This window comes from Duganella sp. AC917 (assembly GCF_979258245.1).
The window spans coordinates 5,198,738-5,426,911 of sequence record NZ_OZ409848.1 but is presented as its reverse complement, the minus strand read 5'-3'; the positions used below and the strand labels follow the sequence as shown (position 1 = coordinate 5,426,911).

Sequence of the window (228,174 nt, the reverse complement as noted above, 5' to 3'; positions counted from 1 at the left end):
CCGGCGTCGTCGTATAGCGTTTGCCGCCGGTGGCCATCGCCAGCGCGTTCAGGATGGAAGGACCGATCGGGCACATCACCGCCTCGGCGATGCCGCGCGCGGTGGTCTCGCCCGGCGCCGGCGGCAGCACGATCAATTCCTGTTGCGGAATATCGGTCGAACGCGCGATGGCGTAGCGGTGCAGGTTCCAGGTGCCGTTGCCCGGCCCGGTGCGATCGTTCGGACAATGCTCGAGTAACACGTTCCCCAGCGCCATCGCGATCGCCCCCTGCGACTGGCCGGACACCAGCTGCGGGCAATGCTGGACGCCGGCGCTGAGCACCGAGACCACCGATTCGACCGCGATCGCGCCGGTGCGCGGATCGACCGTGGCCGCCACCAGCGCACCACATGGCGCGTAAGTGGTGCGGCCGAAGCGGAAGTTGATCAGCGGCGGATTCACCACCTCGCCGCGCGCAATCGGCTGCAAGGTATCGACCGTGAGGCCCATCGCGATATAGTCGAGCGGCAAGGTCGCCGCGCCGCTGCGGAAGGTGAACGGGGCCGTGGCGAAGCCGCCCACATAGCTGGCGTGCACCACCGCCACCATCGGCAGGCGCATGCGCGTGGCCTGCTTGACCAGCGCCGACCACGGCAACGACGCCACGCCGTCCGCATGCAGCCGGTTGTCCTTCCAGCTCAGCGCGGCGGCCGGCACTTCGCGGCCCCAGATGGCGTTGGCCGCCGGCAGCAAGGTCTGCAGAATCAGCGCCAGTCCCCCCTGTTCGACCACGTGGTATTGGTAGAAGGCGCCCAGGCAGGCGCTGGCCGAGCCGGATGCCTTGAGTACGTAATTCTGCGGCACCGGCGCGGGCGGCTTGGGCTTGGTGGAGGTCAGATTGAGCGAATCGAACAGCTGGGTCTCGCCCATGTTGATGCTGTTGGCGTTGCGGCCAAGATAGGACGCCGTCGCCAGGCCGAGCGCGGTGGCGGCGCCGTTGCCCATGTCGATGTACGGGGTGTAGATCGTGACGGTGCCGGTCGGCTCGATCTGCACGGCGGCGAACATGCCGTCGCCGGAGGTGCCGTAGGCCTCGTTCGAGAGCGCGAAACCGACGCCGTACAGCAGCCCCTGGCGCTGCCTGGCCTGCTGCGTCAGCTTGCGGTTTTGCCACAGCGAATGCCGTTCCAGGCGTTGCAGCATCTCTTCCAGTTGCAGGTCCTGCAGTATCGGCGCGCCGGTCACGGTGGCGCCTCGGCCCTTGCCCAGCAGGTTGCGCCGGCGCAGCTCGAACGGATCGATGTTGAGCGCTTGCGACGCTTCGTCGAGCAAGGTCTCGATCGCCATGAAGGCTTGCGGGCCGCCGAAGCCGCGTTGCGAGCCGCCCATCAATTGCGGCGTCTGCATCGACCGGGCGTAGGCGACCGCGCGCGGAATGTCGTAGCAGCTCATCGAGCTGAGCGCGGCGAGCTGCGCCACGAACGGCGTCAGGTTCATCTGGTCGCCGCCGTTGAGCGTGAAATCGCAACGCAGCGCCTGGATCTTGCCGTTGGCGTCCACCGCCAGGGTCTCGCTGAAATCCGTCTCGCAACGCTTCAGGCCGACCTGGAACTGCTCGAAGCGGCTTTGCGCCCAGCGCAGCGGCCCGCTCGAAAACGGCGCCGCCAGTGCCAGGTACATCGAAAACAGCGACGAATCGCGTCCGCCGAAGCCGCCGCCGGGATAGCACGACAACAGATCGATGTCCTTGACCGGGTAAGCGCTGCCGTCGAAGATGTCGACCGCGTTTCTCAGGTCGCCGCTCGGCGACTGCGTGCCCAGCACCAGGTTGAGTTGCTGGGTGGCCGGGTCGTACCACGCCAGGCCCGACTCCGGCTCCATGAACATCGGATCGATGGTCTGCGTGTAAAACCGGCGCGTGAAGGTCGGCCAGACCTTGCTGTCGATTGCCGCCGAGATGCCGGCGGCCACCGCGTCCTTGGTCGCCGCGTAATTGGGCGTGTAGACGTAGTTGAAATTCTTGGCGTCGTCGCGGATGTAGCTGGTGACCGGCGTGTACGTGCCGGTCGCGGTGGCGGCTGCGGCGCCGTATTGGATCACGTCCGGATTGAATTGCAGAATCTTCACGGCGCGGCGGTAGGCATCGAAGTTGGCGAAGATCAGCATCGCCACCGGCTGCCCGAAAAAGTCGGCCGGCTTGCCGATGGTGGCCAGGAACGGGCTGTTCATGCCGTCGGCCAGCTTCAGCTTTTTGTCGATCAGGGCCTGGGCGTCGATCACCGCCACCGGACGCAAGCCGGCGGGCAGCATGTCCAGGTTGAATCCGGTTACCACCTGGTCGTAGCGGTCGCAGCGCACCGCGTACAGGAACTGCTCGTTCTGCGGCCAATCCTTGAAGTCGCGCGCCTTGAAATCGCGCGCGTAGATTTTTTGCCCCAAGACCTTGGGCAGGCCATCGATGCGCCAGCGGGCCCGGCCCGGCTCCGGCGCCCATGCGGGCACTTCCGTCAATCGCGGCCGGGACGCGTTCATCGCCATGCCGGGCAGGCTGGTCACCGATAAGCCGACGGTAGCGCCGCTGGCCAGTACTTTTAAAAAGGTACGGCGGCTAACTTCTGGCGTCATGCTCATGATTCCTTTTTCTAGTAACGTACTTGCGCACGCGGAAAAGCCGGATTGCAACGATATCGAAATTGCCGGCAGGAATTATCGTAACATGCGGTATTGGCGTCAAAAATCTTAAATTGTCACAACACAACTGCAACACCGAGCGGACTATGAAAAGACTGGCAGCAATGTGCACCCTCGCCTTGTTGAGCTTGAGCGCCCCTGTGCGGTCGGCCGAGCTTGTGGCGGTCTACCAGGGCAACCGCCCGCCCTTTTCGTTTCGCGACGCGCAAGGCAACGCAACGGGTATCGAGGCGGATGTGGTAACCGAGGCGCTGCGGCGCGCCGGACGCGGCGTCACCTTTCGCGAAACGCCCAACGTGCGCCTGCTGCCGTTCAGGGAGGGGGATGGGGTCGATCTGGCGGTGAGCGTGCGCGGCAACGACGGCCGCGGCGTGTATTTCTCAGACGAGTTCGTCACGTTTCACAACGTTGCCATTTCGCGACGCGACCGGCATATCGCGCTGAAGACGATCGCCGATCTGGACGGCTACAACTTCGCCATTTGGCAGAACGGCTGGCGCGACCTCGGTCCCGCCTTTGAAGCGCGCTACCGGCCGGGCGCCGACGGCCGCTTTCCCGCCAACTATTTCCAGCCGTCCAACCAGCAAGCCCAGAACAAGATGTTCTGGTTCGGCCGGGTTGACGTGATCGTCGTCGACAAGCAAGTCTTCGAGTGGTATCGCAAGCAGTTCAGCACCGAGTTCAACACGGAGGTGGCGCTGGACTACCATGCCATTTTCAACACCACCACCGGCTTCAAGGTCGGCTTTCGTAGCCGCGACCTGCGCGACGCCTTCAACCGCGCACTGATCGCCATGCGCAAGGACCAGACCTATTCGCGCATACTGGCGAGGTATGCGCTACCGGCGCGGCAATGACCTTGGCCTGAGGACGCGCAGCGTCGATTACAGGCTGGCTTCGCCGACGAGTTGCGGGTTGGCCTGGCGGTAAGCGGCCAGTTCGGCGCGAACTTGCGCGCGGGTCGCACCGGGCGCAGCCGACCCGGTCGCGATTTGTGGATACTGTTCGCCACTGGCCAGCTCGCCGCGTTGCTGGGCCAGGCGCAGCTCGGCGCGGACTTCGTCACGCGTTTTGGTCGACGCTGCCTCTGGCAGGGAAGCTGCGTAGAGTTCGCCGGAATTGACCGCCTGGCCGGCCGCGACGGCGGCTTTGTACTCGGCGATCACTTGTGCGCGGGTCAGTTGAGGAGCTTCCTGGGCGTAGACAACTGTGGAGGACAGCAGGGCGATGGCGAGGACGATGGCGACGTTTTTCATGGTGTGGCTCCTTAATAAGTTGAGATGATGGCCAACTGCGGCGAAACCCGTAACTAACGATTGTATCGTTCGCTATATTTATGGTGCTTTTTTCGTTCGCAGTGAACCGATGCATCTACTTTACATAGCACGCTATTTAATAGCAAACAATTTAAAACTATCGACTCGATAGGAAAAACTGATCGCCGTGTCGGTGCCAGCTTCTGAGCCGCAATAGCAGGGCTAGCGCTTTATTCTCACCGCGTCGAAGAACCAACCGTGCCAGGCGATGACGACATTATTGTGATTTTTTATAAACACGGATGTACAGCTGAGATCGACGACCGTGACCGGATTTGGCAGTCCAAGCTTGTCGGCGGTGGCCTGATATTGCTTACGCAGGAAAAGCCCTGGCTCCACGCGCTGGGCCGAGAATTCGGGCGGTCCACAAGCACGCGTTCCAAAAACCACTTTCTCTTTGCTGATGGTGAACACCCGGCCGACGAATTGGCGCGCTTCGCCCTCGTCGAGCGAGGTGGTTTCGGCTTCATCCAGTGCGGCAGTGATCTTCCACTGCCCGGTGATCGAAGCATTGTCCTCGCCGGCGTAAAACGCCAGGACGAATAAGGAGGCCAACACAACTGTCGCGACCAAGGCGCGCGCCATTGTCCTCTGCAACCATGGCGGATACGACCGAAATGACATATGGGTTCCTTGGCTGGCGTTTGACTCTCACGCTAGCATTGGAAACCATGCGGTTCACTGATGTCGCACAAGTGCGCACAACCGAGACGCTTGAACAACAGCGGCGGAGACAGCATCCATGCTTTTCACTGCTTGGAGGATGTTTCAGGCGCAATCAGTCAAGGGCATCAACGGCAATGGCCGGGCCTAACTATTTGAACTGATTGAGGAAAATTTGGTGCGGCTGGCGGCGATCGAACCCACGACCTTTGGCTTCGGAGGCCAAAAATCGAGCCTTTATCTATAGCCTCTGTAGCATTTTCTTCCTTTATTGGCACAATTTTGGCACACTGATACGCCAAATCAACTACGCCAAATAGCATGCCAACTATCCGCAAAAAAGGCGAAGGCCAGTACCACGTTCAAATCCGCAAACGCGGCTATCCAACTCAGACCAAGACCTTTACCAAAGAAGTCGACGCCAAGCGCTGGGCAACGATCATTGAAGCCGAAATGGAGCGCGGCGTGTTCGTTTCACGCACCGAAGCGGAAGGCACGCTAGTTAGGGAAGTATTAAAGCGGTACGAGGAAGAGGTACTTCCAACCAAACGCGGCCAAATGCCAGAAAAATCAAGAATCAAATTACTAGATGAAGAATTCGGCGACTATCGGCTAGCAAGCCTGAGCTCAACACAGATCGCAAAGTATCGAGACAGACGATTAAAGGCCGTAAGCCCTCAAACGGTAATACATGAGATCAACTTGCTCAACAGAGTTCTGAAAGCTGCCACTCTAGATTGGGGTATCGCATTGCCAGGGGGATTGCCAACCGCACAAGTACGTAAGCCAGCAAAACCACGCGGGCGTGATCGTAGGGTGACAGCAGAAGAAATAGAACGCATTTTTGCGGCCACGGAATCATTAGAGCTGCGTACTATCGTCGCATTAGCGCTTGAGACCGGGATGCGCCGCAACGAACTAGCCTCACTTCTCTGGGAGGATATAAATCTAAAAAAACAAACGGCGCATCTTCCAAAAACAAAAACCGATGTCCCTCGCACGGTTCCCTTGTCCAAAGCTGCAATTGCAGCACTCAAGGCCTTTGGTTTAAAGAAAGAGGGCGCTGTTTTCACCCTCCAAGGAGAATCAATGAGTCAAGCATTTGAGAGAGCTTGCAAACCACATCGCGGGAACGTTACGGGCTTACGCTTTCATGACTTACGCCATGAAGCAACAAGTAGACTTTTCGAAAAAGGGTTGAACGTTATGGAAGTTGCCACAATTACCGGCCATAAAACCCTAGACATGTTAAAACGCTACACACACTTGAAAGCGGAGGACTTGGCAAAGAAATTAAAGTGAATCAAGCAACTGCAAGTTGACGATATTTCCACTCATCAGGTATTTCCATATTAGTAATCAAGAGCTCATCTTCACTTTTTGAAACTCGTGTACTGTATTGAAATGCCTTCTCAACTTGCTTGAATTCCTCATACAGGCTACGAATCACATCATGGTTGTCATAGCTCAGCATCCAGTTAAATTTTACTGAACCCAGCGACTTGGACAAAGCAATGTGGTCTGGAAGCCTATAATGGTGCCTGTACAACTTACGCCCCTGTACAAAATATGGCGGATCAATATAGAAAAACGGCGTCACGCGTCGTTTATTCTCTCTGATCAGATCAACAGCGTCGCCAAATACAACATTAATCTTATTACCTAATTTCGCAATATCCTCGATTCTCGTGATTAGGTCTTCACGATTAAATCGACAGTCGATCTTATATGCCGAACTCTGATCTTGTCCGCCAATCGGTCCACTGTGCAACACACCCGAAAAGTTAGTCCGATTAAAAAACAATGCGGCAAACGCCATTTCTACTAAGCGGTCTTCATCAGGGGCCTCACATTCTAACAATGGACGCAGTTCGTGCCATCTTGCGAGCGAAACATCAGCTTCGCGGATCTTATTAATAAGCAAATCAGGCTGTTGAAGGGCGACCTTCCAAAAGGAAAACATAAGTGGATCACGCTCACCCAACACAGCAGAGGAACAGATCTCTTCAGACACGAGTGCCAGCGTCACCGCTGCGCTTCCCGCATATGGTTCAACAATTTTGCAGCCCCTTAAACCGTTATGCAAAACATACGACTTAACAATGTTCGCAAAGGATGATTTACTCCCAGGATAGCGAAAGGGAGTTTTTACAATTTCAGGCATAATGTGCAATCGCAGCGGTTCTCAGCTTTGTAATTAATTCGCCAACCCATTCCTGAATTTCAGGCATCTCATTGACGCGTTCAATGGTCAACGCAGCGTTAGCTGCAGCGAGATCCAATCCACTTTGGGCTAAACGAGGGATTGTGTAGCGATAATGCACCTGGCCATAACGCTTAGTCAAAATGCCCAGTTGTTGTTTTAGAGTTGCCTCGCCCACGAGAGAAATGCAGAACGGTATGAAAAGAGCAGGTACCGGGTCGGATGCCGGGATTTCTGCAAACCAGTTTTCATGATACGGACGGAAGTACTCTCGAACGCTCTTATTTGGCCAATTGCCACCCGACGCGACTTGCCCCAACATGTAAGTCTTTCCTGGAGCTTGATCTGGGCGCGGTGTCCACGCAATCACGTCAATGCCTTCATCTTTTGGATTAGTAGATACGCCTGGAAGAGGATTATCCCTAACCGCACCCTCTCCAAAAACTCCGTAACATTGCCGAAGTTTCACTAAAAATGGTGATCCATCTGGGCGGGGAAATCCAAAAGCTACCGCAGCGCCGTTCACAGAACCGGCTGCTGCCCAGGTAGAACACGCCCCGAATAGGTCTCTAACTCGATTCGGAAGCTCGTAAGAGAATTTATCTAATTCAAAAATCTCAGAATTGTTAAAATGCGAAAGAAAAAGACAAAATAGATACAAAACAGCGCCGTTTGTGAGCTCGCTCTTAATCTGTAGCTCTTCGCCACTTTCGTTGAACTCGAAAGGATAATCCTGCGCTAAATAATCAATTCTCTCTCGAAACTGTTGAATAATTGTTTCAAGAAAAATTTCATCAGCAGAATTATCCCTCTCCGCTTTACCTTCTGGATTAGCACCTTCAGAGTTCTTTCGCTTGTCCCATGCTCGCTGAAGAGTGCGCAAGGGACCGAATGAGAACTCCGAACATAATACATAAAACTCAAACCAATCCGCTATAACGTGCGTGTCACGATCGAGTGGCAACTGGGCTAACGGCATTTTCGCTATGTCCTGTAAATTATCGCTTCAGAGGTGGCTTGATACCACTTTTCTTGACCGTTGAACTCGTCGGCGGCCCTGATGTACTAACCTTTAACGAAAGCCGCTTTCGCTTAGCTCGCATAGCGTCTAACAACGTTTCGGCCTGCTCAACTATCTCTTCCGCAATAACCAGAAGATTTTCCTCCCCATTGTATTTTGGCAATGCATCCATTACGGAGGTCAGCTTCAACGTTGCCTGAGCAATAGTCTCACTAAAAACATCATATGGCGAACGAACATCATTATAGGCAACCGCTAAAGTCGCACCGCCACGGATTTTTTCAAGAGCTACGGGATTAGTAATTACCTCACCTATATGCTTCAGGTCCGGATTCTGAGATTTAATTAAGGAAGGCCTCTCGTCACTTTTATTTCCGTACAAATAAAGCAACACTTCTTTCAGCTTACCTTCATGTATTCGTGCAACAGGTACTTCGCCTGGATCTTTATTCCAGCCTTTTTCTAACCCAAGAAATTCTTGATATTCTGTACGACCTAATGCAGTGTATAAGTGCGAGAACGCAAACTTACCTTTATTGTAACGGTTCTTGATTTCAAAAAGATTTCTTGCTTCAGCTTGCTCAAGAACCCGAATACTGCTTATATAAGCACGAATAGTGTCATTATCATCCCCAAGTTGCCGAGCAATTTGATCGATTGTTAGACTGTTCTTTTGTTCGCGCTTATACCAGTCGCTAACGAAGCGTGCTTTGGCGTACGCATCCCAACGACTCGGACCATTAATATGTTTAAAGCCGATGAACGCCTGCGCATCGCTTTCACTCTTGACCCGCCACACAGTTACTTCTTTTATCGATTCTAAAACCTCCTTCGATATTTTAGGCATCGAAATACGGCAACGCTTTGCAAGGTGTGGGTCGCTGATAAGCTTGATCGATGCAAGCCGACGATTACCCTCAAGTACACGATATGGTCCATTATTTTTACCTATGACAATAAGCGGTTCAAAGTCCAAGTAGGTATTCGTGCAGATAGAGGTAATTACCTCTTCAAGAGGAGCAATTTCGTTCAGCGCTGAGATTATGTCTTCATCTATCAAAGTTCCATAATCATCCCCCGTTAGCAAACGAGGATTATTTTTATCAAACTCTAACAACGAGGTCGGGCATCCACGCGCAGGTTCACCGAAGGCAGGAGAGAATTTTAGCATTTCAGCAATGTCCGATAATTAGCTTAACCAGATATTATACATCAAGGCTAACTCGCAGCGAGCAATAAATTCTCTACTATAGTTCTTGTATGCAACAACTCCCGCCACAGTGAAGGTCCCACGGCCTAGCTCGCCCAAGCAATTGGTAGCGTACCGTACTCTGGCGGACAAAAAACTGTAGCAAAGCACGACTTCACACGCCAAATTTCTACGTGGACTAGACTGATGTCACAGTCGAAATGGAGGAACGTGATTGACAGCGCAGAGTTTTGACGTGCAGTATTGAGACAACCTGCTCGGCGAGAGGAAGTTTCTTGGCGCCGGGTCATCCATCTAACCTGTCCATTGGAACTCCTTTGCAACATCTACATACCTTCGAAACAAAAGAAGACGCCGAAGAAACTTTGCTAAAGTTAGTGGGGCCGAAACGATTAGCTAGTGACCGAGACGGTACTGAAGTCATCTTTAAATTGTTTGGCGATTTGACGTGGAGAAATCTTCACGCTGTCGGTCTACACAATCTTCCTGAGTTGAAAACAATTCTATCTCAGCGAGAATCTGGAAATTCCTATGATAAGAACCGACACCGCGAAATTATCATTGCACTCGAAAACGTTTCGCGAGTGCTCGGACTGACGATTCCTGCGCATTGGCGATGACAGCTAACGAGCATAAGTCAGCAGCCGTACAGAATCGAGATAACTATCCTCACCACTGATGTCTGATCGAACTAATACTTCTATCTGTTATGCGGATTGTTCCTTCCGGTGCGCATGCAACAAAAATCTTGAACCAATAACGATATAAACGATTTATACTATTTTACGATCCCCAGGTATTATGCAAGCCCGTATGGTTATAAGGCCCTGATCGTCAATGTCCACGATTTCTCGGCTGCCGTTTGGCCATTCCCGCACAATGTCTTCTTCGTCAAAATCGTCATCGCAGTAATAAATTGGCCTCCCCGCACGTAGATGTGTCTGCGCCGGCGATCCATCATCGTAGCGAAGCGCTCGGATTATCAGTGCATCCTGTTCACGGTCGTCAAGATCGCAAAGCATATTGAAATCGCAGCCCATACCGTCCGGCCTTTTCAAGAAATTTAGCGGCTAAAATTTGAGCGGTCATCATGATCTGCTCGCGGACCAAGCTGGATCTTAAGCGCTACGGCAAGCGCGCGCGTCTCATTCAGTGACGATTGCAAATATGCTTCAGCAGAGTCACCCTCCGAAAGCAAGCGCTCCAGCTCATGAACGCGATCAACCACCGCGTAGCGAAGCTGATCGAGCTGATCCTCGTTCGCAAGAAAACTAATCTCGTGCATAACTTCCTCTCTGAAAATTTAGCGGCTAAAATTCCTTAGCTACCTTGTTTATCAACAGCAATAGAACCTCTTCTTAGTTTCACATTCGTTGCGAAGCGTGCTTTTCCCTACAACTGCACAACATGTAGAACGAGTAGCAGCTCGGTATAATCGTGGCTTAAACTTTTGGTATGCAAGAATGATGGAAGAAAAGATAACCCACTGTTGCTGGCCACATCCTTATCCTCAGTCAATCCCCCCAAGAGAACGACTTCACCTCCATGGATTTGCACATTGGTGCGCAACTCACGTTTTATTAGTGTTGGCGACGCGTTTACACCCGTAGTGGTCCGTACAAAGTTGGAAAGCTGCTGTTCAACCATCAGATCAATTGCGCCATCGCGAATCTCAGGCAAAACATTAAAAATCACACCGCTACTACGGTACTCAACCGATTGTACCGGCTGACCATTTAGCGGGTAGCTAACAGCTCCAAGAATGGGTACATCCTGTCCGACCGAAAAGCGAGCCTGCTGGCCACTACGAACACGAAGTGATGGCTGCGTCATCACCTTGAACCGGCTATCCGACGACAGCGCTGAGAATATCGCATTCGCATCGCCTACGCTAAACTTTAGTGAATTGTCGAGTGCAGCTCCAGCTAAATTGATCGAAAGCTTCCCCGACAGGAGCGACGCCGCCAGGCTAAAGGCGGAACCTTGGCTCTTGCCTGTCTGAACCTCATACACGACACCGCGTACCATCACTTCGCCCGCTGAAATATCAACTTGTGGCAGGAGCTTCGTCAACATTTGCACTTCCCGCGCCGCCCCATTAAACACGACGACATCACTATCGCGATCAATGGAAGCCGCTGCGGAACCAGGAGGCGTCACAGCCTGCGCGGACTTGTCGCCGGGCGCAGCGTGCACCGAGCGGCGTGCCGTGAAATTACCCTTTAAAAGCGGAGATAGCAGGTCCATCAAATAGGAGCCGCCTCTATACTTCGGTCGATAAACAAAGGTCTCTGTTTCCTCAGACTGCGGTTCCTTGACCTGTTTAAGACCAACGAAATCGACGCCATTCCGCCGCACAACCTGCAATCCAAGCGAGTCAAAAAAAGTATGGATGAAGCTGCGCAATTCGCTGTTTGTCCCGTCATATCGAAAGGAGACTAAGCGCTGATCATTGAGCACCTCAGGAGCAATCACATATGCATCGCGAAGGGCTTCGGCATATATGAGCTGCACCACCTGGGCAACGTTGATACTGCGGAAATCGAATCGAGTTGGCTCAATACCTACAGCGATATGCCCAGCTGCGTGCACAGAAAAAGCGCTACACAGGATGATTGCGACGAACCATTTTTTCATTTTCTTGCCTCAACAGTTTGCGTTAAACCGTTCACAGCGGGCAATGACCTGGAAGGTACACTCGCAATCATCGATTTAGAAGGGGAACCTGACCAGCTCGTAACCTTGGCGCCATCCACCTCTCCCACTTGGACGAGGCCAGTATTGCTAAAATTTGACGGAGACTCAAGGCGTATATCTCCAGCCGGATTAGTCAATACAATCCATTCACGCCCAAAAGAAAAATAGCTACCCGTAACGCGCCATGTATCACTGAAATTTCCCCCTGCTGTCTTCGCTTGCGAGGAGGTGTCAGCAACACGGTCGGTATCCATTTGCGTCAATTTCGGCCCGTTCAAATCCTTGCTAAGCTTCACGGTATCTACGGGATGGAAAAATCTCCAAGCATTATAAAAACAGATCGCACCGCCGGCCACCAAAAGAGCCAGAAAGCCCCAAAGCTTGTTATTCGTGAAAATATTTTGCCGCTTGTCGGCGTTCACCATCACACCTTGTGCGCCGCCTTTAAAGCTTGAATACAGCGGGAAGATTTCCTTACGATACGTGCGAATCCAGTTTCCGATCTGGTTCGCTTTCGTCATCCTGTTGCCTTCCCACATATTCAGGCTATACGTATTGCTCATACCTAACGCAACCTTTTTATGGGTGCGGAAGCTGAACGCCACAACATTTTTCAAAAAACGATTAAGGGTGCCCATATCCTGAATCATCAAAACCAAGTCACAGGCGACCAGGGTTTTCGGATGAGTGAAGTGACCATGTTCCAAGAAAAACGACTGATGATTCTTCTTGATCTTCATCTTGTCTCCCCAAAAACGCCATGCCTCATCGATCGCAACCAAATCGCCAGGCTGCACAAAGGTATCGGTGTGCGCGTCCTTGGCGTCATCGTAGTAAGGAAAAAAATCGTCAAGAAACACTTGCGCGTTGGTCGCATGTACTACTGCTCCGTACTCAGCGCGATCATCACCCGGATACTTAGTGCTCAAGTGCTCGTGTATCTTTTCCTGTGAAATGCCATCCACGTTGGTGACAACACGCCTTCCGGCACGTATTGCAGGCACGATCACCTCAGACACCACCTCGTAGCTTTTCCCTGACCTCATCAGGCCTGTGTACACATTAATCGGCATTACGTTTCTCCAACCTCTCTACTGCAAAACTAGGGCGCAGCTCCTTGAACCATTTTTTGAACGAAGCGCGGATAGATCAGCCAATCACAGGAATACGTCGAATGATGAACCGCCCGACCCATGCCGATAGCAATATTGGTAGCCCGGCCGATACGTTGAACAAATCCATGAAATACCACACGCTACTGGGAATTCCGCCCATCGCTCCAGCGATACCGGAAGCGTTAGGCAGCAAAGGCGACATTAGAGATATGAACTCAGAGGTGATAAAGAACAGCGCGAAGAAAACGACAAACTTGACGATTACAGAGCGGAACACAAATCCAAGAATCGTATTCGCAGCAGCCAACAGAAGTACCCACATAAGTCCCCCTTAAGCGCGCAATATGATCAACGCGCCGAGCATCAACCATACGAAACCCATTACCGCGTACAGAGTTGGTCTAACCCCGTCCAGCACGGTGCAATGCGTGTCCATCAAAATTGCTTTGTTAAACAAATTGAACGTAGGCTTGGGACATTCGGAGGTATGAGCCGGCACCACAAAATTGCGTAAGGTCGGCATCACATTAAAGACAGGTCGCAGAATCGACTGCGCAGTAGGCGTTGCCTCTAACGATAGCGAAGGCACGCCTGGATCAGAGCCCCAATCAATCCTGACCTGGTTGACCACATTTACATTTGGCGTATTCACGACGTTAACATTCTGAGTACCACCCGGAGACGTATTCGGGTCTGTCCCAGTGCCGGGGATTGGATTGCTTACAGGATCATAAGCAGGATTGATCACAACCACCTGACCAGCTCCAGGCGAAACCGGCGATACTAAATCAGCGTTGGTTGGCCATGTGACAGGATCAGATTGCTGCACAGCCACCGCATCAGCCGTAGTGACAGGATCGGTCGGAGAGAAAGGTAGTCCTTGGTAGCCCGGTTGCGACGCTGCCTGCTGCCACAGGTCGTTCGCAAGGGTAGCTATCGTAGAAGCATCGGCGGGTCTTTCCAGTTCAGCAGTTGAGAGTCGAGACACGATACTCCCGATCTTTCCTTTGTAAGTCGCAGCCGGCTTATATGGATTCTTTACCATAGTAAATGTAGAGTCACCATTGATCCATTGAGAATCAGGCTGAGAATTCCCTCCAGTACCAATTCGGACCGAGTGGCAAGTTACAGTGCCGGCACCGAAGCCATCAATAGGCGTCTCTGGATCGCAGCCCAAGAATCTAGCCCCTGTCCCACCACCAATATTGATCCATCCTTGCACGCCAAGCTGCATACACTGAATTGGATCGTCGCAATATACGTAAATACCGAAATAACCGAACACGCCTTGGGTAATGCGCTCTTTAGTGGAATTTGTAGCCATACCATCTGTGCCAAAAGTCAGGCCTGGCTGCAAATAAGTGTATGGGTTTGCACCTGGGTCCCAAGGAGTGCCGGGAGTGCGTCCCCCGGTGTCTTTCACAACAAATTTGGCCTCAGAAGAAGAGTCATCAAAGAAGACTTTATAGATCCCATACGCCAAGCCCCCCACAGCGGCTGCGGCGCCAAGCCCCGCTGCAACTGAGAGCCAAACGGGCGCAGACGCGGCTGTAGCCGCCGCGACGGCCACATCCGCAGCAATCCCTGCTGCGACCGTAGAAGCGCCCGAAAATGTCGCAAACATCCGTGGATCGTTTGCAGCAAAACCGCGTCGAATTGCCGTCTTCTCGATGACCTTACCTAGTGTCTTGTTCATCAAGCCGGTAAAAGCAGGTAGCGCCTGCGCATCGGCACGAAATGCCAACGAGAACATCAAGAAAAATATAATAATGCGCGCTCTCATTAAGACACCTTTACGAAAACCGCCAACACGCCGATTAGAAGAAAAATAAGCATCAGACCGGCACCAATCCGAACATGGTTCTGGTACACCCACCAGCAAGGCGCGAACACAGGTAATAAAAAAGGAAGCCACCATTCATCGCCATCGAACATCGATCCGACAACAAAATACATAACGCTTATGAGGTACGTGAATGCCAACAAGTACCATGGCCAGTGAGTGACAAAGCCGTTCATTTGCTTACCCTTTCAAACCTTCTATGACTGCCCAGGCCGACACGAGCCCCCACACAAACATCCCGAAATACCACAACTGATTTATCGTCATGCTAGATCCCATGAGTACTAAAAAAATGGAGTGCACGAAGCACCCCATAGTCAAGGTAGGACCGGATTACTTCCGGATCATGGACAGGCCGATGGAGGCGCCTTTAACAGCCACATAAACCACAGCCAGCAAACCAGCGATTGCCAGCACAGCGGTAGTCACCGTGCCGAAATCGACAGCACTGGTAAGGCCGGACATGTCAGGACCGCCAGCAGCTTGTGCCGAAGCAGCCGCAGACGCAGCAATCGCGCCAACCACAACCAGGCCACGTTGAATACTCTTGTTCATTTGAAGCACTCCTAGATAGAAAATCGCGGAAACTGCCGCGCCAGTACTACGACTTAATTCGGTTCAAAATCACGCCGGCCGACTTGCTTACTAAGTACAGCCCTACTACAAACGTAAAGGCAGTACCCCACACCGCAGCAGCGACCGTATAGTCAAAAGGCTCAATTGCGGCCGAGACTACTGCCATCTGTTCAGTTGTTAATACATGACCTTTCACTACAGCTGGCGCGCTACCACTGGAGCAGGGAAGCTGAGTCGTTTGCGACGGCGCGCATACGATCAATGTTTGCTCTTCCACTTGTCCTCACACTGAAAAACCTGCGTTACAAAATACCCTTCATGACAGTGCAGAGCAGCGGTGTCCACGGCCTCAGAAAAACCGTCAAATCTGCCGGCTTCATGCAACCAGGGTGTGAACGCTACGTCGCCTTCGTGTGGCATAAGAAACAGTGACGATTCTTGGTCCTGCACAACAAACTTCGGTTCCGGCTTATGCGGCGCCATTTTTGCCGCCCGTGGCAGGTGCCCGCGCAGCTTCCACGGGACGAAGAGAATGGATTACAGTCTTTTGCGTCTTGCCATTTGTTACGATCTCCATTTCCGCCAGTGCCATAAAAGGGCCAGAACCTGCCAGGTGTTTGTACTTCTGATACTCTTCGGCTTTGCCGAGCCCGTACTCAGCGGTCGCAGTACCAAAAGCAGTATCCTTACTAGCGTCAAGATCCGTTTCAACAAACACCTTAGTGCTGTCAAATGCTTGACCGTTGTCCATCGTTCCCTTGGAGAACTTCATACCAGTAACTTTGATCGTCGACGTAAATTTCATTTTGCATTTCCTGTTTTTGTGGCCTACGTAAAACCGTTCTCCCCATTGAGGCCGAAACATGGGACGGTGGTAATAAACTGCATGAAAGAGGGGATAGGCGCAGGAGTTTGTTTGTGCACAGGCGTCGGACCAGAGGTGGCATCGCTCGTGAGCGGCTTCATACGCTTTGGCCAGTAGTCGTCTGCCTCATTACAGATCAGATCAAGGGTTTTCTTGTCACCCCACAGCTCGCGGAACACGCGGATGTACTTGCCAAACTGATGCTTGGTCACTTCGATGCAAGCGTCGATGGTGATCTGCGCGGTCTTGATTTTCACTTCCATGCGTTGTGGTGTCTTGACCTGAACGAAATCTGAAAAGCATGGGTAGGCAGCGGCGAAAAAATCCGTTGGGTTCAGAAGCACCTCGAACTGAATGATCGTGTTTGTATTCTTGAATTCGACTTCGCAGCGGCACCAGGCGCTAGACTTGTCTCCTTCCTTACGGCCCTTCTCGTAGAAGCGGCAGAACTTGCTAGAGGAGCGCAGACCAATAGTTAAAGTTCGCCCCTTGCCAGTAGGCCTAGTCCAATTGCCGATGCGTTCAATATTTGGCGGACGACCGCCAGCCTTCTGCGTATAGCCGCCAAGCGCATATTGATCGTAGGCCCAGTCCACGGACAGGTACGCTCCTTCGATGTCGTCATGGGCCAAATCAACCCGAGAGATCGAAGGGCGCATCGCCACTCTGGTCAAGAAGTGGAACAACCGTTTTTCCCAGCCCGCAACTGCGTTCTGACATCCTTGGCCGGACAAGGTGACGAGCATGGTTGCGCGTTGTCCTCCGAAGCACACGAATCCCATACCATCGCCAAGTACCCACGATTCGCGGTAAAAGTTCATGCCCCGATCACGCTTTTCGGTAATGCCGAAGCCGAAGATTTTTTCGAACTGGCGACTTGCTTCTTCGATGATCTGATCATCGGCGACCAGTGTCTGACGAGCGGTTTTGAAGAACGTGTCTTCCAATACAGTGAAATTGATCCAGTCAATGATGCATGCCTGAGTATCAGACGGTCTCCGGACCATCACCGTCTTGATCTTGCCGGAGTCGGTCATCATCAAAGACACTTCACCCAGGTCTTCTTCGGAAATACTCGCCCAAGTATCAGATTCGTCAGCAACGTCTGCGCCTGCTAGGTTTTCCCACATGTTATTAATGTGGGCTTCAGGAGCGGCGCCTACCTGCGCAAAATACGGCACTAACTTGGCCTCATCGGCCTCGCCGCCGGTGCGTTCCGGCAGCGCTGGCGCGCTGGCGGTACGCCCGGCGCCGACGGCCGATTCATGGCAACCGTAGATCTGCGATTTGACTGCGCGAGCTGCGACAGAACGTCCGGATGCTTCTGCATAAGCGTCAACGGGCTTTTTGCAGGCGCGGCTAATAAGGGATTGACGCTGTGGCCTCACGGGCGCACCTCGGTCTTGCGAGGGCGACCACGGCGCTTAGGTTCATTCGACGCCAAGGAAGGCATATCGAAGCGCGCTATCACTGCGGGCTTTACGTAAGATGCAAAGAACAATGCGATGTCTTCAATACGCCATAGCAATCGTTTGTTGCCAGGGAGCCTGCAGATGGGTGGCAAAGCTGACGGGTTGCGCGACGCGTCGCTGCGAATACTCGCTGGAGACTTGTGCATCAACCGCGAGAGCTGCTCAACGGACACCAACCCTAAATCCACAGAGGACTTGACCTCAACGCTCATTAAGGGCACCCTTTCATAAATTTCCAAATCAACAACCTCAAATGAATCGTTTCAATTGAAACGCTTTAGTTGAGCGAACTTTAGATGAACAGGGCAGATGATGTCAAGCAATACTTCGTCCACCATTCGTTCGCGCCTAATTGAGATCATTAAACAAGGCACGGACGAAGCAAGGCGCTTTAAGTCTCTTGAGCAGACGACGAAAATTTCGGGCGCGACTTGGCGAACCTTCTGGAACCGCAGCGGGGCACCTTCAGGTGAGATGATTGAGGCCATAGCAACAAAATGGCCTCAGTACGCGTTTTGGCTAACGACAGGCGCGACCGACCCGGCTGCTGGGCATGTCGCCCCACCAGGCGTAGAAGGTTTGCTAGACGACCAAAACAAAGAAATACGCGAAGCTACAGAATATTTTGAATACCAGGTCAAGCTACTGGAAGAGAGGAAGCCAACGCTGTTGGACCTATCCGGCCTTAAGAACTCCCTGGAGTTAGTGGATGACTCGTGGCAAGAGAAAATCGCTGTGCGCATGCCACCAGGCGCACGCATGTATGCAGCGCTGCCGCAACAGCCAGATACACCTACACTGTCGGATCTTTACAGCTCCGATGGCCGGACACTCACCAACGAATACCTCAATGCGAGAGCCGAACTTCTTGAGGATATCCGGCAACAAAAACGTTACAAGCTGGAAGCCCTGAAGAAACGGAAGCAGGAAGTGAAAGAAAAAATTGACCACGCAGGTGAAGCTGACAACGTGTAGCCAAGCCGGCACAATTTTGGCACAGTGAATGTGCCAAAATATGCAATATAACGCATCACATTGCTAGGCAATGCAGCGGTTAACTGTTTGATTTAGATAGGGAATTGTGGTGCGGCTGGCGGGGATCGAACCCACGACCCTTGGCTTCGGAGGCCAATACTCTATCCACTGAGCTACAGCCGCGTAGGGGGATTTTTTGAAGTGTGCCGTAGGATACCGTTTTTATCGCTTCCCGTCCATGCAAAGTGTCGTTTTGAGCACCTTTGCGTTTCCATACCGGGATTTTTGAGTCTATAATCGCCCGTTTGGTGAAGGTTTTGCAAGGCAGCTGCTTGATCAGTTTTCGCACGCCACCCCGGCTCGACATTAGTCTGTTAAGGAAATCATGAGCGACGTACATAACGAACACGAATCCGCAATCAGAACACCCAAACAGCTTGCTGCTGCTGTGGTCGGCTTTTTACTAGTCACCGTCTTAGGCATCGTCCTGCTGGTCAAGTACGTCACGGAAGATAAATTGACCGGCGCCGGCTCCAACAGCCAGGCACCGGAAGAAATCGCCGCTCGCCTCTCCCCCGTCGCCGATGCCGGCTTCACCTTCAAGGACGTGAACGCGCCCAAGGTGCTGCAGTCGGGCGAAGCCGTCTACACCTCCACCTGCGCGGCCTGCCACGGCGCCGGTGTGGCCGGTGCGCCTAAAGTCGGCGATGCCGGCAGCTGGGCGGCCCGCATTGCGCAAGGCTACGACACCATCGTCAAACACGCGATCGAAGGCTTGCGCGCGATGCCCGCCAAGGGCGGCAATCCCGACCTGGACGATGTGGAAGTGGCACGCGCCGTGGTCTTCATGGCCAACCAGGGCGGCGCCAAGTTCAAGGAACCTGAAGTGCCGGCAGCGCCAGCGGCAGCTCCGGGACCGGAAAAAACCGTCGATCCGGCCAATCCTAAATAAGCGGCACGCCGCAATCCACAAAAACCGGTCTGCATGGCCGGTTTTTTTACGTCCAAAACTATTTGCGGCCGGTGCCGATCTGATATTTTTTGAGCTTGTCGTACAGCGTCTTGCGCGGCACCAGCAGGTTATCGGCCGCCAGGCCGACATTGCCATCAACGGCGGCCAGCGCCTGGACGATCAACTCGCGCTCGTGATGGTCGACCTGTTGCGGCAGCGACATGGCGCCGCCCGCCTCAGCGACCGGTGCATTCCCGGGCACGGCGACGATGCCCAGCACCAGCCGTTCGGCGAAATTGCGCAGTTCGCGGACATTGCCCGGCCAGTCCTCGGCTTGCCACTGCGCCATCTGCTGCGGGCTCCAGGCCGGCACAGGACGGCGGTAGCGGGCGGCGGCATCGGCGGTGAAGTGGGCCAGCAGCAGCGGAATGTCCTCGCGCCGGTCGCGCAGTCGCGGCAAGTCGATGCCGACAACGCCGATGCGGTAGTACAAATCCTCCCGGAACAGGCCCTGCGCGCTTAACTGCAACAGGTCGACCTTGGTGGCGGCGACAATCGTGCAGTCCAGCGCGACCGAGTCGTTGCCGCCGAGGCGTTCGAGCTTGCGCTCCTGCAGCACGCGCAGCAGCTTGACCTGCAGCGCCATCGGCATGCTTTCGATTTCGTCGAGGAACACGGTGCCGCCCTGCGCGAACTCGAGCTTGCCGACGCGGCGCTTCTGCGCGCCGGTAAAGGCGCCGGCCTCGTGGCCGAAGATCTCGCTCTCAAACACCGATTCCGGCAGCGCGCCGCAGTTGATGGCGACGAAGTTGCCCTTGCGTCCGCTGGCCGCGTGCAGCAGGCGGGCCACGACTTCCTTGCCGGTGCCGGTCTGGCCGTTGATCAGCACGTCCACGCCAGCTGGCGCGACGTTGCGCACCAGGACCTTCAGTTGTTCGATGGCGTCGGAACGCCCGATCAGATCGGGCAGGTCCGGATGCAGCGCGCGCTCGGTGCGCAGGTTGCGGTTTTCCAGCACCAGCCGGCGCCGCTCCTGCGCGCGCCGCACCGCTTCCAGCAGGCGGCCGCTGGCAAAGGGTTTTTCGATGAAGTCATAGGCGCCGCCGCGCATGGCGGCCACCGCCATCTCGACATCGCCATGGCCGGTGACGACGATGACCGGCAGTTCGGCGTCGAGCGCGGCGATTTGCGCCAGCACCTCCAGGCCGGATCGGCCCGGGAGGCGCACGTCGGTGACGATGACGCCGGCGTAGTCCGCGCGCAACAGCGCCTGCGCCTGCTCCGCGCTGGCGCAGGCTTGCACGCTGAAGCCGCCCAGTTCCAGCGTCTGGCTGGTGGCCAGGCGCAGCGCGGCTTCGTCTTCGATCAGGATGGCCTGCACGTCATGCTCCTTGTTATTGTAAAGGCAGCCGCAGCTCGAAGCGCGCGCCGCCGTCGGTCTGGTTATGCGCCGTCAGCTGGCCGTTCATCGCCTGGACGATAGACGATGAGATCGCCAGCCCCAAGCCCAGGCCCTTGCCGGATGGCTTCGTAGTGAAAAACGGTTCGAACAGATGCGCGACGACCTGTTCCGGTATGCCTTCGCCGCTGTCGCTGATGCTGACCAGCGCGCTGCCGCCGTCGCGCGCCAGACGGATCGCGACCGCGCGACGCTCGGCGTTCTCGACCGCGTCGAGCGCGTTGCGCAACAGGTTGATCAACACTTGTTCGATGCGCACGCTGTCGCCGGTCACTTTCAGGTTTTCCACGCCAACGTCGATATCGAGGGCGACGTTGTGGCGCCGGAATTCGCTCTCGAGCAGGAAGGCCGAGGCCCGCACCGATGTCGCCAGCTCGACCGTGCCGAGGGTCTCATCCTTGCGCGCGAAGCCCTTGAGCTGGCCGATGATGGCGCCCATGCGCGCGCTCGCCTCGCTGATGTGGCCGAGATTGCCGGCGACGTGTTCGCCCTGCCCGCGCTCGAGGAACACGCGGGCGTTGTCGGCAAAGGCGCGAATTGCGGCAAGCGGCTGGTTCAGTTCATGGGTGATGCCTGTCGCCATCTGCCCCAGCATCGCCAGCTTGCCCGCTTGCACCAGCTCGTTTTGCGTCGAGCGCAGCAGGTGTTCCGTTTCCTTGAGCTTGGCGTACTTGTTTTCCAGATGCTGGTTGGTGGTGCGTAGCTGTTGCGTGCGTTCGACGATCTTGTCGTTCAGCTCCAGTTCGGCCTTTTGCAGCGCGGCGCGCGAGGCCAGCCGCTCCTCCAGCCGGCGCCGGCGCTGATGCGACGCCCAGCCGGACAGCGCGGCGCACGCCAGCAGCAAGCCGGCCGCCAGCGCCCATTGCAGCCCGGCGCGCAACACCCGCGACTGTCCCGGGAACAGCATCAGCTGCCAGCCCAGCTGGCCCACCGCTTGCGTGACGAACAGGTCCGGCTGGCCGCTCAGCGGCGTGACGGTCTTGCCCATGTATTGCTGGGTATGCGCCAGCTGGCGCTCGGTGGCCGCGTCGAGCGGGGTCAGGCTGCGGTAGATCCAGTCGGGACGGTTGCTGAGGAAAATGACGCCGCTGCGGTCGGCCAGCACGATGGCGTCGTCGCTGCTGCGCCAGGTGCGTTCGAAGTCGGCCAGGCTGATCTTGACGGCCACCACGCCGGTGACCGGCCCGCCGGCGCTGCCGTTGCCATAGACCGGCTGGGCGATGAAGTAGCCGGCCTCGGTGGTGCTGGTGCCGATGCCGTAAAAGCGCCCCGCCCTGCCCTTGAGCGCGGCGTCGAAATACGGACGGTAGGAAAAGTTTTTGCCGACAAAGCCCAGCGGCTGGTCCCAGTTGCTGGCGCCGAGGGTCAGGCCGTCGCGGTCCATCACATAAATGGCGCCGACGTTGGCCTGTTGCTGGATGGTTTTCAAGGTGCTGTTGAGGCGGCTGATCGCGCGCACGTCGGACGGGTTCGCCAGCGCTTCGATCAGATCGGGCTGGAAGCCGAGCACGAACGGCAGCGTCTCGTACTTTTGCAGCAGCGATTGCAGGTCCGGCGCCATCAGCTGCAATTGCCGCTGGCCCTGCAGCCGCAGGTCGTCGCGGGCGCGCGACGTGCCGGCCTGATACGAAGCGGCGACGACAGCCATCGCGCAGATCGACGCGAACAGCAAGAGCAGGGATTTTTTGGCGCGCATCGGCAGATTCTACTGTAAGCCAGCGAACCGGGGCCGGCCCGCGAAAGTGTCCGGCCCCGTCGCACTCAATCGACCGCTGCCATCCGCATCTCGTCGTTGTGGTGGCGCTGCTGTTCTTCCATGACCAGCTGGCCCAGTTCGCGCTTGAGGGCGTTGAACTCGGCGGCGGCCGGATCGCGCAGGCGCGGCAGATCGACCAGCATGTCACGCTTGACGGTGCCGGGACGATACGTCATCACCACGATGCGGTCGGCCAGGTAAATCGCCTCTTCGATGCTGTGGGTGACGAAGATGATGGTTTTCTTCAACTCGGCCCAGATGCGCAGCAGCTCGTCTTGCAGATTGCGGCGCGTCAGCGCGTCAAGCGCGCCGAACGGCTCGTCCATCAGCATGATCGGCGAGTCCAGCGCCAGCACGCGCGCGATCGCGACGCGCTGGCGCATGCCGCCCGACAAGTCTTTCGGGAAGCGGTGACGGAAATCGCTCAGCGACAGCATCGCCAGCAATTCATCGACCTTGGCGGTGATCGCGGACGGGTCCATGCCTTTGATCTCCAGGCCGAAGGCGATGTTCTTTTCCACCGTCATCCACGGGAACAGCGCGTATTCCTGGAACACCATGCCGCGCTCCGGTCCCGGACCGGTGACCAGCTTGCCGTCGGCGGTGATGGTGCCGGACGAGGGCAGCGAGAAGCCGGCGACCGCGTTCAGCAAGGTCGACTTGCCGCAGCCGGACGGCCCCAGCAGACAGACGAACTGGCCCTGCGGAATATCGAGATTGATTTCCTTGAGCGCGACGACTTCGCGGCTGTCGGTCTTGAACACCTTGTGGACACCGCTGACTTGAATATGCGTAGCGTTCATCTTAGTTCTCCAGACCACGGTGCCACCGCAGCAAATGGTTGTTGAGTTTGTTCATGCCCACGTCGATGATCAGGCCCAGCAGCCCGATGCTGATCATGCCGGCGATAATTTTGTCGGACCAGAAGTACTCGCGCGCCTCGAGGATGCGGAAGCCGAGGCCGTTGTTCACGGCGATCATCTCCGAGACGATCACGACGATGAAAGCGGTACCGATGCCGATGCGCACGCCCGACAGGATGTACGGCACGGCCGCCGGCAGCATTACGCGGATGAACATCGTGCGCTGGTTGACGCCCAGGTTGCGGGCGGCGCGGATGTAGATGCCGTCGACCTGACGCACGCCGGCGATGGTGTTGACCAGCACCGGGAAGAAAGCGCCGAGCGCGATCAGGAACACCGCCGGCGCGTTGCCCAGGCCGAACCACAGGATCGCCAGCGGGATATATGCGATCGGCGGAATCGGACGCAGCACCTGCATCAGCGGATTGAGCCAGGCATACATGCGCTGGCTCGCCCCCATCATCAGACCCAGCGGCAGGGCCAGGCCGGCGCCGACGGCAAAGCCCACCACCACGCGGTACAGGCTGCTCAGGGTGTCGCCCAGCAGTTCGCCGGACAGCGCCCAGCTCAGCCAGGAGCTCGCGGCCGGATCGTACGCAGTCAATGGCAACAGATACTCGATCCATTTGCTGACCACCGCCACCGGCGACGGTAGCACTTGCGGATTGACCCAGCCGAGCATGGCGCTGGCCTGCCACAGCACGACGATCAGAATCGGGACCACCGCCCCGGTGGCGCTCTGGCGCCAGTCTTGTTTGTTCATGGTGTCTCCTGCTTTGTCGTGTTATTTGATGCCGAGGTTTTTCTTCGATGCATCCAGCAGATCGGTCTTGACCCAATCCTTGGCCACCGGCGGCTTGCTCATGCGGCCGACGCCGGTCTTGAGCATGATGTCGGTGGTGATCTGGATGTGCTCGGCGGTGACGTCGTAGCTGTACGGCGAATTACTGATCGCGTCCTTGAAATCGTCCGCCGTGATCTGGTTCTTGAACATCGACTCGCGCACGTATTTCTCGGCCACGGCCTGGTTGTCGATGAACGTCTTGGTCGCCTGGACGAAGCAGTTCATGAACTTCTGCGCCAGCGGACGCTTCTCGTTGTAGAACTTCTCGCTCATCACCAGGGTGCGCACCGGCTCGCCGATGGCGGTGTCGTACGGCTTCATCACTTCGACGCCGTAGCCCTTGTTGATCGCCTGCGACGATTGCGGCTCGCTCTGCATGATGGCGTCGAGGTTCTTGCCCATCAACGCCTGGTTCAGGTCGGCGAAGGCGAGGAAAACCAGCTGCACGTCCTTGCCCGGGCGGTCGGACGAGGTCAGGCCGGCCTGCGCCAGTTCGGCGATCAGCAGCACTTCGTGGATGCCGCCGCGCGTGACGCCGACTTTCTTGCCTTTCAAATCCTTGATCGATTTGATGCCTTCGTTGGGACGGGCGACCAGGCGGGCGCCGCCTTTGGCGAAGCCGGCCACGACGTAGATCGGCGCGCCGTTGGCACGGCCGGAAATGGCCGCTTCGGACGCGGTGGCGCCGACGTCGAGCTCGCCGGCCAGGATGGCTTGCATGACGTCCGGGCCTTTGGCGAAGACGTGTTCCTCGACCTTGAGGCCACACTTGGGCGCGATTTCCTTGATGTAAGAGACCGCGCCGTAGTGGGCGAACTTGAGGTTGCCGAGGCGGACCACTTCCTGCGCTTGCGCCGTGGAGGCGAAGGCGAAGGCGGCGGTCAGGGCGAGCAGACGGAATTTGGGCAGGGATTTTGGCATTGCGTGTCTCCATTGTGGTTGTTGTTAGAGGAGACATTGCAGCTTCCGTGCCAGACTGCGTGCCGACGATAACCCATTGATTTCTAAAGATTTTGCAACACAGCCACGGCCATCCGGCGCGGAAACCCGCACTTCTTAACCCAACACCGTGCGGATTGCCGCACTCAGTCACTTCCCACCCAATCCCGTTTGGTACTTATATGGTCTATTTTTATGACCATCGGCTTATAATAAGTCCCTAAAAGGTTGCCGGGAAGCCGATATGGAGTGTCATTTCCAAATTTTTCAAAACGATGGCTGGATTGATTGCGCCCAGGTGACATTGATCGCCCCCGCAGGCGGCAATCCGCGCAAGCCAGCGATCTTCGAATACGATCTCGACTACGCGTTCAAGTCCGGCGCCGAACCAATATCGCTGTGTTTTCCCGTCAGCGCTGAAATGCACACGCTCAAGCAATGGCCTGCCTTCCTCTTCGATTTAATTCCGCAGGGCGGTGGCAGACAATACTTGCTCGGCGAACTGCAACTTGCCGACAACGCGGCCGCCGACTTTCCGTTGATGTGTGCGGGGGCGTTCAATCCAATCGGTCGGGTGCGCGTAGCCGAAGCGGCCTCGTACTACCAAAGCCACGTCGTCAGGCATGACATCGGAGGCCCGCTCAAAGGATTTTCAACGGAGGACATCGTCGGGCGCGGCGCGGCGTTTAGCGAGGACATGCTGATCCACGCCATGCTCACGACCGGCAGCCTCGGTGTGCAAGGCGCCGCGCCCAAATATCTGCTCACCACCGACCAGCAGGGCTCGTGGCATGCCGATGCGGCTCTGCCGGACTGCCAGGCGTCCGAGCACTTCATTGTCAAACGCGCACGTGGTAAAACCGATGTCGACCATAAAGTGCTCAGGAACGAAGCAGCTTACATGAAGGTCGCCGCCAGTATGGGCCTGCGTACCCTCGGTACGCCACGCTATCTCGATGACACCCTTTTCATCCCGAGATTCGACCGTCTTGTCCGTCATGGCAAAGTGCAACGTCTGCATCAAGAAAGCGCAGCGTCGCTAGCCGGCATCGTCGGCTTCGACAACACGCCAAGCCAGTTCGAGCTGTTAAACGCGATCAGGACCGTAGTAACCGACCCAACCGGCGAAACCATCGAGTTTCTAAAACGCGACATCTTGAACCTAGCAATGCGCAACACCGACAATCACGCGCGCAACACCGCTGTGCAAGTGCTCGACGGCGCGATCCGCCTGACGCCGCTCTTCGATTTCGCGCCGATGTACCTGGACCCGGCCGGTATCGCCCGCGCGGCTCGCTGGTACCAGCCCGGCAGCAGACAGGAATTGCACCAATGGCGCCAGGTTCTGGACGCGCTGCAGATCCGCGATGAGGAGCGCGCCCTCATTAGATTGGCGCTGCATCGCTTCGGAAAACAAATGAGCGCGCTGGACCAGCACATGAAAGACGCCGGCGTTGACGACGATATCACAGCGTTCCTCCAGCCGCACATTGCAGGGCAAATTCAGCAACTACAAACGTTGGAACCATCATGACGCAATCCAGAAAAAAGGCCGGCAAGGACCAACTCCGACACCGCCGCGTGCAACTTTATGAGGCCGTTGCACGCGGTGGTATCAGCCTGCAGGATGCCGTGAAGGAAATGCGCGCCATCTCCGGTCTGACCCAGGCCGGATTCGCGGCGCATCGCGGGGTCAGCACCAAAGTGATCAAGGAGATCGAAGGGGCAACGGGAAATCCAACGGTTGGCACGTTGAATCGCATTGGCGCCTTTTTCGGTCTGGAGGTAGCCTTCGTCCGTTCCGCAACCCTGCATGGGCGAAGCCCGGACAGCGAGCCCGAGCCAATTCCGTCGCACGCGTCCGATGCCCGCCACGTGATGGAAGAAATCAGAAAATTGTTGGCGTCGTATGAAGCAAACGGTGTGTAAGCCTGGCTAGCTGCACAGTCCTAACGCTTTACGCTCCGGGAAATAGCGGTAGGTGAAGGTGCGCATCGGATATTCCTTCAGCCCGATTTCGAACGCGGGCGAAACGATGTCGAAGCGCTCCGGCAGCTTTTCCTTGACCCGCACGCGCACCCGCCACAGCGTTTCCTCGCCGGCCGCGCTGGCGACGAACATGTCCGGCACCCTGGGAATCGAATCGACGATCTCCGGCCGCGAATTGGTGGTGCGCTGGTACAACGTGACCAGCTCTGCCTTGTGCAACACGGGCCCCTTCGGCGCGGTGACGTTGTAGTCGCGCGAGAGGAAACGCGCACGCTCGCCGCGCGGAATGATGTACACGAAAGTGAACTCGGCGCCGCCGTCCGGCAACATCACCGGCGGCGTGGTCGCCACACTCATGCCGCGCGGCAGTTCAAAGCGCGACCCGTCCTGCCACGTCTTGCACTCCGGCGTGGTCGCCATGTAAAGGTTGCCAGGGGTATAGGACTCACCGCAGCCGCTGAGCAACAGTGGAAAAAATATCGGTGCAAGGTAACGCAGACGCATGAAGACGGCTTTCCTAAGGAGTAGAACCGCCAGTTTATCAGTACCTGAAGCTCCCGCGACTCCCACCCGGCAAGCCACGCGTTGCAAAACCGGCCTTGTCATGCGGCAAGCAAAGGGATAAGGTTGGATGACAGTTTTTGTTGGGCAATTATTTGATTTCGGACAGCCGGCGCACCGGCATACTATGAAAGCAATAATATGAAAAACAAATTGTTTGCCGCCGCGCTGGGCTTGCTGTTGTCATCGCTGGTATCGACCGCCTCGGCCGAATCCGGCGTCACCGCCACTGAAATCAAGATCGGCATGGCCAATGCCCAATCGGGCCCGACCGCCGGCCTGGGCCTGGGCATCAAGGCCGGCAGCGAGGCCTACTTCAAAAAGGTCAACGCCGCCGGCGGCGTCAACGGCCGCAAGATCACGCTGCTCAGCGAGGACGATGGCTACGATCCGCCGCGCACCGCCGCCGCCACCGACAAGCTGATCAAGAAAGACGGCGTGTTTGCGCTGTTCGGCTATGTCGGCACGCCGACCAGCAAGGCCGCGATGTCGCTGGTCAACGAAGCCAATATCCCGTTCTTCGCACCGTTCACCGGCGCCGAATTCCTGCGCACGCCGCTGAACAAAAACGTCTTCAACATCCGCGCCTCGTACTTCAACGAAATCGAATTGCAGGTCGAGCGGCTGGTCACCGATGCCGGCGTCACCAAAATCGGCCTGTTCTACCAGGAAGACACCTACGGCAAGGTCGGCAAGGAAGGCCTGCAGATCTCGCTGCAAAAACGCAAGATGACAATGGCCGGCGAGGGCTTTTACCAGCGCAACACCGAAGACGTCGACGCCGGCCTGGCCGCGCTGATCGCCGCCAAACCGGAAGCGGTGCTGATGGTGGGCACCTACAAAGCCTGCGCCGCGTTCGTGCAGAAGGCAGCCGCCGCCGGCTTCAAGCCGAAGTTCTTCAACCTGTCGTTCGTCGGCACCGCCAACTTCATCAAGGCGGCCGGTGACGCCGCCGAGGGCGTCTACATCACGCAGGTGGTGCCGTCGCCGTTCGATGAATCGATTCCCATCGTTAAGCAATACCGCGCCGACATGAAAGCGGCCGGTGTCAACGACGGCGACTACACCTCGCTGGAGGGCTACATCAACGCCGTGGCGCTGGTCGAGGCGCTGAAGAAAACCGGACCCGATCTGACGCGCGCCAGCTTCCTGGCTGCGATGGAAAAACTGAACGTCCACCTCGGCGGACTGGACATCGCCTTCAGCCCCACCGACCATCAGGGCCTGAGCACGGTGTATCTGACCAAGGTTCAAAAGGGCAAGCCGGTATCGACCAACAAGCTGTGACCGGAACGCACCGGCGAAAAAAAATCCCCCGCCACGGCGAGGGATTTTTTTTGCCTGCGTCTTACCACATGATGACGCGGTCTTTAGGCGGCAGGTACATCTTGTCGCCCGGTTTGACGCCGAACGCATCGTAGAAGCCCGGCTGGTTGCGCATCGTACCGTTGGCGCGGTACTGGCCCGGCGAGTGCGGATCGGTCTTGATCTGCTGGATCTGCGCCGCTTCGCGCATCTTCATGCGCCATACTTGCGCAAAGCCCATGTAGAAGCGCTGGTCGCCGCTCAGGCCGTCGATCACCGGCGCCGGCTTGCCGTTCAACGACAGCTTGTAGGCCTTGTAGGCGATCGCAATGCCGCTGTTGTCGGCGATGTTTTCGCCCAGCGTCAGCTCGCCGTTGACGTTGTAGCCCGGCAGCGGGCTGAACTCGCTGTACTGCTTGACCAGCATCTTGGTCTTGGCCGCGAAGTTCTTGTGGTCGGCCTTGGTCCACCAGTCGCGCAGGTTGCCGTCGCCGTCGTACTGGGCGCCCTGGTCGTCGAAGCCGTGGCTGATCTCGTGGCCGATCACGCCGCCGATGGCGCCGTAGTTGACCGCGTCGTCGGCGTCGGCGTTAAAGAACGGCGCCTGCAGGATGGCGGCCGGGAACACGATCTCGTTCATCTCCGGGTTGTAATAGGCGTTGACGGTTTGCGGCGTCATGCCCCACTCGTCGCGGTCGATCGGCTTGCCCAGCTTGTTCAATTCCTTGTTGTATTCGAACTGCGTCGAACGGATGACGTTGCCCACCAGGTCGTCCTTCGACACTTCCAGCTTCGAATAATCTCGCCACTTGTTCGGATAGCCGATCTTGGTGGTGAACTTGGCCAGCTTGGTTTGCGCCTGCTTCTTGGTGACCGGGCTCATCCAGTCAAGCTTGTCGATGCTGGTCTTGTACGACGCCAGCAGGTTCTTGACCAGCGCTTCCATGCGGGCCTTGCGGTCGGCCGGGAAATGCTGCTCGACGTACAACTTGCCGACCGCCTCGCCCAGCGCGCCCTCGGCCACCGACACGCCACGCTTCCAGCGCGGACGCTGCTCGGTCACGCCGCTCAGCACGGTGCCGTAGAAGGAGAAGTTCTCGTCCACATAGGCTTTGCTCAGGTAAGGCGCGAAGGCGCGCACGGTCTGCCAGTGGAAGTAGGCTTTCAGCGTGTCGAGCGGGGTCTTCTCCAGCAGCGCCGTCATGCCTTTCAGATAGCTCGGCTGGCTGACGATGACATAGCTGGCCTTGCCGGTGATGCCGGCGGCGGTCAGGTAGGCGTTCCAGTCGTAGCCCGGCGCGGTCGCGCCCAGCTTGGCCACCTCGACCTTGTTGTAGGCCTTGATCGGATCGCGCAGCTCGACCTTGGTCCATTGCAGCCTGGCCAGTTCTTTTTCGAACTCGACGATGCCGTGCGCGGTGACGGCGCCGTGGGCGTCGCCGGCCAGGGTCAGCATTTTGCCGACGTGTAGCTCGTACTTGGCCAGCGCGTCGGCCAGCTTGGCGTCGTCCGCTTTCAGGTAGTAATCGCGGTCGGGCAGGCCCAGGCCGGTCTGGAACAGGTCGGCCACGTACTTGGTCGAATCCTTGTTGTCCTGGTGGATGCCGAAGGCGTAGGGCGCGCTCACACCGATCTGGTTGAGGTGCGCGATCAGCTCGGGCAACTGCTTCTTGTCGCCGACGGCTGCGATACGGTCGAGCTCGGCCTTGAGCGGTTTCGCGCCCAACTGCTCCAGCCTGGCCTCGTCCATGAAGCTGGCGTAGAAGTCGCCGATGCGCTGGGCGTCGGAACCGGCGGCCTTGTTCTGCTGGTTGGCGGCGCCTTCGATGATGGCGCGCAGTTGCGGCTGGATATCGTCGCGCAGTTTCGCGAAGCTGCCCCAGCTGGCCTTGTCGGCCGGAATTTCGGTGGTGGCCAGCCATTTACCGTTCATGTGGGTGAACAGGTCGTCCTGCGCGCGCACGGCCGGGTCGATGTATTCGGTGGCGATGCCGGAGGCCATGGTGTGGGTGGCTGCGGCGGCATTGGCGGTGGACTTGGCGGGAGTCGCACTTTTGGTGGTGTCCGCGGCGCCGGCCAAGCCTGCGATCAGGCTCAGCATCAATGCACTTACGAGATGACGTTTCACAGAAATTCCTTCAAATGTAAAAAGGCAAACAGGCCGCTGCACGATGCAGGGCCTGCAGGAGTTTATATCACAGCGTTGTCATTGTTACCAGATGATGACACGCTGTTCCGGCGCGACATACATCTTGTCGCCCGGCTTGACACCAAAGGCGTCGTAGAAGCCCGGCTGGTTGACCATGGTGCCGTTGGCGCGGAACTGGCCCGGCGAGTGCGGATCGGTTTTCACCTGCAAAATCTGCTGCTCGTCGCGCATGCGCACGCGCCACACCTGGCCAAAGCCCATGAAGAAGCGCTGGTCGCCGCTGAGGCCGTCGATCACCGGCGCCGGCTTGTCGCCCAACGACAATTTGTAAGCCTTGTAGGCGATCGCCACGCCGCTGTTGTCGGCGATGTTCTCGCCCAGGGTCAGCTCGCCGTTGACGTTGTAACCCTTGATCGGGCTGTAGGAGCCGTACTGCTTGACCAGCGCGTCGGTCTTGGCCTTGAAGTTGGCGCGGTCTTCCTTGGTCCACCAGTCGCGCAGGTTGCCGTCGCCGTCGGCCTGGCTGCCGCCGTCGTCGAAACCATGGCTGATCTCGTGGCCGATGACCGCGCCGATGGCGCCGTAGTTGACGGCGTCGTCGGCTTTGACGTCAAAGAACGGCGGTTGCAGGATGGCGGCCGGGAACACGATCTCGTTCATCGTCGAGCTGTAATAGGCATTGACGGTTTGTGGCGTCATGCCCCACTCCTCGCGGTCGATCGGCTTGCCCAGCTTGTTGATCATGCGCTGGTTGGCGAAGTTGGCCGCGCGCAGCACGTTGCCGATCAGGTCGGACTTGACGATCGCCAGCGACGAGTAGTCGCGCCACTTGCTCGGGTAGCCGATCTTCGGCGTGAACTTGGCCAGCTTGGCTTGCGCCTCCTTCTTGGTCTCCGGGCCCATCCAGTCGAGCGCGTCGATGCTGGTCTTGTACGAGGCCAGCAGGTTCTTCACCAGCTGGTCCATGCGCGCCTTGCGCTCCGGCGGGAAATACTCGGCCACGTACAGCCGGCCCAGGCCTTCGCCGATCGAGCGCTCGACCAGCGCCACGCCGCGTTTCCAGCGCGGCTCTTGCACGGCCACGCCGGTCAGCACGGTGCTGTAGAAGTCGAAGCTGGCGTCGGCGAAGTCCTTCGACAGGTAAGGCGAGGCGCTGCGCAGCAGCTGCCATTCGAAGTAGGCCTTCCACGTCGCCAGGTCGGTCTTCTCCAGCGCCGCGTTGAAGCCGGCCAGATAGCTCGGCTGGCTGACGATCACGTAGTCGACCTTGTTGGCCACGCCGGCCGACGCCAGCGCGTGGCCCCAGTCGTAGGCGGGCGCCAGTTCAGGCAGCTTGCCGATCGGGGTTTTGTTGTAGCGTTTGACGGGATCGCGGTTTTGCACCTTGGTCCACTGCGCCTCGGCCAGCGCGGTTTCCAGCGCGACGATGGCCTTGGCGTTGGCTTCCGGATTCTTGTCGCCGCCCAGCTTCAGGGTCTTGGCGATATGCGCCTCATACTTGACCAGGATGGCCGCCAGTTTGGCGTCGTCCTTTTTCAGATAGTAATCGCGGTCCGGCAGGCCCAGGCCGCTTTGCGAAATGCTCACAGCGTACTTGGTCGACTCGCGCGCGTCCTGGCGCACGCCCAGGCCGTACGGCGTGGAGACACCCAGCTTGTCCAGATGCGCGATCAGCATCGGGAAGGCTTTCTTGTCCTTGATCGCGCGGATGCGGTTGAGCTCACCGGTGAGCGGACGGATGCCCAGCGCGTCCAGCTTTTTCTCGTCCATGAAACTGGCGTACAGGTCGCCGATTTTCTGCGCGTCGCTGCCGGCCTTGTTGCTTTTTTGCGCCGCGGTCTTCTCGACGATGCCGCGCAGCTCGGTCGTGGTGTCGTCGCGCAGCTTGGCAAAGGTACCCCAGCTCGACTTGTCGGCCGGAATTTCCGTGTTCTTCAGCCATTGGCCGTTGAGGTGGGTATAGAAATCGTCCTGCACCCGCACGCTGGTATCGATGTTTTTCACTTCGATGCCGGAAGTCAGCGGTGCGGTATCGTCGGCGGCAGTGGCAAAAGCGGTGATCAGGCTCAGGGTCAGGGTACTCAGCAGAAAGCGGTTCACGGTGGTCCTTTAATGAGAACTTCAAGTCATATTGTCGGCCGCTTGTGACGGCAGCGCAAATATTCTACCGCTTGAGGCCCTGACGACGTGCCACCGCTCCACTTTTTTACTTTACGATACATGCCCGGCACGACGCCGGTTAGCTTAACCGCCGCCCGGCAGGTTGATACTCGCGCCACCCGCGCCGACGCCGACGCCCACGCCGCCCGCGCCGCCACCGCCCCGGCGTCCGCCGCCGCCGCGACGCTCGCCGCCCTCCTCCTTGCGCTCGCCGCCGCTGTGCGGATTGCCGCCGTTGTCCTGCACCCGCAGCAAATGTTCGCTGATCTGCTGGGCGACGATGCGGCGCTGGCTTTCATTTAACGCATCATTCACGGTCAGCCACCATTCGCGCAGCAGCTTTTCCTCGGCGGCGGCGGCGTTGCTCTCGTCGTCGATCGCCTTGGTCAGATCGCGCAGCTCGACATTGGCGCCTTGCGTGCCGGCCTGGGTCGCCGACTGCAAGCGCTCGCGGCGGGCTTTGCGCTCACGCAGCAGGTTGCGCGTCTTGCTTTCGGTTTGTTGCCAAAGCGTCTGCTGGTTGGGATTCAGGTTCAGCGCCTTCCGCAAATCGTCCGCCATCGGCAGGAAATCCTCGGCGTGCATGTCGAGGACGGGAACCGCGAGCGCCGGCGCAGGCAGCGCGCCGGCAAGCAGCAGCGCGCCGACCAAAGCCATGGCGCGCGGGGCCGAAAAAGTCAGGGAGGGAAACAGGGAGAGGCGCATTGGAACTCCGTAGGTAAAAAAAAGCCTGCGCTTGGGGCGCAGGCGAAAACCACTTCAGGGTAGAGAGAAATACGAGTTCAGTGTAGGCCGCGCCCCCGGCCGTGACGGCACTTCTTACAAATGCTTACCGACGTGAACGTGGAGGAAACACTGCGTAAAATTATGCAAACTTGATGCAACGCCAAGCGTGCGTAGGTATAGATTCAAAGTCAACGCCAACCGTTGTAAAATTCCGTAAAGGTATAAATCATTTCGTGACGGCTACTACGCTTGCCCGAAATCAGGTTTATACTCAGCTCATGCACATCGCGCGCGCACTCGCTCGCCGGGATGGCTCTCTGTACATTGTTCCAACGGGTGAAACATGGGCAAGAAACTCAAGAATTCCGGTTTGGTCGGCCTTGGTGTCGTCGCCGGCATCGCCGTCTCCCTTCAATTTTCCGCCATGGCGCAAAAGCCCGTCGAGCCGACGCTGCCGCTCGAAGAGCTGCGCCAGCTGGCCGACGTGTTCGGGCTGATCAAGTCCGACTACGTCGAACCGGTCGAGGACAAGAAGCTATTGACCGAAGCCATCTCCGGCATGGTCGCCTCGCTCGATCCCCATTCCGCTTACCTGGACAAAAAAGCCTACGCCGAACTGCGCGAAGGCTCGCAGGGCAAGTTCGTCGGCCTCGGCATCGAGATCGGCCAGAGCGAGGACGGCTACATCAAGATCGTCGCCCCGATCGAGGATTCGCCGGCCTGGCGCGCCGGCATCAAGGCGGGCGACCTGATCAGCCGTCTCGACAGCACCGCCGTCAAGGGCCTCAGCCTGGACGAGTCGGTCAAGAAGATGCGCGGCGAGCCGCACTCCAAGGTCAGCCTGACCATTTTGCGCAAGGGCGAGACCGATCCGCTGGTGTTCAACATCACGCGCGAAGAAATCCACCAAAAGAGCGTCAAGGGGAAGATCGTCGAACCGGGCTACGCATGGCTGCGCATTTCGCAGTTCCAGGAGCCCACCATCGACGACATGGCCGCCAAGATTGTCGAACTGTACAAACAAGACCCCAACATCAAGGGACTGGTGCTGGACCTGCGCAACGACCCGGGTGGCGTGTTGCAGGGCGCCATCGGCGTGGCCGCCGCCTTCCTGCCCAAGGACGCGGCAATCGTCTCGACCAACGGCCAGCTGCCCGACCAGAAACAAATCTTCTACGGCCGTCCCGAGTACTACACGCTGCGCAGCGAAAGCGACGCGCTGGCCAAGCTGCCGGCTGCCATCAAGCAAGTGCCGATGGTCGTGCTGGTCAACACCGGCTCGGCCTCGGCGTCGGAAATCGTCGCCGGCGCGCTGCAGGATTACAAGCGGGCCGAGATCATCGGCTCGCAAACGTTCGGCAAGGGCTCGGTACAAACCATCCGCCAGCTCACGGCCGACACCGCTGTTAAACTGACCACCGCGCGCTACTACACGCCGCACGGCCGTTCGATCCAGGCCAAGGGCATCACGCCGGACCTGGCGGTGGACGAAAACGCCGACGGCGACGGCCTGAACGCGCTGCGCACGCGCGAGGCCGATCTGGACAAGCACCTGAGCAACGACCTCGAGAAGGAAGTCGCCAAGACCAAGCGCGACGAGCTCGAAGAGCAATTACGCATCGTCGCGCTGGAAAAGACCCGCAAGCCGCTCGAATACGGCAGCGGCGACGACTTCCAGCTGGCGCAGGCGCTCAACCGGCTCAAGGGTCTGCCGGTGCAACTGGCCAAGCAGGAAACCAAGGTCGTGCAAACCGACATCAAAAAATAACCCAACCCGGGGTCAAGTCTGTCATTCGGACACGAACCCATCCCTACGACGGCGCCCTCTCGGCGCCGTTTCTCTTTTTGCCCCTCAATTTCGTCGCTTTATTACGCGGATCATGCTGTCATTGTGTAGAATTTGGCTCATTATTGGCGCAAGCCATTGCCTAATTCGAAAGTTTAATCATGAAACAAGCCGTCATCAGCGGTACCGGCCTTTTTACGCCGTCGCAATCGATCTCCAATGAAGAGCTGGTCGAGTGCTTCAACGCCTACGCCGAGCAGTTCAACGCCGACAACGCCGCCGCCATCTCGGAAGGTACCGTCACCGCGCTGGAAATGTCGAGCATGGCGTTCATTGAAAAAGCTTCCGGCATCAAGTCGCGCTATGTGATGGAGAAATCCGGCATCCTGGACCCGAAACGCATGGTCTCGCGCATCCCCGAGCGCGCCGACGAGGAATTGTCGTTGCAAGCGGAAATCTGCGTGGCCGCCGCCCATCAGGCGCTCGACCGCGCGCACCGCGTGCCGGCCGATATCGACATGGTGCTGGTGGCCTGCTCGAACATGCAGCGCGGCTATCCGGCGATGGCGGTCGAGGTGCAGGGCGCGCTCGGCATCGACGGCTACGGCTTCGACATGAACGTGGCCTGCTCGTCGGCCACCTTCGGCATCCAGCAGGCGGTGGCGGCGGTGCAAAGCGGCCAGGCGCGCGCGGTGCTGGTGCTCAATCCGGAAATCACCAGCGGCCACCTGAACTGGCGCGACCGCGACAGCCACTTCATCTTCGGCGACGCCTGCACGGCGATGGTGATCGAAGCGGCCGACACGGCCAAGGGCGCGCAGCGCTGGGAAATCCTCGACACCAAGCTCAAGACCAGCTTCTCGAACAATATCCGCAACAACTTCGGCTTCCTGAACCGTTTCGACGAGTCGGGTGTCGGCCAGGCGGACAAGCTGTTCCGCCAGCAGGGCCGGAAAGTATTCAAGGACGTGTGCCCGATGGCGGCCGAGATGATCAAGAGCACCATCGCCGGCGCCGGCCTGGAAGTGCCGCAAGTGAGCCGCTACTGGCTGCACCAGGCCAACCTCAACATGAATTTGCTGATCAGCCGCCTGGTGCTGGGCCGCGACGCCGAACCGGGCGAGGCGCCGGTGATCCTGGACGAATACGCCAACACCTCGTCGGCCGGCTCCATCATCGCCTTCCACAAGTACTCGGACGACATGGCCCCCGGCCAGCTGGGCGTAATCTGCTCGTTCGGCGCCGGTTACTCGATCGGCTGCGTGGTGGTGCGCAAGGTCTGAGGAAGCGACGATCGCGTTGACGATGTCGGATGAACCTGCGATGTCGCCAGACCATCAAAAAAGGCCCATCGGACTTCCTTCAACTAGACCACGGTGCGGCCGAACCGCTGTACCGCCAGATCTACACCCGCTTCCGCTCCGCCATCGCTGACGGCATGCTGCAGCCGGGGGCGCGTGTGCCGTCGGCGCGCGCGCTGGCGCTGGACCTGGGGCTGGCGCGCGGCACGGTGGAATCGGCCTACTCGCTGCTCGCGGCCGAGGGCTATCTGGAGACGCGCGGCCAGGCCGGCACCGTCGTCTCGCCGGCGCTGACGCGCCACGCCCCGGTGGCGCCATCGGCCCGGCCGCAAGACCCGGCGGCCGACCTGGCCGGCTCGCCGGCGCCGTTCGGCAGGCCGTTTCAAATGGGCCTGCCCGCGCTGGACGCATTTCCGCGCAAGGTATGGGCCGCGCTGGCCGCACGCGCGATCCGCGCCACGCAGGCCGCCGACATGGTCTACCCGCCTTATTGCGGCACGCCTGCGCTGCGCACCGCCATCGCCACTTACCTGCAGCTCTCGCGCGGCATCGACTGCGCACCGGCGCAGGTGTTCGTCACCTCGGGCTACCGCAACTCGCTGGAGCTGGCCGCGCGCGCCCTGCTCCATTCCGGCGATCGGGTGTGGGTCGAAGACCCGGGCTATCCCCCCACCGGCGAACTGCTCACGCAAGCGGGCATGCGCCCGGTGCCGGTACGGGTCGACGACGAAGGCCTGCAAGTGGCGCACGGCGTCGCCAGCGCACCCGATGCGCGGGCGGCCGTCGTCACACCCGCCCATCAAAGCCCGCTGTGCTTATCGCTGTCGCTGCCGCGCCGCCTCGCGCTGCTGGACTGGGCGGCGCACAGCGACGCCTGGATCATCGAGGACGACTACGACGGCGAATACCGCTACGTGAGCCGCCCCCTGCCGGCGCTCAAAAGCCTGGACCGCGCGGGCCGCGTGCTGTACGCAGGCACCTTCAGCAAGGTGCTGTTTCCGGCGATCCGGCTGGCCTATCTGGTGGTGCCGCCGGCGCAGGTGCAGCGCTTCGAGGCGGTGTGCGAGACCTTTGCCGCCGGCGGACCGGCGCTGACCCAGGACATCGTCGCCAGCTTCATGAACGAAGGCCACTTCGCCCGCCACATCCAGCGCATGCGCCGGCTCTACGGCGAACGTCGCGAGATGGTGGCGGCCGAGTTGACCAAAGTGCTGGGCAAGCACCTGCGCATCGATCCGCAACCCGGCGGCATGCACCTGGTACTGCGCATGCCCGCGCGGCACACCGACCGCGCGCTGGCCGCTCGCCTGCGGCAGGAAGGCATGTTCGCGCTGCCGCTGTCCGAATGCAGCGCGCTGCCGCAGGCGTCGTCGGCCTTGCTGCTGAGCTTTACCAATATCGATACGCCACGGCGGGCGCGCGAGCTGGCCCTTCGCATCATGGCCCAGTTAAGTTGACTAATCTTGGCACTTCCCGGCTAAGCCATGAAATCGCACAATACGGCTATCCGCAATCAACCAAGGAAACGCCATGACCGCTCGACTCGACATCTTCAAACTGTCCCCACAAGCCTACAAGGGCTTCGGCGCCGTGAAAAACGCCTTAAAGGAATCGAGCCTGCCGCGCGAGTTGCTGGAGCTGGTCGATCTGCGCGTCTCGCAGATCAACGGCTGCGCCTATTGCATCGATATGCACACGCGCGACCTGCTGGCCCACGGCGTCGGCATCGACAAGGTGGTGCTGGTGGCGGTGTGGCGGGAAGCCGAAGCGCTGTTCTCCGAGAAGGAACGCGCCGCGCTGGCCTGGGCCGAGACGCTCACCCGCGTGGCCGAGACCAACGCGCCGGACGCCGACTTCCAGCAAGCCGCCGCCGTGCTGGGTGAAAAGGAACTGGCCGATCTGACGATGTCCATCGCGCTGATGAGCGCATTCAACCGCATCGGCGTCGGTATGCGCCTGGTGCCGGCCGCGCTGGGCAAATAGGCGCGCCGCGATCGCGTGCAGGGGTGTCGTCGGCCTGCCGGCGTGTGCTAACCTTTGGGCTGTCCCCCAACTCCAGAGGAGCCCCCCGCGCATGCCCCACAATATCAGTCTGATCACCACAATCGCAGCGGCGCTGGGCTTCGGCCTGGTGTTCGGCTACCTTGCAACGCGCCTCAAGCTACCGGCGCTGGTTGGTTATCTGGCTGCGGGTATCATGTTGGGACCCGCGACGCCGGGCTTTGTCGCCGACGCCGCGCTGGCGTCGCAGCTGGCCGAAATCGGCGTGATGCTGATGATGTTCGGCGTCGGCCTGCACTTCTCGCTCGACGATTTATGGGCCGTGCGCAAGGTGGCGCTGCCCGGCGCGGTGCTGCAAATCGCCGTCGCTACGGCGCTCGGCATGGCGCTGGCCCACTTCTGGGGCTGGAGCATCGGCGGCGGCCTGGTATTCGGGCTGGCGCTGTCGGTGGCCAGCACCGTGGTGCTGCTGCGCGCCCTGGAGGAACGCGGCATCCTCGATACGTTCAACGGCCGCATCGCGGTCGGCTGGCTGGTGGTCGAAGACCTGGTCACCGTCATGGTGCTGGTGCTGCTGCCGGCGCTGGCCGGCTCGCTGGGCGGGGTGTCGCTCGACGCCCACGGCGTCGCCATCCCCGCCGGCGAAGTCGATCTGTGGGGTACCCTCGCGCTCACGCTGGGCAAGGTAGGCGCCTTCATCGCGCTGATGCTGGTGGTCGGCCGCAAGCTGTTCCCGTGGATCCTGTGGCAGGTGGCGCGCACCGGTTCGCGCGAGCTGTTCACCTTGTGCGTGATCGCCGCCGCCGTCGGTATCGCCTACGGCTCGACGCACTACTTCGGCGTATCGTTCGCGCTGGGCGCGTTCTTCGCCGGCATGGTGCTGCGCGAGTCCGAGCTGGCGCACCGCGCGGCACAGGAATCGCTGCCGCTGCGCGACGCGTTCGCGGTGCTGTTCTTCGTCTCGGTGGGCATGCTGTTCGAACCGACCATCGTGACGCAGCAGCCGCTCAAACTGCTGGCCGTGGTGGCCATCATCGTGTTCGGCAAATCGCTGGCGGCTTTCGTGCTGGTGGTGCTGCTGCGCTATCCGGCCAAGACGGCGCTGATGGTGTCGGCCAGCCTGGCGCAGATCGGCGAATTTTCCTTCATCCTGGCGGCGCTCGGGTTGTCGCTCAAGCTGATGCCGATCGAGGGCCAAAGCCTGATACTGGCCGGCGCGATTATTTCGATCGCCTTGAATCCGGTGGTGTTCCGCTTCTCCAAGCCGCTGGAGCGGTGGATGGGCAAGGACGGATCGATCGTGTCGCGCTTCGAGCGCACCGCCGATCCGCTGGCCGAGCTGCCGATGTCGGTGCCGCACGAGCATCTGGACGGGCAGGTGGTGCTGGTCGGTTATGGACGCGTGGGCCGCCGCATCGCCGAGGTGCTGGCCAAGCACAGCATCCCGTTCGTGGTGGCGGAGCAGAACCGCGAGATCGTCGACCAGCTGCGCAAGGAAGGCATCCACGCGGTGGCCGGCAACGCGGGCGAGCCGGCGGTGCTGATCCAGGCGCACATCGCGCGCGCCGGCATGCTGGTGATCGCGACGCCGGATACCTTCCACGTGCGCGCGATGGTGGAGACGGCGCGTTTGCTCAACCCGAACATCAAGACCGTGGTGCGCACGCATAACGAAGAGGAAGCGGAGCTGCTGCGCGGCGAATTGGCCGGAAAAATCTTCATCGGCGAAGAGGAACTGGCCAATGGCATGACGGAGTTCGTCGTCACCAATTTCGAGCGCAAGAGCGGCGGACACTAAGTTGGGCCGATAAGCCGGCGTGACTTCACAAACCGGCCGCCAGCTCCGCGCCTTCCTTGATCGCGCGCTTGGCGTCCAATTCCGCCGCCAGCGCAGCGCCGCCGATCTTGCGGAAGCGCGGCCACGACGGATTCGCTTTCACTTCCTCCTCGGACGGCATCAACTCGGTCAGACTGTCCTGCCCCGCGCACACCACCACGTTATCCACCGACAGCAAGCGCTGCTCGCCGCCGACGGTGATATGCAAGCCCTGATCGTCGATGCGGTCGTACTGCACACCGGCGATCATCACCACGCCATTGCGCGCGAGGACCGCGCGGTGCACCCACCCGGATGTTTTGCCCAGCCCCGCGCCCAGCTTGGAGGTCTTGCGCTGCAGCAGATACAACTGCCGCACCGGCTGCGGCGTCTCCGGCGCGACCAGGCCGCCCGGCGTATCGCCCTTCAAGCCCACGCCCCACTCCCTGGCCCAGACATCCAGCGCCAGCGGCAACGGATGCCTGGCATCGTGCAGCAGATATTCGCCGACATCGAAACCGATACCGCCGGCGCCGATGATGGCCACGCGCTTGCCCACCGGCGCCTTGTTCTGCAACAGGTCGATGTACGACAGCACCTTGGGATGATCGATGCCCTCGATCGGCGGGCGGCGCACCTTGATGCCGGTGGCGACCACCACCTCGTCGTAGCCCTCGGCGATCAGCTGCTCGCGCGTCACACGCACGCCCAGCTTGAGCTTCACGCCGGTCAAATCGATCCGGCGGCGGAAGTAGCGTATGGTCTCGGCGAATTCCTCCTTGCCGGGAATTTGCATGGCGATCTTGAACTGGCCGCCGACACTGTCGGCGGAGTCAAACAGCGTGACATCGTGGCCGCATTCGGCCGCCACCGTCGCCGCCGACAATCCGGCCGGCCCGGCGCCGACCACCGCCACGCGGCGCGGCCTGGCCGTCTTCGCGTACACCAGTTCCGTCTCGTGGCAGGCGCGCGGGTTGACCAGGCAACTCGCCCGCTTGTTGGAGAAGGTGTGATCGAGGCAGGCCTGGTTGCAGCCGATGCAGGTGTTGATTTCATCGGCCTTGCCCTGCGCCGCCTTGGCGACAAAATGCGAGTCCGCCAGGAAGGGACGCGCCATCGATATCATGTCGGCGTCGCCGCGCTGCAAAATTCCTTCCGCCTCGGCCGGCATGTTGATGCGGTTCGACGCCACCACCGGTATCGTCACCTCCAGCCGCAGGCGGCCTGCGATGCCGGCGAATGCCGCGCGCGGCACCGACGTGACGATGGTCGGCACCCGCGCCTCGTGCCAGCCGTAGCCGCTGTTAAGGATCGAGACGCCGGCATGCTGCAGCGCCTTGGCCACCGCCACCACGTCCGCCCAGGTATTGCCGCCGTCGACCAGGTCGAGCAGCGAGTGGCGGTACATGATGATGAAGTCATGACCGACTTCGGCGCGGATGCGCTTGACGATTTCCACCGGCAGCCGCATGCGGTTCTCGATGCTGCCGCCCCAGCGGTCGGTGCGCAGATTGGTGCGCGCGCACAGGAACTGGTTGAGCAGATAGCCTTCGCTGCCCATCACCTCGATGCCGTCGTAGCCGGCGTCGCGCGCCAGTCTGGCGCAACGCGCATAGTCGCGTATCGTCTGTTCGATGCCGGCTTCGGTCAGCGCGCGCGGCTTGAACGGCGAGATCGGCGATTTTTTGTCCGACGCCGACACCACGAACGGCTGATATCCGTAGCGGCCCGCGTGCAGGATCTGCATCAGGATCTTGCCGCCCTCCTCGTGCACCGCGCTGGTGACGCGCCGGTGATTGCGCACGTCGCCCTTGAAGTTGAGCGTCCCGCCAAAGGGCAGCAACCATCCGGAGCGGTTGGGAGAAATACCGCCGGTGACGATCAGGCCCACACCTCCGCGCGCGCGCTCCCGGTAGAACGCGGCGAGCTTGCCGTAGTTGTAGAAGCGGTCCTCAAGCCCGGTGTGCATCGATCCCATGACGACGCGGTTGCGCAGCGTCGTGAAGCCCAGGTCGAGGGGCGCGAGCAGGTGGGGGTATGGTGTATTTGTCATTATGGTTATATGGTCCAGATGTGATGCGTCAGACATCATGCCCGCATTAAAACCGAATTCCCTAGACCCGGGCTTCTAAAGGCCCGGCACCGCGTGTATTTTGTAACGTGATGGCGCTTCGCTTGTATTCTGACACCCTTTCCCTTACGCTGGAACGATGATGCGATTCCTTCTGTTTTTGTTGTTAGGTGTGACTGCCCCGGTGGTGATGGCACAAGCACCGAAGCTTGAACTGCCAAAGCTTGAGGTCTCGGTCAATCGCGTGGACGCCGACGCGCAGCACATGTACGAAGTGGACGCCACAGCGACAGTGGCGGCGCCACTGCCGAAGGTATGGCGCGTGCTGACAGGTTATGAACGGATGTCCGAATTCGTGCCGGACCTGGAGTCGTGCAAGGTCCTGTCGCGCAACGGGAATGAAGTGATCATCGAACAATTCGGCGTGGCGCGCTTTTTGTTCATGTCCAAGGCGATCCATCTGATCGTGCGGGCGACCGAGCAGCCGATGTCGTCGATCGATATCTCGCTGATATCGGGCGACATGAAGCACTACGAATCGAAGTGGGAATTGGTACCGGTGCCCGAAACCGGCGGCACCAAAATCATCTACAGCGGCCGGCTGGTGCCGAACTTCTATGTGCCGGGCATCCTGGGCGCGAACATGATACGCCACGATATCGAACACATGATGAGCGCCGTCGTGGCGCGCATCGAGCGCCGCGACGACACGGCCAAACGCGGTGGCCAGCCGTCGGTCCAGGCCACGCCGGCCGTTCCCGTCACGCCGCCGGCGCCGACGGCGCCCAATCAGGCCAGGTAGGTATCGCGCGAGCGCAGCTCGGCGAAGTTTTCCAGGCTGCCGATCTTCACCAGCACCGGATTCAAACTCAATTTGCTCTGCATCGAGCGCCAGGCGAACTGCCACTCCTGCTCCTGCGCTTCGGCGGCCGTCTTGGTGAAGGCGGCGCCCAGCGCGGCGCGGGTGCCGTATTCGACGGCGCCGTCGATGCCCGCCCAGCTGGGGAGCGTGCGCTGCACCGCGCGGTGCAGGCGCTCGCCGAATTCCTCGGAGTTGTGGATGATCAGGCAGGCGTCGGCCGAGAACAGCTCGAACAGCTTGCGGTCCCACGCCTTCGAGAAGCTCAGGGTCAGGCAGTTGGAAGCCGGGACGAGGATGAACTGGCCCTGGGTCAGCGCCAGTTCCAGGTCTTCGCGCACGCCGTAGCGGTGCAGGGTTGGAGGGCGTTGGTAGTCGTGCATGTTGGTACTCTATTCTTTACAGGTTATTTGACCGGGGCGCGGCGCACGTGGCGGTGCGAGCGCATCGCCGCCGACGCGATGAAGATCTCGCGCAGCAGGTAGCAGAAGCTGCCGATCAGCGCCAGCATCGCCACCACGAACATGCCGGCGATGTATTTGTCCAGCGGGGTGTTGGTGATATCGCCCAAAAACAGCATCGCGATGACCAGGCAAATCAGCAGGCCGCAGGCGGTGGACAAGGTGATCGAAGCATTGATCAGGTGCGATCGCCGGTATAGCACATCGAGTTCGTTCAGATAAACGTCGCTGTAACCGATGTCGAGCCGGTCCTCCAGCACCCGCGAGCGGTCGATGATGCGTGCCAGCCGGTTGGTCAGCACCATCAGGTTGGTGCACACGCCCGTCAGCAGGAACACCGGCGCGATGGCCAGCTGGATAATGTGGCCGATATCGCCGATCTGTATATTCATGAGTGCATGTAAGCTGGTGTTAATGCGCGCCTCTCTGGGCTGTCGATATTGCTACTGAAGCCGTAGTGTAGCAGCCCGGGGCGTGCCCGGGCCGTTTCCTGCCCCGAATCTGCATCCTCTCTAGGTAATTGCGGCAAATGCGCGGCTGCGCTTGAACTGCTCGGTCGCGCCGACCAGCGCGCGGGCGATACCCTTTTCCATCGCGCCGTGGCCGGCGTCGGGAATCATGTGCAGCACCGCGCCCGGCCACGCTTCGCGCAGGCGCCAGGCCGACACCGGCGGACAAATCACGTCGTAACGGCCCTGCACGATCACCGCCGGCAGATGGGCGATGCGGCCGATGTCGCGCATCAGCTGCCCCTCGTCGAAGAAGCCCAGATTGGCCATATAGTGCGATTCCAGCCGTCCCACGCCCAGGTCGAGCGCGTCCGACGGCGGGTCTTCCGGCTGCGGCAGCAGGAATACGCGGCGGCCTTCGAAGCGGCTCCACGCGCGCACCGCCGGCCAGTGCACCTCCGGATCGTCGCTCATGATGCGGTCGACATAGGCCTTCAGCAGGTTGCCGCGCTCCGCCTCCGGAATCGGCGCGATGAACTCCTCGTACACCTCCGGGTGGAACCACTGCGCGCCGTACAGGAACCAGTCAATTTCCGCCTGCGTGCACAGGAAGATCCCGCGCAGCACAAAGCCCAGGCAGCGCTCGGGATGCGCCTGGCCGTACGCCAGCGCCAGCGTCGATCCCCAGGAGCCGCCGAACACCAGCCACTGCCCGATGCCGAACAGCGCGCGCAGGCGTTCGATGTCTTCGATCAGCAGTTGCGTGGTGTTGTTGCGGCACTCGCCCAGCGGCAGCGATTTGCCGGCGCCGCGCTGGTCGAACAGGATCACGCGGTACTGTTCCGGGTCGAAAAAGCGGCGGTGCTGCGGCGACAGGCCGGCGCCCGGGCCGCCATGCAGGAAGATGACCGGAATACCGTTCGGATTGCCGACCTCCTCCCAGTAGATCGTGTGCAGGTCGTCGACCGCCAGCATGCCGTGCCGGGTTGGCAGGATGGGCGGGAACAGGGGCGAGATCGGGTCGAACATGGCTATCCTTTGGGCGTCGATAGCAGATTGTACGAAAAAAAAGCCAGGATCGCGAACGAACCCGGCTTCGATTGCGGCGGCGGCATGCTTGCCGCGCCACGTGGCGCCTTACGACATGTGCTGGCCGCCGTTGATGGCGATGTTGGCGCCGGTGACGAATGCCGCCTCGTCCGATGACAGGTAGGCCACCAGCCCGGCCACTTCTTCCGGCTTGCCCAGGCGCGCCATCGGAATTTGCGGGATGATTTTGGTGTCGAGCACGTCCTGCGGAATCTCCATGACCATCTTGGTGCCGATGTAGCCCGGCGAAATGGTGTTGACGGTCACGCCCTTGCGCGCCACTTCCAGCGCCAGCGCCTTGGTGAAGCCGTGCATGCCGGCCTTGGCCGCCGAGTAGTTGGTCTGGCCGAAGGCGCCCTTCTGGCCGTTGACCGACGAGATGTTGATGATGCGGCCCCAGCCGCGCTCAACCATGCCGTCGCACACCGGCTTGGTCATGTTGAACACGGAGTCCAGGTTGGTGGCCATGACGGCGTCCCAGTTCGGCTTGTCCATCTTCTTGAAGGTCATGTCGCGGGTGATGCCGGCGTTGTTGACCAGCACGTCGATCGGACCGATGTCCTTTTCGATGGCCGCCACGCAGGCTTGCGCCGAGTCGTAGTCCGCCACGTCGCACGGATAGGCGCGGAAGTTGAAACCCTGGTCGCGCGTCGTGGCGAGCCACTGCTCGACCTTCGGATTGCCAGGGGAATACGTCGTGACCACGTTATAGCCGAGCGCCGACAGTTTGAAACACACCGCTTCGCCCAGACCGCCCATACCGCCAGTTACCAATGCAACTCTTGCCATTTTATTGTCCCCTCTTCGTAGTTGATACCAAACTTCGCTGACACCAAAGTTCGCGCGCCGCCCCGCGACCGCGGAGGCGGCATGTTTATTGTTAAGGACGCTCGATCGCCAGCGCCACGCCCATGCCGCCGCCGATGCACAGCGAGGCCAGGCCTTTCTTGGCGTCGCGGCGTATCATTTCGTGGATCAGGGTGACCAGGATGCGGGCGCCGGACGCGCCGATCGGGTGGCCGATGGCGATAGCGCCGCCGTTGACGTTGATCTTGCTGGTGTCCCAGCCCATTTCCTTGTTGACGGCGACGGCCTGCGCGGCAAACGCTTCGTTAATTTCCATCAGGTCCAGGTCGTCCGGGGTCCAGCCGGCTTTTTTCAGGCACAGGCGGCTGGCCGATACCGGGCCCATGCCCATCAGCGCAGGGTCCAGGCCGGACGAGGCGTAGGCCTTGACCTTGGCCAGCACCGGCAGGCCCAGTTCCTTGGCCTTGGTGGCGGACATCATGATGACGGCGGCGGCGCCGTCGTTCAGGCCGGACGCGTTGCCGGCGGTCACGCTGCCTTCCTTGTTGAACGCAGGACGCAGGCCGGCCAGGCCTTCGATGGTCGAGCCTGGCTTGATGTATTCGTCGCTGTCGAAGACCACGGTGCCTTTTTTATTGGCAATTTCCAGCGGCAGGATCTCGTCCTTGAACTTGCCTTCTTTTTGAGCGGCTTCTGCCTTCAGCTGCGATTGCAGCGCGAATTCGTCCTGCTCGGTGCGCGAGATATCGTGTTTTTTCGCAACGTTCTCGGCCGTGATGCCCATGTGGTAGTTGTTGAACGCGTCCCACAGGCCGTCGACGATCATGGTGTCGACCATCTTGATCTCGCCCATGCGGAAGCCGTCGCGCGAACCCGGCATCGCGTGCGGCGAGGCGCTCATGTTTTCCTGACCGCCGGCAATGACGATTTGTGCGTCGCCGCATTTAATCGCCTGGGCCGCCAGGTGGGTGGCTTTCAAACCGCTGCCGCACACGTGGTTGATGGTGAATCCGGGAATGGAATCTGGCAGGCCGGACTTGATGACCGCCTGGCGGGCCGGATTCTGGCCGACGCCAGCCGTCAGCACCTGGCCCAGGATCGCTTCGCTGATCTGGCTTGGATCGATGCCGGTCTTGGCCAGCAGGCCCTTGATCACGTGCGCGCCCAGGTCCGAGGCCGCGATCTTGGCGAGGCTGCCGCCGAATTTGCCGACACCGGTGCGGCCAGCGGCCACGATAACTACATCATCCATATGACTCTCCAATACGCCGGCACGGCCGGCTTAGTTTAGCAACAACATTGATCAACTACGTGAACGTCGATAATACGCCTACGGCGGCGAGGCCGTGGGGGGTTTCGATTGTGCGTCGCCGCGAGGAACGGTCGCTATGTGTCTAGCAGCATCCATGCCAGCGGCTGGCGGCGTTGCGGCCTTATCGTAAGCGCCCGGATTTGGCGGCACTTTGATTTACGTCAACCTTTGCCTTCGACCAACCTCAATACACATTCTGAAGAAACAATGTTAATTTGTCACGACAATAATCTGATACCGTCGAGCGAGGCGGCGCACTGTTCACGTATCACTTTGACAAAGTCGAGCACATAGGCTTTGTGCTTTTGCGACTCCGGCACCGAGACGAACAAGTCGCTCCACAGGCCGTGGTCGCCAACAGGTTTGGCGATGACGTAGTCGTAGTCGACGTAGTTTTTGATGGCCCAGTTGGGCAGGGCGGCAATGCCGCGGCGGCTGGCGACCAGTTGCAACACGGCTACGGTCAGCTCGGCGGTGCGGCGCTGGACCTGGACGCCGGCCGGTTGCAGCACTTCACGGATCAGGTCGATGCGGTTTTCCGGCACCGGATAGGTGATCAGGGTCTCGCCCTCGAAGTCGGCCGCGTGCAAGCGGCGCTGCATGGCCAGCCGGTGCTTTTGCGCCATGACGACCAGGATTTCATAGCGGAACAGCGGGAAGGTTACGAAATCCGGGCCATACGGCGAGCCGATGACGAGGTCGGCGGCGCCGCTGCGCAGCAGTTCGGCCGGCTCGCTGTGGAAACCGGAGACCAGATCGATTTCCACGTCCGGCCAGCGTTTGCGGAACTCGTCCATGACCGGCATCAGCCAGTCGAAGCAGGTGTGGCATTCGAGCGCGACGCGCAACTGGCCGGTGTCGCCCTGGGTCAGGCGGGCCACTTCGCGCTCGGCCGCCTCGATCTCCGGCAACAGCATATCGGCCAGTTTGAGCAGCCGCGCACCTGTTGCGGTAAAGCCGATCGGTACGGATTTTCGCTCAAAAAGCGGCCCACCGTAGCGATCTTCCAGTAACTTGATTTGATGCGACAACGCCGACTGGGTCAGGTTGAGCAGTTGGGCGGCGCGCACCAGGCTGCCTGCCGAACGAAGCGCGCTCAGGGTGCGAAGGTGGCGTATCTCTAGCATGGTCTATTAATAATTTTCATGTGAAACTACAAAATCTTTCGTTTTGATTATAGACCGGAATGCCGCAAACTTTATCGCATCAATATTAAATGCGGATGACACCGATCATGACACCATCAAATAAAGCAGGCGAGAGCCACATCCACACGCACATTCCGGGATTTCCCCGCATCGGCGCCTCCCGTGAACTGAAGTTCGCGCTCGAGTCGCACTGGCGCGGCGAGCTCGCGGAGGCCGAACTGGAGAAAATCGGCAGGGAACTGCGCGCCCGCCACTGGGCGCTGCAGGAGCGAGCCGGGCTGGATTTCGTCACCGTCGGCGATTTCGCCTTCTACGACCAGGTAGCCAATCATGTTCAGCTATTGGGCTGCGAACCGGCGCGCTACCGCTTCGATCCGCGTCAATCGCAGCTGAGCCGCTATTTCGCGATGGCGCGCGGCGATGGCGGCGGTGCGCACAAGGAATGCGCCACCGGCTGCGGCCACGAGCATGCTCACGATACCGGCACGCACGCGTCAGCCGCGCTGGAAATGACCAAATGGTTCGACACCAATTACCATTATCTGGTACCGGAATTCACGGCGGAAACCGCATTCTCGCTGGCCTGCGAGCGGCTCTTTGACGAGGTCGCCGAAGCGCAGGCACTCGGCCACGCGGTCAAGGCCGTGCTGCTTGGTCCGCTCAGTTTCCTGTGGCTGGGCAAAGAAAAGGGCGCGGGCGAGCCGGGTTTCAACCGCCTGGACCTGCTAGACAAACTGTTGCCGGTGTACGGCGCGGTGCTGGACCGGCTGAAAGCACAAGGCGTGCAATGGGTGCAGGTGGACGAGCCGATCCTCGGGCTGGACCTGCCGGCGCCGTGGCGCAGCGCGTTTGAAAACACCTACTGGCAACTCAATCAGGTCGGCGTGCCGCTGCTGCTGGCGACTTACTTTTCTCCACTGGAAGAAAACCTCAGCCTGGCCTGCCGCCTGCCCGTGGCGGGATTGCATGTGGACGGCGTGCGCGCCGCGCACGAGCTGACCAGCATCGCCGACTGGCTGCCTGTGCACAAGGTGCTGTCGGTCGGCATCGTCGACGGCCGCAATATCTGGCGCACGGATCTGGACGCGGCGCTGGCCACCTTGGCGCCCATCGTCGACAAGCGTGGCGGCAAGCTTTGGCTGTCGTCGTCGTGCTCGTTGCTGCACGTGCCGTTCACGCTTGCGGCCGAGCACGCGCTCAACGCCGACACCAAATCGTGGCTGGCCTTCGCCACCGAAAAACTCGACGAGCTGTTTGTGCTGAAGCAAGCGTTGCAAGGCATCCACGAGTCCTCGGTCAGCGACGCGCTGGCGCTCTCGCGCGCGGCGCTGGCGCGGCGCGGCGCCAGCGAACGCGTACACCGGGCCGCCGTGCGCGAGCGCCTGGCCACGCTGGGCGACGATGCCGACCGCCGGCGATCGGTCTTCGCGCAGCGGCAGGCCGTGCAGCGCGCGCGGCTGCGCCTGCCGGACTTTCCGACCACCACCATCGGCTCGTTCCCGCAAACGCCGGCCATCCGCGCCGCCCGCGCCGGTTTCAAGCGCGGCGAACTGAGCGCCGCCGAGTACGAAGGCAAGATGCGCGACGAGATCGCCTACGCGGTGCGCCGTCAGGAGGATCTGGGACTGGACGTGCTGGTGCACGGCGAGGCCGAGCGCAACGACATGGTCGAATACTTCGGCGAGCAGCTCGACGGCTTCGTCTTCACGCGGCTGGGCTGGGTGCAGTCGTACGGCTCGCGCTGCGTCAAGCCGCCCATTATTTATGGCGACGTCAGCCGTCCGAAGCCGATGACGGTGGACTGGACCGTGCACGCGCAAAGCCTGACCGGCAAACCGATGAAGGGCATGCTGACGGGACCGATCACTATCCTGCAATGGTCGTTCGTGCGCGACGACCAGCCGCGTTCGCGCACCGCGCTGCAACTGGCGCTGGCGATCCGGGACGAGGTGGACGATCTGCAGCGCGCCGGCATCGGCATCATCCAGATCGACGAGCCCGCCGTGCGCGAAGGGTTGCCGCTGCGCCGGGGCCGCTGGGATGACTATCTGGCGTGGGCCACGCGCGCGTTCCGCGTCTCGGCCGGCGTGGCGGCGGACGGCACGCAGATCCACACGCACATGTGCTACGCGGAGTTCAACGACATTTTGCCGCAGATCGCCGCCATGGACGCGGACGTGATCACGATCGAGACCAGCCGCTCGGACATGGAGCTGCTCAATGGCTTCGGCCAATTCCGCTACCCGAACGAGATCGGACCGGGCGTGTACGACATCCACTCGCCGCGCGTGCCGGGGCAAGCCGAGATGGTGCGGCTGCTGCGCAAGGCCAGCGCGGTGATTCCTGTTGGCAATCTCTGGGTGAATCCTGATTGCGGCCTGAAGACGCGCGGGTGGGCGGAGACGGAGACTGCGCTGCGCAATATGGTGGCGGCCGCCCACCAGCTGCGGGCCGAGCACGCGGTGTACTGATATCTCCCAAGGCCCGATCCCGCCTATTTGCTTGCGCGCAAGCGTATCGGGCCTCCCCTTCAGCCGTTTTCCACAGTAGAATGCTCGTGCCTGCGCATGCGCGCGAGGTTGTTCACCTCATATACCTCTCATACTGTCGCCCATGTCCAAGAGCCTGTTTCAAAAGCCCATCGAAATCAAGATTTCCACCGTGGTCGCCGTTTCCGCCATCCTCGCGACCGCCGACAGCATCGCTCTCGACGCCGCGCTGGCCGAAATGACCGGCGGCACCACCGACTTTTTTGAAGACGACCTGGCGGTGATCGACGTCGCCGCGCTGCCGGCCGGCAGCGATCCGGTCGACTGGGCCGGCATCATCGCCCTGTTGAAAAAATACCGCCTGAATCCGGTCGCCGTGCGCAACGCGCCGCCGTCGATGGCCGCCGCCATCGCCGCCCACGGCCTGAGCCTGGAAACGGCAACCAAGCCGCGCGCCGACGAGGCCGACGCGGCAGCGGCCAAAACAGCCGCCAAGGAGGCTGCCAAGGCCGCAGCCCCGGCGCCAGCACCGGCCCCAGGCAAGCCGCCGGTCGCGGCAGCGACCGCCGCCGCAGCCACCGACGGCCTGCCCGGCAACGCCGGCGTCATGATCATCGACACGCCGGTGCGCGCCGGCCAGCGCATCTATGCGCGCGGCTGCGACCTGATCATCACGGCGGTCGTCAACAACGGCGCCGAAGTCATCGCCGACGGCAGCATCCACGTCTACAACACGCTGCACGGCCGCGCGCTGGCGGGCGCTTCCGGCAATCCCGAGGCCCGCATCTTTGCCATGACCATGTCGCCGGAATTGGTGTCAATTGCCGGCGTTTACCGCACTTTTGAAGACGGCTTCCCCGCCGAGTTCGCACGATCCCCTGCGCAAATCCGCTTGGTCGGCGACCGAATCGATATACTATCTATCAATTCCGCGAACCGCGCCTGATTGGCCCGCTGTTCGTCTCTCTGAAAAGGATTATTTGTGGCGAGAATCATTGTAGTGACGTCCGGCAAGGGCGGTGTCGGTAAGACGACTTCCAGCGCGAGCTTCTCCACCGGTCTGGCGATGCGCGGCCATAAGACCGCCGTCATCGATTTCGACGTCGGCCTGCGCAACCTGGACCTGATCATGGGTTGCGAACGCCGCGTCGTCTACGACCTGATCAACGTGATCAACAAGGAAGCGTCGCTGACCCAGGCGCTGATCAAGGACAAGCACTGCGACAACCTGTTCATCCTGCCGGCCTCGCAGACGCGCGACAAGGATGCGCTGTCGGAAGACGGCGTGGAAGTCGTGCTGCATGAACTGATCAACATGGGCTTCGAATTCATCATCTGCGATTCGCCGGCCGGTATCGAGCACGGCGCGCTGATGGCGCTGACCTTCGCCGACGAAGCGATCATCGTCACCAATCCGGAAGTGTCGTCGGTGCGCGATTCGGACCGCATCCTCGGCATCATCCAGGCCAAGTCGCGCCGCGCCCAGACCGGCGGCGAGCCGGTCAAGGAACATCTGCTGATCACCCGCTACTCGCCGAAACGCGTGGAAGCGGACGAAATGCTGTCGTACCAAGACGTGCAGGAAATTCTGCGCATTCCTTTGATCGGCATCATCCCGGAATCGGAATCGGTGCTGCACGCTTCAAACCAGGGTAACCCGGCCATTCACTTCAAGGGCACCGATGTTGCGGAAGCCTACGAAGACGTGGTGTCGCGCTTCCTCGGCCAGGAATTGCCGTTGCGCTTCGTCAATTATGAAAAGCCAGGCCTTCTGCAGCGTATTTTTGGGAGCAAGTGACCATGGCCCTGCTTTCTTTCCTGTTCCCGCAAAAACAGAAAACCGCGACAGCGGCCAAGGAGCGGTTGCAGATCATCATCGCGCGCGAGCGCAATGGCCGCAGCGGTCCGGATTTTCTGCCGGCGCTGCACAAGGAATTGATCGAGGTGATTTCGAAGTACACCAAGGTCAACGCCGACGACATCAAGATCTCGCTCGATCGCCAGGGCAACCTGGAGGTGCTGGACGTCAACGTGGTGCTGCCGGACGCTTGATGCACTAAACGCCAGTCACGAAGCGGCGGGTTCGGCGGCCCGCCAACGTGTCGTCCGCGACACAATTACGCCGGATGCGCGACGACGCCATCCTGCGCGACACCCGCAGTCACCAGCAAGGCCGCCACCTTGGCGCAGGCCTCCACGTGCTGGTAGCCGATCTGCCGGAACGCGAAAAATCCCAGCCCGGCCGCAGCGATCTGGCCGGCAAACGGCACCATCTTGCCAGCCTGGCGCGCCACCGTTTTCATGCCGGTGCGGCGCAGCACGTGCGACACCAGCTCGCGCGTGATCACCTTGCCGATCAACATGCCACCTACGCCAACCGCCGCCTCATAGGCGATCAGTTTGAATTTCGGCTGCAGCTGCTCGATCTGCTCGTCCGATAACCCGAACTCGTGGTTGATGTCGTCGATCAGCTGCGCAAACAGGCGCATGTCCGACAACAGGTCCAGGCCCGGAACCGGCACCGCCGCCACGCCGGCCGACACCATCGCGCGGCGCCGCACCAGTTTGCGGCAGCGTTCCCGCACCGCAGCGATGTCGCTGGCGGTGCCTGGAACCAAGGTCCAGTTGGTGTTGTTTTTGAGCCCCATCGCGCCTCCCGGAAGAACTGAAATTTATTTCCTGATTTCAACTTCTTCATTGAATTCGGGTTTTTTCCAGTGTACCTTGTACTCACCAACACGACGCGCACGATGAAAAAGTGACATTGTCAAAGCGAAAAGCTTTATGTCCCAAAAAAAATATTTAATCATTCTGCCAATTAATTTGTGAATCTCTGTTATATTTGACGTGACATCTCTTTAACATATATTTCCTACAGGCAGCAGTATGAGAATCGCCGTACTCGACAACGACCGCAGCCAGGCAGACTTGATCTGCCAGGTATTGACTTCCGCCGGCCACATTTGCCACAGTTTTCAGACAGCAAAGGACGTGCTGGCACAGCTGCGTAAAGACAGTTACGACATGCTCATACTCGACTGGCAGGTGGTCGACCTGACCGGTGCCGAAGTGATGCGCCGCGCTCGTGAAAAGCTGCCCGACAGCGCCCCCGTGCTGTTCCTCACGACCAGTTCCGGCGAGGACGATATCGTCGCCGGCCTGGCCGCCGGCGCCGACGATTACATGATCAAGCCGCTACGCCGCAGCGAGATGGTCGCGCGCGTGCAAGCGCTGCTGCGCCGCGCGTATCCGGCCCAGAACGGCGCTGAACAATTGCAATTCGGTCAATACGTTTTCGAGACCCGGCCCGGCCGTTTGTTGATGGATGGCGTAGTTTTGGACGTTACCCACAAAGAGTTCTACCTCGCACTGTTATTTTTCCGCAACATCGGCCGGCCACTGTCGCGCGCCTATATTCACGAGGCCGTGTGGATCCGCGAGACCGCCGTGCCGTCGCGCACCATGGATACCCACGTTTCGCGCGTGCGCAACAAATTGCAGTTGAAGCCGGAGAACGGCTTCCGCCTGGTGCCGGTCTACAGCTACGGTTACCGTCTGGAAAAACTCGGCGCGGCCTAAATCTTCGCGCCGGCCTGGTCCGACGGAAGGGCCGCTGCTATGGCTTTAGGCAGCGTCGGGGCAACATAGAGGTACATCACGGTATAATGTCCGCTAATTCATCGTCCGGACCCGAAATGCAGCTGCTCGCCGTCGGCCTCAACCACAACACCGCACCGGTCGCGCTTCGCGAGCAACTGGCGTTCGCCCCTGACCAGCTCGGTCAGGCGGTGGTGGCGGCGCGTTCGTGGTTCGAGCGCATCGACCATCGCGGCAGCGACGAGGCGGCCATCCTGTCGACCTGCAACCGCACCGAGCTCTACGCGGCCAGCCAGGTGCCCGATCCGCTCGACGCCGGCGCCCATTTCCTGGCCGATTTCCACAAGTTGAACTACGCCGAACTGCGTCCGCACCTGTATTTGTTGCCGCAGCACGACGCCGTGCGCCACACCTTCCGCGTCGCCTCCGGGCTCGATTCGATGGTGCTGGGCGAAACGCAGATCCTCGGCCAGATCAAGGACGCTATCCGCACCGCCGACGAAGCGGGCGGCCTGGGCACCTATCTGCACCAGCTGTTCCAGCGCAGCTTCTCGGTCGCCAAGGAAGTGCGCAGCACCACCGAGATCGGCGCGCACAGCGTCTCGATGGCCGCCGCCGCCGTGCGCCTGTCGCAGCGCATCTTCGACAAGATCTCCGAGCAGAACGTGCTGTTCATCGGCGCCGGCGAGATGATCGAATTGTGCGCCACCCACTTCGCCGCGCAAAATCCGAAAACCATCACCATCGCCAACCGCACGCTGGAACGCGGCGAGCTGCTGGCGCACCGCTACGGCGGCCGCGCGATCCGCCTGGCCGACCTGCAGGACAAGCTGCACCAGTACGACATCGTCATCTCCTGCACCGCGTCGTCGCTGCCGCTGATCGGCCTTGGCATGGTGGAGCGCGCGATCAAGGCGCGCCGCCACAAGCCGATGTTCATGGTCGATCTGGCCGTGCCGCGCGATATCGAGCCGGAAGTGGCGCGCCTGAACGACGCCTTCCTGTACACCGTCGACGATCTCGGTAAAGTCGTGCAGACCGGTATGGAGAACCGCCAGGCCGCCGTCGCGCAGGCCGAGGCGATCATCGAGACGCGGGTGCAGTCGTTCATGCACTGGATCGACGACCGCGCCGTGGTGCCGGTGATTCAGAGTTTGCAGGAAAACAGCGAAGCGCTGCGCCAGATGGAGCTCGAACGCGCCCGCAAGATGCTGGCCAGGGGCGAGGATATCGACGCCGTGCTCGAAGCGCTGTCCAAGGGTTTGACCGCGAAATTCATGCACGGCCCGCAGCAGGCGCTGCACCGTGCCCAGGGCGACGAGCGCGCCCACCTGGCCGAGCTGCTGCCGCAACTGTTCCGCGGCCGCCGTTAGCGCCCCCGCCACACATCACAAGGCCGATCGCGCTTGCAGCCGATTGGAGCCGAATCGCACTCTCCGCCGCCTTCGCGCGGCATCCGCCTCACCCCTTACTGAATACCGCATACGCTATGAAACCATCCATGCTGTCCAAGCTCGATCAACTGGCCAACCGCCTGGTCGAACTCGATGAATTGCTCATGTCCGAAGGCGCGACCAGCAATATGGACGCCTACCGGAAAATGACCCGCGAGCACGCCGAACTCGGTCCGCTGGTGGCGCTGTACAACGCCTACCAGGAAGCGATCGGCGACGGCGCCGCCGCGCAGGAGATGCTGTCCGATCCCGAGATGAAGGAATTCGCGCAGGACGAAATCGAAGCGTCCAAGGCACGCATGGCCGAACTGGAAATCGAACTGCAAAAAATGCTGCTGCCGAAGGACGCCAACGACGAGCGCAACATCTTCCTCGAAATCCGCGCCGGCACCGGCGGCGACGAATCGGCCTTGTTCGCCGGCGACCTGCTGCGCATGTACACCCGCTTCGCCGAGCGCAATCGCTGGCAGGTGGAAGTGGTGTCGGAATCGGCGTCGGACCTGGGCGGCTACCGCGAGGTGATCGTGCGCCTGGTCGGCAACGGCGTCTACGCCAAGCTCAAATTCGAATCCGGCGGCCACCGCGTGCAGCGCGTGCCGGCGACGGAAACCCAGGGCCGCATCCACACCTCCGCCTGCACCGTGGCGGTGATGCCGGAGGCGGACGAAGTCGAAGACGTCAACATCAACCCGGCCGACCTGCGCATCGACACCTTCCGCGCTTCCGGCGCCGGCGGTCAGCACATCAACAAAACCGATTCGGCGGTGCGCCTGACCCACTTGCCGACCGGGATCGTGGTCGAATGCCAGGATGACCGTTCGCAGCACAAGAACAAGGCGCAGGCGATGAAGGTGCTGGCCGCGCGCATCAAGGACGTGCAGCTGCGCGAGCAGCAATCGAAGGAAGCGGCCACCCGTAAGAGCCTGATCGGCTCGGGCGACCGCAGCGAGCGGATTCGCACCTATAACTTCCCGCAGGGCCGCATGACAGACCACCGCATCAACCTGACCTTGTACAAGCTTGACTTCATCATGGACGGCGACCTGACGGAGCTGACCAACGCGCTGGCGGCCGAACACCAGGCCGAGTTGCTGGCGGCGCTGGGCGATTAAGCCTTATCCCGAGATTAAGAGCGGCCTAAGACCGCAACGCCGGTGATGTGCGAAAATCACGCGACTCACTACAACGGATAAATCATGAACCAGTCCCGCTCCCTGCTGCTGTTTATCGCCTTCGCCAGCTTCGGCCTGATCGCCATTGCCCTGTATCTGCAGCATGGCCTCGACATGCTTCCATGTCCGCTGTGCGTGATCCAGCGCTACCTGTTCCTGGCGATCGGCATCGCCTCGCTGATCGGCGCGTACATCAGCAAGCCGAAAATCGGCGCCGGCGTCGGCCTGTTGGCCGCGCTGGGCGGGCTTTACTTCGCCGGCGACCACCTCTACATTCTGGCCAACCCGGGCCTGTCGTGCGGCATCGACCCGATGGAGACCTTCCTCAACAAGATCCCCACCGCCACCTACCTGCCCTTCCTGTTCCGCGCCGACGGCCTGTGCGAAGACGCGCTGGCGCCGTGGTTCGGCCTGGCGATTCCGCAGTGGTCCTTCATCTGGTTCGCCTTCTTCGCGCTGGCGCTGGCATGGGCGCTGTTGCGCCGCACGCGCGCATGATCGACCGACTCGGCGCCATCGAGGCCGGCGTCAGCGTCGGCGCGCTGCAAACGCAGTCGCTGCTTGACGCGCTGGATAACCGCATCCTGCTGTGCCACGCGCTGGGATTGACCCGCGTGGGCCTGATCACCCAGTCCGAACGCGCGCTGAGCGCCGACGAGGCGCAGCGCTTCGCCGCGCTGGTGCAACGCCGCCTGGACGGCGAACCGATCGCCTACATCGTCGGCCAGCGCGAATTTTTCGGCCTGCCGTTTGAAGTCTGCGGCGCCGTGCTGATACCCCGTCCGGACACCGAATTGCTGGTCGAGCTGACCCTCGAGCGCCTGCCGCCGTCGGGCCGGGTGCTCGACATGGGCACCGGCAGCGGCGCCATTGCCGTCGCCCTGGCCCACACGCGGCCCGACGCCGACGTCACCGCCCTCGATGTCAGCCCGGAGGCGCTGGCCGTCGCCCGCCGCAACGCCGCCGCCAACGGCGCCCGCGTCGCCTTCCTGCAAAGCGACTGGTACGCGGCGCTGGACGGTCTGCCGCCGTTCGACGTCATCGCCTCCAACCCGCCCTATATCGCCAGCGGCGACCGTCACCTGTCCGAGGGCGATTTGCGCTACGAACCGGTGGGCGCGCTGACCGACCACGCCGACGGCCTGTCGGCGCTGCGCATCATCGTGGCGGGAGCGAAAGCACGTCTGAAGCCCGCCGGCTGGCTGCTGATGGAGCACGGCTACGACCAGTCGGCGGCCGTCCGCCAGTTATTATCCGAACAAGGTTACACCGACGTGCAAAGCTGGACCGACCTCGCAGGCATCGAGCGCGTGACCGGTGCGCGGGCGCACTGACGGCCGCCCCACCCCCGGGATATGCTGGCTTTACGCCAGCTCCCCCACTATTTGATAAACTAGCAAGCGATCTTTGGTAATGGCCAACTTCTGGCCCCGCCAACGCGCTTGCCGGTTTTCGGTTAATCTCGCACCTCACAGTTTGTTTGATGCAACACGAAAGGAAGATCCAATTGTCCAATCTACTGACTCGCCGCCTGGCATTGCTGGCCAAGCCAGAGCACCGCGCGGTGCTTGGTGGCTTGCGTGGCATCGAGCGCGAAACGCTGCGGGTTGACCGGCAAGGCCATTTGGCCGCCACTGCGCATCCAGTGGCCATGGGCTCGGCCCTGACGCATCCGCAGATCACCACCGACTACGCCGAGGCGCTGCTGGAGTTCATCACGCCGGCCGAAAAAGACATCGCCACCACCATCGAAAAGCTCGACGGCATCCACCGCTACGCCTATAGCAAATTGGGCGACGAACTGCTGTGGAGCCAATCGATGCCATGCCAGCTGCCCGGCGAGGAAGACATCGAGATCGCCTGGTACGGCACCTCCAATCTGGGCACGCTCAAACACGTCTACCGTCGCGGCCTGGCGCTGCGCTACGGTAAAGCGATGCAGTGCATCGCCGGCATCCACTACAACTACTCGCTGGACGAACGTCTGTGGCGCGTGCTGGCCGAAAACGAGCCGGCCACCAAGCGCCTGTCGAAGAAGGGCTATCAGTCGGAAGCCTACCTCGCGACCATCCGCAACTTCCGCCGCTACAGCTGGCTGCTGATGTACCTGTTCGGCGCCTCGCCGGTGCTGTCGACCGGTTTCCTGCGCGGCCGTCCGCACAAACTCGAGACGCTGTCCGAAGACACGCTGTACCTGCCGTACGCCACCAGTCTTCGCATGAGCGACCTCGGTTACCAGAACGACGCGCAATCGGGCCTGAGCCCGCACGAGAACTGTTTGGACAGTTACGTCGCCGCGCTGACCAAGGCCGTCAACCAGCCGTACGCGCCGTACGCGGAACTGGGCACCAAGCGCGATGGCGAATGGATACAGCTCAGCACCAACGTGCTGCAGATCGAAAACGAGTACTACTCCACCATCCGCCCCAAGCGCGTGATCCAGACCGGCGAACGGCCGATCCAGGCGCTGTGCGCGCGCGGCGTGCAGTACATCGAGGTGCGCTGCATGGACGTCGATCCGTTCGAACCGGTCGGCATCAGCGTCGAGGCGGGCCGCTTCCTCGACGCCTTCCTGCTGTTCTGCGCACTGGAGGAAAGCCCGCAGATCGCGCCCGAGGAAAGCCAGCGCCACACCCGCAACTTTGCCCGCACCGTCAAGGAAGGCCGCCGTCCGGGCCTGACCCTGACCAACGACGACGGCGACATCAGCCTGCAAAGCTGGGGCGCCGAACTGCTCGAACGTATCCGTCCGGCGGCCGAGCTTCTGGACTCGCTGCGCGGCGACAGCGCCCACGTCGACGCGATGACGGCGCAATCGGCCAAGCTGGCCGACGCCACCCTGACGCCGTCGGCCAAGGTGCTGGCGGCATTGCAGGCCAATGGCAATTCGTTCGCCGCCTTCGGCCTGGCGCAGAGCGAAAAGCACGCCGCCTACTTCCGCAGCCATCCACCGAGCGCCGAAGACGTCGCGTATTTCGACGGCATGGCCGCCGTCTCGCTGGCCGAACAGGCCGAGATGGAAGCCGCGCCGCAAGGCAGTTTCGACGACTACGTCGGCGCCTACCGCGCCAGCAATTTGTGCCATTCCAGCGTGGACTGCGACTGACCCTGCGACCAACCACAATTTAACGGGACGCCCGTGCTCACCTTCTACAACGAGCTGCACGCCCAGCACCGGGGTCGCTACGAGATTTTTCGTGGCGAGATGGTGCCGTGCTTCGAAAAACCGGAGCGCGCGGACTCGGTGCTGGCGGAGCTGGGCCGGCGTGGGCTGGGCCGCATCGTCACGCCGCACGGCGTGCCGTTGATGTCATTGGAGCGCATCCACACGCCGCGCTACCTGCACTTCCTGCGCACCGCGTGGAGCGAATGGCTGGCGCTCGATCCCGCCAACGCGCAGAAGGACGCCTTTCCCGCCGTCTGGCCGGTGCGCACGCTGCGCGACGACATCGAGCCGGAGAACTTCTGCGCCAAACTCGGTTTGTACTCGATGGACAGCGGCACGCCGCTGACGGCAGGCACCTGGACCGCCGCCAAGACCGGCGCCGACTGTGCGGTCAATGCCGCGCACGCGCTGCGGCTGGGCGAGCGCGGCGCATTTGTGCTGAGCCGGCCGCCGGGCCACCACGCCGGCGCCGATTTCTTCGGCGGCTACTGCTTCCTGAACAACGCCGCGCTGGCCGCGCAGCACATGCTCGACGACGGCGCAAAAAAGGTCGCCATCATCGACATCGACTACCACCACGGCAACGGCACGCAGAGCATTTTCTATGGACGCGATGACGTCTTGTTCGTGTCCATCCACGCCGATCCGCGCAACGAGTATCCGTTTTATCTCGGGCATGCGGATGAACGGGGCGAAGGCGCCGGCCAGGGCTTCAACATGAATTTGCCGCTGGCTGCCGGCAGCTCGGTCAAGGCGTGGTTCACGGCGCTGGAAACGGCCTGCATCCGCATCGGCGGTTTCGCGCCGGATGCGCTGGTGGTGTCGCTGGGCGTGGACACGTTTGCCGGCGACCCGCTGTCGCGCTTCGCGCTGCAAAGCGCGGATTACCTGAAGGTGGGCGAGCGCCTGGCTTACCTTAACCTGCCGACCGCCTTCATTTTCGAAGGCGGCTACGCGGTCAAGGAGCTGGGCACCAATGTCGTCAACGTCCTCGAAGGTTACGAGACCGCGCTTTGAGCACATGCGTGTTTCGGCGGCGGGTCACACATGGCGGATTACGGCGTACCGCCTGATCCGCCAAGCTCCGTCGGCGGCCCCGAAAGATCAGTACACATCGCGGCGATAGCGGCCCGTCTCGATCAGATCGTCCAGCGCGGCGCGGCCGATGATTTCCTCCAGCGCCGCTTCCACGCCGCCGGCCATGCCTTGCAGACTGCCGCAGACATACAGCACGGCGCCCTCGGCGATCCAGGCGCGCAAGGTATCGGCTTTGGTGCGCATGCGGTCTTGCACATACTCGCCGCCGGAGACGTCGCGCGAGAACACCAGGTCCAGCTCCGGCAGGAAACCGCGCTCGCGGTAATCGCGAAGCTCGTCGGCGCAGATGCTGTCGAACTCGCGCTGGCGCTCGCCGAAAATCAGCCAGTTGCGGCGTGTGCCACCGCGCACGCGGGCACGCAAATGCGAACGCAGGCCGGCCATGCCGGAGCCGTTACCGATGTAAATGCCCGGCAGCGGTTGCGGATGCGCGTCAAACGATGGATTGGACACCAGGCGCACGCGCACCTCGTCCCCAAGCGCCGCTTGCGCCGTCAGCCAGCCGGACGCCAGGCCCAATCCCTGTTCGTGCTTCACCTGCCGTACCAGCAGCTGCATGCCGCCATCCGACGGCAGCGACGCCAGCGAGTAGCGGCGCGGCGCGACAGCCTGGCGTTGCTCGTCGCTGGCGCCGGCCGGCGTATAGTGCCCCGGCCAGATGTCGACCAGCGCGCCCGGCTGCCAGTTGGCGGCGGCTTGCGCATCGCCAGCGCACAGCGTTATCTCGTACAATCCATCGCCGATGCTGCCGGGGTTGAGCAGTTCGCGTTCCATCAGCCGCCAGTTGGTGTAGTCGGATTCCGCCACCGCCGCCGACAGCGACACCTCGGCCGTATCGCCGCCGATCAGCTCCCGCAAGGTATGCGACCAGCGCGCCAGGGCGCCGGCGTCGCCGTTGTCGACTTCAATCATCGGATGCAGTGGCCGCGCGCCCATCACGCGCAGGCGCTGATCCAGCGTCTGTCCGAAGCCGCAGAACTGCACGTAATTGCGGTCGCCCAGCGCCAGCACCGCGTACTGCATGTGCGCCAGCTCCTCGGCCGCCGTTTGCAGCAGGCGGCTGAAACGGCGCGCCCCATCCGGTGGTTCGCCTTCGCCAAAGCTGCTGGCGACGAACAGCGCGCGCCGGTATTTGACCAGCTGCGGCGGCGTCAATTTTTCCAGCGAATGCACGTGGACCGGAACGCCGGCCTTTTGCAGGGCCGCCGCGCTTTTCAGCGCCAGGCGTTCGGCCTGGCCGGTCTGGCTGGCGTAGGCCATCAGCACCGGCTCCAGCGCGGTATCGGTGAAATTGCCGCTGCCGGCCGCGAACTGCGCGCGCTCGGCCTGGGCGATGCGCTTCTGGCGGCGGCGGTTCAGGTAAAGCATCCACCCGGTGATGGCGAACCCCGGCAGCGCAAGGCTGGCGAGGAACATGAAAAGACGACCGGGCAAGCCGAAATACGTCCCCATGTGCAGCGGATAAATGGTCGACTGCGCGCGCGTGCCGACCGCCATGTCGCGATACGGCTCGTTCTTGACCAAGGCGCCAGTCTGCTGATTGACCGACATGCGGCCGCGCGCGCGCACGTGCGGCGCGTCGTTGGCCACCCACAGGATCTGGAGCGGCTGCGTGGCGCGTTCCGGCGGCCGCAGGAAGGCCATTTTCCAGTCTGGCGCTGCCTGCTGGAAGGTGGCCCAGCTCGCGGTCAGGTCTGGCTGCTCGACGGACTTGGGCGGCTTGACGCCTTTCGGCTTGGGCGCGGTCGCCACGCGCGGTGGGCGGGTGGTGCCCAGCCAGCCGTCGACCGTATCGCGCACCACGTCGAAACTCCAGTACAACCCGGTCAGCGTGAAGACCACGTACGCGGCCAGCGCCCAGGTGCCCAGCACCGAGTGCAGGCCCCACAGGAAGGAGCGGCCTTTCAGGCGCGTGTCGAAGGTCAGCCAGGTGCGCCAGTCGAGCGCGCGGCGCGGCCAGCGCAGATATAGGCCACTGAGCGACAGTCCCAGAAGGCAGATCGCCAGGACGCCCAGCACGATGCGGCCGACGTCGCGCGGCAGCAGCAGGTGGCGGTGCAGCGACTCCACCCACTCGAAGACGTCGTCGTAATGCAGCGGCGGCAGCAGCGCGCCGGTGTACGGATTGAGATAAATCGTTTCGCCATGTTCGGCGCCCGGCGCCGGCGCCATGGTGACGCGCGCGGTGGTGCCAGGTTCGGTGTAGACGATGATGCCGGTGATGCGCACGTCCGGCCGCAGCAGCCTGGTCGCCTGCGCGATCTGCGGCGGCGCCAGGACGGGCGCCGCCGACTCCACCGGTACGTGCATCACGCCGGGATTCAACAGGTCCAGTATCTCGTCGCGGAACGCGAGGATGGCGCCGGTGAGTCCGATCAGTATCAGGATCGTGCCGGCGGTGATGCCGACAAACCAGTGCAGCTGGAACCAGAGCTTTTTCACAGATCGACCTTCACGCCGAGTTTAATCAGTCGCGGCGCGCCGGAACTCAGGCGCGTGCCCGCGCCGGCCCAGTATTCCTTGCCGCCCGCGTTTTCCACATTGAGCTGCACGCTGGTGCGCTTGCCCAGGACCGTCGTCACATAACGGCCGCCGACACTGAACAAGGTCACGCCGCCGAGGAAGGCCTGGTTCAAATCGTTGACCGGCCGGCTGCCGGTGTAATACGCGCCGCCGTTGATCGACAAGCCCGGCACGGCGTCCAGTTCATATGACAGGAAGGCGCTGGCGGTGCGCTTGGCGGCGTTCTCCGGCAGCTTGCCGTCGTAGGCGGCGCCGATGTCGCGGAATGTCGGATCGAGGAACTGGGCCGAGGTTTGCCACGACAGACGCGGCGTCAACTTGCCCTGGGTGGACAGCTCCAGGCCTCGGAAGTGCTGCTCGCCGTCGGCGCTGTAGATATTGGCGGTGTTGGTGTAGTAGCCGGGGCGGTTGATCTCGAACAGCGACGCCTGCACCAGCGTGCCACCGGCGCCCGGCATGCGCCAGCGCGCGCCCAGTTCCTTCTGGCGGCTCACGCCCGGCGCCAGGCGCTCGTTGGCGTTGGCGGTGCCGGTCGGCGCCGTCTCGCCCTCCTCCAGGCCCTGCGAGCCGGAGACGTAGAACGACAGGTCGTCGGTGGCCTTGTAGATCAGCGCCGCCATCGGCGTGGTTTTGCTCACGTCGTAGTGGTTCGCGCCCTGGTCGCTCTTGTATTTCACGCTGCGCACGCCGGCGACGGCTTGCCAGTTCGGTGAGAAGGTCATGCGGTCGATCGCGTAGGCGCCCGAATCGCGCGTCTCCAGCCCGGCGGTGGTGGGCGTGGTGGAATAGGCGCTGACGGTGTAGTTGGTCGCCGGCGTCGGGTTATATAAATTCTGCGACGGGATCGTGAAGGTGGCCTGGTAGATCGGGTCCTGTCCCTTGTCGGTGCGGTTTACGCCGAAGGTGACGTCGTGCTTGACCGGGCCGGTGTTGACCGTGCCGGCCAGTTCCGCGCGCAGCATGGTCGAATCGAGTACGCTGTGTTGCAGGTTGCCGGTGATGCGCCCGGCGCCCGTGGCGATAGCGGCGTTGTTCGTGAAGCGGAAGATCGGCAGCGCGCGGTCGCGTGCCGTTTCCGAATGCCCGCCTTCGACGGTCAGCGCCCAATTGTCGCTCAGCGCGTAGTCGGCGCGCAGCAGCGCGTTTTTGGTCTCGGTCTGGAATTTGGCCCAGTCCGGGCCGACCAGGCGCTTGGGATCGACCGTGGCCGGCAAGGTGATGACGCCGTTGACGGCGGTCGGCAAGGTAATGCCCACTTGTTCGGTGACGCGGCGCTTGTCGTATTCCAGATCGGCCGCCAGGCGCAGGCGCGCATTGACGCGCCAGTCCAGCGCCGCCGAAATGAAGCGGCGATTGCCGTTGCCCACGTCGTCCATGTAGCTGGCTAGGGTGCCGCCGGCCGCGTTGACGCGGACGCCGACCTGCTGCTGCTCGCCGAAGCGGCGCGCGACATCGGCGGTGGCGACCGCCGTGCCGTTCTGGTCGACCGTCATGCCGACCGTGGTCACCGGCGTGGCGCCGGCGCGCTTGGTGACGAAGTTGACCACGCCGGCCGGCGACGTGAAGCCGTAGTACAAAGCGGTCGCGCCCTTCAGCACTTCGACACGCTCCTTGTCCTCCATCGGCACCTGGCCGAAATTCATGATCGGCAGCGAACCGTTGAGGCGATAGTTGGTGCGGTTTTCCACCGCGATGCCGCGTATGACCAGCTGGTCCCAGGTCTCGCCGCCGTTTTGCTGGCGCGTGACGCCGGCCGTGTTGCGCACCGCGTCGTACAAGCCGCCGGCCGCCTGCAGCTCCAGCACTTCGCGCGTGATGACGTTGACGGTCGACGGCACTTCCATGATGTCGGCGCCACGGAAGCTGCCCGCTTCGACCGTCGTCGGCACGAAGCCGTCGGCCCGCGCGGCCGTCACTTTGACGGTCTGCAGGATTTGCTCATCGGCCTGCTGCGCCAGCGCGACCGATGGAAAAGCGGCGCACAGCGCGAGGTGGAGCGGAAGCAGGCGCGGGAAAAGTCGAAGCTGGGACATGAATAGACAGGAAGGCATCAAATTGAAAGGATGCCGCCATTTTACTAGATAATGAGAATGATTATCAATTCCCGTTAGCGCCTGTCCTATTTCGCTGCCGCCTCCGCCGCCAGCGTTTTATTCAGCCTCTCGGTGCCCGCAAGCGCGTACTCGCGGCACGCCTGGCGGTCGATAAAGGCCGCGTTACCCAGTTTTGCCTGCTTCGCCAGACGCTCGAACAGGCCGGAGACGCCGGGATGCGCGGAAATCAGGATGTCGCAGTCCAGCCCCGCCACCGTGGCAATAGATTTTTTGATATCGGTCAGCGCGGTCGGATACGACTTGGAATCGCTGTAGCGGAAAGGTTTGGCGGTGAAGGCATTGAGGCTGTCCGCATAGACCATGGCCGCGCTCTTGCCATTTTCGCTCGCGAGCCAGGTCCAGCTGACGCCGCCCTGCGTGTGGCCCGGCGTATAGCGCGCCGTCACGGCCAGCGGTCCCAGTTTGACCACTTCACCATCGGCCACGGCGCGCGTGTTGGCGACCGGCTTGATCGTCGACAGATCGCCGTATTGCGGATCGCCCTTGCTTGGCTGGCCGCTGCGCAGCACCTTTTCGCCCTGCACGCTGGCCAGCACCGCCGCGCCGGACAGCTTTTGCAAGTCGCTGATGCCACCGGCGTGGTCGAAGTGGTCATGCGAGTTCAGTATGTACTTGATGTCCTCCACTTTGAATCCCAACTGACGGATATGCGCCGCGATCATCGGCGCCGATTCGGGGCTGCCACCGTCGATCAGTATGTGGCCCTGCGCGGAAGTGATCAACACAGAGCTCAAACCGCGCGTGCCGACATAATAGGTGTCGCCGAACAGCGCGAACGGCTCCTGCGGGTCGTTCCAGTCTTCGGCCATGGCCGCCGTGGACGCCAACACCGCCGACAGCATCAAGCATTTCATACCTTGCATTGTCATTCCTTTTGGTTGTTAAAGCTTGTCCAGACGCGCCGGCAGCTCGCGCAGCATGGCGGCGCGCGCACGCGGTCCGCCGGCGTCTTCCTGCGTGCGGTCCAGCACCAGATGCGCGAACACCACGGTGCGCCCGCCCTTGCTGGCCCAGCCGACATACCAGCCGTACTGCTGCGCGATGGCGCCGTCGCCGTCCACCCGCACCGGCGCGGCGGTGCCGGTCTTGCCCTGCACGGTCCAGCCGTTGGCCAGCGTCACCGGCGCCATGATCCGCGACGTCATCGCATAGGCCTGCGGCGACAGCGGCAATTCGCGCCGCACCATCTTGCGCAGGAAGGCCACCTGCTCCACCGGCGAGATCTTCAGGCTCGATCCAACCCAGGACAGCGACAGGCCGTTGTCCTTGCCGGCGTCGCCGGAGAGATCGCGGTTGCCGTAATCGAAGCCGTCGATGTAATGCTGGAAGCGCTCGACGCCCAGCGCGGCCGTCACCTGCTGCGCGAACCACAGCACCGAATTCTTGAACCAGAGCGTGGGGTCGGTGTCCTGCCGCCATGAGGCGTTGTAGTCGGTGTAGCCGGCCTTGAACGACATCATTGGCGTGTGCGCGTCGGTCAGGATGCCGCTGTCGTAACCCATCAGGCTGACCACGATGTTGAACGTCGACGCCGGCGTCACGCGCTCGTCGCAGCGGCCTTCCTTCGCCAGGGTGGCGCCGGTGGCCGCGTCGGCCATCGCCAGGCAACTGAACGGCTGGCGCGTCGCCGCCGTCGACAGCGGATCGATGCGCCACGCCAGCGCCGGCTGAAACGCCAGCGTGCCGACGAAGATGGCGGCCAGGCCGGCCAACGCGCCTAACCGCAGCCACACCGAGCGCCCGGCGCCGGACGGCGCGCGTATCAGGCCGATGCGCACGGCCAGCTGGCGCGCGCCGACGCTGCCGAAAGCCAGCGCCGTCTCGACGCAGGCGCCTTGCATCTTCAACTGCGCCAGCAGCGCCGCCGCGTAGGCCTTGCGCTGGGCCGGCGGACGGCCGCGCAGCACTTCGCGATCGCAGCCCAGCTCCTGCGCCCACGACAGCCGCTCGCGCAGCAGCCGCATAAAGGGATTGAACCAGAACAGCGTTTGCAGCAGCAGCCCCGCGCCCATCCATTGCAAATCGCGCCGGCGCAAATGCGTGACTTCATGTTCGATCATCAGTTGCCGCTGCAGGGGATCGAAGTTGTGCAGATGCCTGGGCAGCAGCAGGCGGGCGCGGATAAATCCGTACAACATCGGCGAGATCGGCGCGTCCACTTCGATCACTTCGGCGCCGCCGGCCAGCGCGCCGGGCACGCTGCTTCCCGACGCCGACAGGCCGCGCAGGAAGCGCCCCGCTTTCAGCAGCCGTAACGTGGCATAGCCCAGGCCCGACAGGTACACCACCAGCCAGGCATCGGCGCCGATGGCCAGCCAGGAACGGCCCGCCGTTCGCACATCCATGGTCCACTCGGCGCCGGTCGCGGCGATCGACGGCGCCGGTTTGCCCTGCGCGGGCGCGGCGGCCGTGGCAGGATTCGGCAATTCGATTTGCGGCACCACGCGCAGTCGTTCGCTGTGCGGCAGCAGCACGACCAGGAAGGCGGCGGCCACCGTCACCTGGCCCAGCAGCCAGATCGAGCGTTGCGACGCCAGCGCGGGCAGGCGCCGGCCCAGCACCGCCAGCATCGCCCACACGCCCAGGCCAGCGGCCAGGCAACCGGCGCACGCCAGCAAAAACCGGTAAATCAGCAGGTCGTCGAAGCTCATGGCGCGTCCGGCTCGTCCGGCCAGTCCTTCAGCAGCTGTTCGAGCTGGGCCAGCTCGTCGTCGTCGACCAGTTTGCTGCCGGTGAACATATTCACGGGCAGCGGGCCGTCCATCTCCATCACCCGCTGGCCGAAATCGCGCGCGAACGCGGCCAGGGTGCCGACCTTTTCCAGCGCCGCCGTGTAGACCTGCACGCCGTGCACGGTGTGCTGGCGCAGCGAGCCCTTGTCGAGCATGCGCTCGAGCGTCTTGCGGGTCGACGAGAAGGACCAGCCCAGTTCATCTTCAACGTGCTGGTGGATTTCGCGCGCGCTCAGGGGCTGCTGCTTCCACAGCGCCTTGAGCACGGTCAGTTCGGTGATCGATGGAATGGTCATGACGGCTCCGTGTGACGAATGCCACTATTGTGCGACATCCGTCACACATGAGTCAATCGCCACGGGCTAAAAATTATTTTAATAAAATCGCTTGCTATTTGATCGCACGCTATGTATAGTTCTCACATCGGCGCTGCAAACAGCAGCGAAGCGTAGTAGATTAGCAAGCTGTCGCGACAGATGTTAGATAGCTAGCGATTAGATAGCTTGTTAGATTTGTAGTCCAACGATTTGTACTTCAACTTAATAACTGAAAAGGAATTCATCATGTCGATCGAAAAAGTACTGTACCGCGCAACCGCAAAAGCCAACGGCGGCCGTGAAGGCAAAGCCGTCTCCTCCGACGGCGTGCTGGACGTCAAGCTGACCACCCCGAAAGAACTCGGCGGCGCAGGCGCGGTGGGCACCAACCCGGAACAGCTGTTCGCGGCCGGCTACTCGGCATGCTTCCTGGGCGCGATGAAATTCGTCAGCGGCCGTGACAAGATCGCCCTGCCGGCGGACGTTTCGATCGAAGGCACGGTCGGCATCGGCGCCATCCCTACCGGTTTCGGCATCGAAGTGGAACTAAAAATCTCGCTGCCAGGCCTGGACCGCGAAGCCGCCCAAAAACTGGTCGACGCCGCCCACATCGTTTGCCCTTACTCGAACGCCACCCGTGGCAACATCGACGTCACCCTGACCATTCTGTAATGGGTCCCCGGCCGGCGCACTCCAGCGCCGGCCATCTGCATTACAATCAACGCTCTTTCTTCTACAGAGATACGCAATGATTGAGTGGCATTGGCTGGGCTTTGACGACATCCCCCGCGACGACTGGTACGAGGTGCTGCGCCAGCGCCAGGACGTGTTCATCCTCGAGCAGACCTGCTTGTATCCCGATATCGACGGCTACGATTTGGACAGCCATCACCTGATGGCGTGGCGCGAGATCGACGGCAAGCGCACATTGGTCGCCTATCTGCGCTGCCTTCCCCCCGGATTGAAGTACGATGAAATGTCGCTCGGCCGTGTGCTGACCACGCGCGCCGCGCGCGGCAGCGGCATCGGCCGCGACCTGCTGGCCAAAGCCATTCCGCTGGCCGAGGCGCTGCATCCCGGCCACCGCTTCCGCATCGGCGCCCAGGCGCACCTGGAAAAATTCTACGCGAGCTTTGGCTTTCAGACCGTCACCGAACCATACGACGAAGACGGCATCATGCACATCGATATGGTGCACTAAGCCTGACCTCAAAACGTCAGCATGAAACGCGCGCCTTCGCCCACCGAGCGCGCGTAACGCACCGTGCCGCCATTGGCGTGCACCAAATGGCGCACCATCGCCAGTCCTATTCCCCGGCCCTGTTTTTTGGTCGAAAAGAACGGCGTGAAGATGTGCGCGGCCAGCGCTTCCGGCACGCCCGGACCGTTGTCGGCCACCTCGATCCGCAAACGGCTGCCGCGGCTCAAACGCGCGCTCACCACCGCGCGCGGCGGACGGGCACCACCGGTCATCGCCTCGGCCGCGTTCTTGAGCAGATTGATCAACGCCTGCTCCAGCTGCCCCGGGTCGATCATCACCTCCAGCGACGCCGGCTCCACCGAAAACACCACCTGCCCGCCCAACGCCTGCCATTGCGGCGCCAGCAGCGCGGACAAGCGCTCGAACAATGGCTCCAGCGGCACGCGCTGCGGCTGCGCCTGCGGCACCGTCGACAGGCTGCGGTAGCTGCCGACAAAGTCGACCAGGCTGGCGGCGCGGCGGGCGATGGCGTCCAGCGCGATACCCAGATCGGCGTGGATATCGACGGGCAGTCCGGCGCTGGCCTCGTCCAGCAGGCCGCAGGCGGTGCGCGACAGCGAGGCCACCGGCGTCAGGGAATTCATGATCTCGTGCGTCAGTACCTGCACCAGTTCGCGCCAGGCGTTCAGCGCCTCGGCTTCCAGTTCGCTCTCCACCGGCATCAGCGCCGCCAGGCGCTGCGCGGCGCCCTGCACCGACAGCGCGGAGATGGCGACGAGCGCGCGCTCGCCACCGCGTTCGGTCTCAAAACTGATCAACTTGCGCTGGCCGACCGGCTGCGCGGCCAGCAGCTGGTGCAAGTCCTGCGGCGCGCTGGCGCGGCCCGGCGCCAGCAGCCTGCGCGCGCTGGCGTTGAGCGGCGCGACCTGCCCGGCGCCACTGGCGTGCGTGATGCGAAACAGCGCGATGGGCGCGTGTTCCAGCCGCGCTTCAAGCGCCAGTACACTGGCGGCCAGCTCATTCTGCCGGGGACCGTGGATGGTGTCGTGGGCGGATGGTTGCCGCTCCATGCGCGGCAATCGTGGGCCGAGCTTGCGCAGGCATTGCCACAATGCGCACAACGGCGCCAGCGCGAGCAGCGCGCACAGCACGATGCGGCGCGGCGCCGGCGTGGCGGACAAAGCGTCGGCCGCGACGGCCAGCGCCATCAAAGCGAGCACGCTGGCCGCGATGCCGAACTTGAGCGCGCGCTCAGATGCCATGTTTGCCCAGCTTGCGGTACAAGGCCGCCCGGCTGATGCCGAGCGTTTTGGCGGTGTGGCTGATATTGCCGTTGAACTGGGCCAGCGTACTGGCGATGGCATCCCGTTCCAGCGCGTCGAGCGTCATGTCGCAGGAAACAGTCGGCGTCGCGCCCTCGCTGGCGGCGGCGATATTGAATACAGCCGGCGCGGCGCCCAGGCCGAAATCGGTCAAGCCATATTCCGCTCCCTGCCCAAGGATGACGGCGCGCTCGCAAGCGTGGCGCAGCGCGCGCACGTTGCCGGGCCAATCGTGCCGGCACAGGCTATCCATCGCAGCGCCGGCCACCTCGCGCGCCGGCCGCGAGTACCGCAGCTCGTACAGCTTCAGATAGTGGGCAAGCAGCAGGGGAATGTCCTCGCGGCGCTCCCGCAACGGCGGTACGCGAATCACGATGGTATTGAGCCGGAACAGCAGATCGGGACGGAAAACGGATGGATCGAACAGGCGCGCCTCGTCCAGATTGGTGGCGCTGATGATGCGCACGTCGATCGCTTCCGGCTTGTCGGCGCCGATCGGCGTGACCTCGCGCCGCTCGAGCGCCGTCAGCAGCTTGGCTTGCGCGGCCAGCGGCATGTTGCCGATTTCGTCCAGGAACAGCGAGCCGCCGCGTGCCGCCTGGAAGCGCCCCGCGCGATCCGACTTGGCATCCGTGAACGAACCTTTGCGATGGCCGAACAACTCGCTCTCGAACGTCGATTCCGGCAACGCGCCCATGTCCACCGCCAGCAGCGTGCCGGCCGCGCGGCGCGACAGCGCGTGGATGGCGCGTGCCACCAGCTCCTTGCCCACGCCATTCTCGCCGAGCACCATGACATTCGCCTCGGTCGGCGCCACGCTGCCGATTAGCGCCTTGAGCTCGCGCATCGCGCCCGACTCGCCCATCAACTCGGGCGAGGCGGCCGACGAGCCGCCCTGCGCCGCGCGCCGGGCCAGCGCCTGATCGACCGCCGCCACCAGACGCGCGTTGTCCCACGGCTTGGTGATGAAATCGCCGGCGCCGCGCTTGAGCGCCTCCACGGCCAAGGGCACGTCCGCATACGCCGTCATCGCAATCACCGCTGGCGGCCGCCCCTGGGCGCGCAGCACATCCAGCAGCGAGAGGCCCTCTGCGCCATCGATGCAGCCGGGTGTGAAATTCAGGTCGAGCAGCACCACGTCGGGCACGCCCTGCGCCAGCAGCGCGGGCAAGCCGGCGGGATCGCAAAGGGTGACGACTTGGGCGTAGCGCCGCCGCAGCAGCAACTGCGCGGCGGTTGCGACATCGGGGTCGTCATCGAGTATCAGAACATAGGCGGACATGCAGGCATTCTAGCAGCGTGGCAGCGGCTCCGGACAAGGCGCAAGCGCCGCGCCGAACCGCAACCTGCGCGGATGTCCAGTTCCGAACATCGGCCGGTGTTCGATATTGAACACCGGCGTGCCGCAAGCATTCAAAAAGCCCTGGAATCGTCGATTTTTGCGCGTGGCACAGCCTTTGCTCTATGACCTGCATGCAGATCAAAAAAAATATCGACCAGCCGAAGCCCGGACTACCGGCCAGCGGCGCCGCAATGGACACCGTGGTGCCGCGCCGGCGCGGCAAGGCCATCGCCATCGCGGTCGTCTCGGCGCTGGCGGTGGCCGCCGCCGGCTACGCGCTGTGGTCGTGGATGCCGCGCGGCTTGCGGATCGACGGCGCCGACCTGCGCATCGGCCAGGCCGCGCGCGGCGTTTTTGTCGATGAAATCGTCGTACGCGCCACCGCCCAGCCGCTCAACTCCGTGATCCTCGACTCGGTGGAATCCGGACGCGTCGAGGAGGTGCTGGCGAGCGACGGCGCGCTGGTCAAAAAAGGCCAGCTGCTGTTCCGTATCTCCAACCCGCAACGCAATCTTGAGCTGCTGGCGCGGCAGTCGGAACACGCGGTCAGCATCTTCAACCTGTCGAATCTGCGCGTGGCGCAGGAGGCCAGCGCCAGCGACCACCGGCGTCGGCTCGACGAGCTGCAATTCGCGGTGGACCAGGCGCGCAAGCAGCACCAGCGCAACACCCGGCTGGCCGCGCAAGGGTTCATCTCCAGCGTCGCGCTGGAGGAATCGGCGGACAAACTGGAACAGCAACAGCGCCAGCTGGTCAACGAGCAGCGGGCGTCGAACACTGAAGACAAGGTGCGCAGCGCCGCCGCGCAGCAGCTCGAAAGCGCCATCGACGGCCTGAACTCGGGCCTGAAGCTGGTCTCCGGCACCGTCGACGCGCTGGCCGTGCGCGCGCCGGTCGAGGGTCGGCTGACCAATTTCCGCCTGCAGGTGGGCGAATCGATCGCCACCGGCAAAAACATCGGCCGCATCGACGATCCGGTGCGCTTCAAGCTGGCGGCCAGCGTCGACGAGTATTACCTCAATCGCATGGCGGTCGGCCGCAAGGGCAGCGTCACACAGGAAGACAAAAACTACGCCGCCGACATCAGCACCATCTACCCGCAGATCAAGGAAGGCCGCTTCACCGTTGAAATGGTGTTCAAGAACGGCCAGCCGCCGGTGCTCAACCCGGGCCAGAGTCTCGACGCCCGCATCACACTGGGCGAGCCGGCTTCGGCGCTGCTACTGCCCAACGGCGCCTTCATCAACGACAGTGGCGGCGCCTGGGTCTACGTGGTCGACGCCAGCGGCCGTGGCGCGCAACGGCGCACGGTGCGCATCGGGCGCCGCAACAACAGCCAGATCGAGGTGCTCGAAGGCCTGACGGCCGGCGACAAGGTGATCTTGTCCAGCTACGCCGCCTACGGAAATTCACCCAGGCTGCAGATTACGCAGTAAATTCACATCCACACCACCAAAAGGCTAATCCACATGCTCAAACTCGTCGGCATCAGCAAAATCCACCAGGCAGGAGAAATCCAGACCACGGCCCTGGACCGCATCGACCTGGAAATCGAGGCGGGCGAATATGTCGCCATCACCGGCCCCTCCGGCTGCGGCAAATCCACCATGCTGGGCATTTTGGGGTTGCTGGACTCGCCCAACCACGGCGAATACTGGTTCGAGGGCCGCAACGTCGCCGGCTGGAGCGAATCGAAGCTGAATCAGCTGCGGCGCGGGCGCATCGGCTTCATTTTCCAGAGCTTCAACCTGATCGAAGAGCTGACCGTGTTCGAAAACGTCGAACTGGCGCTGGAATACAACGGCACGCCGGCGCGCGAACGGCGCGAACGCGTCACCGCGATGCTCGACAAGCTGGGCGTCGGCCACCGCGCCGCGCACCGTCCATCGCAGCTGTCGGGCGGCCAGCAGCAGCGGGTGGCGATCGCGCGCGCGCTGGTGGCCGGCCCCGCAGTGCTGCTGGCCGATGAACCGACCGGTAACCTCGACACCGCGCACGGCGACGAAGTCATGCGCCTGCTACGCGAGATCAACGCCGAAGGCACCACGGTGGTGATGGTGACCCACTCGCCGGACCACGCCGCGCAAGCCTCGCGCACCATCAACCTGCTCGACGGCCGCATCATGGTCGACGCCCTGCAAGCCGCTTAAGCGTCAGGATCACCGCCATGAACCTGCGCGATTTTCGTATCGGATGGCGCCTGCTGGCCGGGGAACCCGGCTACTCCGCCGCCGTGATACTGAGCCTGGCCGTTGGTTTCGCCAGTTGCTTCCTGCTGCTGGGTTTTGTGCGCTACTCGTTCAGCTACGACCGCGACGTGCCGCAAGCGGGCCGGGTGTACCTGGTCAAGATGCGCAACAACACCTTTGAGCAGCCAGTATGGACGGAGTCGGTGCCGCTTGCCTTCCTCGACCCGGCCCGCACCAGCGGTATGACCGACGGCGTCACCGCCGTGGTGCCGCTGCCGGTGGGGATGAAGACGTCCGGCGTGCCGCAATCGATCCAGCTGGCGGCGGTCCATGCGGATTTTCCGGCGATATTCGGCGTGCGGGCGCTGGCCGGCGACCTGCGCCAAGCCTTGAGCCGCCCCGACACGCTGGCGCTGACGACCAGCAGCGCGACGCGCCTGTTCGGCGACGCAAACCCCGTCGGCAGACTGGTGCACATAGGCGGAAAGCCCTACACCGTGGCGGCATTGGTCCCCGACCGCCCGTCCAACAGTACCTTGAGTTACGGCGCACTGGCCGGCATGAACACCGATGCCTGGGACGACGCCGAGCGCAAGGTGCTGATGGCGTCGTGGGGCTACATCAACGGCGCGAAGATCTATGTGCGGCTCAAGCCCGGCGTCGACGCCGACGCGCTGCGGCGGCATTTGCAGCAGGCCACCGATAACTCTCCATTCAGGCGTGAGCAAGCCGCGGAACTAGCGGACAAACTTGGTGAGCGGAAGGTGCGCGACATGGCCCTGGGCGCCCTGCCCGCGATGTATTTCGACGCCGACACCGCCAACACGCCAAACAGCGGGCCGCACGGCGAACTTCGCGCCATGCTTGGCCTGACGGCGGTGGCGCTGCTGATCCTTGCGCTGGCAGCGATCAACTATACCAACCTGGCCACCGTGCGCGCGCTGCGGCGCCAGCGCGAAATCGCCGTGCGCAAGGTCCTTGGCGCCGACGGCACGCGCGTGCTGGGCCAGTTCCTGGCCGAATCGCTACTGGTGGCGATGACGGCCACCGCCCTGGGTCTGGTGCTGGCATGGGTGCTACTGCCGCTGTTTGCCGATCTGGTCGACCGCCGGCTCGATGGCATGTTCACACCGGCCGCGCTGCTACTGAATTTGGCGCTGGGCGCGGCCATCGGCCTGCTGGCGGGCGCCTACCCGGCCTGGGTAGCGCTGCGCGTGCGCCCGCCGCAGGCGCTGGCAGGACGCGGCAACGCCGAAACGTCCGGCGCGCTGTGGCTGCGGCGCGCGCTGACGGTTCTGCAGTTCTCCACCGCCATGGGGCTGGTCGCCGTCACCTTGGCGGTAGCCTGGCAAACCCGGTACGCCAGCCAGGCCAACCCCGGGTTCGATCCGTCGCCGCTATTGGTGCTGGAGCTGCCGGCCGACACTTCCAATTCGGCCGCGCGCGGTCTGCGCGAGGCGCTCAAACACCTGCCTGGCGTCGATGGCGTGGCGACGTCGCTCGATCCGGTCGGACGCCAGTTCGCCGGCGCCTACATCAAGGTATCGCTCAAGACCGGGCGCTGGAGCAGCCTGTCGATCCGCTCGGTCAGCGCAGACTTCTTTGACGTCCATGCGCTGCGTCCGGTCGCCGGGCGCCTGTTCAGCGACAAGATCGACAAGGACGAGGGTGGCTTCGAATCGGTGCTGCTCAACGCCCGCGGCGCGCGCGCGCTGGGCTTCGCCGACCCGGCCGACGCCATCGGCCAGCTCCTCACCACCGACAGCGGCGACGGCATGGTGACGGCGACGATAGTAGGCATCGCGCCCGATCTGCGCTACGACAGCCTGCGCGACACACCAAAATCCTACCTGTACTTCACCAGCCAGCAAAACAGCACGCTGACGGTACGCGCGCGCAGCGACATGGGCCAGGTTGAAAGCGCCGCGCACGCACTGGCGGCACGCTACTTCCCCAACGACGTGGTGCCGATACGCCAGGCGCGCAGCTACTTCGCGCAAAACTACGGCGACGACCTGCGGCTGGCCAAACTGCTCGGCCTGGCCAGCGCCATCGCCGTGATGATCGCCGGCTTCGGCGTGTACGTGCTGTCGGCTTACAACGTGCGCCGGCTGGGGAGGCAGATCGTGCTGCGCAAGCTGTTCGGCGCCGGTCGGCGCGACATCGCCCGCCTGGTCGGACGCGAGGTGCTGGTGCTGGTGGCGATCAGCGCGGTCATCGGCCTGCCGCTGGCCGCGCTGGTGATCCAGCGTTACCTGGCGACGTTCGCCGAGCATGCACCCGTAGGCGGCTGGACGCTGCTGGCCGGGTTGCTGGCGGCGGTGGTGGTGACGCTGGTGTCCACACTACGGGGCACCATCGCGGCGGCCGGCATCTCGCCCGCGCTGGTGCTGCACGACTGAGGAGAAGAAGGATGACACTACGCGATTTTCGTATCGGATGGCGGCTGCTGCTGCAGCAGCCGGCTTACTCCATCGTTGTCACCGGCGGGCTGGCGATCGGCTTCGCGGCCTGCTTCCTGCTGTTCGGCTTTGTCGCCTTCTGCCTGAACTACGACAGCGACATTCCCGACAACGGGCGGCTGTTCACGGTCAAGCAACGCATCAATGTTTTTCCACGCCCGGAGTGGGGTACCTTCGGCTACCTGCCGCTGCGCGACATTGCGCTGTCGAGCGGTATGGTCGAACAGGCCAGCATCGTCAGAGGCATCGACAAGCCGCTGCGCGCAGCCGGCAGGCTGCACGCGGTGGATCTGAACGTGGTCGATCCGGCTTTCGGCCAGCTGTTCGGCATCACAGCGCTGGAAGGCGACCTGCAAGCCGCGCTAACGCAAGCGGACGGCATTGCCCTGACCAAAACGGCGGCGCACAAACTGTTCGGTGACGCGCCGGCGCTGGGCCGAAGCGTCAACGTCGGCGACAACGTGCTGCAAGTACGCGCGCTGCTGCCCGACCCCGCCGCCAACACCAGTCAGCGCTACGAGGCACTAATCGGCAGCAAAAGCAGCGCGTGGCCGGAGCGCGACACCGCGTTCACCAACTGGTCGCGCGGTACCATCTACATGAAACTCAAACCCGGCGCGCCGGTTGACGCGCTGACCGCGCTGCTGCAGGACGCGACCGAGAAATCGGCAATGAACCAGCGCGTCAAGGCAAGCGGCATGGGACGCGCGCTCAATGGCCGCAACGTTTCGGACGTCAAACTGCTGCCGCTGCGCGACGCCTACTTCGACGAGGACCTGCTGAACAGCCGCGCGGGACAAAGCCATGGCCAGCGCAGCACGGTGTTCGGTATGGCGGCCGGTGGCTTGCTGATCCTGCTGCTGGCGGCGATCAACTACGTCAACCTGGCCACCGTGCGCACGCTGCACCGCCAACGCGAGATCGGCGTGCGCAAGCTGCTTGGCGCCAGCGCGACGCGGCTGGTACGCCAGTTCCTCAGCGAAGCCGTGCTGACCGCGTTGATAGCGAGCTGCGTCGGACTAATCCTCGCCTGGATGCTGCTGCCGCTGTTTTCCGACCTGGTGAACCGCCGCCTGGACGGCATGTTCACTTTACCGCGCTGCGTTATCGCGCTGGCGTTCGGCGGCTTTGTCGGCATGTGCGCAGGCGCCTACCCGGCCTGGATAGCGTTGCATTCACTGCCGGGGACATCGCTGGCGGGACGCGGCAACAGCGAAACAGCCGCCGGCCTGTGGGTGCGACGCCTGCTCACCGTGCTGCAGTTTTCCAGTGCGATGGCGATTAGCGCGACCGCGCTGGCGGTCAGCTGGCAGACCTGGTTCGCCACACACGCCTCACCGGGCTTCGACACCGCAAACCTGATCGTGCTCCCGCTTCCAGACGACACGGAAGGCACGCCGGCCGCCAATGCATTTATCGAGCAACTGCGCCGGGTGCCGGGCGTGGAGGCGGTGGCCGCGATTTCGGAGGCGGTGGGCCGCGACGGCCGCAAACTGGTCAACGTCATCACGGCCAAGGATGGCAGGGAAATCCCGATGGAGGCAAAGTACGTGTCGCCTGACTGGTTCGAGGTGCACCGTGTGCGCGCGCTGTACGGAAAGCTGTTCAACCCCGCCCACGATCCAAACGACACCAAGGACCTTGGCGGCGTGGTGCTGAACCAGGCCGCCGCGCTGGCCCTGGGCTACGCCGCGCCGCAGGACGCGGTGGGCCGATCGCTGCCGAGCGGACTACAAATCAACGGCATCGCGCCGGACATCCGCTTCCAGGGACTTCGGCAGCCGGCCAAGGCGATCATCTATGGCATAAGGCCGGTGAACGTCCTGTCGATACGGACCAGCGCCTCCCTGGCGGAGGCTTACGTCGCCATCGAGCCGGCGTGGCGACGCAGCTTCCCCAACGACATCATGGAGCTTCAGTCGCAAGAAGCGGTGCTGGCCGAGGGCTACGCGACCGATGCTCGCCTGACCCGCATCCTCATGAGCACCGGCGCGGTGGCGATCGCGCTGGCGGCCTTCGGCATCTACGTGCTGTCGGCCTACAGCGTTCAGCGCAGCCGGCGCGAGATCGTCATGCACAAGCTGCACGGCGCGATGCGGCGCGATATCGCGATGATGTTGGGGCGGGAGTTTTCATCGCTGGTCGGCGCAGGTGCCCTTATCGGCCTGCCGCTGGCGGCGCTGGCGATCGAGCGCTATCTGGCCAGTTACACCGACCGGGCGCCGATCGGCCTGTGGACGCTGGCCGCTGCGCTGGCGATGGCGGTGCTGGTCGCCCTGCTGGCAACCACGCGGCACACGGTAGTGGCGTTGCGCATGTCGCCGGCGATGGCGCTGCGCGACTAATCAGAGGAGACGACAATGGGACTTCGCGACTTTCGCATCGGCTGGCGGCTGTTGGCCCGCCAGCCATTTCAATCGACGGTCGAGCTGCTCGGACTGGCGACCGGCTTTGCCGTCTGCTTCCTGCTACTCGGATTCGTCGCCTATTCGTTCAGCTATGACAAGGACGTGCCGGAGCGCGAGCGTGTCTACGTGATCAAGCACCGGCTCAACTTCATTCCGCAGCCACAGTGGATGGAGTACACGCCGTTCGCGTTGCGCGAGGTGGCGCTGCGCAGCGGCCTGCCGCTGGAGGCCAGCGTGTGGTGGCCGCACAAGACCACGGCGCGGCTGGGCGGCCGACCGACGGAACTGGAGGTTATCGCCGTCGATCCCGCGTTCGAGCGCATCGCCGGCCTGCGCGCGCGGGAAGGCGATCTGACACGGGCGCTGACCATGCCTGACGGTCTGGCGCTGACCCGGCAGACCGCGCTGCGCCTGTTCGGCACGACCGGCGCCTTGGGCAGGACTGTGGAAATCGACGGTCAGGCCTTGCAGGTGCGCGCGGTGCTGGACGATCGGCCCGGCAACAGCACCTTGCAGTTCGGCGCGATGGTCGGCATCGGCAGCGCGTTGTGGCCGGACGAGGAGCGCCAGCGTGCGCTATCGAACTGGATGGGCATCGAAGGCCGCATCTACGTAAAGACCGGAAACGGTGTCGACGCGCGAACGCTGCAAAAAACGCTGCAGCAAGCCGTCGACCTGGCGCCATGGCAAGCCATACCCGCACCGGAGATGAAGGCCGCGCTGGGTGGACGCAAACTGGTCGATATCGGCCTCGGCTCGCTGGCCGACGCCTACTTCGACCGTACCGTGGCCAACACACTGGGCGCCGGTCCGCGCGGTGACAAACGGCTGGTGCTGGCGATGGGCGCGGCCGGGTTGCTGATCCTGGGCCTGGCGGTGGTCAACTACGTCAACCTGGCGACGATGCGCACGCTGCGACGCGAGCGCGAGATCGCCATGCGGCGCGTGCTCGGCGCCACCACGCACAGGCTGCTGGCGCAGTTCATGGCCGAATCGGTGCTGCTGTCGCTGGCCGCCGCCGCGCTGGGCGTGCTGTTGGCGTGGCTGCTGCTGCCGCTGCTCTCCGAATTGCTGCAACGCCGGCTGGACGGCATCATCACGCCGCTGTCGACGGCGGCGTGCCTGCTGTTCGGCGTCCTGGTGGGAGCCTTGGCGGGCCTGTACCCGGGCTGGCTGGCGCGCGGCGTCAACATGGGCGCGGCGCTGGCGCACCGCAGCGGCGAGACGGCCGGCGGCGCGTGGCTGCGGCGTGTGCTGACGGCTTTGCAGTTCGCCACGGCGATGGCGACGGGCAGCCTGGCGCTGGCGATAGTGTGGCAAACGCAGTTTGCCGCGGGCGCGCCACCGGGCTTCGATCCGGCGCCGCTGCTGGTGGTGGAAATGAGCGCCGGCATGGACGATCCGCAGGCGCGCGCCTTCCGCGACGCCGTGGCGCGGCTGCCGCAGGTGACGGGCGTGGCCGACAGCTTCAACGTGCCGGGCCGCGACGACGGCACCGGCACGCGCGGCAGCGTGCAGCTCAACCGGCTGGACGGCAGCTTCGTCTCCTTGCCGGCGCAATTTGTCGGTCCCGATTTCTTCGACGTCTACGGCTTGTCGGCGCGCGCCGGCCGGCTGTTCGACCCGCGCATCGACGCCGCAGGCAGCATCCATGATGACGCCGAGCGCAACGTCGTGGTCAACCAGGCGGCGGTGATTGCGCTGGGATGGAGCTCGATGGAGCAGGCGCTGGGCCAGCGCATCAACGGCGGCAACTGGCGCATCGTTGGCGTGGCGCCTGACATCCGCTGGTATACGTTGCGCGAACCGGCGCCGCCGATGCTATACCTACCCGAGCGCAACAACCGCCTGCTAACGGTGCGGATGCGCGAGACGTCGCCGACGGCCGGCGCGGTGGATGCGCTGGAGCGGGCGATCACCGCCACGGCCACGCGGTATTTCCCGTCGTCGCCGCCGTCGATACGGCGCGCCGGCAGCTACTTCGCCCAAGCCTACGCGGACGACCTGCGTTTGGCCGGCATGCTCGCTTGCGCCACCGTGCTGGTGTTCGCGCTGGCGGCGTTCGGCATCTATGCGCTGGCGGCGAACAGCGTGCAGCGGCGCGCACGGGAGATCGTGCTACGCAAGCTGCACGGCGCCGGCCGGGCCGCCATCGGCACACTGGTGGGGCGTGAATTCCTGGTGTTGACGGTTGTCGCGGCCATGATCGGGCTGCCGCCGGCCGTGCTGGGGATCGAGCGCTATCTGGCGCCGTTCGTCGAGCGCACGCCGCTGGGTGGCTGGGCGCCGGCGGCGGCGCTGGCGGCGGCGCTGTTTGTGGCTGCGGCGGCCACCGCGCGCCACACGCTGGCGGCGATGCGCATCGCCCCGTCGCGGGCGCTGCGCGACTAAATATAGAAGACGAAAAAAAGGCAGCCATTTTACTGGCTGCCTTTTTTATTTCCGAGCGCTGCGGATCAATTCACCGAAATCAGTTCGATATCGAAGACCAGGTTGGCATTGGGCGGAATCGCCGTGCCCGATCCCGTCGAGCCGTAGCCCAGCGCGGGTGGAATGAAGACGGTGCGTTTGCCGCCAACCAGCATTCCTTCCGTACCCCGGCTAAAGCCGGGGATGACACTGCCGGTGCCGCTGGTGACACCAACGGTGAACGTCAATGTGCCGTACGGCGCGGTAGCGGTGGTGGCCGGATCGAAGCGCGCGCCTTTGAGGCTATCGCGCGTACCGTCATAGAACCAGCCGCTATAGCGCACGGTGACGCTCTTGCCGCTGGCGGCGACGGCGCCCGTGCCAGCCGTGACCTCGACGATCTTCAGGTCCGTCGGCGCCGGGACGCTAGGCTGTTTGACCACCTTGGTGACGTTGATCAGTCGCAGTTCGTAGACCAGCGGCGAATTGGCCGGCAGCGCGGCATAGGCGACGCCATTGACCGTTTGCGCGTCGCGCACGGTGGCGCCGTAGGCCAGGTTGGCCGGCAGGGTTGCCAGGCGCACGCCACCGACACGCATGCCGGCGATGGCCAGATCCCAGCCGTTCGGCACGATGCCGCCCACGCCCAAGGTAAACGGCGGCGCGGTCGTGCCGGAGTCGATCGAGCTTTCCAGCTTGGCGCCGATGCCGTCCGGTTTGCTGGCGTCGTACAGGTAACCGGTGTAGGCCACCGTCACCAGATCGCCTTTTTCCGCCAGGGTGGTGGCGTCGGTGCCGGCACCGACCGTGACGTCCTTGACCGCGTAGGCCGGCTGCGGCACCACGACAGGATCGGATTTTTTCGAACCGCCACCGCAGGCCGTCAAGATCGCCAGGCAGGCAACAGCAACAATAATGTGAAACTTCGATTTCATGATGACCTTTGATGAATAGTTCATATTCGTGCAGCTTTTAGGAGCAGAAGTTTAGCAGACGCCGGCACCGGCGCCCCAAGCACTACATTCGGTTACATCTTTTAGCGCCGTTTGTGTGCTTATATTTCCACTTGGGTGCCAAGTTCGATCACGCGGTTCGGCGGAATCTGGTAGTAGTCGGCCGCACCGCGGGCGTTGCGCGACATCGTCACGAACAGATGCTCGCGCCATGGCGCCATGCCGTGGCCAGGTGTCGAGATCACCGTCTGGCGGGCGATGAAGAACGACGTTTCCATCATCTCGAACGGCAGGCCGAGGCACTCGCACTGCGCCAGTACCTTGGGAATATCCGGTTCGTCCTTGAAGCCGTAGAACACATTGACCTGGTAGCACTGGTGTCCGAGGTCGATCACCTTGACCTGCTCGGCCTCCGACACCCACGGCTCCTCGACGATATGCACGGTGAAGAACACCACGCGCTCGTGCAGCACCTTGTTGTGCGACAGGTTGTGCAGCAGCGCGTGCGGCACGCCGTCGCTTTCGCCGCGCAGGAAAATGGCGGTGCCGTAGACGCGCGTGGGTGGCGCCACGAACAGGGACGACAGGAACTCCTCGAGCGGAATCGCGTGCTTTTGCAGATTCTTGAACACCAGCTCGCGCCCGCGCTTCCAGGTCAGCATGATGGTGAACAGGATAATCGCCAGCAGTAGCGGGAACCAGCCGCCGTGGAACAGCTTGAGCGTGCTGGCCGAGAACAGCAGGATGTCGATGATGATGAAGAAGCCGGTGGCGCCAAAGCACAACCAGAGCGGCAGGTGCCAGCGGTAGCGGATCACGAAGAAGGTCAACACGGTGGTGCACAACATGGTGGCCGTGACCGCGATGCCGTAGGCGCCGGCCAGCTTGTCCGACGAGCCGAAGCCGATCACCGCCATCAGCACCACCACCAGCTGCAGCCAGTTGACCGCCGGGATGTAGACCTGGCCGATCTCGGTGGCAGAGGTGTGCAGGATGCGCATGCGCGGCAGCAGGCCGAGGGCGATGGCCTGCTTGGTCATCGAGAAGGTGCCGGAGATGGTGGCCTGCGAGGCGATCACCGCCGCCATCGTCGACAGCACCACCAGCGGGTACACGCTCCATGAGCCCAACTGGTTAAAGAACGGGTTGGACACCGCCTCCGGATGCGTCAGCAGCAACGCGCCCTGGCCCAGGTAGTTCAGCGCCAGCGCCGGGAACACAATCAGGAACCAGGCCGCGCGGATCGGTTTTTTGCCGAAGTGGCCCATGTCGGCATACAGCGCCTCGGCGCCGGTGAAGGCCAGCACCACCGCGCCCAGCGCGACGAAGGCGATCATGCGGTTGGCCAGCATGAAGTGGAAGGCGTTCATCGGATTGAGCGCATAGAGGATCTGCGGCGCGGCGACGATGTTGATCACGCCCATGGCGGCTAGCGCGACGAACCAGATCACCATGATCGGCCCAAACCAGCGGCCGATGCCGGCCGTGCCCTGGCTTTGCAGCGCGTACAGCGACACCAGCACGATGATCGACAGCGGGACGATGTACTGCTCCAGGCCCGGCGCGGCCACTTCCAGACCTTCGATCGCGCCCAGCACCGAGATGGCCGGCGTGATGACGCTGTCGCCGTAGAACATGGTGGCGCCGAACACGCCCAGCAGCATCAGCGGAAAGTGCCAGCGCGGCGCCGCCTTGGTGACGGAATTGAGCGCCAGCGCCATCAGCGCCATGATGCCGCCCTCGCCGCGGTTGTCCGCGCGCAGCACCAGGGTCACGTATTTGAGCGAGACGATCATCGTCAAGCCCCAGAAAATCAGCGAAATGATGCCCTGCAGGTTGAATTCGCTCAGCGCCAGGCCGTGCTCGGGATCGAAAATGGTTTTGAGGGTGTAGAGGGGACTGGTACCGATATCGCCGTAGACGATGCCAACCGCCGCCAGGGTCAGGGCGGCGACACTGCTTTTCTTGTGTTGCTCGGTCAAGATTGCACCTGTTGTTGTTTTGGTGCATTGCACAATAGGTTAACTATTTGCAAAAGGCAAGGAGATTTTGGCATACAGAGGCGTTCCAATTAGTCAATAACGCCAGTGTACGCTGCTGTGGCCGGGAGCGCGAGTTTGCCGTGCTGCCGGGACGGTGTAGTTGCCGTGCGGCCAGCAAACGCGGGTTAATTGAGCGATAATGTCGACCCGTCCTCTTTACGCCGCTGCGCACCATGAACCCAGGTATTGCCTACGCGGCCTTCGCGTTCTTTTGCTGGGGCCTGTTCCCGCTGTATTTCCACGCGCTGGCCGAGGTGCCGGCGCTGGAAATGCTGGCGCACCGCATGCTGTGGTCGCTGCTGTTCCTGGCCATCGTACTGACCGTGCGGCGCCAGTGGAAGTGGCTGCCCCGCACCCTGGGCCAGCCGCGCGTGCTGGCCAGCTTTGTCGCCAGCGCGGTGCTGCTGTCGGCCAACTGGTTCGTCTATATCTGGTCGGTCAACAACGGCCATGTCATCGACGCCAGCCTCGGTTACTTCATCAATCCGCTGGTCAATGTGCTGCTGGGCGTGGTGGTGCTGAAGGAAAAACTGCGGCGCGCGCAATGGGTGGCGATCGGCGTGGCCGCATGCGGCGTACTGTGGCTGACGTGGTCGGCCGGCCAGGTGCCGTGGATTGCCTTAATTTTAGGCATCACCTTCGGCTCGTACGGCCTGCTGCGCAAAACGGCAGCGCTCGCCGCACTGGAGGGCCTGTCGCTGGAAACGATGATCCTGTTCCCGCTAGCGCTGGTCTATGTGATCTGGCTGACGATGACCGGACACAACACCTTCATGAACAGCGAATTCGACAGCACCCGCTGGCTGCTGGTGGCGGCCGGGCCGATCACGGCGATTCCGCTGCTGCTGTTCGCCGCCGGCGCGCGCAAGATTCCGATGGCCGCGCTGGGACTGCTGCAATACCTGTCGCCGACCATGCAGGCGCTGCTGGGCGTGTGGGTGTTCCACGAAGGATTCCCGCCGGCGCGGCTGATCGGCTTTGTCATCATCTGGGCCGCGCTGGCGCTTTATGTGGCCGAGGGGCTGTGGACGAGCAGGCGTTCCAGCTGATCGGGCTTGCCCGGAAGACGTTCGAGGCGCGGGTAGCGCAGCGAGCCGTAGTACGGGATCAGCACGGTCTGCGGCAAGCCGTCGGCCTCAAAGCTTAGCGATACAGGCTGTTTTGTCAGCGCCGCCGTCTTGATCGCCTGCTTGAGCGCCTCGTCCGTGTAAGGCTGCTCGCCGACCTTGGTCAGCCTGGCGCCGATGCCGACGCCGGCGCGGAATGCCGGACCTTCCCAGGTGACTGTTTTTACCACGCCCTTTTTGCCAACGGTCACGCCCAGCGACGCGCTCAAGTCCATGCCGCCGACGTTAAAATCCTCGTTCTGAACGACATATTCGGTCGGCTCGTCGGTGTAGACCAGGCGGTAGCCGGCGCGCGCCAGGCCGTCCAGCACATGGCTGTCGTCGTGGGCGCTCAGGCGCGTGTCGAAATAGCCGGCCCAGTCGTAGGGCGCGATGGCGTTGAGCGCTTTGCAGACGTCGGCAAAGGTGTAGGTGCTGGTGACCAAGGTGTTGCCGCCCACGCCAAAGAACGCGCCGGCGAAGTCGGCCAGGCTGTGCTTGCCGCCGGTGCGCTCCCGCAGCAGCATGTCGACGTCCAGCCACAGCAGCACGCCCTCGCCGTAATAATCCTCGCGGCGTTGCCAGTCGCGCCACTGCATCCTGCGGCCGGGCATGTACAGCGGATCGTTGGTGGTGTCCCGCAGCGATTTCCATTGGCGGCCGGTGCGGGCGACGGCGTTGGCGGCGTCGACGGCCAGCGCGTCCAGCGTTTGCTGTCGGGTACGCAAGCCCAGTTGTCCGGCCAGCATCCTGCCCCAGAATTCGGTCTGCCCCTCGTACACCCACAACAGGCTGCCGCGCACCGGCTGGTTCATCGTCGGCGACCACAGGTCGGCCGGCTGGCGGAAGCGGCCGTTCCACGAGTGCGCGTATTCGTGCACGATCAGGTCGGCCATCGGCAGGTGGGGGTCCGGCCGCGTGAAGAAATCGAGCGCCAGGTTGTTCTCGCTCGACTCCAGGTGCTCGCGCCCACCGGCCGAGGGCAGGATATCGGACAAGGTCAGCAACAGGTCGTAGTGACGGTAATGCTGCGAGCGGAACAAGGCGGGCAGCGCGCTGGCCATCGCGCGGTATTTGTCCAGCACGGCCGGCGGAATGGCCAACGCGGCCTCGTTGTCGGCGATCATGTTCAACCGGACCGGGCGGGCAGCGCCGGGCAGCAGGTCGATGCGCTTGAAGTAGCGTCCCGCGTGCACGGGCGCATCGACCAGGGCCTCGAAACTGGTGGGCTTGAACGACACCAGCTGGTCCTCGACGGCGGCGGTGTCCAGCGACGTGGCGTACTGGAAGCCGGCCGGCAGCTTCAGCGCCGCCCGCACGGCGATGTTGCGGATAAACCAGCCGGCCGGATACAGCGCGACCTTCTGCCACGGCAGCGTCAGCATGTCGCGGCTCATCAGTACGTTGCCGGCGGTCGGCGACAGGAACTGGAATTCCACCTCCAGTTCGCGCGCGCCTTTGGGCACGTCGATATGGAAAGCATAGGGATCGCCGCCGTCGCGCAGCCATTCGATGCGGCGGCCGCCGGCCTTGACGATCAGGCCGGCCAGGCCGGTCAGTTCCTGGGTGGCCGAGTGGCTGTCGGTTTCCCACTGCGGATACATCAGTACCATTTTTCCTTGGCGCTGGACCGGGATGGTCTGGCGCACGCGCAGGATTTTATGGACCTGGTCGGTGGCGTCGACCGTCAGCTTGATCTCGCCCTTGAACGGAATGTCGCGCGGCACCGGCAAGCTTTCGGCGCCGGCCGTGGCACCGGCTGTGGCGGTGGCAAACCCGATCGAAAACAGTACTGCGCAAAGCGTATTTTTCATAGGTGTTGATCTGAATAAAGATCAGACCTGGCTTGCACGATCCGTGCCATCGCTAAGTCCTTGAATTTGCTGAAACCGAGTGTCCGCATGCTCGTGCAATGTGTCCGGCGCTGTCCGCTGAGCCTATAATGCTGGATACGGATTATCACTTACTTTCTTGAAAGCTCCCCCTGAATGGCAAATTACGTCTACACCATGAACCGCGTGGGCAAAATCGTCCCGCCCAAGCGCCAGATTCTGAAAGATATTTCGCTGTCCTTCTTCCCAGGCGCAAAAATCGGCGTGCTGGGTCTGAACGGCTCGGGTAAGTCGACCTTGCTGAAAATTATGGCAGGCATCGACACCGACATCCAGGGCGAAGCCGTGCCGATGCCGGGCCTGAACATCGGCTATCTGCCGCAGGAACCCCAGCTCGATCCGGAAAAAACCGTGCGCCAGGAAGTCGAATCGGGCCTGGGCGAAGTATTCGAGGCGCAAGCCAAGCTGGAGGCCGTGTACGCGGCCTACGCCGACGAGGACGCCGATTTCGACGCGCTGGCCACCGAGCAGGCCCGTCTGGAAGCGATCATCTCGACCTCCGACGGCGGCAACCTGAACCTGCAACTGGAAATGGCCGCCGACGCGCTGCGCCTGCCGCCATGGGACGCCAAGATCGGCGTGCTGTCGGGTGGCGAGAAGCGCCGCGTGGCGCTGTGCAAGTTGTTGCTGTCCAAGCCCGACATGCTGCTGCTCGACGAACCGACCAACCACCTGGACGCCGAGTCCGTCGAATGGCTGGAGCAGTTCCTGTTGCGCTTCCCGGGCACCGTGGTCGGCATCACCCACGATCGCTACTTCCTCGACAACGCCGCCGAATGGATTTTGGAACTGGACCGTGGCCATGGTATTCCATGGAAAGGCAACTATTCGTCGTGGCTGGACCAGAAGGCCAACCGCCTGAAGCAGGAAGAATCGACCGAATCGGCGCGTCAAAAAGCGCTGGCCAAGGAATTGGAATGGTCGCGCCAGAATCCCAAAGCGCGCCAGGCCAAGTCGAAGGCCCGTCTGGCCCGCTTCAACGAGCTGAGCGAGTACGAATACCAGAAACGCAATGAGACCCAGGAGATCTTCATCCCTGTGGCCGAGCGTCTGGGCAACGAAGTGATCGAATTCAAGAACGTCTCGAAAGCGTTCGGCGACCGCCTGCTGATGGACAACATCTCGTTCACCATCCCGCCGGGCGCCATCGTCGGCATCATCGGCCCGAACGGCGCCGGTAAATCGACGCTGTTCAAGATGGTGGCCGGCCTGGACAAGCCGGACAGCGGCGAAGTGGTCATCGGCCAGACCGCCCGCGTCTCGCTGGTGGACCAGAATCGCGACACCTTGAGCGACAGCAAGAGCGTGTTCGAGGACGTCTCCGGCGGCGCCGACATGCTCACCGTCGGCCGCTTCGACATGCCGTCGCGCGCCTACCTGGGCCGCTTCAACTTCAAGGGTTCGGACCAGCAGAAGATCGTCGGCAACCTGTCCGGCGGTGAACGCGGCCGTCTGCATCTGGCCAAGACGCTGCTCAAGGGCGGCAACGTGTTGCTGCTCGATGAACCGTCGAACGATCTGGACATCGAAACCCTGCGCGCGCTGGAAGACGCGCTGCTCGAGTTCGCCGGTTCCGTGCTGGTGATCTCCCACGATCGCTGGTTCCTGGACCGTATCGCCACGCACATCCTGGCGTTCGAAGGCAATTCGCAGGTCACCTTCTTCGACGGCAACTATCAGGAATATGAAGCCGACAAGAAGAAACGCCTGGGTGAGGAAGGCGCCAAGCCGAAGCGTATCCGTTACAAGCCGCTCACCGTGTAAGCGAGCCGGCGTCAACGAAAAAGGCCACCTTGCGGTGGCCTTTTTTCACATCGGGTCGTCAGTTAGAACGCGTAACGCACACCAGCCGTTACAGCACCGCTCTTGCGACCGGTATCGATGTCGTTCTTGCCGTAGTTTTCATACTCCAGCGAGACTTTGACGTTTTTGTTGATCGCGTATTCAGCACCGACCGACGCGTACAGCGCGGTCTTGTCCTTGTCGCCGCTCACCGACGCGAAACCACTGGTGGTCACTTCGTTGGTGTTGCGGGCAACGCCCAGTTTGCCGAACAGCGCGATCTGCTGGTTCACAGGCCACGTGCCTTTACCGGCCAGGTAGTAGGAATGCGCATCGGTGCGCACACCACCAGGCAAGCCGTTCGAGGTGTAGTTGTACGACTTTTTACCGAAGTCGGTATAGCCCGCTTCCACCGCCCAGGTCTGGTCGATGTTGTAACCACCGAAGACCTTGCCGCCAGCCTTGTAGCCGCTGTGGTTGTCGCCACTCAGCGCGTTGGGTGCGTTGAACTCGTAACGGCTGCCGACCACGCCAGCACCGATGTAACCGGTGCCTGCGTCGTCTGCGTAGGCGGAAGTACCGCTCAGGGCGGCTGCGGAAGCGACTAATGCGAACAGAATTTTTTTCATGATTTCGATCTTTCAGCAAAATGTTAGAAGTGGTATTGCTTGGGATCGCAGTTCTTTGAATTGCGATGTGTTCAAGATAGCACTCCGACCATGATCCGTCACGACCGAATTAGTAATAAGTGTGTCTAAGTGTAAGCCATATGTTCCATGGTATAATGACCGCCGCGCCAAACTTAAGCCAAGCTTAAGAGATTTAAAACTCCTCCCAATCGGAGGTGGCGTGCGCCGCTTTACGGGCGTCGGCCACACGCAGCGGTTGCTTGGCTGGCCTGACCGGCCTGACTGGACTTGCCGGCCTTGCCAGCGGCTTGGGCGCCGTGCGCGGCGCGGCGGATACGGCTGCCACACCTTGCCCGCGCTCCAGCCGGAACACCCCGACGATCTGCGACAACTTCCTGGCCTGATCCTGCATCGATTCCGACGCCGCCGCCGACTCCTCGACCAGCGCCGCGTTTTGCTGCGTCACCTGGTCCATCTGGACGATGGCCTCGTTGATCTGCTCGATGCCGGTGGTTTGCTCGCCGCTCGCGGCCTGGATATCGGCCATGATGTCGGTCACGCGCTGGATGCTGTCGACGATCTCGCGCATCGTCACGCCCGCCTGGTCGACCTGTTTGGCGCCGGCGTCGACGTTGGTAACGGAATGGTCGATCAGTTGTTTGATCTCCTTGGCGGCCGCCGCCGACCGCTGCGCCAGATTGCGCACCTCCGACGCCACCACCGCGAAGCCCCTGCCCTGCTCGCCCGCGCGCGCCGCCTCGACCGCAGCATTCAACGCCAGAATGTTGGTCTGGAAAGCGATGCCGTCGATGACACCGATGATGTCGGCGATCTTGCCGGAAGACTCATTGATGGCGCTCATCGTACCGATCACCTCATCGACCACGGCGCCGCCTTTGCGCGCCACGTCGGAGGCCGACTGCGCCAGCTGGTTGGCCTGGCGCGCGTGGTCGGCGTTCTGCTTCACGGTCGAGGTCAACTCCTCCATCGACGAGGCCGTCTCCTCCAGCGCACCGGCCTGTTGCTCGGTGCGGGCCGACAGGTCTTGCGTGCCACTGGCGATCTGCGACGAGGCGGTGGCGATCATATCGGTGCCTGTCCGCACCTCGCCGACGATGCTGCTGAGGCTGTCGCGCATGGTTTTCATCGCGAACAAGACGCTGTCCTGATCGTTGTGGCGCAGCGCGACGTCGACCGTCAGGTCGCCGCCAGCGATCTTGCCGGCCACGTCGGCGGCATAGGCGGGCTCGCCGCCCAGCTGGCGGGTCAGCGCCCGGGCGATCAGCGCGCCCAGGCCGAGGCCGCCAAAAAGGCTGCCCAGCACCAGGCCGATCATCAGCGCCTGGCTGGACTCGAACAAGGCGGTGGTGTCGTCGGATTTCTGCTTGGCGCGCGCCTCCTTGAGCTTGGTCAACGCGGTCAGCATGTCGTCGAGCACGTCCGCCTGTTTGCGCACGGCCACCAGCATCTGGTTCAGTTCGTCGCTGCGCTGGACCAACGGCTCGGCGTCGGCGCGGGTCAACGCTTGCGACAACGCTTGCCGGTAATCGCGCGCGGTCGTCGCATAGTCGTCGAGCATTTTTTTGCCCTGGGGCAGTATGAACAGCGGCCGCGCCTTTTGCAGATAGTCATCGATGGTGGCCAGATACTTATCGATGTCGGCGCGGTGGCGGGCGCGTTCCTCCATTGACGTCGCCAGCAGGAAGCTGTTGCGCGAACGTCCGGCGTAAATCAGGTTGATGTTGGCTTCCTTGATGTACGACAGACCCATCAAGTCTTCCATGTACATGCTGTCGGCCTGGTCGTTGATCCGGCCCATGTTGATGATGCCGATACAGGCGACGATGGCGCCCAATATCGTGACAATGACAAATCCCGCGATCAGCTTGGTGCCGACTTTCATGCTGCTAAACATAATGCCTCCGTTTTTGAGTAGGCAAAGATAGCAGCCGCGCGCGAGGCTGTAGCGCCTTAAAAACAGGGTGATTCGCGCTCCGGTAGAGCGGCCGAAATCCTGTCCAGAACAGCGACGGGGTAATACGTGGCAACCCGGCGTAGCCCGGCAGTTTGTTCAACACATCGAGTGACTAGCACAGCGGTTTTTTTTCGATCTTGCAAATTGAAAGTTGTAGCCGCAGGCCAACAAATCGCGAGCTCAAGCAATCATGCGGAAGGTCAGGTTGATGCGCGGACCACGTGGAGACCGCTCCTTGTTGATGCCGTGCAGCCAGTGCTGCTGCAGGGAGCCGGCCATCAGCAGCAGGCAGCCGTCACCCAGCGCCAGCTTGACGGTCTTGGGCAAGCGCCGGTGCTTGAGGATGAAAGTGCGCGGCGCGCCGAAGCTGACCGAGGCGACGGCCGGCTCCGGTCCCAGCTCGCGCTCGTCGTCGGCATGGAAACCCATGCTGTCGCGCTCGTCACGGTAGTAGTTCAGCAGCACGCTGTTGTAGCGGCGGCCCGTGGCGTGCTCGACCGCGTCTTTGATCAGCGATTGCAGCGGGGTGAACGGTAGCGGGTGAAAGGTCTTGCCGGAGTAACGATAGCTCGCTTCGCCATGCCAGGCCGTCAGGCGCGGCTGCATGTGCAACTTGCCCCACACCTTTACCTGTTCGTGGCGCCAGTCGGTTTCGTCCAGCAGGCGCTGCATGACCTCCTGCGGCGGCAGGTCCAGCGCCAGGCGTTGCTGGAACCACAGTTCGCCGTCCTCGATCGGGATCGGTGTCAGGGCGGCGTCGTCGGCGAATAAGTCCATACGCGTGAGAAGTGAGATACATCCACAATGTTAAGAGCGCGGGCGTAGCCGCCCACTAAGCAGAGGCTGATTGCAAAAGGCGATCAGCGATATTTTTGATGGCGATTCTACTTTCCGCCGATACGCTGACGTTGGTAAAAATCGCCACGCCACTGCGCGTGGCCGGCGCCAGATAAACAGCGGTAAAAACACCCGGGTCGCCGCCCCAATGGTTCGGCAGCGCCTGCCCGCCCAACCTCGATTCCATCCACCCAAGGCCCTGGCCGCTTAGCCACGCGGGCAACCCGGGCGGCGTCCGCATTTCCAGCATCTGCGCCATGGTCGCCGCGCCCAGCATTTCATAGTTGCCCGCTTTGCCGGCGTTTGCCGACACGGCGACGAACCGCATGAAATCGCTGATCGATGACCGCAACATACCGACCGGCCAATCCGGAAAGCCGACCGGTTCGACCGCCGCCAGCGCCCCGTTCACCAGATCATACCCCACGGCGCGGTGTGCCTCGGGAACGTCTTTGATGGTCCAACTCGTGTGATCCATCGCGAGCGGCAAAAAAATGTCCCTGCGTGTTTGATCGCGCATGTCCGCGCCGCCGATACGGCCCGCGAGATAGCCCAGCAACGCGTACCCCACATTGCAGTAATCCCAGGCCGCCCCCGGCCGTGCGGTCGAGAAGCACGTCGCGGGCGAGTGATTCACGCCCTCCGGTGTCAGGTACTGCTTGAGGAAGTCGGATAACGCCTGATCCGCATCGCGGCCGTGCTGGCGAAAATCAATCTCGTAATATCGCGCGTCTGAAATGCTCGACGTGTGCATGAGCAGTTGCCGGAACGTGATGGCCGCCTCGGGAAATCGCGGATTCGCGATGGCGAAATCCAGATAACCAGCGATCGGCGCATCCAGCGCAAGCTTGCCCCGCTCCGCCAACCGCATGATCATGGTCGCGGTGACCGTCTTCGTGACCGATGCGATATGAAACATGGTGTTCGCGGTCACCCCCTTGCGCCGTGCGATATCGGCCATGCCGTAACCTTGGGCGAACTGCACGACACCTCCGCGCGCGAAACCGACGGCCAGTCCCGGGATGTTGGCGGTGCGCATTTCGTTTCGGATAAACGCTGCCAAATCCGGACTCGGCGCGCCGGCGGTGGCGGCCCGCGCGACGGGCGGCATCAGCAATGCTGACAATCCAACGCCGAGAAAAGCGCGCCGCGACATCGGTGGCAAGGGCTTGGAGGCGTGGGCTGGCATGTGTTCTCTCTTCCCATGAAAATGGTAGCGGACGCGAAACGATGTGTTATTATGCGTAGGTGCCTACATATAAGTCAACTTAAAATCATGACCATGGATGATTATTCGCGTCGCGCAGGTGGCGCGGCCATTGGCGCCCGGCTCCGGCGTTTGTCGGAAAACCTCGACGGCGACTCGGTACGGGTGTACGCCAGCTTGGGCATCGCGTTCGAACAACGCTGGTTCGGCGTACTGAACCAACTGGCGATCAAGGGTTCGGCCAGTGTCGGGGAACTTGCGGCGACACTGAAGATCACCCATGTTTCCGTAAGCCAGACCCGGCAGTCGCTTGAAAATGCCGGTATCGTGACCTCTCAGTCCGACGCCGGGGACGCCCGCAAGAAGAACATCATGCTCACCGCCGCCGGCAAGCAACTGGTCAACCGGCTGCGCCCGATATGGGCGGCGTTTGACGAAGCGGCCCTTGAGCTCAACGCCGAGGCGGACGACGCCGTCGCCTCGTTAAACAGACTTGAAGACGCGCTGCAACGGCAACCCATCTTTGATCGCATCATGGCGCGATTGACCAAACAGTAAGGAGGACCGCATGAAAAAACGCCAGTTCCTTAATAATGTCGTGCGCGGCGCTGTCGCCGCCGGCTTGGCCGCGACCTTGCCGGCCCGCGCGGCCTCCCCCGCAGTCGCCTCCACCGGCCCGGCCTTGCTGACCGTCACCGGCGCCATTGCCAAATCCAACCGGGGCAAGTTCGATCCGGTGCGCGATCAGATGATGTTCAAGCAAAAGCTGAGTTTTGACAAAGCGCATGCGTTCACGTTCTCGGCGCTGGCCGCGCTGCCGGCCGTCACCATCAAGCCGACCCTCGAATACGACGCCAAAACGCATACGCTGAGCGGGCCGTTGCTGCTGGACGTGATCAAGGCAGCCGGCGGCGCGCTTGGCGACAACGTCAAGCTGGTGCTGAGGGCGGTGGATGGCTATGCGGCCACCGTCACGGTGGCGCAGGCGCGCGCGCAGCGCTATATCGTCGCCACCCATCTGGACGGGGCGGCGATGGCGCTGGGCGGACTCGGGCCGCTATGGGCGATTTACGATGCCGACAAGGTGCCCGACATGGCAGGCAAACCGCTACCCGAGCGGTTCGGTTCCTGCCCGTGGGCCTTGTATCACATCGAAGTGGCGGCGTAAGGCCGTCCGAAGGCGTTAAGCGTAGGCTTCGGCCAGGGTCATCACGCGCGGCGCGATGGTGATGCCGATGCCGCTGAACAGCGCGGTGATGGCGGCCATGTTGGCTTCCATTTCCTCGGCCTTCCAGCCCTGGAACAGGTCGGTGCCGTCCTTCTGGAAGTGCAGGTCCAGCACCTTGCCGCGGTCCTTGTGGGTGTAGCCGCCGCTGTAGGTGTTCTTGAAGCCCATCGCGGCCAGCGCTGCCAGCACCTCGGTCGGCGGCTGGTCCGGGTCGGTGGCCATGAATACGCCAAAGGTTTTGCCTGGCGGCTTGGCGGCGATGTCGACGTCGTAAATGCCTGGCGCCTTCGTGACGGTCGTGCTTTTCAAAAATAACATGTTCTTACCCCTATCCAATTGGCGCCGGCTGCAGTCCTGCTGACGTGTTGTATTGTGTACTTATAGATTCTCAAAGAAAACATTCTGAGAAACAAGCTTATTGTGAATTGCCGCGTTTGTCGACAAGTCCCGCCACTTATTTGTGAATTCGTACCAATAAAACTGCAAAGACGATGGCAATCATGACTGAAATATAGTTGTTATGTAGTAATTTGCAAGAAGTTAAGTGCCGAAGGGCTCCGACTTTGCGGTTCAGGGACGTTTCTGATGTTTTTTGCGCGCCAGCGCGGCAGTCGGCGCCACCAGCGCCTGGTACAGCTCGCCGGTTTCGGCATCCCAGCCGGCCACTGCGCGCTGCTGGCGTTCGACAGTAACCATGTCGCCGCGCGCGATCGGCCCGCTGAGCGCGGCGGCGGCGCCCAATCGGAACACATTGGCCATCGATTCGGACGCCAGCGGCTGCGCCATTTGCCGCGCCACCGGCTCCGGTATGCCGGCGGCCTGGTAGGCGCGCAGCGCGGCGTCCAGCACCGTCACCAGGTAGTTGCTGGCGAAGACGGCGGCCGCGTGGTACACCGTTTTGGCCGACGCCTCGATCGGCACCGGCCGCGCGCCGATCGCCGTCAAGGCTGGCGTCAGCAGGGCCAGCGCGCCGGCGTCGCCTTCGATGCCGCAAAAAGTGCCGTCAAATTGAGCAGCCACCGCCGACGGATCGGCAAAGCTGCGGATAGGATGCACGCTGGCGACCAGCGCGCCGGCCTCGCGCGCGCCCTGCAGGCGGTCCGACGCCAGCGCGCCGCTGCAGTGGAACACCACGCTGCCGGCCAGCGGCACGGCCAGCGCCAGTGCGGCGCAGGCGTCGACGATCTGGTCGTCGCCGACGGCCAGCACGTACAGCGCCGCCGGTTGCAACTGCTCGTAGCGCTCGACCGCGTCGCCGGCGCCGATGAAGGCCACGCCGTCGCGGGCCGACGCCATGGAGCGGGTCAGCACCTGCTGGATATTGAAGCAGCCGTGGCGCGCAAACAGGCGCCCGAGCACACGGCCCACATGTCCGGCGCCGATCAGGTTGAACCCGGGCGTCATCAGAATCCCGATCCCGGTTGCTGAAGATAGGCCTGTTCTTCGTCGGTAGATGGACGGTTCAGGATCGCGTTGCGGTGCGGGAAGCGGCCGAAGCGGCGTATCACCTCGCGATGGCGCTGCGCATAATCGAGCATGCCGGCGATGCCCTTGACGGTGGCCGCCGGCGCCACATCGCGCTCGTCGTTTTCCATGCGCGTGTAGAGCGCCACGGCCTGCTCCTGCATCGCCATATCCTCGGCATGCTCGAAAGGCAGGTAGACAAAGGCGCGCTGCAACAGCGGCAGCGCCAGATCCTGGCCGGCGTCCACCATCGACTGCGCCGCTTGCAGCGCCAACGCGTCGCCGGCGAACGCCAACGGCGTGCCGCGGTGGACGTTGCGGGTGAACTGGTCGAGCAGCAGAATGCGCGCCAGTTGCGATTGCGGACCTGCCGCATCCCATTCCAGCAGGCCGCCGGCCAGCGCCTGATCGATCAAGGCGCCGAAACGGCGGGTGATGTCACTGTCGAAGGCGTCGTCCTTCTGGAACCATTCGCGGCGCGGGGCGTCCGCCGGCTGCCCCGGTCCCGGCTGAAACCAGAAATTGAATACGGCTTGGGCTTGTTCATTCATGGTCTTAGTTCCTCGCGTGCGACAGCTGGAAGCTGTGGATACCGTCGAAGGCGGCCAGTTCGGCCGACAGCACCGACATCGGCGCGCCACTGCGCTTGCTCAGCGCGATGGCGACGAAGCGCCACTCCTGCTGGCCGCCGTCGCTGCCGATCATCAGCGAGCCGCCGGCGATTTCGTAGCCGCGCTGCAGCGCCATCGCGCGCAGCGCCGGCTCCTGTGGCATGTAGCCGGCCTTGAAGCGCATCGTGATCGCGATCGCATGCCGCGACGGCAGCCAGGCCTCCACGCGGCTCAGGAACACCATCGAGCCGGCGCACAATATCGCCAATCCTATCGCGCCCAGATAAAAGCCCACCCCCACCATTACGCCGATCACCGACGAGGCCCAGATCGACGCCGCCGTCGTCAGTCCGCTGATGTTAAAACCCTCGCGCATGATCACGCCGGCGCCGAGGAAGCCGATGCCGGTGACGATGCCCTGCACGATGCGGGTTGGATCGGAGTTGATCAGATACTGCGACACGTGGCCGCCGAACCAGTGCCCCGGGTAGCCGCCGATGACCGTGAGCGCGGCCGACGCCATGCACACCAGGCCGTAGGTGCGCATACCCGCCGCGCGCCCGTGGTACGAGCGCTCGTAGCCGACCATCAGCCCCAGTGCCAGCGCACCCAGTAAATTCAACAGGATGACGGCGTTGGTCGCTAGTTCGTCGTGCGACCAGTAGGCGCTGAGGAAATCGATGGCGGGCATGTCGAGCCTTATTCTTTAGGTGCTTTTTTTGTGAGCTGCTTTTCAAACGCGATATCGAGCTTGCTGACGCGCCTTGGCGGACCGGGCGAGATGCCGTTGACGAAGGCGACGAAATCGTCCAGTTCCAGCGGCGCGCACAGTGGCGGCAGGCCGGGGCCCTCCGTCAGGAAGAAATGGCCGCTGGCGGTGCGCGACATCGAATACTTGGCATTGCCGCTGCGGACTTTGAGGCGGTCGACGGCCGACGTGGCCCTGGTTGCGCGGCCGCTCATAGCGCCACCGTGCGGTTTTCCAGCCAAGCCAGCGCGTCGCCGGATAACAGCGGCAGCAGACGGCTGCGCACCGTGGCGTGGTAGTCGTTGAGCCAGCGCTTTTCGTCGTCGCGCAGCAGCGACGGTTCGATGCAGCGCGTGTCGATCGGGCACAGGGTCAGCGTTTCGAACTGCAGGAAGTCGCCGAACTCCGTCTGGCCGGCGGGCCGGTTGAGCACCAGGTTTTCAATCCGGATGCCCCATTTGCCCGGGCGGTAAAGGCCCGGTTCTATCGATGTAATCATGCCTGTTTCCATAGCGGTGTGCGGCTCCGGCATCGCCGATTGCGAGATCGACTGCGGGCCTTCGTGCACGTTGAGAAAATAGCCGACGCCATGGCCGGTGCCGTGGCCGAAGTCGAGTCCTTCGGCCCACAGCGGCGCCCTGGCGATAGCGTCTAGCATCGGGGATTTGGTCCCGCGCGGGAAGCGCGCGGACGACAGCGCGATCACGCCCTTGAGCACAAGGGTAAAGTCGCGTCGATGTTCGGCGGTGATGTCGCCGACGGCCACCACCCGTGTGATGTCGGTGGTGCCGCCCAAATACTGACCGCCGGAGTCGATCAGCAGCAAGCCGTCGCCTTCGATCACGGCATGCTGCGCCTCGGTGGCGCGGTAATGCATGATCGCGCCGTTGGCGCGGAAGCCAGCGATGGTGGCGAAACTCGGGCTGATAAAGCCAGGACGGCGCGCGCGCGCCGCCGTGATGTGGCGGTCGATTGCCACTTCGGTCAGCGGTGGGCGCTGCGGATCGGCCAGCGTCTGCTCCAGCCACGCGAAAAACTCGCACAGGGCCGCGCCGTCCTGCTCCATCGTCGCGCGGATGTGGCTTGCATCCTGATCGCTCTTTCGGGATTTGGCGAAGGTGGTCGGGTTGACCGCCTCGATCACGCGAACCTCCGCCGGCACGCACTGGCGGGTGCCATAAGTCACGCGGCGCGGATCGATTAACAAGCTGGCATCGTGCGGCAAATCGGCCAAGGCCCCGGCGAAGGCGCTGTAGGGCGCTAAATAGATATCCTGCTCCGCCAGTTGCCTGGTCAGCTCAGCGGGGATCTTGCCGTCGGCGACAAACAAAGTCGCGCGGATCGGCGTGATCAGCGCGTGCGCCAGGAAGACGGGATTGAAATTGACGTCGGCGCCGCGCAGGTTGAACAAGTAGGCAATATCGTCCAGGGTCGAGATCAGGTGCCATTCGGCGCCCTGCCCGCGCATTGCATCGCGCAACTCGGCCAGCTTGGCACTGCGGCTTTTCGACGCGTACGGCGGCTGGTGTTCATAGACCGGTGCGGCCGGCAGTGCGGGACGATCGGGCCAGATCTCGTCGAGCAGATCGAGATCGGTGCGCAAGGCGACGTCTTTGGCGTCCAGCGCCTGCCGCAGCAGACGCGCGATCGCCAGGCCCAGGACCGTGCCGTCGACGGCGATGGTCTGGCCGGCCTGCACATTGGCGGCCAGCCAGTCGACATACTGCACGCTGGCGCCGGAGGTGAGTTTCATCAGCTTGATCGAGGTGCCGGCCAGCTCTTGCTCGGCCTGGGTCCAGTAGCGGGCGTCGGTCCAGATGCCGGCGACATCGGCGGTGATAATAAAGGTGCCCACCGAGCCGGTGAAACCGGACAGCCACTCGCGGCCCTTCCAGCGCGTCGGCAGGTATTCGGACAGGTGCGGATCGGCCGACGGCACCATCAGCGCGTCTATCCGGTGCCGGCGCATCGCCGCCCGCAACAGCGCCAGGCGCTCGGTGATGTGGGTGGTATCTGAAATATTCATGGGTAGCTTGAATCCGGTGCGCCGCCGGTGCGGCATAGCTCGTCGCTATGATACCGCTGAAGTGATCGCGGTGCGGGTGCACGTTGCATTGTTGAGCGGATCTTCTGTCCTGCGTATTTTAAGTTTCCAACCATCGGGAGGCAGTATGAGTATCAGGCACGCAATAGCGCGATAGCGCCAGACGGACTCTTCTATCCTGGGGGATGAAATTCTCAGAAAATCTTTTACTTCACTTCTTAGAAGATTCCGAATCCTCGCAGTACGTGAAAGGCAAACTCGTATCCAGCAGCCACATTTATGTCGAAGCCGGCATCCGCGCGATCCGGGCGTCGCGCAACGCCATCGCGTCTCAAAGGTTTCCGCCTCGACACGCGCCATTTGTTCCGGCGTCAGGTTTTGCGCCCAAATTGCGGACCGTAAGACTTCTTTCAGCGAGAGAGGATATTCAGACATTATTGCGTCGCACCATAGAAAAGTCGGTCAATTGTCATCGAAACGACAACACAGGTCCTTGCGGCAGGCTAATATCATCACACAAGAAGCTGTACACAAGTACAAGAAAAGCAACCGGAGACAACTGGTGCAAAACGATCAAGAGACTTTTCCCCGCCGTCTGCTCGCGCACGGCCGGGTCAGGCCCGGCAAACCCGCGTTTCGCGAAAAACACCTGGGCATCTGGCAAAGCTGGAACTGGGCGCAGGTCAACGACGAAGTGCGCGCGCTGGCCTGCGGACTGGCGGCGCTGGGCTTCGAACGCGGCATGAATCTGGCCATCATCGGCGACAACCGGCCGCGCCTTTATTGGGCCATGCTGGCCGCGCAGTGTCTCGGCGGGGTGCCGGTGCCGCTGTACCAGGACGCGCCGGCCGCCGACATGGCCTACGTACTGGAAAACGCCGAAATCCACTACGCCATCGTCGAAGACCAGGAGCAGGTCGACAAGTTGATGGAACTGCAAACGTTGTACCCGCACGTCCGCCACGTCGCCTATGACGATGAACGCGGCATGCGCCACTACCGCCAGCCAGGGTTGCTGTCCTTCGCCCGCCTGCAGCAACTGGGGCGCGAGTGGGACAACGGCCATCCCGGCATGTTCGACGCCGCCGTCGATGCCGGCAAAGGTGGCGACAACGCGATCATCCTCTACACCTCCGGCACCACCGGCAAACCAAAAGGCGTGTGCCAGACCCACGACGCGCTGATCGCGGCCGGCACCGGCGGCGTCGGTTTCGAGAACCTCACCGACGCCGAGGACATCCTGTCCTATCTGCCGATGGCGTGGGTGGGCGACTGCCTGTTCTCCTTCGCGCAGGCGATGACGGCCGGTTTTACCGTCAATTGTCCCGAATCCGGCGACACCGTCATGACCGACATGCGCGAGATCGGACCTACTTATTACTTCGCGCCGCCACGCGTTTTCGAGAACATGCTCACAACGGTGATGATACGGATGGAGGACGCCGGCGCCATCAAACGCGCCATGTTCCATTACTTTATGGCGGTGGCGCGACGCAGCGGCGCGGCGATTTTGGACCGCAAACCGGTGCCGGCGGCCGACCGCCTGGCGTATGCGCTGGGCCGGGTGCTGGTCTACGGCCCGCTGAAAAACGTGCTCGGACTGTCGCGCGTGCGCGTCGCCTATACCGCCGGCGCCGCGATAGGACCCGATCTGTTCCGTTTCTATCGCTCCATCGGCGTGAATCTGAAGCAGTTTTACGGCTCGACCGAAACCTGCGCCTACATTTGCCTGCAACCGGACGGCCAGATCAAATTTGACAGCGTCGGCCTGCCGGCGCCCGGCGTGGAGGTCAAGCTGGCCGATAACGGCGAGGTGCTGGTGAAATCGCCAACACTGATGGATTGCTATTACAAACGCCCGGACGCCACCCGCGAAGCGATCGACGCGCAAGGCTACTTCCACACCGGCGACGCCGGCTTGTTCGATCACGAAGGCCATCTGAAAATCATCGACCGCGCGGCCGATGTCGGCCGCATGAACGCAGGCGCCATTTTCGCGCCGAACTACATTGAGAATAAACTCAAGTTCTTCCCGTTTATCAAAGAGGCGGTGGCGTTCGGCCACGAGCGCGATGAGGTTTGCGCCTTCATCAATATTGATATCGAGGCGGTGGGCAACTGGGCCGAGCGGCGCGGCATCGCCTACTCCGGCTACACCGACCTGGCGGCGCATCCGCAAGTCTATGGCCTGATCCGAGACTGCATCGAGCAGGTCAACGCCGATCTCGCCGCCGAACCGATGATGGGCGACACGCAAATCCACCGCTTTCTGGTGCTGCACAAGGAGCTCGATCCCGACGACGACGAGTTGACCCGCACGCGCAAGGTGCGCCGCAAATTCATCGCCGAGAAGTACGCGGTGCTGATCGATGCGCTGTATGGCGGCAAAACGTCGCAGTACATCGAGACGCAGGTGAAGTTTGAGGATGGCCGAACGGGACTCGTGGCGGCGGATCTGAAGATAGAGCGCTGCAAGACCTTCCCCGCGGTCCAAGCAGCGGCATGACGGAGAACGCGACCATGCAGATGAACGAACCAGACGCCCACTTCGGCGCCGACATTTTTACAAACACGGACAGCGGGCGCCGCGTCATCGGCGACGTGATCCTCGACCTGAAAAATATCTCGCTATCGTTCGGCGGCGTAAAGGCGTTGACCGATATCTCCTTCGACGTGAGGAAGCATGAGATTCGCGCCATCATCGGCCCAAATGGCGCCGGCAAAAGCTCGATGCTGAACGTGATCAACGGCGTCTATCGCCCGCAGCAGGGGGAGATCGTCTTTCGCGGCCAGCACCGCAGGAACATGGACTGCCATACCGCCGCCAAGGCGGGCATCGCGCGCACCTTCCAGAATATCGCGCTGTTCAAGGGGATGACGGTCCTCGACAACATCATGACCGGCCGTAACCTGAAGATGAAGTCCAACTTCCTGATGCAGGCGCTGTACTGGGGACCGGCGCGGCGCGAGGAGATCGCGCATCGCGTCAAGGCCGAGGCGATCATCGACTTCCTGGAGATCCAGGCGATCCGCAAAACGCCGGTTGGGCGCCTGCCGTACGGCCTGCAAAAGCGCGTGGAGCTGGGCCGGGCACTGGCCGCCGAGCCGGAGATCCTGCTGCTGGACGAGCCGATGGCCGGCATGAACGTCGAGGAAAAACAGGACATGTGCCGCTTTATCCTCGACGTCAACGACCAATTCGGCACCACCATCGTTTTGATCGAGCATGACATGGGCGTGGTCATGGATATTTCGGACCGCGTGGTGGTGCTCGATTACGGCCGCAAGATCGGCGACGGCACGCCGGACGAGGTGCGCGGCAACCAGGACGTGATCAACGCCTACCTCGGAGTCGCGCACGCATGAACATCAACTTCTTCTTCGAGGTACTGATCGGCGGACTGCTCTCGGGCGTCATGTACGCGCTGGTGGCGATCGGCTTTGTGCTGATCTACAAGGCCTCCGGCGTATTCAACTTCGCGCAGGGGGCGATGGTGTTCTTCGCCGCGCTGACCTGCGTCGGCATCATGGATAAATTCGGCGTGTCGCTGTGGGTCGCGATACCGCTGACGATCGTGGTGATGATATTGCTCGGGATAGCGATCGAAAAGGTCGTGCTGCGGCCGCTGGTCAACCAGCCCGAGATCACGCTGTTTATGGCCACCATCGGCCTGGCCTTCTTCATCGAGGGGCTGGCGCAGCTGATGTGGGGTAACCAGGTGCACAAGCTGGAACTGCCGATCGAGGACGTGCCGTCGGAGTACCTGATGGAGAACTTCAATCTGCTGGTGTCGCAGTTCGACATCATGGCGGCGGCGGTGTGCGCCATCTTGGTCACTTCCCTGGCGCTGCTGTTCTCCAAGACCAAGGTGGGCCGCGCGCTGCGTGCCGTCGCCGACGATCACCAGGCCGCGCTGGCGGTGGGCATTCCGCTGCAACGCATCTGGGCGGTGCTGTGGGCGGTGGCCGGTGTGGTGGCGCTGGTGGCAGGACTGCTGTGGGGCGCGCGCAATGGTGTGCAGTTCGCGCTGACCTTCGTCGCGCTCAAGGCGCTGCCGGTCTTGATCCTCGGCGGCTTCACGTCGATGCCGGGCGCGATCGTCGGCGGCCTGATTATCGGCGCGTCGGAGAAGCTGGCGGAGGTGTATATCGGCCCGCTGGTCGGCGGCGGCATCGAAGGCTGGTTCCCATACGTGTTGGCGCTGATGTTCCTGCTGGTGCTGCCGGAAGGCCTGTTCGGCGAAAAAATCATCCGCAGAATTTAAAAGCGAACCTTAAGAGGCGCACATGCTCTACCGCGAAGCAGGACAATTCAAGACCAGCTATCAGGCCGACAGCCAGATCTTCCCTATCTTGCAGGACCGCGTGGCGATGCTCGCGCTGCTGGTCGTCGCCATCGTAGTGGTGCCGCTGGTGGCGTCGCCCTACGCCCTGTCGGCGATCCTGATTCCATTTTTGATCTTTTCGCTGGCCGCGCTGGGGCTCAACATCCTGACTGGCTACGCGGGGCAGCTCTCGCTCGGCACCGCCGCGTTCATGGCGGTTGGCGCCTTCGCCTCGTACAACTTCGTCGCCCGCATTCCGGGCATTCCGGTTCTGATGGCGTTCGTGCTCGGGGGCTTGAGCGCGGCGGCGGTGGGCATCGCCTTCGGCCTGCCGTCGCTGCGCATACGCGGCTTTTACCTCGCAGCGTCGACCTTGGCCACGCAGTTCTTCGTGATCTGGTGCCTGACCAAGATCCCCTACCTGACCAACTACAGCGCCTCCGGCGTCATCACCGCGCAGAAAATCGTCATCCTGGGCTACCAGTTCGACACGCCGGACCGCAAATACCTGCTGGTGCTCGGCGTGGTGGCGGTGATGGCGCTGCTGGCCAAGAACATGGTGCGCTCCAACGTGGGCCGCTCCTGGATGGCGGTGCGCGACATGGACGTGGCGGCGGAGGTGATTGGTTTCCGGCTGATGCGCACCAAGCTGCTGGCGTTCGCGGTCAGTTCGTTCTACTGCGGCGTGGCGGGCGCGCTGTACGCCTTTGCGTATCTCGGCACCGTGGAGCCGGAGGCCTACAACCTCGATCTGTCGTTCCGCATCCTGTTCATGATCATCATCGGCGGCGTCGGCTCCATCCTCGGCTCCTTCCTGGGCGCGGCCTTCATCGTGCTGCTGCCGGTGCTGCTCAATATTCTGGCGCACAGCCTGTCGCTGCCCAACAGCGTGGCGTCGAATCTGGAGTTGATGGTGTTTGGCGCCTTGATCATATTTTTCCTGATCGTCGAGCCGCACGGCCTGGCGCGTTTGTGGCAAATCGGTAAAGAGAAACTGCGCCTGTGGCCCTTCCCGCACTGAGCGCGTCAATTCAAAGCAGTCTACCAGCGCAGTACCCAAGAGGAGACAATAATGAAAATCATGGCATCGTTCGTACTTGGCGTCGCACTCGTCACAACCATCGCGCCAGCATTGGCGCAGCAGGCGGCCGGACAGTACGTGGCCCTGCCCTCGTACCGCGTCGGCCCCTATGCGGCCGGCGGTTCCGGCTTTTACGGCGGCATCATCGACTACTTTAACCTGGTCAACCTGTCGGGCGGCGTCAATGGCGTCAAGATCGGCTGGGAGGAATGCGAGACCGAATACAATCCGTCGCGCGGTGTCGAATGCTACGAGCGGCTGAAAACCAAAAACGGCGGCGCCACCTTGGTCGAACCGCTGTCCACCGGTGTCGCCTACGGTGTGCTCGACCGCCTGCCAACCGATAAAATCCCGATGACGATGATCGGCTACGGCCGCTCGGACGCCGCCAACGGCAAGGTCTTCCCCTACGTCTTCCCGCTGATCACCAGCTACTGGAACCAGGCGGCCGGCATGATCAAGTACCTGGGCGACAAAAACGGCGGCATGGACAAACTGAAAGGCAAAAAGATCGTTCACCTGTACCACGACTCGGCCTTCGGAAAGGAACCCCTACCGGTGCTGGAGGCGCTGTCCAAACAATACGGCTTTGAACTGATCAAGATCCCCGTCACGCCGCCCGGCAGCGAGCAGCAATCGCAATGGCTGCAGATCCGCCAGGCCAAACCGGATCACGTGATCCTGTGGGGCTGGGGCTCGATGAACGCGGTGGCGATCAAGACCGCGCAGCGCAACGGCTTCCCGCGCGAGAAAATGCTCGGCGTCTGGTGGGCGGGGTCGGAGGAAGACACCGTGCCGGCCGGCGACGCCGCCAAGGGCTACAGCGCGATGACCTTCAACACCCCCGGCAACTACCCGGTGATGGACGACATCAGAAAAAAACTCTACGAAGCCGGCAAAGGCAATCTCGCGGACCGCAACCGCATCGGCTCCGTGTATCACATGCGCGGCGTCAGCGCGGCCATCCTGTGGGTGGAGGCGATGCGCACCGCGCAGGAGAAGTTCGGCAAAGGCAAAGCGGTCACCGGCGAGCAAATGCGCTGGGGCCTGGAAAACCTGAATGTCGACGAAGCGCGCCAGAAAGCCATCGGCGCGCTCGGCATGCTGCCGGTGGTGAAGACCAGCTGCGACGATCACGAGGGCTCCGGCGCGGTGAAAGTCCAGCAGTGGGACGGTAAAAAGTGGAATGCCATCACGCCCAACTGGGTGGTCGGCGACAAGGCGCTGACCCGCAAGCTGCTGGAGGAAAGCTCCACAGCCTACGCCGCCGAGAAAAAAATCACCCCGGCTTGCGCAAAATGACGCCCTACCTCTCCGTCAACAACGTGGAAGTGATTTACGACCACGTGATACTGGTGCTGAAGGGCGTATCGCTACAGGTCCCGCAGGGTAAAATCGTCGCCCTGCTGGGGGCCAACGGCGCCGGCAAGTCCACCACGTTGAAGACCATCTCCACCCTGCTGCGCGGAGAGCGTGGCGACGTCACCAAGGGCGATGTGCAGTTCAAGGGAGAACGCATCGACCAGCTCACGCCCAATGAACTGGTCAAACGCGGCCTGTCGCAGGTGATGGAGGGGCGCCACTGCTTCGGCCACCTCACCATCGAGGAAAACCTGCTGACCGGCGCCTACACGCGCAGCCTGTCGCGCGCGGAACTCAAGGAATCGCTGGACAAGGTGTACCACTACTTCCCGCGCCTGAAGGAGCGCCGCACCAGCCAGGCCGGCTACACCTCGGGCGGAGAGCAGCAGATGTGCGCGATCGGCAGGGCGCTGATGGCCAAGCCGTCGATGATTTTGCTGGACGAGCCGTCGATGGGCATCGCGCCGCAAATCGTCGACGAGATATTCGGCATCGTAAAAGACTTGAACGGCAAGGAGAACGTGTCCTTCCTGCTGGCGGAGCAGAACACCAGCATCGCCCTGCGCTACGCCGATTTCGGCTACATCCTGGAAAACGGCCGCGTGGTCATGGAAGGCGCGGCCGCCGACCTGGCCAGCAACGAAGACGTCAAGGAGTTCTACCTCGGCGTTTCCGGCGCCGGCAGCAAGAGCTTCCGCGACATGAAATTTTACCGCCGCCGCAAACGCTGGCTGGCTTGAGGAACCTCACGCATGAATATCAAGAAAGCGAAAGCGTTTTGCCGCTCCCTGCCCGGCGCCACCGAGGACGTCAAGTGGGAAACCCGGCTGGTGTTCTCCATCGGAGACAAAATGTTCGCCCTCACCGATGTCGACGACAAGGCCGACAAGGGCATCAGCTTCAAGGTGGACGACGACCGCTTTCTCGAATTGACGGACCGACCCGGCATCGTCCCCGCACCGTACCTCGCGCGCGCCAAATGGGTCTACATCGAAGACCTGAAATCCATCAGCGACGCCGAGGCGGCGGAACTGCTGAAACGCTCGTACGAACTGGTGTTCGCCAAACTGACCAAAAAACTGCAGCGCGAAATCGGAGAACAGCAATGACGCCGGATACCCTGGACAGCCTGGAAGTACGCCCGCCGGAACAACGCGAGCGCGAATTGATGGCGCGCCTGCCGCAACTGGTGGCGCGCGCGAAGGCCGCCGCCGGCTGGTCGCGCATCCTGCGGGACGTGAACGCGGCCGACATCACCAGCCGCGCCGCGCTGGCCAGCTTGCCGGTGACGCGCAAGTCCGAGCTGCACGCGCTGCAAAAGCTGCAACCTCCGTTCGGAGGCCTGAACACGACGCCGGTGGGACAGTTGGCGCGCCTGTACATGTCGCCCGGTCCGATCTTCGACCCCGAGGGCAAGGGCAAGGACTGGTGGCGCTTCGGCCGTCCGATGTACGCCGCCGGCGTGCGCGCCGGCGGCCTGCTGCAAAACTGCTTCTCTTACCACTTTACGCCGGCCGCTTTCATGGTGGAAGGCGGCGCCGCGCGCATCGGTTGCAGCGTGATCCCGGCCGGCAGCGGCCAGACCGAAATGCAGGTGCAGGCGATCAGCGCGCTGCGGCCGGACACCTATGTCGGCACGCCGTCCTTCCTGAAGATCATCATCGAAAAGGCGCAGGAAATGGGCGCCGATATCGGCAGCATGACCAAGGCGCTGATGGGCGCCGAGGCGTTGCCCGAATCGCTGCGCGACTGGTTCGCCAACAACGGCGTGCCGCATGTGCTGCAAACCTACGCCTCGGCCGATATCGGCAGCATCGCCTTCGAAACGCGCAGCGGCGACGTGCGCCATCCCGGCATGGTGCTCGATGAAGATGTGATCCTGGAAATCGTCCGCCCTGGCAGCGGCGACCCGGTGGCCGCCGGCGAAATCGGCGAGGTGGTCGTCACCGTATTCAATCCGGACTATCCGCTGATCCGCTTCGCCACCGGCGACCTGTCGGCGGTGCTGACCGGCGCGCCCGATTCGCCGTGCGGCCGCACCAACACCCGCATCAGGGGCTGGCTGGGCCGGGCCGACCAGACCACCAAGGTGCGCGCGATGTTCGTCCACCCGTCGCAGGTGCACGAAGTGGCACGCCGCCATCCGGAAATCGTCAAGGCGCGGCTGGTGATCTCCGGCCGCATGGCGCAGGACGTGATGACCCTGCACTGCGAGGTGGCAGATCCTGGCGCCGCCAGCGATGCGGCCATCGTCGAATCGATCCGCGAACTCACCAAACTGCGCGGCGAAGTACGCTTCGCGACCATCGGCAGCCTGCCCGGCGATGGCAAGGTGATCGACGACGTACGCGATTACACGTAGCGGGAAGAAAATCCTGTGGCGGGATAGCAACGATCTGCGGCGTGCGGGGATATGGGGGATAATATTGTTCTTCCACATGTTTTTTAAAGCCGAAGAACACCATGCAAGACTTTCACCACAACCGCGCCCGCGCCCTGCTGGAGAACGCGGAAGAGCTGTTCAATAAAGAGACTGTCGACGGCGCCGTCACCGCGATGGCGGATACCCTCAACGCCCGCTTCAATCAAGCCGACAGCGAGGAGTTCCCGCTGGTGCTGGGCGTGATGGGCGGCGCGGTGGTCTTCACCGGGAACCTGCTGCCGCAGCTGACGTTCCCGCTCGAATTCGACTACATTCACGTCAGCCGCTACGGCGACGACGACCAGGGCGGACAAGTTGTGTGGAAAGTGGTGCCGCGCTCGAACGTGGCCGGCCGCGTGGTCATTGTGCTGGACGATATCCTGGACGAAGGCGAAACGCTGGCGCAGGTCAAACAGCGCCTGCTGGACATGGGCGCGGCCGAAGTGGTGCTGGCCGTCTTCGCCGACAAGGCGATCGGCAAGCCCAAGCCGGTCAAGGCGGACATCGTCGGCATTACGATCCCGAACCGCTTCGTGGTCGGATTCGGCATGGACGCTTACGGCTACTGGCGCAATCTGCCCGGCCTGTGGGCGATCCAGACCGAGAACCAGTAACGTGGTCTAGGGCTGCAATCCCCACGTGTCGACGAATTTTCGGATACCGTTGGGATGCGTTTTCTTCCACGCCTCGAACTCGGGGCGGTAGGACTCCTTGTACCGTAATATCAGCAGTGCGGCTTCCAGCTGATCCGCCTTGGCCAGTGTCTGCATGGCGATCAGGCCTGGATCGGTGAGTGCGCCACCACCGTCGGCCGCGATCTCGTCGGCCACCTTTATCGCCATCTGCCAGGACGCCAACTCGATTGCAAACGGGGGGCTGGCGGTTTTGTCCTTGAAGTCCTTCGCGAGCAGGTTCGCTTCGGCAGCGCCCAACGCCAGCCATACCGCGCCATCGGGCTTTTTCTGCTCGGCCGGCCCGCTGAACGCGGCATCAAGATTGATGGTTGGCTTGCCGGTGGCCGGATCGACCGAGGCGCTCGCCTTGCGCACCAAACCCAAAGGCTTCAGCGGTGTGCCGGCCGCCGCGCGCATGTGCGACAGCTTGCCCCAGTTGGGCATCTGGCTTGGCTGCGCGGCGATCCCGTTCAGCAGCGCCTCCTCGGCGGCCGCGCGCTTGCCCTGATACGCCAGCGCGTCGGACAGAAACCGCCAGCCCTGGCTGTTCAACGGCTCGATCGTCACGCCTTTACGGAACAACTCCTCCGCCTCGGCATATTTTTTCTGCGCGAAGTAGCAATCGCCGGCGTAAATCCAGGCGGTGGCAAACAGCGGGTCGGCCTGCGCCGCCTGTAAGTACTTCTCCCGCGCCTCGTCGAGTTTTCCCGCGATGAAGAGCTGCTCGCCTTCGTGCTTCAGTTTCAGCGCCTGGTCGTTCGGTTCGTGTAGCGGTGCCGGTTTTTCCTCGGCCAGCATGCGCAGCACCTCCTGCGCAATGGGATCGCGCGGCTCCAGCTTCAGGGCTTGCCTGGCAAGGGCCTCCGACTGATCGCGCCACTGGGATTTTTTCGCCGCGTCGGTTTGCAGGATCGATAAAAAATAAACCGCGTTGGCGAGTTTCGACAAGGGCACAGAGGACGTTGCATCCGCCTTCGCGGCCGCCTGGTAGATTTGCAACGCCTCAGCGGGCTTGCGTTGAAACAGCAGCGTATCGCCCTCCTTCACCAATGCGGCGGCAGCGTCGTTAATGGGAATCTGCGCCGACGCTGTGGGCGCAAAACTCAGCATCGCAAACGACAAGGAAAGAGACAACGATAGCGCGCGCAACTTACTCATTATTCAATCCCGTTTTTTGACAAGGTTGAATTTATTATAAGTGCTTTCGCAACGCGCCAGAGGGTTTTACAGCGCCAAACGCGCGCGGGCCGCGTCGTATTCGGCTTTCAGGCGAGCGACCATTTCAGCTGTCGTCGGCACGTCGTCCATCAGACCCACGCCCTGGCCGGCGCCCCAGATGTCCCGCCAGGCCTTGGCGCTGCTGGAGCCAAAGTTCATCGAGCTCTTGTCGGCCTGCGGCAGCGCGTCCGGATCGAGGCCGGCGTTGATGATGGATTTCTTCAGGTAGTTACCATGCACGCCGGTGAACAGGCTGGAATAGACGATGTCGGCGGCCGACGATTCGACGATGGCATCGCGGTAGTCGTCGCTGACGTTCGATTCCTTGGTCGCCAGCCAGCGCGAACCGATGTACGCGAAGTCCGCGCCCATCGCCTGCGCCGCCAAAATCGCGTCGCCAGTGGCGATGGCGCCGGACAAAGCGATCGGGCCGTTGAAGAATTTGCGCACTTCGCCCACCAGCGCGAACGGCGACAACGTGCCGGCGTGGCCGCCGGCGCCAGTGGCGACCAGGATCAGGCCATCGACACCCGCCTCCAGCGCTTTTTCGGCGTGGCGGATCGAGACGATATCGTGCATGACGATGCCGCCGTAGCTGTGGATCGCGTCCAGCATCTCCTTGGGCGGCGCGCGCAGCGACGAGATGATGATCGGGACCTGGTGCTTGACGCAGACTTCAACGTCGTGCGCCAGCCGGTCGTTCGACTGGTGGACGATCTGGTTGACGGCGATTGGGCCGACACGCTTTTCCGGATTGGCGATCTGGTAGTCATTCAATTCGTTTTGCAGGTCGGACAGCCAGACGTCGAGCATCTCCGCCGGGCGGGCGTTCAGCGCCGGGAAGGAGCCGACGATGCCGGCCTTGCACTGCGCCGCCACCAGCGCGGGACCGCTGGCGATGAACATCGGGGACGCGATTACGGGAAGTGAAAGATTTTGCAACGCTGCAGGCAGGGCCATGGCGAACTCGCTGACGTAAGTTGATCGGAATGTAAGGTCTCAGGGATTATAGACCGGAAATAGTACGATCGTGCCAAAAATAGGTGGATTGCTCTAGAGTTTCCAGATGGGGGCGGCGGCCCGGCTGCTCATCACGTATTGAGTAAGTACTCACCCTCAATCCGCGCCGCCAGGCTGCGCACGAGCTGCTTTGCAGCCCATGTGCCCAGCGCCTCGGGCGTCTCCCTCAAAAAGCGCGCGTTGGCCGTTTCAAACACCGGCATCGCCAACAGCAGCGATGGGATGTCGCTCAGCGCTATCCGCTGGCGCTCCAGCAACAAGAACTTCAACAGCACCTTGATCGCGTTCTGCGCGTTACGCACCGGATCGGCTTCCAGATACGCCAACCGCGACCTCGCCCGCGCCAGCGCACCGGCCACGTCATCAAACGGCCTGCCGTGCCCGGGAATGACCAGCCGCACATCCAGCCCCGCGATCACATCGAGCGTGGCCCGTTCCTCGGCAAAGCCGGATTCGCCATCGAGTTCCGGGAAGATCACGCCGAAGCCGTTTTCCCACAGCGCGTCCGCCGACACCAGCACGCGCTCCGCCGGGCAGTAAAAAATCAGCGAGTGCGGATCGTGTCCTGGTGCGCCCAGCGCCTGCCATTCCATGCCGCCCAATGTCAGCACGTCGCCCGGGCCGACGGTGGAGTCGAAGGTGAATCGCTCGCAGCGCTGGCCGGTGGCCTTGAAACTGAGCGCGTCCACGTCCCAGTCCCGCACCTTGTCCGCCTCGGCGACCGGAATCGCGATGCGACTGCCGTAATGGGCCTGCAGCGTGGCGTTGCCGCCGCAATGGTCGGAGTGCAGATGGGTGTTGATCACCTGATCAAGTTGCCGCTCTTGCAACGCATGCCGCACCAGCGCCAGCGTTTGCGGCGCATGGGTCAGGTAGCCGGTGTCGATCAGGGCCGTGTCGTCGCGCCCCAGCAACAAGACGTTGTTGGAGGACAGCCAGCCCCGTTCGAACACCTGGATCGAGGCCGGCAGCGCGTTCATTGCTGGAAATCGTCGTCGAAATCGACCGTCAGCTCGCGCCGGCGGATCTCTGCCCACACACCCCGCTTGTAGTCGTCGTCCGCCTTGGACCAGTTGACGATTTCGTCGATGGTGCGCAGGCATCCCATGCAATAACGACGCTCGGCATCCATCTTGCATAAGCTGACGCAAGGCGACGGGACAGGGGTGGCGAGCTCGGGGACCGCGCCAGTGACGGTTAAGTTAGTTGGATCACTCATGCCGCCATTATGGACCGAATGCGCTTGACTTGGGGAACGCGAGGCCTATACTACCATCCATGTAGATGGTAACCAGATGGAGACGTATGGCTAAGCAAGAACTAAAACTGAAGACCGCCGAGTCGGAAAAGATCACGATCAACCTCGGTCCCATCGACCTTGGGCAGATAGATTTGCTGGTGCAGGAGGGTTTTTACTCGAATCGCACCGATTTGATCCGCACGGCGATCCGCAATCAGTTAAACGAGCACGCCGACGTGGTGAAGCAAACGGTGGCGCGCAAAAGCCTGGTGCTCGGAATGCAACACTACACCCGCTCGGATCTTGAAGCGGTGCAGGCGGCCGGCCAGCGGCTGCAAATACAGGTACTCGGTTTGGCCAGTATCGCCAGCGACGTTTCGGTCGAGCTGGCACTGGCGACCATCGATTCGATTTTTGTACTCGGTTCGCTACACGCCAGCGCGGTGATCAAAACCGCGCTGGCCCAGCGGATCCACTAAAGGACAGCTATGAAACTACCATTTATGTCGAGCGTGCGCGGTGCCGCCCAAAAGCTCATCAACAAGGGCGCCACGGCCGCCGTGCAAAAAGCCATGGAAAGCATGATTGAGTTGCAGCAAAAGCAGCAACAGCACCAGCAACAGCGTGCCGCCGGGCCGCAAGCGGGGTCGCCATCGGCTGCCCAGCCGTCGGCGCAACCGCAGATGCGCGACATTAACCCGCCGCCCGAATACGTGGCGCCGCGCTCGGCGCCCCAATCGGCCGACAGCACGCGCGTTCACGCCGAATCGACGGCGAAACCGGCCGCCGAGCCGCAGTCGCAGTCGCAGGCCCACCAGGCCACCCCGGCCAGCGCACCCAATCCGGCCACCAACCCGACCGAGTACGCGCAGGACATGCTGAACCGGATGGGCATCAAGATCGATCTGCAAGCCAATATGCCGGGCAATTTCGGCATGGACTTCGGTTCGATGATGAATCCGACGCCGGCCGCGGCGCCGCTGCCGGAAGGCGCGCAATTCATCAGCGGCAGCTACGCCAACCACGCGGGCAGCCGCAATTACAAGTTGTATGTGCCGTCGACCTACACCGGCCAGGCCATGCCGCTGCTGGTGATGCTGCACGGCTGCACGCAGAACCCCGACGATTTCGCCGCCGGCACGCAGATGAACCAGGTTGCCGAGGAAATGGGTTGCTTCGTCGCCTATCCGGAGCAGACCGCCGGCAACAACCACTCCAAGTGCTGGAACTGGTTCAACGCCATCGACCAGCAGCACGGCCAGGGCGAACCGTCGATCATCGCCGGCATCGCGCAGCAGATCGTCGACGAATATCCGGTCAACGAGCGCCAGGTGTATATCGCCGGGCTGTCGGCCGGCGGCGCGATGGCGGTCATCGTCGGCACGCTGTATCCGGAGCTGTTCGCGGCGGTGGGCGTGCATTCGGGCTTGCCGTTCGCGTCGGCGCAGGATTTGCCGTCGGCGCTGGCCGCCATGAGGAGCGGCGCCAGTAGCTCTCGCAAGGCCGGCAATGGATCGCAGCCGATCATCGTGTTCCACGGCGATAGCGACACCACCGTCAACCCGCGCAACGGCGAGCAGGTGATCGAGCAAAGCCTGCATAGCCGCAGGGGCGCGCCGTCGATCCAGTCGGGCAGCGTGCCTAACGGCCACCGCTACACGCAGACCACGCACACCAAGGCCGACGGCTCGCCGCTGGGCGAGCATTGGGTGGTGCACGGGGCCGGCCACGCCTGGTCCGGCGGCAGCTCGCACGGCACCTACACCGACGCGAAAGGGCCGGACGCCAGCCGTGAGATGTTGCGGTTTTTCCGGACCGTAAGTTAGTCGGTCGAGGGCCCGACGTCGGGCCGGGGATGGTCGGCGATGTGCTGTTGCAGGCACGCCGGGCACCAGCAACTGGCGCCGGGCGCCGACGGCACCGGCAGCGACGCCGGCAGATAGGTGCACCAGCAGGGCTGCGCCGGCGCGGCGGGATCGGCGTCCACCATGGCGCACGAGAATTGGGCGCCGCAACGCGAGCAGGTACTCATAGGGCGGCAAGTTGGCTGGTCATGCGGTTCAGCGTATCGGATGATCTCGGAAAATACAACCGGATAGCCCTATAATGCGTAACTGATCACAGCGATCGCAGCCCCAGGCTGTAAAATTGCACAAAATTTTTAACCGGACTCGCCATGACCCAACTGACTAACCTTAACTTAGGCATGAATGACGACTTGACCGCGGTGTCGCCGCAGATCAAGGCGCAGATTCTGGCCGAGGCCCTGCCCTACATCCGTAATTTCCATGGCAAGACCATTGTCATCAAATACGGCGGCAATGCGATGACCGACGAGCGCCTGAAACACGGCTTCGCCCGTGATGTCATTTTGCTCAAACTGGTGGGCATGAATCCGGTCGTGGTGCACGGCGGCGGTCCACAAATCGACAACGCGCTGAAAAAAATCGGCAAGCAGGGCACCTTCGTGCAGGGCATGCGCATCACCGACGAAGAAACCATGGAAGTGGTGGAGTGGGTGCTCGGCGGCGAAGTCCAGCAGGACATCGTGATGCTGATTAATCACTACGGCGGCCAGGCCGTCGGCCTGACCGGCAAGGACGGTGGATTGATCCGCGCCAAGAAGTTCGCGATGCCTGACAAGGAAAATCCAGGCCAGTTCCTCGACATCGGCTTCGTCGGCGAAATCGACGCGATCAACCCGGCCGTGGTCAAGGCGCTGCAGGACGACGCCTTCATCCCGATCATTTCGCCGATCGGCTTCGGCCAGGATGGCCAGGCGTACAACATCAACGCCGACGTCGTCGCCGGCAAGATCGCGGAAATCCTGAAGGCCGAAAAGCTGATCATGATGACCAACATCGCCGGCGTTCAGGACAAACAGGGCAACCTGGTGACCGACCTGTCGGCGCGCGAGATCGACGAGATGTTCGCCGACGGGACGATTTCGGGCGGCATGCTGCCTAAAATTTCATCGGCACTGGACGCCGCGAAGTCCGGCGTCAACACGGTCCACATCATCGACGGGCGAATTGAACACTCTTTATTGCTCGAAGTGTTGACCGAACAGGCATTTGGAACTATGATCCGGTCTCACTGAAAAAACGGCGATGCACGTTTAGCCGCGTTTTTGAGTGCATCGCCATACCAGTACGCCCTTTTAGCTCAGTGGTAGAGCACTCCCTTGGTAAGGGAGAGGCCACGTGTTCAATCCACGTAAAGGGCACCATTTCTTCAGCATTGCCCCTCCCGCAGCACCCTCCCCCGCCCGATATTCAGTAAGTCCGCTCAATAAGTACGCTTAATAAATCCGTTCGACCGTCATGCCGCGTTGGCGCAGCAGTTGCGGCACGCTGCCCTTGCCGATCAAATGCAGCACGCCGATCGCCGCGACGCTGTTGTTTTCGCGCGTCATCAGTTTGACCATGCTGTCGGCCAGCGCCGGATTGCGCCCGTCGAGCAGCACCTTCTGCACAAAGCGGCCGGAGAAACTGTCGTCGCGCTCCGCCTGGGCGGCCAGCGCATCGAGCGCCTTGACGTCGGCGTTGCGCCAGGCCTCGGCGATCTCGCGCGCCTGCTTGGCCTGTTCCTTGTCCTCGATGCCGGCGATGGTCTCCTGCAGGAACAGCAGTTGCTCGGCCGGCGACAGATTGCCGAACAGGCCCATCTGGCCCTCGGGCGATTCCAGCTCGATCACTTTCTGACCCCGGTCGTGCGCCTGTTTGGCCAGGTGCGCGTCGACCGCCTGCGCGGCGTCGTAGCCCTGGCTGGCGAATTCGCTCACGGTCAGCAGGCTGGCGAGCAGCCATGGCTTCATCGCCGCCACCGTTTGCGGTTCGATGTTGTATTGCTTGAGCAAAGCGTCGAGCCGGCGCCGCCATTCCGGCGACAACGACGGCGCGGCGGCGCCCGGCCCCACCAGGCCATACTTTTGCACCGCGCGCGCCAGCTTTTGCGGATCGGCCAGCGGATCGATTTCCAGCGCCAGCACGGGCGCCTGCTTCAACGCGCCGGCCACGCGCGGCTCGAGCGGATAGAAATCGCTGGAGCCGACGTGGATGGTGCCGAACAGGTATAGCGCATGGTCGCCGTTGCTCACCTTGAACAGCGCGCCGCGATTGGGCGCCCGCTCCTGGTTTGCCGCCAGGTCCCGGGCCCAGGTGGGGCCGAGGACAAAGCAGAACAAACTGCAGAACATCACTATAATCTGGCGTCGCATGGCTTCCTTTGTTGATTGGTCTCCCCGTGAATATTACTCGTAACTCACCCGTGTGGTTGTTCGATCTCGACAACACGCTGCACAACGCTTCGCACGCCATCTTCCCCGCGATCATGGCGAACATGAACGTCTATATCGCCCGCGTGCTGGGCGACGGCGTCACACCCGCCTCCGTCGACATCGTCAACGCCGCGCGCACCAAATACTGGCGAAAATACGGCGCAACGATACTGGGACTGGTCAAGCACCATGGCGTAATCCCGGCCCATTTCCTGCACGAGACCCACGCGATCGCGGAGCTGACGGAGATGATCCGCGCCGAGCGCGGACTGCGCCAGCTGATGCGCCGCCTGCCCGGGCGCAAAATCCTGCTGACCAACGCGCCGCACCGCTATTCGACGCAGGTGCTCAAGCATCTGGGCCTGCACCGCGAATTCGGCCACCACGTCTCGGTCGAATCGATGACCGTGCACCGGCAGATGCGTCCCAAGCCGTCCAAGCTGATGCTGCGTAACCTGATGCGCCGCCACCGCCTGACGCCAAGCCGCTGCATCCTGGTCGAGGACACCTTGGCCAATCTGCGCAGCGCCCACGCGCTCGGCATCCGCACCGCGTGGATCACCCAGTACCTCACCATCGGCGACAGCGCCGGCCTGGCGCATCCTCAAAAAAGGTTAATTCGCCCCGCTTATGTCGATGTCAAAGTAAAATCTGTCAAGAATCTGCCGGCACGCTTGCACCATCTGCGCTGATTCCCCTCTTTTTCGACACCTATCCGCGAGATCACATGGCAAGCACACCGCCGGGCCAGCGCCGCCTTGACATCCTCCGAGCCCTGGCGGAGATGCTGGAACAGCCCAAGGGCGACAAGATCACCACGGCCGCGCTGGCGCGCAAGCTCGGGTTTTCCGAGGCCGCGCTGTACCGCCACTTCGCCAGCAAGGCGCAGATGTTCGAGGGACTGATCGAATTCATCGAAACCACCGTCTTTGGCCTGATCAACCAGATCGCCGAACGCCAGGCCGACGGCCTGACGCAGGCGCGCGACATCGTCGGCATGCTGCTGCAATTCGCCAGCCAGAATCCGGGCATGACGCGGGTGCTGATCGGCGAGGCGCTGGTGAACGAGGACGAACGCCTGCAGCTGCGCATGAACCAGTTCTACGACCGGGTCGACCTGGCGCTCAAACAGGCGTTGCGGCAATCGGTGGCGGAGGGGCAGGCGCACGAGAGCGAGGTACACGCCCGCGCCGGCATGCTGACCAGTTTTGTCATCGGCCGCTGGCACCGTTATGCCAAGAGTGGGTTCAAGAACAATCCGTCGCAGGACGCCCCGCTGCAAATCGCGCTGCTGTTATCGTAAATCGACATGAACGCTGAATGTTTCGCACTGCTGGACGACGCCAGTCCAGTCACCGGTCCTGAAGGCGAGGCCGCGCCGGCCGCGCCCTCGCGTTCGCGCTTGTACACGGGCCATCTCGGCACGCTGCGCTGCGACGACATCGGCCAGTGGCCGCAAGTGCTGGAACAGATGCACGCGGCGCTGGCGCGCGGCGAGCACGCCGTCACCTTGTGCGCCTATGAGCTGGGCGCGCGCCTGCTCGATATCGGCACCGCCGCGCCGACGGGCGCACCGCTGGCGCGCATCCTGTTGTTCAAGGATTGCGCGTCGCTGACCAATGCGGAAGTGGGCGACTGGCTGGCCGCGCGCTCATTCCCGGTCGACCGGCCGGCGGGCATCGCCAACGTCCGCGCCAACATCGACCGCCGGCACTTCGACGCGGCGCTGGCGCGCATCCACGATTACATCGAGGCCGGCGACACCTACCAGGTCAACTACACGTATCGCTTGCGCTTCGACGCCTTTGGCGGCATCCACGCGCTGTACGCGCGCCTGCGCGGGCGCCAGCCGGTGCCCTACGGCGCGCTGGTGCGGCTGGAGGACGGCTCGGCCATCCTGTCGCTGTCGCCGGAGCTGTTCGTGCGCCACAAGGATGGCGTGCTGACGGCGCGGCCGATGAAAGGCACAGCGCCTGCCGCGCCACCGGCGCAGGCGGCCGAGAACATACTGCGCGCCACCGTGCTGGCGGCAGATCCGAAAAACCGCGCCGAAAACCTGATGATCGTCGACCTGCTGCGCAACGACATCGGGCGCATCGCGCGCACCGGCAGCGTGCAGGTGCCGGCGCTGTTCGAAGTACACCGCTACAGCAGCGTGCTGCAAATGACGTCGACCGTCACCGCGGAGTTGCGTGACGACGCCTCGCTGGCCGACATCTTCAACGCGCTGTATCCGTGCGGCTCGATCACCGGCGCGCCAAAGCGCCGCACGATGGAAATCATCGGCGAGCTGGAACCGGACCCGCGCGGCATCTACACCGGCGCCATCGGCTGGTTCGACCCGCTGAAAGACGACGCCAAAGGCGGGGTCGGCGACTTCTGCCTGTCGGTGCCGATACGCACGCTGACACTGGGGGCGCCCGACGGCATCGACGGCGTGCGCCGGGGCGAGATGGGCGTAGGCGCCGGCATCGTGTTCGACAGCGACGCTGCCGGAGAATACGCCGAGTGCCAGTTGAAGGCGCGCTTCCTCACCGGTCTGAAAAACGACTTCGAAATCTTCGAGACGATGTACGCGACGCCCCAGGGCGGCGTGCGCCACCGCGCGCGCCACCTGAAGCGCCTGGCCGCATCGGCGACCTACTTCGGCTATGCGTGGGACCAGGCGGCGGCCGACGCCTACCTGGACACCGCCTGCCGCATGCTGGCGGACGACGCCCACCAGACGCCGCCGGCCTTCGCGGCCTACCGGATGCGATTGGCACTGGGGGCATCGGGCGCGTTCTCGCTGCAGCACGCGCCGCTGGCGCCATTGACGCAGCCGGTGCGCGTGCTGCTGGCCGGCGACGCCACCGCCTCCGGCGACCTGTTCCTGCGCCACAAAACCAGCGTCCGCGCGCGCTACGACAACGCCTGGCGCGACGCCGAGGCGCGCGGCGCCTTCGACACCTTGTTCTTCAACGAGCGGGGCGAGCTGACGGAGGGTGGACGCAGCAGCGTCTTCGTACGCATCGACGGCCGCTGGCTGACGCCGTCCTTGGCCTGCGGCGTGCTGCCGGGCGTGATGCGCGGCGTGCTGCTCGACGATCCCGAATGGAGCGCCAGCGAGGCGGTGATCACGCGCGCCATGCTGGAGCGCGCGCAGGATATCGTGGTCTGCAATGCCCTGCGCGGCGCGATGAAGGCGACGCTCTAAAGGTCGACGATCATCTCGAAACCGCCGAAGATCATGCGCTTGCCGTCGAACGGCATGCTCTTGGGGTCCATGAACTCGGCCAGGCGCGGATCTTTCATGACTTTCTCGTTGATTTCGTCGCGTTTGGCGCGCGATTCGTAGACGATCCAGGAGAAGGCCACCACCTCGTTTTCCTTCAGGGCCACGCTCATCGGAAATGACGTGACCTGGCCGGGCGGCACATCGTCGCCGATGTTTTCACGGAACTCGAGCGCGCCGTATTCCTTCCATACCGCGCCACACGCCAGCGACATCTTCTTGTACGCTTCGAGGTTCTCTTTCGGTACCGGAATCACAAATCCATCGACGTACGCCATGACTGTCTCCTGGTTATTGGTTGACCAATCAGGTTAGCCAACTAATGTGCGGATGACAAGCAACATAGCTTGGCCGGCATCAAACCGGTGCCGGATTTGCACGGACGTCGACAAAGCGTTTCCGGTAAGCGCCCGGCGTGGTCGCGGCCAGCCGGCGAAAATGATGCCGCAGGGACTCTTCCGAGCCGAAGCCGGCCCGTTCGGCGATCTGCGCGAGCGGCACGTCCGGCACTTCCAGCATCTCCTTGACGAGCGCCACCCGCTCGCGGATCAGCCACTCGACCGCGCCCAGGCCGGTCGCCTGCTGGAATTGACGCTGCAAGGTACGCGGACTCATCGCGGCGCGCGCGGCCATGCTGGCGACCGTATGCGGCTGCTCCGGATGGCTGCGCAGCCAGTCCATCAGCTTCGACAGCCTGCCCTGCTCGCCCTGCGCCATCGGCCTCGGCAGGAACTGCGCCTGCCCGCCTTCCCGGTGCGGCGCCACCACCAGACGCTGCGCCACCAGATTGCCGACCTTGGCGCCGTGGTCGCGCCGCACCACGTGCAGCAGCATGTCCAGCCCGGCCGCCGAGCCGGCGGCGGTGATGACCTGGCCGGTGTCGACATACAAATGGTCCGGCTGCACGTCGATGGCGGGATAGCGGCGGGCCAGCTTGTCGGCGTAGCGCCAGTGGGTGGTGGCGCGTTGGCCGTCCAGCACGCCGGCGGCGGCCAGCACGAAGACCCCGGAACAGATCGAGCACAGGCGCGCGCCACGGCGGTGCGCGGCGCGTATCAGCTCCAGCAACGCCGGCGGCGGCGCTTCGTCGGCGTCGCGCCAGCCGGGAATGACGATGGTGTCGGCCAGCGCCAGCAACTCGGGCGCGTACGGCGCCTGCACGGTGATGCCGCCGGCCGCGCGGATCGGGCCAGGCTCGACGGCGCACACGGCGAAGTCGTACCAGTCGACATCCAGTTCCGGACGCTCGAGGGCGAACAGTTCGACCGTGCAGCCGAACTCGAAGGTGCACAGCCGGTCGTAAGCCAGCGCGACAACGAGATGTTTTTTCATGGCGTAATCTTAACGCAGAATGGCCGATGCGCCACTGATGGCGTCGGCGACGGGCGGGGACAATGGGTTACCGTTCAAGACACGATCCACCCACCAAACCTGTCCACCAAGGAGATAACCATGCCCGAAAAATCCCTCGTCAGCGCCATTCCGGCCGCACCCAGCGCCGCCGCCCTGGCCCGCTTCGAAGCGAGCTTCAGCTACGAAACCGATTGCTGGGACGTGCACGATGCGCTCACCAACGGCAGGCAGGATTTTGTTTTGCTGGATGTGCGCGGCACGGAAAAGTACGCGGCTGGCCACGTGCCGGGGGCGCTGGATCTGGCGCACCGCAAGATCATCGGTTCGAAGCTCGCCGAATTCCCGGACGATACGCTGTTTGTCGTCTACTGCGCCGGCCCGCACTGCAATGGCGCGGCGCGCGCCGCCGTACGGCTGGCGCAACTGGGACGGCCCGTCAAACTGATGCCGGGCGGCATCACCGGCTGGCTGGACGAAGGCTTCACCCTCGCCACCACCGGAGCGCCGCACCAGGATTAATTACATCGCCAGCGCTTTTTCCACCGCGCCGACCAGTTGCTTGTCGTCCGGTTTGACTTTGCTGCCGAAGTTATCCACAACCTTGCCGTTGCGGTCGATCAGGTATTTATGGAAATTCCAGGCCGGCGCCTTGCCGGTCGCCTTGATCAGGTTGGCGAACAGCGGATTCGGCTCCTTGCCCGACACCACCGACTTCGAGAACATCGGGAACTTCACGCCATAGGTGTTGTAGCAGAAATCGGCGATTTCCTTGCTGCTGCCGGGCTCCTGCTGGCCGAAGTCGTTGGACGGGAAGCCCAGCACCACCAACCCCTTGCTGCCGTATTTGGCGTACATAGCCTCCAGCCCCTCGTACTGGTTGGTGAAGCCGCAATACGACGCGGTATTGACCACCAGAATCACCTTGCCCGAATACTGGCACAAGTCTTGCGGCGCTTCGTCCTGCAAACGCTTGAAGGTCTGCTTGAGGATCGCCGGGCAATTGGCCGGGGCGGCGGTGGCCGCCGGCGCCGTACCGGCCGCTACGGCGGGGGCTTGCGCGAACGCCGAGGCGCCTGCCAACAAGGTCAGCGAGGAAACTACGCACAACTGGGCAATTGTCTTGGACATGGTCGAGGCCGCTTAGAGTAAAAAAATCATTCTATGCCAATCCGCATGTTCTTGCCTGATGAGCATGCGAAAACGGCAAACATCGGTGTTCATTTGATTGAGATTAAGCGAACGCGACGCCGCTAACCGACACTGGGTATCCAAGGTGAACATGCGCATTTTCTGCTTGGCACTACTGCTGTTTGCCGCCTTCCACGCCATGTGTCCGGCAAGGGCGCAGACGTCGGCGCCGCTGGTTGCGCTGCCGTACATGAAGGCCGAACAGGTCACGGTCTCGGGCCTGTCCGCCGGCGGCTATATGGCGGTGCAGTTCCAGGTGGCGTTTTCCCGGACGGTGAAAGGCGCCGGCATCATCGCGGCAGGTCCCTACTTCTGCGCGCGCGGCAATGTGCTCACCGCCACCACCGTCTGCAGTTGCACGAACGACCTGTTCCCCTGCCAGGTCGCGCCGCTCGGCACCCGCGTGCGCGAGCTGATTGCCGTCACGGACTGGTTTTCGGCCCTGCTAGCGATCGATCCGACCAGCGCCCTGGCCGGCCACCGCATCTGGATGATGTCGGGCACCGCCGATACCGTCGTGCCCCAGGTCGTCGTCAACGACCTGCAAACTTTTTACCAGCACTACGTCGCGCCGAACCGGATTGCCTACAAGCGCGATTTGCCGGCCCAGCATGCCATGCCCACAGATAACTTCGGCAACGCCTGCACCAAGCTGGCGTCGCCGTTCATCAACAATTGCGGGTTCGACGCGGCCGGGGAATTGCTGAAGTGGATCTACGGGCCGCTGACGCCGCGCAACACCGGACGCCCGGCTGGACGCTTCGTCGTGTTCAACCAGGCGGAATTTCTGGACAAGCCGCGCATGCACGGCATGGCCGAGAGCGGCTATTTGTATGTGCCGCCGGCCTGCGACGGCGCCGGCGCCAACGGCTGCCGGCTGCACGTGGTGTTCCACGGCTGCCTGCAAGACCTGGAGGAGATCGGCACCACCTTTGTCGAGCGGGCCGGGTACAACGCCTGGGCCGACAGCAACAAGCTGATGATCCTGTATCCGCAGGCGGCGTCGATCGGACAGTACAAAAACCCCAATGCCTGCTGGGATTGGTTTGCCTACGACGACGTGCACTATCCGCAGAAGGGTGGCCGCCAGATGACGGCCGTCAAACGCATGGTCGACCGCCTCACCGGCGTGCAGTGAGATCGGCGTCTTCGAACACGATGAACGGCGCGTTTTACACTACGGTGAACGACGACAGGTCCGGATGCGGCGGCGGGAAGCTCAGGTCCATGCCTTCCAGCGTCTCCAGCAGCAGGCTGGCGATCACCAGGTTGCGGTGCACTTTGGAGTTGGCCGGCACGATGTACCACGGCGCATGCGGCTGGTCGGTCTCGCGGATGGCCTGCTCATAGGCGCGCTGATACTCATCCCACTTTTTGCGCTGCTCGATGTCGGTCGGCGCGAACTTCCACTGCTTGTCCGGATCGTCCAGGCGCTCCTGCAGCCGCTCGCGCTGCTCCTCCTTGGAGATATGCAGGAACACCTTGACGATGACGGTGCCCGTTTCGGCCAGCATGCGCTCGAAATCGCGGATCTGGGCGTAACGGCGCTTGCACTCCTTGTCGTCGATCATGTCCTGCACCTTGGTGATCAGCACATCCTCGTAATGACTGCGGTTGAAGATGGCGATCTGCCCCTTGACCGGCACATGCTGGTGCACCCGCCACAGGTAGTCGTGCGCCAGTTCCTCGTCGGTCGGCGCCTTGAAGGCGACCGCGCTGACACCCATCGGACTGACGCCGCTGAACATCGCGCGCACCGTGCCATCCTTGCCGGAAGTGTCCATCCCCTGCAGCACCAGCAGCACCTTCTGTTTGCGCTGCGCGTACAACATGCTCTGCAAAGCGGCGATGCGCTTGATCAGCGCGTCCGTGCGTTTGATGTCGAGCGCCTTGCCCTTGGACTTGCTCAACTCGGGATTGGCGGCGCGGCTGGAGAAGGCGCTGTCGCCGGCGTCCTCCTCGCGCAGTTTTTGCTTGGCGGAGGCACGGAAGTGGTGGCGGGCGTTATGGGTCATGGCATCGATTCGATTTATATGGTTTAGCTAATATATCATTTCGCCGCCAATCCGGCTGCCCGGTAGCCCCACCACGCCGCCTCCTCGAACACCGAGAAACCCGACAGGTCGGCATGCGCGAACAGAATCGGCCCGTCCACCTCGCGCAGCGCCTTCATGCCGGCGTTGGCGCGAAAATTGGGCCATGGCGCCGCCATCGCATGGCCGCGCAAGGTGATATCCACCCGCTCGACGCAGGACGCGAATTGCGCCCCGTACGCGGTCTTGAGGTCGGCGCTGGCCAGCGCCAGCAGCTCCTCCGGCCTGGCGGCGACCATCCATTTGCGGGCGCTGCCCGGCTTTCGGTCGGACAGCGCGACGTAGGCGCTGAAGACGGTCTTTTCAGGCGGCCGCACGCGGATATCCTGGTGGGTCGAGACGACATAGCCCAATCCCGGCTCGCTGTAGACGACGTTGTCCCACGACAGCGGCGGCGAATGCGTTCCTTCCGCGAGCTCCTGCGGAAAACGCTTGAGCAGGAAATTGGCCACCATCCACGGCGCGTATTCGGGGATATGTCGGGCCGGATCGAAACCGTAGGCGGCGATGTTATCCACGATCCGCGCGGCGACATAGACCGGCATCGCGCAGATGGCTTTGCGGGCGCGCACCAGATACGACACCGGTTTGCCGTTTTCAAGCTTGAAGCACATCGCCTCGACACCGTCCGCCGTGGTTTTCAGCGATACCACCGTGCCGGCCACGCGCTGGATGCCCGAGGCGCGTTCCATGCCGGTGGCCAGCGGTTGCAAACCGCCCGGCCACGTCAGCCAGGTGCCGTTGCCGGCGTTGGCCGCCGCGCCCCAGCGGCTGCAGTAGTAATGCAGGCCGGCCCACGCCGAGACCTGGTCGTAGCGGGTGCCATAGTCGTCGCGGCAGCAGTAGTTCAGATACCAGTGCAGGGTCGGCGAGCGATAGCCGTTTTGCTCCAGCCACTGCTTGAGCGTGATGCGGTCCAGCGCCTGCCATAGCGGGTCGTCCGACGACATCACCGTGGGGAACACGAATACCCGGCGGCCGTCGGCGCCGTGGGTTTGGCGCAGGCGTTCCACTTCGGCGAAGAATCGGGTGTGCTCGTCGATCTCCCATTGCGGCACGCCCTCGGTCGGCATGAAGCCGTCCTGCCACTGGCCGTTGTACAGCAGCCGCTCCTCCGGCGCGTGCAGGATGAAGCGCTCGTCGTAATACGGCTTCTCGCCCATCGGGTCTTTCTGGATGATGCCCAGGTCGGCCAGGATTTCGCGCACATGCACCGATTCCGGCGACGGCAGCGGCAAATAATGGGCGCCGGTCGGATATTCGAGGTCGCCGAAAGCGCCGCCGGCGGCGTTGCCGTGCGGTTGCGGGCCGTCCACCATCAGCATGTCGGTCTTGCCGAGCTTTTTGAGCTTCCATGCGGCCGTCAGGCCTGCGATGCCTGAACCGAGGATGGCGATATCGGTGTGCAGCACTTGCGACGGCGGCGGCAGCGCCTTGCGGTCGCGTAGAAAGTGGCCTTCGTCGCGGCCCGGGTAGTGCACCGTGGGCGTGACCTCCTGCCAGCGCTGGAAAGAGGCCACGCTGCCCGCCGCCGCCGCCGTCGCGCCGGCGGCGCCGGCCCACACCAAAAAGGATCGGCGCAGCATCAGCGTATCACCCGGCGCCAATCCTGCTCGAACTCGTGCACCAACGATTGCGTATTGAGCCGGTTGGGCGCCATCGGCAGCCGTTTCATATCGGGCGGGAAGATGAACATCTCGCGCGTGGTGTCGGCATTCAGGTAGCGCATCGGCAAACGGTACTCGGCGGGCGGCGTGTACTGCGCCTGGGGCGTGGCGAGGATGAAGCCCCATTCGCCGAACGACGGCACGTAGGCGTGGTATGGATAGGTCTTCATGCCCACTTCGCGCAACGTGGCGTCGATGGTCCAGTAGGCGTGCGGCGCGAAGAACGGCGACGTCGATTGCACCGTCATCAAGCCGTTGGCCGCGAGATGTTTGCGCACCATGCCGTAGAACGGCACCGAGTACAGTTTGCCCAGCGCGAAACTGGACGGATCGGGGAAGTCGACGATGATGGCGTCGAACATATCGTCGTTATCGCGCAGCCAGAGGGCGGCGTCGGCGTTGACCACGCGCACGCGCTTATCGCCGAACGAGCCGCCATTGAGTTTGACCAGTTCCTCGCGCTTGCTGAAGGCACCCGTCATCGCCGGGTCCAGGTCGACCAGGGTGACATGCTCGATATTCTTGTAGCGCAGGATCTCGCGCAGCGCGAGGCCGTCGCCGCCACCCAGCACCAGCACCCGCTTCGCCCACGGCAAGGGCTGCAGCACCGGATGCACCAGCGCCTCGTGATAACGATACTCGTCGCGCGACGAAAACTGCAGGTTGCCGTTGATGTACAGGCGCAGATCGTCCTTCCAGCGCGTGACCACCAGTCGCTGATAAGGCGTGGTGGTGGCAAAGACGATTTCGTCGCCGAACAGGCCATGCTCGCCCCAGTAGGTCAGCTTGTCGGCCGACGCGAAGCCGGCCACCAGCACGAACATCACGCCCGACGCCCGCAGCATGCGGCCGGTGACGTTTTTAAGCTCTGTGCGAAACACCCGAATTGTCCACAGGGCGACGCCGACATTGAGCATCCCGAACATGAAACCGGTGCGCACCAGGCCCAGGGTGGGCGCCAGCACCAGCGGAAACAGCAGCGACACCGCCAGCGCGCCCAGATAATCGAAGGTCAGCACCTTGCTGACGATTTCACTAAAGCCGGTCTGGCGCGCGTTCAGCGCGCGCATCACCAGCGGCACCTCCATGCCGACGAAGGCGCCGATCAGGAACACCATCACGTACAGCATGGTGCGGAACGGCGCCGCCATCCACGAAAACGTCAGGAACAGGATCGCAGCCGACAAGCCGCCGACCAGGCCGACGGCCAGTTCGATATCGACAAAGCGCGCCAGCACATCCTCGTCGAGCACATACTTGGAGAAGTGGGCGCCGACGCCCATCGCGAACAGGTAGCAGCCAATGACGGTGGAGAACTGCAGGATCGAGTCGCCCAGCAGGTAGCTGGACAAGGCGCCAGCGATTAGTTCGTACGCCAGGCCGCAGGAAGCGACCACAAACACTGACAATACAAGAATCTTTTTGTTCATTTGGCTCTTTTGCACTAATATGCTTCAGCGTTAGTAACTTAACCACAAGGTCAACACTTTACCCCACTGAGAGCGCGCCGTGCCCGCCATCCTAAACTATCTGATTCACCTTTTACTGGCCGCGGTGCTGCTGGCCGTGTTTTTCGTCGTCTATACGCGCACGACGCCGGCCAACGAGGTGCTGCTGATCCGCCAGGGTAACCAGGCGGCGGCGCTATCGCTGGGCGGTGCGTTGATCGGTTTTTCAATCACCGTCGGTTCGGCGCTGATGCATACTGCGAATTACCAGGAGTTCTTCGCCTGGGCCTTCGGCGCGATGCTGGTGCAGGTGCTGGCGTATGCCATCACAACGCGGGTGCTGAACATGTCGAAGGACCAGATCGAGGCGAACAACACCGCATTCGGCGGCCTGCTGGGCGCAATTTCCATTTCCATTGGCGTCATCAACGGCGCCTGCATCTCCTAAGAGGACCATCATGGGCATCGGCAGCTTTATCAAGAAGCAGTTTATCGACGTACTGCAGTGGAACGAGGAAGTCGACGGCGTACTGGCGTGGCGCTATCCCATGCAGGATTTCGAGATCCAGAACGGCGGCGTGCTGGTGGTGCGCGAGTCGCAGATGGCGGTATTCGTCAACGAGGGCCAGGTGGCCGACGTCTTCGGTCCCGGCACCCACAAGCTGACCACGCAAACGCTGCCGATCCTGACCAACCTGCGCAACTGGGACAAGCTGTTCGACTCGCCGTTCAAGTCGGATGTCTATTTTTTCAGCACCCGCGTGCAGACCGGCCGCAAATGGGGCACGCCGCAACCGATCACGATACGCGACAAGGACTTCGACATGGTGCGCGTGCGCGCCTTCGGCATGTACTCGTACCGCGTGGCCGATCCGCGCCTGTTCTTCAAGGAGATCAGCGGCACGCGCGAGGTTTACACCCGCGACGAGGTGGAGGAGCAGCTGCGCGGCATCCTGATGGCGACCATGGCCAGTTCCCTCGGTGGCGCGCAGGTGCCGTTCCTCGACATGGCGGCCAACCAGGCGCTGATGGCGCAGCAGGTCAAGGGCGACCTGTCGACCGCGTTCAGCCGCTACGGCATCGGGCTCGATGAATTCAACGTCGCCAGCGTCAGCCTGCCGGAGGAACTGCAGGCCGCGCTGGACGAGCGCATCTCCGCCGGCATGAAAGGCGGCATGAGCGCCGACAAAATGGCGGGCTTCACGCGCTACCAGGTGGCCAGCGCGATCCCGATGGCGGCGTCCAACGAAGGCGGCCTGGCGGGCATCGGCGCCGGCCTGGGCGCCGGCATGACGGTCGGCCAGATGCTGGGGCAGGCCATGGGCGCGGGCCTGGCGCCTGCCACGCCGCAAGCCGCACCAGCCGCACCGGCCGAGGACCCGATCGAAAACCGTTTGGAAAAGCTCAAAGGACTGCTCGACAAAGGCCTGATCTCGGCCGCCGACTACGACAGCACCAAGGCCGAACTGCTTAAAAAACTGATCGGCTGATAAGGACACATGCAAATCGTTTCCTGTCCCAGCTGCGGCGCGGAGGTCAAATTCCGCTCGCACGCCTCGGTCATGGCCGTCTGCGAATACTGCGGCACCAGCGTGCTCAAAGACGCCGACTCGGTCAAGGACCTGGGCAAGATGTCCTCCGTGCTGGAGGACTATTCGCCGATCCAGATCGGCGCCTCCGGCGTTCTCGGTAAGCGGCAGTTCAATGTCGTCGGCCGCATCCAGCTGCGCTATTCGGCCGGCATGTGGAACGAGTGGTATTTGCTGTTCGACGACGGCGCCACCTCGTGGCTGGGCGATTCGTCCGGCATGTACACCATCACCGCCGAATACAAGGGCAACGGCATCACGCCGCAAGAGATCGACGTGCCGGCGTTCGAGCGCCTGCGCGCCGGTGCCAGCTACGGCATCAACGGCGCGCCGTATATCGCCGCCGAGGTCCGCGTGGCCGATTGCATCGGCGGCCAGGGAGAGCTGCCGTTCAAGGTCGGCGAGGGCTACCAGAGCAAGGTCGCCGACTTCCGGCGCGGCGCGGAATTCATCACCCTCGATTATTCGGACTCGCCACGGCCCGTCATCTATACCGGCGCCGCGGTCACGCTCGAGGGCATGCGCATGCAGCTGCTGCGCGACGACGACGCGATCCAGCGGTCGGCGCGCCGCTACCGGGGCAAGCTCGATGCACTCGATTGCCCGTCCTGCGGCAGCGCCATCAAATATCTGCCCGGTGTGACCACCACGCTGGTCTGCCCGGCGTGCCAGACGCAGATCGACGCGGCCAGCCCGGAAGCGACGGTGCTGGCGGCGGGCGAGCGGGTGACCGCCGCGCGGCCGACTATCGATCTGGGCGCCACCGCCAACATCAACAAGCAGGATTTCACCATCATCGGCATGATGCGGCGCATGGACGACGAGGGCACCGAGTGGACCGAGTATTTGATGTACGGCGCGCGCGCCGGCTTCTCGTGGCTGGTGGAGACCGACGAGGGCTGGTCCGGCGCGACGGTGATGTCGGAGTGGCCACTCGTCTACGCGCCGGGGCAGCAAAGCGTCACGGTGGAAAAAGCACAGTTTCAGCGGCTGTACGACTACGGCTCGCATGTCACCTTCGCCGCCGGCGCCTTCAACTGGCGCGTAGCAGTGGGCGACCGCACGCAGGTCGAGGAATTCCAGGCCGGGCAGATCCGGCTGGCCTGCGAGACCAGCGAACAGGAAATGACATGGTCGCGCTCCGCGCCGGTGGCCGTGGACCAGTTGAAGGCCTGGTTCGGCGCGCAATTCCACGGCAGCGCGACACCGGCCAAGGCGGCGGGCGGCAAGTTGGCGGTCAAAGACCGCTACCGCAACGCCGCCAAATACATCATCGGCTTCATGCTGGTGATTAACGCGATACCGCTGCTGACCAATTTTTCCGGCACCTGGTTGATGAACGCGATCGGCGCGCTGGCGATTTACCTGCCTGCCACATTTTTAGACAGCAACGATAAATCATGACGAAATTTTTCATTTACGCGGTCGTTGTCACCGTTCTCACGTCCTGCAACAGCTGGACGCGGCTGGCCGGCGGTGGTGGCGCGGCTTCGCGTGGCAGCACCTGGAGCTCGCACACGGGCGGCGGCGGCGGCAGTTTTGGCGGCGGCTCCGGCGGCGGAGGCCATAAGTGAAGCGCGAGGCGATCCTTGGGGCTGCTACGACCTCGCCAGCGGTTCATCAGCCCGCCGGCATCCATGTGCTGGCCGATCTGAACGGAATCGATGCTGAAAAATTGTGCAGCTGCGAGGCGCTGGAGCGGTTGCTGCGCGCGGCTGCCGAGGCGGCGAACGCGCATGTTCTGCATAGCCACTTTCACGGCTTTGGCGAAGGCCAGGGCGTGACCGGCGTGGTGTTGCTGGCCGAATCGCATATCTCGATCCACACGTGGCCGGAATGCGGCTTTGCCGCCGCCGACATCTTCATGTGCGGCAACGCGCAGCCTGAGCTAGCACTCACTATCATCGAAACCGCGCTAGCGCCGGCTTCCAGCCAGATCAATACGGTACGGCGCGCGCCACCCGGCTTGCGCTGATCAGTTCATCCTGGCGGCGCTCTGGCTGGCCGTCATCGGTTTGAGCGGGATTTCGCTGAACATTGTATCTCTGGGTGTCACGGTCGCGGTCCTGTTACCCGCAACGGGTCCCACCGTCAGCGATGGCTGCTGCACATTCGACACGCAGCCTGAAAGTACCACCGCGCCCACCAAAAAAAGTAACTTTTTCATATGTCGTCCCCGTTTTGCTATTTTGCCTACTCGCATAACTGAAGTAACAATACCTCAAAGCACGACGGGAACAATTGAAAAACCGCCCGAAACGAAAAATAAATTGGAAATTAGCAACAGCGTTGTTTTATAGTTAATTTCCGTTCCGGGGTGGTATTCGCCAGCTTGGGCAGCGGCCATCTCCTCATCGCGGGACAGCGCTCGCGTGCTGGGCACGCGGTTCCGGCCGGGCGCGTTTCGCGGTTTTCTCGGCCGACCGGTGCAATCCATCACCGACCAGGAGCTGCCGTTATCATCATTGTTTCCCTGCGACGATGCCGAAGCCGAACGCGCCGTGCTTGGCGCATCCGACGATCAGGGTATGGTGGCCGCCGCCAGCGCGATGCTCCGCAGCGCGCTACCGCCGTGCGATCCGCAAGTCGAACGCATCGGCGAGATATTGCAAACGATCAAAGCGCATCCCGATATCACGCAGATCCAGCAACTTGCGGATCAACTGGGGATCAGCGTGCGGCGATTGCAGCTGCCGACTACCGCCGCAGCTGTAAAAATCCAACGGCCTGAGACGTCGAAATACTCAACATCAAGTAGGCGGATTAGCGCAGCGTAATCGGCCAAGCTCCGCCAAAGACGCAAGAGAGCTCGTGTAGAAATAGTGGACCTGCCCTCCGAGTTGTGAGAAGATCAAGTTCCCACTTACCCCCAGGAGAAACTTCATGCGCACCTTTGATCTTGCCCTCCTGTCGGCTGCCTGATTCCCCGGACATCCCTTTCATTGTGTTGATCCGCGCGGCAACGCGCAGCTGACTTCCCGTATTCGTTCCTGTCGCGCTCGCGCGAAGGATTTCGCTCGCTTACCGGAAAACACACATCATGATAGAGATCGACTTCGCCTTACTGCGCCGCATCGGCCTGACACAAACCATCGCTGCCCAACTTCACCAATACCCCGACGACGCCAGATTGGCGCGTATCACGGAAATCCAGCGCGACTGGATCACCGTCCATGACGGACAGGAGGAATTCCGCGCCCGCGCGCTACCTGCCCTGCACGACCAACACCTGGCCGTCGGCGACTGGGTGCTCAGCGTCACGCACGACCACGATGAACGCTGGCTGAGCGCGCTCGTGCCCCCCACCACCCACATCGCACGGCGCGGCAACGACGGTCGGCATCACCGCCTGGTCAGCAACGTCGACACGGCGCTGCTGGTGATGGGACTCGACCACGACTTCAACCCGCGCCGCCTTGAGCGTTACCTCGCGATAGTACAGAGCGCCGGCGTGCAGCCGGTGGTGGTGCTGAGCAAGGCCGACATCGGCGACGACGTGCCGCAACGCGTGGAGCAATTGCGCCAGCGCCTGCCCGCCGGCCTTCCGTTGCTGGCCGTCGACGGCACCAGCGACGATGCCGCGCGTCAGTTGGCGCCGTGGCTGGCGGCGGGGCAGACGCTGGTAATGCTGGGCACGTCCGGCGCCGGCAAGTCGACCTTGACCAACACCCTCGCGCAAGCCGGCCAGTTGACCGGCGGCGTGCGCAAGGGCGACGGACGCGGCCGCCACACGACCACCTCGCGCTCGCTGCACCAGTGCGCCGGCGGCGCCTGCATCGTCGACACGCCCGGGCTGCGCAGCTGGCAGCCCGATACCGATGAAGCCAGCCTGGCGGCGGCGTTCGAGGACATCGACGCCCTGGCTGCGGATTGCCAGTTCCGCGATTGCCGGCACGATGGTGAACCGGGCTGCGCCGTGCAGGGCGCGATCGACGCCGACCGCCTGCGCAATTATCACAAGTTGCTGCGCGAGGCGCGGCGCAGCCAGCAGACGCCGCTCGACCGCATCGCCGATGTGGCCAAGTGGAAGGTCATGCAACGCGCCGCCCAGGCGAGATCGAAAGCGCGGCGGGGTTGAGGTTGCGCGGTGCGCCGCCCGGCGCGCCGTCGATACGCAGAGCCCGGCCTGCCTGGATTCAGTTACACTGAAAGTTAATCACAGCCACGCGGCCATGCCGCGTCCGATTTGCGAGGCGCCTGTTGCAAAACACGCCTCGCGCCACTCTGGAAAGCGATAGTGATATGAGCATCTCCGCGTTTATCCGCAATAACATGACGGAGATTCTCGCCGAATGGACCGCCTTCGCCGAGAAAACCGCGCCGCCCGCAGGGGAAATGACCAAGCTGGCGCTCACCGACCACGCCCAGCAGATCCTGACCGCGATCGCGCTCGATATCGACACGCATCAGAGCGATCAACAGCAGTACGACAAATCCCAGGGCGAGGACATCGATCTGGGCCCCGAGGAGAGCGCCGCCGCCATCCACGGACGGCTGCGCCACGAGAGCAACTTCTCGCTGCTGCAACTCAGTTCGGAATTCCGGGCCTTGCGGGCCACCGTGCTGCGGTTGTGGTTGCCGCAGGTGCCGCAAATGTCGGAGGAGACCATCAACCACATGGTGCGCTTCAACGAAGCGATCGACCAGGCGCTGGCCGAATCCATCGTCACCTATTCGGAGCGGGCCGATCGCACGCGGGACTTGTTCCTGGCCGTGCTGGGCCACGATCTGCGGGCGCCGCTGGCCACCATTTCACTGGTTGGCGATCTGCTGGCGCGGCAGGAAGCTTCACCGGAACTGATCGCGACGCTGGCCGAGCGCACCAAACGCAGCGCCATGCTGATGAGCGCGATGGTGAAGGATCTGTTGGGATTTGCCCGGCTGCAGATGACGGCCGGCATGCCGACCACGCGCGCGCGCCTGCAGGCCGCGGAAATCTGCAAGACGGCCGTCGCCGATGCGCAAGCCATGTTTCCGGGCGCTGGCATCGTTTTCCGCGCGGAGGGAGACCTCCATGGCGAGTTCGACGATATTCGCCTGCTGCAGCTGGTCACCAATCTGTTGATCAACGCCGCGCAGCACAGCGACAAGGGCACGCCGGTGACCCTGTTCGCGCACGGCGACGCCGACGCCATCACACTGACGGTGGCCAACATCGGACCGGTGATTCCGGCCGAGTCGCTGCAAACCATTTTCCAGCCACTGGTGCAGCTGGAACCGGCCGGCGGCCCCGATGCGCGTCCCAGGACCAGTCTGGGTCTGGGCTTGTTCATCGCGCAGGAAATCACCGCCGCGCACGACGGCACGATCAGCGTGACGTCGAGCGAGAGCGACGGGACCGTGTTCACCGTGCGCTTTCCGCGCGAACACTGATATACGGCAGCCGGCCTCAAGCGCCAGGAGCGCCGCTACGCTGGCGGCGCCGTCACGCGGGAACAGTCGCCTGATCCGAACCTTTTACACTGATGCCATTCAGGAACAAGTCCACCAGATGGCCGATACGCGATGCCGATGACGGGTCATTTTCGATGGTGATGGAAATCGCGGTCAACACGTAGATGAAATCCTCGAAAGTGACATCGCGGCGGATGGCGCCCTCTTCCTGCCCACGCTGAAGCAGCCGGTGCCCTTCCGCCGTGATCGCATGACAGCCTGGCGTGCCGCATTGGAGCACAGTCCCGATCGAAGCCGCCAGGCTTTGATAGATGATCGTGTTCCTGGCCAGCTCTTCAAGATAAGCCCGTATTGCGTCGCCTGGAACGAGCGCCGGCTCGCGCACGCGGCTGGTCTCCGCCAGCGCCAGGAAACGCTCGTTGCTGGTCGCCGCCAACAACGCCTCGCGCGTGGGAAAGCGACGATAGAGCGTGCCGATACCGACGCCTGCCCGCTTGGCAACTCCCTCCAGCGGTACATTTGCTCCTTTTTCCAGGAACAGCTGCTCGGCGGCGACGAGGATTAGTTCGCGGTTTTTCTGCGCGTCAGCCCGCAGGCCAGGTTCATCACTCACAATTTTTTTCCTTTTTTGCTTGTCAAGTGGAGTATACCTCCATATCATAAGTGGAGGAATACTCCATTTATCGAAAAGGATGATACAAAATGAGCAAGCGTTTCGAAAACAAAGTCGTTGTGGTGACCGGGGGCAGCGATGGCATCGGCCTCGCAGCGGCGAAACTGTTCGCCATCGAAGGCGCACACGTGTACATCACCGGGCGCCGCCAAGAGCTACTCGACGAGGCGGTGAAAGAGATCGGCCACGGGGCCGTGGGCGTGCAAGGCGACGTCAGCAACGCTGCCGATGTCGGCCGGCTTTACGAACGGATCGAACGCGACCACCAGAAGGTCGATGTCGTGTTCGCCAATGCGGGCATTTACGAAGGCGCTCCACTCGATGCGATCGACGATGGGCGTTTCGACGCGACCTTTGACGTTAATGTGAAAGGCGTGTTGTTCACCGTGCAGAAAGCGTTGCCACTGATGGCGGCGGGAAGCGCTATTGTCCTCAACGGTTCCGTCGCCGGCAGTAAAGGCCTGCCCGGCCAGTCGCTGTACAACGCCAGCAAGGCAGCGGTGCGCTCGTTCGCCCGAAGCTGGACGACCGACCTGAAGGAGCGCGGCATCCGCGTCAACGTGGTCTCGCCAGGTGGTACTGGAACACGCATGATGCGCGGCTACCTCGACGCCCAACCTGGTGCCGAAGAGGCGCTGAACAAAGGCGTGCCGCTTGGGCGTCTGGGGGAAACGGACGAGGTCGCACGGGCAGTCCTCTTCCTGGCATCGAGCGAGAGCAGCTTTGTCGCCGGACATGAACTGTTTGTCGATGGCGGTTACGCCGCAGTTTAGGCCTCTGGCAAGTCTGGTCGCGTTCCACCCATAAAAAAAGGCAGCCGAGGCTGCCTTTTTGCTGTGCTGCTGATATTGCGTTGCTTAGTGTTTGGCGCGCAGTTTGGCGATCGCGGCCAGTTGGCCGATCGCGGCCGCCAGTTCCGCTTGCGCTTTCGCGTAGTCGATACCGGAGGTGTTGTTCGCCAGCGCTTCCTCGGCACGTTTCTTGGAGGCCGTTGCTTTGGCTTCGTCCAGATCCTTGCCGCGAATCGCGGTGTCGGCCAGCACCGTCACGGCGCCCGGCTGCACTTCCAGCAGGCCGCCGGCGACGAAGACAAATTCTTCCTCAGCTTGACCTGGTACCTGGATGCGGACCGCGCCCGGACGGATGCGGGTGATCAACGGCGTGTGCTTGGGATAGATCCCCAGCTCGCCCTGTTCGCCCGGCAACGCGACGAATTCGGCTTCGCCGGAGTAGATCAACTCCTCGGCGGAAACCACGTCAACGTGAATAGTATTTGCCATGTGTGTCCTGTCGGGTTAGCTGCGGCCCCGCCGAAGCGGGACCGCGCTCAACGATTAGTTGAGTTTCTTGGCTTTTTCGATTGCTTCTTCGATCGTGCCGACCATGTAGAACGCTTGTTCCGGCAGGTGATCGAGCTCGCCCGAAGCGATCATTTTGAAGCCCTTGATCGTGTCTTTCAGCGAGACGTATTTACCAGGCGCGCCGGTAAACACTTCAGCAACGTGGAACGGCTGCGACAGGAAACGCTGCATCTTACGGGCGCGGGCGACCAGCAGTTTGTCTTCCGGCGCCAGTTCGTCCATACCCAGAATCGCGATAATGTCACGCAGTTCCTTGTAGCGCTGCAGGGTGCCCTGAACAGCGCGCGCGGTGTCGTAGTGCTCTTGACCGACGACCAGCGGGTCCAGCTGGCGCGAGGTCGAGTCCAGTGGATCGACCGCAGGGTAGATACCCAGCGAGGCGATGTCACGCGACAGAACGACGGTCGAATCCAGGTGACCGAAGGTGGTCGCTGGCGACGGGTCGGTCAAGTCATCCGCAGGGACGTACACGGCCTGGATCGAGGTGATCGAACCGGTCTTGGTCGAGGTGATGCGCTCTTGCAGACGGCCCATCTCTTCGGCCAGGGTAGGCTGGTAACCCACTGCGGAAGGCATACGGCCCAGCAGTGCGGATACTTCGGTACCGGCCAGAGTGAAGCGGTAGATGTTGTCGACGAAGAACAGAACGTCCTTGCCTTCATCACGGAACGCTTCGGCCATGGTCAGACCGGTCAGCGCGACGCGCAGACGGTTGCCTGGTGGTTCGTTCATCTGACCGTAAACCATCGCCACTTTGGAGTTCTCTGGGTTTTCCAGATCGACCACTTTGGCATCGGCCATCTCGTGGTAGAAGTCGTTACCTTCGCGGGTACGCTCACCCACACCGGCGAACACGGACAAACCCGAGTGCGCTTTAGCGATGTTGTTGATCAGTTCCATCATGTTCACGGTCTTGCCGACGCCGGCGCCACCGAACAGACCGACCTTACCGCCTTTGGCGAACGGGCAGACCAGGTCAATCACTTTAATACCGGTTTCCAGCAAGTCCTGCGACGGCGACAGTTCGTCGTATGCAGGAGGCGTGCGGTGGATCGAGGCGATCTGGTCGTGAGCGACCGGGCCGCATTCGTCGATCGGGTTGCCCAGCACGTCCATAATGCGACCCAGGGTCGCTTTGCCCACTGGCACCATGATCGGCTTGCCGGTGTTCTGGATCATCATGCCGCGGCGCAGGCCGTCGGACGAACCCAGAGCAATGGTACGGACCACGCCGTCGCCCAGCTGTTGTTGTACTTCCAGGGTCAGCTCGGAGCCTTCCATTTTCAAGGCATCGAATACCTTAGGCATCGCGTTGCGGGGAAACTCAACGTCCACCACAGCGCCGATACACTGAACGATTTTGCCATCAGCCATGTTCGTTCCTTCTATATAGTTTAATTCGTTTAAACCGCAGCCGCACCGGCAACGATTTCGGAGAGTTCTTTGGTAATCGCAGCTTGGCGGGTCTTGTTGTAGATCAGCTTCAATTCGCCGATCACACTGCCGGCGTTATCGCTTGCCGACTTCATCGCCACCATACGCGCCGATTGCTCGGACGCGAGGTTTTCCGCCACCGACTGGTACACCAGCGCTTCAATATAGCGCTCCAGAAGTTCATCGATCACGCTTGCTGCGTCCGGCTCGTAGATGTAATCCCAGTTGTGATTACCCGCGTCGGCTTGCATCTTAGCGGCTGGCAATGGCAGCAACTGCTCCACCACCGGCTCTTGCTTCATCGTGTTGATAAACTTGGTGTAGCACAGGTAGACTGCGTCGACCTCGCCGTTCTGGAATTTCTCGAGCATGACCTTGACCGGTCCGATCAGTTTTTCCAGGTGCGGCGTGTCGCCGATCTGCGTTACTTGCGCAACGACAGGAACGCCTACGCGATTCAAAAAGCCCAACCCCTTGTTACCGATGGCCACCGCGGCAATTTTGTTGCCGGCTGTTTCCAGCTCACGGGTTTTCGACGTCACCATGCGCAAGATGTTGGTGTTCATACCGCCGCACAGACCTTTGTCCGTGGTGACGATGATGAAACCGACCTTCTTGGCCGTGTCCTGCTGCTCTGTTGCCAGGAACGGGTGCGTGTATTCCGGATTGGCGGTAGCCAGATTAGCGGCGATATTGCGAATCTTCTCACTGTAGGGACGGGCGGCGCGCATACGGTCCTGCGCTTTGCGCATTTTCGATGCGGCAACCATTTCCATCGCCTTGGTGATCTTCTTCGTATTCTCTACGCTCTTGATCTTGCCTCGTATCTCTTTGCCTGCTGCCATGAGTCCTTACTCCTTCTGCGCTAAAGGCGGTCCTGGCCTAAGCCGGACCGCCCGTGCCGCTTAAAATGCGCCGGATTTCTTGAAGTCGGCAACAGCGGCCGACAGCGTTGCTTCGCCGTCTTTGTCCAGTTGCTTCGACGACTCGATCTTCGACAGCAGATCAGCTTGCTTGGTCTTCAGGTAGGCGTGCAGGCCGGCTTCGAACGACAGTACCTTTTTGACTGGTACATCGTCCAGGTAGCCCTTGTTCACTGCGAACAGCGAAGCGGCCATCAGCGAGATCGACAGTGGCGAGTACTGGGCTTGCTTCAGCAGTTCGGTGACGCGCGCGCCACGGTCCAGCTGTTTGCGGGTCGATTCGTCCAGGTCCGAGGCGAACTGCGCGAACGCGGCCAGCTCACGGTACTGTGCCAAGTCGGTACGGATACCGCCGGACAGGTTTTTGATGACCTTGGTCTGAGCGGCGCCACCGACGCGCGACACCGAAATACCGGCGTTGATCGCAGGGCGGATACCCGAGTTGAACAGCGACGTTTCCAGGAAGATCTGGCCGTCGGTAATCGAAATCACGTTGGTTGGCACGAACGCCGAAACGTCGCCAGCCTGGGTTTCGATGATCGGCAGTGCGGTCAGCGAACCGGTCTTGCCGGTGACGGCGCCGTTGGTGAAGGCCGACACGTAGTCGGCGTTCACGCGGGCTGCGCGTTCCAGCAGACGCGAGTGAAGGTAGAACACGTCGCCTGGGTACGCTTCGCGGCCTGGTGGACGGCGCAGCAGCAGCGAAATTTGACGATAAGCGACAGCTTGCTTGGACAAGTCATCGTAGACGATCAGTGCGTCTTCGCCGCGGTCGCGGAAGTATTCGCCCATCGTGCAGCCCGAGTAGGCCGAGATGTATTGCATCGCTGCCGATTCCGACGCGGTCGCTGCGACCACGATGGTGTACTCGAGCGCGCCGTGCGTTTCCAGCGAGCGGACGATGTTTTTGATGGTCGAGGCTTTTTGACCGATGGCGACGTAGATACACGTCACGCCCTGGCCTTTTTGGTTGATGATCGCATCAACGGCCACGGCCGATTTACCGGTTTGACGGTCGCCAATGATCAGCTCGCGCTGGCCACGGCCAATTGGTACCATCGCGTCGATCGACTTCAGACCGGTCTGCATCGGCTGCGACACGGACTCACGGGCGATCACGCCCGGTGCGATTTTTTCGATTGGCGAGGTCAGCTTCGCTTCGATGGCGCCCTTGCCGTCGATCGGCTGGCCCAGCGCGTTGACCACACGGCCGCGCAGTTCAGGACCGACCGGCACTTCCAGAATGCGGCCGGTGCACTTGACCGTGTCGCCTTCGGAGATGTGCTCGTAAGCACCCAGAATCACGGCGCCAACGGAGTCGCGCTCCAGGTTCATCGCCAGACCGAAGGTGTTACCTGGGAATTCCAGCATTTCGCCCTGCATCACTTCGGACAGGCCGTGGATGCGGACGATACCGTCGGCGACGGAAATAACCGTACCTTGGTTGCGTACTTCAGCGCCGCCATCAAGGCCTTGGATACGGCTCTTGATCAGCTCGCTGATTTCAGATGGGTTGAGTTGCATACTAACTCCTAAAAGTGTTTCTCTCAGCTTGCGCGAGGGGAAGAATCTGTTCTAAGCGGGTCCGCCGGCTTGCGCCTTAGGCAGCCAGTGCCACACGCATTTGCGCCAGCTTGGCGCGGACCGAAGTGTCCAGCACTTCATCGCCAACGACCACGCGCACGCCACCGATCAACGCCGGATCCACGGTAACGACCGGGTTCAGCTTGCGGCCGAATTTCTTTTCCAGTGTCGCGACCAGGTCGCCGACCTGAGCGGCGCTCAGTTCGAAGGCGCTGGTGATGTCGGCGTCCGCCGCACCTTCCGTGGCGTTTCGCAACGCCTGGAATTGCGTGCCGATTTCCGGCAGCAGACTGATACGGCCGTTGTCGACCAGCATCGCCAGGAAGTTTTTCGCTTCCGGGGTCCACGGCGACTTCACCAGGGCCGTAATGGCGGCGCTCACGTCGCTTGCCGAGGTCTTCGGGTTGCGGGCGAATGCTTGCACCTCGGGGTGGGCGCCGATCTGGGCCAGTTCGGCCACCAGATCGGACCACGCCGCGAGGCTGAACGATTCCTTACCTGCTTGGGCTACGCGGAACAAAGCTTCCGCGTAGGGACGGGCGACGGTTGCGTTTTCTGCCATGATTACAGCTCGACAGACAGGCGCGACAACAGATCGGCGTGAGCCGAGGCGTTGACTTCGCGCTTCAAGATTTGCTCGGCGCCCTTCACAGCCAGGTCAGCCACCTGAGCGCGCAGCGTGTCGCGCGCCTTGGCCAGTTGCTGATCGGCGTCTGCCTTGGCTTGCGCAATGATGCGGTCCGCTTCGGCTTGTGCATTCGCTTTGATTTCTTCGGCGACCAGTTGCGCGCGCTTTTCAGCGTCGGCAACACGTTGCGAAGCTTCTTCGCGTGCACTGGTCAGTGCTTCGGCGGCGCGCTTTTCAGCGACAACCATCGCAGCCTGGCCCTGGTCGGCCGCAGCCAGACCATCAGCGATACGCTTGGCACGCTCATCCAACGCTGCGTTCAGCGATGGAAATACGAACTTCATCGAGACCCAGACCAACACCGCGAAGGTGATCATCTGGCCGATGAGAGACATATTGATGTCCATACCTTTGCTCCTAACTAAAAGTTTCTCCTAGGGTGGAGCGGATTACTGAGCAGCGGAGATGACGGCAGCCAGGAACGGGTTGCTGAAGGTGTACAGCAGAGCAACGCCGACGCCGATCATCGAGATCGCGTCCAGCAGACCGGCGATAACGAACAGTTTGGTTTGCAGTTGTGGCATCAGTTCTGGTTGACGGGCCGACGCTTCCAGGAATTTGCCGCCCAGAATTGCGAAACCGAGTGCGGTGCCGATAGCGGCCAGACCGATGATGATTGCTGCGGCCAGAACGGTCATGCTTTGTACTTGTGCGATCAGAGCTTGCATTGAAATTTCTCCTAAGATTTTAAAAAAGACTACAGATACTAAAAAGATTAAAACTAAGTTGCTTAATGTTTCTCAACCGCAAGGCTCAGATACACAACAGTCAACGCCATAAACACAAACGCTTGCAGGGTCACCACCAGGATGTGGAAGATAACCCAAGGACCACCCAGCAGCCACTGCGCCCACCATGGCAGCAGAGCGATCAGAATGAACAGCAGCTCGCCGGCGTACATATTGCCGAAGAGTCGCAGCGACAGCGACAGTGGCTTGGCCAGCAACTCGATCATCTGGAAGATGAAGTTGACCGGCGCCAGCACGATGGCCATGAAGCCATGCGCGTGGAACGGGGCGGTCAGCAACTCTTTACCCCAGCCGCCGAGACCCTTGGCTTTGATCGAGAAACCAATAATGCACAGCATGACGCCGAACGACATGCCGAAAGTGTGGTTGACGTCGGCGGTAGGCACGACGCGCAGGTAGTGCACGCCGGCATAGCCGAGCAGCTTGGGCAGCAGGTCGACCGGCAGGAAGTCCATCGCGTTCATCAGCCAAACCCAGCAGAAAATGGTGATCGCCAGCGGGGCGATGACCTTGCTCTTGGCGTGGAAGGCCGAATTGACCACTTCGTTGACCAGTTCCATTACGGCTTCGACGAAGTTTTGCAGCTTGCCCGGCACGCCGGCGGTCGCTTTACGCGATGCCATGTAAAACACGCCCAGGAAAATCAGTCCCAGAATGGCCGACACCCAGAACGTGTCCAGGTTGTACATGCCATCGGCACTTTTCAGGTGGGTCAGGTGATGCTGAATATACTCAATTGAGGTCGGCGCAGCTTGTTGATGCGCCCCTGCAGCGTTTTCTGTGGTCATAAAAGTTTAGATTTTGGTGATTAAATTGCTAGCAGTGAGAACCAGTATGCCAAGGTTGCCACCGCGAAACCCAAGATCAGCCATAACCAAGAGGCCGACTGAAACAGCGCCAGTGCCACAATAAACAGCACTACCGTGATAAATATCTTCGTTACTTCGGCCTTCACATGCGACCGGAAAACTTTTTTTGGGTCATTTGTTCCGCCCGCAACAATCATCGCGTACATCAGACTCCCGATGACTGCGATTGCTCCGCCATAGGCGGCCGACCAAGCTTTGAGTACTCCGCCCAAGTTCCAGGCGAGCAAGGCGAAACCAGTGACGATAGTCAACTGGAGGGCGACAACTTTAAACATCGGCCTGGAATGACTCGTCGATTTACTCACTGCGAGCTCCAAAAAAAGCCGATAAAACCCAAAGACGCGTGATTATATGTGTCTTTCATGTATCGCGTCAAACATTGCTGCACCGCAGCAGAGCATTTTGTGCGCGAATGAGACGCTTTTATAAACATTTCCAAACGCTTTGCACCACTTTGGTACCAGTTCGCTGTTTGACGGTTTTTTGACTTTGGGTCAACAAAGGCGACTGTCGGGCGACAGCCGCCGATGTCATGTCCGGGCTTTTTCGGCCTACGCGCGCAATCTTGCTAAAACGCCATCCAGGATATCCAGGTCGGCAAAGTCGATGATCATCTGGCCACGACCCTTGGTGCCCATCTTGAACACCACCGGCGTGGCCAGCTTGTCGGACAGTTCTTCTTCGAGCCGCACGATGTCGCCGGACTTTTCTTTCTGACGCGCCTCAGTTGGAGACGCCTTTTGATCTTCCAAGGTCTTGGCGACTAATTTTTCCGTCTCGCGCACCGACAGCCGTTTGGCGATGACCATGTTGGCAAGATTGATCTGCGACGCCGCGTCGACCGACAACAGCGCGCGCGCGTGGCCCATGTCGATATCGCCGGCCATCAGCATGGTTTGCACGGCCGACGCCAGATTCATCAAACGCAACAAGTTCGACACCGCGCTGCGCGAACGGCCGACGGCGCTGGCCGCCTGCTCGTGCGTGAAACTGAAATCGGTGATCAGGCGATGGATGCCCTGCGCCTCTTCCAGCGGATTCAAATCCTCGCGCTGCATGTTCTCGATCAGCGCCATCGCGGCGGCGGCCTGGTCGTCCACGTCGCGCACCAACACCGGGAGCACTTCCAGACCGGCGATTTGCGCGGCGCGGAAACGGCGCTCGCCGGCGATGATCTCGTACTTGATTTCGCCGGTCAGTTTATTGGTGCCGACCGGACGCACCAGGATCGGCTGCATGATGCCCTGGCTTTTGATCGACGCGGCCAGTTCCTGCAGGCCGCCCTCGTCCATGCGCGTGCGCGGCTGGTACTTGCCCGCCTGCATCTGGGTGACATTCAGTTCGGACGGGGTGTTGGCGTCCGCCGTGGTCAGATCGCCGTCGCCGCCGAGCAGCGCTTCGAGGCCGCGACCGAGGCCCTTGAGTTTTTTGGTTGCCATGATGTGGGAATCTCTACGTTACATTTTTTTGATGCGCGCGACCATCTCGGCGCCGAAGGCGATATACGCCTGCGCACCCTTGGAGGATGGATCGAACGTTACGCCGGGCAAACCGTACGAAGGCGCTTCGGCCAGACGCACATTGCGCGGAATGATGGTTTTGAAGACTTTGTCGCCGAAGTGCTGCTCGAGCTGCGCCGACACCTGCTGCGACAGCGTCATGCGCGGATCGAACATCACGCGCAGCAGGCCGATGATCTTCAGGTCCGGGTTCAGGTTGGCGTGCACCTTCTTGATGGTGTTGACCAGATCGGACAAGCCTTCCAGCGCGTAGTACTCGCACTGCATCGGGATGATGACGCCGTGCGCGGCGCACAGGCCGTTCAGGGTCAGCATCGACAACGCCGGCGGACAGTCGATCAGGATGAAGTCGTACTCCTTGTCGACGGCGGCCAGCGCGTCCTTCAGGCGGCGCTCGCGGTTGTCCAACGAGACCATCTCCACTTCGGCGCCGGCCAGCTCGCGGTTGGACGGCAGCACGTCGAACTTGCCCGGCTCCGAACGCTGGCGCGCGGTGGCCACGTCCGACTCGCCCAGCATGACCTCATAGGTCGACGCGGGCAGCCCCGCCTTGTTGATGCCCGCGCCCATCGTGGCGTTGCCTTGCGGGTCCAGGTCCACCAGCAGCACGCGCTGGTTCAGCTTTGCCAATCCGGCGGCCAGGTTGACGGTGGTTGTTGTTTTGCCAACTCCACCTTTTTGATTCGCTACGCAGAAAATTTTTGCCATGTAGTTCTTATCGATCTCTTTTGGTTTCGGACGCCGAGGTCTCGTTTTTAAAATAATTATTTATACTGTTTAAACTATATAAACGATTTATACTGTTTATACGGTATAAACGATTTATACGATATAAACGATTTATACGGTTTCTGCCTCTATGAAAACAAGATGGCGTTCCGCCTCCAGTCCCGGCACCGTCAAAGGCTCCAGTTTGCGCACTTTCCATGGCTCTGGAAGCCGCTCCCGTTCGTCCTCTGGAGCCGTGCCTTTCAAGGCGATAAATCGCCCGCCCTCTTGCAGCAGATGCCCCGACCAGTTGACGAAGTCCGACAGGTCCGCAAAGGCGCGCGACGTGATCACATCGAATTTGGTCTTCACTTCCAGCTGCTCCACGCGTTTGGTGTACACCGTCACGTTGGACAGGCCCAGCTCCGCCTTCACCTGGTTCAAAAACGCGGTCTTCTTGTGCACCGTATCGATCATCGACACCTTCATATCCGGACGGCTGATGGCCAGCACCATGCCCGGCAAGCCACCGCCCGCGCCCACATCCAGCACGTTTTTCGTGCCCGCGAAAGCGGGGACGGCGGCCAGCGAATCGAGCAAATGCAGGGTCACCATCTGCATCGGATCGCGCACCGACGTCAGGTTGTAGACCGAATTCCACTTGTTCAGCAGCGCCAGATAGTCCAACAACTTCTCCACCTGCTCGTCGTTGAGGTCCAGCTTCAGATCCTTGATGCCTTGTTTTAAAACATCCGCGACAACGACACGGTCGAACACCTTCATTGCACTGCCTCGTCTTTCTGCGCGTTTTTATCGTTGAGGTAGCCGCCGAAACCGGCTTTTTTCAGGTGTACCAGCAGCAGCGAAATCGCCGCCGGCGTCACACCGGAGATGCGCGACGCCTGGCCCAATGTTTCCGGACGCTGCGCGTGCAGCTTCTGGCGCACTTCCACCGACAGCGCGGTGATGTCCAGATAGCCGAAACCTTCCGGCAATTTCAAGTTTTCGTAGTGCTCGTGGCGCTCCACTTCCTTGGTCTGGCGGTCGATATAGCCCGAATATTTGAGCTGGATTTCGACCTGTTCGCGCACCGCGTCGTCGCTCACGCCGGGGCCGGCGAGCTCGCGGCCGTCGATGCCGGACAGGCTCATCAGCTTCTCGTAGTCGACGCCGGGACGGCGCAACAGGTCCGCCAGCGAGTACTCGCGCTCGATCGCTTGACCAATAACGCGCTCCGATTCGGCCGCTTCCAGGATGCGTGGATTCACCCACGTGGAACGTAAACGCTCCAGTTCCAGCGCAACCGCTTCGCGTTTTTTCTCGAACGCTTCCCACTGCGCATCGCCGACGCAGCCCAGTTTGCGGCCGATTTCGGTCAGGCGCATGTCGGCGTTATCTTCGCGCAGGCTCAGGCGGTACTCGGCGCGGCTGGTGAACATACGGTAGGGTTCCAGCACGCCCTGCGTGACCAGATCGTCGACCAGCACGCCCAGATACGCCTCGGAACGGGCCGGCGTCCAGGCTTCCTTACCCTGGGTTTGCAGCGCCGCGTTGAGGCCGGCAAGCATGCCCTGCGCCGCCGCTTCCTCGTAGCCGGTGGTACCGTTGATCTGGCCGGCGAAGTACAGGCCGCTGACAGCCTTTGTTTCCAGCGATGCCTTGAGGCCGCGCGGGTCGAAATAATCGTATTCGATAGCGTAGCCTGGGCGCAGGATGTGGGCGTTTTCCATGCCCTTCATCGAGCGGACGAGGTCGATCTGAACGTCGAACGGCAGGCTGGTCGAAATGCCATTTGGATAGAATTCGTTGGTCGTCAGGCCTTCCGGTTCCAGGAAAATCTGGTGCGATTCCTTGGCCGAAAAGCGGTGGATTTTGTCTTCGATCGACGGGCAATAACGCGGTCCTACACCTTCGATCACGCCCGTGTACATCGGGCTGCGGTCCAAACCGGCACGGATGATGTCGTGGGTTTTGTTGTTGGTGTGCGTAACCCAGCACGGCATTTGCGCCGGATGCATGGCGGCATTGCCCATCACCGAGAACACCGGCACCGGATCGAGGTCGCCGGGCTGTTCGGTCATCAGCGAGAAATCGATGCTGCGCCCATCGATGCGAGGGGGCGTGCCGGTCTTTAAACGGCCCTGTGGCAGCTTTAATTCCTTCAGGCGGGCAGACAGCGAGATCGCCGGCGGATCGCCTGCACGGCCCGCTGAGTAGTTCTGAAGGCCCACGTGGATCTTACCGTCGAGGAAGGTGCCGGCCGTCAGCACGACCGCCGGCGCCAGGAACTTCAGGCCGATCTGCGTGACGGCGCCGACCACGCGGTCGCCTTCCACCATCAGATCGTCCACCGCCTGCTGGAACAGCCACAGGTTGGGCTGGTTTTCCAGGCGCGAGCGGATGGCTGCCTTGTACAAAATACGGTCGGCCTGGGCGCGGGTGGCCCGTACCGCCGGGCCTTTGGACGAGTTCAGGATACGGAACTGGATGCCCGCTTCATCGGTGGCGATCGCCATGGCGCCGCCCATGGCATCGACTTCCTTGACCAGATGGCCTTTGCCGATACCGCCGATGGAGGGGTTGCACGACATCTGGCCCAGGGTCTCGATGTTGTGCGTCAAGAGCAAAGTCTTCTGCCCCATGCGGGCTGAAGCGAGGGCCGCCTCGGTACCGGCGTGACCGCCACCGACGACGATGACGTCGAAATTAGTTGGAAATAACATGATGGAATTGGGTAAAAGCGAAGGGATCAAGCACAGATTATAAAGTCTTTTGGAAGCTGCGACTTTTTTAGGCAAAATATTTTCCTCGTAATCGCATCATTGTTCCACGTGAAACAATGAAAAAAAGGGATGCTTGTCATCAAACAAGCACCCCTTTTCTAGTCACCACTGTTCCACGTGGAACAATCTACCAACGTATCCATGCGTCGTAACCGGTCTTCACGATCAATATCGACACCACCACAAGGAACAGTTTGCGGACAAAACCGCTGCCGTGTTTCATCGCCAACCGGCTGCCGATGACAGAACCGGCGACTTGGCACACAGCCATCATTGCACCAAGTTGCCAAATCAGGTGACCGCTGTAGCCAAACCACACAAGCGCCGACAAGTTGCAGGCAACGTTGACAACCTTGGCTACAGCCGATGCGCCGAGGAAGTTGAAGCCGAAAATCCGCACGAACAGGAAGACCAAAAAGCTGCCCGTACCCGGACCGAAGAAGCCATCGTAAAAACCGATGCCCGAGCCGATCAGCAGCGCCAGCATCTGCTCTTTTCGCCCGGTGTGCAACGGCGCGTGCACGCTGCCGAAGTCCTTCTTGGCAAAGGTGTAGATCGCTACGGCCAGCAACACGATAGGAAGGACGGTGCGGAAAAAGTCTGGCGAAACCTTGGTGACGGTATAGGCGCCAAAGAACGAGAAGATCAGCGCGGCAAACGCGGCCGGCGCGGCGACCGTCCATGCGATCGCGACACGTCGCGCATAGCTTACCGCCGCGACGCCGGTGCCGGCGATGCTGGCCAGCTTGTTGGTGCCGATAATCGTTGCCGGCGCCATGTTGGGAAATATCGAAAACATTGCCGGCAGCTGTATCAACCCGCCACCGCCGACCACCGCATCCACCAAACCGGCGCTGAACGCCGCCAATCCCAACACTGCATACTCAACCATATCAACGCCAATCCAAGCTTTCTAAAAGGCATATTGTACGGAATAAATTGCCGCCGGTTCATGCAGATCCGGCATAGCCCAAGTGCACAGGCGAGCCGTCATCATGTAAGCTTTCACGTGAAATCCACCACGTCACGGGACCGCAGCCATGAACGATTTCCCAGCATTCAGTTTCAGCACCGTCGCCCAGATCGTCTCCGAATTGGGCGCCGCCGGCAAATTAGGCGAGTACGTCACACAGCGCTTTCCGGCCGCCAAACGCGCCCTGCTCGTCACCGACCCGGGCTTTTTGAAGACCGGCTTGGTCGACGCACCGGTGGCCAGCCTGCGGGCCGCCAACATCGCAGTCGAGATTTACGCCAACGTGATGGCCGATCCACCCGAGCACATCGTCCTGGAAGCCGTTGACACGGCTCGCGCACACGGCACAGATATCGTCATTGGTCTGGGCGGCGGAAGCTCGATGGACGTCGCCAAGCTGATCGCTGTGCTGGCGGGAGGTGATCAGGCGATCGGCGCGATCTACGGCATCGGCAACGTCAAAGGCGGACGGCTGCCGCTGGTCCAGATACCGACCACTGCGGGGACCGGCTCTGAAGTCACCAACATCGCCATCGTCACAACCGGCGCTACCACGAAAATGGGTGTCGTAGCGCCACAACTCTATGCCGATATGGCATTGCTCGACGCCGAATTGACCCTGGGCTTGCCGCCACTGGTCACGGCCGCCACCGGCATCGACGCCATGGTCCACGCGATAGAGGCTTACACCAGCCGCCACAAAAAGAATCCGCTGTCCGACATTCTGGCGCGCAAAGCGTTGGGCCTGCTATCGGCCAACCTGATTCCAGCGTGCGAGAACGGCCGAAACCTGGCCGCGCGGCAAGCGATGCTGCTGGGAGCGATGCTAGCTGGACAGGCGTTCTCTAACGCGCCGGTAGCGGCGGTACACGCCCTCGCCTACCCGATCGGCGGCACGTTCCATGTGCCACATGGCTTGTCGAATTCGCTGGTGCTGCCGCACGTGTTGCGCTTCAACCTGCCAGCGGCGGCGGGTCTGTATGCGGAGCTGGCTGAGATTGTTGTGCCGCATGTCAGCGGCAGCGTGGAGGCGCGCGCGGAAGCCTTGGTTGTTGCGATGCAACAAATAGCAACCATCACGGGCATAGAGCGGACCTTGCAGCAGGTCGGCATCAAGGAAACGGATCTGGACCAACTGGCGGATGACGCCATGCTCCAGACCCGTCTATTAGGAAACAACCCCCGCACCGTCACACGCGACGATGCGAGGGCGATTTACGCGGCCGCGTTGTAGTCGGCGGCCTTACTGCGGAACATCCACCGTCGTGCCGTTGACGGTGATGAGGTTGCCCGGCGGCGGCGCCAGGAGGATAGGCGGCACGTTGGTCACTGTCATCGGGGTGGCCGCGTCCGGCCGCGTCACCGTGCGCACCACTTGTGACGGCGGCAGCGGAACGCTCGGATTGCGCAAATGCGCCATCATCGCGTCCAGCGCGCGGAACAGATAAATGTGCAACGGCACGATGTTCTGCGGGAAGACGCTGGTGAAGGCATCGAAGTGGTTGGCGTTCAACACCTCGATGTAGCGCAGTTTGCTGGCCCCACCCTCGGCCACCGCGTTCAAGCCCAGATAGGCGCGCGAGTTGAAGTTCACCACCATCAGCGTGTCGCTGCGGCCGGCGGCGATGATCGCCGGTTTGCCGTGCAGGTTGCCGGTCGCCAGAACTTCTTGGGCGCCGGCACGCACGCGCGCGCTCTGCTCCGCCAACGTCCCGGTCAGCGCGTTGCCGTTGACCGGATCGATACCGGTCGCCAGCGCGCGCAGGCACAGGAAGCCGTCGAGCGACTGGTCGGCCAGATTGGTGCTCGGCGACACGCCCACATTGTATGCCTTGGCCCCGCCGACCGACGCTTCATAGATCGGCGTACCGATGATACCGTTCTGGGTGGCAAAGCTGCTGGCGCGCTGCGCAGGCGTGAACGGCACCGGCGAGCCGGTCGCGTCGGTCGATGCGAACGTGAAGCCGCACAACTGGTCCGTGGCCGAGAAGCGTCCATAAGCATTGGCGTAGGTCACGGCGACCAACACCGTGGTCAGCGCGTGCGACGCCTGCAGCACGTCCGAATCCGGCAACCAGCCGTAGGCCCTGAGCCGCACGCGCGCATCCTCCTGTTGAGCCGCCAAAGTGGCGCCCGTCAGCAAGCCCTTGGCGACCAGCGCCGTGCAACGGCCGGGCGCAGCCGCCGTGGAGGCGATGCAGGGCTGGTACAGCGCGGCATAGGTCGAGTAATCGATCAGCCACTTGCCCTGCCCCGTCACCGGCGCCCCGTTCTGGCGGATGGTGTACCCGGTCGCGGTGCGCGGCTGGATCTGCGGCTCGGTAGCGGCCACGCCGTCGATCAGGCCCTTGGTGTCCTGCTCGGCGGCCAGCAAGGCCGAGGCGGCGCCATTGGAGATGCTGGAGCCGATCGTGATGGTGTTGGCGGGCGTGAAACGCACGACGTGATGAGTGTTGTCCCTTGCGTATCTACCGTACTGCTCATTGAGCATGTAGAACGCGAACTCGACCGCTTGCAACGTGTGCTTGCCCCAGTCCTTCTCCGGATTCTGCTGTGAGTGCGCGTGTTTGAAAGCAATGCGTCCTGGCTTACTGCTGGCGAAGGCTGCGCGGTCGGCGTCGCTGATAGCGGGCGTGAAGTTGGAGTTCTTGCCAGCCGTCGTGCGCGGTGCGCGCTGTCCGTTCTGCAAGTTCACGGCGTCGTCGTCGAAGGTGTAGAGGCCGGTGCCGGAACCCTTGTCGGTATAGGCGACCGCGCACTTGTTCTTCAGCCCCCATTCGCCGGACGTGCCGATGGCGCCGTAGACCCCGCGCGAGCCGCTCGACGCGCCCGTGATGATGCAGGGATTGTTGGCGTCGAAGCTAGCCGGTATCTGCACCATCAGGGTCACGTTCTGATTGCCGCTGCCATCGTCGGCGTAGGCAATGAACTCGCTGCCGGCGATCTTGCCCTCGCCGGTCGTCGCTGCGCCGTTGACGTCCACGTTCGGGCCGTACAGACGGCCGAAGCCTGCGGCCGAGCTGATGTCCTGGATCGCCCGGTAATTGGCATGGATGGCGTTGCGGCGCAGTTCGGCCGGGGTCGGATTCGCGGGGTCGGCGTAGGCCGGCAACGGACCGGCCAGGCCGGTCGCGCCCAGGCCGGCGGTCAGCAAGTCGTCGCTGACGCCGTCGTAGGTTTTGGCGGTGACGGTGCCGAGAAAACTCGGACGGTCGTTGATAATTTCCGGCTCGTCATCGTGATGCGATCCACAAGCGGTCAGTGCGATGCCGGCCAGCGCCAGCACGATTTTCTTCGTATGCATGTCATCCTCTTTTTCTAATAAGACTCAAAGCAACAGACGGACTACCCCCACTCCGGCCAAAGGCCAGATAAAAAATTTACTCTTGATTTGAAAAGGACGCCGGGCAGAACGCCCGGCGTCTGTGCTAGATCATGCAGGCTTCTTGTTGCCGAGCTTGGCGACGATTTCGCCGATGATTCCGCGTCGGAATAACAACACGCAGACAATGAAAATCAGGCCAATCACCATGGTGACGGCTTCGCCGATGGTGTTGAACCATTCAATGCCGGTGAGCTGGGTCAGGTAGATGCCCCAGTCGCCCAATTTGTTTTCCAGCATGATGATGATCACCCCGCCCAGGATCGGACCGGCCAGCGTGCCCATGCCGCCCACCAGGGTCATCAGGATCACCAGGCCCGACATGGTCCAGTGAACGTCGGTCAGGGTCTCGAAGCCCTGCACCAGCACTTTGGTCGAACCCGCGAGGCCGGCCAGCGCGGCCGACAGCACGAAGGCCAGCAGCTTGTACTTGTCGACGTCGTAGCCAAGCGAGATGGCGCGCGGCTCGTTCTCCTTGATGGCCTTGAGCACCTGGCCGAACGGCGAGTGGACAATGCGCACGATCAGCGCAAAGGCCAACACCGCGATCGCCAGCACGAAGAAGTACAGCGCGGTGTCGTTGGACAGGTCGATCATGCCGAGCAGTTTTCCACGTGGAACGCCTTGCAGGCCGTCCTCGCCGCCGGTGAACTCGCCGGCGCTCAGGGCGCCAAAGAACACCATCTGCGCCAGCGCCAACGTGATCATCGAAAAGTAAATGCCTTGGCGGCGGATCGCCAGCCCGCCCATCACCAGGCCGAGCAAGGCAGCGCCAACGACGCCGGCCAGAATGCCCAGCTCGGTCGGCCAGCCCCATACCTTGAGCGCATTGCCGGCGACATAGCCGGCACCGCCGAAGAAGGCGGCGTGGCCGAACGACAGCAAGCCGGTGAAGCCGATGAGCAGGTTGAAGGCGCAGGCGAACAACACAAAGCACAGCAGTTTAGCCAGGAACACCGGATAGCCGATGAACGGCGCCGACAGTGCGATCGCGAAAGCGATGATATAACCGATTTTCTTGTTCATCCGTCCCTCCTATTTTTCTTTACCGAACAAACCAGCCGGACGGATCAGCAACACCACGACCATCACCAGGAACACCACCGTCGACGAAAACGGCGCATACACGACCTTGGTCAAGCCTTCGATCACACCCAGGCCGAGGCCGGTAAGAATCGAACCCATGATCGACCCCATGCCACCGATCACCACAACAGCGAATACGACGATAATCAGGTTCTGACCCATCAGGGGCTGCACCTGGATGATCGGGGCCGCCAGCACCCCTGCAAAGCCCGCCAAAGCGACGCCGAAGCCGTAGGTGAGCGTGACCATCAGCGGCACGTTGATACCGAACGCTTCCACGAGCTTCGGATTCTCGGTGCCGGCGCGCAAATAGGCGCCCAGTTTGGTCTTTTCGATCACGTACCACGTGGCCAGGCAGACGACCAGAGAGGCCGCGACCACCCAGGCGCGGTAGTTCGGCATCACCATGAAGCCGAGGTCGGTGGCGCCGGCCAGCGCGTCGGGCACCTGGAACGGCTGGCCCGAGACGCCATAGAACGAACGGAACACGCCTTCGACCAGCAAGGTGATGCCGAACGTCAGCAGCAGGCCGTACAAATGATCGAGTTTATACAGATGACGAAGCATGGTCTTTTCGATAACGATGCCGAATACGCCGATCAGCAGCGGCGCCAGTATCAGCATGGTCCAGTAGCTCAGACCGAAATAAGTCATCCCCATCCAGGCCACGAAGGCGCCCATCATGTACAGGGCGCCGTGGGAAAAGTTAATAACGTTGAGAAGGCCAAAGATGACGGCCAGGCCGAGTGACAGCATCGCGTAGAAGGAGCCGTTCACCAGCCCCAGCAGCAGCTGGCTCATCCATACGCTCAAGGGATAGCCGAAAATTTCCATGAGATCACAGTCTAAAGAGTACCTGGCCGGACGGCGAGGCGGAATACGAGGACAAGAACAGGGACAAAAACGAGCACAACGATCAACGAACGATCAACACATGAAACGGACCGGCCCCTCGCCACGCGGAGTGGCGCTGCGCCGGCCCTGTGCACAACTCAGCTTATTTCCACAGGCTGCATTTGGTTTCGGCCTTGGTGGCGTACGCCTGGTCGCCCGGAATGGTGGCCACGACCTTGTAGTAATCCCATGGATATTTCGATTCCGACGGCTTCTTCACTTCCATCAGGTACATGTCGTGCACCATGCGGCCGTCCGGACGGATCACGCCGTTCTTGGCGAACATGTCGTTGATCTTGGTAGCTTTCAGATGGGCCATGACCTTGTCGGAGTCGTCGGTACCCACGGCCTTGACCGCTTTGAGGTAGTTGGCGGCGGCCGAGTAGTCGGCGGCCTGCAGCATCGACGGCGACTTCTTCATCTTGGCGAAGTAGCGCTTCGACCAGTCGCGCGTTTCCTGGTTCTGGTCCCAGTACCAGCCGTCGGTCAGGTACATGCCCTGCGTCAGGTTCAGGCCCAGCGAGTGGACATCGTTGATGAAGATCAGCAAACCGGCCAGCTTCATCTTCTTGGTGATGCCGAACTCGTTGGCGGCCTTGATCGAGTTGATGGCGTCGCCGCCGGCGTTGGCCAGGCCGAGGATCTGCGCGCCGGACGATTGCGCCTGCAACAGGAAGGACGAGAAGTCCGACGCCGACAATGGATGTTTAACCGAACCCATCACCTTGCCGCCGGCGGCCTTGACCACGTCCGACGTATCCTTTTCCAGCGACTGGCCAAAGGCGTAGTCGGCGGTCATGAAGTACCAGTTTTTGCCGCCCTGCTTGACGATCGCGCCGCCGGTGCCGCGCGCCAGCGCGATGGTGTCGTAGGCGTAGTGCACGGTGTAAGGCGTGCATTCCTCGTTGGTCAAACGGGCCGAGCCGGCGCCGATCGAGATGAAGACTTTTTTCTTTTCAGCGGCGACCTTGGCCATCGCCAGGTTGGCGCCCGAGTTGGTACCGCCGATCAGCATGTCCACGCCCTGCTGGTCGAACCATTCGCGCGCCTTGGAGGCGGCGATGTCGGCCTTGTTCTGGTGGTCGGCGGAAATGAACTCCACCTTCTTGCCGGCGATGACGACGCCGGCGTCCGCGATCGCCATTTTGATGGCCTCGGCGCCGCCGGCGCCGTCGATATCCGTGTACAGGCCCGACATGTCGGTGATCATGCCGATCTTGATGGTGTCGCCGGACACCTGGGCTTGCGCGGCAAAGGACAGGCCCAGTGCGCAGATGGCGGTGGCGGCGATGGTGATAGCTTTGAGTTTCATTTTGTCTCCGTTCGAATAGTCGTGATATCGATTTTGTATAGTCACAGAACGATGAAGTAGTTTTCTACACGCCAAGCAGCTCGGTCAGCACCGGCATTTTGTCGCTCAATTCGGATGAAACAAAGGTCTCGACGATCTGACCGTGCTCCATCACATAAAACCGGTCCGCCAGCGGCGCGGCAAACCGGAAATTCTGTTCCACCATGACGATGGTGTAGCCCTTCGATTTCAAGGTGGTGATCATGCGCGCCAGGCCCTGCACGATGACCGGCGCCAGCCCTTCCGAAATTTCGTCGAGCAGCAACAGGCGCGCGCCGGTGCGCAGGATGCGCGCCACCGCCAGCATCTGCTGCTCGCCACCGGACAGGCGGGTTCCCTGGCTGTGCTTGCGCTCCTCCAGATTGGGGAACATCGCGTAGATTTCCTTGATCGACATGCCCTTGTCGCCGGTCGACAACTGCGGCGGCAGCATCAGGTTTTCCTCGGTCGACAGCGACGCGAATATGCCGCGCTCCTCGGGGCAATAGCCAACGCCGAGGTGGGCAATTTTATGGGTCGGGAAACCGATCGCCTCGACGCCGTTGATCTTGATCGAACCCTTGCGCGCGCCGGTCAATCCCATAATCGCGCGCAGGGTGGTGGTGCGGCCGGCGCCGTTGCGTCCCAGCAGCGTCACCACTTCGCCGGGCTGCACCGTCAGGTTGACGTCGTGCAGAATGTGCGACTCGCCGTACCAGGTTTGCAGGTTGGAGATTTGCAGGGCGGCCGTCATCAATGGGCTCCTTCCAGCACGGCGGCTTCGGTGCCCATGTACGCTTCCATCACTTGCGCGTTGCGCGAGACCTCGGCGTAGGTGCCCTCGGCCAGCATGGCGCCGCGCTGCAAAACGGAGATTTTGTCGCAGATGCCGGACACCACTTTCATATTGTGTTCGACCATCAAAATGGTGCGACCGGCCGAGACTTTTTTGATGAGGTCGGTTACGCGGTGCACGTCTTCGTGACCCATGCCCTGGGTCGGTTCATCGAGCAGCATCAGCTCCGGCTCCATCGCCAGCGTGGTGGCGATCTCCAAAGCGCGCTTGCGCCCGTAAGGCATATCGACGGTGACGGTGTCGGCGAAGTCGGTGAGGTCGACCTCGGCCAGCAGCTGCATCGCGCGATCGTCGAGCTTGTTTAAAGCCCGTTCGCTCTGCCAGAAATGGAAGCTCGTCCCCAGCTGGCGCTGCAATCCGATGCGGACATTTTGCAGCACCGTCAGGTGCGGGAAGACCGCTGAAATCTGAAACGAACGGATCACGCCCATGCGGGCGATCTGCGCCGGCTTGGCGGACGTAATGTCTTTTTCGTTAAACAGGATCTGACCCGAAGTGGGCACCAGGAATTTCGTGAGCAGATTAAAACATGTTGTTTTACCGGCGCCATTAGGGCCGATCAGCGCGTGAATGTGACCGCGCTGCACTTTCAAATTGACGTCGTTGACCGCAGTAAAACCCCTGAACTGCTTGGTCAAGTTCTTCGTTTCCAAGATAACACCGGACATCCTGTCTCCCTTGCTTTTATGGTTCAAGGTACAAATTTTTTTTAGATCATACAGAGTAAAAAATTAGCTAACAATACAGTATAACTACTACTTACTTTTGATCTAACGCTAACCAGCGGTCTCATCATTTCCAGGCTGAACGGATCATTTCTGAAGCTTTTTCGGCGATCATGATGGTGGGGGAGTTGGTGTTGCCGGAGGTGATGAAGGGCATGATGGAGGCGTCGACAACGCGCAGACCGGCGACGCCGATGACGCGCAATTCGCTATCGACGACGGCGGTGGGATCGTCGGCGCGGCCCATCTTGCAGGTGCCGACCGGATGGAAGATGGTGGTGCCGATATGGCCCGCCGCCTCCGCGAGTTCTTCCTCGGTGCGGTAGTGGATGCCGGGCTTGTATTCTTCCGGCGTGAATTTTTTCAGCGCGGGAGAAGCGACGATCTGGCGCGTCAATGTCAGCGCCGCCGCCGCCACTTTGCGGTCCTCGGCGGTACTCAAATACATCGGCGAAATCTTGGGCGGCGCGTACGAGTCGGCGCCGGCGATATGCACGTGGCCGCGCGAGGTCGGACGCAGGTTGCACACGCTGGCGGTGAACGCGGGGAAGGCGTGCAAAGGGTCGCCGAATTTTTCCAGCGACAGGGGTTGCACGTGATATTGAAGATTGGGTGTCGGTTGATTGGCATCGGAACGGGCAAACGCGCCCAGCTGCGACGGCGCCATCGACATCGGACCGCTCTGGAACATCGCATACTCCAGGCCGATCTTCATTTTGCCGAACCAGTTGGATGCCATCGTATTCAGTGTGCGGGCGCCGCCGCCGAGCTTGTAGACCATGCGCAGTTGCAGATGGTCCTGCAGGTTTTCGCCGACGCCCGGCAGGTCGGCCAGCGGTGCGATGCCGTGGTGGAGCAGCCTGGTGGCCGAGCCGATACCGGAGCACTGCAAAATCTGCGGCGAACCAACGGCGCCAGCGGCCAGCAAGGTTTCTTTCGCGGCCATCGCGTGGTACTTGGTACCGCCGCCGGTGAAAATCACGCCTTTGCACACCGGGCCCTGGTCGCTCATTTCTATCTGCAAGCGTTCCACGTGACAGCCTGTCATCACGGTCAGATTCGGCCGGCCCGATACCGGCTTTAAAAAAGCCTTGGCAGTGTTCCAGCGGATGCCGCGCTTTTGATTGACTTCGAAATAGCCGCAGCCGGCGTTGTCGCCGCGATTGAAATCGTCGACTTTGGCGATGCCGGTCTGTTCGGCCGCATCGCGGAACGCGTCGAGTATCTGCCACGACAGGCGCTGCTTTTCGACGCGCCACGGCCCGCCCGCGCCATGGTCTTCGGAAGCGCCACCGTGATAATCCTCGCTCTTTTTGAATAGCGGCAGCACCGCGTCCCAGCGCCAGCTGGCGTCGCCGGTCAGGTCGGCCCAGCGGTCGTAGTCGCCGGCCTGGCCGCGCATGTAAATCATGCCGTTAATGGAGGAACTTCCGCCTAACACTTTACCGCGCGGGTAAAGCAGGCTGCGGCCGTTCAGGCCAGCGTCGGCTTCTGTGCGGAACATCCAGTCGGTGCGTGGATTATCGATGCAATGCAAATAGCCGACCGGGATATGGATCCAAACATAATCGTCCCTGCCGCCCGCCTCGATCAGCAAGACATCGGCGTTTCTGTCCGCGCTTAAACGGTTTGCCAATACGCAGCCAGCCGAGCCTGCCCCAATGATGATGTAATCGTAGTCGCCTGCTGATTCCAAAAACTGCTCCTCCAAGGATGACGCGGTAGGCCGGGGCGTTGCGCTCTCTCGGCTGTTACGGCTTAGTCTACGCTGCGTTCATCTCCGATAGCAATGTTTCGACCAGCTTGGCGACGGACATCGGCCGTGCGCGCGCGACACCGGTGCCGCACCACAGCGACATCAACTCGGTGTCCCCGCGTTTGGCGGCTTCAGCGCGAATCGGCGAAGTTAGCGCGTTTTGCACTGGGTATGCAGGAAGTTGAGATTCCACCGATTCCAATTGCTGCATCACGCGATTGACCAGGCCGCGGGCGTAGCGGCCGGAAAAGGTGCGCGTCAGACGGGTCGGATGGTCGCCGGCCGTCAACAACCGTTGTTTGTAGTGTGGGTTAATTGCCGATTCGTCGGTCACCAAAAAAGCGGTTCCCATTTGTACCGCCTGGGCGCCGGCGTCCAGCGCGCGCTTGATGTCAGCGCCATCCATGATGCCGCCGGCGGCGATGACGGGAATATCCACTGCTGCCAATATCTTCGGCAGCAACTCGAAGGTTTTCAACGTCGCCGCTTCCTGCGCGCCAATGAAGGTGCCGCGATGGCCGCCCGACTCCGTACCTGAAGCGATCACGGCATCGGCGCCCCTGCTTTGCCAGGCGATGGCCTCTTCCGCATGGGTAATCGTACCGACCACCACAATGCCGGCGTCGTGCAAGCGCTGGATTTGCTCCGCACTGAGGATGCCGAAAGTAAAGCTTGCGACCGCCGGCCGCAGTTCGATCAGCGCCTCGAACTGGGCGGCGAAGTCTTCGCACCATTTGGTTGGCATGGGTAGCTCGCTCCAGCCAAGCGACGACCAGAGCGGTTTCAGCCATTCAATGGCTTGCGCGATGTCGGCAGGATCTGGCTGTGGAGTCTCCAAAACGAAAAAGTTGAGGCAAAACGGCTTATCGGTCAACGCACGGATCTGCGCGGTGTGTTCGCGGATCGCAGCGGGAGAAAGTAAGGAGCAAGCCAGCGATCCCATCGCGCCCGTGTTGGACACGGCGGCGACTTGGGCAGGAGTATTGGGGCCACCAGCGGTCGGACCCTGAACAATGGGAAGCGGAAAGACAGAAGTCAGATTCATCATATTTCTCACTTTGAGGCCACTTACCCCTGTGGATAAGTCTATGGATATCCACAGGCACGGTATGTGAGTAAACAAAAAATTTCCGGGAGTCCGTTTTGTTATCCCAAAACAGTTCTTTGATCATACACGGCTTGCAAGCCTGCTTATGAAGTTCGTAAACGCCTGATTTTAAGCTGAAATGAGGACTTATCCACAGAAAAGTATCTACGTTAACAACTACTACTATTTTTATATATACATCTTTAGAGTAAACCATAGTTCGTGCGGAACGAACAAAACCCAAAAATCGCGGCGCAAGCGCCTGAAGACCTTTGTTCAAAAAGAAGTCGCAAAAACCGAAGGGAGATGGCTTGCAGGCAACTGACGACTTGCAAAACAAAAACTTGCTGCGTAGACACGTACGGAGGATTAGACCGAAGGTAGTCATCCGCCATGGTTGAGCCGTCAACGATTCTGGCGATTACGTTTCGCCAATCAGCCCTACCATGATAGTGCTGGAAAGCATGAAAACCCCTGCAAAACCGCAGCGCCTGTGTATAACTAACTGGATATCCACAGGATGAGTTGTGCGTAAGCACGTAGTTATCCAAGGGCCGACATTTTATACAGAATTGCTCCGTAAATGTTACAGCGCTTATGCAAGTGCTTATCTTTCGCGTAAACCGATGATTCGTAAACGTATACAGAACTTATCCACAGCTAAATGCCCGTTTACTACTACTACTATTTTTTATATATATCTTTGTAAACTACTAAACCTTGAAAAGCGAAAAACGACCCGAAAACCCAAAAAAGAGCAGATTTCTGACGAAATCTGAGGCCCTCTTCGTGGGCAAAGACCCGTTTACACAGCAAAAAACGCCTTAAAATCGACCGTTTTTTGCTTCGCACTGTGGAAAACTCGCAGGAAGTCCACAGCCATCTTTACGAACTCAGAGGAAAAGCATGCGTTTAGGCATCATTAGTGCGTTGGCTGAAGAACAGCATGGGCTGATAGAAGCCCTTGAAAGCCCCTACAAGCACGTCCATGGCATGAGGGAGTACACCACCGGGAAACTGTGGGAAATCGACGCTGTGTGCGTCCTGTCGCGTATAGGCAAGGTTGCAGCAGCCATGACAGCCGCAATCCTTGTGGAAAAGTTCGGAGTTACCCACATCGTCTTCACCGGCGTTGCCGGAAGCGGGGATAAAAACGTCAAAGTGGGAGATATCGTCGTGGCGGAAGCGTTGGTTCAGCATGATTTCGATGCCAGCCCGTTGTTTCCCAAGTTTGAGATCCCGCTAACGGGGTTGTCGCACTTCGCCACCGACATCGCTTTGACGGACAGATTGGCAATCGCAGCCGCCAAAACGACGCGTGTGCATCGTGGCTTGATCGCCAGTGGCGACCAGTTCATTGGAAAACTGGCGCAGATCCAGGCCATCAAAGCTGGATTGCCTGAATTATTGGCAGTGGAAATGGAAGGCGCCGCCGTGGCGCAGGTGTGTTTCGAGCTGGGCATACCGTTCGCGGTGATCCGAACGATCTCCGACAATGCCAACGATGACGCCGCCGTGGACTTCATGCATTTCATCAAAACGGTGGCATCGCGCTACGCGTTCGATGTTATTCACAACTTCTGCAAGCCGCAATAACCCGGGCTCCGGATAAAAAAGGGCCGGGTTTCGATCCCGGCCCTTCGTTTTTCACCGCTTGTTTTTTTATGCGTCGAGCGTCATCAGGCTGGCGTTGCCGCCCGCTGCGGTCGTATTGACGCACAGAGCCCGCTCAGCAAGCAAACGCCACAGGGGGATGGCCCCATCCTCGTTGGTGTCGATCAAGCTCACCAGGGCGCCGCTACGGGCCGCCAGTTGGCTGTAAAGACTGCCCGCCAGCATCGATTCCACCAGCGCGATCTGGAAATCACCTTCAAAACCGTTTAAATCGGCTACCGGCTTGATGCGGTCCTTCACCGTTGACGGCAAATCGACAGGCATCAGCTTGGCCGTTTCGCCTGCGAGAAGGGCGATGTTACCAGTGGCGAGTACCGCTGCCAGCTGGTTCAGCAGACCGTCCTGCGTCGCGGCGGCACACAGCACTGCGCCGCGCGGCAACAGCGCCAGCGTGTTGCGCTCGCCGGTCGGGCCTGGCAGCACTGTCAGACTGCCCAGCATCGTCGTGCGGCTGTATTGATCGGCCAGCTTGGCGGCACCGTCACGGCCGTTCTTTTGTGCCCAGTCGGTTAGCGCGTCCAGCGCCGGTGTCGCCTGGCGCTCGTGCTGGTGTTGCAGCGTGGCGGTGGCGCCGCGCTGCAGACGTTTCAGGTACAGCGGACCGCCGGCTTTCGGGCCGGTGCCGGATTTGCCTTCGCCACCGAACGGTTGCACACCCACCACCGCGCCGACAATGTTGCGATTCACGTAGATATTGCCGACGTGTGCGTTCGAGCTGATGTAGTCGATCGTTTCATCGATGCGCGAATGCACGCCCAGGGTCAGGCCGAAGCCGCTTTCGTTGATTTGCTTGACCAGCTTGGGCAATTCCGCGCGCTTGTAGCGGATCACGTGCAGAACCGGACCGAAGACTTCTTGCGTCAGTTCCGACAGCGAACGGATCTCCAGTACCGTCGGCGGGACAAAAGTGCCGGCAGTGATCACGCTCGACGGCAGATCCAGCGAGAAGTAATTCACCGCCGTGCCTTTAAGCTTGTTGATGTGCGCCAGCAGATTTTGCTGCGCTTCGGCGTCGATCACGGGGCCGATATCGGTCACCAGGCGGTCCGGGGAGCCGACTTTCAGCTCCAGCATCGCGCCTTTGAGCATTTTGATGGTCTTGTCGGCGATATCTTCCTGCAGGAACAGCACGCGCAGCGCGGAACAACGCTGGCCCGCGCTGTCGAAAGCGGACGAAATCGCATCCTGCACGACCTGTTCCGGCAAAGCCGACGAGTCGACGATCATGGCGTTCTGTCCGCCGGTCTCGGCGATCAACGGAATTTCGGCGTGCTCGGCCGCTGCGCGCTTGGCCAAAGTGCGGTTGATCAGCTGCGCCACTTCGGTCGAGCCGGTGAAAATCACGCCTTTGACGCGTGGATCGGCGGTCAGCGCGGCGCCGACCACTTCGCCACGGCCCGGCAGGAATTGCAGCGCGGCGCGCGGAATACCGGCTTCGTGCAGCAGCTCGACGGCCCGGTGCGCAATCAGCGGCGTTTGCTCGGCCGGTTTGGCCAGCACCACATTGCCGGCCGCCAGCGAGGCGGCGACCTGGCCGGTGAAGATGGCCAGCGGGAAGTTCCACGGGCTGATGCAGGTGACAGGACCCAGCGCCAGGGTGTTGGCCGAACTGGCGACCTCGGCCGCGTAGTAACGCAGGAAGTCGACCGCTTCGCGCAATTCGGCGATCGCGTTCGGCAACGACTTGCCGGCTTCGCGGATCGCCAGGGTCATCAGCTCCATCGCGTTTGCTTCGAACAGGTCGGCGGCGCGGTTCAGCGCGGCTGCGCGCTCGGAAGGTTGCGTGGTCTGCCAATCCATCGCGAAATTGCTGGCGCTGATGAGCGCGCTGTCGACGTCGGTGGTGGTGGCCTCGACCAGTTTGCCGACGATATCGCTGTGCTGGGCCGGATTGGTGACATCCTGCACCGGCTGGCCGACGCTGACCCCGCCCGCCAGCAGCGGCGACGCGTACCAGGTGCGTGGCAGCGCCAGCGCTGCTGAAATATTACGCAGCACATCCTCGTTGGCCAGGTCGAACCCGGCCGAGTTCTTGCGCTCCGCGCCAAACATGGCTTGCGGCAGCGGAATGCCGGCGTGCGGCTGGCCGCCCTGCTCACGCGCCATGGCGACCGGGTCCTTGATCAGCGATTCGATCGGAATCGCTTCGTCGACGATCTGGTTGACGAATGACGAGTTGGCGCCGTTCTCGAGCAGTCGGCGCACCAGATAGGCGAGCAACGTTTCATGGGTGCCGACAGGCGCGTAGATGCGGCACGGCTTGTCCAGGTTGTCCTTGCCGACGACCTGGTCGTACAGCGATTCGCCCATGCCGTGCAGACACTGGAATTCATAGTCGGTCACGCCATCACGCTTGGCCCACGTGTAGATCGTCGACAAGGTTTGCGCGTTGTGGGTGGCGAACTGCGGGTAGATCACGTCGGTCGCGCCCAGCAGCTTTTGCGCGCACACCAGATAGGAAACGTCCGTGTAGACCTTGCGCGTGTAGACCGGGTAGCCGCTCATGCCGTCCACTTGGGCGCGCTTGATCTCGGCATCCCAATACGCGCCCTTGACCAGGCGCACCATGAATTTGCGGCCGCTGCGCTTGGCCAGGTCGATCAGGAAATCGATCGCGAATGGGCAGCGCTTTTGATACGCCTGCACAACAAAGCCGATGCCTTCGAAACCGGCCAGTTCCGGGTCGTAGGCAAGCGCTTCCATCAGGTCCAGCGACAGTTCCAGACGGTCGGCCTCTTCCGCATCAATGTTCAGGCCGATGTTGTAGTGCTTGGCCAGCAGTACCAGTTGACGCATGCGTGGCAGCAATTCCTCCATCACCCTGGCGCGCTGGGCGCGGCTATAGCGCGGATGCAGCGCGGACAGCTTGACCGAAATGCCGGGACCGTTTTTGATGCCGCGACCGTTCGACGCCTTGCCGATCGCGTGGATCGCCGTTTCGTACGAGGCATAGTAGTTTTTGGCGTCGGCCTCGGTCAGCGCCGCCTCGCCCAGCATGTCATATGAATAACGATAACCGCGCGCCTCGTTGGCCTGGCCGTTCTTGATGGCCTCGTCGATGGTTTGGCCGGTGACGAATTGATTGCCCAGCATGCGCATCGCCAGGTCGACGCCTTTGCGGATCAGCGGCTCGCCGCCCTTGGAGATGAGCTTGGTCAGTGCCGAGCCCAGGCCGGTTTCGCTGTTCGTGCTGACCAGTTTGCCGGTGATGAGTAGACCCCAGGTCGCCGCGTTGACGAACAGCGACGGCGACTCGCCCAGGTGCTTGCGCCAGTCGCCTTTGCTGATTTTGTCGGCAATCAGGCGGTCGGCGGTGGCATTGTCGGGAATACGCAACAGTGCTTCCGCCAAACACATCAGTGCGACACCCTCTTCCGACGACAGCGAAAACTCGTGCATCAAGGCGTCGACACCGGAGGCGCGGGTGCGCTGTTCGCGCACCGAGCTGACCAGTTTATGGGCCAGTTGTTGGGCTTGCTGCAGGCTGCCGGCGTCGTTGTTTTTGATCTGATCCAGCAACCATTGAACCGCGCTCACTTCGTCTCGCCGGTAGGCCGCCGTCACTGCTGCGCGCAGTGGAATCGGGTCGCGCAGGATTTCGGCCTGTAACGCTGCGAAGGGGGTGAAAACGGACGGATCTGCTGCTTGCATGAATGGCTCTCAGAATAATTATTTAGGTGCGTCCACTTACAAAAACACGCTCTGCAAGCGGATAGCTTGAGAGCGTGAATTGAGGTTGAATCGTGGTCTCGAATCGTGAACTGCTGATGATTCGATTGTAAAGTGAATTCTTCTGGATTAATTCTGGTATTACAGGGGACTAGCAATAGATTGTTTTTAGTGAGACAATTTAACCAAATAATATTTATTTGGGAGTTCCCGGAAATGTTAGACAAGATCAGCAAAAAAATCTTGATGGAGTTGCAGAGCGATGGTCGCATCAGCAACGTGGAGCTGGCGGCGCGTGTGAATTTGTCACCGGCCGCTTGCCTGGAGCGCGTGCGCAAATTGCACGAGTCCGGCTACATCATGGGCTACACCGCGCAGTTAAACCCCCAACTGCTCGACGTTTCACTGCTCGTCTTCATCGAAGTCGTGCTCGATCGCACGACGCCCGAAGTCTTCGACGCCTTCAAACACAGCGTGCAGGTCATTCCGGAAGTGCTGGAATGCCACATGGTCGCCGGTGGCTTCGACTACCTGGTCAAGGCCCGGGTCAAGGACATGGCCGCCTACCGCGAATTCCTGGGTAAAACCCTGCTCCAAAAAGGTGTGCGGGAAACCCACACTTATGCCGTGATGGAAGAAGTCAAGAATACCACCAAGTTACCGATAAAGTAGTATGTAGGAAATAAAATTACTTGCTGCGCGCCAAGCGCCGGGGTCATCGGGGGACAAATGAAGCTTTTGCAGCATAAGTTGGTGCAACGTGGATTATGGTTGTTGGGTGCTACGGCGGGCGGAACTTGTCTTGCGTACTTGTTCAACATGGCGGCGGGCGACAGGGCCTCACTGATTTATACGGCCGCGCCGGCCGCGTTGGCCGGCGCGCTGATCTCGTGGTGGGCGGCGCGCCAGAACAGCGACGAGGGCGGCGTGCGCCAGTTCGCCCAGACCGTGGGCGAGGAAATCGACGCCATCATGATCGGCGCGGCGGAAACCTCTTACTTCGTCGACTCGGTCAAGAAGAAAATCGAGCTCGATGTCGGCACCGCCAGCGGCATCGTCCACAGTTCGGCGCAAAACGCCGCGACCACCGAGCGCATCGCCGCCAACGCCGAGCGCGCCGCCAAGATCGCCGCCCAGGTGCGTGGCGAAACCGTTGCTGGCCGTACCGAAGCCGACAACGGCCTGCAGCGCATCCGCACTGCCCGCCAGGACGCCCAGACGGCGGCGTCCGTCATGACCAGCCTGCAAACCAATTCCCGCAAAATTTACGGCTTCACCGAGGCAATTAGCGAGATTTCCGCACGCACCAACCTGCTGGCGCTCAATGCTGCCATCGAGGCCGCGCGCGCGGGCGAACAGGGGCGCGGTTTTGCGGTCGTCGCCAGCGAAGTGCGCCAGTTGGCCTTGCGCACCAAGGAAGCGACCGACGAGATCAGCACCATGGTGCGCGAGATCAACCAGCAGGCCGAACAAGCCGCCACCGGCATGACGTCGCTGGCGGTGCAGGTCAGCGAGGCGGCCGGCAACGTCGAGACTGTGCACAGTTTGCTGGGCAATATCGAACGCTCGTCCGGCGTCTCGGAAGACGAGATCGGCCAGATCGCGCGGGCCTCGCGCGAGCACGTCGCCACCACCGAAGAGATTGCCGCAGCGATCGCCAGCATCCGCGACAGCCTGTTATCCACAGAGAAAGAATTGCCGCGCGCCGCCAGTTCGGCGATGGCCTTGGCCGAGCGGGCCGAGCTCATCACCGGCGCGTTAGGTGAATCGTCGATCGCCACGTCGCACGATGCGATCCGGCATGCCGCGCAGCAGGCTGCGCAGGAAGTGGGCAGGATTTTTGAGGCGGCGCTGTCGTCGGGCAAGATCACGCGCGACGCGCTGTTCGACCGCACTTACAGCCCGATCCCCAATACCGATCCGCCCAAGCATAAAACGAGGTTCGATGATTTTACGGATCGCGTGCTGCCTTCATTGCAGGAGGCGCTGCTGGTGGCAATGCCGCAGCTGGCTTACGCGGGTGCTGTGGATAACAACGGCTATTTCCCCACCCATAACAAGAAGTTCTCGCAGCCGCTGACGGGCAATTATGACGTCGACATCGTCAATAACCGCACCAAGCGGATTTTCAGCGATCGCACAGGCAAGCGCTGCGGCTCGAACACCAAGCCGTTCCTGCTGCAAACCTACAAGCGCGACACCGGCGAAGTGATGCACGACCTGTCGGCGCCGATCTATGTGAACGGCAAGCACTGGGGCGGTTTCCGCATCGGCTACCGCTCCAGTACCAAGCACTAGCATTGTTTATGGGGCTGTTGCGCGCGCGTACTCACGTGGCGAACAACCCATGACGCGCTTGAAGGCCGTGCTGAAGGCGCTTTCCGATTCATAGCCCAGCGACGGCGCGATCACGGAAATCGGCGCGGTGGAGTTGAGCAATTTATCCCCCGCCAGCAGCATGCGCCAGCGCGTCAGGTACTCCATCGCGGAGGAACCCACCATCGTCTTGAACCTGAGCGCGAACGCGGAGCGCGACATGCCGGCATGCTGCGCCAGCGTCTGCAACGTCCAGCGCTGAGCCGGCTCGGCATGCATGGCGCTCAGCGCCGCACCCATCTGCCGATCGGCCAGCGCGAACAGCCAGCCCACGCCGGCTTCCGCGCCCGTGGATTTCGCGCCCTCTTCCATATGCAGCCGCAGCGCCAGTATCAGCATCATGTGCGCCAGATGCTCCGCCATGAGCGCGCTGCCGGGCCGCTGTTCATGCAGCTCCTGGATCATGCGCTGGACCGACCACAACAACGTCGCCTGATCCGCCTCCTGCCGCAAATGCACTACCGGCGGCAGCATCGCCAACAGGATTTCGCCATGACTGTGGCCGAGAAAAAAGCGGCTGCCGACCATCAGGCAGCCACCGCCGCCGTTGTAGCGGATCACGCCGGCCTCGCGCGGCGCGGCGAATATCTCGGCCGAGCTGATCGCTGGCAGCGACAAGTCGCTGGCCATGACAAACGGCCGCCCGCCCGGCAGCAGAAAACAATCGCCCGCTTGCAACAACGTCGGTTCGGGGACGCCCTCGACCGCCAGCCAACATTGCCCGGAGACGATCGAATAGCATTTGATGCCAATGTTGGGCGGATAGTGGACCGCCCAGTCGCCGCCGACATCGAAGCCGGCCGATACATAGCTGCGCGGCTTGAGCAGCGCGAGGACATCGGAAAGTGGATCCATTTTTTGGACGAATGCGAAGATAACATGGACTTTATAGCATGGATCGGATTTGCCAGCGCTTCTATGATGGCTGCTTTAGCTAATCAGGAGATCAATATGCGCGTATTTTTGACCGGAGCGACCGGCTTTGTCGGTTCCGTCGTACTGGAGGATTTGATACAAGCCGGGCACCAGGTGCTGGCGCTGGTACGGGGCGACGACGCCGCAGCCAGGGTCGCGCTTGCCGGCGCCGAGGCGCACCGCGGCGATTTGTCGGCGCCCGACGACCTTGCGGCAGCGGCGAAAACCTGCGACGGCGTGATCCACACGGCGTTCATCCACGATTTTTCGAACCTGGCCGAGTCGGCCAAGATCGATCTGGCGGCGATCGAGGCGATTGGCGCCGCATTGGCGGGCTCGGGCAAGCCGTTCGTGGTGACGTCGGCGATTGGCGTGCTGTCGCCGGGTCGCCTCGTGACGGAAAACGATGTGCCGATGCCGGGTTCGGCCGGCGCGCACCGCGTTGCTTCAGAACTGGCCGCGCTGGCCCTGGCAAAGCGCGGCGTGCGCGCGTCGGTGGTGCGGCTGCCGCCGTCGGTGCATGGCGAAGGCGACTACGGCTTCGTGCCGGCGCTGATCGGCATCGCGCGCAAACAGGCGGCGTCCGCGTACATCGGCGACGGCATGAATCGCTGGCCCGCCGTGCATCGGCGCGACGCGGCACGGCTGTACCGGCTGGCGCTGGAAAGCGGCGTGGCGGGAACGGCTTACCACGGCGTGGCGGACGAAGGTGTGGCAACGCGCGACATCGCCGAGGTGATCGGCAGAAGGCTGGATGTGCCGGTGCAAGGATTGTCGGATGAGCAGGCGGCCGGGCAGTTCGGCTGGCTGGCGCGGTTTTTCGGCACCGACTGGTTTGCGTCGAGCGCGCAAACGCAGCAGAGTTTGGGTTGGAAGCCGACTCATCCGGGGTTGCTCGAGGATCTGGACCGCGCCGCGTATTTCAGCGGTTAAACAGCCCCGGGATGCATCGGTTCACGAAGATCAGGCGGTGTCTTTCTTTGGCGCGCTGCCCGGCGCGGTGCGCGCCGCCACCTGATTCATGCCTTCGAGATGCATGCGCAGCCACTTGTGCGCCGGGCTGCGCGCATCGCGTTCGTGCCACAGCATGTCCAGGTGGACCGCCGGCAGCTGGAACGGCAATTCCTTGGCGATCAGCGCATCCGTCATGCCGGTCGAGGCGATCAGGTGACGCGGCAGCACCGTAATCAGATCCGAGTTCGCCACCACGCGCCCTGCCGTGAAGAACTGGTTCACGGTCAGCAAAATGCGCCGTTCGCGCTGGATCTGCGCCAGCGCCTCGTCGACCAGACCATGCGCGCGACCCGAGAAACTCACCAGCAGGTGATTGGCCTTGCAATAGTTGTCCAGGTTCAGCTCGACCTTGGCCAGCGGATGGTCGCGCCGCATCACGCACACGTAATGTCCGGAATACAGCCGCTCGTGGCGGATGGGCGAACCCGTCTCATACGACAGCTGCGCCGCCACACCCGGGAAGAAGCCCACCGCGAGGTCGATATCGCCCCGCAGCAGCATCGGCCGTGGTTCGCGCGTGGTCAACGGCACCATGCGCACATTGACACCGGGCGCTTCGCGCTCGATCGAGCGCATCAGCGACGGCAGCCAGAACGCGGCGGTGGCGTCGGCCATTGCCATGCGGAAGGTTGCGTGGGCGGCGGACACATCGAACGTTTCCGGCGCCACGGCCGCTTCCAGGCTGGCCAGCGCGCTGCGCACGGACGGCCACAGCGATTCGGCGCGCGGCGTCGGCTTGACGCCGTAAGCGGTGCGGATCAGCAATTCGTCGCCCAGGCTCTCGCGCAGACGCTTGATCGCGTTGGAAACGGCGGGCTGGGTCATGGCCAGATGGCCTGCCGCGCGTGTCAGATTTTGTTCTGTCATCACGGCGTCGAAGACGCGTAACAAATTCAAGTCCAGCGTCAAAAAGCTCATGTTGGCTCAGGTCGTATGAAAATAGGATAAGAAATCAGAGTAGACAGTATCGAGAAATATAGTTTCCTCGTCAAGGATAAGCTTCGCCATTCACCAAACGAATAATTGTTATCGTGGAAGTAAATTGGATACTTATGTTGCGCTGCACTATAGTTAACTTGATTCTAAATGCACCTGTCTATCATGTCTACCATCATCTCAGTACTACAAGATCTTTCGTTCATCACCGCTATACAGCTGGCGCTGGCCGCCGTTGTCACCGTGGGCCTGCTGGTTTTGTTCAAACCGTTGCTGCGCGGTTGCGCGCGCGCCGCCGTGCTGATCGTGAAGCCGAAGTTGACCAAGGAAGAGCGTCTGCAACGCCGTCAGATGCGCGACGCGATGATGCTCAAGCGCATGCTCAACACCAGCGAATGCGGTGCGAGCCATGCCGCCGAGCTGCGCGCGATGGCGTCGCGCGCGTAAGAAGAGAATTTACCGCTCGCCCAGCAGGGCGGGCTTGAGCGAGCTGTCCACCGGCTTGTCGCCCAGCCAGATCCGCAGTACGGCGTTGTAGAACGCTACTTCCGGCATCAACTCCCCCAGCTTTTTACCGTTCAGATAGCACTGCGTGCCCTCGCCCGGTAGCCAGTCAAACAGCATCTGGTCGCCTTTTTTCAGCGTCTGGATCTGCGCGAAGATCTCGCCGAACTTCATCGTTTGCGGCAGGATGCGGGTGCGCTCGAGCTTGTCGGTATTGGCACTCAAGCCTTCCATGAAGGCCTTGCCGAACTCGTCAGAAGTGACATCGCGCAGCATGACGATGCTGACGCGGCGCGGGCCGCTCGCGCCGAGCACGTCGGCGACGGTGGTTTTCTTTTCGGCCAGGTACAAGCCGGCCGCGTACACCTTGAAGATGACCTTTTTGCGCAGGCCGGCGCCGTTCAGCCTGAGCTCTTTGCCGGCCACGGTGACGCTGTCGTCAAATTTCGCGCCGGCCACCTCGACGGCGGCGAACGCCGGCAGCTGGACGCCAGCGGCCAATAAGCCCACGGCCACCAGGCACTTGATGAGTTGTCGGCGTTGCATGGGAATCAGGCCTTGGCGGCCTGCAGATGCTCGTATTTGGCGCGCAGCTGCTCTTCGGTCTCGCGCCAGGCGGGATTGAAGGGGATGCAGCTGACCGGACAGACCTGCTGGCATTGCGGCTCATTGAAATGGCCGACGCACTCGGTGCACTTGTCCGGATTGATTTCGTAAATTTCCGCGCCCATGTAGATCGCGTCGTTCGGGCACTCGGGCTCGCACACGTCGCAATTGATACAGTCGTCGGTGATCATTAAGGCCATGACGGAACTCGCTTATTCGGTCTGGGTGGCTGCGATTTTCTTTTGCAGCCAGCGGTCGACCGATGGGAAAACAAACTTGGAGACATCTCCGCCCAGGACGGCGATTTCGCGCACGATGGTGCCGGAGATGAACTGGTACTGGTCGGACGGCGTCAGGAACAGCGTTTCGACGTCCGGCAGCAGGTAGCGGTTCATGCCCGCCATTTGGAACTCGTACTCGAAGTCAGACACGGCACGCAGGCCGCGCACGATGACGCGGGCGTCGTGCGCGCGCACGAAATCCTTCAACAGACCGGAGAAACTTTCCACTTTCACGTTCGGATAGTGGCCCAGCACTTCGTTGGCGATGGTCAGGCGTTCTTCCAGTGAAAAGAAAGGTTTCTTGTTCTTACTGTCGGCGACGCCGACCACCAGCGTGTCAAACAGACCCGATGCGCGACGCACCAAATCTTCATGACCACGGGTCAGCGGATCGAACGTGCCCGGATAAACGGCTACTACCATTGCGGCTCCCTGCAGTGCACCAATATAGAACGCGCATTATGCCTGAAAAACGATGTTTGCCTTAATATCGGGCAGTTTGACGGGTATTAGTTGCAACTTAGTTGTTACTAAGCCACTGATGCCTTCAGCTGGAGCAAATGGAAGAATACCATTCCTGCCTTGTCGGCGCGGATCACTTCCCATTGTGCCATCCAATCCGGTGTCGCGTCCGCTTCGAATTCCAGCGCCGCGCCGGACTCGGCGTACACCAACCCGCCCTCTTTCAGGATTCTTGTGCACTGCGGAAGGCAGCGTTCCAAAAACTCTTGCTGATATGGTGGATCGAGGAAAATCAGATCGAACTTCTGGCCGCGCGCGGCGGCCGATTGCGCCACCGCCAACGCGTCGCCGCGCATGATCTGCACATTGTCCGCTTTAAGCTTGGTCTTGATTTCGTCGAGCTGTCGCACGACAGGCACATTGGAGTCGATCATCATGACCGACTTGGCGCCGCGACTGGCCGCCTCGAAGCCGAGCGCGCCACTGCCGGCGAACAGATCGAGCACTTGCGCATCGGCCCAGTTGGCGTCGCGCTGGTGGTTGATCCAGTTGAACACCGTCTCGCGCACGCGGTCCGGCGTCGGCCGCAAGCCTTGAGCGCTCAACACCGGCAGCGGAGTACGTTTCCACGCCCCGCCGATGATGCGCACCTGGTTGCTGTGCTGGGGACCGTGGACCGGGACTTTTGCGGGTTTTGCGGCTTTGCTTGCTGGCTTCTTTGGCATGTGGCTGTGTTCTAAGTCATTGATACAACAGGGGCCACTATACCATATGGGCTTGCCGGCGCCGGTTAGCGGGCCTCCGCCGCCAGGCTGCGGAAGTCGTCGATCCAGCCCTGCATGCGCTTCTGCGCGTGCGCCTTCTGCTCCGGCGTGGCGATCTTCACCACCGTCAAAATCAGCTGCAAGCTGCCCTGCTCGGACGCCTCGAAGAACTGTTTGTGCTCGGAATTGTCCAAACGGTTGAACGAATCCTTGATCAGCGCGTTGATCAACGGAACGGTCGCCTCCTTGCTTAACTTCTCCTGCTGCACCTTGCGCACCAGGGTCAGGATCGCGTTTTGACGACGCTTGCGCTCGTTGAGCCAGATTTCGTTGTCCAGCGGACGCGCGTCGGAAGCCCTGCGGATCTGCTCTTCCTGTTCCTTCGAGAACTTGCCGAACCACAGCTCAAACTGCTCCATCGATTTCTTGTAGCGGAATTTTTGCTGGGCTTCTTTGTCGCCCTTCATGTTCTTCTTGCGGAAATCGTCGAGGTTGGAGGCGAACTTCTTCTCCAGGTTGTCGATCTGGTCCGGTTCCAGCGAAGTCGCCAGGCCCGCCAATTCCGGCGCCGCCTTCAGCAGCAGCTTTTGCGTACGGCCTTTGATATCGTCGTAATCGGCTTGCAAGTCGGCGGCCGTCAGGTTGCCGGCCAACTGCTTCTGGCCCGTTTGCAGGATCTGCACGTAGTCGTTCAACTGGGTCTTGCGGTGCCAGCTGAACAGCTTGTCGATCTCTTTCTGCACCACGCCTTTTTGATCGGAGGTCAGATCGACGTAACCGTCCAGCCACCAATACAGCAAGGTGTCGCCGTTGTTATAGGCCAGGCGCAGCGAGCTGCACGCGGCCAGCACGGTCATGAGCGCAATCAGGAAAAGGCGGCTTATGGTTCGGTTGCCGTTTTGGGACATGTTAGACTTTTGCATTTACTCACTCACTCTATCTGGCTTCTTATGAACGTCGTTATTCTCGCCGCGGGTATGGGCAAGCGCATGCAATCCGCGCTGCCGAAGGTTTTGCATCCACTGGCCGGCAAGCCATTGCTCTCGCATGTGCTCGATACCGCGCGCAGCCTGTCTGCCAGTCGATTATGCGTTATTTACGGACATGGGGGCGCTGCCGTGCAGGATCTGCTGTCCAAGCAACCGGAAAAGGTCGCCACCGCGCTGCAGGAGCCGCAGCTGGGCACGGGCCACGCCGTCATGCAGGCGCTGCCCGAGCTGGACGACAGCGTCCCGACATTGATCCTGTACGGCGACGTGCCGCTGACCACCAGCGCATCGCTACAGGCGCTGATCGATGTGGCCGGCAACGACAAGCTGGGCATCCTGACGGTCGAGCAGGACGATCCGTTCGGCCTGGGCCGCATCGTCCGCAAGGGGGGGACGATGAGCGGCGAAATCGTTCGCATCGTCGAGCAAAAGGACGCCACCGACGCCGAGCGCGCCATCAAGGAAATCAACAGCGGCATCATGGTCGCGCCGACCGCGCACCTGAAACGCTGGCTGGGCGCGCTCAAGAACAACAACGCCCAAGGCGAGTACTACCTCACCGACATCGTCGCGCAAGCCGTGGCGGACGGCGTGCCGGTGGTGTCGGCACAACCGTCGGCGCAGTGGGAAGTGGCCGGCGTGAACAGCAAAGTGCAGCTGGCCGAGCTCGAACGCATTCACCAGCGCAACATTGCTATCAAGCTGCTGGAACAGGGCGTGACCTTGATGGACCCGTCGCGCATCGATGTGCGCGGCGAGCTGATCTGCGGCCGCGACGTCACCATCGATGTCGGCTGCGTGTTCGAAGGCAAGGTCGAACTGGGTGACGGCGTGCGCGTTGGCGCCCACAATGTCATCGTCAACGCCCGCATCCTGGCCGGCGCCCAGATCAAGCCCTTCTGCCATATCGAAGAGGCGGTGGTGGGCGAAGTATCGATCATCGGCCCGTATGCACGGCTGCGTCCGGGCACCGTGCTGGCGGAGGACGTCCACGTCGGCAACTTCGTCGAAATCAAGAACGGCCAGGTCGCCGCGCACAGCAAAGCCAACCACCTGGCCTATATCGGCGACGCCACGATCGGCTCGCGCGTCAATATTGGCGCCGGGACGATCACCTGCAACTATGACGGCGTCAACAAGTCGCGCACCGTCATCGAGGACGACGCCTTTATTGGCAGCGATAGCCAGCTGATCGCGCCCGTCACGGTTGGCAAGGGCGCCACCTTGGGTGCCGGCACCACCCTGAGCAAGGACGCGCCGGCCGGCAAGCTGACGATTTCCCGTCCGCGCCAGGTCACGATCGAAAACTGGAGCCGCCCGGTCAAAAAGCCAAAATGACGTAATGTGGATAAACGTGTGGACATCCACCAGAACAAGCTGGGATAACTATCCCGGCTTTTTTATTTGTGGATAAAGATGTGGAGAAGCCTGCGAACAAGCGTTTGAAAAGCCGGGTATAAGCACGGGAGAACGGCTGGATAAGTTCGAGCTGATAAGTCTGAACCACCGGCAGAGCCGCACTCTACCGTGGTAGCGATGGGATTGTGGATAAGCCTGTGGGAAATACTGTGGGTAACACAGGATAACTTTTAAATGTGGATAACGCTGGGTATAAGCAGGTGCAAAGCCCCTGAATAAGCTGTGCAAACCAAGGGAAAAGTCCGGTGGCCACAAGCTGGATGTGAGTAAAGCTGTGCACAACCAGCGTATAAATGGCTGAACAACTAGTTTTAAACCGCGATCCGGGTTTCGAACTTACTCCTAAATGTAGAAAAGTAAGCCTTTACATTCCTCACATTCGTCTGCGTCGCGAACAACCGGTGCGCCAGCGCATGATAAGCAGGCATATCCGCTACCTGAACGACCAGCACAAAATCCGGCCCCGGCGCCACGCGATAGCATTGCAGCACCGCATCCTCTGCCGCCACATGCGCCTCGAACTCCGCCATACGCTCGGCCGCCTGCACATCCAGCGAAATCTCCACAATCGCCGTCAAGCTCGGCCCGACCTTCTCCGGCGCAACAATCGCCACCTGCCGCTGGATAACGCCGCTCTCCGTCAACTGCTTAACCCTGCGCAAACACGTCGGCGGCGACACATGGACAGCCAGCGCCAGCTCGCTATTGGTTTGCGACGCATCAACCTGCAACGCATTGAGAATGCGACGATCTATCTCATCCATAAAATTTTCCCGTCTAAATGAAATAATATTTCACGATATCGAACTGATGAAAGATTATTTCAGAACGTAGGACAATAAGAAAGCATATTTCACAGAGGCTGCTCTACGATGGCCTCCTAACTTAACAGAAGAGGTTTCTATGTGCGGCATCGTCGGCGCGGTAGCGCAACGCAACATCACCCCGATCCTGATCGAAGGCCTCAAGCGCCTGGAATACCGCGGTTACGACTCCTGCGGCGTCGCCCTGCACGTCGACGGCCGACTGCAGCGCTCGCGCAGCACCTCGCGCGTTGCCGATCTGGAAAAGCAAATCGACGAAGCGCACATGAAAGGCTTCACCGGCATCGCCCACACCCGCTGGGCCACGCACGGCGCCCCGGCCTCGCACAATGCCCACCCGCACTTCTCGCCATCGGCCGACCAGGCGCGCATCGCCCTGGTCCACAACGGCATCATTGAAAACCACGACGAGTTGCGTGCCGAACTGACCGCGCTCGGCTACGTCTTCCAAAGCCAGACCGACACCGAAGTGATCGCCCACCTGGTCGACCACATGTACAACGGCGACCTGTTCGACACCGTCCAGCACGCCGTCAAACGCCTGCAAGGCGCCTACGCCATCGCCGTGTTCAGCCGCGAAGAGCCGCACCGCGTGGTCGCCGCGCGCCAGGGATCGCCGCTGATCGTCGGCATCGGCAAGGGTGAGAATTTCGTCGCCTCTGACGCCATGGCGCTGGCCGGCACCACCGACCAGATCATCTACCTGGAAGAAGGCGACGTGGTCGACCTGCAACTGGGCCGCACGTGGATCGTCGACGTCAACGGCAAGCCGGTGCAGCGCGAAGTCAAAACCGTGCTGGCGCACACCGGCGCGGCCGAGCTCGGTCCGTACCGCCACTACATGCAAAAGGAAATCTTCGAGCAGCCGCGCGTCATTGGAGACACGCTAGAAGGTGTCACCGGCATCATGCCGGAGCTGTTTGGCGACGGCGCCTACAACGTCTTCAAGCAGATCGACCGCGTGCTCATCCTGGCCTGCGGCACCAGCTACTACTCCGGCCTGACCGCCAAATACTGGATCGAATCGGTCGCCAAGATCCCGGTCAACGTGGAAATCGCCAGCGAATACCGCTACCGCGACAGCGTGCCGCATCCAAACACCTTGGTCGTCACCATCTCGCAAAGCGGCGAAACCGCCGACACCCTGGCCGCGCTCAAGCACGCGCGCAGCCTCGGCATGGAGCACACGCTGACCATCTGCAACGTCGCCACCAGTGCCATGGTGCGCGAATGCAAGCTCGCCTACATCACGCGCGCGGGCGTGGAAGTGGGCGTCGCCTCGACCAAGGCCTTCACCACGCAGCTGGCCGCGCTGTTTCTGCTGACGTTGTCGCTGGCGCAAATCAACGGCCGCCTGACCGAGGACGAAGAAGCGCAGCATCTCAAAGCGATGCGCCACCTGCCGGTAGCGATCTCCGCCGTGCTGGCGCTGGAACCGTTGATCATCGCGTGGGCCGACGATTTCGCGCGCAAGGAAAACGCGTTATTCCTCGGGCGTGGCATGCACTACCCGATCGCGCTCGAAGGCGCGCTCAAGCTCAAGGAGATTTCCTATATTCACGCCGAGGCGTATCCGGCCGGCGAGTTGAAGCACGGCCCGCTGGCGTTGGTCACCGAGGAAATGCCGGTCGTCACAATCGCCCCGAACGACGCGCTGATTGAAAAGTTGAAATCGAACATGCAGGAAGTGCGGGCGCGTGGCGGGCAGCTGTATGTGTTCGCCGACGTCGATTCGCGCATCACTTCGGGTGAAGGCGTGCACGTTATTCGTTTGCCGGAGCACTATGGTTTGCTGTCACCGATCCTGCACGTGGTGTCGTTGCAGCTGCTGGCGTACCACTCGGCGCTGGCGCGGGGGACGGATGTGGATAAGCCGAGGAATTTGGCCAAGTCGGTGACGGTGGAGTAGCGGCGTTCATACCAGTCGATCAGTGTAGACAAACAATAAAGTTCGACATAAAACAATAAAGTCTGACACAAAACAATAAAGTTTGACACAAGTGGCCTTGGCTACTTGCCATTCGCTGAAGCCCATGTTTGCCTTGATCTGACAACATGGGCTTTTTAATGCCGCGACGCTGTCGTTTCAATGATTCCATTGCAAACGGAAATCAGGACTGACGCCATCGCTGAGTAAGCTTATTGACGGTTTTCTGGTGCGGTTTGTCTGGAACGGCGACGGATATGGCTCCGAAGTTAGCGCCCATTTCTCAAATCCAAGGCGTCCATTGGCAATGTAGTTCCTGTTCAGGACATTGTTCACCCTTGGTTGATAGTTTCCATCAGGGCTGCGGAACAAGTAGACCTTGCATTCTTCGCGCCGGTTAGCCAGAAGGTGCTGCTGGATATCTTTGATGAACTCGTTGCTATGGCATGTGACGACGAGCTGCGTTTGAGTGAAATGATCGCTCTCAAAGATCGTCTCCCGGATTCCGCCGCGATGATCGTGGTCGATCGCATTGATCACGTCATCGAATACGATCAACGGACTTTGGATGCTTTGGCTTTTCGCGAGCAGGATGGCGAGGCCCAGGCACCGAATGTGCCCTTCGCTTAGGATGCGCAAGGCGTCCACGCGGACCGCTGGATTGCCGCGAAAGTAGATTTCGATCTTTCCATCGCCCGTTACTGGCAAGTGGAGGGCCGCGATCTTGTCGCGATCCTGGTCGTTCCGATTGAACTCGTTGTAGAGGTTCATAGCCGCGTCATTGAGGCCGGCCATCAGTGAGACCGGGCTTTACATCAAGCTGTGCCTCGACGGCCACGGCTTGATGCAGCTGGCCGAGATCCTGGTGACCGACCATTTGCGGACCGGAGCATTGATCGAGGTGCTGGCCGACAAGCGGCCGGCGCCGGTGCCGGTGTCACTGCTCTACCCCCATCACCGCTTTCTCTCGCCGGCGATGCGGGCGTTCACCGAGTGGACTACCGAGCTGTTCGGCAACGCCTCACCGGCGCGCGTGCACGATCGCTAGAACGCGCTCTTGACGACGCCGCCGTCGACGCGCAGCGCCGCGCCGGTGGTCGCCGACGCCAGCGGACTGGCCACGTAGGCCACGAGCGACGCCACTTCCTGCGGCGTACCGAAGCGCTTGATCAGCGAAGTCGGCCGCACATGATCGAAGAACTCCGCTTCGATCTGCTCGAAGCTCTTGTCGCTCGCACGGGCCATGTCTTCGACGAAGTCGCCGACGCCGCGCGATTTCGTCGGCCCGGGCAGCACGCTGTTGACCGTGATACCGGCGCCGGCGACCGATTCCGCCAGCCCGCGCGAGACGGCAAGTTGCGCGGTCTTGGTCATGCCGTAGTGGATCATTTCGGTGGGGATCTGCACCGCGCTTTCGCTCGAGATGAAAATGATGCGGCCCCAGTCGGCCCGTTTCATCGCGGGCAGCACCAGGCGCGCCAGCCGTACGCCGCTGAGCACATTGACGTCGAAGAATCGCAGCCAGTCCTCGTCAGGAATATCTTCGAAAGCCTTGGGCTCGAAGATGCCGAGGTTATTGACAAGGATGCTGATGCCCGGATAGCGCCGCACCACTTCCTTGGCCTCCTCCGCCAGGCTAAGGTCGCCGGCATAGCCGTACACCGTGCCCTGCGTTTCTTCCCGCATGCGGTTCACCGCGTCGTCGACGCCGGCCTGGGTCCTGCCGCTGACGATGACGCTGGCGCCTTCCCGCGCCAGGGTGGCGGCGATGGCGTAGCCGATGCCGGCCGTGCTTCCGCTGACCAGTGCCAGCTTGCCGTCGAGTTGTAAATCCATGTCGATTCTCCTTGGGTTGAGCCGTGTGCTGGCCGGCGCTATTTGGCGTCCACGAAGGCCACGATAGCCTCGATGGTCGCGTCGGGCGCTTCCTCCATCAGCCAGTGGCCGGCGTTGGGAATCACCTTTTCGGTCACGTTGGTGGCAGCGTTGCGCATGACGACCGCTTCATTGGCGCCGAACGATTTTTCACCGCCGATCGCCAGCACCGGCATGGCCAGCTTGGTTTTGACGGATTCCGTATTGTCTACCACATCCTTGCGGATCGACAGGAATTGGTTGAAGGCCGCTTGCATGGCGCCGGGCGCGGCGTAGAGTTTGGCGTAGTGCGCGCGGGTGCTTTCGTCGATCTTGTCCGGGTTGCCGGCGAACTCGTTCCAGAATCGGTCCAGGTAGATCCGTTCGCGGCCCTGCACCAGGCGCAACGCGTCCTTGCCGCCGAAGTCGAAGTGCCACAAGGCGGGGTTGCGGACGATTTGCTCCCATGGCGCGACGCCCGGCACCGGCGCATCCATCACCACCAGCTTGACGGTCTTGTCGCGATAGCGCGCGGCGTAGGCATAGGCCACCATGGTGCCGATGTCATGGCCGACGATGACGGCGCGGTCGATGCCCAGCGCATCGAGCACGGCGCGGATATCGCCGGCCTGGTTCTTCTTTTCATAGCCGGCCGCAGGCTTCGATGACAAGCCCATGCCGCGCAGGTCCGGCACGATCACGCGGTGTTTTTTGGCCAGCGCCATCGCCAGCGGCGTCCACATGTCGCCGGTGTCGCCAAAACCATGCAGCAGCACCACCGCCGGTCCGCTGCCCCCTTCACGCACGTGGAGAGTGGCCTCCGGCGTCTTGATGTCCTTGATTTTGAAGGTGGACGGATAGGCGAGCGGCGCGGCCCAGGCCGGGGTGAGTTGAAGGACGGCGGTCAGCGCGACGGCGCAGGCAAGGTGGAATCGCATGGTTGGCTCCTGTGGTGGAAAACACAGGATATCCAAACCGGCAGCTTTGCTAAACACACTATAGGGTGGAAATCTTCTATACAATCGAGGAAGAACGTTGCCAAATCATAACTAATTCCATGTGACATGAGAATACGCCTATTGCCCGGCGGTCTACGCGCGGTGCTGGCATGCTGCGCGCTGTATTTTTGCGCCTTGCCTGCGGCATATTCAGCGCAAGCCGTGTCATCGCCCCCGATCGATTTGCATCACACCAGCTGGAGCGCGCGCGACGGCGCGCCGGAATCGATCATCTCGATGACGCAGACCAGCGACGGCTGGCTGTGGCTGGGCGGGGCCGGCGGGCTGTATCGCTTCGACGGCATGCAGTTTGAGCAATTTGTACCGGTCAATGCCGCCTTGCCGGCCAAATACGTCAGCATTGTCAATGCGGCCCAGGACGGCGGACTGTGGATCGGCTATCGTGCCGGCGGTGTCAGCTACTTGCGGCAAGGGGCGATACGCAGTTACGGCGAACAGGATGGCCTGCCCGACCGCCCCGTCTGGGGGCTGGAGCACGATGGCGCCGGCCGGATGTGGGCGGCCACTGCGGTTGGCCTGTTCTACCTGGAAGGCGGCCGCTGGCATATGGCCGACGGCGCCTGGCAAGTGGCCGGCGGCGTCTATAAAACGCTGATGCGTGACCGCCATGGCGTGCTGTGGGCGCAGGGCGATGCGGGCGTATATTCGCTCAAGCCGGGCGAGACGCAGTTTGCCAGGTCGGCCGTCGACAGCGGCACCGGCGTGCTGTTCGAGCTCCCCGATGGCAACGTGCTCAGCTGGGATGCGCCGCATGCCCGGCTCCATCTGCTGACGGGGCCCAAGCGCAACAGCGTGTACCGCCGGTGGGGATCGCTGGGCGATCCCGGCAGTTTATTGATCGACCGCCACGGTGATCTGTGGGTGGGCCTGCTGGACGCATTGGAGTATCGCACGGCGCGCGAAACGGCCCGTGCGGCGTCGCCGCAGGGCTTGAGCGGGCGCGCCGTGCACGCCATTTTTGAAGATCGCGAAGGAAATATCTGGACGTCCACGTCTAGCGGCATCGACCGGTTTCGTCCCAAACGCGTGAGCCGGCTCGATGTGCCCGAAGCGGCCATCGGCGGCGCGCTGCTGGCCGATGGCCGGGGCGGCGTGTGGATCGGCAGGTATCACGCCCAGGCAAACGAGCGCGGCCAGGTGACGGCGACGTCCCGGCGGACGCTGGACGGCGCCGGCTGGGGCGGCCTGCTGTACAGCCTGGCCCGCACCGGCGATGGCGCGCTGTGGGGCGCCTCGTTCGGGACGTTGTGGCGTTTCCGGGGCGACGACAGCCGGACGGTGGACCTGCCCGGCGCAGTCGGTGGCGCGCGGGTGCGGGCGCTGCAGGCGGACCAGGATGACGGCCTGCTGGTGGCGCTGGCCCAACATGGCTTGTATCGCCGCAGTGGCCACGGTCAGTGGGAAAAAACTGGCATGCAGGGCGAGGTCAATGTCATGGCCCGGTCCGACGTCGCCGGACTCTGGCTCGGCTACCACCCGGGTCTGGTGGCCCACGCGCAAGGCGCGGCGTGGCGCAGCTACGGACCGGCGCAAGGATTGTCGCTGGGGCCCGTGATGGCGCTGCACCTGCATAAAAACCATGTGTGGGCTGGCGGCGAAAGCGGCCTGGCGCTGCTCGGGGCAAACCGGTTCAACCAGCTCGGCGGCGTCGATGGCGAGACCTTCCACGGCATTTCCGGCATCGCCGAGCTGGAAAACGGCGATCTTTGGGTGAATGCTTTTGCCGGCCTGTTCCGCATCCCGGCCACCGAAATCGCCAGGTTCGAGCAGACGCGCGGGTATCGCGTGCAGTATGAGCGGCTGGACCGGCAGGACGGGCTGGAAGGCAGCGCGCCCTACCTCGCGCCGACGCCATCGCTGGTGCTGGCCTCCGACGGGCGCCTGTGGGTTGCCCGTACCACCGGTCTGTTTCGCCTGGACCCTGCCGCGCAGTTGCCGTCCGCGCCCATGTTGCCGGTCACCATCAAGACGCTGGGGCCGCCCGGCAACGTCAGACCGCCGCTGCAGCCGATCCGCTTCGCCCCAGGCAGCGCCGCGCTGCAGATCGATTACACCAGTGTGGCGCTGTCGATGCCGGAACGCCTGCGCTTCCGATACCGCCTGGACGGCGTCGATGCGCAATGGCAGGAGGCCGGAACGCGCCGCAGCGCCTACTACAGCAATCTGGCGCCGGGACGGTATGATTTCAGCGTCACCGCGACAGACTACAACGGCCGCTGGACCGGCGCTGTTACCACGATGGGTTTTGAGATCGCACCCAAGGCGACGCAAACCTTGTGGTTCAAGGCGCTGTGCGTGCTGGCGTCGCTGGCGGCGCTCTACCTGGCGTACCGCTGGCGCATCGGTCGGCTGGGCAGGCAGCTGGCGGCCCGGCTGCAGGAGCGCGTCAATGAGCGCGAACGCATCGCCCGCGAGCTGCACGACACCCTGCTGCAATCGGTGCAGGCGCTGGTGCTGCACGTGCATGCCGCGACGCTGGAGTTGCCGGCGGCGGCCACGGCGCGGCTGCGGATCGAAAACGCGTTGCAGCAGGCCGACGAGGTGCTCAACGAGGGCCGCGAGCGCATTGCCGCGCTGCGCGGCGACGAGATCGGCAAGCCAAGTTTCGAGGATGCGGTGCGCGCTGCGGCGGCGCGTCTGCGGCATGGCGATGCGGCCCCGGTCCGCGTGACCGTTTCCGGCGCCGCCCGCCAACTCGACGCCACCGTCCATGTGGAGGCCCTGGCGATCGTCACCGAGGCGATGGCGAACGCTTACCGCCATGCCGGGGCGACCAGGATAGAGGTCGAAGTGCACTATGGCGGACGCGAATTCCGCTGTATCCTTAGCGACAACGGCATCGGCATGCCCGCCACGGTGTTCAGCCAGGGTGGCCGGCCGAACCATTGGGGCATGCGCGGGATGTACGAGCGCGCCGCCGGAATCAACGCCAGGCTGGCGCTGCACAGCGCTGAAGGCGGCGGCACCGCCTGGCGGCTGGAACTTCCCGCCACGCTCGCCTATGCCCGCTGGCATCGGGACCGCTGACCGGCCGGGCGAACAACGACAGGAGCATAGCCATGCAGAACGACCAGATCAGCATCGTGATCGCCGACGACCATCCCTTGCTGCGCAGCGGCATCATCGCGGTGCTGTCGGCCAACCCGCGCTTGCGCGTCGTGGCCGAGGCGGACGATGGCGACAGCGCCGTCGAACTGTACCGGCGCTGGCGCCCCGACGTCATCCTGATGGATTTGCAGATGCCGGGATTGAACGGCATCGAGGCGACTGCTGCGATACGCCAGATCGATCCCGAGGCCCGCGTCATCATCCTGACGACGTTCGACGGCGACGTGCAGGTGACGCGCGCGCTCAAGGCCGGCGCGACCGGCTATGTGCTGAAAAACACGGTCCGCACCGCCTTGAGCGACTACATCGTTTCCGTGCACGCCGGCCGGCGCCTGCTGCCGCCGCCGGTCGCGGCCAGCCTGGTCAACAGCTTCCAGCTCGATGCCTTGAGCAAGCGCGAGGTCGAGGTGCTGCGCCTGGTCAGTGGCGGCAATTCGAACCAGCGCGTGGCCGACCAACTGGGCTTGCGCGAAGACACCATCAAGACCCACATGAAAGCCATTTTGCAAAAGCTCGACGCGCGCGACCGCACCCATGCGGTGATGATCGCCGTGCGGCGCGGTTATTGGGAGAATTGAGCGGTTGCAACACACGATAGGGTGAAAAACAACCGGCCCCAGGGGGCAGTGACCGCGACCCCGCCCCGTCCTTATACTGTCTTTTTGCCATCGAGTGAAAGGACGGTACCGCCATGTACACCCGATTGAAATTGTTGTTGAGTTTGGTCCTGGCGGCGGGCGCCGCCCATGCCGCGCCGCCAGCCATGCAATCGGCCAGCAAACTTACCTTTGGCGACGCGCAAACCCTGTTCGTCGCCGACTGGAAGGGCGCGCGCATTTTCGCGCTGGCGCTGCCGGCGCCCGGCCGGCCGGCCGACAAGCCGTTCAATCTGATGGATGTGCAGGCGCCGATCGCCAAAGCGCTGCGGGTAGCGCCCAGCGCGCTGCGCTTCGAGGACATGGCCGTGCAACCTGGCGGCGAAGTGGCGTACGTCGCGCTGACCGTGCGGGGCGTGAAAGGCCCGGGCAAGCCGGCCATCGTCAGTATCGACGCCACGGGGCAAGTCCGGCCACTCGACCTGGCCAGGGTCTCGTCCTCGGCCGCCATCACCGATGCGCCGGCGGCACATATCGCCTTCTGGCGCGACCTACCCGCACAGACTTTGACCGTCACCGACATGCGCTACTACCAGAACCGGCTATATGTGGCCGGGCTGTCGAACCGCAGTTTCGCTTCCACCTTGCGGGTGTACGACTATCCGTTCAGCGGCAAGGCCAGCGCCACCACGGTGGAGATGTACCATCCGGTGCACAATCAGATTGAGACCCGCGCGCCGATCCGCAGCATGACGGTGATGACGATCGGCGGCGAACCCACGCTGGTCGCTGCCTATACGTGCACGCCGCTGGTGACCATCCCGCTCAAGGATCTGAAGGATGGCGCGCACATCGCCGCCCGCACGGTGGGGGAACTGGGCTGGGGCAGCGCGCCGAACGGCCTGGTGAGTTTCAGCACCGGCGGCCAGGACTATGCCTTGCTGGTCAATTCCAGCCGGTCGGCTGACCTGTTGAGCTCCGTCGATCTGGCCGCCGCCGCCGCCGCGCCGGGCCTGGACGCGCCGATCGAATGGCCGGGCAAAGCTTATCTCGGCGTCAAGGCGACGATGGCGCCGATGGCGGCGGTGATGCGGCTCGACAACCTCAATCCGCAATTGCTGCTGGCGCTGCGCCGCTCGGAGGCGGGCGGCGAAATGCAGTTGGTGTCGATTCCCAAGGGTGGTTACCTGCGGTTGAGCGACTTCGTCAACGAGTACGATTTTCCCGATTACCGTTATCCGGACGGCGACACATTCCGCGACTTCCACAAATATGCGCGCACCATCGAAGGCTATCCTGAACTGGCCCGCTAGCGCGGCGCTGCTGTTGCTGGCCCTGGCGCCGTGGCCGGTGCTGGCCGGCGCCAGGGTGACGCCTTCCGGGCCGGCGGTGGCGGAAAACCTGTTGCGGGTCGAATTGCATCTCGATCGGCCCCTGGCGGCGCCGCTGGACATGGGGCAGGTCGCGTTGCTCGATAGCGACGGTGCGCCGATTCGTGACGCTTTCCTCGACGTGCCGCTGCCGGACCGAAACGCAAGCGCCGTCACCCTGCTGCTGCATCCGGGCCGTATCAAAAGCGGCGTCGGCCCCAACGTCGCGCTGGGGCCGGCCTTGCATAGCGGCCAGTTCGTCACGCTGCGCATCGGCGATCCGCAAGTGGGCCGGCCGGTGGAACGACGCTGGCTGGTAACGGCGCCGCTGCGCCAGCGCATCGATCCTGGGCAGTGGGCGGTGCAGGCGCTGCGGCGTGGTGGCCGTCAGCCGCTGCGCGTGGTCTTTCCAGCCGCGCTGGACGGGGCTGCGGCGGCACAGATCGCCGTACAGGGCCCGGACGGGCGGCGCCTGCCGGGCGCGGCAACGCTCGCGGCCGGCGAGCGGGAATGGCGCTTCACGCCAACGCGGCGCTGGCGTCCCGGCGCCTACCTCCTGCGCATCCATCCAGGACTGGAAGACCCGCAGGGCAATCGACAATGTTCGGCCTTCGAGCAAGCCGGGCAGAGCGCCCAGCTGTGCCAGGATGAAGGCCGGGTGGCCTTTATGATCGATTGAGCCCGGGCGGCATGGCCGCGGTACAGCCAAGCTTCGTAGACCGCGTAACACACATTGGGCAGTGAGCTGCGCAACAACAAATTGTAAAATCTCCGAAAAGTTAATTCATATTAACGTCAAATCTATTTCCTTCATGTAACATTCGATGTCGCTGCGCATCTAACGTTTGTTAGCAGTCCTTCCATCCTTTTGCTCTCATACCATCATGTCCAATTTACGCGTCCGCACCCGGATCGCCATCGCCTTAGCGACGGTTGTCGTTCTTCTGCTTGCCATCAGCCTGCTGTCCATCATCAATTCGTCGCGCAACAGCGCGGCCATCGAGTCGACCCAAAGCAGCAACATCGGCTTGGTCAACGCCCAGAACGCCATGTGGGAGCTGCGTTTTGGCGTGGCCAACTTCATGACCGGCAGCGAAGAGGCGCGTAAAAAGATCCTTGGCGACGAGGCCAGGTGGTCGACTATGGTCAAGGAAAACCTGGACACGTATTCGCGCAAGCAGTTGACCACCGAAGAGCAGGCCAGCCTGGCCGAGCTGCGCGACACGTTCCAGAAGTACATGGAATCGCGTCCGAAATGGTTTGAGCTGTATTCCGCCGGCCAGACCGAGCAGGCCGCCGACTGGCGCGCGAAGTACACCAACAAGTTCGGCGGCGCCACCGTCAAGGGTTTCAAGAACTTGATCGAGCTGGAACAAAAGCGCCAGGAGACAAGTGTGGCGGCGATCGTCGATGCCAACGATAGCTACCGGCACCGCCTGATGGCCATCGTCGCGTTCGCGCTGGCGCTGGCCGGCGTCATCAGCGTCAAGGTCACGCGCTCGATCACCAACCCGCTCAAGCAGGCGCTGGATCTGGCCGAATCGGTCAGCCGTGGCGATCTGACGTGCGACCTGGCGAGCCGCTCCACCGACGAGGTAGGCCAGGTGATGCAAGCGCTGGAAAAGATGAACCTGAACCTGCGCGACATCGTTGCCGACGTGCGTTTCGGCACCGACGCGATCGCCACGGCGTCGGGCGAGATCGCCGCCGGCAACCAAGAACTGTCGCAGCGCACCGAGCAGCAATCGAGTTCGCTGCAAAGCACCGTGACGTCGATGGAGGAACTGACGGCCACCGTGCGCCAGAACGCCGACAACGCGCGCCAGGCCAACCAGTTGGCGATGTCCGCGTCAGAGGTGGTCGTCAAAGGCAACGCCGTGGTGTCCGAGGCGGTCAGCACGATGGCGTCGATCAACGATTCGTCCAGGAAGATTGTCGACATCATCAGCGTGATCGATGGCATCGCTTTCCAGACCAACATCCTGGCGCTCAACGCGGCGGTCGAAGCGGCGCGTGCCGGCGAACAAGGGCGCGGTTTCGCCGTCGTCGCCAGCGAGGTGCGCAATCTGGCGCAACGCTCGGCCAGCGCCGCCAAGGAAATTAAAATCCTGATCGGCGATTCGGTCGACAAGGTCGATACCGGCACCACCTTGGTCAACCAGGCCGGCGCCACGATGGATGAGATCCTGTCGAGCGTCCAACGGGTCACCGATATCATGGCCGAGATCATGTCCGCCACCAACGAGCAAAGCGCCGGCATCGAGCAGGTCAACCGGGCCGTCTCGCAGATCGATCAGGTCACCCAGCAAAACGCCGCGCTGGTCGAACAAGCGTCGGCCGCCGCCGCCGACTTGCAGGATCATGCCGCGCATCTGGCGCGCTCGGTGTCGCTGTTCAAACTCACCGGCGATGGCCGCCAGCCTGCCGCCCTGACCCAGCGCAAGCCGTTGAGCATCGGCTGAAGTTAATTCGGTCTCATGGGTGGGGCGCTGCATGCTGGGTGGGGCGAACTTCCGAGGTCGCTGGTAAACATCATTGCTCTACAATGCATGCATGCTCAACAACATTGGAACGTGATGAGAAACCTCTTGGGTCGTTTGGCGCGCAGCTTCCTCCTCCTGTCGTCGGTCACCGCCAGCTGGTGCGTGCAGGCGGAAAATCCGATCGTCCCCGGCTGGTATGCCGATCCCGAGCTCCGCATCTTCGCCGGGCAGTACTGGCTGTACCCGACCTACTCCGCCGACGGTGTCACGCCGGCCCGCGCCAGTACCTTCACGCCCGAACAGGCACGCATGCGCGGCCGCTCGGATCTGATCTGGGCGCCGTTTCTGAAACAAACTTTTTTGGACGCGTTTTCCTCGCCCGACCTGGTGCATTGGACCAGGCACCCGCGCGTGCTCGATGTGGAGAACGTCCGCTGGGCCGCTTACGCCGTCTGGGCGCCCTCTGCGGTTGAGCACAAGGGCAAGTACTACCTGTTCTTCGGCGCCAACGATATCAAAGCCACCGGCCAGCTCGGCGGCATCGGCGTGGCGGTGGCGGATCGTCCTGGCGGACCGTTCAAGGATGCGCTGGGCAAGCCGCTGATCGGCGCGATCCATAACGGCGCCCAGCCGATCGACCAGATGGTGTTCAAGGATGACGATGGGCAGTTCTACATGTACTACGGCGGCTGGCGGCACCTGAACGTGGTCAAGCTCGCGCCGGACCTGCTGAGCGTGGTGCCATTCGCGGACGGCACGACGTACAAGGAAATCACGCCGGACCCGGCCTATGTCGAAGGTCCGTTCATGACCAAGCGCAACGGCAAGTACTACCTGATGTGGTCGGAGGGCGAATGGACGGGGCCGGACTATAGCGTGGCGTACGCGATCAGCAATTCGCCGCACGGTCCCTTCAAGCGGATCGCCAAGATTCTCCAGCAGGACGGCAACGTGGCCACTGGCGCGGGGCACCACTCCATGCTCAACATTCCGGGCACCGACGACTGGTACATCGCCTATCACCGCCGGCCGTTGGGCGAGACGGATGGCAACCACCGCCAGGTGGCCATCGAGCGCCTGGAGTTCAATGCCGACGGCACGATCCGTCCGGTGACGTTGACGAAGGCCGGCGTAGCCGCGCGGCAACTCGCACCAGTCCCGCGTCGCGATTAATGCAGAGTGCCTAGCGCCGTCAGCAGGGCCTCCAGCCTGGTCATATCGACGGGTTTGACGAAATGATGGTCAAACCCGGCCTCGGTGGTTCCTTTGATGTCCTGATCCTGTCCGTAACCGGTGACGGCGATCAGGCACGACGACGCCAATTCCGGCAGCGAACGTAACTGCCGGGCTAGCTCGTTACCGTCCATATCAGGCAGGCCGATATCCAGCAGGAAAACCTTCGGTTGTTCACTCCGGGCACGCGCGAGCGCCGTCCGCGACTCGTGCTCGACAACCACATCGTGCGCCGACGTTTCGAGATACATCGCCAGCATGTTGGCGGCGTCGACATTGTCATCGACAACCATCACCTTGAGCCCGCCCGGGCGGATGTTCTGCAAATTGTCATTCGACAACGGCCGCTTCATGTCCGGCGCACTGTGCCGTCGAAGCTGGACCGTGAATTCGCTGCCGCGGCCCGGCCCATCACTCTTCGCCTCGATGCTGCCGTGATGCAGCTCCACCAGACTTTTGACGAGGGCCATGCCTATGCCCAGGCCGCCCTGCGAGCGGTCCGCTGTGCGCTGGGCCTGGCTGAACATTTCGAACACCCGGTCCAGAAACTCAGGTGCCATGCCGATGCCGTTATCCTTTACGGAAACCGTTACCAGTTCGGTATCGACTCGCACCTGCAAACCGATGACGCCGCCTTCCGGCGTGTATTTGGCTGCATTGTTCAGCAGGTTGGTGACGACCTGCACCAGCCGTTTGGTGTCGCCGAAGACAAGCGCGGCCTCGGGCGACACATCCACCGCGATGTGATGCCGTCGCGATTCAATCAGCGGTCCGACTTGCTCAACGGCATCTGCTACGACGTGCTTGATGTCCACCGGCTCAAACTCGAGCGTGATCAGCCCGCGCGTGACGCGCGAGACATCCAGCAAGTCGTCGATCAGGCTGGTCATGTGCTTCACCTGACGGGCGATAATTTCGCTGATCTGCACCAGGCGCGCCTCATCCATTCTGCCGAGATGCAGCAACCCCGCTGCCGCGCTAATCGGCGCGAGCGGATTCCTTAACTCATGCGCGAGCATCGCAAGAAACTCGTCTTTACGGCGGTTGCTGTCCTTGAGTTTTTCTTCGGCGACTTTTCGCGAGGTGATGTCGGCGGCGGAGCCGATCCACTCGACGATTTCGCCCTCGTTATCGAGGATGGGTACCGCCCTGGAATACGTCCATCCGACACCGCCGTCCACGCGGAGCACCCGATGCTCCAATTCGAAAACGCTTTTATTGCGGAGCGCTTCTTTAATGGTGTTCCGTACCAACACGTGATCCTCTGGCGGAACGTAATCTTCGATGCGATATTGGTCTACGGATGAGGTGTCGCGCAAAAAACCGCGTCCGTCGAGCTGATGCATATGCGACCAGTCCGCAGTCATCCGGTAGATCACTTCGCCGGATGCGTCCGTCAGCGCATTGAAGCGTCGCTCGCTTTCCCGTCGCCCTCGCTCCGATTCCACTTGTTTGGTGATATCGATCGCTTGATGTATGACGTGCGTCAACATGCCGTCCCGGCTGAACACTGGAGAATTGATCGGGCTCCAATACCGGGTTTCGAATGGCGCATCAACTCCGGGCCCGGTTGGTATGTCAAACCTCAACATTTCAACATGGTCGGCGCGTCCGGTCTGGATGACCTTTTCCAGCGAACGCTTCAATTTCGGCACCCCGCTAGCCCCGGGCTCCGAAGGATTAACCGGAAATGCATCGAACACATGCCGGCCCACGACACTCTCCCGGCTCCGTTCGGTTGCCTGCAAATAGGCCTCGTTGACGCCGACAATCATCAGATCGGTGTCAAGCATGAGATAGGCGCTTTGGGTCGCCGAAAAAATGGCTTCGAAGTCGAGAATATTTGAGTTTTCAGCAGGCATTCGCGTTAGCTCACCGTGTCGTGGATCGTAAATTGTAAACCGCCGGCATAAGTCTGCGCCGTACTTGCACAGATCCTGCCGGCGGGGGCATACCGCTTAGTTGACCAGCCCAGCCATTAACGTGGCCGCCAACGCGTCGATGCCATCCTGGTCGGGCGCGCTAGGGCTACGCCAGCCTATCACGCCATCCGGCCGCACGACTGTTGCGCCGGCACGCGGAACGCCGAAAATCTCATCGAACGGCTGGGATGGCGGAAACACCACGTCGCCACCGACGCGGACAGGCTGAAGCCGCAAATCGCCGGCAAGCGCCAGCCAGTCCGCGTTCTCCGAGATCAGCACGTATTCCTTGCCGAACAGATCGAGTGACGATATCCGTCGGCCAGCCCTGTCCAGCCACACGTGGGGTGCGCGGGTGCCGGGCTGTCCCGCCCATTGCGCCGGCGCGGCGGCGGCCGGCAACTCCGGTCCGGCGCCCGCCACCGCTGCGGAGCGAACCAGCTGGCCGAACTCCATTGCGTCGTTGCCGAACAGGGGTTCAGGAATGAAGCGCGCGCCCGCTCGGCCCGCATAGTCGGGCCGGGAAAACGTCTGCTGGTGACGCAGCCAGCCGATGGGCCGCCGTTCGGCGTCGTAAGTGTCGAGCAAGGCCGGCGCCGCCCGGCCCGCCAGTACACGCTTGAGTTTCCATGCCAGGTTCCAGACGTCGTCGATGCCTGTGTTGGCGCCAAAACCGCCGCGCGTGGGTGGCAGTTGATGCGCCGCGTCGCCGGCCAGGAAAACGCGGCCCTGGCGATAGGTATCGGCGATGCGGCCCGCCATTTCCCATCGTCCCGTCGTGATGATGTCGAACGCCAGATCCGCGCCCAGGGCCCGGCGGATCGCCAGTTGCAGTTCGTGCTCGGTGCGCTCGTCGTCGCCATCCAGCATCAGCACCCAGCGGCTGTCGCCGTAGGTGGTGAGGAAGGCGCGGAAACCCTCCTGCTCGATGGAGAATTGCTGCGCGCCACGCTGCAGGAAGGCGTCCGCCGCCGGGCAATGAAACAGTACGCTGCGCAGCACGCCTAGATGCCCGACGCCGCTTCGGGTGATGCCGAGCTGTTCCCTGACGGCGCTGTTGGCGCCGTCGGCGGCAATCAGGTAGTCGGCGCGGATGTCGTATTCCCGGCCGTCGGTACGGTCGCGGACGTGCGCCAGCACGCCGTTCTGGTTCGATTCAAAACCGGTGAGCTCGGTGCTGGTGCGCAGATCGGCGCCCCGCTCGCACGCGGCGGCCCGCAGTATCGGCTCGAGCCGGTCCTGCGCGATGGCCGCGCCGGTGCAGGGAGATTGCTCCAGCGGGCGAACCGGCGCTTCGCCGGGCGTCCACGCCTGCTCGCTTTTCCATTCGCCGACCAGGCTATCGACGGTGACGCGCCGTAAGCGTGTGCCGGCCGGCACTTGCGGAATCTGATCGGCGATGCCGACGGCGCGGTAATGCTCGATGGTTGTTTCGGTAAAGCCGAGCGCTCGGGGATGGGGTGAACTGCCCGGGTGTTTGTCGATGACGATGTGGGCGACACCGTGCCACGAGAGGAATAACGAGGCGGAAAGTCCGACTAGGGACCCGCCGACGACGAGGATGGGAGTATGCAACATGGGAACGACCTTTCTTGCCAATGGCTGACCAAGGACGTGGGTCGATTCCGCAAGAACGCCGCCACTGCCGTGGGATGGCAGTGACAAGTCAAAAAAGTTCCACGAGAAATCGGCGCACGTCCGCTCTCGTCGTGGTCCTCAGCCCTTGCGGCTGAGAAAATTATTACTCCTGGTTGGGAGTTGGCCGGGGCTCACCACGCCGGCCCACCTTTTTCGACATCAAAAGTGTAGCATGAATCAAGGCCCGCCCCTCCCGCCGACGGCGCCGAACACCTGGCCGCTGGAATAGCTCGATTCATTGGACGCCAGCAGCACGTAGATGCCCGCCAGTTCGGCCGGCTGTCCGGGACGCTTCATCGGCGTGTCGGCGCCGAATTCCGGCAACTTGTCCGCCGGCTGGCCGCCGGTCACCTGCAACGGCGTCCAGAACGGTCCCGGCGCCACCGCGTTCACGCGGATGCCTTTCGGCGCCAGCTGCTTGGCCAGACCCTTGGTGAAAATCATGATCGCGCCCTTGGTGGCGGCGTAGTCGAGCAGGTTCTCGCTCGGCTCATAGGCGTTGACCGACGAGGTGTTGATGATGGTCGCGCCCGCCTTGAGCAGCGGCACGGCCGCCTTGGTGATCCAGAACATCGCGTAGACATTGGTCTTGAAGGTTTCGTCGAACTGCGCGGTGGTCATGTCGAGGATGGAGTCGCGCGAGAACTGGCGGGCGGCATTGTTGACCAGAATGTCCAGGCCGCCCAGCTCGCGCGCGGCGTCGGCCACCAGCTTTTTGCAAAAGGCTTCATCCTTGATGTCGCCGGGAATGGCGACCGCCTTGCGGCCCTCGGCGCGGATCAGCGCCACCACCTCGCGGGCGTCGGCTTCCTCGGCAGGCAGATAGTTGATGGCAACGTCGGCGCCCTCGCGCGCGAAGGCGATGGCGGCCGCGCGGCCGATGCCGGAGTCGCCGCCGGTCAGCAACGCCTTGCGGCCCTTGAGCCGCCCCGATCCCTTGTAGCTGGTTTCCCCATGGTCCGGACGCGGGTTCATTTTGCTGGTCAGGCCCGGCCACGGCTGTTGCTGCTTGGGGAACGGCGGCGCCGGGTACGCGGTCACGGGGTCTTTCGGCGGCATGTCGGCGCCGCTGGCGCTACCGCTGGCGTTACCGCTTTGTGCGCGTGCCGGCGCCAGGGCGGCGCCCATCAGGCCGGTGGCGGCGGCGCCGACCAGCGCGCGGCGCGAGGAGTTGGGAGTAGTCATCGTCGATCCTTTCTCATTGGTGAGTAGCCATCTTTCGTGCTTTTTTGGCTGCGGACTGTGCGGAACTTCGCATACAGCCGCAGCATCAAAAAGTATCCTGACAACCCACTTTAAAAAAGGAGAACGCCATGCCAACCGGTGCCAGTCCAAAGCGCGAGCGCGAGTACAAAAAGATCGAGCGGAAGTTCAAGAAAGAGGGCCGTTACAAAGGCCGGGAGGAGGAGGTCGCGTCGCGCATCGTCAACAAACAGCGTTCGGAAGCCGGCGAGACCAAGAAACATACCCACAAACCGCCCAGCCGCTCGGCTTCCCGGCGCAAGAGCAGCAGCGCGCGATCGAGCTCACGCCGCAGCAAATGAGGCCGCTGCCGCAACCAAGCTCGCTCAAGGAGCAGATGGGCAATATCCTGGAGGAAGCCCGCATGGTATTGCCCGGCGTGCAGGCCTTGTTCGGTTTCCAGACGATGGCGGTGTTCAATCAGCGGTTCGACGACATGGCCGGCGCCACCCAGGCGGTGCATATCGTCGCGCTGCTGTCGGTGGTGGTCGCGATCGCCATGGTGATGATGCCGGCCGCCTGGCATCGCATCGTCGAGCCGCATCAAGTGTCGGCCACGACGGTCTCGCTGGCGTCTAAGATGATCTGCTGCGCGTTGTTCCCGCTGGCTGTCGGATTGACGCTGGATATCTATGTGGTGTTGCTGTTGGTGAGCGAGTCGGGGCCGTTGAGTATTTCCGTGGCCGCGCTGACGCTGCTTATATTAGTATGCTTGTGGTTCCTGATTCCGTCGTTGTGGCGCAAGAGGAAAAAACGCTGACTCCGGCACTTATGAGCGGTCCTGCGCCGCCCTGGCATCCTGCGCCCGCGCGCTGTCCGGCTTCAACAGCAGCAACTGCTCCTCCATCACCCGGAACTCCAGCGGGTTGTCCATATGGCTCACTTCGCCATCGAGGGCCACTTTGATCTGGCGGCGCCGTGCCAACCGGCGCCCCTTCACCTTCACCTGCATCTGCGTGAAGCTGAAGGTGGTCAGTTCGTCGCGCTGGTTCAGCCGGCCCATGCGGCCCAGCGCGCCATGCAGCAGCAACCACAGCATGCCGAGTTTGCCCCGCGTGCGCGGCGCCACCGCCGCCAGCCGGCCGTCTTCCAGCGCCGCGCTCATCGGTGGAATGCCGATCTGTTCCATTTGCAGTCGATTGTTGCCAATGAAGAATGTGGCGGTGCGCAGCCGTTGCAGTTGGCCGTCGATTTGCAGCACCAGACGCAGGCGGCGATGCGGACTCAACACGGTTTTCAGCGCCGACAGCGCCGCCACCAGCCGGCTGCGGCCGAACTGCTTCTTGTCCTGCTCGCGCTCTTCCAGCATCTTCGGATACAAGCCGATGCTGGCGTTGACCAAAAACACGCGGTCGTTGACCATGCCGACCTGCACCGGATGCAGACGCGCGGCCAGCAGCGCGTGCACCGCCTCGCTCAGGTCTTCCGGGATGCCGTGGGCACGGCCGAAATAATTGAACGTGCCTTGCGGCAGCACGCCAAACGCGCAGCCGTGCGTGATCGCCTGGCGCGCCACCGCGTTGATGGTGCCGTCGCCGCCGGCCGCCACCAGCACGCCGCCGGCGTCGGCCGCTTGCCTGGCAAGCTGGCCGGCGATCTGGTCGATGGTGTCCGGCTGATCAATGATGGTCAATTCGAACTGCCGGCCGGCGGCACGCAGCACCGATTCGATGGTCGCGCGCCGTTCCTCGGTCTCCGAATGGCCGGAGCCGGCGTTAAGCGCAATGAAAAAGCGGGAGTCGGGCGAAATAACGGTAGGTGGCATGGGCGAGGTCGGTTGGTCCATCATCACCGGCGCGGTGCGGCAAGCCATTGTATCCTTGGCATCACCGCTTTATGTGCTCGTTAGCACACAGACACGAACTCTTCCGCTATTCTCGCCCGAATGCCCTCTCGTTACAGCGCCGGATGCAGCCCGCGAACCGGGCTTACCGCTTCCAGCAGCGATGCGACGTGCAGGATGGTCGATTCCGCCTGCCACTTGCCGACGACCTGGATGTTGATCGGCAGCCCTCCGCTGCTGGTGCCGAAACGCATCGCCAGGCCCGGCAAACCGGTGACGTTGAGCGGCACCGTCGCGCCCTGCAGATAGGTGGCGTCCACCGTCTGGCCGTCGATGACGAAGCTTTCCACGCCGTGCTTGTGCGCCGGGATCGGCAGCACGTGCGTGATCAAGGCGTCGTAGCGCGAGAAATAATCGGCATAGCCGTCGCGCAAGCGCTCGGCAGCCTGCTCGGCCTCGAGGTAGTCCTTCATCGAGGTGTCGGGCAACGACAGCATGGTCTTGGCCATTTTGTAGAGTTCGTCCTGGCTGCGGCCCGCCGTGGCCGCAGCGAACGCCGGCTTCATTTCCATCACGTGCAGCTTATTGAACACATCGAGGGCGAAATCGCGCTCCAGCGCCGGAATGCCGACGTGTTCGACAAAAATGCCGATGTCCTGCAGCGCCTTGGCCGCCGCCTTGACCGTTGCCGCCACCTCGGGATCGACCGGACCAAAGCCCGGGCCGACCATCCAGCCGACCCGCAGCGGACGCGACGGCGGATTGCCGAGCCCGGCGTCGAACTGTGTGGTGCTGCTGGAGAACGCATCCTTGCCGTCCGGCCCGGCCAGTTGCGAGAAGGCCAGCGCGATGTCGCGCACCGAGCGCGCCATCGGCCCCACATGCCAGAAGCGGCGCGGCGCGCGCGGCCAGATGCCGGTCATCGGCACGCGGCCGTGGGTTGCTTTCATCGATGTGATGCCGGTCTGGGCGGCAGGTCCGCGCACGGAGATCGCGAGGTCGGTGCCCAGCCCGAGCGGCGACATGCCCGCCGCGATGGCCGCCGATTCGCCACCGCTGGAGCCGCCAGGGGTGCGGGTCAGGTCCCACGGGTTGTTTGAGGCGCCGGAGAGCAGGTTGTCGCTCTCGATCCAATAGGAGAACTCCGGCAGGTTGGTCTTCGCCAGCAGGATGCCGCCGGCCGATTTCATGCGCGCCACGCTGGTGGCGTCCGCGTCGGGAACGCGGCCTTTGAAGATCGGCGAGCCGCGCTGGGTGGCCACGCCGGCGGTGTCGATCGAATCCTTCACCGTGAAGGGTACGCCGTGCAGCGGACCCAGCTCGGCGCCCGACAGCACCGCCGCCTCCGCCGCCTTGGCGGACCGGAGCGCGTCCTCGGCAACCGTGACAATCGCGTTGACCCGGGGATTGACGGCCTCGATGCGGTCGATGTGCGCTTGCATGACCTCGACAGGCGAGACTTCCTTGGTGCGGATGAGTTCGGCGAGTTTGGTGGCGTCTTGGTAAAAGAGTTCGGTATTCATAGTCGGCCTTTCGATGATGGTGGTCGTAGGAAAACGCTGGTTTGGGCTGGTTAATTGATCTAACTAACGTTCGTTAGGCTGGAAGATATACGCTATAATCGACTTCGTCAACACTGTTCGAGGAAAAATTCTTGAAAACCGAGTCCACAAGCAATTCGAGCGACAGGATCCTGGCGGCGGCGACCAGGATCGCGCAGGCGCATGGCTACGGCGGTTTGAACGTGCGCGGCCTGGCCGAGCAGGTCGGCATCAAGGCGGCCAGCCTCTACCATCACTTTCCGAGCAAAGCCGATCTCGCGGCCGCCGTCGCCAAGCGCTATTGGGAGGATTCGGTCGTGACCTTGGAAGCCTTGTCGGCCGAGACGGGGGACCCGCTGGCCTCCTTGCGCCGCTATCCCGAGACCTTCCGCCGCTCGCTGGAAAACGACAACCGCATGTGCCTGGGCAGTTTCATGGCGGCCGAGTATGACGACCTGCCGGCCGTGGTGCAGCAGGAAGTGCAAGCGTTCGCCGACGTCAACGTCGCGTGGCTGGCGAAAACCCTGGTGGCCGCGCAGGTGGTCGGCGCCGACGACGCCACGCGGCGGGCGCAAGCCATTTTCGCGGCGGTCGGCGGCGCCCAGCTCATGGCGCGCGGCCGCGCCGATATCCAGCTGTTCGACGCGCTGATCGAAAGTTATCGGGGCGCCGGACTGTTGCCATCGTAAGCCCCGGCTGTCGGTAAACCATCTCTATGACAACGAAAACGATGCTGATCGAAGGCTGGCGTTCCTTGTGGGAGTTGCGCCCGCAGCATGACGTTTCTATCGTCACGCGCCTGCTGATCGCGTCGCTCATCGCGGTCGCGCTGGCGCTCGCATTGATGACGTTTGTCGCCGTGTTCGGCCATGTCGACCGGCCGGGCTGGTGGTGGGCGTCGATTCTGCCCAACATCGGCATTTGCCTGTGCATTGTGCATACGCTGTTCGGCGTGCTCCGGCTTGCCGAGCGGTATCTGCCGCCGCATCTGGTGGCGCGCCTGTCCGACGTCAGGGATATTCGCGCGGGCATGGCGCTGTCCGCGCTGGCGCTGATCGGCATCATTCTCGGCATGACCATCGGCTTCACGATCGTGCCGATTCTCGTGGGATTCAACGTCTGGGGCATGTTCATCTCGTTGCCGGCCGCGCTGACCAAATTCGCCGTGTTCATCCTGTTCGTTCTTGCAGTCAACTGGGTGTGGTGGCGCTCGCGCCTGCGCCAGCAGCAGCTGCAGAGCGAGGTGACCGAGGCCCGGCTGCGTCTGCTGCAAGGGCAGATCGAGCCGCACCTGCTGTTCAACACGCTGGCGAACATCCAAAGCCTGATGGATTACGACACGCCCCGCGCGAAACGGATGATCGAGACGTTTTCCAGCTACCTGCGCGGCAGTTTGTCGCAGCTGCGCCAGACCGACAGCACCCTCGAGGCCGAACTCGACATGGCGCGCAATTACCTTTCCCTGCTGCAGATACGCATGGACGACCGGCTGCGGTTCCACATCGACGCCAGCGACGAAGCGCGCCTGGCCGTCATGCCGACGCTGATCCTGCAACCGCTGGTGGAGAACGCCATCCATCACGGACTCGCCCCCAAGCTTGAAGGCGGCAGCGTGGTGGTCAGTGCAGTGGTGCGCGCCGGACGTCTCGAGGTACGCGTGGTCGATGACGGCATGGGGCTCAATGCGCCGGGCAAGCAGCTGCGTCCCGGCGCCGGGATGGCGCTTGCCAACCTGCGCTCGCGTTTGCAAACCCAGTTCGGCGCCGATGCCAGTTTGATACTGCAAGCGCGCGACAACGGCGCCGAGGTGGTGCTGGATATACCTTATCGCAGCCGCGCCGCCGCATCGCCGCCGCCGCCGGAGTTGGCGGCATGACGCGCGTGCTGATCGCGGACGACGAGCCGCACCTGGCGCAGTACCTGGGCGACCAGTTGCTGGCCCTGTGGCCGGAATTGCAGATCGTCCACGTCGCCCGCAATGGCGTCGACGCCGCCGCCCGTATCGCCGAGCTCGAACCGGACATCGCGTTTCTCGACATCCAGATGCCGGGGCTGTCCGGCCTGGAGGTGGCGCAGGGAATCGAAGGCCATACGCGGGTGGTGTTCGTCACCGCCTTCGACGAGTTCGCGCTTCAGGCGTTCGAGCATGCCGCGCTCGATTACGTGCTCAAGCCGGTCAGCACGGAAAGGCTGAGCCGCACCGTGGCACGGCTGCGCGCGACGCCCGCCATGGCGCCGTCCGGCCCGGCGATGGCGCAGGCGCTGCACCAACTGACGGCGGCCCCGCCGCGTCCCCGGCTGCGTTACATTCTCGCGTCCCAGGGCGAGCGTGCCCACCATATCGACGTCGCCAACGTGCGCTTTTTCCAGGCGGATGACAAATACACGGTGGTTGCCAGCATCGACGGCGAATTTCTGATCCGCACCACGATCACCGACCTTGCCGCCCAACTCGATCCGGAGCAGTTCTGGCAGGTGCACCGGTCGACACTGATCAACCTGGCCTGGCTCGAGGGCACGCGCCGGGACGAGGCCAGCCGTTTGTTCCTGCGCGTGCGGGGACATGCCGGCGAACTGCCCGTGAGCCGCGCTTTCGTGCATTTGTTCAAGGCGATGTAGCCGGCGCTTGCCGTTCGTCGCGTCGGCTGTCGATTCGTCGCACAGCCGATGCGCAGGCGGGCGCCATCGGCGATGCTGGTGTTTTCTGCCAGGGAAACGCCAATGTTCAAGATCGTATCGGTCCTTCTTTTCTGCGCCGTCACCGTCGCGCCAACCTTTGCCGCGCCGGCCGCGCCAGTGGTCGACACTGTCGACGGCCGCCGGGTCGAGTCCCTGACGCTGCGTCATCCCACGTCGGAGGACGTGGTGGTGTTCGAAAGCGGGTCGCGCAGCACGATCGACAAATGGGGTACGGTGCCCGAGCAGCTCGCCCAGGAGGCATCCGTGTTCGTCTACAACCGGCCGGGCTATGGCAACAGCGAGGTGGCCGCCACGCCGCGCGATGGCGGCACGGTCGTGGAAGAGCTGCGCGGCATCTTGCGCCACAAGGGACTGAAGCCGCCTTACGTGCTGGTCGGCCATTCGCTTGGCGGCCTGTACATGCAGCTGTTCGCCAGGCGGTATCCGGACGAGGTGAAGGCGCTGGTACTGGTGGACTCTCTGTATCCGCGCATGGTCAAGAAGGCACAAGATTTTCCGCTGATGACGCGCATCGCCGGTCAGTTGGCCTTTTCCCGGTCGGTCTGGCGCGAAATTGAGAAAATCGACGAGACGGGCGACATGATCCTGGCGCTGCCGGGCATCGACGACAAGCCCATCGTGCGGCTGGTGAACCAGCCGACCTCCAGCACGGCAATCGCGGTCGACTTCGGCGCATTCCGGATGGATGACGCCACCCGGGACGCGGTGCGCGCGCTCTATCCTAAGGCGAAGACGGTCGTGGCCGACTCGAGCCACCAGATGGCGCTGACGTCGCCGGAAGTCGTCACGGCCGCGATACGGCAGGTGCTTCCTCCGGCGCGCGATAAAAAATTTGTCGGGCAATAAAGGCGAGAGGCGAAGTCAGCCGATGATTACCGTCACACGCGGCCAGCGCAACGCATAGCTTTTCTGCGCGACACGGGCACGGTAAGTCTCCATGCTCACCCGCGTCGGGTTGCGGCGTACCACGCAATCGAAAAGATCGTGCAAACCATGCGGCGCGATGACTTCCATGGAGCCATCCGGGTTCAGGCCGATGCCGACGCAGGTGGCGTATTCCGGCCAGGTTGCGATGCCTTCCCGAAGCGACGCCAGCGGCGCGACCGCATGTCCGAAATGCGCTTCGAACCACAGGTGCACCGCCGCCTGGTTGGTGACTTCCCAGGGCACGCCCGGCATCGCTGCATGCAGGCGACGCTGCAGGCCCGCTTCCGTTTCCGGCGCCAGGTCGGATGCGTCGAAGTAAGCAACGTCCACGTCCGGCAGTTGCGACGGCGTCGAATAGCCGTGCAACGCGTCCCACACCAGATTGCGCACCGCGCCCGCGCCGATGCACCACGACGCTAACCGCAGGTCGCGCACGGCTGCCAACGCCGCCATGAACCACGCGGAAGATCGCGCGATACCACGCAGGCGTTCCGCCAACTCGTCTTCGCGCACCATGTCGACGTCTGTTTTCAGTTCAACGCTCTTTCCTCGGGACGCAAGGTCAGCACCCGCACGCCGTTGCGCGTCACCGCCACCGTGTGCTCGAACTGTGCGGACAGCTTGCCGTCGGTCGTCACAACGGTCCAACCGTCGTCCTCGGTGTGCACCGTGCGACGGCCCTGGTTAAGCATCGGCTCGATGGTGAAGACCATGCCTTCCTGTAGCATCAGGCCCGTCTGCGGCTTGCCCCAATGCAGCACCTGCGGCGCTTCGTGCATCTCGCGACCGATGCCGTGCCCGCAATATTCCCGTACGACGGAGTAACCATTGCGCCGCGCGTGGCGCTCGATGGCGTGACCCACGTCGCCCAGCCTGGCGCCCGGACGCACGGCCTTGATGCCCTTCCACATCGCCTCGTAGGTCACTTCCACCAGCCGCTTGGCCAGCGGCGACACTTCGCCAACGAGGTAGGTTTTGCTCGAATCGGCGATGAAGCCGTTCTTTTCCAAGGTGATATCGAAGTTGACGATATCGCCGTCCCGGAGGATGTCGGTGGTGGACGGCACGCCGTGGCACACCACGTTGTTGCGCGAGGCGTTGAGCGAGTAGGCGAAGCCGTACTGGCCCTTGCTGGCTGGCCGCGCGCTGAGTTCATTGACGATGAAGCTGTCGACCATGTCGTTGACCTGCATGGTCGACATGCCGATCAGCTTGAATCGATCCAGATGGCCGAACACGCTCGCCAGCAGCTTGCCCGATTCCGCCATCAGCGCGATTTCCTCCGGTCGCTTGGTCATCCGAGCGCGCTCCGGAACTGGGTGTCCACATCGACCCCGACCCCCGCCGCCCGCAGCTCGCCGGCGACGATCTCGTTGAAACTGAGCGTAGGATTCATTTCGCACAACATGCCGATCTTGATCCAGAACGCCGCCTGCGCGTTGATCGACCGGCAGCCGACGCCGCTGGCCTTGCGGATCTGATCGTGCAGATTGTCGTCGATGTTTACGATGCCCATGAAGTAGTCCTATATACGAAGTGTATATGGATTGTATATTCATCATACGGTGCAGCGCAAGCGCGTTTTTGGCCCGTGCTCAGCTCTTTTCGTCTTCGGGGATCGGCCGCACCACCAAAAAGTGGTAAGACATGGCGCCGACGAAGGCGATGCCGGCCCCGGTCAGCAGCGCCGGCACGAACGACCAGGTCTGCGCGATGTAGCCGGTCAACACCGGCGCCAGCGCGCCGCCCAGAAAGCCGCCGAAGTTCTGCAGCGCGCCGAGCGAGGCGATACGGCTGGGCGGCGCCGCCACGGTGGCCAGCGACCACGCGCACGCCGACGAGGCGTTGGCGAGGAAGATCACCATTGAGATGCAGGCGACCGCCAGCACGTTGCTGTCGACCAGCGCGGCCGGCACCGTGAACACCACCATGCCCAGCGTGGCGACCACCACCGCGTTGCGGCGGCCGGACATCTGCGACTTGGCCCTGCTGGCGACGCGGTCGGAGGCCCATCCGGCGATCAGCGCGCCGGCGAAACCGCAAATGAATGGAATCGACGACGCCAGCCCTGCGTACGCCAGGTCCATATGCCGCTCGGTGCGCAGGTAGCCCGGCAGCCAGGTCAGGTACACCCAGTTGAGATACACCGAGCCGAAGAAGCCGAGCATCATGCCCCAGGTGGTGCGGTGGCGGAACAGCGCGCGCCAAGCGGCAAAGCTGGTCCTGGACGCGGCGGCGCCCGCCGTCCCCATCTCCAGATAAGCGCGTTCTTCGGCGCTCAGCTGCGCCGGCGCCGGATCACGGTACAGCGCTACCCAGACCACCGCCGCCACCAGGCCCATCGCACCGGTGACGAAAAACGCCCAGTGCCAGCTGGTGGCGGCGATCAGCGGCGCCAGGCACAATGGCGCGAGCGCGACGCCCAGCGGCGAGGCCGAATTGTAGACGCCGGTCGGCGTGCCGCGCGAGCGCGGCGGGAACCAGTTGCTGACCACCAGCGCCGCCGCCGGAAACTGCGGCGCCTCGCCGATGCCCAGCGCAATGCGGGCGATCACGAACCAGCCGAAGGTCACTGCCAGCCCGCCGGCGGCCTGCGCCAGCGACCACACCACCAGGCCGATGCCCAGCAGCCAGCGCGGCCCGATCTTGTCGACCAGCGCGCCGACCGGCAACTGGCACAGCGCGTAGCTCCACGAGAAGGCCGAGAGGAGCAGGCCCATCTGGCCCAGCGACAGCCCGAGGTCGGCGCGGATGTATTCGTTGGCCACTGCCAGGGTGGCGCGGTCGAGGTAGTTGATGACGCCGCACACCACCAGCAGCACCAGCGCCAGGGTTTGTCGGCGGCGGATGCGGGGCGGGGTGTCGTTACCGGAGATATTGATCATTGCGGAAGGGGCTGGGCGGTTAGTGCGAACGGTCGCGGCGGGAGCGTTGGCCCCCGTGGGACCACGAGTATAGTCCAGCACGCCCCGGCCAAGGCGACCGGCGGGCGGTCGGGCCCGCCAAAAAAATTCACTTTAGGCAATGTACGGTAGCGTACGGAGTTCCACTAGGAAATAATTGACACTGCGCAAGGGGTCAGCTTTTCCCCCTGCCGAGCAAGTCTTCGGTGCCAAAGGCGAGATACCGGAGATTGCGATGATTTTAGTGGTGGAAGACGACATGGATTTGGCGGACGCCTGCCTGATGGTGCTGGAGAGTTCCGGCTACGAGGTGCAGGTGGCGCACGACGCCGAGGAGGCGCTGATGAAAATCACGCGCCACAAACCGGATCTGTTGATCTCGGACTGCATCATGCCGGGTCGCACCGGCCTGGAGCTCAGCGAGCAACTGCGCAAGCGTTACACACGCGACGTGCTGCCGATCCTGCTCATGAGCGGCTCGCTGCGCAACCAGGTCGCCCACGGGGACAGCTATGACGGTTTCCTTTGCAAACCCTTCCTGGCCGAGTCGCTGCTGTCGGAAGTCAAGAAGCTGCTGCAGGGCGAAGCATGCCCGCAGTTGGTCCCGGGCTGATGATGAGATTAGCTACATTTATCCTGGCCAATCTTGAACCCATATTAAAAGAGTGGGAAGAGTTCGCCGCCTCGCTGGCCCCGCTCGAGGACGCCACCAGGGTGGAACTGCGCGACCATGCGGCGGACGTGTTGCGCGTCATCGCGGCCGATCTGGAGACGCCGCAGGCCGAGCACGAGAGCATCGCCAAGTCCAAGGGGCTGGCGCTTGCGGCCAGCGCCAACACCGCCGCCGAACGGCATGCCGAGGAGCGCGTCGCTGCCGGGTTCTCCGGCGAGCAGGTGATGGCCGAGTACCGGGCGCTACGCTCCAGTGTGCTGCGGCTGTGGGCGCGGGATGCGCGGCACACGACCCCGGAAAGCCTGGGGGACGTGATCCGGTTCAACGAGGCGATCGACCAGGCCCAGACCGAGTCGATGGCGCGGTATTCGCGCATGCTGCGCGAAGCCCAAAACCTGTTCCTGGCCATACTCGGGCACGACGTCCGCACGCCGCTGGGCGCGGTCAGCATGGGCGCGCAGGTGCTGCTGATGGATCAGACCTTGCCGTCCAAGGCGCTCAAGGTGGGACTGCGTATCCTGAATAGTTCCAAGCGCATGGACGCCATCGTGCGCGACCTGCTCGACTTTTCCACCACCCACCTGGGTGACGGCATCCCGATCGATCCGCGCACGGTCGACCTGATGGAGATCTGCGTGCACACGATGGACGAGGCCAGGATCTTCCATCCCGACCGCCAGTTCGACTTCAAGGCGGAGGGCGACATGCTTGGCGCGTGGGACGGCCAGCGCATGGGGCAGGCGTTTTCAAACCTGCTGTCGAATGCGATCCAGCACAGCACGCCGAACAGCGTGATCCGCGTCACGCTGACCGGTTTTGCCGACGAGGTGGTGTACGAGGTGCGCAACGAGGCCGATGTGCTGTCGCCGGCCAAGCTGCGCACGCTGTTCGACCCGATCAAACGGTTCGCGATCCGTCCCGCCAGCGAACGGGTAGGCGCGCGCATGCAGAACCTGGGCCTGGGCCTGTATGTTGTCAAAGAGATCGTCAGCGCGCACAACGGCAGGATCGCGGTGGCCTCCAATCCCGACGACGGCGTCACGTTCACCATCCGCTTGCCACGGCAGACGCCGGCGCGGCGCAGCGGCGATGAGCTTCAGCCGCAGTTGGTGTCGAGCGAGTAGTTGAGCCGGTAGTTAAAACGAGTAGTTCGGATTTTTCACCATTCCCGCGACCCGGCCGAGCCGGCTGACCGCGACCAGGAGATGCAATGCAAAAGCTCATCACGCGCGTGCGCATTTCGGTGTCGCTGTCGGCCCTGATCACACTATTTGTCGGCCTGGCGCTGACCGCCGTGCTGTTCGTCAGCGTCCGGCGGGTCGAGACGTCCCGGCAGACCGTGCAATTCCAGCAAGACGCCAAGCTGCGCATCAACGCCGTGGTCGGCGGCGTGCGCGACGCGGCCGAACAGGTCGACGTGCTGCAGCGCGTGTTCGCCACCTTCGGCCTGATCAGCCGCGAGCAATTCCATCGGCTGAGCGGGCCGCTGCTGAAGCAATCGCCGCAAATCCAGGCGCTCGGCTTCCAGCGCCTGATCCAGCACGGCGATCGTGCCGCTTACGAGGCGGCGATGCGCCGCCGTGTGCCCGGTTTCACGCTGACCGAACTGGTCGACGGGCGCGTGCGCGGCGCCGCCGTGCGCGACAGCTACCTCGCGGTCGATTACCTGGAGCCGTCGTTCGGCAACGAAGCCCACCTGGGACTGGACACGGCGCCGCTGGCCGAGCTGGCCGAGGCCCGCCGCGCGTCGCGCGAGCGTGGCGGCAGCGCCGGCACCAGCGTGTTGCCGCTGCTGTTTGCCGCCACCCGGCACCAGGGGTTCCGCGTGGTGGCGCCGGTGTTCTGGCAGGGCGCGCCGCTCGACAACGCCGCCGCCCGCCAGCGCGCCGTCATCGGCGAGCTCGTCGCCGAACTGCGCGTCGACCGCCTGTTCGATCCGGTGCTCGCGGCGCGCGGTTTCCCGGCGCAACAAGACGTCGGCATGCGCTTGTTTGCCGCCGCCCCCGGCGAAGCGCCCCGCCTGATCGCCAGCCACGGCGATGCCGCCGCCGCCTTCGCCACCGCCGCCCACGCTTCCTCCTTGCGCTGGCTGCCCGCCTGGCTGTTCTACGACCGCCCGGCGCCGGTGATCTCGTCGTTCGCACTGGCCGAGCAAACGCTGCGCCTGGAGGTGGCCCAAACCGAAACCTTCTTCGCGGACGGCCACAACGGTTCGCAATACGCGCTGCTGGGCGGCTTGCTGTCGACGCTGCTGGCGACCGCCTATATCTACACGCTGGTGTCGCGCCAGGGTGTGATCGAACGGACCACGCGCGCCCGTACCGCCACGCTGGAATTCGCCAACCTGCGGCTGGCCGAGGACCTGGCCCGGCGCGCCCAGACCGAGCAGGGGCTGCGGCTGCGCGAACGGGTGATCGAGGTGTCGGCCAACGCCATCATCCTGTGCAGCGCCCGGGGGCCGGAGCACGCGATCGAGTACGTCAATCCGGCGTTCGAGCGCATCACCGGCTTCAGCGCCGACGAGGTGATGGGACGCGGACTCGATTTCCTGCATGGCAGCAGCCAGTACCAGGGCAACATCGAACAGATCCACACCGCGCTGCGCGACCACAGCGAAGGCCACGCACTGGTGCGTAACCACCGCAAGGACGGCAGCGGCTACTGGAGCGACCTGTTCGTCGCGCCGGTGCGCGATCAGCATGACGAGGTCAGCCACTTTGTCGTCGCCCAATACGACATCTCGGCGGCAATGGGTTACGAGGCCGAGATCGAATACCAGGCCACGCACGACAGCCTGACCGGGCTGGCCAACCGCAATTTGCTGCGCGAGCACCTGAACGACGCCATCGCCGGCGGACGGCGCAAGAACAGCGCGTTCTGGGTCGCCTTCCTCGATCTGGACCGCTTCAAGTTCGTCAACGACACCCTGGGACACGAGGCCGGCGACATGCTGTTGAAAATCGTCGCCGAGCGTCTGCTGGCGTGCGTGCGCGAAACCGACACCGTGGCGCGAGTCGGCGGCGATGAATTCATGCTGGTGCTGCCCGACAATCCCGAGGACGGCACCGGCGTCACCGTGCTGACCCGCATCATGGAGGCGATCGCGCAGCCGATCATGGTGCAGGGACACGAGTTCGTGATCCAGTGCAGCATCGGCGTGGCCACCTACCCGACCGACGGCGAGAGCGCCGAGAGCCTGACCCGTTTCGCCGACATCGCGATGTACCGCGCCAAGGAGCTGGGCCGCAACGCCTTCCAGTTCTACACGGCCGAAATGAACGAACGCACGCTGGACCGGCTCAAGATCGAAACCGACCTGCGCCGCGCGCTCGAGCGCGACGAGTTCGTGCTGCACTACCAGCCGCAGCTCAGTTTAAGCACTGGCAAGATCATCGGCATGGAGGCGCTGGTGCGCTGGAACCATCCGACCGAGGGCATGATCGCGCCGACCCGCTTCATCGGCCTGGCCGAGGAAATGGGATTGATCGTGCCGATCGGCGCCTGGGTGCTGCGCACCGCGTGCCTGCAGACCATGGCATGGCACAAGGCCGGCTTTGGCGCGCTGCGCGTGGCGGTCAACCTCTCGCCGCGCCAGTTCGCCCAGCAATCGCTGGTGCAATCGATCGCCGACGTGCTGCGCGAAACGGGCATGATCCCGTCGCTGCTGGAACTGGAGCTGACCGAGGGCACGGTGATGCACGACGTCGACCATGCCATCGACGTGCTGCGCAACCTGAAGTCGCTTGGCGTGCATATTTCGATCGACGATTTCGGCACCGGCTACTCGAGCCTGTCCTATCTGCGGCGTTTCCCGATCGACGTGCTCAAGATCGACCAGTCCTTCGTGCGCGAACTGAGCATCGACGCCGACGACGCCGCCATCGTGCGCGCCATCATCACCCTGGCGCACAGTTTGCGGCTGGAGGTCATCGCCGAAGGCGTGGAGAACGCGGCGCAACTGGATTTCCTGCGGGCCGAAGGGTGCGACCTGATGCAAGGCTACTTCTATAGCCGGCCGCTGGCCACCGAGGCGTTCGGGCAGTTGCTGCGGGACGACAGGCGGCTGCCGGGCAGCGCCGTCCTCCGCTACACGCGCTCGGGCGGGCGGCCGATCGTCGATACGGGCCAGCAGATCGGCGCGCTGCTGGCCGATGTGAAAGCCGGCCGCGCCCATCGTCATGCCAGCCGCGCCCAGTGCGAGACCAGCTAGCTGCAAGCCCGACTCGATCGCTTCGGACACCACTTCAGTGGCGCCTGTAATTCAGGCCGCCCGGCTCTTTGGCGACGGATCGACCATGACGCGGTCGCGGCCGGCGTGTTTGGCCGCGTACAGGGCTTCGTCGGCGCGCGTGATGGCGTCGCCGATGTCGTCGTTCGGTGTCAGCTCGGCCACGCCGAACGAGGCCGTGATGCCCGACTCGATCGGCCAGCTCGCGTTTTTGAGCCCGGTGCGCAGTTTTTCCGCCAGCACACGCGCCTGCTCGGCGCTGGTGCCCGCGCAGATGATCAGGAACTCTTCGCCGCCCCAGCGCACCAGCTTGTCGTTCGAACGGATGCCGGCCGTGATCTCGGCGGCGAATTGCCGCAGCACGGCGTCGCCCGTGTCATGGCCGTGCTGGTCGTTGATGCGCTTGAAATGGTCGATGTCGGTGAACACCACCGACATCGGCGCGTTCAGCATCGCCGGCGTGCCCATCAGCGCGGCGCGCAGTCCCTGGCGGTTCAGTGCGCCGGTCAGCGGGTCGGTGTTGACCTGCTCGGCAAGCTCGCGTGCCTCCAGTTGCAACGCCCGGTTGACCTCGCTCAGCAGATTCAGACGCTTGCTGCTGTGGCGCAGCTGGCGCCGCAGTTGCAACCATGCCATCAGCGGCCAGCTGACCGCGCATAGTATCCACGCACCCATCAGCAGCAGATACAGGCGGTCCTGGCTGATCCATTTGCCATGGAAGCGGATCGCGCGCAAATCGATGACGTGCTCGCCGACTTCGTTGAGGGCGCCGGTCATCAGCTCGATGCGCGTGACGTTGTCGAGACGCACGCCCGAATCTTCCAGCGGCACGTGCTTGTAGTCGATCCACCAGCCCGCCGTGCGGAACACATTGAGCGGGATGCGCACTTCGCCGCGGTCGAGCATCTTGAGCTCGACTTCGTTGACTTTTTGCGACATCCAGTCGCCCTGGGTCGACACCCCCGGCTCGAAGTTGCCCAGCATCAGGCGCATCGCGTGCGGACCCGGGCCGGCATAGCGGACGTCGAGGCTGACCGATTCAAACGCCGACAGATCGAGTCCGCTAGAGGTGTGCGTGGTCAGGAACAGGAATTTGCAGTTGGGCCAATCGATCTTGCGCGTCAGGTGGCAGCGCATGCGCAACAGGCCGTCCTTGCGTTCCAGCGTGGCCACGCTGCTGCCGCCGATGATGGCGTCGCCCAGCGCTTCCACCGGCCGCTTGCTGGCGTCGGAGAACTCGATCACCCGCTCCATGCCGTAATGATGCCAGGCGATCAGGCCGACGGTGAGCGCCATCAGCACCGCCGTGGCGTAACGCATCACCACGGGCGCGCGCGGGGTGCCAGAGGGCGGCGGAGTTTCACGGGAAAGCGGATTTGGCATCACGGAACAATCGGGCGCTGCTCGATCTTTCGATAGAGCAATTTATTAATCCCGCGAATATACACTGATCCGGCCGCCCTGTCCGCGTCAGGCCGGCGGACCGGTCAGGCGGGCGATTTCGACCCATCCGTGTTCGTCGAAAATAGGACAATCCTCGGCGATGCTGACCACCGCGTTGAAGTCGGCCGCCGTCACCACCGAATAGCCCGACAGCGTACTGCCGGACAGCTTGGGACCGAGCAGCCGGGTCGAGATTTCGACGCTGTTGTGGGTCAGGCTGCCACGGTCGATCAGCGCCGAGCCCAGCGCGGTGAACCATCTCGACCAGTTGGCCGGATCATGTTCCGACGCTTCCGACGTGCCGCCGGGAGCGCCGCGATAAACAATGAGAAACTTTTCCATGCAACCTCCTCCGCACTGGATGGGATAAGCCAAGCGCGCACCCGCGCGTGCCTGGCCTTGATTGAAACCTTAGCAGAAGCATGCGGGCGGCGACGCACCGCTGGCCGTCGCCGCCTGTTTTTTCACAGGTCGATTTTCAGCCGCGTGACGATGCTGCGCTCGGCGCCGGGGATGACATACAGGTTGCCCCACGAGGCCGTATAGTAGTTGCGGTCGAACAGGTTGTGCACGTCCAGCGACAGCCGCACTTTCTTGCTGATCTGCCAGTAGCTCACCAGCTTGGCCGTGGTGTAGGCCGGCAGCGTGTACGTGTCGGCGGTGTTGCCGGAGCGGTCGCCGACGTAGTTGACGCCGCCGCCGATGCCGTAGCGGCCACCGTTGTCCAGCACGGCTTCGCGGATGGCCAGCAGGCCGGCGCTTACTTTCGGCACGTTCGTCAGGCGCGTGCCCCGCGCCAGTGTTTTGTCCTGTTCCACGCGGGCGTCGTCCCACGAAAGATTGCCGCTGACGCGCCAGTTGGCGTCGAGCTGGCCGTAGACGTCGGCCTCGGCGCCGCTACTCTTGACCTTGCCGGCCGCGACCGAGTAGCCGGGCACGTCGCTGGCGGTCAGCACGTTGGTTTTGGTGATGTCGTAGACGGCGAAGTTGGCGCCCAGGCGCTGGTCCAGCGTCTGCAGTTTCCAGCCGGCCTCGTACGAGGTCGAGCGTTGCGGGTCGAACGGGCTGCCGTTGATGTCGGTGCCGCTGTTGCCGCGGAACGATTTGCCGGCCGAGACGTAGAGCGAGCTCCATTCGTTGGGCAGGAAGGTCAGCCCGGCGCGTGGCGACACAGCGCTTTGCTGCTTGGTCGTCACCGTTCTGGCAACGCGGTTGTCGATGTCCTGGTTGTACTCGTCCCAGCGCAGGCCGCCGAGCAGTTTCCACTGCGGCGACAGGCTGAGCTGGTCTTGCGCGAACACCGCCTTGACGCGCTGGCGCTCGTCCGAGCTGGAGGTGCGGTTGGTCAGCGCCGACGCCGGGGCGCCGTACACCGGATTGTAAATGTCGATCGGCGTGTTGGCCGAGCGCAGGATTTCGGTGTTCATCCACAGGCGCGACGCTTCGGCGCCCACCAGCACGGTGTGGCCGATGCCGGCGGTGTCGAACTTGCCTTCGACCTCGGCCTGCACCGAAACGTCGCGCGACGGCAGCTGGCGCCACGTGGCCTGGCGGTTGAGCGTGCGGTTGTCGGCCGCCAGCGCGGTGGCCTCGGTGTAGTTGCCGTCGAACGTGCTTTCCTTGTAGCTGGCGCCCAGGCGCGTGCGCCAGTGGTCCGACAATGCGCGGTCCAGGGTCAGCTGGTGGGTGTCGCTGCCCAGGGCCATGTTGCCGTCGGATGGTTCATTCAGGATGCGATCGCGCGGCAGCGTGAACAGCGCGCCGCGCACGTTGATGGTGCCACGGTCGAGCGGGGTGTCGGCGCGCAGGAATTCCGCTTCATAGTTCAGCATGGTTTGCGGATCGATGACCCAGGTCAGCGCCGGCGCCACCAGGGTGCGCTTGTTGTGGAGCAAGGTGGAGCGGCTGTCGCCCTCCTCCGTCATCAGGTTGATGCGGTAGGCCACGCTGGCGCTCAGCGCGCCGGTGCTGTCGACGGTGGCGCGGCGCAAGCCCCGGCTGCCCAGGCTGACCTCGGCGACGTGGCGCGGGGTGAACTTCGGCTTCTTGGTGACGATGTTGATCGTCCCGCCCGGCTCGCTGCTGCCGTAAAGCGCCGACGCCGGTCCCTTGAGGAATTCGAAGCGCTCGACGGTGGCGGTGTCGCGCGGCGGGTTGTAGCCGCGCGAGCCGGGAAAGCCGTTGACCAGGAAACCCATGTCGGTGCTGCTGAAACCGCGAATGGCGTAGTTGTCCCAGGTGCCGCCGAAATCGTTGAGGCGTGAAATGCCGCTGACGAAGTCGACGGTGTCGGCCAGGCGCAGCGCGCCCAGATCCTCGATCTGCTGCTGGCTCATCACCCGGACCGATTGCGGCACTTCGCGCAGCGGCGTGTCGGTGCGCGTGGCGCCGCTGCTGTGCTGCGGGTTGTACTGGCCGGCGGCGCGGTCGGCGACGACGGTTACCTGCGGCAAGGCGGTATCGGTGGTGGCGGTGGCGGCGGCCTCATCGCTGGAGGCGTGGGCATGGACGAGGGGGGCGAACAGCAAGCTCAAGGTGGCAAGACGCGCGGTGGGACGAAAAGACATGGAGATCCATTGGCAATGAAAGAGGTTTCATATTATAAATGATAATCATTCTCATTTGCATTGGTGCTTCAGCTTTGCGCGCCGAAATCAGGGGGAGGTGGACCCGTATTCGGGATTTCTGCTATTTTGTGGGACGCATATTCGAAAGGCACGTCATGACCGATTTCACCCATTTCCCGATCACGCAAAAATGGCCGGCCCAGCACGCCGACCGCATCCAGCTGTACTCGCTGCCCACGCCCAACGGCGTCAAGGTCTCGATCATGCTGGAGGAAACCGGCCTGCCGTACGAACCGCATCTGGTGAACTTCGAGACCAACGACCAGACCTCGCCGGAATTCCTGTCGCTCAATCCGAACAACAAAATTCCGGCCATCGTGGATCCCAATGGTCCGGACGGCAAGCCGCTGGCGCTGTTCGAATCCGGTGCGATCCTGATTTACCTGGCGGAAAAGAGCGGGCAGTTCCTGCCGGCCGACGCCGCCGGGCGCTACGAAACCATCCAGTGGCTGATGTTCCAGATGGGCGGCGTCGGACCGATGTTCGGCCAGCTGGGCTTTTTCCACAAGTTCGCCGGCAAGGATTACGAGGACAAGCGCCCGCGCGACCGCTTCGTGGCCGAGTCCAAGCGTTTGCTGGGGGTGCTGAACGGGCGTCTGGCGACGCGCGAATGGCTGGTTGGCGACCAGTACACGATCGCCGACATCGCCACCTTCCCGTGGGTGCGCAACCTGATCGGTTTCTATCAGGCGGGCGACCTGGTGGGCATCGCCGACTTCCCGCATGTGACGCGGGCACTGGCGGCGTTCGTTGCGCGTCCGGCGGTGGCGAAGGGCTTGGAGATACCCAAGCGCGGCTAACCGGACCACACATACATGTCGGGCGGATGCGGCGTAACCGTCATCCGCCCGGGGTGGTCACCTCAATACTTGACGAATTTCGACTCGTCCGGTCCGACGCCGGCCATCTCGACCTGGCGCACCGGCGCTGGCTTGACGCCGCCGCGCGGTTGCAGGCGCGGCACGCCGCTCCTGGCGTTGCCGCCGGCGCCGTGACCTATCCGGAAGAAACTCATCGCCTGCTGCAGCTCCTCGGCCTGGCTGCTCATTTGCTCGGCGGTCGACGCCAGTTGCTCCGAGCCGGCGGCGTTCTGCTGCGTGGTCTGGCTCAACTGTGCGATGGCGCTGTTGATCTGTGCCAGGCCCGACGACTGCTCTTCCGACGCGGCTGTGATCTCCTGCACCAGCTCGGACGTCTTTTTGATGTTCGGCACCATCGCGCCCAGCATCTGGCCGGCCTGCTCGGCCAGGCTGACGCTGCTAGTGGCGACCTCGCCGATTTCCTGCGCGGCGATCTGGCTGCGCTCGGCCAGCTTGCGCACCTCGGCCGCGACCACGGCGAAGCCCTTGCCGTGCTCGCCGGCACGGGCCGCCTCGATGGCCGCGTTCAACGCCAGCAGATTGGTCTGGTAGGCGATATCGTCGATGATCAGCACCTTGGCGGCGATCTGCTTCATTGCCGACACCGTCGAGCGCACCGCTTCGCCGCCTTCGGTGGCTTCGGACGCCGCGCGGCTGGCCATGGCGTCGGTCACCTTGGCGTTGTCGGTGTTCTGCGCCACCGACGCCGTCATCTGTTCCACCGACGCCGAGGTTTCCTCGACACCGGCGGCCTGTTCGCTGGCCGCCTGCGCCAGCGAATTGGCCGTCGCGCTGACCTCCTCGGAGGCGGCCGCCAGGCCTTCGGCGTTGGCGTTCACTTCCGACACCACCTGCGCCAACTTGGCGACGGTGTTGTTGGCGTATTTCTTCAGCTCGCCATATGCGCCCTCGTACGGCTTGTCGATGGTTTGCGTCAGGTCGCCCTCCGACATCGCGCCCATCACCCGCACCACATCGTCGATGCTGCTGCCGGTGGTCGTGGCAAGCTGGTTCAGGCTCTCGCCCATGTCGCGCTGGAAACCCTGCAGGCCGTTGAGGTCGATGCGCGCGCCGAAGTTGCCGCGGTTGGCCGCCTCCACCACCACGCGCTGGCCGTCGATCACCTGCGTCAGTTTCGCCACCATCTGCTTGATGGTCAGCAGCAGGCTGCCGCGGTCGCCGGGCTTGACCCGCACCTCGCCGCTGAGGTCGCCTTCGGAAATGCGGCGCATCACATCGGCTGCATAGCTCGGCTCGCCGCCGAGGCTCTTTACCAGGCTGGCCGTGATCAGCCACGCCAGCACGATCGCGATCAGCACCGCCGCCGCCGACAAGGTGAAGATCACCGTGCGCGTGGTTTCGTAGTTAGCGTTGGCGGCGATGCGCTCCTTGTCCATCAGCTCGTTCTGGAATTTGACCAGATTCTCGAGCGCGCCCAGATAGGCGCTGTTGATCACGACGAAATCCTCCTTCAGATAAGCGAGCGCTTTTTTGGGGTCGTTCTTGATCAGGTTATACAGTTCGTTGTAGGCCGGGTTCAGCACCGCGTTTCTGTCGGTGATCTCCTTGAACAGCTGGCGGCCCCTCTCGCTGTCGATTAGCTTGTCGAGCTTGCTTAACGCGTCGGCCACCTTCGCCCGGTTGACCTCGGCCGTCGCCTTGTATTTGTTGCGTTCTTCCTCATCGGTGGTGAGCAGCATGCTGCGTACCTGACGGGCGTTGTCGAGCGTGCGCATGGCCGCCTCGTTGGCCAGGATCACCTTGGGATAACGGTCCTCCATGATGAGATCGGTGTCCTTGTCCATCGCCGCCATGCGCGTGATGCTGACCGTCGATAGCACCAACAACAACAGCACCACCGCGCCGAAGCCCAGCGCCAGCCGGGTGGCGACCTTCATGTTTGAAAACATAGTTTCTCCTAAAGCGGATGCATCGCCGATGTGCGCGACGCACAGGCGATGGTTCGTGGAAAAGCAAAAACGGATGCCGGACAAGCGGCGCGGAGGCTAGCGATATACAAGCGGCGTTTCGGGTCGTGGTGCGGTGAGGCTATGCAAGCTGCTACGTGCCGTGCCCATTGCGGGCATGAGGAGAAATCCACCACCATCGCGACCACATTCCCTTTCGAAATGCGCAACCATCAGACAAATTCTGATCTTGATCATGTCACGTTAGCGTTACGTGTGGCAAGTATTTTCAGGCAGGAATAGTCGGAGCGTTGCTTTCAGTCGCCAGCCAGGCGTGTTCGCATACGCCCTTGTGGCATCAGGGCGTATGCGTCGGGAAGCGGCGCGGTGGGTGGCTTGCGGTTTGTAAGCGGCGGGCCGTTTAAGCTGTCCTGGACATCGGGCCGATGCGCGTGGTCTTGAAAGCGCCCGCGCGCCAGCCCAGCAGCGCCAGGCCCAGCATCAGCAACATCCAGCTGCCCGGCTCCGGCACCGGCGCCAGCGCTCCGCCCTGGCCGACCAGATAGCTGAAGCCGTAGATGCCGCTCTCCAGCGTGAAGGTCAGCAGCAGGTCGAGGCCGTTGGTGCCGACCACGCCCAGGTCCATCACATGGCCATTGAACACGGCGTTGGCCTGGGCCAGCGTGGTGAAGCTGGCCGAGTACAACGACACGCCGCCGTTGATGACAGAGAAGCTGAAGCTACTGTCGTAGCCGGGCGAGAAAAACGGCCTCACCAGTGCCAGCAGCAAATGGTTGCCCGCTTCGAATGGCAGGCTGAACTCGGCGGTGGCGGTCATCGGCGTGAACATCGCGGCCATCGTGCCGGCCGCCAGCGTGGTGGCGTCGTTGAAGGCCATTGCCACCTCGGCCGACGAGCCGATCAGCGGCGCCACCGATGCGGCGGTGGGCAGCGCGCTGGCGTAGGAGACCACCGCCACGCCGCCGTTTTCCCCCGGCGTCCATGGTCCGTACGCGGCACCGCCGACATTGGCAGTGGTAAACGCCTCCGGCGTGTACAGCATGACCGGCTCCCCGCTGACGGCCCGGGTGGTGACGGCGGCGCCGAGGCGGTAGTCGGTGTAGGTGCTTTGCGCCTCGACCACGCCGCCCCGGTTGAGGAACAGGGCATGGGCGCGCGCCTCGAATGGCTGCGTTGGCGACAGTGGCGGCTGGGCTTCGAACAGGCGGGTGACCGTCGCCCGCGCCGACGCCGAGCCCCCCTCCGTCCATCCCAGGCGTCCGGTGCCCGGATTCGCCATCGCCTCCGCGTTGGCAAAGTAGCCTGCGGTGGCGTTGGCGGTGGCGTAGGCGCCCGCGCCGGGGTTGAAGAAGGCGCCGCCGCCGTACGCGTTAGCGCGGGCGATGGCGATGTAGTTCGAGTCGGCGCTGGCCCGTGCATTGGCGACGCCGCCGGCGCCCCCGCCAAATTGCCCGGTGGCGTTGGCCACGCTGGTCGCCCGGCCGTTGCCGGACACGCTCGACACGGCGTCGGCGCCGGCCCCATAATCGCTGAGCGGCGAATTGTCGCCCGGCCGGCCCCCGATGGCCGTGCTGGTGCCCGTGATCTGGGCGTCCCAGCTTAGCGTCGACGAGTCCAGCCACAGTTGGCTGCTGGCCGCGCCCCCGGCGCCCGGCCCGCCCCACTCGGTGCTGCCGCCTAAAGGGTTGCCCACGCCGGCGCCGCCATCGCCGCCGATGGCGATGCCGCTGACGTTGACCAACGAGGCGCCGCCAGACGATAGCGACAGCGTCGACGTGGCGCTGCCCCCACGGCCGGCCTGGCCGTAGATGGTGTTGCCGCCGGCGCCGCCGGTTGCGGCCTGCGTCAGGTTGAGCGTGTTGTTGGCGTAGGCGGCGGTGTTGCTGGCCATTGCCGAGCCGCCCATGCCGCCACTGGCGTGCGACGCCGTCGCGAAGTCCAGGTTTCCGTCGCCGCCGCGGCCGCCAGTGGCGCTGGTGAACATGGTGAGGTCGGGCACGCTGCCTTCTTGCAGGCTCAGCCCGTTGGTGGCGGTGGCCCAGCCGCCGGCGCCGCCCCCACTGTATTCATTGGTGGCCGCGCCGCCGGCGCCGCCGGTGGCGGTGGACGACAGGTACAACGGCCCGGTGCCGAACCCGAAACCGCGCGCGTCGCTGGTGGCGTCGCCGCCCCTGCCGCTGTCGTAGCCGGCGCTGCCCAGACCGCCCTGACCGCCGAGGGCCGTGGCCGCGACATGTCCCGGCTGGCCGGCCGAGGTGATCAGCGCCGCCCTGGCAGTGCCCTCGCCGCCATTGCCGCCGAGGGCGCCCTGGCCGCGCGCCGGTCCCGCGCCGGCCGCGCCAGGCTGGCCGGCGTTGCCGCCCAGGCCGCCGGTGCCAAGCACGATCACCGAGGCCGGGCCCGTCGCCAGCGCGCTCGTCAGATAGGCATAGGTGGCGGCGCCGTCGCCGGCCTTGCCGGCGTTGCCGCCGCCGATCGTGGCCGCGCCGGCCGCACCATCGCCGCCATCGCCGCCCCGACCGCCGGTGACGATCATCGTACTGGCCAACTCCTGAGCGAGCTCGGCCTGGAACACCGCCGGCGCCGTCGTACCGTTGCCGCCTGCCGCGCCCGGCGTGACGCCGTTCTGACCGTTGTTGCCCGGCGGACCCTGGTAGATCACGTCGATGGCGGCCGCGTTGCCGGCCCACGCCGCGCACAGCAGCGGTATCAGGCGCAGCCCGGTACGCAGGCGGCTCGAGCGGGAAGGGGATTGTGGGCGGGAACCGTGTACGCTGACCATGAAGTCCTCCATGAGTGAACGGAAGGCCCGTTGCAGCGCGGTCGCGCTAGTCCAGCCACCCGTGAGATGGCAGTTTAATCAGCATGCTCAAAAATGCTAGACTTTTTTATATTCTTTTTGGCGAACTGTTGCGAACTTGCGAAACTGTAGCCACCGGGCATCAGCAGGGTGTTACACCTCGCTCCATTGGCGCAAAAGATTGTGGTAATGCCCGGTCAGGCCGACCAGTTCGGGGCAGTCGCCCAGACGCGCGCGCAGGCTCTGGATGTTCTGGTCCAGCTCGAGCAACATGCCGCGCCGCATGTCGTCGCGCACCATGCTTTGGGTCCAGAAAAACGCGCACACGCGGGCGCCGCGCGTGACCGGTTCGACCCGGTGGATGCTGGTCGACGGATACAGGATCAGGTCGCCGGCCGGCAGCTTGACCTCATGCTCGCCATAGGCGTCGGTGACGATCAGCTCGCCGCCGTCGTAGTCGTCCGGATCGCTCAGGAACAAGGTCGACGAGACGTCGGTGCGCACCCAGTCGCTGCCGCCCGGGATGCCGTTCGGCATGCGGCGCATCGAGCCGTCCACGTGCGCGCCGTAGTGCTCGCCGCCCGCATAGCTGTTGAACAGCGGCGGAATGGTGCGCAGCGGCAGCGCGGCCGAGAAAAACAGCGGGTTGTCGGCCAGCGCCGCCAGCACGATGCGGCCCAGCTCGAGCGCCAGCGGCGAGTTTTCCGGCAGTTGCCGGTTCTGCTTGACCTGGGCGCCCTGGGCGCCGACGGTGGCGCGGCCGTCGATCCAGTCCGAGCCGTCCAGGCGCGCGCGCATCGCCGTCACCTGTTCGCGGCTCAATACGCCCGGGATGTGCAGCATCATGATGAAACTCCTTAAAACAGTTGGTCCGGAAAAACAAAAGCCCCGCCGGCGAGGGCGGGGCGAGCAACACGGCTGAAGGGCCCTTTTGCTGAAGCTTACCTTAGAACTTGATGTTGGCCGTCAGGCTGGCCGAACGCGGCGTGCCCGGGGTGTAACGGTAGCCCGACTTGTTGATCGCCGCAGCGTACTCCTTGTCGGTCAGGTTGTACACGTTCAGGCGCACATCGATGTTCTTGTTGATCGGATACGACGCCATGGCGTCGGCCACCCAGTACGAATCGATGTAGGCCGGAGTGCCGACCGCGCCGTCGGTGCCGCGCAGCAGCTTGTCGGAGAAGCGCACGCCGCCGCCGATTTGCAGGCCCATCGGCAGGGTGTACGAGGTCCACGACGTGAACGCTTGCTTGGGCGTGTAGGCCAGTTGCTCTTCGCCGTTGGCCAGCACCGAGCGGCCCTTCTCGACCTTGGTCGACATGCGGGTGTAGCCGGCGCTGACGATCCAGCCACGGGTGATCTCGCCGGTCACGCCCAGCTCGATGCCCTGCACGCGTTTCTTGCCGTTCTGGTAGTAGACCGCCGGGTTGGTCGGATCGACTTCGATCTCGTTCTTGACGTCGGTGCGGTAGGCCGCGGCCGACAGCGACAGCTTCTGCTTGAGCAGATCCCATTTACCGCCCAGCTCGTAGTTGGTGGTTTCCTGCGGATCGTAGTTGACGTTGGCCGAGCTGTTGGCCGCCGTGCTCAGCGAGAAGTTGGTGCCGCCCGGCGGCGATTTCGACGACGCCACCAGACCGTAGACGCTGCTCTCCGGCGTGATCTTGTACAGCGCCGACAGCTTGCCGTTGACCAGGTTGTCGCTCTTCTTGAGCGAGGTCGGGATGCGGGTGCCGACCGGCAGCGGCTGCACCGCCGGTGCCGTTACGGCCGCTTGCAGCGCCACGGCGTTGTAGTCGGTGGTGTAGTGGTCGACGCGCACGCCGCCGTTCAGGATCCACTTGTCGCCGATCTTGATGGTGTCGAACACATACGCGCTCTGGGTATCGGTGCTGCCGACGCTTTGCGCGCCGTTGCGGCCGTAAGTCAGGTTGAACGACGCCGACGGGTTCGGGTAGTAGATGCTGGTGATCGGCAGCCCGGTGCCGTTGGTGGCCGCCCAGGTGTAGCTGGTCTGCTTCTCGGTGGTGATCTCGACGCCGCCGACCAGCGTGTGCTTGAGCGCGCCGGTGGCGAATTCGCCGGTGGCGGTCGTCTGGTTGGTGAAGATCTTGTTGCTCTGGTCCTTGAACGTCAGGTTGGTGCGGCGCATTTGCCAGGTGGCCGGATCGGCGCTTGGCAGCACCACGTTGGCGGCCGTGGCCATGAACGAGGTCAGCAGGTAATCCTGATCGGTCTTGCCGAAGCGGGTGGTGTTTTGCAGTTTGACGCCGTTGGCGAAGTCGTGCTCGAGGCGCACGGTGGCCATGTCGGCGGTGACGTCGTCGTGGTCGTACGAGGAACCGTAGAAGTTGCGCGGATCGACGCGCGGCGCGCTGTTCAATGGCGCCAGGCGGACGCGTTCGGCGGCGATGGCGGCCGGGGTGCCGGTGGTCGGCACCGGCGCGGTGTAGCCCGGCAGGCCGATGGTCAGCACGCCGCCGTCGGGAATGTTGTTCTGTTTGACGTGCAGGTAGTTCAGGTAGACGCGGGTCGGACCGTTCAGGCCGAACGCGACCGACGGCGCCACGGCCCAGCGCTTGTTCTCGACCACGTCGCGCGCGGCGTTGCCGGCGTCCTGGGCCAGCAGGTTGACGCGGAAGGCGGTGCCGCTGTCGGCGTCGAGCACCTGGTTGAGGTCGGCGGTGGCGCGCTTTTGCTTGCCGCTGCCGTAGGTGACGGAGCCGAGGTAGGCGTCTTCCTGCTGCGGCTGCTTGCTGACCAGGTTGATCGAACCGGTCGGCGAGCTACGGCCGTTGTCGGTGCCGGCCGGACCCTTGAGCACGTCGATCTGTTCGATGTTGAAGGTATCGCGCGAGATCGAGCCGACATCGCGCACGCCGTCGACGTAGATGCTGCCGGAGGCGTCGAAGCCGCGCATGAAGATGGCGTCGCCGGTGTTGGTGTTGCCGTTCTCGCCCAGGAAGAAGGCGCCGACGCCCGGGGTGTTGCGCAGCGCTTCGGTCAGCGTGACGGCGCCTTGCTGTTCGATCAGTTCTTTTTTGATGACGGTGATGGTCTGGGCGGTGTCGACCAGCTTCTCGGTGTACTTGACGGACGCGGCCTTATCGGCCTTGATGCCCTCGACGGTGCCCTGCACTTTGACTTCCGGCATGGTTTGTTGCTGGCCTGCGACCACGACAGGTTCGGCGGCGGCGGTATCGGCCGCGTGGGCGGCGACCGGCAGCAGCATCACGGCCAGCGCCGCGCTCATGTGTTGGTTGAAACGCGATTGCGCGTGTTTGCGACTCTTGATCATTGCCATTCTTTCATCCAAATCGAAGGGAGGCCGGCGTGTGTAAGTGTTGCTGACGTGTTGCCAACATGTGCCTAATTGCCGGGGAATCTTTACTAGTTTGTGAGAGTGTAACAATAAAATGCATAAACGTAAATGCGAATTGTTATCAATACTATTCACGACGTAGCAAAAGGCAAGATTTGGCGTGGCGGCGCGCCTTGGGAGGTGTTTCGGAGTGGAAAGGAGTTTTAAGGCGCGTTACAACGCTTGACGCGCCAGCCAGGCGCGGGCTTCGGCCAGCGTTTGGACCAGCTCGGCGCGCACGGCGTCGAACCGTTGCGCCAGTTCCGCGTCGCGGTCTTCGCTGATGGCGGTTTCGGCGTCGATGGTGGCCTGGATCAGGCGGCGGGCGCCCAGCACGCCGACAGCGCCGCGCAGGCCGTGGAACAGCCGGGCGGCGTCGCGCGGGCGGCCTTCGCGCAGCGCCTGGTCGGCCTGCTCGACGGGCTCCATGCCGCTGTCGATGGCGCCGCGCACCATCTTGACCACCACTGCGCGGCCCTTGGCGTCGCGGCCCATCACGCGCATCAGGCTGTCGATATTGAAAGCGCTGGCCTCGCCCGCCGGCACCGGCGAGCTGACCAGCTTGACCGTCGCCTGGACCGACGCCGGCGCCGCCTCGGGTTCGCCCGGCGCGACTGGCTGCGGCGGAGCAGGCGCCGGAGCAGGCGCCGTCTCGGGCGTGGCCGGCTTTTTGGGCAAGTGCTTGTGCAGCACGGCCAGCATTTCCTCCACCTCGATCGGCTTCGGAATGAAATCGGTGATGCCGGCCTCGATACTGCGCTCGCGTTCGGATTCCAGCACGCCGGCCGTCATGGCGATAATGGGCAAATCGAGCTTTAATTCCTGGCGCAACAGGCGGGTGGCGGTAAAGCCGTCCATCACCGGCATTTGCATGTCCATCAGCACCAGGTCGTAGACGCCGGGGCTCGCGCTCATGCGGTCGACCGCCTGCTGGCCGTTGTCGACCACATCGAGCGTGGCGCCGCCCAGTTCGAGGATGCCGCGCGCCACCGCCTGGTTCAGCAGGTTGTCCTCCACCAGCAGGAAATGCATGCCTTCCAGGCTGCCGTCCATGCCCTGGTCGGCGGCCACTTGCACACTGGCGTCGGCCTTGGTCACCAGCGCCTGGTGCAGCGCGTCGAACAGGTTGGAGCTGGTGATCGGCTTGACCAGCACCACGTCGGCCTCGGGCGCGTTGGAGATCTCTTCCATGCGGTCGCGGGCGAAGGCGTTGACCATTACGACGATCGGCTGCTTCTTGTCGGGCGCGGCCGCGCGGATGCCCTTGGCCGTGGCCAGCCCGTCCATGCCAGGCATGTGCCAGTCGGCCAGCACCACGTCGTAGGCCCGCTCCGTTTCCAGGCCGAGCCGGAAGCGGTCGAGTGCGGCCTCGCCTGAATCGACCTCGTCGGCCTGCCAGCCCCAAGCCCGGATCAGCTTGGCGATCAGTTCGCGGCTGGTGCGGCTGTCGTCGGCGACCAGCAGGCGCAGGTTGCCCAGCGCCGGTTTGCGGCGCTCTTCCGGCCGCTCCTGCAACACCTCGAACGGCAGGCTGAAGAAAAATGTCGAGCCCTGCCCCGGCGTGCTGCGGACGTCGATCTGCCCGCCCATCAGCTCGATCAGGCGCTTGGTGATCGCCAGCCCCAGCCCGGTGCCGCCGAAGCGCCGCGTGATGCTCTGATCGCCCTGTGAAAAGGCGTGGAACAACTGCGCCAGCTGGGGCTCGGTCATGCCCATGCCGGTGTCGCGCACCTCGAAGCGCAGCAGCGCGCTGTGCGGGTTGTGCGCTGTGCGGGCGTCCAGCGCGACCCCCACCACCACCTCGCCGTGCTCGGTGAACTTGATGGCATTGCCGGCCAGGTTGACCAGGATTTGCTGCAGCCGCATCGAATCGCCGCGCAAGCGCTTGGGCACCGAAGGTTCGACACTGATGGCCAGCTCCAGTTCCTTGTCGCCGGCGTTCATCGTCATCATCGTCGCCAGCGAGTTCATGGTGTCGTCCAGGCTGAACTCGACCGGCGACAACTCCATGTGGCGCGCCTCGATCTTGGAGAAGTCGAGCACGTCGTTGAGGATGCCCAGCAGCGACTGCCCGGACACCTTGACCATGTTCAGGTATTTGCGCTGCTGGGTGGTCAGGCTGGTGTTGCCCAGCAGGTAGGCCATGCCCAGCACCGCGTTCATCGGCGTGCGGATCTCGTGGCTCATGTTGGCCACGAACTCGCTCTTGGCGCGGTTGGCGGCCTCGGCGCGGTCGCGCTCCTGCTCCAGCTCCTGGGCGCGCGCCTCGACCTCCAGCTGCAGGCGGCGCCGCTCGGTGATGTCGGAAATGACGGCCAGCACCTTGGTGCCCTGGTCGGTGCGCACCGCGCTCAGGTTGATCTCGACCGGAAACTCGCTGCCGTCGCGGCGCAGGCCGTGCATCGGCGTGCCTTCGCCCATGCGCACCGGTTCGGCGCTGAGGCGCTCGGCAAAGAACTTGGCGCGGTGCGCGGCGTGCTGTGTGCGCAGCGGCACCGGCACCAGCGTTTCGAGCGGCTGGCCGAGGATCTCGTCGCGGCGGTAGCCGAAGCGGCGCTCGGCCTCGCGGTTGAAGGTTTCGATGCGGCCGTCGACGCCGACCACGACAATCGCGTTGGGGGCGA

At 62.5% G+C, this 228,174-nt stretch carries 202 protein-coding genes, 2 tRNA genes and 1 pseudogene (2 of these 205 only partly in view); 87 read left to right on the top strand and 118 right to left on the bottom strand.

Annotated elements, in window-relative coordinates; genetic code table 11:
- On the bottom strand, nt 1-2,605 hold the 5' portion of the coding sequence (locus ACZ0BA_RS23715) for a xanthine dehydrogenase family protein molybdopterin-binding subunit (RefSeq protein ID WP_463453603.1). Its footprint begins 35 nt before the window's first position; the window shows 2,605 of its 2,640 coding nt (coding positions 1-2,605); its start codon is at nt 2,603-2,605; its stop codon lies beyond the left edge, outside the window.
- A 152-nt stretch (nt 2,606-2,757) separates the two neighbouring features.
- Here ACZ0BA_RS23715 and ACZ0BA_RS23710 point away from each other — a divergent pair, with 152 nt between their 5' ends.
- The gene (locus ACZ0BA_RS23710; RefSeq protein ID WP_463453602.1) at nt 2,758-3,528 is read left to right on the top strand and encodes a substrate-binding periplasmic protein; all 771 of its coding nucleotides are present in this window, start codon (nt 2,758-2,760) and stop codon (nt 3,526-3,528) included.
- A 27-nt stretch (nt 3,529-3,555) separates the two neighbouring features.
- On the opposite strand, the gene ACZ0BA_RS23705 is transcribed toward ACZ0BA_RS23710, so the two are convergent.
- Nucleotides 3,556-3,927: a DUF4148 domain-containing protein gene (locus tag ACZ0BA_RS23705; RefSeq protein WP_463453601.1), complete on the bottom strand. Its 372-nt coding sequence runs from the start codon at nt 3,925-3,927 to the stop codon at nt 3,556-3,558.
- 222 nt (nt 3,928-4,149) lie between these two features.
- The gene (locus ACZ0BA_RS23700; RefSeq protein ID WP_463453600.1) at nt 4,150-4,572 is read right to left on the bottom strand and encodes a hypothetical protein; all 423 of its coding nucleotides are present in this window, start codon (nt 4,570-4,572) and stop codon (nt 4,150-4,152) included.
- 399 nt (nt 4,573-4,971) lie between these two features.
- Between ACZ0BA_RS23700 and ACZ0BA_RS23695 the strand changes: the two genes are divergently transcribed.
- Nucleotides 4,972-5,952 (top strand): site-specific integrase, encoded by a 981-nt coding sequence (locus ACZ0BA_RS23695; protein ID WP_463453599.1) that lies wholly within the window; start codon nt 4,972-4,974, stop codon nt 5,950-5,952.
- A 1-nt stretch (nt 5,953) separates the two neighbouring features.
- Here ACZ0BA_RS23695 and ACZ0BA_RS23690 read toward each other — a convergent pair whose 3' ends face one another.
- The 11 genes from ACZ0BA_RS23690 to ACZ0BA_RS23640 form a co-directional block, all read right to left on the bottom strand.
- Entirely contained in the window at nt 5,954-6,814 is an 861-nt protein-coding gene (locus ACZ0BA_RS23690) for a DNA adenine methylase (protein WP_463453598.1), read from the bottom strand.
- A complete protein-coding gene (locus ACZ0BA_RS23685; protein ID WP_463453597.1) occupies nt 6,807-7,832 on the bottom strand; it encodes a hypothetical protein in 1,026 nt (341 codons plus the stop codon). The genes ACZ0BA_RS23690 and ACZ0BA_RS23685 overlap by 8 nt, the downstream gene beginning before the upstream one ends.
- 19 nt (nt 7,833-7,851) lie before the next feature.
- Complete coding sequence (locus tag ACZ0BA_RS23680; protein WP_463453596.1) at nt 7,852-9,045, bottom strand: ParB/Srx family N-terminal domain-containing protein; 1,194 nt, start codon at nt 9,043-9,045, stop codon at nt 7,852-7,854.
- A gap of 1,102 nt (nt 9,046-10,147) precedes the next feature.
- A complete protein-coding gene (locus ACZ0BA_RS23675) occupies nt 10,148-10,369 on the bottom strand; it encodes a hypothetical protein (RefSeq protein WP_463453595.1) in 222 nt (73 codons plus the stop codon).
- Nucleotides 10,370-10,476: 107 nt separating this feature from the next.
- Nucleotides 10,477-11,721 (bottom strand): type II secretion system protein GspD, encoded by a 1,245-nt coding sequence (locus ACZ0BA_RS23670; RefSeq protein WP_463453594.1) that lies wholly within the window; start codon nt 11,719-11,721, stop codon nt 10,477-10,479.
- Complete coding sequence (locus ACZ0BA_RS23665) at nt 11,718-12,854, bottom strand: zonular occludens toxin domain-containing protein (RefSeq protein ID WP_463453593.1); 1,137 nt, start codon at nt 12,852-12,854, stop codon at nt 11,718-11,720. The genes ACZ0BA_RS23670 and ACZ0BA_RS23665 overlap by 4 nt, the downstream gene beginning before the upstream one ends.
- A 76-nt stretch (nt 12,855-12,930) precedes the next feature.
- Nucleotides 12,931-13,218 carry a DUF2523 family protein gene (locus ACZ0BA_RS23660; RefSeq protein WP_463453592.1) on the bottom strand — a complete coding sequence of 96 codons (288 nt, stop codon included), beginning with the start codon at nt 13,216-13,218 and terminating at the stop codon, nt 12,931-12,933.
- A gap of 9 nt (nt 13,219-13,227) precedes the next feature.
- Nucleotides 13,228-14,814 (bottom strand): hypothetical protein, encoded by a 1,587-nt coding sequence (locus ACZ0BA_RS23655; RefSeq protein WP_463453591.1) that lies wholly within the window; start codon nt 14,812-14,814, stop codon nt 13,228-13,230.
- A gap of 258 nt (nt 14,815-15,072) precedes the next feature.
- On the bottom strand, nt 15,073-15,294 hold the full coding sequence (locus tag ACZ0BA_RS23650; RefSeq protein ID WP_463453590.1) for a hypothetical protein: 222 nt from the start codon (nt 15,292-15,294) through the stop codon (nt 15,073-15,075).
- A 490-nt stretch (nt 15,295-15,784) separates the two neighbouring features.
- Nucleotides 15,785-16,120 (bottom strand): hypothetical protein, encoded by a 336-nt coding sequence (locus ACZ0BA_RS23645; protein ID WP_463453589.1) that lies wholly within the window; start codon nt 16,118-16,120, stop codon nt 15,785-15,787.
- A gap of 23 nt (nt 16,121-16,143) precedes the next feature.
- Nucleotides 16,144-17,568 (bottom strand): replication initiation factor domain-containing protein, encoded by a 1,425-nt coding sequence (locus ACZ0BA_RS23640; RefSeq protein ID WP_463453588.1) that lies wholly within the window; start codon nt 17,566-17,568, stop codon nt 16,144-16,146.
- Nucleotides 17,569-17,964: 396 nt separating this feature from the next.
- On the opposite strand from ACZ0BA_RS23640, the gene ACZ0BA_RS23635 reads away from it, so the two are divergent.
- Nucleotides 17,965-18,627 carry a hypothetical protein gene (locus ACZ0BA_RS23635; protein WP_463453587.1) on the top strand — a complete coding sequence of 221 codons (663 nt, stop codon included), beginning with the start codon at nt 17,965-17,967 and terminating at the stop codon, nt 18,625-18,627.
- Between the two features lie 107 nt (nt 18,628-18,734).
- Here ACZ0BA_RS23635 and ACZ0BA_RS23630 read toward each other — a convergent pair.
- Nucleotides 18,735-18,810, bottom strand: a tRNA-Arg gene (locus ACZ0BA_RS23630).
- A gap of 202 nt (nt 18,811-19,012) precedes the next feature.
- Here ACZ0BA_RS23630 and ACZ0BA_RS23625 point away from each other — a divergent pair.
- On the top strand, nt 19,013-19,579 hold the full coding sequence (locus ACZ0BA_RS23625) for a c-type cytochrome (RefSeq protein ID WP_463453586.1): 567 nt from the start codon (nt 19,013-19,015) through the stop codon (nt 19,577-19,579).
- A gap of 58 nt (nt 19,580-19,637) precedes the next feature.
- On the opposite strand, the gene ACZ0BA_RS23620 is transcribed toward ACZ0BA_RS23625, so the two are convergent.
- From ACZ0BA_RS23620 to ACZ0BA_RS23600, 5 genes are all read right to left on the bottom strand, one after another.
- Nucleotides 19,638-20,960 (bottom strand): sigma-54-dependent transcriptional regulator, encoded by a 1,323-nt coding sequence (locus ACZ0BA_RS23620; RefSeq protein ID WP_463453585.1) that lies wholly within the window; start codon nt 20,958-20,960, stop codon nt 19,638-19,640.
- Between the two features lie 13 nt (nt 20,961-20,973).
- Nucleotides 20,974-22,734, bottom strand: a complete 1,761-nt coding sequence (locus tag ACZ0BA_RS23615; RefSeq protein WP_463453584.1) for a sensor histidine kinase — start codon at nt 22,732-22,734, stop codon at nt 20,974-20,976.
- 65 nt (nt 22,735-22,799) lie between these two features.
- Complete coding sequence (locus ACZ0BA_RS23610; protein WP_463453583.1) at nt 22,800-23,597, bottom strand: ABC transporter ATP-binding protein; 798 nt, start codon at nt 23,595-23,597, stop codon at nt 22,800-22,802.
- 1 nt (nt 23,598) lies between these two features.
- Nucleotides 23,599-24,420 (bottom strand): ABC transporter permease, encoded by an 822-nt coding sequence (locus tag ACZ0BA_RS23605; protein WP_463453582.1) that lies wholly within the window; start codon nt 24,418-24,420, stop codon nt 23,599-23,601.
- Between the two features lie 21 nt (nt 24,421-24,441).
- Complete coding sequence (locus tag ACZ0BA_RS23600; protein ID WP_463453581.1) at nt 24,442-25,422, bottom strand: ABC transporter substrate-binding protein; 981 nt, start codon at nt 25,420-25,422, stop codon at nt 24,442-24,444.
- Nucleotides 25,423-25,684: 262 nt separating this feature from the next.
- Here ACZ0BA_RS23600 and ACZ0BA_RS23595 point away from each other — a divergent pair, with 262 nt between their 5' ends.
- Entirely contained in the window at nt 25,685-26,974 is a 1,290-nt protein-coding gene (locus tag ACZ0BA_RS23595; RefSeq protein WP_463453580.1) for a type II toxin-antitoxin system HipA family toxin, read from the top strand.
- Nucleotides 26,971-27,369 (top strand): helix-turn-helix domain-containing protein, encoded by a 399-nt coding sequence (locus ACZ0BA_RS23590; RefSeq protein ID WP_463453579.1) that lies wholly within the window; start codon nt 26,971-26,973, stop codon nt 27,367-27,369. The genes ACZ0BA_RS23595 and ACZ0BA_RS23590 overlap by 4 nt, the downstream gene beginning before the upstream one ends.
- A 6-nt stretch (nt 27,370-27,375) precedes the next feature.
- Here the strand turns inward: ACZ0BA_RS23590 and ACZ0BA_RS23585 are convergent, their stop codons facing one another.
- Nucleotides 27,376-27,849 carry a hypothetical protein gene (locus tag ACZ0BA_RS23585; protein ID WP_463453578.1) on the bottom strand — a complete coding sequence of 158 codons (474 nt, stop codon included), beginning with the start codon at nt 27,847-27,849 and terminating at the stop codon, nt 27,376-27,378.
- 282 nt (nt 27,850-28,131) lie between these two features.
- Between ACZ0BA_RS23585 and ACZ0BA_RS23580 the strand changes: the two genes are divergently transcribed.
- Nucleotides 28,132-29,277, top strand: coding sequence for an ABC transporter substrate-binding protein (locus tag ACZ0BA_RS23580; RefSeq protein WP_463453577.1), 1,146 nt, complete (start codon nt 28,132-28,134; stop codon nt 29,275-29,277).
- Between the two features lie 61 nt (nt 29,278-29,338).
- On the opposite strand, the gene ACZ0BA_RS23575 is transcribed toward ACZ0BA_RS23580, so the two are convergent.
- From ACZ0BA_RS23575 to ACZ0BA_RS23565, 3 genes are all read right to left on the bottom strand, one after another.
- Complete coding sequence (locus ACZ0BA_RS23575; protein ID WP_463454820.1) at nt 29,339-31,396, bottom strand: M13 family metallopeptidase; 2,058 nt, start codon at nt 31,394-31,396, stop codon at nt 29,339-29,341.
- 111 nt (nt 31,397-31,507) lie between these two features.
- Complete coding sequence (locus tag ACZ0BA_RS23570) at nt 31,508-33,544, bottom strand: M13 family metallopeptidase (RefSeq protein WP_463453576.1); 2,037 nt, start codon at nt 33,542-33,544, stop codon at nt 31,508-31,510.
- 144 nt (nt 33,545-33,688) lie between these two features.
- Nucleotides 33,689-34,309: a hypothetical protein gene (locus tag ACZ0BA_RS23565; protein ID WP_463453575.1), complete on the bottom strand. Its 621-nt coding sequence runs from the start codon at nt 34,307-34,309 to the stop codon at nt 33,689-33,691.
- Nucleotides 34,310-34,673: 364 nt separating this feature from the next.
- Between ACZ0BA_RS23565 and ACZ0BA_RS23560 the strand changes: the two genes are divergently transcribed.
- The 5 genes from ACZ0BA_RS23560 (at nt 34,674) to ACZ0BA_RS23540 (ending at nt 41,216) form a co-directional block, all read left to right on the top strand.
- Nucleotides 34,674-36,098, top strand: a complete 1,425-nt coding sequence (locus ACZ0BA_RS23560) for a S41 family peptidase (protein WP_463453574.1) — start codon at nt 34,674-34,676, stop codon at nt 36,096-36,098.
- Between the two features lie 179 nt (nt 36,099-36,277).
- The gene (locus ACZ0BA_RS23555) at nt 36,278-37,399 is read left to right on the top strand and encodes a beta-ketoacyl-ACP synthase III (protein WP_463453573.1); all 1,122 of its coding nucleotides are present in this window, start codon (nt 36,278-36,280) and stop codon (nt 37,397-37,399) included.
- A 29-nt stretch (nt 37,400-37,428) separates the two neighbouring features.
- Nucleotides 37,429-38,874: a MocR-like pyridoxine biosynthesis transcription factor PdxR gene (gene pdxR / locus ACZ0BA_RS23550; RefSeq protein ID WP_463453572.1), complete on the top strand. Its 1,446-nt coding sequence runs from the start codon at nt 37,429-37,431 to the stop codon at nt 38,872-38,874.
- Between the two features lie 73 nt (nt 38,875-38,947).
- Nucleotides 38,948-39,400 (top strand): carboxymuconolactone decarboxylase family protein, encoded by a 453-nt coding sequence (locus ACZ0BA_RS23545; RefSeq protein WP_463453571.1) that lies wholly within the window; start codon nt 38,948-38,950, stop codon nt 39,398-39,400.
- Between the two features lie 91 nt (nt 39,401-39,491).
- Entirely contained in the window at nt 39,492-41,216 is a 1,725-nt protein-coding gene (locus tag ACZ0BA_RS23540; RefSeq protein WP_463453570.1) for a cation:proton antiporter domain-containing protein, read from the top strand.
- Nucleotides 41,217-41,241: 25 nt separating this feature from the next.
- Here ACZ0BA_RS23540 and ACZ0BA_RS23535 read toward each other — a convergent pair whose 3' ends face one another.
- Nucleotides 41,242-43,287, bottom strand: a complete 2,046-nt coding sequence (locus ACZ0BA_RS23535) for a 2,4-dienoyl-CoA reductase FMN-binding domain-containing protein (RefSeq protein ID WP_463453569.1) — start codon at nt 43,285-43,287, stop codon at nt 41,242-41,244.
- Nucleotides 43,288-43,495: 208 nt separating this feature from the next.
- Between ACZ0BA_RS23535 and ACZ0BA_RS23530 the strand changes: the two genes are divergently transcribed.
- Nucleotides 43,496-44,107 (top strand): SRPBCC family protein, encoded by a 612-nt coding sequence (locus tag ACZ0BA_RS23530; RefSeq protein ID WP_463453568.1) that lies wholly within the window; start codon nt 43,496-43,498, stop codon nt 44,105-44,107.
- On the opposite strand, the gene ACZ0BA_RS23525 is transcribed toward ACZ0BA_RS23530, so the two are convergent.
- From ACZ0BA_RS23525 to ACZ0BA_RS23500, 6 genes are all read right to left on the bottom strand, one after another.
- Complete coding sequence (locus ACZ0BA_RS23525) at nt 44,095-44,547, bottom strand: hypothetical protein (protein ID WP_463453567.1); 453 nt, start codon at nt 44,545-44,547, stop codon at nt 44,095-44,097. The genes ACZ0BA_RS23530 and ACZ0BA_RS23525 overlap by 13 nt on opposite strands.
- A 23-nt stretch (nt 44,548-44,570) precedes the next feature.
- Nucleotides 44,571-45,017 (bottom strand): DUF2721 domain-containing protein, encoded by a 447-nt coding sequence (locus tag ACZ0BA_RS23520; protein ID WP_090323960.1) that lies wholly within the window; start codon nt 45,015-45,017, stop codon nt 44,571-44,573.
- A gap of 120 nt (nt 45,018-45,137) precedes the next feature.
- Entirely contained in the window at nt 45,138-46,103 is a 966-nt protein-coding gene (gene pip, locus ACZ0BA_RS23515) for a prolyl aminopeptidase (RefSeq protein WP_463453566.1), read from the bottom strand.
- Nucleotides 46,104-46,211: 108 nt separating this feature from the next.
- Nucleotides 46,212-46,952 (bottom strand): acetoacetyl-CoA reductase, encoded by a 741-nt coding sequence (gene phbB, locus ACZ0BA_RS23510; protein WP_463453565.1) that lies wholly within the window; start codon nt 46,950-46,952, stop codon nt 46,212-46,214.
- Nucleotides 46,953-47,043: 91 nt separating this feature from the next.
- Nucleotides 47,044-48,222: an acetyl-CoA C-acetyltransferase gene (locus tag ACZ0BA_RS23505; protein ID WP_463453564.1), complete on the bottom strand. Its 1,179-nt coding sequence runs from the start codon at nt 48,220-48,222 to the stop codon at nt 47,044-47,046.
- A gap of 278 nt (nt 48,223-48,500) precedes the next feature.
- A complete protein-coding gene (locus ACZ0BA_RS23500; protein WP_463453563.1) occupies nt 48,501-49,409 on the bottom strand; it encodes a LysR family transcriptional regulator in 909 nt (302 codons plus the stop codon).
- Between the two features lie 107 nt (nt 49,410-49,516).
- Between ACZ0BA_RS23500 and metE the strand changes: the two genes are divergently transcribed.
- From metE to minE, 4 genes are all read left to right on the top strand, one after another.
- A complete protein-coding gene (gene metE / locus ACZ0BA_RS23495; RefSeq protein WP_463453562.1) occupies nt 49,517-51,901 on the top strand; it encodes a 5-methyltetrahydropteroyltriglutamate--homocysteine S-methyltransferase in 2,385 nt (794 codons plus the stop codon).
- A 142-nt stretch (nt 51,902-52,043) separates the two neighbouring features.
- Nucleotides 52,044-52,865 carry a septum site-determining protein MinC gene (gene minC, locus ACZ0BA_RS23490; protein WP_463453561.1) on the top strand — a complete coding sequence of 274 codons (822 nt, stop codon included), beginning with the start codon at nt 52,044-52,046 and terminating at the stop codon, nt 52,863-52,865.
- Nucleotides 52,866-52,901: 36 nt separating this feature from the next.
- Nucleotides 52,902-53,717: a septum site-determining protein MinD gene (gene minD / locus ACZ0BA_RS23485; RefSeq protein WP_090323976.1), complete on the top strand. Its 816-nt coding sequence runs from the start codon at nt 52,902-52,904 to the stop codon at nt 53,715-53,717.
- Nucleotides 53,718-53,719: 2 nt separating this feature from the next.
- Nucleotides 53,720-53,971: a cell division topological specificity factor MinE gene (minE, locus tag ACZ0BA_RS23480; protein ID WP_090323978.1), complete on the top strand. Its 252-nt coding sequence runs from the start codon at nt 53,720-53,722 to the stop codon at nt 53,969-53,971.
- A gap of 65 nt (nt 53,972-54,036) precedes the next feature.
- Here minE and ACZ0BA_RS23475 read toward each other — a convergent pair whose 3' ends face one another.
- A complete protein-coding gene (locus tag ACZ0BA_RS23475) occupies nt 54,037-54,567 on the bottom strand; it encodes a hypothetical protein (protein ID WP_463453560.1) in 531 nt (176 codons plus the stop codon).
- A gap of 238 nt (nt 54,568-54,805) precedes the next feature.
- Between ACZ0BA_RS23475 and ACZ0BA_RS23470 the strand changes: the two genes are divergently transcribed.
- The 7 genes from ACZ0BA_RS23470 (at nt 54,806) to ACZ0BA_RS23440 (ending at nt 62,325) form a co-directional block, all read left to right on the top strand.
- A complete protein-coding gene (locus tag ACZ0BA_RS23470) occupies nt 54,806-55,498 on the top strand; it encodes a response regulator transcription factor (protein ID WP_090323982.1) in 693 nt (230 codons plus the stop codon).
- Nucleotides 55,499-55,614: 116 nt separating this feature from the next.
- A complete protein-coding gene (gene hemA, locus ACZ0BA_RS23465; RefSeq protein WP_463453559.1) occupies nt 55,615-56,889 on the top strand; it encodes a glutamyl-tRNA reductase in 1,275 nt (424 codons plus the stop codon).
- Between the two features lie 116 nt (nt 56,890-57,005).
- The gene (gene prfA / locus ACZ0BA_RS23460) at nt 57,006-58,082 is read left to right on the top strand and encodes a peptide chain release factor 1 (protein ID WP_090323987.1); all 1,077 of its coding nucleotides are present in this window, start codon (nt 57,006-57,008) and stop codon (nt 58,080-58,082) included.
- An 84-nt stretch (nt 58,083-58,166) separates the two neighbouring features.
- Nucleotides 58,167-58,640 carry a disulfide bond formation protein B gene (locus ACZ0BA_RS23455; RefSeq protein WP_463453558.1) on the top strand — a complete coding sequence of 158 codons (474 nt, stop codon included), beginning with the start codon at nt 58,167-58,169 and terminating at the stop codon, nt 58,638-58,640.
- Nucleotides 58,610-59,476: a peptide chain release factor N(5)-glutamine methyltransferase gene (gene prmC / locus ACZ0BA_RS23450; RefSeq protein ID WP_463453557.1), complete on the top strand. Its 867-nt coding sequence runs from the start codon at nt 58,610-58,612 to the stop codon at nt 59,474-59,476. Before ACZ0BA_RS23455 ends, prmC begins: the two co-directional genes overlap by 31 nt.
- Before the next feature lie 173 nt (nt 59,477-59,649).
- Nucleotides 59,650-61,248 carry a glutamate--cysteine ligase gene (gene gshA / locus ACZ0BA_RS23445; RefSeq protein ID WP_463453556.1) on the top strand — a complete coding sequence of 533 codons (1,599 nt, stop codon included), beginning with the start codon at nt 59,650-59,652 and terminating at the stop codon, nt 61,246-61,248.
- A gap of 33 nt (nt 61,249-61,281) precedes the next feature.
- Complete coding sequence (locus ACZ0BA_RS23440) at nt 61,282-62,325, top strand: histone deacetylase family protein (protein WP_463453555.1); 1,044 nt, start codon at nt 61,282-61,284, stop codon at nt 62,323-62,325.
- 87 nt (nt 62,326-62,412) lie between these two features.
- Here ACZ0BA_RS23440 and ACZ0BA_RS23435 read toward each other — a convergent pair whose 3' ends face one another.
- The 6 genes and pseudogenes from ACZ0BA_RS23435 to ACZ0BA_RS23410 all read right to left on the bottom strand — a co-directional run bounded on the left by ACZ0BA_RS23435 (nt 62,413) and on the right by ACZ0BA_RS23410 (nt 70,071).
- Nucleotides 62,413-64,848 carry a PepSY domain-containing protein gene (locus tag ACZ0BA_RS23435; RefSeq protein ID WP_463453554.1) on the bottom strand — a complete coding sequence of 812 codons (2,436 nt, stop codon included), beginning with the start codon at nt 64,846-64,848 and terminating at the stop codon, nt 62,413-62,415.
- Nucleotides 64,845-66,962 carry a TonB-dependent siderophore receptor gene (locus ACZ0BA_RS23430; RefSeq protein ID WP_463453553.1) on the bottom strand — a complete coding sequence of 706 codons (2,118 nt, stop codon included), beginning with the start codon at nt 66,960-66,962 and terminating at the stop codon, nt 64,845-64,847. The genes ACZ0BA_RS23435 and ACZ0BA_RS23430 overlap by 4 nt, the downstream gene beginning before the upstream one ends.
- An 86-nt stretch (nt 66,963-67,048) precedes the next feature.
- The gene (bla, locus tag ACZ0BA_RS23425; RefSeq protein WP_463453552.1) at nt 67,049-67,906 is read right to left on the bottom strand and encodes a subclass B3 metallo-beta-lactamase; all 858 of its coding nucleotides are present in this window, start codon (nt 67,904-67,906) and stop codon (nt 67,049-67,051) included.
- An 18-nt stretch (nt 67,907-67,924) separates the two neighbouring features.
- A complete protein-coding gene (gene blaOXA / locus ACZ0BA_RS23420) occupies nt 67,925-68,722 on the bottom strand; it encodes a class D beta-lactamase (RefSeq protein ID WP_463454819.1) in 798 nt (265 codons plus the stop codon).
- Nucleotides 68,723-68,875: 153 nt separating this feature from the next.
- Nucleotides 68,876-69,694 (bottom strand): annotated as a pseudogene (locus tag ACZ0BA_RS23415) (M56 family metallopeptidase); the annotation flags it as partial.
- Nucleotides 69,691-70,071 carry a BlaI/MecI/CopY family transcriptional regulator gene (locus ACZ0BA_RS23410; RefSeq protein ID WP_463453551.1) on the bottom strand — a complete coding sequence of 127 codons (381 nt, stop codon included), beginning with the start codon at nt 70,069-70,071 and terminating at the stop codon, nt 69,691-69,693. The pseudogene ACZ0BA_RS23415 and the gene ACZ0BA_RS23410, both read right to left, overlap by 4 nt.
- 267 nt (nt 70,072-70,338) lie before the next feature.
- Between ACZ0BA_RS23410 and ACZ0BA_RS23405 the strand changes: the two genes are divergently transcribed.
- Together ACZ0BA_RS23405 and ACZ0BA_RS23400 are read left to right on the top strand one after the other, a co-directional pair.
- On the top strand, nt 70,339-70,764 hold the full coding sequence (locus ACZ0BA_RS23405) for an organic hydroperoxide resistance protein (RefSeq protein ID WP_463453550.1): 426 nt from the start codon (nt 70,339-70,341) through the stop codon (nt 70,762-70,764).
- 76 nt (nt 70,765-70,840) lie between these two features.
- Complete coding sequence (locus ACZ0BA_RS23400; RefSeq protein ID WP_463453549.1) at nt 70,841-71,293, top strand: GNAT family N-acetyltransferase; 453 nt, start codon at nt 70,841-70,843, stop codon at nt 71,291-71,293.
- Between the two features lie 8 nt (nt 71,294-71,301).
- Here ACZ0BA_RS23400 and ACZ0BA_RS23395 read toward each other — a convergent pair whose 3' ends face one another.
- Entirely contained in the window at nt 71,302-72,555 is a 1,254-nt protein-coding gene (locus tag ACZ0BA_RS23395; RefSeq protein ID WP_463453548.1) for a sensor histidine kinase, read from the bottom strand.
- Nucleotides 72,545-73,897 (bottom strand): sigma-54-dependent transcriptional regulator, encoded by a 1,353-nt coding sequence (locus ACZ0BA_RS23390; RefSeq protein ID WP_463453547.1) that lies wholly within the window; start codon nt 73,895-73,897, stop codon nt 72,545-72,547. The genes ACZ0BA_RS23395 and ACZ0BA_RS23390 overlap by 11 nt, the downstream gene beginning before the upstream one ends.
- Nucleotides 73,898-74,088: 191 nt before the next feature.
- Here ACZ0BA_RS23390 and ACZ0BA_RS23385 point away from each other — a divergent pair, with 191 nt between their 5' ends.
- Genes ACZ0BA_RS23385 through ACZ0BA_RS23365 form a run of 5 tightly spaced genes read left to right on the top strand, consistent with a single transcriptional unit; the run spans nt 74,089 to nt 83,407 of the window.
- Nucleotides 74,089-75,393, top strand: a complete 1,305-nt coding sequence (locus ACZ0BA_RS23385) for an efflux RND transporter periplasmic adaptor subunit (RefSeq protein WP_463453546.1) — start codon at nt 74,089-74,091, stop codon at nt 75,391-75,393.
- A 33-nt stretch (nt 75,394-75,426) separates the two neighbouring features.
- Entirely contained in the window at nt 75,427-76,107 is a 681-nt protein-coding gene (locus tag ACZ0BA_RS23380; RefSeq protein ID WP_463453545.1) for an ABC transporter ATP-binding protein, read from the top strand.
- 17 nt (nt 76,108-76,124) lie between these two features.
- A complete protein-coding gene (locus ACZ0BA_RS23375; RefSeq protein ID WP_463453544.1) occupies nt 76,125-78,548 on the top strand; it encodes an ABC transporter permease in 2,424 nt (807 codons plus the stop codon).
- A gap of 11 nt (nt 78,549-78,559) precedes the next feature.
- Nucleotides 78,560-80,953 (top strand): ABC transporter permease, encoded by a 2,394-nt coding sequence (locus tag ACZ0BA_RS23370; protein WP_463453543.1) that lies wholly within the window; start codon nt 78,560-78,562, stop codon nt 80,951-80,953.
- A 15-nt stretch (nt 80,954-80,968) separates the two neighbouring features.
- The gene (locus ACZ0BA_RS23365) at nt 80,969-83,407 is read left to right on the top strand and encodes an ABC transporter permease (protein ID WP_463453542.1); all 2,439 of its coding nucleotides are present in this window, start codon (nt 80,969-80,971) and stop codon (nt 83,405-83,407) included.
- A 65-nt stretch (nt 83,408-83,472) separates the two neighbouring features.
- Here the strand turns inward: ACZ0BA_RS23365 and ACZ0BA_RS23360 are convergent, their stop codons facing one another.
- Nucleotides 83,473-84,360 carry an FKBP-type peptidyl-prolyl cis-trans isomerase gene (locus ACZ0BA_RS23360; RefSeq protein WP_463453541.1) on the bottom strand — a complete coding sequence of 296 codons (888 nt, stop codon included), beginning with the start codon at nt 84,358-84,360 and terminating at the stop codon, nt 83,473-83,475.
- Between the two features lie 119 nt (nt 84,361-84,479).
- A complete protein-coding gene (locus ACZ0BA_RS23355; RefSeq protein ID WP_463453540.1) occupies nt 84,480-86,360 on the bottom strand; it encodes a potassium transporter Kup in 1,881 nt (626 codons plus the stop codon).
- 233 nt (nt 86,361-86,593) lie between these two features.
- Here ACZ0BA_RS23355 and rarD point away from each other — a divergent pair, with 233 nt between their 5' ends.
- Complete coding sequence (gene rarD / locus ACZ0BA_RS23350; protein WP_463453539.1) at nt 86,594-87,469, top strand: EamA family transporter RarD; 876 nt, start codon at nt 86,594-86,596, stop codon at nt 87,467-87,469.
- Here rarD and ACZ0BA_RS23345 read toward each other — a convergent pair.
- Nucleotides 87,427-89,340 carry a M61 family metallopeptidase gene (locus ACZ0BA_RS23345; RefSeq protein WP_463453538.1) on the bottom strand — a complete coding sequence of 638 codons (1,914 nt, stop codon included), beginning with the start codon at nt 89,338-89,340 and terminating at the stop codon, nt 87,427-87,429. The two genes, rarD and ACZ0BA_RS23345, sit on opposite strands and share 43 nt — an antisense overlap.
- 174 nt (nt 89,341-89,514) lie before the next feature.
- Between ACZ0BA_RS23345 and ettA the strand changes: the two genes are divergently transcribed.
- Nucleotides 89,515-91,182 (top strand): energy-dependent translational throttle protein EttA, encoded by a 1,668-nt coding sequence (gene ettA / locus ACZ0BA_RS23340; RefSeq protein WP_463453537.1) that lies wholly within the window; start codon nt 89,515-89,517, stop codon nt 91,180-91,182.
- A 62-nt stretch (nt 91,183-91,244) separates the two neighbouring features.
- Here the strand turns inward: ettA and ACZ0BA_RS23335 are convergent, their stop codons facing one another.
- From ACZ0BA_RS23335 to ACZ0BA_RS23320, 4 genes are all read right to left on the bottom strand, one after another.
- A complete protein-coding gene (locus ACZ0BA_RS23335; protein ID WP_463453536.1) occupies nt 91,245-91,829 on the bottom strand; it encodes an outer membrane beta-barrel protein in 585 nt (194 codons plus the stop codon).
- A 193-nt stretch (nt 91,830-92,022) separates the two neighbouring features.
- Nucleotides 92,023-93,744: a methyl-accepting chemotaxis protein gene (locus ACZ0BA_RS23330; protein ID WP_463453535.1), complete on the bottom strand. Its 1,722-nt coding sequence runs from the start codon at nt 93,742-93,744 to the stop codon at nt 92,023-92,025.
- Nucleotides 93,745-93,984: 240 nt separating this feature from the next.
- Nucleotides 93,985-94,581, bottom strand: a complete 597-nt coding sequence (locus ACZ0BA_RS23325; protein ID WP_463453534.1) for an alpha-ketoglutarate-dependent dioxygenase AlkB family protein — start codon at nt 94,579-94,581, stop codon at nt 93,985-93,987.
- A 55-nt stretch (nt 94,582-94,636) separates the two neighbouring features.
- Complete coding sequence (locus ACZ0BA_RS23320) at nt 94,637-95,830, bottom strand: serine hydrolase domain-containing protein (protein ID WP_463453533.1); 1,194 nt, start codon at nt 95,828-95,830, stop codon at nt 94,637-94,639.
- A 93-nt stretch (nt 95,831-95,923) separates the two neighbouring features.
- On the opposite strand from ACZ0BA_RS23320, the gene ACZ0BA_RS23315 reads away from it, so the two are divergent.
- Entirely contained in the window at nt 95,924-96,406 is a 483-nt protein-coding gene (locus tag ACZ0BA_RS23315) for a MarR family winged helix-turn-helix transcriptional regulator (RefSeq protein ID WP_463453532.1), read from the top strand.
- Between the two features lie 10 nt (nt 96,407-96,416).
- Nucleotides 96,417-97,016 (top strand): putative pterin-binding protein, encoded by a 600-nt coding sequence (locus ACZ0BA_RS23310; protein ID WP_463453531.1) that lies wholly within the window; start codon nt 96,417-96,419, stop codon nt 97,014-97,016.
- A gap of 15 nt (nt 97,017-97,031) precedes the next feature.
- Here ACZ0BA_RS23310 and ACZ0BA_RS23305 read toward each other — a convergent pair whose 3' ends face one another.
- From ACZ0BA_RS23305 to ACZ0BA_RS23280, 6 genes are all read right to left on the bottom strand, one after another.
- Entirely contained in the window at nt 97,032-97,394 is a 363-nt protein-coding gene (locus tag ACZ0BA_RS23305) for a hypothetical protein (protein WP_463453530.1), read from the bottom strand.
- A gap of 252 nt (nt 97,395-97,646) precedes the next feature.
- A complete protein-coding gene (locus ACZ0BA_RS23300) occupies nt 97,647-98,480 on the bottom strand; it encodes a Rossmann-like and DUF2520 domain-containing protein (RefSeq protein WP_463453529.1) in 834 nt (277 codons plus the stop codon).
- Nucleotides 98,480-99,091, bottom strand: coding sequence for a DUF924 family protein (locus ACZ0BA_RS23295; protein ID WP_463453528.1), 612 nt, complete (start codon nt 99,089-99,091; stop codon nt 98,480-98,482). The genes ACZ0BA_RS23300 and ACZ0BA_RS23295 overlap by 1 nt, the downstream gene beginning before the upstream one ends.
- Nucleotides 99,092-99,095: 4 nt before the next feature.
- Nucleotides 99,096-99,842, bottom strand: a complete 747-nt coding sequence (locus tag ACZ0BA_RS23290; protein WP_463453527.1) for an MgtC/SapB family protein — start codon at nt 99,840-99,842, stop codon at nt 99,096-99,098.
- 8 nt (nt 99,843-99,850) lie between these two features.
- Complete coding sequence (locus ACZ0BA_RS23285; protein WP_463453526.1) at nt 99,851-100,114, bottom strand: hypothetical protein; 264 nt, start codon at nt 100,112-100,114, stop codon at nt 99,851-99,853.
- Nucleotides 100,111-101,925, bottom strand: a complete 1,815-nt coding sequence (locus tag ACZ0BA_RS23280) for an aminopeptidase P family protein (RefSeq protein ID WP_463453525.1) — start codon at nt 101,923-101,925, stop codon at nt 100,111-100,113. Before ACZ0BA_RS23280 ends, ACZ0BA_RS23285 begins: the two co-directional genes overlap by 4 nt.
- Nucleotides 101,926-102,502: 577 nt before the next feature.
- Between ACZ0BA_RS23280 and ACZ0BA_RS23275 the strand changes: the two genes are divergently transcribed.
- The 9 genes from ACZ0BA_RS23275 (at nt 102,503) to ACZ0BA_RS23235 (ending at nt 111,747) form a co-directional block, all read left to right on the top strand.
- Nucleotides 102,503-104,449 (top strand): AMP-binding protein, encoded by a 1,947-nt coding sequence (locus ACZ0BA_RS23275; protein WP_463454818.1) that lies wholly within the window; start codon nt 102,503-102,505, stop codon nt 104,447-104,449.
- A 20-nt stretch (nt 104,450-104,469) separates the two neighbouring features.
- The gene (locus ACZ0BA_RS23270) at nt 104,470-105,309 is read left to right on the top strand and encodes an ABC transporter ATP-binding protein (protein WP_463454817.1); all 840 of its coding nucleotides are present in this window, start codon (nt 104,470-104,472) and stop codon (nt 105,307-105,309) included.
- 2 nt (nt 105,310-105,311) lie between these two features.
- On the top strand, nt 105,312-106,208 hold the full coding sequence (locus ACZ0BA_RS23265; protein ID WP_463454816.1) for a branched-chain amino acid ABC transporter permease: 897 nt from the start codon (nt 105,312-105,314) through the stop codon (nt 106,206-106,208).
- Between the two features lie 22 nt (nt 106,209-106,230).
- Nucleotides 106,231-107,289 (top strand): branched-chain amino acid ABC transporter permease, encoded by a 1,059-nt coding sequence (locus ACZ0BA_RS23260; RefSeq protein ID WP_463453524.1) that lies wholly within the window; start codon nt 106,231-106,233, stop codon nt 107,287-107,289.
- A gap of 51 nt (nt 107,290-107,340) precedes the next feature.
- Entirely contained in the window at nt 107,341-108,651 is a 1,311-nt protein-coding gene (locus tag ACZ0BA_RS23255) for an ABC transporter substrate-binding protein (RefSeq protein ID WP_463453523.1), read from the top strand.
- Nucleotides 108,648-109,451, top strand: a complete 804-nt coding sequence (locus tag ACZ0BA_RS23250) for an ABC transporter ATP-binding protein (protein WP_463453522.1) — start codon at nt 108,648-108,650, stop codon at nt 109,449-109,451. The genes ACZ0BA_RS23255 and ACZ0BA_RS23250 overlap by 4 nt, the downstream gene beginning before the upstream one ends.
- A gap of 12 nt (nt 109,452-109,463) precedes the next feature.
- Entirely contained in the window at nt 109,464-109,820 is a 357-nt protein-coding gene (locus tag ACZ0BA_RS23245; RefSeq protein WP_463453521.1) for an MmcQ/YjbR family DNA-binding protein, read from the top strand.
- Nucleotides 109,817-111,073, top strand: coding sequence for a phenylacetate--CoA ligase family protein (locus ACZ0BA_RS23240; RefSeq protein WP_463453520.1), 1,257 nt, complete (start codon nt 109,817-109,819; stop codon nt 111,071-111,073). The genes ACZ0BA_RS23245 and ACZ0BA_RS23240 overlap by 4 nt, the downstream gene beginning before the upstream one ends.
- A gap of 101 nt (nt 111,074-111,174) precedes the next feature.
- The gene (locus ACZ0BA_RS23235) at nt 111,175-111,747 is read left to right on the top strand and encodes a hypoxanthine-guanine phosphoribosyltransferase (protein ID WP_463453519.1); all 573 of its coding nucleotides are present in this window, start codon (nt 111,175-111,177) and stop codon (nt 111,745-111,747) included.
- A gap of 6 nt (nt 111,748-111,753) precedes the next feature.
- Here the strand turns inward: ACZ0BA_RS23235 and ACZ0BA_RS23230 are convergent, their stop codons facing one another.
- The 4 genes from ACZ0BA_RS23230 to ACZ0BA_RS23215 form a co-directional block, all read right to left on the bottom strand.
- Nucleotides 111,754-112,965, bottom strand: a complete 1,212-nt coding sequence (locus ACZ0BA_RS23230; protein WP_463453518.1) for a tetratricopeptide repeat protein — start codon at nt 112,963-112,965, stop codon at nt 111,754-111,756.
- Nucleotides 112,966-113,031: 66 nt separating this feature from the next.
- On the bottom strand, nt 113,032-113,985 hold the full coding sequence (locus tag ACZ0BA_RS23225; protein ID WP_463453517.1) for an NAD(P)H-dependent flavin oxidoreductase: 954 nt from the start codon (nt 113,983-113,985) through the stop codon (nt 113,032-113,034).
- A gap of 131 nt (nt 113,986-114,116) precedes the next feature.
- The gene (locus tag ACZ0BA_RS23220) at nt 114,117-115,025 is read right to left on the bottom strand and encodes an MBL fold metallo-hydrolase (protein WP_463453516.1); all 909 of its coding nucleotides are present in this window, start codon (nt 115,023-115,025) and stop codon (nt 114,117-114,119) included.
- Nucleotides 115,022-115,264: a DUF1289 domain-containing protein gene (locus tag ACZ0BA_RS23215; protein WP_463453515.1), complete on the bottom strand. Its 243-nt coding sequence runs from the start codon at nt 115,262-115,264 to the stop codon at nt 115,022-115,024. Before ACZ0BA_RS23215 ends, ACZ0BA_RS23220 begins: the two co-directional genes overlap by 4 nt.
- Before the next feature lie 86 nt (nt 115,265-115,350).
- Here ACZ0BA_RS23215 and ACZ0BA_RS23210 point away from each other — a divergent pair, with 86 nt between their 5' ends.
- Together ACZ0BA_RS23210 and ACZ0BA_RS23205 are read left to right on the top strand one after the other, a co-directional pair.
- Nucleotides 115,351-115,764: a CopG family transcriptional regulator gene (locus tag ACZ0BA_RS23210; protein WP_209721480.1), complete on the top strand. Its 414-nt coding sequence runs from the start codon at nt 115,351-115,353 to the stop codon at nt 115,762-115,764.
- A gap of 9 nt (nt 115,765-115,773) precedes the next feature.
- Nucleotides 115,774-117,111, top strand: coding sequence for an extracellular catalytic domain type 1 short-chain-length polyhydroxyalkanoate depolymerase (locus tag ACZ0BA_RS23205; protein ID WP_463453514.1), 1,338 nt, complete (start codon nt 115,774-115,776; stop codon nt 117,109-117,111).
- On the opposite strand, the gene ACZ0BA_RS23200 is transcribed toward ACZ0BA_RS23205, so the two are convergent.
- Nucleotides 117,108-117,317, bottom strand: coding sequence for a cysteine-rich CWC family protein (locus ACZ0BA_RS23200; RefSeq protein ID WP_463453513.1), 210 nt, complete (start codon nt 117,315-117,317; stop codon nt 117,108-117,110). The two genes, ACZ0BA_RS23205 and ACZ0BA_RS23200, sit on opposite strands and share 4 nt — an antisense overlap.
- A gap of 174 nt (nt 117,318-117,491) precedes the next feature.
- Between ACZ0BA_RS23200 and argB the strand changes: the two genes are divergently transcribed.
- Together argB and ACZ0BA_RS23190 are read left to right on the top strand one after the other, a co-directional pair.
- Entirely contained in the window at nt 117,492-118,385 is an 894-nt protein-coding gene (gene argB / locus ACZ0BA_RS23195) for an acetylglutamate kinase (protein ID WP_463454815.1), read from the top strand.
- Nucleotides 118,386-118,439: 54 nt separating this feature from the next.
- Nucleotides 118,440-118,514: transfer RNA gene (locus ACZ0BA_RS23190), tRNA-Thr, on the top strand.
- Nucleotides 118,515-118,586: 72 nt separating this feature from the next.
- On the opposite strand, the gene ACZ0BA_RS23185 is transcribed toward ACZ0BA_RS23190, so the two are convergent.
- Complete coding sequence (locus ACZ0BA_RS23185; protein WP_463453512.1) at nt 118,587-119,504, bottom strand: TraB/GumN family protein; 918 nt, start codon at nt 119,502-119,504, stop codon at nt 118,587-118,589.
- Nucleotides 119,505-119,536: 32 nt separating this feature from the next.
- Between ACZ0BA_RS23185 and ACZ0BA_RS23180 the strand changes: the two genes are divergently transcribed.
- From ACZ0BA_RS23180 to ACZ0BA_RS23170, 3 genes are read left to right on the top strand one after another with little or no spacing between them, the layout of a single operon-like run.
- Complete coding sequence (locus tag ACZ0BA_RS23180) at nt 119,537-120,256, top strand: HAD-IA family hydrolase (RefSeq protein WP_463454814.1); 720 nt, start codon at nt 119,537-119,539, stop codon at nt 120,254-120,256.
- A 35-nt stretch (nt 120,257-120,291) separates the two neighbouring features.
- Nucleotides 120,292-120,867, top strand: coding sequence for a nucleoid occlusion factor SlmA (gene slmA / locus ACZ0BA_RS23175; protein ID WP_463453511.1), 576 nt, complete (start codon nt 120,292-120,294; stop codon nt 120,865-120,867).
- 6 nt (nt 120,868-120,873) lie between these two features.
- Nucleotides 120,874-122,760 (top strand): chorismate-binding protein, encoded by a 1,887-nt coding sequence (locus tag ACZ0BA_RS23170; protein ID WP_463453510.1) that lies wholly within the window; start codon nt 120,874-120,876, stop codon nt 122,758-122,760.
- On the opposite strand, the gene ACZ0BA_RS23165 is transcribed toward ACZ0BA_RS23170, so the two are convergent.
- Both ACZ0BA_RS23165 and ftrA read right to left on the bottom strand, forming a co-directional pair.
- The gene (locus tag ACZ0BA_RS23165; RefSeq protein WP_463453509.1) at nt 122,757-123,116 is read right to left on the bottom strand and encodes a DUF1428 domain-containing protein; all 360 of its coding nucleotides are present in this window, start codon (nt 123,114-123,116) and stop codon (nt 122,757-122,759) included. The genes ACZ0BA_RS23170 and ACZ0BA_RS23165 overlap by 4 nt on opposite strands.
- Before the next feature lie 79 nt (nt 123,117-123,195).
- Nucleotides 123,196-124,170, bottom strand: coding sequence for a transcriptional regulator FtrA (ftrA, locus tag ACZ0BA_RS23160; protein WP_463453508.1), 975 nt, complete (start codon nt 124,168-124,170; stop codon nt 123,196-123,198).
- A 120-nt stretch (nt 124,171-124,290) separates the two neighbouring features.
- Here ftrA and ACZ0BA_RS23155 point away from each other — a divergent pair, with 120 nt between their 5' ends.
- Nucleotides 124,291-124,710: a rhodanese-like domain-containing protein gene (locus ACZ0BA_RS23155; protein ID WP_463453507.1), complete on the top strand. Its 420-nt coding sequence runs from the start codon at nt 124,291-124,293 to the stop codon at nt 124,708-124,710.
- On the opposite strand, the gene ACZ0BA_RS23150 is transcribed toward ACZ0BA_RS23155, so the two are convergent.
- The gene (locus ACZ0BA_RS23150) at nt 124,711-125,319 is read right to left on the bottom strand and encodes a glutathione peroxidase (RefSeq protein ID WP_463453506.1); all 609 of its coding nucleotides are present in this window, start codon (nt 125,317-125,319) and stop codon (nt 124,711-124,713) included.
- 151 nt (nt 125,320-125,470) lie between these two features.
- Here ACZ0BA_RS23150 and ACZ0BA_RS23145 point away from each other — a divergent pair, with 151 nt between their 5' ends.
- Entirely contained in the window at nt 125,471-126,517 is a 1,047-nt protein-coding gene (locus ACZ0BA_RS23145) for an extracellular catalytic domain type 2 short-chain-length polyhydroxyalkanoate depolymerase (RefSeq protein ID WP_463453505.1), read from the top strand.
- A 34-nt stretch (nt 126,518-126,551) separates the two neighbouring features.
- Here ACZ0BA_RS23145 and ACZ0BA_RS23140 read toward each other — a convergent pair whose 3' ends face one another.
- From ACZ0BA_RS23140 to ACZ0BA_RS23130, 3 genes are read right to left on the bottom strand one after another with little or no spacing between them, the layout of a single operon-like run.
- A complete protein-coding gene (locus ACZ0BA_RS23140) occupies nt 126,552-127,394 on the bottom strand; it encodes a PPK2 family polyphosphate kinase (protein WP_463453504.1) in 843 nt (280 codons plus the stop codon).
- Between the two features lie 35 nt (nt 127,395-127,429).
- Nucleotides 127,430-129,058 (bottom strand): NAD(P)-binding protein, encoded by a 1,629-nt coding sequence (locus ACZ0BA_RS23135; protein ID WP_463453503.1) that lies wholly within the window; start codon nt 129,056-129,058, stop codon nt 127,430-127,432.
- Nucleotides 129,058-130,569 (bottom strand): polyamine aminopropyltransferase, encoded by a 1,512-nt coding sequence (locus ACZ0BA_RS23130; RefSeq protein ID WP_463453502.1) that lies wholly within the window; start codon nt 130,567-130,569, stop codon nt 129,058-129,060. The genes ACZ0BA_RS23135 and ACZ0BA_RS23130 overlap by 1 nt, the downstream gene beginning before the upstream one ends.
- 79 nt (nt 130,570-130,648) lie before the next feature.
- On the opposite strand from ACZ0BA_RS23130, the gene ACZ0BA_RS23125 reads away from it, so the two are divergent.
- Genes ACZ0BA_RS23125 through speD form a run of 5 tightly spaced genes read left to right on the top strand, consistent with a single transcriptional unit; the run spans nt 130,649 to nt 134,151 of the window.
- Nucleotides 130,649-131,035 (top strand): DUF350 domain-containing protein, encoded by a 387-nt coding sequence (locus ACZ0BA_RS23125; RefSeq protein WP_090324111.1) that lies wholly within the window; start codon nt 130,649-130,651, stop codon nt 131,033-131,035.
- Between the two features lie 10 nt (nt 131,036-131,045).
- Nucleotides 131,046-132,077, top strand: a complete 1,032-nt coding sequence (locus ACZ0BA_RS23120; RefSeq protein ID WP_463453501.1) for an SPFH domain-containing protein — start codon at nt 131,046-131,048, stop codon at nt 132,075-132,077.
- Between the two features lie 9 nt (nt 132,078-132,086).
- Nucleotides 132,087-133,580: a DUF4178 domain-containing protein gene (locus ACZ0BA_RS23115; RefSeq protein ID WP_463453500.1), complete on the top strand. Its 1,494-nt coding sequence runs from the start codon at nt 132,087-132,089 to the stop codon at nt 133,578-133,580.
- Nucleotides 133,577-133,750, top strand: a complete 174-nt coding sequence (locus ACZ0BA_RS23110) for a hypothetical protein (RefSeq protein ID WP_463453499.1) — start codon at nt 133,577-133,579, stop codon at nt 133,748-133,750. Before ACZ0BA_RS23115 ends, ACZ0BA_RS23110 begins: the two co-directional genes overlap by 4 nt.
- Nucleotides 133,747-134,151, top strand: coding sequence for an adenosylmethionine decarboxylase (gene speD, locus ACZ0BA_RS23105; protein ID WP_463453498.1), 405 nt, complete (start codon nt 133,747-133,749; stop codon nt 134,149-134,151). Before ACZ0BA_RS23110 ends, speD begins: the two co-directional genes overlap by 4 nt.
- Here speD and ACZ0BA_RS23100 read toward each other — a convergent pair whose 3' ends face one another.
- On the bottom strand, nt 134,152-134,343 hold the full coding sequence (locus ACZ0BA_RS23100; protein ID WP_463453497.1) for a hypothetical protein: 192 nt from the start codon (nt 134,341-134,343) through the stop codon (nt 134,152-134,154).
- A 205-nt stretch (nt 134,344-134,548) separates the two neighbouring features.
- On the opposite strand from ACZ0BA_RS23100, the gene ACZ0BA_RS23095 reads away from it, so the two are divergent.
- The 3 genes from ACZ0BA_RS23095 (at nt 134,549) to ACZ0BA_RS23085 (ending at nt 137,549) form a co-directional block, all read left to right on the top strand.
- Nucleotides 134,549-134,953, top strand: coding sequence for a hypothetical protein (locus tag ACZ0BA_RS23095; protein WP_463453496.1), 405 nt, complete (start codon nt 134,549-134,551; stop codon nt 134,951-134,953).
- A 263-nt stretch (nt 134,954-135,216) separates the two neighbouring features.
- The gene (rsgA, locus tag ACZ0BA_RS23090; RefSeq protein ID WP_463453495.1) at nt 135,217-136,254 is read left to right on the top strand and encodes a ribosome small subunit-dependent GTPase A; all 1,038 of its coding nucleotides are present in this window, start codon (nt 135,217-135,219) and stop codon (nt 136,252-136,254) included.
- 164 nt (nt 136,255-136,418) lie between these two features.
- Complete coding sequence (locus ACZ0BA_RS23085; RefSeq protein ID WP_463453494.1) at nt 136,419-137,549, top strand: ATP-binding protein; 1,131 nt, start codon at nt 136,419-136,421, stop codon at nt 137,547-137,549.
- A 52-nt stretch (nt 137,550-137,601) separates the two neighbouring features.
- On the opposite strand, the gene ACZ0BA_RS23080 is transcribed toward ACZ0BA_RS23085, so the two are convergent.
- A complete protein-coding gene (locus tag ACZ0BA_RS23080; protein WP_463453493.1) occupies nt 137,602-138,183 on the bottom strand; it encodes a TetR/AcrR family transcriptional regulator in 582 nt (193 codons plus the stop codon).
- Between the two features lie 89 nt (nt 138,184-138,272).
- Between ACZ0BA_RS23080 and ACZ0BA_RS23075 the strand changes: the two genes are divergently transcribed.
- A complete protein-coding gene (locus ACZ0BA_RS23075; protein ID WP_463453492.1) occupies nt 138,273-139,016 on the top strand; it encodes an SDR family NAD(P)-dependent oxidoreductase in 744 nt (247 codons plus the stop codon).
- Nucleotides 139,017-139,100: 84 nt separating this feature from the next.
- On the opposite strand, the gene ACZ0BA_RS23070 is transcribed toward ACZ0BA_RS23075, so the two are convergent.
- From ACZ0BA_RS23070 to ACZ0BA_RS23005, 14 genes are all read right to left on the bottom strand, one after another.
- Complete coding sequence (locus ACZ0BA_RS23070) at nt 139,101-139,523, bottom strand: F0F1 ATP synthase subunit epsilon (RefSeq protein WP_463453491.1); 423 nt, start codon at nt 139,521-139,523, stop codon at nt 139,101-139,103.
- A 54-nt stretch (nt 139,524-139,577) separates the two neighbouring features.
- A complete protein-coding gene (atpD, locus tag ACZ0BA_RS23065; RefSeq protein ID WP_090324137.1) occupies nt 139,578-140,978 on the bottom strand; it encodes a F0F1 ATP synthase subunit beta in 1,401 nt (466 codons plus the stop codon).
- 29 nt (nt 140,979-141,007) lie between these two features.
- Nucleotides 141,008-141,883, bottom strand: a complete 876-nt coding sequence (gene atpG / locus ACZ0BA_RS23060; RefSeq protein WP_463453490.1) for a F0F1 ATP synthase subunit gamma — start codon at nt 141,881-141,883, stop codon at nt 141,008-141,010.
- Between the two features lie 60 nt (nt 141,884-141,943).
- On the bottom strand, nt 141,944-143,485 hold the full coding sequence (gene atpA / locus ACZ0BA_RS23055; RefSeq protein ID WP_463453489.1) for a F0F1 ATP synthase subunit alpha: 1,542 nt from the start codon (nt 143,483-143,485) through the stop codon (nt 141,944-141,946).
- Nucleotides 143,486-143,561: 76 nt separating this feature from the next.
- Nucleotides 143,562-144,107, bottom strand: coding sequence for a F0F1 ATP synthase subunit delta (locus ACZ0BA_RS23050; RefSeq protein WP_463453488.1), 546 nt, complete (start codon nt 144,105-144,107; stop codon nt 143,562-143,564).
- A gap of 2 nt (nt 144,108-144,109) precedes the next feature.
- Entirely contained in the window at nt 144,110-144,580 is a 471-nt protein-coding gene (locus tag ACZ0BA_RS23045; RefSeq protein WP_090324147.1) for a F0F1 ATP synthase subunit B, read from the bottom strand.
- A 42-nt stretch (nt 144,581-144,622) separates the two neighbouring features.
- Nucleotides 144,623-144,901: a FoF1 ATP synthase subunit c gene (gene atpE, locus ACZ0BA_RS23040; RefSeq protein WP_463453487.1), complete on the bottom strand. Its 279-nt coding sequence runs from the start codon at nt 144,899-144,901 to the stop codon at nt 144,623-144,625.
- A gap of 62 nt (nt 144,902-144,963) precedes the next feature.
- The gene (gene atpB / locus ACZ0BA_RS23035; RefSeq protein WP_463453486.1) at nt 144,964-145,770 is read right to left on the bottom strand and encodes a F0F1 ATP synthase subunit A; all 807 of its coding nucleotides are present in this window, start codon (nt 145,768-145,770) and stop codon (nt 144,964-144,966) included.
- Nucleotides 145,771-145,790: 20 nt separating this feature from the next.
- Nucleotides 145,791-146,156, bottom strand: coding sequence for an ATP synthase subunit I (locus tag ACZ0BA_RS23030; RefSeq protein WP_463453485.1), 366 nt, complete (start codon nt 146,154-146,156; stop codon nt 145,791-145,793).
- Nucleotides 146,157-146,402: 246 nt separating this feature from the next.
- Complete coding sequence (locus ACZ0BA_RS23025; protein ID WP_463453484.1) at nt 146,403-147,290, bottom strand: ParB/RepB/Spo0J family partition protein; 888 nt, start codon at nt 147,288-147,290, stop codon at nt 146,403-146,405.
- Between the two features lie 18 nt (nt 147,291-147,308).
- Nucleotides 147,309-148,079 (bottom strand): ParA family protein, encoded by a 771-nt coding sequence (locus ACZ0BA_RS23020; protein ID WP_090324157.1) that lies wholly within the window; start codon nt 148,077-148,079, stop codon nt 147,309-147,311.
- Between the two features lie 132 nt (nt 148,080-148,211).
- Nucleotides 148,212-148,862 (bottom strand): 16S rRNA (guanine(527)-N(7))-methyltransferase RsmG, encoded by a 651-nt coding sequence (gene rsmG / locus ACZ0BA_RS23015; RefSeq protein ID WP_463453483.1) that lies wholly within the window; start codon nt 148,860-148,862, stop codon nt 148,212-148,214.
- Nucleotides 148,859-150,802 (bottom strand): tRNA uridine-5-carboxymethylaminomethyl(34) synthesis enzyme MnmG, encoded by a 1,944-nt coding sequence (gene mnmG / locus ACZ0BA_RS23010; protein WP_463453482.1) that lies wholly within the window; start codon nt 150,800-150,802, stop codon nt 148,859-148,861. Before mnmG ends, rsmG begins: the two co-directional genes overlap by 4 nt.
- A 187-nt stretch (nt 150,803-150,989) precedes the next feature.
- Complete coding sequence (locus ACZ0BA_RS23005) at nt 150,990-151,754, bottom strand: TSUP family transporter (protein WP_463453481.1); 765 nt, start codon at nt 151,752-151,754, stop codon at nt 150,990-150,992.
- Nucleotides 151,755-151,902: 148 nt separating this feature from the next.
- Between ACZ0BA_RS23005 and ACZ0BA_RS23000 the strand changes: the two genes are divergently transcribed.
- Nucleotides 151,903-153,069 carry an iron-containing alcohol dehydrogenase gene (locus ACZ0BA_RS23000; protein ID WP_463453480.1) on the top strand — a complete coding sequence of 389 codons (1,167 nt, stop codon included), beginning with the start codon at nt 151,903-151,905 and terminating at the stop codon, nt 153,067-153,069.
- Nucleotides 153,070-153,078: 9 nt separating this feature from the next.
- On the opposite strand, the gene ACZ0BA_RS22995 is transcribed toward ACZ0BA_RS23000, so the two are convergent.
- From ACZ0BA_RS22995 to ACZ0BA_RS22960, 8 genes are all read right to left on the bottom strand, one after another.
- Nucleotides 153,079-155,139 carry a 3-hydroxybutyrate oligomer hydrolase family protein gene (locus ACZ0BA_RS22995; protein ID WP_463453479.1) on the bottom strand — a complete coding sequence of 687 codons (2,061 nt, stop codon included), beginning with the start codon at nt 155,137-155,139 and terminating at the stop codon, nt 153,079-153,081.
- Nucleotides 155,140-155,268: 129 nt separating this feature from the next.
- Nucleotides 155,269-156,243, bottom strand: coding sequence for a branched-chain amino acid ABC transporter permease (locus ACZ0BA_RS22990; RefSeq protein ID WP_463453478.1), 975 nt, complete (start codon nt 156,241-156,243; stop codon nt 155,269-155,271).
- 9 nt (nt 156,244-156,252) lie between these two features.
- Complete coding sequence (locus ACZ0BA_RS22985; protein ID WP_463453477.1) at nt 156,253-157,137, bottom strand: branched-chain amino acid ABC transporter permease; 885 nt, start codon at nt 157,135-157,137, stop codon at nt 156,253-156,255.
- A gap of 163 nt (nt 157,138-157,300) precedes the next feature.
- Nucleotides 157,301-158,509: an ABC transporter substrate-binding protein gene (locus ACZ0BA_RS22980; protein WP_463453476.1), complete on the bottom strand. Its 1,209-nt coding sequence runs from the start codon at nt 158,507-158,509 to the stop codon at nt 157,301-157,303.
- Nucleotides 158,510-158,573: 64 nt separating this feature from the next.
- Nucleotides 158,574-159,281: an ABC transporter ATP-binding protein gene (locus tag ACZ0BA_RS22975; protein ID WP_463453475.1), complete on the bottom strand. Its 708-nt coding sequence runs from the start codon at nt 159,279-159,281 to the stop codon at nt 158,574-158,576.
- Nucleotides 159,281-160,051: an ABC transporter ATP-binding protein gene (locus tag ACZ0BA_RS22970; RefSeq protein WP_463454813.1), complete on the bottom strand. Its 771-nt coding sequence runs from the start codon at nt 160,049-160,051 to the stop codon at nt 159,281-159,283. Before ACZ0BA_RS22970 ends, ACZ0BA_RS22975 begins: the two co-directional genes overlap by 1 nt.
- 124 nt (nt 160,052-160,175) lie before the next feature.
- Nucleotides 160,176-161,804: a GMC family oxidoreductase gene (locus ACZ0BA_RS22965; protein WP_463453474.1), complete on the bottom strand. Its 1,629-nt coding sequence runs from the start codon at nt 161,802-161,804 to the stop codon at nt 160,176-160,178.
- Between the two features lie 67 nt (nt 161,805-161,871).
- Nucleotides 161,872-162,909 carry an NAD(P)H-dependent flavin oxidoreductase gene (locus tag ACZ0BA_RS22960; RefSeq protein ID WP_463454812.1) on the bottom strand — a complete coding sequence of 346 codons (1,038 nt, stop codon included), beginning with the start codon at nt 162,907-162,909 and terminating at the stop codon, nt 161,872-161,874.
- Nucleotides 162,910-163,857: 948 nt separating this feature from the next.
- Between ACZ0BA_RS22960 and ACZ0BA_RS22955 the strand changes: the two genes are divergently transcribed.
- Complete coding sequence (locus ACZ0BA_RS22955) at nt 163,858-164,547, top strand: 5'-methylthioadenosine/adenosylhomocysteine nucleosidase (RefSeq protein ID WP_463453473.1); 690 nt, start codon at nt 163,858-163,860, stop codon at nt 164,545-164,547.
- A 66-nt stretch (nt 164,548-164,613) separates the two neighbouring features.
- Here ACZ0BA_RS22955 and putA read toward each other — a convergent pair whose 3' ends face one another.
- On the bottom strand, nt 164,614-168,276 hold the full coding sequence (putA, locus tag ACZ0BA_RS22950) for a trifunctional transcriptional regulator/proline dehydrogenase/L-glutamate gamma-semialdehyde dehydrogenase (RefSeq protein WP_463453472.1): 3,663 nt from the start codon (nt 168,274-168,276) through the stop codon (nt 164,614-164,616).
- A 234-nt stretch (nt 168,277-168,510) separates the two neighbouring features.
- Here putA and ACZ0BA_RS22945 point away from each other — a divergent pair, with 234 nt between their 5' ends.
- Together ACZ0BA_RS22945 and ACZ0BA_RS22940 are read left to right on the top strand one after the other, a co-directional pair.
- Nucleotides 168,511-168,966 carry an Lrp/AsnC ligand binding domain-containing protein gene (locus ACZ0BA_RS22945; RefSeq protein WP_008443393.1) on the top strand — a complete coding sequence of 152 codons (456 nt, stop codon included), beginning with the start codon at nt 168,511-168,513 and terminating at the stop codon, nt 168,964-168,966.
- Nucleotides 168,967-169,023: 57 nt separating this feature from the next.
- Complete coding sequence (locus tag ACZ0BA_RS22940; protein ID WP_463453471.1) at nt 169,024-170,592, top strand: methyl-accepting chemotaxis protein; 1,569 nt, start codon at nt 169,024-169,026, stop codon at nt 170,590-170,592.
- 6 nt (nt 170,593-170,598) lie between these two features.
- Here ACZ0BA_RS22940 and ACZ0BA_RS22935 read toward each other — a convergent pair whose 3' ends face one another.
- On the bottom strand, nt 170,599-171,525 hold the full coding sequence (locus tag ACZ0BA_RS22935) for an AraC family transcriptional regulator (protein ID WP_463453470.1): 927 nt from the start codon (nt 171,523-171,525) through the stop codon (nt 170,599-170,601).
- A 96-nt stretch (nt 171,526-171,621) separates the two neighbouring features.
- Here ACZ0BA_RS22935 and ACZ0BA_RS22930 point away from each other — a divergent pair, with 96 nt between their 5' ends.
- The gene (locus tag ACZ0BA_RS22930; RefSeq protein ID WP_463453469.1) at nt 171,622-172,518 is read left to right on the top strand and encodes an SDR family oxidoreductase; all 897 of its coding nucleotides are present in this window, start codon (nt 171,622-171,624) and stop codon (nt 172,516-172,518) included.
- 30 nt (nt 172,519-172,548) lie between these two features.
- Here ACZ0BA_RS22930 and ACZ0BA_RS22925 read toward each other — a convergent pair whose 3' ends face one another.
- A complete protein-coding gene (locus ACZ0BA_RS22925; protein WP_315394157.1) occupies nt 172,549-173,517 on the bottom strand; it encodes a LysR family transcriptional regulator in 969 nt (322 codons plus the stop codon).
- Between the two features lie 183 nt (nt 173,518-173,700).
- Here ACZ0BA_RS22925 and ACZ0BA_RS22920 point away from each other — a divergent pair, with 183 nt between their 5' ends.
- The gene (locus ACZ0BA_RS22920) at nt 173,701-173,982 is read left to right on the top strand and encodes a hypothetical protein (protein WP_463453468.1); all 282 of its coding nucleotides are present in this window, start codon (nt 173,701-173,703) and stop codon (nt 173,980-173,982) included.
- Nucleotides 173,983-173,991: 9 nt separating this feature from the next.
- Here the strand turns inward: ACZ0BA_RS22920 and ACZ0BA_RS22915 are convergent, their stop codons facing one another.
- From ACZ0BA_RS22915 to ACZ0BA_RS22895, 5 genes are all read right to left on the bottom strand, one after another.
- Complete coding sequence (locus ACZ0BA_RS22915; protein WP_463453467.1) at nt 173,992-174,585, bottom strand: chalcone isomerase family protein; 594 nt, start codon at nt 174,583-174,585, stop codon at nt 173,992-173,994.
- A 5-nt stretch (nt 174,586-174,590) separates the two neighbouring features.
- Nucleotides 174,591-174,845: a YfhL family 4Fe-4S dicluster ferredoxin gene (locus ACZ0BA_RS22910; protein ID WP_090324202.1), complete on the bottom strand. Its 255-nt coding sequence runs from the start codon at nt 174,843-174,845 to the stop codon at nt 174,591-174,593.
- 12 nt (nt 174,846-174,857) lie between these two features.
- Nucleotides 174,858-175,349, bottom strand: a complete 492-nt coding sequence (coaD, locus tag ACZ0BA_RS22905) for a pantetheine-phosphate adenylyltransferase (RefSeq protein WP_090324204.1) — start codon at nt 175,347-175,349, stop codon at nt 174,858-174,860.
- Between the two features lie 107 nt (nt 175,350-175,456).
- A complete protein-coding gene (gene rsmD / locus ACZ0BA_RS22900) occupies nt 175,457-176,113 on the bottom strand; it encodes a 16S rRNA (guanine(966)-N(2))-methyltransferase RsmD (RefSeq protein WP_463453466.1) in 657 nt (218 codons plus the stop codon).
- 65 nt (nt 176,114-176,178) lie between these two features.
- Nucleotides 176,179-177,009 carry a DUF6279 family lipoprotein gene (locus ACZ0BA_RS22895; RefSeq protein WP_463453465.1) on the bottom strand — a complete coding sequence of 277 codons (831 nt, stop codon included), beginning with the start codon at nt 177,007-177,009 and terminating at the stop codon, nt 176,179-176,181.
- A gap of 93 nt (nt 177,010-177,102) precedes the next feature.
- On the opposite strand from ACZ0BA_RS22895, the gene glmU reads away from it, so the two are divergent.
- Complete coding sequence (glmU, locus tag ACZ0BA_RS22890; protein WP_463453464.1) at nt 177,103-178,479, top strand: bifunctional UDP-N-acetylglucosamine diphosphorylase/glucosamine-1-phosphate N-acetyltransferase GlmU; 1,377 nt, start codon at nt 177,103-177,105, stop codon at nt 178,477-178,479.
- Nucleotides 178,480-178,871: 392 nt separating this feature from the next.
- On the opposite strand, the gene ACZ0BA_RS22885 is transcribed toward glmU, so the two are convergent.
- Nucleotides 178,872-179,324 (bottom strand): Lrp/AsnC family transcriptional regulator, encoded by a 453-nt coding sequence (locus tag ACZ0BA_RS22885; protein WP_463453463.1) that lies wholly within the window; start codon nt 179,322-179,324, stop codon nt 178,872-178,874.
- A 139-nt stretch (nt 179,325-179,463) separates the two neighbouring features.
- Here ACZ0BA_RS22885 and glmS point away from each other — a divergent pair, with 139 nt between their 5' ends.
- The gene (gene glmS, locus ACZ0BA_RS22880; protein WP_463453462.1) at nt 179,464-181,293 is read left to right on the top strand and encodes a glutamine--fructose-6-phosphate transaminase (isomerizing); all 1,830 of its coding nucleotides are present in this window, start codon (nt 179,464-179,466) and stop codon (nt 181,291-181,293) included.
- A gap of 177 nt (nt 181,294-181,470) precedes the next feature.
- Here glmS and ACZ0BA_RS22875 read toward each other — a convergent pair whose 3' ends face one another.
- Nucleotides 181,471-182,082 (bottom strand): hypothetical protein, encoded by a 612-nt coding sequence (locus tag ACZ0BA_RS22875; RefSeq protein ID WP_463453461.1) that lies wholly within the window; start codon nt 182,080-182,082, stop codon nt 181,471-181,473.
- A 10-nt stretch (nt 182,083-182,092) separates the two neighbouring features.
- Between ACZ0BA_RS22875 and ACZ0BA_RS22870 the strand changes: the two genes are divergently transcribed.
- Nucleotides 182,093-182,359 (top strand): LysR substrate-binding domain-containing protein, encoded by a 267-nt coding sequence (locus ACZ0BA_RS22870; RefSeq protein ID WP_463453460.1) that lies wholly within the window; start codon nt 182,093-182,095, stop codon nt 182,357-182,359.
- On the opposite strand, the gene ACZ0BA_RS22865 is transcribed toward ACZ0BA_RS22870, so the two are convergent.
- Both ACZ0BA_RS22865 and ACZ0BA_RS22860 read right to left on the bottom strand, forming a co-directional pair.
- Nucleotides 182,356-183,147 (bottom strand): SDR family NAD(P)-dependent oxidoreductase, encoded by a 792-nt coding sequence (locus ACZ0BA_RS22865; protein ID WP_463453459.1) that lies wholly within the window; start codon nt 183,145-183,147, stop codon nt 182,356-182,358. The genes ACZ0BA_RS22870 and ACZ0BA_RS22865 overlap by 4 nt on opposite strands.
- A 38-nt stretch (nt 183,148-183,185) precedes the next feature.
- A complete protein-coding gene (locus tag ACZ0BA_RS22860; RefSeq protein WP_463453458.1) occupies nt 183,186-184,103 on the bottom strand; it encodes an alpha/beta fold hydrolase in 918 nt (305 codons plus the stop codon).
- Between the two features lie 222 nt (nt 184,104-184,325).
- On the opposite strand from ACZ0BA_RS22860, the gene ACZ0BA_RS22855 reads away from it, so the two are divergent.
- The 6 genes from ACZ0BA_RS22855 to ACZ0BA_RS22830 all read left to right on the top strand — a co-directional run bounded on the left by ACZ0BA_RS22855 (nt 184,326) and on the right by ACZ0BA_RS22830 (nt 192,914).
- Nucleotides 184,326-187,211: a sensor histidine kinase gene (locus ACZ0BA_RS22855; protein WP_463453457.1), complete on the top strand. Its 2,886-nt coding sequence runs from the start codon at nt 184,326-184,328 to the stop codon at nt 187,209-187,211.
- Nucleotides 187,212-187,243: 32 nt separating this feature from the next.
- The gene (locus tag ACZ0BA_RS22850) at nt 187,244-187,870 is read left to right on the top strand and encodes a response regulator (RefSeq protein ID WP_463453456.1); all 627 of its coding nucleotides are present in this window, start codon (nt 187,244-187,246) and stop codon (nt 187,868-187,870) included.
- Between the two features lie 113 nt (nt 187,871-187,983).
- Complete coding sequence (locus ACZ0BA_RS22845) at nt 187,984-189,201, top strand: hypothetical protein (protein ID WP_463453455.1); 1,218 nt, start codon at nt 187,984-187,986, stop codon at nt 189,199-189,201.
- On the top strand, nt 189,161-189,937 hold the full coding sequence (locus ACZ0BA_RS22840; protein WP_463453454.1) for a hypothetical protein: 777 nt from the start codon (nt 189,161-189,163) through the stop codon (nt 189,935-189,937). Before ACZ0BA_RS22845 ends, ACZ0BA_RS22840 begins: the two co-directional genes overlap by 41 nt.
- Nucleotides 189,938-190,142: 205 nt before the next feature.
- Nucleotides 190,143-191,720, top strand: a complete 1,578-nt coding sequence (locus ACZ0BA_RS22835) for a methyl-accepting chemotaxis protein (RefSeq protein WP_463453453.1) — start codon at nt 190,143-190,145, stop codon at nt 191,718-191,720.
- Nucleotides 191,721-191,834: 114 nt separating this feature from the next.
- Nucleotides 191,835-192,914, top strand: coding sequence for a glycoside hydrolase family 43 protein (locus ACZ0BA_RS22830; protein WP_463453452.1), 1,080 nt, complete (start codon nt 191,835-191,837; stop codon nt 192,912-192,914).
- Here the strand turns inward: ACZ0BA_RS22830 and ACZ0BA_RS22825 are convergent.
- From ACZ0BA_RS22825 to ACZ0BA_RS22815, 3 genes are all read right to left on the bottom strand, one after another.
- The gene (locus ACZ0BA_RS22825) at nt 192,911-194,836 is read right to left on the bottom strand and encodes a hybrid sensor histidine kinase/response regulator (RefSeq protein WP_463453451.1); all 1,926 of its coding nucleotides are present in this window, start codon (nt 194,834-194,836) and stop codon (nt 192,911-192,913) included. The two genes, ACZ0BA_RS22830 and ACZ0BA_RS22825, sit on opposite strands and share 4 nt — an antisense overlap.
- A gap of 96 nt (nt 194,837-194,932) precedes the next feature.
- Complete coding sequence (locus tag ACZ0BA_RS22820; protein WP_463453450.1) at nt 194,933-196,474, bottom strand: FAD-dependent monooxygenase; 1,542 nt, start codon at nt 196,472-196,474, stop codon at nt 194,933-194,935.
- Nucleotides 196,475-196,711: 237 nt separating this feature from the next.
- Nucleotides 196,712-197,719 (bottom strand): SDR family oxidoreductase, encoded by a 1,008-nt coding sequence (locus ACZ0BA_RS22815; RefSeq protein ID WP_463453449.1) that lies wholly within the window; start codon nt 197,717-197,719, stop codon nt 196,712-196,714.
- A gap of 128 nt (nt 197,720-197,847) precedes the next feature.
- Between ACZ0BA_RS22815 and ACZ0BA_RS22810 the strand changes: the two genes are divergently transcribed.
- Both ACZ0BA_RS22810 and ACZ0BA_RS22805 read left to right on the top strand, forming a co-directional pair.
- Nucleotides 197,848-198,078, top strand: a complete 231-nt coding sequence (locus tag ACZ0BA_RS22810; protein ID WP_463453448.1) for a hypothetical protein — start codon at nt 197,848-197,850, stop codon at nt 198,076-198,078.
- Complete coding sequence (locus ACZ0BA_RS22805; RefSeq protein WP_463453447.1) at nt 198,075-198,536, top strand: DUF6328 family protein; 462 nt, start codon at nt 198,075-198,077, stop codon at nt 198,534-198,536. Before ACZ0BA_RS22810 ends, ACZ0BA_RS22805 begins: the two co-directional genes overlap by 4 nt.
- Before the next feature lie 9 nt (nt 198,537-198,545).
- Here ACZ0BA_RS22805 and ACZ0BA_RS22800 read toward each other — a convergent pair whose 3' ends face one another.
- Together ACZ0BA_RS22800 and ACZ0BA_RS22795 are read right to left on the bottom strand one after the other, a co-directional pair.
- Entirely contained in the window at nt 198,546-199,589 is a 1,044-nt protein-coding gene (locus ACZ0BA_RS22800; RefSeq protein WP_463453446.1) for a diacylglycerol/lipid kinase family protein, read from the bottom strand.
- An 83-nt stretch (nt 199,590-199,672) separates the two neighbouring features.
- Complete coding sequence (locus ACZ0BA_RS22795) at nt 199,673-201,082, bottom strand: amidase (protein ID WP_463453445.1); 1,410 nt, start codon at nt 201,080-201,082, stop codon at nt 199,673-199,675.
- Nucleotides 201,083-201,213: 131 nt separating this feature from the next.
- Between ACZ0BA_RS22795 and ACZ0BA_RS22790 the strand changes: the two genes are divergently transcribed.
- The 4 genes from ACZ0BA_RS22790 (at nt 201,214) to ACZ0BA_RS22775 (ending at nt 204,646) form a co-directional block, all read left to right on the top strand.
- Nucleotides 201,214-201,789, top strand: a complete 576-nt coding sequence (locus ACZ0BA_RS22790; protein WP_463453444.1) for a TetR/AcrR family transcriptional regulator — start codon at nt 201,214-201,216, stop codon at nt 201,787-201,789.
- A 26-nt stretch (nt 201,790-201,815) separates the two neighbouring features.
- Nucleotides 201,816-202,976 carry a sensor histidine kinase gene (locus tag ACZ0BA_RS22785; RefSeq protein ID WP_463453443.1) on the top strand — a complete coding sequence of 387 codons (1,161 nt, stop codon included), beginning with the start codon at nt 201,816-201,818 and terminating at the stop codon, nt 202,974-202,976.
- On the top strand, nt 202,973-203,719 hold the full coding sequence (locus ACZ0BA_RS22780; protein WP_463453442.1) for a LytR/AlgR family response regulator transcription factor: 747 nt from the start codon (nt 202,973-202,975) through the stop codon (nt 203,717-203,719). The genes ACZ0BA_RS22785 and ACZ0BA_RS22780 overlap by 4 nt, the downstream gene beginning before the upstream one ends.
- 102 nt (nt 203,720-203,821) lie before the next feature.
- Nucleotides 203,822-204,646, top strand: coding sequence for an alpha/beta fold hydrolase (locus ACZ0BA_RS22775; RefSeq protein ID WP_463453441.1), 825 nt, complete (start codon nt 203,822-203,824; stop codon nt 204,644-204,646).
- Nucleotides 204,647-204,661: 15 nt separating this feature from the next.
- On the opposite strand, the gene ACZ0BA_RS22770 is transcribed toward ACZ0BA_RS22775, so the two are convergent.
- The 4 genes from ACZ0BA_RS22770 to ACZ0BA_RS22755 all read right to left on the bottom strand — a co-directional run bounded on the left by ACZ0BA_RS22770 (nt 204,662) and on the right by ACZ0BA_RS22755 (nt 207,612).
- Entirely contained in the window at nt 204,662-205,180 is a 519-nt protein-coding gene (locus ACZ0BA_RS22770; protein WP_463453440.1) for a nucleotidyltransferase family protein, read from the bottom strand.
- A 77-nt stretch (nt 205,181-205,257) separates the two neighbouring features.
- On the bottom strand, nt 205,258-206,025 hold the full coding sequence (map, locus tag ACZ0BA_RS22765) for a type I methionyl aminopeptidase (RefSeq protein WP_463453439.1): 768 nt from the start codon (nt 206,023-206,025) through the stop codon (nt 205,258-205,260).
- Nucleotides 206,022-206,243, bottom strand: coding sequence for a ParD-like family protein (locus tag ACZ0BA_RS22760; protein WP_463453438.1), 222 nt, complete (start codon nt 206,241-206,243; stop codon nt 206,022-206,024). The genes map and ACZ0BA_RS22760 overlap by 4 nt, the downstream gene beginning before the upstream one ends.
- A gap of 79 nt (nt 206,244-206,322) precedes the next feature.
- The gene (locus ACZ0BA_RS22755) at nt 206,323-207,612 is read right to left on the bottom strand and encodes an MFS transporter (protein ID WP_463453437.1); all 1,290 of its coding nucleotides are present in this window, start codon (nt 207,610-207,612) and stop codon (nt 206,323-206,325) included.
- A 253-nt stretch (nt 207,613-207,865) separates the two neighbouring features.
- Between ACZ0BA_RS22755 and ACZ0BA_RS22750 the strand changes: the two genes are divergently transcribed.
- From ACZ0BA_RS22750 to ACZ0BA_RS22740, 3 genes are all read left to right on the top strand, one after another.
- Nucleotides 207,866-208,243: a response regulator gene (locus ACZ0BA_RS22750; RefSeq protein WP_463453436.1), complete on the top strand. Its 378-nt coding sequence runs from the start codon at nt 207,866-207,868 to the stop codon at nt 208,241-208,243.
- 2 nt (nt 208,244-208,245) lie between these two features.
- Nucleotides 208,246-209,427, top strand: coding sequence for an ATP-binding protein (locus tag ACZ0BA_RS22745; RefSeq protein WP_463453435.1), 1,182 nt, complete (start codon nt 208,246-208,248; stop codon nt 209,425-209,427).
- Between the two features lie 86 nt (nt 209,428-209,513).
- Nucleotides 209,514-212,513, top strand: coding sequence for a bifunctional diguanylate cyclase/phosphodiesterase (locus ACZ0BA_RS22740; protein ID WP_463453434.1), 3,000 nt, complete (start codon nt 209,514-209,516; stop codon nt 212,511-212,513).
- A 51-nt stretch (nt 212,514-212,564) separates the two neighbouring features.
- Here the strand turns inward: ACZ0BA_RS22740 and ACZ0BA_RS22735 are convergent, their stop codons facing one another.
- The 3 genes from ACZ0BA_RS22735 to ACZ0BA_RS22725 form a co-directional block, all read right to left on the bottom strand.
- Entirely contained in the window at nt 212,565-213,914 is a 1,350-nt protein-coding gene (locus tag ACZ0BA_RS22735) for a GGDEF domain-containing protein (protein WP_463453433.1), read from the bottom strand.
- 87 nt (nt 213,915-214,001) lie between these two features.
- Nucleotides 214,002-214,316, bottom strand: coding sequence for a hypothetical protein (locus ACZ0BA_RS22730; protein ID WP_463453432.1), 315 nt, complete (start codon nt 214,314-214,316; stop codon nt 214,002-214,004).
- A 122-nt stretch (nt 214,317-214,438) separates the two neighbouring features.
- A complete protein-coding gene (locus ACZ0BA_RS22725) occupies nt 214,439-216,541 on the bottom strand; it encodes a TonB-dependent siderophore receptor (protein ID WP_463453431.1) in 2,103 nt (700 codons plus the stop codon).
- Nucleotides 216,542-216,696: 155 nt separating this feature from the next.
- On the opposite strand from ACZ0BA_RS22725, the gene ACZ0BA_RS22720 reads away from it, so the two are divergent.
- Nucleotides 216,697-217,401, top strand: coding sequence for a glutathione S-transferase N-terminal domain-containing protein (locus ACZ0BA_RS22720; protein ID WP_463453430.1), 705 nt, complete (start codon nt 216,697-216,699; stop codon nt 217,399-217,401).
- A gap of 62 nt (nt 217,402-217,463) precedes the next feature.
- On the opposite strand, the gene ACZ0BA_RS22715 is transcribed toward ACZ0BA_RS22720, so the two are convergent.
- The 5 genes from ACZ0BA_RS22715 to ACZ0BA_RS22695 all read right to left on the bottom strand — a co-directional run.
- The gene (locus tag ACZ0BA_RS22715; RefSeq protein ID WP_463453429.1) at nt 217,464-219,371 is read right to left on the bottom strand and encodes a HAMP domain-containing methyl-accepting chemotaxis protein; all 1,908 of its coding nucleotides are present in this window, start codon (nt 219,369-219,371) and stop codon (nt 217,464-217,466) included.
- Nucleotides 219,372-219,789: 418 nt separating this feature from the next.
- Nucleotides 219,790-222,171 (bottom strand): PEP-CTERM sorting domain-containing protein, encoded by a 2,382-nt coding sequence (locus ACZ0BA_RS22710; protein ID WP_463453428.1) that lies wholly within the window; start codon nt 222,169-222,171, stop codon nt 219,790-219,792.
- A 171-nt stretch (nt 222,172-222,342) separates the two neighbouring features.
- The gene (locus ACZ0BA_RS22705) at nt 222,343-223,035 is read right to left on the bottom strand and encodes a Fe2+-dependent dioxygenase (RefSeq protein ID WP_463453427.1); all 693 of its coding nucleotides are present in this window, start codon (nt 223,033-223,035) and stop codon (nt 222,343-222,345) included.
- A gap of 100 nt (nt 223,036-223,135) precedes the next feature.
- Nucleotides 223,136-225,493 carry a catecholate siderophore receptor Fiu gene (locus ACZ0BA_RS22700; protein ID WP_463453426.1) on the bottom strand — a complete coding sequence of 786 codons (2,358 nt, stop codon included), beginning with the start codon at nt 225,491-225,493 and terminating at the stop codon, nt 223,136-223,138.
- Nucleotides 225,494-225,724: 231 nt separating this feature from the next.
- Nucleotides 225,725-228,174 carry the 3' portion of a response regulator gene (locus ACZ0BA_RS22695; protein ID WP_463453425.1) on the bottom strand. 1,102 nt of this gene lie beyond the right edge of the window, so the window shows 2,450 of its 3,552 coding nt (coding positions 1,103-3,552); its start codon lies beyond the right edge, outside the window — the gene reads right to left on this strand; its stop codon occupies nt 225,725-225,727.

Excerpts from the sequence above, each read along its gene's own strand:
- ACZ0BA_RS23670 (WP_463453594.1), bottom strand. The coding sequence starts at position 11,721 with ATGAAAAAATGGTTCGTCGCAATCATCCTGTGTAGCGCTTTTTCTGTG.
- ACZ0BA_RS23200 (WP_463453513.1), bottom strand. The coding sequence starts at position 117,317 with ATGAGTACCTGCTCGCGTTGCGGCGCCCAATTCTCGTGCGCCATGGTG.
- ACZ0BA_RS22910 (WP_090324202.1), bottom strand. The coding sequence starts at position 174,845 with ATGGCCTTAATGATCACCGACGACTGTATCAATTGCGACGTGTGCGAG.
- ACZ0BA_RS22735 (WP_463453433.1), bottom strand. The coding sequence starts at position 213,914 with ATGCCAAATCCGCTTTCCCGTGAAACTCCGCCGCCCTCTGGCACCCCG.
- ACZ0BA_RS23375 (WP_463453544.1), top strand. The coding sequence starts at position 76,125 with ATGAACCTGCGCGATTTTCGTATCGGATGGCGCCTGCTGGCCGGGGAA.
- ACZ0BA_RS22930 (WP_463453469.1), top strand. The coding sequence starts at position 171,622 with ATGCGCGTATTTTTGACCGGAGCGACCGGCTTTGTCGGTTCCGTCGTA.
- ACZ0BA_RS22775 (WP_463453441.1), top strand. The coding sequence starts at position 203,822 with ATGTTCAAGATCGTATCGGTCCTTCTTTTCTGCGCCGTCACCGTCGCG.
- ACZ0BA_RS23500 (WP_463453563.1), bottom strand. The coding sequence starts at position 49,409 with ATGCTAGAGATACGCCACCTTCGCACCCTGAGCGCGCTTCGTTCGGCA.
- ACZ0BA_RS23280 (WP_463453525.1), bottom strand. The coding sequence starts at position 101,925 with ATGAATATTTCAGATACCACCCACATCACCGAGCGCCTGGCGCTGTTG.
- ACZ0BA_RS23705 (WP_463453601.1), bottom strand. The coding sequence starts at position 3,927 with ATGAAAAACGTCGCCATCGTCCTCGCCATCGCCCTGCTGTCCTCCACA.
- ACZ0BA_RS23170 (WP_463453510.1), top strand. The coding sequence starts at position 120,874 with ATGAACGCTGAATGTTTCGCACTGCTGGACGACGCCAGTCCAGTCACC.
- ACZ0BA_RS23120 (WP_463453501.1), top strand. The coding sequence starts at position 131,046 with ATGGGCATCGGCAGCTTTATCAAGAAGCAGTTTATCGACGTACTGCAG.
- ACZ0BA_RS22920 (WP_463453468.1), top strand. The coding sequence starts at position 173,701 with ATGTCTACCATCATCTCAGTACTACAAGATCTTTCGTTCATCACCGCT.
- ACZ0BA_RS22740 (WP_463453434.1), top strand. The coding sequence starts at position 209,514 with ATGCAAAAGCTCATCACGCGCGTGCGCATTTCGGTGTCGCTGTCGGCC.
- ACZ0BA_RS23245 (WP_463453521.1), top strand. The coding sequence starts at position 109,464 with ATGAATATCAAGAAAGCGAAAGCGTTTTGCCGCTCCCTGCCCGGCGCC.
- ACZ0BA_RS23370 (WP_463453543.1), top strand. The coding sequence starts at position 78,560 with ATGACACTACGCGATTTTCGTATCGGATGGCGGCTGCTGCTGCAGCAG.
- putA (WP_463453472.1), bottom strand. The coding sequence starts at position 168,276 with ATGCAAGCAGCAGATCCGTCCGTTTTCACCCCCTTCGCAGCGTTACAG.
- ACZ0BA_RS22925 (WP_315394157.1), bottom strand. The coding sequence starts at position 173,517 with ATGAGCTTTTTGACGCTGGACTTGAATTTGTTACGCGTCTTCGACGCC.
- hemA (WP_463453559.1), top strand. The coding sequence starts at position 55,615 with ATGCAGCTGCTCGCCGTCGGCCTCAACCACAACACCGCACCGGTCGCG.
- ACZ0BA_RS22960 (WP_463454812.1), bottom strand. The coding sequence starts at position 162,909 with ATGAATCTGACTTCTGTCTTTCCGCTTCCCATTGTTCAGGGTCCGACC.
- ACZ0BA_RS23155 (WP_463453507.1), top strand. The coding sequence starts at position 124,291 with ATGCCCGAAAAATCCCTCGTCAGCGCCATTCCGGCCGCACCCAGCGCC.
- ACZ0BA_RS22980 (WP_463453476.1), bottom strand. The coding sequence starts at position 158,509 with ATGAAACTCAAAGCTATCACCATCGCCGCCACCGCCATCTGCGCACTG.
- ACZ0BA_RS22845 (WP_463453455.1), top strand. The coding sequence starts at position 187,984 with ATGTACACCCGATTGAAATTGTTGTTGAGTTTGGTCCTGGCGGCGGGC.
- ACZ0BA_RS23520 (WP_090323960.1), bottom strand. The coding sequence starts at position 45,017 with ATGAATATACAGATCGGCGATATCGGCCACATTATCCAGCTGGCCATC.
- ACZ0BA_RS23475 (WP_463453560.1), bottom strand. The coding sequence starts at position 54,567 with ATGGGGCTCAAAAACAACACCAACTGGACCTTGGTTCCAGGCACCGCC.
- ACZ0BA_RS22970 (WP_463454813.1), bottom strand. The coding sequence starts at position 160,051 with ATGTCCGGTGTTATCTTGGAAACGAAGAACTTGACCAAGCAGTTCAGG.
- ACZ0BA_RS23685 (WP_463453597.1), bottom strand. The coding sequence starts at position 7,832 with ATGCCGTTAGCCCAGTTGCCACTCGATCGTGACACGCACGTTATAGCG.
- ACZ0BA_RS23220 (WP_463453516.1), bottom strand. The coding sequence starts at position 115,025 with ATGAACGCGCTGCCGGCCTCGATCCAGGTGTTCGAACGGGGCTGGCTG.
- ACZ0BA_RS23320 (WP_463453533.1), bottom strand. The coding sequence starts at position 95,830 with ATGCCAGCCCACGCCTCCAAGCCCTTGCCACCGATGTCGCGGCGCGCT.
- ACZ0BA_RS23330 (WP_463453535.1), bottom strand. The coding sequence starts at position 93,744 with ATGTTTAGCAGCATGAAAGTCGGCACCAAGCTGATCGCGGGATTTGTC.
- ACZ0BA_RS23255 (WP_463453523.1), top strand. The coding sequence starts at position 107,341 with ATGAAAATCATGGCATCGTTCGTACTTGGCGTCGCACTCGTCACAACC.
- ACZ0BA_RS23235 (WP_463453519.1), top strand. The coding sequence starts at position 111,175 with ATGCAAGACTTTCACCACAACCGCGCCCGCGCCCTGCTGGAGAACGCG.
- ACZ0BA_RS23250 (WP_463453522.1), top strand. The coding sequence starts at position 108,648 with ATGACGCCCTACCTCTCCGTCAACAACGTGGAAGTGATTTACGACCAC.
- ACZ0BA_RS23505 (WP_463453564.1), bottom strand. The coding sequence starts at position 48,222 with ATGGATGATGTAGTTATCGTGGCCGCTGGCCGCACCGGTGTCGGCAAA.
- ACZ0BA_RS23455 (WP_463453558.1), top strand. The coding sequence starts at position 58,167 with ATGAACCAGTCCCGCTCCCTGCTGCTGTTTATCGCCTTCGCCAGCTTC.
- ACZ0BA_RS23290 (WP_463453527.1), bottom strand. The coding sequence starts at position 99,842 with ATGCCCGCCATCGATTTCCTCAGCGCCTACTGGTCGCACGACGAACTA.
- ACZ0BA_RS23145 (WP_463453505.1), top strand. The coding sequence starts at position 125,471 with ATGCGCATTTTCTGCTTGGCACTACTGCTGTTTGCCGCCTTCCACGCC.
- ACZ0BA_RS23270 (WP_463454817.1), top strand. The coding sequence starts at position 104,470 with ATGAACGAACCAGACGCCCACTTCGGCGCCGACATTTTTACAAACACG.
- ACZ0BA_RS22810 (WP_463453448.1), top strand. The coding sequence starts at position 197,848 with ATGCCAACCGGTGCCAGTCCAAAGCGCGAGCGCGAGTACAAAAAGATC.
- ACZ0BA_RS23690 (WP_463453598.1), bottom strand. The coding sequence starts at position 6,814 with ATGCCTGAAATTGTAAAAACTCCCTTTCGCTATCCTGGGAGTAAATCA.
- ACZ0BA_RS23650 (WP_463453590.1), bottom strand. The coding sequence starts at position 15,294 with ATGAACAAGAGTATTCAACGTGGCCTGGTTGTGGTTGGCGCGATTGCT.
- ACZ0BA_RS22945 (WP_008443393.1), top strand. The coding sequence starts at position 168,511 with ATGTTAGACAAGATCAGCAAAAAAATCTTGATGGAGTTGCAGAGCGAT.
- ACZ0BA_RS22760 (WP_463453438.1), bottom strand. The coding sequence starts at position 206,243 with ATGGGCATCGTAAACATCGACGACAATCTGCACGATCAGATCCGCAAG.
- ACZ0BA_RS23575 (WP_463454820.1), bottom strand. The coding sequence starts at position 31,396 with ATGCTGAGCCTGATCGCAGGCTTGGCCGGCGCCGCGGACACCACCAAA.
- ACZ0BA_RS22995 (WP_463453479.1), bottom strand. The coding sequence starts at position 155,139 with ATGCATACGAAGAAAATCGTGCTGGCGCTGGCCGGCATCGCACTGACC.
- ACZ0BA_RS23185 (WP_463453512.1), bottom strand. The coding sequence starts at position 119,504 with ATGCGACGCCAGATTATAGTGATGTTCTGCAGTTTGTTCTGCTTTGTC.
- ACZ0BA_RS22830 (WP_463453452.1), top strand. The coding sequence starts at position 191,835 with ATGAGAAACCTCTTGGGTCGTTTGGCGCGCAGCTTCCTCCTCCTGTCG.
- metE (WP_463453562.1), top strand. The coding sequence starts at position 49,517 with ATGACACCATCAAATAAAGCAGGCGAGAGCCACATCCACACGCACATT.
- rsgA (WP_463453495.1), top strand. The coding sequence starts at position 135,217 with ATGATAGAGATCGACTTCGCCTTACTGCGCCGCATCGGCCTGACACAA.
- minE (WP_090323978.1), top strand. The coding sequence starts at position 53,720 with ATGGCCCTGCTTTCTTTCCTGTTCCCGCAAAAACAGAAAACCGCGACA.
- ACZ0BA_RS23395 (WP_463453548.1), bottom strand. The coding sequence starts at position 72,555 with ATGGCATCTGAGCGCGCGCTCAAGTTCGGCATCGCGGCCAGCGTGCTC.
- ACZ0BA_RS22745 (WP_463453435.1), top strand. The coding sequence starts at position 208,246 with ATGAGATTAGCTACATTTATCCTGGCCAATCTTGAACCCATATTAAAA.
- ACZ0BA_RS23645 (WP_463453589.1), bottom strand. The coding sequence starts at position 16,120 with ATGAAATTTACGTCGACGATCAAAGTTACTGGTATGAAGTTCTCCAAG.
- ACZ0BA_RS23150 (WP_463453506.1), bottom strand. The coding sequence starts at position 125,319 with ATGTCCAAGACAATTGCCCAGTTGTGCGTAGTTTCCTCGCTGACCTTG.
- ACZ0BA_RS22835 (WP_463453453.1), top strand. The coding sequence starts at position 190,143 with ATGTCCAATTTACGCGTCCGCACCCGGATCGCCATCGCCTTAGCGACG.
- ACZ0BA_RS23660 (WP_463453592.1), bottom strand. The coding sequence starts at position 13,218 with ATGTGGGTACTTCTGTTGGCTGCTGCGAATACGATTCTTGGATTTGTG.
- ACZ0BA_RS23585 (WP_463453578.1), bottom strand. The coding sequence starts at position 27,849 with ATGGCGACCACGCCGGAGTGCAAGACGTGGCAGGACGGGTCGCGCTTT.
- ACZ0BA_RS23335 (WP_463453536.1), bottom strand. The coding sequence starts at position 91,829 with ATGAAAAAAATTCTGTTCGCATTAGTCGCTTCCGCAGCCGCCCTGAGC.
- ACZ0BA_RS23710 (WP_463453602.1), top strand. The coding sequence starts at position 2,758 with ATGAAAAGACTGGCAGCAATGTGCACCCTCGCCTTGTTGAGCTTGAGC.
- ACZ0BA_RS22975 (WP_463453475.1), bottom strand. The coding sequence starts at position 159,281 with ATGACGGCCGCCCTGCAAATCTCCAACCTGCAAACCTGGTACGGCGAG.
- rsmG (WP_463453483.1), bottom strand. The coding sequence starts at position 148,862 with ATGAAGGTGTTCGACCGTGTCGTTGTCGCGGATGTTTTAAAACAAGGC.
- ACZ0BA_RS22865 (WP_463453459.1), bottom strand. The coding sequence starts at position 183,147 with ATGGATTTACAACTCGACGGCAAGCTGGCACTGGTCAGCGGAAGCACG.
- ACZ0BA_RS23110 (WP_463453499.1), top strand. The coding sequence starts at position 133,577 with ATGACGAAATTTTTCATTTACGCGGTCGTTGTCACCGTTCTCACGTCC.
- ACZ0BA_RS22825 (WP_463453451.1), bottom strand. The coding sequence starts at position 194,836 with ATGCCTGCTGAAAACTCAAATATTCTCGACTTCGAAGCCATTTTTTCG.
- ACZ0BA_RS23635 (WP_463453587.1), top strand. The coding sequence starts at position 17,965 with ATGTCAAGCAATACTTCGTCCACCATTCGTTCGCGCCTAATTGAGATC.
- ACZ0BA_RS22820 (WP_463453450.1), bottom strand. The coding sequence starts at position 196,474 with ATGTTGCATACTCCCATCCTCGTCGTCGGCGGGTCCCTAGTCGGACTT.
- ACZ0BA_RS23210 (WP_209721480.1), top strand. The coding sequence starts at position 115,351 with ATGGCTAAGCAAGAACTAAAACTGAAGACCGCCGAGTCGGAAAAGATC.
- ACZ0BA_RS23665 (WP_463453593.1), bottom strand. The coding sequence starts at position 12,854 with ATGCCGATTAATGTGTACACAGGCCTGATGAGGTCAGGGAAAAGCTAC.
- pip (WP_463453566.1), bottom strand. The coding sequence starts at position 46,103 with ATGTTCGACCCGATCTCGCCCCTGTTCCCGCCCATCCTGCCAACCCGG.
- bla (WP_463453552.1), bottom strand. The coding sequence starts at position 67,906 with ATGCAAGGTATGAAATGCTTGATGCTGTCGGCGGTGTTGGCGTCCACG.
- ACZ0BA_RS23300 (WP_463453529.1), bottom strand. The coding sequence starts at position 98,480 with ATGACGCCCGGGTTCAACCTGATCGGCGCCGGACATGTGGGCCGTGTG.
- atpB (WP_463453486.1), bottom strand. The coding sequence starts at position 145,770 with ATGACCACAGAAAACGCTGCAGGGGCGCATCAACAAGCTGCGCCGACC.
- ACZ0BA_RS22885 (WP_463453463.1), bottom strand. The coding sequence starts at position 179,324 with ATGGATGAGATAGATCGTCGCATTCTCAATGCGTTGCAGGTTGATGCG.
- map (WP_463453439.1), bottom strand. The coding sequence starts at position 206,025 with ATGACCAAGCGACCGGAGGAAATCGCGCTGATGGCGGAATCGGGCAAG.
- prfA (WP_090323987.1), top strand. The coding sequence starts at position 57,006 with ATGAAACCATCCATGCTGTCCAAGCTCGATCAACTGGCCAACCGCCTG.
- ACZ0BA_RS23615 (WP_463453584.1), bottom strand. The coding sequence starts at position 22,734 with ATGCGCGCCAAAAAATCCCTGCTCTTGCTGTTCGCGTCGATCTGCGCG.
- ettA (WP_463453537.1), top strand. The coding sequence starts at position 89,515 with ATGGCAAATTACGTCTACACCATGAACCGCGTGGGCAAAATCGTCCCG.
- ACZ0BA_RS23085 (WP_463453494.1), top strand. The coding sequence starts at position 136,419 with ATGAGCATCTCCGCGTTTATCCGCAATAACATGACGGAGATTCTCGCC.
- rsmD (WP_463453466.1), bottom strand. The coding sequence starts at position 176,113 with ATGCCAAAGAAGCCAGCAAGCAAAGCCGCAAAACCCGCAAAAGTCCCG.
- ACZ0BA_RS23100 (WP_463453497.1), bottom strand. The coding sequence starts at position 134,343 with ATGAAAAAGTTACTTTTTTTGGTGGGCGCGGTGGTACTTTCAGGCTGC.
- ACZ0BA_RS22860 (WP_463453458.1), bottom strand. The coding sequence starts at position 184,103 with ATGCGATTCCACCTTGCCTGCGCCGTCGCGCTGACCGCCGTCCTTCAA.
- ACZ0BA_RS23115 (WP_463453500.1), top strand. The coding sequence starts at position 132,087 with ATGCAAATCGTTTCCTGTCCCAGCTGCGGCGCGGAGGTCAAATTCCGC.
- ACZ0BA_RS23135 (WP_463453503.1), bottom strand. The coding sequence starts at position 129,058 with ATGCTGCGCCGATCCTTTTTGGTGTGGGCCGGCGCCGCCGGCGCGACG.
- ACZ0BA_RS22875 (WP_463453461.1), bottom strand. The coding sequence starts at position 182,082 with ATGAACCTCTACAACGAGTTCAATCGGAACGACCAGGATCGCGACAAG.
- atpD (WP_090324137.1), bottom strand. The coding sequence starts at position 140,978 with ATGGCTGATGGCAAAATCGTTCAGTGTATCGGCGCTGTGGTGGACGTT.
- ACZ0BA_RS23325 (WP_463453534.1), bottom strand. The coding sequence starts at position 94,581 with ATGGACTTATTCGCCGACGACGCCGCCCTGACACCGATCCCGATCGAG.
- ACZ0BA_RS23285 (WP_463453526.1), bottom strand. The coding sequence starts at position 100,114 with ATGAGCGGCCGCGCAACCAGGGCCACGTCGGCCGTCGACCGCCTCAAA.
- ACZ0BA_RS22755 (WP_463453437.1), bottom strand. The coding sequence starts at position 207,612 with ATGATCAATATCTCCGGTAACGACACCCCGCCCCGCATCCGCCGCCGA.
- argB (WP_463454815.1), top strand. The coding sequence starts at position 117,492 with ATGAATGACGACTTGACCGCGGTGTCGCCGCAGATCAAGGCGCAGATT.
- ACZ0BA_RS23360 (WP_463453541.1), bottom strand. The coding sequence starts at position 84,360 with ATGAAATCGAAGTTTCACATTATTGTTGCTGTTGCCTGCCTGGCGATC.
- ACZ0BA_RS23000 (WP_463453480.1), top strand. The coding sequence starts at position 151,903 with ATGAACGATTTCCCAGCATTCAGTTTCAGCACCGTCGCCCAGATCGTC.
- ACZ0BA_RS22915 (WP_463453467.1), bottom strand. The coding sequence starts at position 174,585 with ATGCAACGCCGACAACTCATCAAGTGCCTGGTGGCCGTGGGCTTATTG.
- ACZ0BA_RS22940 (WP_463453471.1), top strand. The coding sequence starts at position 169,024 with ATGAAGCTTTTGCAGCATAAGTTGGTGCAACGTGGATTATGGTTGTTG.
- ACZ0BA_RS23380 (WP_463453545.1), top strand. The coding sequence starts at position 75,427 with ATGCTCAAACTCGTCGGCATCAGCAAAATCCACCAGGCAGGAGAAATC.
- ACZ0BA_RS23600 (WP_463453581.1), bottom strand. The coding sequence starts at position 25,422 with ATGCCAAAATCCCTGCCCAAATTCCGTCTGCTCGCCCTGACCGCCGCC.
- ACZ0BA_RS23045 (WP_090324147.1), bottom strand. The coding sequence starts at position 144,580 with ATGGACATCAATATGTCTCTCATCGGCCAGATGATCACCTTCGCGGTG.
- ACZ0BA_RS23525 (WP_463453567.1), bottom strand. The coding sequence starts at position 44,547 with ATGCACGACTACCAACGCCCTCCAACCCTGCACCGCTACGGCGTGCGC.
- atpE (WP_463453487.1), bottom strand. The coding sequence starts at position 144,901 with ATGCAAGCTCTGATCGCACAAGTACAAAGCATGACCGTTCTGGCCGCA.
- ACZ0BA_RS23020 (WP_090324157.1), bottom strand. The coding sequence starts at position 148,079 with ATGGCAAAAATTTTCTGCGTAGCGAATCAAAAAGGTGGAGTTGGCAAA.
- atpG (WP_463453490.1), bottom strand. The coding sequence starts at position 141,883 with ATGGCAGCAGGCAAAGAGATACGAGGCAAGATCAAGAGCGTAGAGAAT.
- ACZ0BA_RS22750 (WP_463453436.1), top strand. The coding sequence starts at position 207,866 with ATGATTTTAGTGGTGGAAGACGACATGGATTTGGCGGACGCCTGCCTG.
- ACZ0BA_RS23580 (WP_463453577.1), top strand. The coding sequence starts at position 28,132 with ATGAAAAACAAATTGTTTGCCGCCGCGCTGGGCTTGCTGTTGTCATCG.
- ACZ0BA_RS22785 (WP_463453443.1), top strand. The coding sequence starts at position 201,816 with ATGACAACGAAAACGATGCTGATCGAAGGCTGGCGTTCCTTGTGGGAG.
- ACZ0BA_RS22850 (WP_463453456.1), top strand. The coding sequence starts at position 187,244 with ATGCAGAACGACCAGATCAGCATCGTGATCGCCGACGACCATCCCTTG.
- ACZ0BA_RS23140 (WP_463453504.1), bottom strand. The coding sequence starts at position 127,394 with ATGACCCATAACGCCCGCCACCACTTCCGTGCCTCCGCCAAGCAAAAA.
- ACZ0BA_RS22710 (WP_463453428.1), bottom strand. The coding sequence starts at position 222,171 with ATGGTCAGCGTACACGGTTCCCGCCCACAATCCCCTTCCCGCTCGAGC.
- ACZ0BA_RS23595 (WP_463453580.1), top strand. The coding sequence starts at position 25,685 with ATGGAGTGTCATTTCCAAATTTTTCAAAACGATGGCTGGATTGATTGC.
- ACZ0BA_RS22720 (WP_463453430.1), top strand. The coding sequence starts at position 216,697 with ATGACCGATTTCACCCATTTCCCGATCACGCAAAAATGGCCGGCCCAG.
- ACZ0BA_RS22705 (WP_463453427.1), bottom strand. The coding sequence starts at position 223,035 with ATGATGCTGCACATCCCGGGCGTATTGAGCCGCGAACAGGTGACGGCG.
- ACZ0BA_RS23560 (WP_463453574.1), top strand. The coding sequence starts at position 34,674 with ATGGGCAAGAAACTCAAGAATTCCGGTTTGGTCGGCCTTGGTGTCGTC.
- ACZ0BA_RS23165 (WP_463453509.1), bottom strand. The coding sequence starts at position 123,116 with ATGGCGTACGTCGATGGATTTGTGATTCCGGTACCGAAAGAGAACCTC.
- ACZ0BA_RS23390 (WP_463453547.1), bottom strand. The coding sequence starts at position 73,897 with ATGTCCGCCTATGTTCTGATACTCGATGACGACCCCGATGTCGCAACC.
- ACZ0BA_RS23625 (WP_463453586.1), top strand. The coding sequence starts at position 19,013 with ATGAGCGACGTACATAACGAACACGAATCCGCAATCAGAACACCCAAA.
- ACZ0BA_RS23605 (WP_463453582.1), bottom strand. The coding sequence starts at position 24,420 with ATGAACAAACAAGACTGGCGCCAGAGCGCCACCGGGGCGGTGGTCCCG.
- rarD (WP_463453539.1), top strand. The coding sequence starts at position 86,594 with ATGAACCCAGGTATTGCCTACGCGGCCTTCGCGTTCTTTTGCTGGGGC.
- ftrA (WP_463453508.1), bottom strand. The coding sequence starts at position 124,170 with ATGAAAAAACATCTCGTTGTCGCGCTGGCTTACGACCGGCTGTGCACC.
- ACZ0BA_RS23655 (WP_463453591.1), bottom strand. The coding sequence starts at position 14,814 with ATGGTGGCTTCCTTTTTTATTACCTGTGTTCGCGCCTTGCTGGTGGGT.
- ACZ0BA_RS23400 (WP_463453549.1), top strand. The coding sequence starts at position 70,841 with ATGATTGAGTGGCATTGGCTGGGCTTTGACGACATCCCCCGCGACGAC.
- ACZ0BA_RS22985 (WP_463453477.1), bottom strand. The coding sequence starts at position 157,137 with ATGGAAATTTTCGGCTATCCCTTGAGCGTATGGATGAGCCAGCTGCTG.
- atpA (WP_463453489.1), bottom strand. The coding sequence starts at position 143,485 with ATGCAACTCAACCCATCTGAAATCAGCGAGCTGATCAAGAGCCGTATC.
- ACZ0BA_RS22700 (WP_463453426.1), bottom strand. The coding sequence starts at position 225,493 with ATGGCAATGATCAAGAGTCGCAAACACGCGCAATCGCGTTTCAACCAA.
- ACZ0BA_RS23240 (WP_463453520.1), top strand. The coding sequence starts at position 109,817 with ATGACGCCGGATACCCTGGACAGCCTGGAAGTACGCCCGCCGGAACAA.
- glmS (WP_463453462.1), top strand. The coding sequence starts at position 179,464 with ATGTGCGGCATCGTCGGCGCGGTAGCGCAACGCAACATCACCCCGATC.
- ACZ0BA_RS23230 (WP_463453518.1), bottom strand. The coding sequence starts at position 112,965 with ATGAGTAAGTTGCGCGCGCTATCGTTGTCTCTTTCCTTGTCGTTTGCG.
- ACZ0BA_RS23410 (WP_463453551.1), bottom strand. The coding sequence starts at position 70,071 with ATGACCATTCCATCGATCACCGAACTGACCGTGCTCAAGGCGCTGTGG.
- ACZ0BA_RS22770 (WP_463453440.1), bottom strand. The coding sequence starts at position 205,180 with ATGGCGGCGTTGGCAGCCGTGCGCGACCTGCGGTTAGCGTCGTGGTGC.
- ACZ0BA_RS23025 (WP_463453484.1), bottom strand. The coding sequence starts at position 147,290 with ATGGCAACCAAAAAACTCAAGGGCCTCGGTCGCGGCCTCGAAGCGCTG.
- phbB (WP_463453565.1), bottom strand. The coding sequence starts at position 46,952 with ATGGCAAGAGTTGCATTGGTAACTGGCGGTATGGGCGGTCTGGGCGAA.
- ACZ0BA_RS23530 (WP_463453568.1), top strand. The coding sequence starts at position 43,496 with ATGGCACAAGCACCGAAGCTTGAACTGCCAAAGCTTGAGGTCTCGGTC.
- ACZ0BA_RS22815 (WP_463453449.1), bottom strand. The coding sequence starts at position 197,719 with ATGACTACTCCCAACTCCTCGCGCCGCGCGCTGGTCGGCGCCGCCGCC.
- ACZ0BA_RS23365 (WP_463453542.1), top strand. The coding sequence starts at position 80,969 with ATGGGACTTCGCGACTTTCGCATCGGCTGGCGGCTGTTGGCCCGCCAG.
- ACZ0BA_RS22800 (WP_463453446.1), bottom strand. The coding sequence starts at position 199,589 with ATGGCTTGCCGCACCGCGCCGGTGATGATGGACCAACCGACCTCGCCC.
- ACZ0BA_RS23385 (WP_463453546.1), top strand. The coding sequence starts at position 74,089 with ATGCAGATCAAAAAAAATATCGACCAGCCGAAGCCCGGACTACCGGCC.
- ACZ0BA_RS23700 (WP_463453600.1), bottom strand. The coding sequence starts at position 4,572 with ATGGCGCGCGCCTTGGTCGCGACAGTTGTGTTGGCCTCCTTATTCGTC.
- ACZ0BA_RS23535 (WP_463453569.1), bottom strand. The coding sequence starts at position 43,287 with ATGACAAATACACCATACCCCCACCTGCTCGCGCCCCTCGACCTGGGC.
- ACZ0BA_RS23295 (WP_463453528.1), bottom strand. The coding sequence starts at position 99,091 with ATGAATGAACAAGCCCAAGCCGTATTCAATTTCTGGTTTCAGCCGGGA.
- mnmG (WP_463453482.1), bottom strand. The coding sequence starts at position 150,802 with ATGTTATTTCCAACTAATTTCGACGTCATCGTCGTCGGTGGCGGTCAC.
- ACZ0BA_RS22895 (WP_463453465.1), bottom strand. The coding sequence starts at position 177,009 with ATGACCGTGCTGGCCGCGTGCAGCTCGCTGCGCCTGGCCTATAACAAC.
- ACZ0BA_RS23540 (WP_463453570.1), top strand. The coding sequence starts at position 39,492 with ATGCCCCACAATATCAGTCTGATCACCACAATCGCAGCGGCGCTGGGC.
- ACZ0BA_RS23610 (WP_463453583.1), bottom strand. The coding sequence starts at position 23,597 with ATGAACGCTACGCATATTCAAGTCAGCGGTGTCCACAAGGTGTTCAAG.
- ACZ0BA_RS23215 (WP_463453515.1), bottom strand. The coding sequence starts at position 115,264 with ATGAGTGATCCAACTAACTTAACCGTCACTGGCGCGGTCCCCGAGCTC.
- slmA (WP_463453511.1), top strand. The coding sequence starts at position 120,292 with ATGGCAAGCACACCGCCGGGCCAGCGCCGCCTTGACATCCTCCGAGCC.
- ACZ0BA_RS23260 (WP_463453524.1), top strand. The coding sequence starts at position 106,231 with ATGCTCTACCGCGAAGCAGGACAATTCAAGACCAGCTATCAGGCCGAC.
- ACZ0BA_RS23310 (WP_463453531.1), top strand. The coding sequence starts at position 96,417 with ATGAAAAAACGCCAGTTCCTTAATAATGTCGTGCGCGGCGCTGTCGCC.
- ACZ0BA_RS23305 (WP_463453530.1), bottom strand. The coding sequence starts at position 97,394 with ATGTTATTTTTGAAAAGCACGACCGTCACGAAGGCGCCAGGCATTTAC.
- ACZ0BA_RS23130 (WP_463453502.1), bottom strand. The coding sequence starts at position 130,569 with ATGAACAAAAAGATTCTTGTATTGTCAGTGTTTGTGGTCGCTTCCTGC.
- ACZ0BA_RS23555 (WP_463453573.1), top strand. The coding sequence starts at position 36,278 with ATGAAACAAGCCGTCATCAGCGGTACCGGCCTTTTTACGCCGTCGCAA.
- ACZ0BA_RS22795 (WP_463453445.1), bottom strand. The coding sequence starts at position 201,082 with ATGAATACCGAACTCTTTTACCAAGACGCCACCAAACTCGCCGAACTC.
- prmC (WP_463453557.1), top strand. The coding sequence starts at position 58,610 with ATGGGCGCTGTTGCGCCGCACGCGCGCATGATCGACCGACTCGGCGCC.
- ACZ0BA_RS23405 (WP_463453550.1), top strand. The coding sequence starts at position 70,339 with ATGTCGATCGAAAAAGTACTGTACCGCGCAACCGCAAAAGCCAACGGC.
- ACZ0BA_RS22780 (WP_463453442.1), top strand. The coding sequence starts at position 202,973 with ATGACGCGCGTGCTGATCGCGGACGACGAGCCGCACCTGGCGCAGTAC.
- ACZ0BA_RS23565 (WP_463453575.1), bottom strand. The coding sequence starts at position 34,309 with ATGCGCCTCTCCCTGTTTCCCTCCCTGACTTTTTCGGCCCCGCGCGCC.
- ACZ0BA_RS23675 (WP_463453595.1), bottom strand. The coding sequence starts at position 10,369 with ATGCACGAGATTAGTTTTCTTGCGAACGAGGATCAGCTCGATCAGCTT.
- ACZ0BA_RS22805 (WP_463453447.1), top strand. The coding sequence starts at position 198,075 with ATGAGGCCGCTGCCGCAACCAAGCTCGCTCAAGGAGCAGATGGGCAAT.
- glmU (WP_463453464.1), top strand. The coding sequence starts at position 177,103 with ATGAACGTCGTTATTCTCGCCGCGGGTATGGGCAAGCGCATGCAATCC.
- ACZ0BA_RS23430 (WP_463453553.1), bottom strand. The coding sequence starts at position 66,962 with ATGTCCCAGCTTCGACTTTTCCCGCGCCTGCTTCCGCTCCACCTCGCG.
- ACZ0BA_RS22715 (WP_463453429.1), bottom strand. The coding sequence starts at position 219,371 with ATGTTTTCAAACATGAAGGTCGCCACCCGGCTGGCGCTGGGCTTCGGC.
- ACZ0BA_RS23005 (WP_463453481.1), bottom strand. The coding sequence starts at position 151,754 with ATGGTTGAGTATGCAGTGTTGGGATTGGCGGCGTTCAGCGCCGGTTTG.
- ACZ0BA_RS23225 (WP_463453517.1), bottom strand. The coding sequence starts at position 113,985 with ATGGCCCTGCCTGCAGCGTTGCAAAATCTTTCACTTCCCGTAATCGCG.
- ACZ0BA_RS23075 (WP_463453492.1), top strand. The coding sequence starts at position 138,273 with ATGAGCAAGCGTTTCGAAAACAAAGTCGTTGTGGTGACCGGGGGCAGC.
- ACZ0BA_RS22935 (WP_463453470.1), bottom strand. The coding sequence starts at position 171,525 with ATGGATCCACTTTCCGATGTCCTCGCGCTGCTCAAGCCGCGCAGCTAT.
- ACZ0BA_RS23070 (WP_463453491.1), bottom strand. The coding sequence starts at position 139,523 with ATGGCAAATACTATTCACGTTGACGTGGTTTCCGCCGAGGAGTTGATC.
- ACZ0BA_RS22725 (WP_463453431.1), bottom strand. The coding sequence starts at position 216,541 with ATGTCTTTTCGTCCCACCGCGCGTCTTGCCACCTTGAGCTTGCTGTTC.
- ACZ0BA_RS22730 (WP_463453432.1), bottom strand. The coding sequence starts at position 214,316 with ATGGAAAAGTTTCTCATTGTTTATCGCGGCGCTCCCGGCGGCACGTCG.
- ACZ0BA_RS23695 (WP_463453599.1), top strand. The coding sequence starts at position 4,972 with ATGCCAACTATCCGCAAAAAAGGCGAAGGCCAGTACCACGTTCAAATC.
- ACZ0BA_RS23315 (WP_463453532.1), top strand. The coding sequence starts at position 95,924 with ATGGATGATTATTCGCGTCGCGCAGGTGGCGCGGCCATTGGCGCCCGG.
- coaD (WP_090324204.1), bottom strand. The coding sequence starts at position 175,349 with ATGGTAGTAGCCGTTTATCCGGGCACGTTCGATCCGCTGACCCGTGGT.
- ACZ0BA_RS23050 (WP_463453488.1), bottom strand. The coding sequence starts at position 144,107 with ATGGCAGAAAACGCAACCGTCGCCCGTCCCTACGCGGAAGCTTTGTTC.
- ACZ0BA_RS22840 (WP_463453454.1), top strand. The coding sequence starts at position 189,161 with ATGCGCGCACCATCGAAGGCTATCCTGAACTGGCCCGCTAGCGCGGCG.
- ACZ0BA_RS23590 (WP_463453579.1), top strand. The coding sequence starts at position 26,971 with ATGACGCAATCCAGAAAAAAGGCCGGCAAGGACCAACTCCGACACCGC.
- ACZ0BA_RS23680 (WP_463453596.1), bottom strand. The coding sequence starts at position 9,045 with ATGCTAAAATTCTCTCCTGCCTTCGGTGAACCTGCGCGTGGATGCCCG.
- ACZ0BA_RS23545 (WP_463453571.1), top strand. The coding sequence starts at position 38,948 with ATGACCGCTCGACTCGACATCTTCAAACTGTCCCCACAAGCCTACAAG.
- ACZ0BA_RS22955 (WP_463453473.1), top strand. The coding sequence starts at position 163,858 with ATGCGTTTAGGCATCATTAGTGCGTTGGCTGAAGAACAGCATGGGCTG.
- ACZ0BA_RS22990 (WP_463453478.1), bottom strand. The coding sequence starts at position 156,243 with ATGAACAAGAAAATCGGTTATATCATCGCTTTCGCGATCGCACTGTCG.
- ACZ0BA_RS23345 (WP_463453538.1), bottom strand. The coding sequence starts at position 89,340 with ATGAAAAATACGCTTTGCGCAGTACTGTTTTCGATCGGGTTTGCCACC.
- pdxR (WP_463453572.1), top strand. The coding sequence starts at position 37,429 with ATGAACCTGCGATGTCGCCAGACCATCAAAAAAGGCCCATCGGACTTC.
- minC (WP_463453561.1), top strand. The coding sequence starts at position 52,044 with ATGTCCAAGAGCCTGTTTCAAAAGCCCATCGAAATCAAGATTTCCACC.
- ACZ0BA_RS23470 (WP_090323982.1), top strand. The coding sequence starts at position 54,806 with ATGAGAATCGCCGTACTCGACAACGACCGCAGCCAGGCAGACTTGATC.
- ACZ0BA_RS23205 (WP_463453514.1), top strand. The coding sequence starts at position 115,774 with ATGAAACTACCATTTATGTCGAGCGTGCGCGGTGCCGCCCAAAAGCTC.